Consider the following 180,077-nt stretch of genomic DNA (forward strand, 5'->3'; position numbering starts at 1 on the left):
GAACCCCACAAAATTTTCAGACAGGAAGCTCTTCGCCGCACCCACGATGACGGTACCGTACACCGCGCCGACGAGCGACAGCCGGCCGCCGACCGCCGCATAGATCACCATTTCGATGGACGGCACGATCCCGCAGACGGACGGCGAGGCAAAGCCGACCTGCAGCGTGAACATCGCGCCGCCGACCGCGGAGAACAGCGCGGCAACCGCAAAAATAAAGCCCTTGAAGAGCGCGGGATCGTAGCCCGAGAAGCGGATGCGGTCTTCTCTGTCGCGAATGGCGATCAACACCTTGCCCAGCCGGCTCCTGAGAATGAAGCGGCCCGCAAGCACCGCGCACAGCAGCAGCACACAGGTGACGTAGTACATGATCAGCGTCGCCGTGTTGCTCTGGACGCTGTACCCCATGAAGGTCGGCAGATTGGTGATACCGTTGACGCCGCCCGTATACCCCTGCTGGCCGATGATCACGATCGACATGATCGACGCCAGCGCCAGCGTGACGATCGAGAAATACACGCCGCCCACGCGCTTCCTGAAATTGGCATAACCCAGCACGAATGCGATGACCGTCGGGATGATCAGGATCGCCGGGAGTGCGAACCATCCGTGCTCGAACGGGGCCCACCACCATGGCAGCTTGTCGATGCTGTTCCACGTCATGAAATCGGGCACGGGTGGACCGCTGCCCCCGAACACGGCGGCCGCCGGATCGTTCGAACTCGCCTCGAGCTTCATGTACATCGCCATCATGTAGCTGCCGAGCCCGAAGAAGATACCCTGGCCAAGACTGAGAATGCCGCCATAACCCCAGGTCAGGACGAGTCCGACGGCACAGAATGCGAAGCTCAGATATTTCGCGAAGAGGCCCAGACGGAACGCGCCCGTCAGCGCCGGGATTGCAATCAGCAACAGCAGCGCCAGGATCAGGACCGAATACTTGTCCAGCAAGAGCGCGCCGCGCCAGCCTGCAGGCGGTGCCACTGCGTTCGTTGCGTCCCCGCGTGTCGAAGAGAGAGGAAGATCTTTCATGTTTCTGCGTTGCCTCGATTTCAGTGTGTCCGGTGGACCGGAAGTCAAAGCGCCAAAGCTTGCGTACGCCTCTGTATTGCGCTTTGATCGCCTGCGGACGCGGAAAAAAAAGCCCGACAGCCAGGGCTAACCTGGCTGTCGGGCTTTTTGGCCGATGTCACCCGAGACGCCTTTGTCTCGGGTGACGGAATGGATGTGAACCCACGGGTGAAACCGCCACCGGTGCGCTCGGCGCGAGGGGACTATCGGCGGACCGACCGTACACTCACGCGCTTTTTGTTTTGCAAGAGCCGTGCCATCGGCAATCGGCAGTGCTGGCCGGGGTCATCGCTGGAAACGGGTGAAGCGGGATCACCAAGCTGGGGTTTATGCGCACATTAGTCGTGCGCCCTACGCTTCATTCTGCACAAAGAAGGAAAGTCGATACACATCAGAAATGCAAACTCTCATGCGCCTTGATGATGATTTCCGCGGTCGCTTCGAGTGACTGCCGCTGCTCCATCGCGCGCGAACGCAACAGCTCATAGGCGTCCGGTTCAGTCAGCTTGCGTGAGCTCATCAGGATCGATTTGGCGCGCTGGATTTGACGCTGGTCGGCGAATTTTTCCGCGACGCGTTGCGCATAGCGCTCGAGCGCCAGGCGGTTTTTATGCTGATGAAGCGAGACGGCGATCGCAGTCAGTACGCCAAACGAGCGCACCGGCGAAGGCACCGTGCAATAAGCATTCAATTGCATGACCACGTCGATGAAAATCGGATTCTCGTAGCTGACGACCGGGATCACGGGTGGTGCATCCGGGCCCTCGAGCCACGCCGGCTTGCACGCCAGCGCCTCTGGGCGCACCGCTATGAAGACAATATTGGTCTCCGCCGGAAGCATCGCCGGTGCGGGCCAGAAACGGCACACGCGGCAGCCGATACGGCGTAGCTGCGCCAGCAACTCCTCGCCGTCCTGGTCGAGCGGATGGATAGCCACGACCTTCAGCGAGCGAATATCGCGAAGGCCCTGAGGCGTGTTCGGCAAAGGATGGCGTTTCATCGCTGCACCTCCTGACGGTTTTCGTCTCGCGCATTGAAGACGAACAACTGCGTCGACCAGTCTCTTGCGAGTGACAATGTTTTCATCTGCGTTCGGCCCGCAGGGAAGGTTCGGTATGAAGTGATCCGGCGATCGGCCGATGCACCTTGGTGAAGCGCGGCGGCGTTGCCGGAGCCCGGTCGCGCCAACGGGCGAAAGCTGTGCCACCGCCCTCGTCCGCTTTTCGCGGCGACTCATACGCGCCGCTAAATCGGGAGAGCCAGGAGGCTGGCACAGCGCTTGATGCTGGCCAATATACTGGCGCCATCCGCCTATATAAGCGGAATGTCAGGCACTGACAACCGGCGGACAGGCTTGCGCTCTTGCGTTCACCCTCCGGCTGTTGGCAACTCCCTGCTCGCCTGGATTCGCCGAACCTTCGCTGACGCGTAGTATGCACACGACGTTATTGTCATGCAATATTAATTCCTGCGGTGAAACCTCGCAATTACGCCGCAGCGCTTGCCGGTCTTGCGATGTTGATAATAATAAGGCCGCCCCGGTCGGCGCCCGCGGAGAACACACCGGTGGCGATGGAAAGCCAGGAATAGGCGTTTCGGTTCTGTCGCAGTAAGGAAGGCGGGCGTGCATAAGCAATTTATAACGTTATTTTCGCCCGCACCGCGAGATGGGATTCGAGTTCCCGTATTCTGGGGTTAGCGTTCGGGCTGGTGCCGCCGTGCTTGCATCCCGTCCTAAAGATCCAGCACGAGTTCGCGGCTTGACGCCCTCGATACGCATGTAGTCAGATACTCCTGCTTCTCGTCGTCGCCGAGAATGCAGTCGTTGTGCTCGACCTCGCCCGATAAATATCGCACCTTGCATGTGCCGCACAATCCGGCCCGGCACGAAGTTTCAATCGCTACGCCCGCCTCTTCCAACGCATCGGCAATGCTCTGGTCGCCTGACACCGGTATCTGCTGGCCCGTGCTGGCAATCTTCACAATGAACTCGCCCACAGCCGCCGCCACGGTTTCGCTCACGGCCCGTTCGGGCGCCTTGAAATGTTCAAAGTGAACCGTTCCGGGCGTCCAGTGCCCGGTCGCCGCAGCGCACGCTTTCATAAAGCCACCGGGACCGCAGTAATAGACGTGCACGCCGGGCGCGGTCTCGTTCAACAAGCGCTTTAAATCCAGTCCCTTTGAAGGATCACCGTTATCGAAATGAAATTGCAGCTTGCCGCTTGCATGCATGGGTGCAAGTTCGGCCGCGAATGCCGTACAGCTTTCATCCTTCGCGCAGTAGTGCATTTCATAGTCGATGCCCACTTCTTCCAGCCGATGCGCCATCGATTTCAACGGCGTCACGCCAATACCGCCGGCCAGCAGAATGACCTTGCTGGCATCGGCGGCGAGTTCGAAGTTATTGCGCGGATAGCTCATGCGCACCTTGTCCTGCACGCGCAATCTGTCGTGCAACGCTTTCGAGCCGCCTCGCCCCGCTTCGTCGCGCAAAACCGCAATCACATAGCGATGACGCTCGTTGGGTGAATTGCTCAACGAGTATTGACGGACGAAGCCATCGTTCAAGTGGATATCGATGTGCGCGCCCGCGGTGAACGCGGGTAACGCTTCGCCTGATGGATCGACGAACTCATATGAGTTGATGCCCCTGCCTTCGAAGCGGATCTGGCGCACCATCAACTTAAGGATGCGAGCGTCCGCCGGTTTATCTGAACTTGCCATTACCATTTCCTTGCACGACCTGGCCCGCAGGTCTTTATAAGGGCCGGGCAACTCGCGTTGCCCGGCCTCTTTAGCAAAACCCGTTCAACCCTTGACCGACGCCTCGAGCGCATCGAACTTTTCTCGCACAAACGCGGCCCGCTCTTCGCCCTTCAGCGTCTCGCTGTCCGTCAGGATCGCGACGATACGCTTCGTCACAGTGCGGCGATTCGCCACCTCCTGTTCGACGGTCTCGCCTTCGGGAATATCGAACACATTGCCCGAGCAATAACTATTCGGCGCGCCCGCGTTGGCACGGAACCATTCAGCAAAGTTATCCGCCGACGCGGCCGGGTTCGTACCCCGTACCGCATCACGCAGCATCTTGCGGAACAGGAACAAGCCGGCGTCGAACTTCGTCGGATTCTCCAGCGCATGCACGGCGATCGGCCGCTGGCTGATGATGGCTTCGTAATCGCCGGGCGCGTACTGAGCGTCCTTGTAGTTCTCGCGCTCGCGATGGTTCGGCGGAATGGGCGGCAAGTCCTCCAGCTTGTATTTGCCGAAGCGCTCAGGACGACGCATTGCAACTTGCCCTTCAAGGAAGTCGATCGACTCGTAGCCGACCAGCGATTTATCGCAGATGCCGCGCGTATCAATGCCCGGCCCCATCACGCGCCAGCCGATCATCTTGCTGTTTTCATCGTCGACAGGAACGGTCCAGCGAATGATGTGGAAGCGGCTGAACAGCTTCTTCGCGGAACCATCTTCCGACGTATAGGCATGCAGGCTGAGATTAGGCAGGACCTGATGCTGGACGCGCACGAACAGCCTGTCTTTATCGACCCGGCGTGCCCCCGCGCAGGCAAGACTGCGGCCTTGCTGCACCGGCACGAAATGCATGTCGGGCGCGACTTCCATGGACTTCGCGCCGACTTCATCGAACGTCGTGCCCTGATACTTGCCGTTCACCACATTCTTGCCTGCGTGAAGCGCAGTCGGATGGTAGTTGTCCGCGGCATTGTCCTGGACCTGCAGCCAGTTGCAATGCTGGAAGTTGCTGTAGGCCACGAGTTCATCGCCGGGCGCGACGGTGAAGTCACCTTCCCATTCCGGGAACGGCGGCTCCTTGTCGGGCGGCCCCATGTACGCAAACACCAGGCCGTTGCGCTCGACAGCCTTGTACGCGCCCTGCTGGATCGAGCACGCATATTTCTCGGCTTCCTTTTCTTCACCATTCGGAAACGGTACGTGAAGACAGGTGCCGTCCACGTCGAAGACCATGCCGTGATAGCAGCACTTGATGCCGTGCTCCTGGATCGCACCATATTCCAGCGACGCCCCGCGATGCACGCAATGCGCATGCAGCACGCCCACGCGACCGCTGCCGTCGCGAAACGCGACCAGCTCTTCGCACAGGATCTTCAGGAAGCGCGGGGTATCGGTGAGTTCGATCGACATGCAGACGGGATGCCAGAACGCCCGCATATATTCACCCATCGGCGTGCCGGGGCCTGTCTCGGTCAACTCCGGATCGTGGCCCGGAACCTTGCTGGTGTAATAGCCGCCAAACGGCACCAGCTTCTTCTGTACCACACCGCCACCTGCACTTTTCTGACCTTCTGCTTTGTCTGACTTGATGTTCATGGGGATCCTCTGCTGGGTTTATCCAATCGTGCCGAGGCGGGTTGTGGTCCGTCTCGCTTGTCTTCGTTCTCTTCATGCTTTAAATTCTGAACTCCGAACTCTGTATACAAAGATACAATTCGCAATGCCGCCCTGTCTCTACAGGTAAACGCTTGGTGCCCTTGGTTTCCGCTATCCAGTCAATCCGTTTGACGCTGTCCGGCACCAGCCTGTAACCTGTTGAACTCAGTATCCAAACTTATCGAGAGCCATCATGGTCGCCAAACTTCTGAAGCTTCAGGCACGTACCGACTATGTCGATGAAGTCTATAAAGTGCTGCTCGACGCCATCAGCGAAGGATCGCTCGCACCGGGAACCCGCATCACGCAGGAAGAAATTGCCGAGCAGCTTGCCGTGTCCCGGTCGCCCGTCTTGCAGGCGCTGCGCCTGCTCAAGAAAGACGGGCTCGTGCAGGACGCGCCGGGGCGCGGACTTCTTGTCACCCCGCTCGATCCCATCTGGATCGCCCATCTCTATGAAATCCGCGGCGCGCTCGATTCCCTCGCCGCGGGTCTTGCGGCGCAACGCGGCGCGAGACTCGATAAAGCGCTGATTACGCAAGGCCGCCGCGCGTCCAAGGGCGACGACGTGAAAGCCATGATCGATACAGACTGGGCTTTTCATTCCGCCATCTACCTCGCATCGGGCAACCCGTTGATTGCGGAAACTGCCCATCTTCACTGGGTTCATCTGCGACGTGTGATGGGCGCCGTGCTGCAATCGTCGGCTCAACGCAAATCCATCTGGGATGAACACGCGGCGATTGCCGAGGCTATCGCCGGAGGCGACGCGCACCGTGCCTCGGAACTCACCGACCTCCACACCAGCCGCGCTCGCGAAAACCTGGTACGACGGCTGGGTGAAGTGTTGGGCGAAGAACTCGAGGACGCGGCGCACTTGCGTTGAACAACCCGTTTTAAGCCCGTGTCTGCGCGCCACTTTCGATCACGTGTTCCATGTTCTTCAACGCTTCGCGCTTGCGGCTGTTCACGAGTTTGGCGGGCACCGTGAACACGAGCGCGCTGCCAATGATCAAGCTCACTGCGAGCCCCAACACGCCGTTTCCTGTCGATCCCGTCGCGGTCTGGATCAACCCGATCACATAGGGGCTGACCACACCCGAGATGCTGCCTACCGAGTTGGCAACAGCCAGCCCGGCCGCTGCGGCCGCACCGCCTAAAATGGCTGGCGGCAGAACCCAGAACTGGGAGATCGTGGTCATCACACCCATCGTGCCGACGGTCAGTGCAATCATTGCAATCGGCGTGGAATGCGCATAAGAGACGCTGAAATACAGCCCCAACGCTCCCACAATACCCGGCAACGCAAGGTGCCAGCGGCGCTCGCCGCGAGCATCCGAACTGTGGCTGACGAGCAGCATGGTGACGGCCGCCGCGGCATAGGGAATGGCACTCAGCAGGCCGATGTCCAGCGGATCGGCCACGCCACTCGCCTTGATCAGCGTAGGTAGCCAGAAGCTCACGCCGTAGAGGCCCATCGTGAAGAAGAAATAGATCAGGCTGAGCAGCAAGACCTTCGGATGCAGCAGACCATCCTTCACGGAATGCAGCACGTGCGCCGAACGTTCCTCAATCAATGCGCTTTCAAGGAAGGCTCGCTGTGGTACGGAGAGCCACTTGGCATCGCTGACTTTGTCGTCGAGATAAACCAGCGCGATCAGCCCGAGAATCGCCGTCGGAATGCCTTCGAGCACGAACAGCCATTGCCATCCGGCAAGCCCATGCGCGCCGCCCATGTGGTTCATGATCCAGCCGGACAGCGGACCGCCGACTACTCCCGACATGGGGATACCGGTCATGAACAACGCCGTCACCTTGCTGCGTCGTGACGAGGGGAACCAGTACGTGAGATAGAACAGGATTGCCGGAATGAAACCCGCTTCCGCCACGCCGAGCAGGAAGCGCACGATGTAGAAACTCGTTGGCGTGGTGACGAACATCATGCCGGCAGAGATGATGCCCCACGTGATCATGATCCGCGCGATCCAGCGCCGGGCGCCCACTTTCAACAACAGCAAGTTGCTGGGCACTTCGAACAACAGGTAGCCGACGAAGAACACGCCCGCGCCTGCGCCATAGACGGCATCGCTGAAATTGAGGTCCTTGAGCATTTGCAGCTTGGCAAACGCCACGTTGATGCGGTCCAGATAAGCGCACAAATAACATAGGAACAGGAACGGTAATAGTCGCCACGTAATCCTGGAAAACGTGGACGCTTCGTCGCGTTTGCTGAATGCGGCCGGACTAGCTGGATTCATGTCTTGTCTCCTGGGGACGGATAAAAGCGGGACGCCAGCCCTCTCTTGACGGTGGCTGTGTCGTCCCTGCTAAAGCGATACGGGCTGCGTGAACTACGTTTCAAGCATGGCGCGATCGATCAGTCGAACATGTCGGGCTGTTTGGCAATGAGGTCATTCCAGATCGTCTGGAAATGCAGCCAGCCGATGTATTCGCTACCCACATGCTCGCGGCTATAGCGGGCGCGTTCCGGCGTGACGAGCCTCGGCGCAACGCCGGTTGCGTCGATCAACAATTGCTGCTGGCAGCACCGTTCCAGCGCAATAAACCAGAACGCGGCGGACTCTATGCTGTGACGGCTCGCCGTCAGCAACCCGTGATTCTGGTGAATGGCCGCTTTCACGCCCTTGAACGCATTCGCGACTTTGTGGCCCGCCTTCACTTCGACCGCGACCTGGCCGGCTTCGTCGCCGATCACCACGTGGTCTTCGAAAAATGCAGCGGCATCCTGCGTAATCGGCTCGAGCTTTTTGCCGAGCGCCGCGAACGCGGTGCCATATACCGTGTGCGCATGGCACATCGCCACAATGTCCTGATGCATTTCGTGAACGGCTGCGTGCAACACGAAACCCGCCCGATTGATCGCATGATTGCCTTCGACCACACGGCCTTCGTGATCCGCGCAAATCAGGTTCGACACTTTCACTTGCGAGAAGTGAATCGCCATCGGATTCGTCCAGTACAAGCCGGGGTCTTCGGGATCGCGCACGGTCAGGTGACCGGCAAAGCCATAATCGAAGCCCTGTTGCGCGAACGCCCTGCACGCTCCGACCAGGCGTTCCTTCAAGTGCTGCCGTTGCGCCGCCGCGTTCGCGAACGTGGGCAACTCCGGGAAGATCAGCTCTTCCTGCTCCGGCTGATAGATCGATACCTTGCCGTCCTTCACCAGCTTTTCCGGCGCGTCGGGACGCGCTTCCATGACAACTGCCATTTGTTTATCTCCTGTAGAACAAGTGGGATTGTTTTCAGGGCTTAATGGTCGTCCGCGTGACCCTCATTGACAAACGATGACTGTTCATAGAAAGATGAACAGGATTCATGCATTGACGAAAAACATTCCAACGGAGACGGCACGCGCATGCGACGGATACCGAATTTCGTGCTGCTGCGCGCTTTCGAAGCGGCTGCGCGACTTGAAAGCTTCACGCTGGCAGCGGAGGAATTGCATCTGTCGCAGTCCGCGATCAGTCATCAGGTCAAGGAACTGGAGACGTATTTCGGCTTGCCTTTATTTCATCGACGCAACCGGCGCGTTGAAACCACGGCCGAAGGCAGAAGGCTTTTCGACAGCCTCGGGCGCGTATTCGATGTAATCGAGGCCGCGTGCAGCGAAGTCGCTTTATCGCCCCAGGCACAGGTATTGGCCGTTCATTGCGCACCGAGTCTTGCGGTGAAATGGCTCGGTCCACGCCTGCCTAAATTCATGCAGGCACATCCCGACATCACGATCCGGCTTTCATCGGGCGCGGAGCCGATCGACCTTACGCGCGTGCATGAAGTCGACATTGCCATCTCTTACGGCATGGCGGTCGAGCGTCCCGGTCTGCATGTGTATCCGCTCGGTGCGGAGCGGATCGTGCCAATGTGCTCACCCGGCATGTTGCGCGAAGGGGTTTCTCTCGAGCAACAGATTGTCGACTTCACGCTGATCGATTCGCAACTCAGCAGAGTGACCTGGCGAGACTGGTTCACGCTGAACGGACTGGCGTTCCCGAACAAGCCTCGCCCTTCGTTTGATCGCGGAGCACTGGCCATATCGGCCGCGGTCGACGGCATGGGTATCGCGCTGGAAACCACGCGTCTCGCCGAACGGGAATTCGCGCGCGGGGAACTGATCGAGTTCGGCGAAGGACACTTCAAACCCTTCCTGCGCGAGACGCATTTCCTGTCGTACCGGACGAACGAACGCAACCTCGACAAGGTCAAGTTGTTCAGGCTCTGGCTCGCCGACATAGCGGGAATGACTGCGCAGTGGCAAGCCGATACCGCGTTGTAAGCAACTCTCGCCACGAATGTGGTTTCATTCCGCGCCCTCATTCCTGATATTGCATTTCTAAATATAAAAATGCAAAATAGGGCGCATGGAAAACACCCGCAGTTTTATCTCTGATGCGCGGTTGGCGGCCGGTAACGCGTCTCTTCGTTTTGTCGACCTGCCGGGCATATTCGGGGAAACGCTCTACCGGCTACCCGTCGTACTGCGCCTGCTGCTCGAGAACGTGATTCGAAATATGAGTGGCGATGAGCGTCGGCTTGCGGTCGAGGGCATCGTCAACTGGCTGGAAAGTGGCACGAGCGAAGTTGAGATCGCTTTCCAGCCTGATCGCGTGCTGATGCACGACACGACCAGTACACCGGCGCTGGTCGATATCGCCGCCATGCGCGACGCGCTGGCCGAAGCCGGGGCAGACCCGGGCGCGCTCAACCCCGTTCTTCCGGTCGACGCCTCGGTCGATCACTCCCTGGCAGTCGAGTATTTCGCCCGGCCTGACGCCGCGCCAATGAATCTGCAACAGGAACTTCGCCGCAACGCGGAGCGCTACCGCTTCCTGCGCTGGGCATCTCGGGCATTGAGCGGAGTGCGCATCCATCCCCCCGGCACCGGGATCATGCACACCATCAACCTCGAGCAACTGGCGACCGTCGTATCGGTCCAGGAACGCGACGGTGAGTCTTGGGCTGTCCCAGACACGCTGATCGGTACGGACAGCCACACGCCCATGATTAACGGCATTGGCGTGCTTGGTTGGGGCGTGGGCGGCCTCGAAGCGCAGACCGTGATGTTCGGCATGCCGGTCATGCAGCGCATTCCGGACGTGGTGGGTGTGCGCCTGACGGGTGCGCTCAAGCCTGGGGCGCTTGCTACCGACCTGGCGCTGACGGTGACGCAACGGCTGCGGGAGATTGGCGTTGCCGGCGAATTCGTCGAGTTCTTTGGGCCGGGCGTCGCCACGCTGACGGCCGGCGAACGCTCGGTCGTGGCGAACATGGCGCCGGAATACGGCGCTTCCACGGGCTTTTTCCCCGTCGATCAATCCACGCTCGATTACTTGCGCATGACCAATCGCAGCGCGGCTGCAATCGAGCTCGTCGAAGTGTTCACCAAGCGGGCGGGCCTGTGGTTCGATCCTGCCGCCCAGCCGGTTTTCACGCGCACCATCGAGATCGACCTGAACGCGATCGGCATGCATGTCGCCGGTCCGCGGCGCCCCCAGGATCTGCTCGATTTCTCTGCCACATCGGCGGCACTCGAAACGTTAGCGTTCGTGCCTGAGGCCAATGTGCCCGGCATGCCGAAGCACTCTGTCGCAATCGCTGCCATCACGAGTTGCACGAACACGTCGGACCCGGCCTTGCTCATCGCTGCCGGGCTCGTGGCCCGCAAAGCGCGCGCGCTGGGCCTAAAGGTGCCGGGCTGGATCAAGACCTCGCTTGGGCCCGGCTCGCCCGCAGCGGCGTTGTATCTGGAGCGCGCCGGGCTGATTGACGATCTGTCGGCACTGGGTTTCGATATCGTAGGTTACGGCTGCACCACGTGCATCGGCAACTCGGGCCAGCTCACCGAACCCGTGAAAGCCGCGCTTGCCGCCAAGGCAATTTATCCGGTCGCCATGTTGTCCGGGAACCGGAATTTCCCCGGCCGCATTCATCCCGATCTGGATATCGGCTTCATCATGTCGCCGCCGCTGGTCGTTGCATTTGCGCTGTCGGGCGACGCGCAAGCTGATCTCAGCCGCGACCCTCTGCAGACCACACCGGACGGCACACCAGTCTTCCTGAGCGATCTATGGCCTACGCGAGAAGAGATCGCGACGCTGCTTGAACAGGCGGCGGAACCGGCCGACTATCCGCGCGCGTTCGCGATCGCCAGCGCGAATCCCGCGTGGCATGGCATTGATGCTCCCACCACCGCGCAGTTCCCGTGGGATCCGCAATCGAACGCGCTAAGGCGTCCGCCGTTCGCAGCCGTGACCGAAGGCACGCAGTTGGGAACGTACAGCGCCTACCCATTGCTCGTCCTCGGCGACGACATCACGACCGACCATATCTCGCCTGCCAGCGCCATCCCGAAGGACAGCTTCGTTGCGGACTTCCTCGTTGTCCGTGGCGATGACCGCGACGACCTGAACGTCTTCGCGTCGCGTCGCGGCAACTGGGAAGTCATGATCCGCGCGGCGTTCTATAACAAGTCGCTGGTCAACCTCCTGCAACCCGGCGCGCCGGTCGCCCATACGCTGCACGTTCCGAGCGGCGACATCAAGCCGATTCACGAAGTCGCCGCGCGGTATCGAGCACAAGGCGATGCGGTCGTGCTCATCGCAGGCGAACGATACGGCACGGGTTCTTCCCGCGACTGGGCGGCAAAAGGCCAGCGCCTGCTTGGAATTCGCGCCGTGCTGGCGGCAAGCTTTGAACGGATTCACCGGTCGAACCTGATCGGCATGGGCATCTTGCCGCTTCGATGGCCGGCGGGTATCAACCCCGCCACGCTGAACATCCAGCCCGGCGACAAGGTGGAAGTGACCGCGCCGCCCGATACCCTCGCGCCGCGTTGCAGGGTCGATGTAAAGATCGTGCGCGCGGATGCAAGCGTCGAATCATTCGTCGTCACGGCTGCAGTCGAAACGCAACTGGAAGTCACATTACTGCGCTGTGGCGGCGTCATTCCGCTTATCTTGCAGAAGACCCTGGCGGCTCAAAGCGAAAAAGAGAAGCATGAACGATAGATCGATAGCCGCGCAAATCGTCGAGTGGATCAGGACCGAAGAGATGAAAGTGGGCAGTCATCTGCCCGCGCAGAAGATAGCGGACCTTCTTCGGCTGTCCCGCTCGCCGGTCAACGAAGCCCTCTCGCTGCTGCATGAAAAGGGCGTGCTGAGCCGCGAGCGCAATCGCGGATTTTTCGTGGCAGACCTTGCGATTGAATGGGTGACGGAAACCGCCGGCGCGACCGGTTTGAGTGACCCGGACGCGGTCACGAACGCGTATTTCCGCATAGCCGATGACCGCCTGAAAAGTGCGTTGCCCGACGAGGTGTCGGAGCAAATGCTGAAGACCCGTTACGGCCTCACGGCGACGCAGCTCACGGCCGTTCTGGGACGCATCGCGCAGGAAGGCTGGGCCGAGCGCAAACCGGGATATGGATGGCAATTCTCGACCATGCTGACGACGCCCGACAGCTTGATGAAATCGTACCGCTTGCGTCTGGCGCTCGAACCGGCGGCGCTTCTTGAGCCCGGTTACCGGCTGGAGCCCAAAGTGCTTGAGCGCTGCCGCGCGGCGGAACGGCATCTGCTCGACGGCGGTATCGAGACGGACACAGCGGATCAGTTGCACGATCGCGGCGTCCGCTTTCACGAATCGCTGGTCGAGGCGTCCGGCAACGCGTTTTTTATCGACACGATCAAGCGCGTGAACCGCGTACGCCGACTGCTTTCATATAGATCGATGCAGCACCGCGGGCGGTACAAGAAACATTGCAAGCAGCATCTGCATATCCTGGCGCTGCTTGAGAAGGAACGTAACGAAGAAGCCTCCGAGGCGCTGCGCGAACATCTTCAACACACGCTCGACGCACTTTCGTGCATCGGCGACATTCTCAAACCCTAGGTTCGGTTTACGCCAACCTTCCATTGCTCAAGACTCCATGACAACCGACTCATCCGTGCTGTCCGCTTTCGCTCCCACCGGCACGCTGCGCGCGTCCATCAACCTGGGCAATCCGATTCTCGCCAACAAGGATGCCGTCACCGGCGAGCCGGCCGGTGTTTCTATCGACCTGGCGAGGGAACTCGGCAAGCGGCTGGGTCTATCCGTGGATCTCGTGGTCTTCGATACCGCCGGAAAATCGGTTGAAGCAGTCAGCGACGAACGCGCGGATATCGGGTTCTTTGCAATCGATCCGGCGCGAGGAGCAAGCGTTGCGTTCACTGCGCCGTATGTGCTGATCGAAGGCTTTTATATGGTCCGCAGCGACTCAGCAATACAGCACAACAGCGAGGTCGATAGCGCCAATACGCGCGTCGCGGTCGGTAAAGGCAGCGCTTATGATCTGTTTCTATCGCGGGAACTGAAGCACGCACAGATCGTTCGCGCGCCTTCGTCGCCCACCGTGGTGAAGGCGTTTCTCGAACAGGATCTGGAGGTCGCAGCAGGCGTAAAACAACAGCTCGAAAGCGATGCCGCCAGAACGCCGGGCCTTCGATTGCTCGATCAACGCTTCATGGTGATCCAGCAAGCAATGGGGTTGCCGAAGAGCCGTGGTAATGCCGCGGCTGACTATCTCCGGCGTTTCGTGGAAGAGATGAAAGTCTCGGGCTTCGTTGCGGACTCGTTGCAGCGGCACAAGATCAACGGTGCATCGGTGGCACCGGCGTCCTGATCACGTGCGTGTGGCTGTCCACGCATCAACGCGGCCAAGCACGCGAAGATACAGCGATTCAATCACGCGCATGCACCTCCCAACAAAGCCACGGCCGAACGCGCCCAACGCGACAAGTTTTCCTTTCACGGAATATCATGGTTTCAGTTGAAGATTAAAAAATGAGTGAATTATTTAATCTGGTTTCCTAACTTATTATTCAATATCCTTCCCGGCCGAGCACGGCATCTGATGGGGGCAGATTGAGATAAAACAGGGGTGCGGTCTCAGGATAAACCGGACATCAAACACGCATTAAGCAATGCCGCAATCCTAGGTCGAAAAAATTTCGAAAGGAAGAACACTTCTGACGATCATGATCTGCATGCCCGATATCCTGTTTTCCCTTGCTGCACAGCCACTTCGACCCAGCGTCAGGCCACATCAATAAACGCGCGTCTAGTGCTGTTTTCCCGGGCGATCCGAATATCGGCCGCCGATCGGCAGGACTGCTCTTCCCAACGCGAATATGAGCTTCTACGATCGCTTCCTATCCATTCATCGCATGGTTGTAGCGTTGTGCAATCCCCTTCCCGAAGGACTTTTTGATGGCAATTCCCGCGTCTCCCACCCCTCGCCAGCTTGTAGCGCGCCGCGTGGGAAATCGTTGGGCTTCGTCCATGAAGCGCGCAGCAATGACGGGGGCGCTGGCAGTCCTGGCGGCCCTGCCCGCCAGCGGATGGGCACAGCCAAGCGCCGCTGCCCCGGCGTTTCCTGAAATCCGTTTTGCCATCAACACCGACACCACGACGTCCATGCCGGGCAACGTGTTACGCAATACATTTACGGACGAAATCCTCGCTAACGTGGTTGAGTCGCTGGTGGCGCTCAAGGGCGACTTGTCGGTGGCGCCCATGCTTGCTGACAGTTGGGACATTTCGCCGGACGGAAAACAATACACGTTTCACTTGCGTCACGGCGTGCTGTTCCACAACGGCACGCCGTTCACCTCCGCCGATGTCAAATGGAGCTACGAGTACTTCATGAAGCCGCAGTCCGGCTACGTCTGCCGCGGCAACTATGACGGACACCGGGGTCCGAAGGTGCTGGCCGTGACCACACCCGATCCGCATACCGTAGTGTTCGAACTGGACCGGCCGTCCGCACTCTTTCTCACTCACATGACGGAACCGCGCTGCCCGCTCGCCATCCTGAGTCCTGCAAGCCTCGACAAGAACGGCGCGTGGCTGAAGCCGGTGGGAACCGGCCCGTTCGTATTCAGCGAGTGGAAACAAGGGCAGTACGTCCTGCTGAAACCGTTCGCGCAATACCAGTCACGCACTGAGCCGCCAAGCGGACTGGCAGGCGCGCGTCATGCGCGGGCGAACGTGCGCTTCGTGGCGATTCCGGACGAGGCGGCGCAAGTCTCCGCGCTCATGTCCGGACAGATCGACGAGATGAACATATCGGAGAACAACCTGCCGCCCGCCGATCCTCACTGGCATGTGATCGTAGGACCGGGAGCCGATCCCGCCGCATTGCTGATGCAAACACACGACCCCTTGCTTGCCGATGTCCGCATCCGGCGCGCAATCGCGCTTGCTGTCGATCTGCCGGGCGTGGTGAACGCGGTCAGCGGCGGCCTGGCGCGCTACAACTCATCGCTGACCCCGGATGCCGAAGCGTTCTATACCTCCGGCGACGCAGTGGGATATAAACAGGACCTGCCCGAGGTCAAGCGTCTGCTCGCGGCAGCCGGTTATGCGGGCCAGACGCTGACGCTCGAAACCAATCGCCGTTATCCGCACATGTACTCGGCCGCGGTGTATATGCAGTCACTGCTCTCGCAAGCGGGGATCAACGTGAAGTTGCTGGTAGTCGAATGGGGCACCCAGGTGAACGACTTCCGCTCGGGGCATTTCCAGTTGATGTCGTTTGGTTACTCGACGCGCATCGAGCCTGCGCTGATGTATGGCGATGTACTTGGCGACAAGTCCAGGAATCCCATGGTGCAATGGGAGAACCCCAAGGCGCGCGCGCTGCTGCGCAGTATCGACGGCGTGACCGACCGCACCGCCCGAAAGCGGGTCTTCGAACAGTTGCACCAGATGATGATGGACGACGTGCCCATGATCGTGCTGTACGACTCACCCGACCTGACACTTGTGAGCGACCGGTTGCAGGGGGTCACGACCTGGCCTCTGCGCCTGAAGCGTTTTTCCAACGTGACGAAGAACTAGGCAAGCCGATGCTCAGCTACATCATCAAGCGACTATCGATGGCGGTCCCGACAGTCTTCATCGTGACCCTGCTCGTATTCGGCATGATCCGCGCCATTCCCGGCGACCCGGCTTCGCTCATGCTCGGCGACCTCAACGACCCGGTGCTGCTGCAGCAAATGCGCCATTCGTTTGGTCTCGATCAGTCCATCCCCGCGCAATTCGCGATCTGGGTTTCGCATCTGCTCTCGGGCGACTTCGGTATGTCGATCGTCCGGCATCAGCCTGTGCTGGAACTGATCCGCGAAACCTTTCCGGTGACCGCCGAGATCGTGCTTGCGGCTACTTTCCTCGCGTGTCTGATCGCGATTCCCGCCGGCTTGTTCGCTGCCTGGATGCAAAACCGCCGTGGCGATCTCGCGGTGGTCATGGGCAGCATCATGCTGGTATCCATACCGAGTTTCTGGGCCGGCATCATGCTCATCTGGTTGTTCGGCGTGAAGCTGCACCTGCTGCCTACCTTCGGCTACCAGTCGTTTTCGCAAGCAGGCTGGGGATCGTTCAAATACCTCGTGCTGCCGGTCATAGCGGTCACGCTGGGAGAAATCGCGGTCGTGACACGCATGATGCGGGCAAGCAGCATCGAGGTCCTGCGGCTGGAATATATCGCTCACGCACGCGCCAAAGGTTTGTCGGAACGGCGCGTGCTGTTGCGCCATACGCTACCTAACGCGTTCGGCCCCACGCTCACCGTGATCGGTCTTGTGCTCGGCCATCTGCTCGCGGGAGGCGCCGTGATCGAGACGGTATTCACGCTGCCGGGCATGGGCCGCCTGCTCGTGGAAAGCATTTATTCGCGCGATTATCCTGTCGTGCAGGGATGCCTTCTTGTGATCGCGCTGCTGTATGTGCTGACCAATCTTGTGGTCGACCTGCTGTATCCGATCTTCGATCCACGCCTCAAGCTCTGACTCGCCCATGCCCTCCTCTCCCAAGCGCGCCCGGCGCGCCAACCTCGTGATCGGAGCCGTACTCGTCGGCCTTCTGCTGCTCATCGCGGTGGTCAATCTCGTCTATACGCCCTACGGTCCCCTCGACGTGAACATTCATGCGCGTTACGCGCCGCCTTCGCTGCATCACTGGTTCGGCACCGACGAATTCGGCCGTGACATCCTGTCCCGGATCATGTCGGGCGCTGGCGTCAGCACTACCGTCAGCGTCTGCTCCGTGCTGTTCGCGCTGCTCGCCGGAACATCGATAGGCGCCGTCTGCGGTTACGCGGGCGGATGGTTCGACCGGCTGGCAGCCATGTTGATCGATGCACTGATGGCGTTCCCTGGCTTACTGCTCGCGCTTGGCATCATGACGGTCGTCGGGCCGTCGAAATGGGGCGTGGTGGTCGCGCTCGGCCTGGCTTATACGCCGTCAGTCAGCCGCATTGCGCGCGGCGCGGCGCTGTCTTTGCGCCAGCGTGACTTCGTGGTCGCGTCGCGAACCATGGGCAATAGCGGCGCATGGACCCTTCTTCGCCATGTCCTGCCGCATTGCGTGGCGCCGTTGCTGGTGTTTTCCACTTCACTGTTCGGCTCGGCCCTGCTTGCCGAAAGCGCGCTCAGTTTTCTCGGACTCGGCGTACCCGCGCCCGAACCGACCTGGGGCGGCATGCTTGCCGACGGCCGCACGGCTATCGATCAGGCGATCTGGGTCGTGCTATTTCCGGGTGCGGCTATCTCGCTTGCCTTGTTCGGCATCAATCTGTTCGGCGATGGCGTGCGCGATCTGCTCGACCCGCGCATGAAGGGGGGAATGTGATGACGGCTCCTGTTCAACACCCACTGCTGACGGTGAGCAACCTGACCATCGGTTTCCCCGACAAAACAGGCGTGATCAAACAGGTCACGCACGACGTGAGCTTCACGTTGAACGCAGGCGAGTCGCTTGCACTCGTGGGCGAGTCCGGCAGCGGCAAGACCATGGTCGGCCGCGCGTTGCTCGGCTTGTTGCCCGAACGTGCGGAGATCGTCTCGGGGACCATCCGCTTCGAGGGGCATGACGTCCTCGGCAATACGCCGGCGCAATGGCTGGCTACGCGCGGCACAGGCATTGGCATGGTGTTTCAGGAGCCCATGGTCTCGCTCAACCCGGCCATCCGCATTGGCGACCAGTTGACGGAAGCGCTCATGCGGCGGCGTTCCATCGCGCGCGACGCGGCCCGTTTGCAGGCTATCGCCATGCTCGAACGGGTTCGCGTGCGGGATCCGGTTGGCTGCATGAAACGATATCCGCACGAGTTTTCCGGCGGCATGCGGCAACGCATCCTGCTCGCCGCGGTCATGTTGCTGCGCCCCAAGCTTCTCATCGCGGACGAGCCGACGACAGCCCTCGATTGCGTGGTGCAGAAAGAAGTGCTCGACCTGATGATCGAACTCACGCGCGAGGAAGGCACCGCGCTGATCTTCATCAGCCACAATCTTGCGTTGGTAACGGCTTATACGGAACAAGTGCTCGTGATGCAACGCGGGGCCGTCATGGAAACCGGCGCGGTGGCGACGGTACTGGCACGGCCCTCGCATGAATACACGCTGAAGCTGCTCGAAGCGCTGCCAAGGCGAGCCGATACCGAGGACGCGTTGAGCGCACCAAGCTCATCCGCACCGCCGGTCATCGAAGTGAAGGACGTGGCGATCGATTACCGGGTGCCGGGCTTGTGGTTCAGGAAGATTCTCGCGCGGGCCGTGCATCCGACATCGTTCAGCGTGCAGGCGGGTGAGACAGTGGCGATCGTCGGTGAATCGGGCAGCGGGAAAACCAGTATCGCCAAGGCGATCCTCGGGCTTGCGCCCACCGCGCAAGGGCAGATCCTGCTCAACGGCCTGCCGTTTCTCAACGCCGGACATGACGCCATGCAAGCCGCGCGCCGCTCGGTCCAGATGGTGTTCCAGGATCCCTACTCCTCGCTCGATCCACGCATGCGGGTCGACGCGCTCATTAGCGAGGCGCTACGCCTCGACAAGACCCTGAGCCGCGCGCAACGCGCCCAGCGGGTCGCGGACGCGCTGGATGACGTGGGCCTGGGTGAATTCGCCAATCGCCTCGTCCATCAGCTCTCCGGCGGCCAGCGCCAGCGTGTGGCGATTGCACGCGCGTTGGCGAGCAGACCTGCCGTGATCATCGCGGACGAGCCGGTGTCCGCACTCGATGTCACCGTGCAGAAGCAGATCCTCGACATGCTCGTTTCGCTGCAGCAGCGCTACCGGTTTGCGTGCCTGCTGATATCGCATGATCTCGGCGTGGTCGAGCAGATTGCCGACCGCGTGCTGGTGATGTTCCGGGGCCATATTGTTGAAGAGGGAACGCGCGATGCCGTCTTCGATAACCCGGTGCACCCCTACACCCGCAGACTCCTGCAAGCCGTGCCCGAGCTGCGAGGCAATCGCGATGATGGCTTCAAGGTCATCACGCGCACGGTCCCTGACGACATCGATCCGTCCCGCAGGTATTTCAACGCCGAATTGACGGGCCGCGACATGCCTGTGCTGGTCGACGTCGCAGCGCCTGCGCTCAGGTCCACACCAACTTTTGTGGATCACCGCATCGCGCTTGAAGCAGTGCATTCGTCATGACGCTGATCCAGCTTCGGGCATTTTGCTCGGTCGTCGAACAAGGCAGTTTTCGTGCGGCAGCAAGAGCGCTCGACATTGCGCAAAGCACGCTGACCCAAGCCATCCAAAGCCTCGAAGCGGAGCTGGGCGTCATTCTGCTGAACCGGTCGCACCAAGGCATCAGCCTGACCGCTCTGGGTGAAAATTTCCTGGTCCGCGCCAATGCGATCATCCGCGATTGTGAGCGTGCCACGCAGGACATGAGGCCTTTGACCGAAGAACCGCAGGGACACATCGCACTCGGCGTGACCTCCGAGCCGCTTGCGGAATTCCTGCTGCCGGTACTCAAGCGTTTCATCGAACGGTTTCCGCGCGTGCGGGTGCATGTGTCCAGCGGCTACGCGAAGATGCTGATCGAAAAAATCCGCGATGGCGCGCTCGACTTCGCGCTGTGTCCGCTTGCACCCCATGTAAGCGATGTCGATCTCAGCATCGAGCGCATGTACCGGTCGGACGCGGGCGTGATTGCGCGCAAGGGTCATCCGCAAGCGCATGTCACCACGGTGCGTGAGCTGGTGGAATGCGACTGGGTCAGTATCCGGCCTGCGGGCATTGCCGGTGGTGCGGAAAACCGTCTGATCAGTCTCTTCAAGGCGGAAGCGCTTGGGGTCCCACGAATCGTCTTCACGGCGGAGTCGTTGCTGGAAACGCTGCACATTGTTTCCGAAACCGACTGCCTGACCATCGAGCCAGCGGTACTCTCGGAGTTCAAGCTGTTTTCACCGTCGCTCGTCACCATCCCGATTCGCGAAGCGTTCGATCCGCGTGACGTCTGCCTCATCAGCCGCCGCGCATCGCCATTGACCACGGTTGCGCATGAGCTTGTGAGCATGCTCTTGTCTTACTCGCGCCTTCTGCGGGGGACGAGCGCCTGATCGCGATGGCGAAACAAACCCGCAATCTGGTTCGTGCGGCGGGCGATCTGCCAGCCTGATCCCGATCGGTCAGACCGCCTTCTGCGCCGCGTGAACTCCCCGTAAGATGACCTTGCCGCCACTACGAGCCCTTTTTCTTCCCATGAACAGCACTTCCCATGCCTTGCCCCACGCGACTGCTGGCGCCGCGTACCATCTGACAAGTCAGCAGTTCGGGACGATTGGTAACAAGAAGGTATACATCCAGGCCGGCCTGCATGCCGATGAAACGCCGGGCGTGATGGTTGCACTCACGCTGCTCGAACAGTTGCGCCGCCTAGAAGACGACGGCAAGCTTCGGGGCGAAATCGTGCTGGTCTGCAACGCCAATCCGCTTGGACTGAGCCAGTGGTTGTTCGGCGCGCCCGTCGGCCGTTTCGAGTTCGCGAGCGGCCGCAACTACAACCGCGACTTCCCGATGCTCGCCGGCAAGATTGCGGCGACGCTCGAAGGCAGGCTCACGCAAGATGTGAACGAAAATCTCGTCATCATTCGTCAAGCCTGGAAAGCAGCGCTGACCGCGCAGCAACCGGCCACATTGTTCGACGGCTTGCAACGCCAGCTCATGCTGTTGGCGCACGACGCGGACGTGGTGCTGGACCTGCATTGCTCGCGCGAAGCCGCCATGCATATCTACACCGGTCAGGCGATCTGGACCGAGGCCGAACCGCTTGCGCGGTATCTCGGTGCGGTGGCATCGCTGCTGGCGTATGACTCCGGCGCCAACTCCTTCGATGAAGCGCAGAGCCTGACATGGTGGCAACTGAAGCAGCAATTCGGCGCCCACTATCCGATTCCGACCGGCACGGTGTCCGTCACGCTCGAGCATCGCGGGCAGCGTGATGTTTCGTATGAGATGGCGCGGCAGGATGCGCAGGCGATCATCGACTTCCTCACGCATCAGGGCTTCATAGACGGCATTGCGCCGCCCTTGCCCGAGCTTGCCGGCCCAGCAACCCCGCTTGCCGGCAGCGAACAGTTTCTCGCGCCCGTAAGCGGCATCCTCGTGCATCGCGCTCAGCTTGGCGACGTAATCGAGGTGGGCCAGCCACTCTTCGACGTGATCGACGCAAACACCGGCGAGACCACCACCGTCCACAGCAAAACCCGCGGCGTGTTCTACATGCGCCGCGACGTGCGTTTCGTGAAGCACGGCGATCCGCTTGGCCGCGTCACGGGTGCCACGCCTCAACGCACCGGCAAGCTGCTCGGCGCCTGACTTCCGAACCCGGTAAAACGCAACGCACTTCAACACACCCATGTAGCCCCTCAAGTTCATTTCATCGTTCAGGAACGCACCATGACTCGATATATCGACGTCAACGACATCAGGCAACTGCTTCGCACCATCGGCCCGGAAACCTTCATCCACACCCTTGCCGACTACATCCGCGCCGACTACCTGCGCTGGCCCGAGTTCGACAAGTCACCTCGCACTGCAGCGCATTCGCCCGAGGGTGTCATTGAACTGATGCCCGTTGCCGATCACGCGCTCTACGGCTTCAAGTACGTGAACGGGCATCCCAACAATACCCGCGCCAACATGCTGACCGTGATGGCGTTCGGCGTACTCGCCGACGTTGCCACCGGTTTCCCCCTGCTCCTCAGCGAGTTCACCATCATGACGGCGCTGCGCACGGCGGCCACCTCCGCGCTCGCCGCAAGTGTCCTTGCGCGGCCGGGATCGAAGTCGATGGCATTGATCGGCAATGGCGCGCAAAGCGAGTTCCAGGCGCTGGCGTTCAAGAATATGCTGGGCATCGAGCATATTCGCGTTTTCGACACGGACCCTGCCGCTACCGAGAAACTCATTCGCAACCTCTCCGGCATCAAGGGACTGACGCTCACGCGCGCGGCGTCGATACGCGAGGCCGTACAAGGCGCCGATATTGTCACCACCGTGACCGCCGATAAAACCAACGCGACCATTCTCACGCCCGACATGATTGAAGCGGGGATGCATATCAACGCCGTGGGCGGTGACTGTCCCGGCAAGACCGAGTTGCATGCCGACGTGCTGAACGGCGCCCGCGTGATGGTGGAGTTCGAACCGCAGACACGCATAGAAGGCGACATCCAGCAGCTTCCCGCCGACTCGCCCGTGATCGAGTTCTGGCGCGTGCTGGCCGGTGAAGTGCAAGGCCGCGAATCAGATGCACAGGTGACCGTATTCGATTCAGTCGGGTTCGCGCTGGAAGACTTTTCGGCGCTGCGTTACCTGAATGATCTCGTGCGTGCCGAGGGAATTGGCACGCGGATCGACCTGATCGCGCAGCCGTCGAACTGCAAGGACCTCTACTCGCTCGCGGCATCGCCCAGCTCTGCTTCTCAAAGCGACGAACGCGTACACGGTCTCTTTCAGGCTGCCTGAGGTATCGGGGCATCGGGGCATCGGGATTCAGCGGTACACGTTGGCTTTCTGGACGGCTATGCTTGGCACAAGCCGAACGCATCGCTCCGGCCCGCATGGCATAGGACGGGGCGAGCGTTGCACTTATTCCAGAGGGTTTTTTCATGACGTTGATCCAGCTCCGGGTGTTTTGCGCGGTCGTGGAGCAAGGCAGCTTCCGTGCTGCCGCAAGAGCGCTCGACATCGGGCAAAGCACCCTCACGCAAGCTATCCAGAGCCTTGAAGCCGAGCTTGGCGTGACGCTGCTGAACCGTTCGCATCAGGGTATCAGCGTGACCAGCCTGGGCGAGACCTTCCTCATTCGCGCGAACGCGATCATTCGTGATTGCGAACGCGCGATGCAGGACATGCAGCAGTCGTCGGGGGAACCCGAAGGACAGATCGCGCTCGGTGTCACGTCCGAGCCGCTGGCAGAATCCCTGCTGCCGGTACTCAAGCGTTTTATTGCCCGCTTTCCGCGCGTACGCGTGCATGTGTCCAGCGGCTATTCGAAGATGCTGATAGAGAAGATCCGCGACGGCCGGCTCGACTTCGCGCTGTGTCCACTCGCGCCGCAAGTCAGCGATGTCGATCTCGACATAGAACGCCTCTACCGGTCGGTGCCGGGCGTGATCGCACGCAAGGGTCACCCCCAGGCGCATGCCACCTCCGTTCGCGATCTGAAGGATTGCGACTGGGTCAGCATCCGGCCGGCGGGAATTGTCGGTGGGGCGGAGAACCGCCTGACCAGCCTCTTTCGAGCAGAGGGACTGGGGGAGCCCAGGATCGTTGTTACCGCGGAATCGCTGCTGGAGACGCTGCACATTGTTTGCGAATCCGACTACCTGACCATCGAGCCGCGCGTGCTGGTCGAGTTGAAGCTGTTCTCGAATTCGATCGTCAACATCCCGATTCGTGAAGTGTTCGATCCACGCGATGTCTGTCTTATCAGCCGGCGGTCTTCGCCGCTGACCATGGTCGCGCAGGAGCTCGCCAGCATGCTGGTGTCCTATTCACGCCTGCTGCATGGCGCCGGTTCGTGACGCGTGCCATGGGCTTACTTTCCTTGTTGGTATCGGCCTAACTCGCGACTGAGCCGGTCAAATCCTCATGCCGCAACGCACCGCCGTTGATGTTCACTTCGCGCTTGAACGTGATTGTCTTGCCCGAGAATTCGCAGATCACCGTATCGCGAAAAGCGGTCTCGGGGAAGATCCAGGTCATTTGAAGGCGCGTGTCATCCAGCCAGCATGCACCGGCGACGACCGGACTGTTATGGAACTGGTAACCGTGGTGAAGATCGCTGCCGGGCATGTCGGTGCGGCCCTCCAGCCACCGGCCTAACCCGGCGGCAATGACATGTTCACCTTGCGCGTCGATAAGACGAAATACGCATGTCTCGCCGGTGAATTCGAATTGCAATTCGCTCACGCCCTGGTGGTTAGGCTGCATCAGGAAGCGGTCCGCCTGTCCGGGTGCGCGTACTCCATCCGTGACAGCACCGGCCCGTTGAAAAGGCTCTTTCCACGTTGCCGGGGCATCCGGACTTTGCCAGTCGGCAAGCCTCGCTTTGAGCCGCGCATCGCCAGAGGCGCCGTCTTCCATGTGATCGCCAATCTGATCACGAAAGGCCGCCGGAAAATACCGGTCGATATGCGAGAACAACTTCGCGCTGCCCTTGATTGCGCCGGTAACGGCAAGCGTTGCGCCGTGCAACGGGAACACCGTCGTCATCTGGACGAACTTGCCAATTGCGCTATATGTGCCATCGGGCCGGGTCCACCAGTGATAGCCGTATTTCACGGGCTCGCCGTGCGCCTTGGTTGCGGCAGCGACCCAGCTTTCGGGAAGCAGCCGCCGGCCCTCCCATACACCGTTTTGCGCATGCAGCACGCCGAGTTTCAACAGATCCGCGGTTCGCGCGATGAGGCCGTTGCCACCCGGATTGACGCCGTCCGGGCCGATATCCCAGGATTCCCCTTCAATGCCCATCGGCTCGAAGATTCGCGGCTTGAGATACTCATGCAGCGTCACGCCCGTCACGCGACTCAGTATGGCTGACAACATGTAGCTGGCAGCGCTCGTGTACAGGAACGCCGTTCCCGGTTCTTGCACGATCGGGATCTTGAAGAACTCCGCGATCCAGCTTGTGGTCAGTGATCGCCACTCTGCCCCGGATGTTTCGCCCGCGTGACCTACGCGCATCGTCAGGAGGTCTTCTATGGTCATCTTCGTCAGCCAGTGCTGGACCGGTTCCGCGATGACCTCGGGGAAAAACGAGACCACCTTATCGTCGAGCTTGAAAAGCCCGTCCTCGAGCGCCAGCCCGATCGCACAGGCGGTGAAACTCTTGACGATGGAGTGCAGGTTTCGCGGCCGGTCAGGCCGATACGGCCAGCGCCAGCCCTCGGCAACCACGTGGCCGTTGCGGTGAAGCATGAAGGCGTGCAGGTCGAGCCCGGCTGCTTCAACGTCGTTCAGGAAGGCGATGATGGCGTCGGCATCCACGCCGGCCACGGAAGGGTCGGCGCGCGTCAGGCCATCGGCTTGCTGAGCCGCGATGAGGTTCGCTTCAGACGCTGCGCCGCACTCCACGAAATTGTCCGGCATCGTCCTCTCCTGGTGTTTGAAAAATGGGGCTGGCTTTGAGCGTCGGCTCGGTTTGTAGTTGCAGCATCGCCGGGGTAAGACTGCACGCATCACGCGATGCTATGTGCAACAGCACTCTCAAGGAAGCCCGTTTCGACCGATCACTGACGGAAATCCTGATCACCGGTCGGTTGATTTCGCTCGCGCCGGTGGAGGGTGGCATGACTTCCGGCATGATTTCGTGTCGCGCTTGGTTGTGGCGGGCGTCCCAATCAACACCGTCCGGGACTTGCTCGGCCACGCCGACATTACGATGACGCTCCGCTAGGCGCACCTAAGCACCGATTGCCGCGCGGTGGCAGTCGAGATGCTTCGCGTGCATCCGGGACAACCCGCGCAAGCAGACCACTACGCGATGGCCGCGAAACGCCGGATTTAGCACGTTTCCGCTCACACACAGCCCTTCACGCGAAGGGCTTTTTTCGTCCGTCATCGGGAATGACCGCGCTTGGCCGCTAATTCCCGTACGTGCCCTTTGGGAAGCGGCGCAATACCCGCCGTACGCGTCAAACGTGGAGACTTTAACGCGCTACATTGAACCCCAAGCGCCACCGGCACACGCGAGCGCTTACTAACGGACGAGGGCCGCGCCATGACTGACACAATCCCGGAAAAAGTCGCTTACACCATCAATGAATTTTGTGCGCTCTATCACATAGGCCACACGCACTATTACGCGCTGCAAGCGAGCGGCGAAGGCCCGGTCGAACTTCGCGCCGGGCCGCGTAAGGTGTTGATAACTCGGCGCAGCACTGAAGCGTGGGAATGGCGTTTTGAGAAGCAACCCGCTAACGACGATAGCGCCAGCGACGCGGCATAGGCTCGCCACGCCGCAAGCAACGTGTAGGCGGACTACCTGAAGCCGCTTTACGCGACGTGTTCAAGCGACTTGCAGACTACAACCAATTCCGCGCCGATAGACGGCTCCAAGACAAGCACGGTCAATTTCTGCTGCCGTATCTCAATTATAAAGTGCTCGGCCTGTTCATCCGTCATTGTGTATTCCCAGCCCTCGCGGCTTGCTGCCCAATTGATACGTTCGCGGATATCGTTCGGTTGAAATTCCCTCTCTGACGAAATTAGCAAACGGGAAGTGACGTTCTGCAATCCCATCTCGCCAAGCCGAAACACCGATACTTCCTCGCAACAAACGACCGCCAATTCACCAGTCACAAGCTGAAAATCTAGCGTTAAGCGTCGCTCGGCTCGTGTGTATTGCAGGCCGATAAAATCTGCGTCATGGTAATTTTTTTTCGTGTTCATTTCGCTTTGTCTCTGCTGTGTTACCACGGGACGAGGGAGAAACTACGCCCTGTCTCGCGGTTGAGTTCACCCAATGGGCCGGGTGGCCCGTAGTTGTGCGCGTGCGGAACCCCTTGACCGTGATCGTGATCGAAGTCGAAATCGACAACAGGCGCACCGGTATCGCCATATAAACGCATTTGCCCACTTCCGGGGTTTGTGTACCAAGTTCCCGGCTCGCCACGATTAGGCGTTTTCGCAATGTCGAAACTATCGCCAAAGCTGGGCATATCGCCAAGCTCAAACGGCGAGGCATCGCCTAACGGCGTTGACCCGGTGCTAGCGTCTGTTACTTCGCCAAGTTCGAACGCTTGATCCGCTGAAGATGTGAAGGACGCAACTGACGCAAGCAAGGCCGATGCAGCGCGGGCGGCTATGTTTCGCGCGCCAGCCTCGGCTATCGTTTCGATGTGCTTTGGAAAGCCCGACTCGCTCGAAATCGCCGCGCGTTCGCGCTTCTCGATTGCCAGAGTTTCCGCGCGCCGCTCGGCGTGATATTGCGCTGACCACGCCTCGTAGTCGCGCGACGGCGTGTCTCGCCTCGTCTCGCGCGCTGGCGGGTCAAGCGTAAAGCCGCCGTTCTCGAAAACGCTGGTGGTCGCGCCCTCTTCCTCCATGACAATCACCGCGCCATCACGCACGTAAGAGAGCAACGTTTGAAGGGTTTCCCGTGCGCTTTTCGGGGATTTCGAATACCACGAGAAGCCTCCCTGCAAGAACGATTCGACGCGAGCCACAAGCAATGCATTCGATTCCCAAACGTACATATCGGCGTACATCAGCATAGCGCGGCCCGCTTTGATTTTTTCGGCGCCGTCGGTGAAGCTTCGCCCCTTGCGTAGCACGTACCGATAGCCGTTATAGCGGGTCAGTTCCGTTGTCATGCGGTTGCGTCTCCTTTGGTTGCAACGGGGCTACGCTAACGCACTTTACGCTGCCGCCATCCCAAAAAGACAGCCGGCAAACGGCAACGCTAATCAGGCGACGGATCAGCCGATCCTGCTATGCCGCCATCGGGCGCTGGTGTGACGAAAACATACTGTTTTAGTTCGGGGTGCGATACAACCAGCGCGGCGATAAGACTAGCGCCTAGCCGTCGTGCGAATTCGTCATCGAGACGATGGTTAAATTCATCCAGAAAAATCGGGAACGTAAGCTTTTTTATATCCAGCGCCTCGATCGGGGCGCTCTCCATATTCTGAATTTTGATCGCTTCGTCGTCCGGCGAATAGGACACGACGAGCGAGGTTGCTGCCAATGTGGTCATACTAAAATCCCCTGCACGTTTGATAGTCTTGAAAAGCATTTTGCTTGCACAGTGCCAGGCCGCGCATTCCGCTGCCCATCATGCCCGCGAGCGCATTACATATGTCCATATCCCTTTCGTACTGGTAGAAGCAATCCGCCTCGACTGACTCGCCAAAGCCGCGCGCCGCCATAGACAATACATCACCACTGCCCGTGCTCTTGATGAACTCAAACGGCGCGGCATCGCCTAGCGGGGTTGACCCGCCGCCGATGCCTGTTACCTCCCCTATATCAATTCCGCTTCCTGTCTCGCTGGGCCGTATCACACCCATGCTCGCCAGCGTCGCGAGCGCTTGAATACCGCCTACGAGCGCATCCAAGCGCCCGCCACCGCTCGAAACCGCGCTAACGGCGCTTTGTGCGTAAGATGCCGCACCTGACGCCACGCCGCCAAGCTCCCCGCCGTATCCCCCCGATTGCGCCGCCAAGCCCGAACGAGCAAGCGCGCCTGACCCGAACGCCTGCCTTGGCGTCATCGCACGCGGTCGATACACCGGCTCGGCTGGTGGCACTGACCCTCCTGAATACGACCCCGCGCGGCCTCCAACGGGATTTTCTACCACCAGAATATCGCCCCGTCGTATCCCGATGCTCACTTCAAACACGGTTGACGATGCGCTCTGCGTTCTGTTCGAAGTTCTTAGATAACGCTTCGCGTGTTTGATGAACTGTTCATTCTCAGCCAGACGAAAAGAGTTCACCCCATCGAACATCTCTTGAGCGGCCTTTGATTCGGCAAGGACTTCTGCGTTGTGTCTGTAAAAACACGCTGATTCCAGCTTGTACCGCGTGCCCCGATAGTGGAAATAATCGTCCGTCATCTCAGTTATTTTGTTGTTGCGACGGGTTGACGCTAACGCACTTTCCCGCGCGTCCATCTCAATAAAAGGACGGGCGCGGGCAGGTAACTTACATGGGACTTTGCATCAAGGGTTTTGCAGCAACGCGCGGATGGCATCGACGCGCCAGAAGACGGACCGAGAAGGCAAGCCGATGGCCCCCCGCGGTGGAACCGTGTCGATGCTCGCGGAGGCCGTCGCGCCCTTTGATGCGGCGGACACTTACGAGGAACACCTGGCGGCGCGGGAACCGCCGATAACATCGCCTGATATCGTCGCCACCTCCCCAATTAACCGCCCTTGCCTTTCGCCAGCGTGCCAGCACTGTCGGTGCCTCCGAACAGTTGCGTCAGGTACTGCGAATTCTTGTTCATCGTCGCCATGACCGTGTTAAGCGCGGTGAACTGCGCCTGGTACTGCTGAGTCAACTGGGCCGCGTAGCTCGCCAGGGTGTCTTGCTGCGTGCCGATGCCCTTGAGGTCCGCGTTGAGCGGGTCCTGGTTATTCGCAATCAGCCCGCCCTCTCCCAGGAATCCATTAAGGCTCTTTGTCATCTTCGCGGCCACGCCCGTCGTCGAATTGAACAGGGCCGCCATTCCCTCCGGATTGCTCGTCAGTTCGCTGGCCATCTTCGTACTGTCGGCGGTAAGCGTCCCGTCCTTGTTTAGAGCAATGCCGATTGCGCCGAGCGAGATGCTGGAGCTGCCGTTCTTGACGCCACCGCTGATAATACTTGCGAGCGTGCTCTTGATCGTGTTGAACATCGAGTTGCCGAGCAACGGGCCGCCTTGCGCGCCTTTGGCTTTCGAACTGTCGAAACCGGCAACCTGGCCATAGGTCGTGACCAGGGTGTTATAGAGGTCGACGAAGTTGTTGATGGCGGTCGATGCCGACGTAGTGTCCTGTGCCACGGTCAGCGTCTGCGGCGTGCCGGCAGGCACACCAATGGCCGCCGCAGTCAGGTTCAGCGTGACACCCTGGATCGCGGTGGTCACCGTGTTGCCTGAACTCGTGCCAGCCGTGCCGTCGATGGCGAACATGGCATCTTTGGCGGATTCGGTCTGCGTCCACGGACTGGCGGCCGACACCGACGCAATGGTCGACGGGTCCGCGGCGCTGGGACCGGCCGTGGATGTTACGCCGAGACTGGACAGCCCGGCATCGTCGGTCACGGTGCCCACTGAAACGTCAATCGTGTTCGATGCACCCGTGGCCGACGAACGCAAGATCAAGTGCGCGCCGTCCGTGCCGCTCACGACAGTTGCCGTGACACCGGGATTGCTCGACGACAAGTTGATCGCGCTCGCAATGCCACTCACGGTGTTGTTCGCCGACGTGATGTCGACGCTCATCGACTTGTCTCCGACCGAGACGTTCATCGTGCCGGTGCCCAGTGCGGTTGTTGCGCCGAACGCGGCCGACGAGAGCGTCTGCGCGCTGGCAATTTGCGTCACCGCGATGGAATAGCTGCCCGTCGCCGCGCCGCTGCTGCCGCTCGCCGTCAGCCCCGTGCCATCCGCAGTCACGGTGAACTGCCCAAGAGCAGTACCGTTCGACAGCGGCGCAATGCCCGCCTGCAACGCCGACAACCCGGCCTGCAAAGCACCGATCGCCGAGAGTTTGGTGTTGTCGTTTCGCTGCCGTGCGATCAGCGAGCCAGTCTGGCCCGCCACCTTCGCATTGACGAGGCTCGTGACCAGCGACGACACATCCAGTGACGCGTTGCCCGTCGAACCGCTGATGACGGACTGCGCGGCCGATGCCCTGGCCGCGTTGGCGGCAGCCGTCGTGTCGGCGGCAGTCGAGATGGCGTTGGCCGAGGTGGGTACGCTCGAAGCGCTGGACGCGCTGGAAATCGTCGACATTAAAATGCTCCGTACGTCAGGTTTGTTTTTGAGCCTGCATGAGAACCGCCCGTGGACTGCCCGCTGGAGGCAAGCGTCAGGAAGCGCGATGCGACATGGCAGCCGCGTGTTGCCCGGGCTGGACATCGTGTATTCACGCAGTCATGGTTGCGCACTTCCGCCACGGGTGAAACGGCGAGCAACGCGCGCCTCCCGCAGGTTCTTTCCAAATCTTTAAAAAGATTTCCACGCGTATGTCCAAGCGGCTCGAGTCAGTCAGTGCCCGACGCGACAAGCGATCCGCGGCGGTAACAAGGACCCGCTTCCGCCGCAGCTTGTACCGACGCAGCCGCTTTTTCGAACGTGAACCTGCCGATCACCCACGCGTTCCTGCTCGGCATACTCGAAGCTTTCACGGCGGCAACGTTCAGTCGCTTTTTGATTGAGGCACCGTTCTTGCGGCTCAAGGACCGTCTCGCGACCAGCCTTTCAGCGCAGTCCGGTGAGCAAGCAGGATCGAATGAACGCGCCATCTGAAGAAGTGCGGCCAAAGCCGGCGAAGTAAAATCGGCGCGCGCCTGCGTGCGTTTCGCGTAGGGCGCGTCTAAGCGATGCAACCGGTCGCACTGAATTGTGACGTCCGTTAGTTCGCTTTTACAAATCGCGATAAAACAGCAAATGGAAATAAACTTGCGGCTTTGAGGGCCGCGACCATAAGCGAACGAACTTCTGAAAATTCAACCGCTTATGCGGGAATCGAAGACGGGTAAACTGACGCGTCGCCGTTTCGGCGGCCGTATCCGGCAGTCGCCTGCCCGGTGCGATCGGGTAAAGCGGTCGATCGTCGTTTGTTTGTTTTCGAAGCTGACCCACCAATCCAGTACACTTATTACATCGAAAGCAATGGTCCAGACCAGAGATCCTTGGTCCGGTGTTTGATAGTTAAGAGGGAGAAACGTACGTGGCTAATGACAAGATGCTGGCGCAAATGAGTAACAAACCGGGGTTTATCGCGGCCCTCGACCAGAGTGGCGGATCCACCCCCGGCGCCCTGCGGGCGTATGGAATTCCAGAGAGCGACTACAGCGGCGACGCTGAGATGTTCAAGCTGATGCACGAGATGCGGGTACGCATCATGACCGCACCCGCCTTCACCGGTGACAAGGTCATCGGCGCCATTCTCTTCGAAGCCACCATGGACGGACAGGCAGAAGGAAAGTCCGTTCCGGCCTTCCTGTGGGAAGACCGTGGCGTCGTTCCTTTCCTGAAAGTGGACAAGGGGCTCGAAGCAGAAGCGAACGGCGTGCGTCTGATGAAACCGATCCCCGGGCTGGACGCGCTGCTCGAGCGGGCGGTCAAGCTGGGCGTGTTCGGCACGAAGATGCGCTCGGTTATCGACCATGCGTCGCAGGAAGGGATCGCGGCAATCGCCAAGCAGCAGTTTGAAGTCGCGGCGCAAATCCAGGCGCACGGTCTCGTGCCAATCCTGGAACCCGAGGTGTCGATCAACAGCCCGGACAAGGCGGCAGCGGAAACCATCCTCCTGGCTGAGCTGCTCAAGGGCCTCGCGGCATTGCCCGATGGCAGCCAGGTCATGATCAAGCTGACCATCCCGGACGTGACGGATCTCTATCGCCCGCTGATCGAGCACCCGGCCGTCGTCCGCGTGGTGGCGCTCTCCGGCGGCTACGCGCGGACCGACGCATGCACGCGCCTCGCGAAGAATCACGGCATGATCGCCAGCTTCTCCCGGGCGTTGATCAACGAACTCAAGAAGTCGATGAGCGACAGCGAGTTCGACGCAACGCTGGCAACGTCTGTCGATGAGATCTATCAGGCCTCGGTCGTAAAGGTCTGATTTTTAGGTTTCAACGCAGGTTTCAACGCAGCCTTCAAAGCAAGGTTTGATACAGGCCGCACTCGAAGCATGAGTGCGGCCTGTCTGTCATGCCGCGTGAGCAACCCTCGCTTGCGGCAGTTCAAGACGGCGCGACCACGTGGCAAGGTGGCGGAAAGCGACTGGCGGTTTGCTCAGAATCGCGCTGTCGTACAGCTTGCCCGCGAACCTGACGAAGTTTTCTATCCGGAAGCCCTGGCCCCGGTAAAACGCAATCAAATGTGCAGCGGGTTGCGGTGTATCCAGCGCAAGCTCAGCGTAACCGCGAATGGCGGCCCAGTGATCCGCATAGGCCAATAACGACTTCCCGATCCCCCTGCTCTGATAGGCAGGATCGACGCCGAACTGGCGAACGCTCGCAATATCATCCCGCCGATAAAACCCGCATAACGACTCGCAATCCTGTGCGTAAAGCGTCATGGTTCCAACCAGCCGTCCGTTGCATACCGCGACATAACAGTCGCCGCGCATGGCACGCGCGCGGGTAACAAGCGCGGACTGGTCAACGCATGTGCAATTAAGCCCCATGCCGCCAAGCCGCGCAAACGAGCGGTGCAGCATCAGGGTCAACTCATCGAACGAATCACACGCTGGATCAAAACGCCTCAGTACTACGCTGCCTACGCCCCGATGAACGTAGCTGATACGCGTGTGATTCTTCGTTGCTGTGCGTTGCTTCGACATGACACCTCCGGCCTCATCAGTTGCCAGAAGTGTAGGATTGCTCGTCGGTTGATAACAAGAAAAAATCCCGTAAATATTCGCGTTTTACGGCATATATATGCAGGCCGTTCAGGACTTTACGGAATTTTTATTTGCGATGGCGCAGGTCTTTATTTAAACGATGTAATGCCGAATGCGTCGGCATTGTCTCGCGGGCCTGAGGGTGCTTGCGCCCATCGATCTTCCGGTCCACTGCCTGCGCCAATTGCATCGTTTTACGCGAGCGCTCAGGAAACGCGTACGCTTTCCGCGTTCATTTTTTCGACAGTGAGATTCACCGATCGCGGAGTCAAAGGGCTGGTCCGATGCCTGACGCCGGCCGGTACGGTCAACATCTCGCCCGGCTTCAGCTCATATCGCGCGGTTTCCAGTTCAACAAGCAAGACCCCCTCGAGAACGATGAACACTTCGTCCGAGTCAGGATGGAAATGCCAGAAAAATGGCGCATCCATCACGCTAAGGTGAACCGCGTGATCGTTCACCTCAGCCAGGACCTGATTGAAGTATCCCGCTTTAGTCTGCGCCGCCACTGCGCTCAGGTTTATCGATTTAGCGTCCAAGATCGTCTCCTCCCTATCCACGCGGCGAAGTGCATGAGCCACGGCTTAAGATAGCGCGCGTGTCTGCCGCTAGTCACAAGCCTAACCATCCTGAACCAGCGCGCAAAGCGAGAAATTTTCACCGCGACGCGAGGTAAATTCACAAAGCGTCAACGCCTCAGTGCCTATCAGGATCAAGAGACGAAGGTACGAAGATGTGCCCTTCCATGAGCCGGCGCGCCGTCCGGCTCATGATCGCCTTGGTGACCACCCACATACCGTCACGCTGCTCGGCTTCTGCACCCACCGCCATTACGCCCGATGGATGGCCGAAGCGGATCCGGCCAGCCGTCTTGTTCGCCAGAAGCCGATGCACGACCGTGCCGGGAATCACGCCTGCAACCGCGACCGCGACCGCTCCGGTACCGGTCATGGCGTGGTGTAACTTGCCCATGGAGAAAATGCGTGCGTTGATATCGAGCGTCGCCGGGTCGACCGGCTTGCCGCTGGATGCCACATAGGCGGAAGGGGTCGCCACGAACGCGAGTTTCGGCGTGTGGGGCCGAAGGGTCGATGCTTCGTCCGCAGTCCGGGACAGTCCCATTCGAACAGCCGCATGCGCGCGAATTGCCTCGGCCTTCCGTAGCAAATCCGCGTTGCCGTTGATGTCCCGCTGCAGTTCGTTGCCCTTCAGCCCGAGTGTCGCGGCGTCGATGAAAATAGCGGGATTGCCGGCGTTGATCATCGTGAGTTCGATGACGCCGACACCCGGTACGTCGAGCGTGTCGATCGGATTTCCCGTGGGGAACATGCCGCCGCCGGCATCATCGCTGTCGTCTTCGCCCTCGCCGCCGGGGTCCAGGAACTCGATCCTGATTTCGGCCGCGGGGAAGGTCACGCCATCGAGTTCGAAGTCGCCTTCTTCAAGCACTGCGCCATCTTGCATCGGTACATGCGCGACGATTTTTGCATTGATATTTGCCTGCCAGATACGGACGGTAGCGGTGCCGTCGCGCGGCGCATCGACCAGACCCTGCGCGATCGCGAACGGACCCACCGCCGACGTCAGGTTCCCGCAGTTGCCGGACCAGTCGACGACCGGCTTGTCGATCGCCACCTGCCCGAACCAATAGTCGACGTCGCAGTCGTCCCTCGCGGACGGGCCCACGAGTACCACCTTGCTGGTGCTCGACGTAGCGGCGCCCATGCCGTCGATCTGCTGGCCATACGGATCGGGACTGCCGATCACGCGCAGCAGGATGCGGTCGCGCAGCGCCCTATCGGACGGGAGTGAATCCGCCCGGAAAAAGACACCTTTGCTTGTGCCTCCACGCATATAGGTTGCCGGAATCTTTCTTTGCACCTTGATCTCCTGAGATTGAGCCCGCGTGCTGCCGGGGCCGGTCGCTTTACTTCAAGCGACAGAGGAAAAACGGTCTGCGACGCAAAACCGTGTGAGGCCCCGAGGCACTACCTCAAGAATGATAAGCCTGTCTGGCGGTGACAGTTCCCTGTTAGTTAATGGCACAGCTCCCTCGCCCCATCCGCGATAAAGCTCGCCGTAAGGTTTGCCGGCTGATCCGCAAACTGTGAACGAGAACCAAACGAGAACCCGCAGCGTGCGGAACATCACGAGCGCATCAATGACAAGATTCAGGCGTACGCTGTCATAAAACTCATCACGTCGCCTGAACTTACCGTCAAAGGATCCCCTCATGCGAATCGAAACGTCATTCCTGTTCGACCTCGACGGAACGCTGGTCGACAGCGTGTACCAGCATGTACTTGCATGGAAAGAAGCGCTCGATGCGGAAGGTATCGAGCTGTCGGTATGGCGCATCCATCGCAAGATCGGCATGAGCGGGGGCCTCTTCACGAACCAGTTGCTGCGTGAAACGCACGGGGAGATCAGTCCCGAGCGCGTGGAGCGTTTGCGCCGCACGCATGCGGACGTTTATCAGCGCCTGCGTGCACAGGTTTGCCCGTTGCCCGGCGCACGCGAGTTGCTCGCCGCGCTCACCGAAGCGGGCACGCGCTGGGCCATTGCGACCAGCGGCCGCATGGAAACGGCGGCCGTGAATCTAGAAGCACTCGGTGTCGATCCGGCGAAGTCCGTGGTCGTCACGCGCGACGACGTGAAGTACGCCAAACCTGACCCCGACCTCTTCATTGCAGCGGCGTCGCGTCTGGGCGTGTCGATCGAGCATACCGTCGTGGTGGGCGACAGCATCTGGGACATGCTCGCCGCGCGGCGCTGCCGCTCGCTCGGCGTGGGACTGCTGTCCGGCGGATACGGAATGGATGAACTGGAACGCGCCGGCGCGCTGCGCGTGTACGAAGATCCGGCGGACTTGCTGCTGCATCTGGATGAAGTTGCTGCAAGACCTTAGGCCTTGAAGGCGAAGGGCCGCCAGCCAATGGGTTCCGCCGTATGGACAGGCCGTCGCACCGAAGACGCGTGCACAGGTCTGCCAAGCGCTTGTGCATGCAGAGCAGGATGGCCAGCTTGCTTATCTGGATGCCGCGCTTTATTCGCATAACTAAGCATGAAGGTATGGCTCTCGCGATTCCTGTCGGGCCTGCGAGACTCTAGCAGGAACCCGCTCAGTAAAGCGTTGCGCTGCCCAGCGGCAAACGAATCTGGTCGAAACGTCACCCATGGATCGTCAACGCGCGCTGATCAACCAATCGCCAATCAGACGCTATAAGCAAGTCGCAATCCGCCCCAATGACGGCCTGCGACCATGATCGGCGCGGACACGTCTTTCATCAGCGCATATTCCCCGGCACCCATATCGCGTCGATACGTCTGCAACAGGAACGGCTTGGTGTGCGACCCCGAGGCCAGGCCGGTACGGTCATTGAAGATGCGCCGGTTACGCGAATGAGCGGCGTTCCAGGAAGGATCGGAGCCTTGAGATTGCGAAAACTTCTTGTTGTGCGTGGGCAAGTAACCCTTGGTATCGACCGCTGCACAGAACACCACGCGTTCATCCAGCGCCAGCAAGGGCTCCTGGATTTCCGGCAGGATGCGATCGGCAAGCTGAATGTAGCGGGTCGTGAATTGCTCGGGATTGGTACCGGCAATCGGGTTATAGGCATGATCGAAAAGGTCCGCAGCCGAGATCTCACCGCGCGAAATGGCATGCTCGAATGCCCGGCCGATCTTCTGCGCGGCGGTCATGACCGCGTCTATAAACCGCGTATCGGGTGTCTCTATCCCCGCTTCCGCCGTCAACTCGATCAAGGTTTCGGACACGCCCAACAGCTTGCTCAACTGATCGCGCGCCTTCGTGAAGCTGCCGCTTGACTGCTCGACGCCTCCGACCATCTCGGAGACTTGAGACGCAAGCCCGCTGCATTGCTGGTCGATTGCTTCGGTCTGCAAAGCGATTTGCTCCGCTTCAACACTCAACTCAGTGATCGCTTTCCCCGTTGCCAATACAACGTCGCCGATCGCATGCGTGCCCTCCTTGACTCGCTGTGCACGTACCGCGCTGGCGGACCCTTCGGCCATCAGCAGATCGGCCTGACCCGACAATCTGGTGAGTGTTGTCCCGATCTCCGACGTGGCCTGCGCGGTCTTGGCGGACAACGCCTTCACTTCAGCCGCGACCACGGCAAAGCTTTTACCGGACTCGCCCGCACGTGCCGCTTCTATCGCGGCGTTCAAGGCCAATAGATTAGTCTGACGCGCGATGATCGAAATTTCTTCGGAGATCTTGCTGACGTCGCTCAATGACTCTCGCAAGGTCTCGATCTCCGCCGCCATCACCGAGACGCTGTCCACCAGGCTATGGATGTCTGCCAGCGACACCCTGACCGTCTCCTGGGACTGGCTGACGCCGGATGCGGCCTGATCTGCCACGATACGCATCTGACGCGCCGCCGCGGCAATCCGCTGGTTGCCCTCCATGGTCGACATTGCCGAACGCTGCAAGCCGTGGCACAAATCCGCCTGACGCGTAGCGCGGGCCGCCACTTCCTCGACGTGCCCCGATACATCGCAAATCTCGATACCCAGCTTGCCCGCATGCTCGGCGATCTTGCCGACCGCCGTCAGCGTGCGCCCGCGTTGTCCGAATCCGAAACCCGTCATCCCTTGCCTCCGGTGTTTTAATTTGCGTGGAATTCCCCGGCTGCGTCTCGACATGCCGGGTTCGCGAATTCCGCGTGACGTCCCTCGGTATATCGTCCGATTGCAGGAAAAACTAAAGGGGTGCGAGGCAACGGATGCGATACATCGGGTTTGCCCGGGGGTGCGGGCGACGGCTCGGCTCACCGGCTTCATGCAGACCGCCGGATTCAATCGCGATCGGCAGGCGCTCCCAGCGGAAACAACGGCCGATACGGCCGCGCCTCGTCAACCGCGCGCGCGAATGACGGACGCGCCAGCAGTCGTTGCCGGTATGCAATCACGTGAGGAAACGACGCGTCAATGCGATGTGTCCAGTCTGCATAAAACAGGAACGGCGCGGCGCCGCAATCGGCCAGGCTGAAGTGATCGCCAGCGGCCCATTCGCGCGCGGCCATGAGTCCATTGAGCCAGCCATAAGCGGTGTCGAGCATCGCGCGTGCGTCGGCCACGCCTCGTGGATCCCGTTCCGTTTGCGGCCGCAAGCTGTCGCCCACGATCTTCTGCTGCGGAGTCGAGATGTAGTTGTCGAAGAAACGATCCATGCCGCGAACTTCCATTGCGCTGCGGGCATCTTCAGGCAGCAGCGGCACGGGGCCCGGATGATACAGCCCCAGATGCTCAATGATAATGCTCGCCTCCACCACGGTGCGTCCACCATCCACGAGCACGGGAAAGCGATTCATTGGCCAGAGCGCCGTCAGCTCCGCCATCGCTTGCGGGTTCTCATGCGACAACGCACGCCATTCGAACGGCGTGCCATTCTCGTACAGCGCAACCAGGACCTTCTGGCAGTAAGACGAGAACGGATGGGCGTAGAGCTTTAATGTCATTGGATCACCTCGGGTTGAGAAAGGCTGGTTTCTCTAACGACGAACGAGGTTGCCGAAAATCGACATCCACTCTGAAGCATTTTAAAATCCCTGCCGCTGCAAGCGGTTTTCTTTACAAAGCTATTTCGGAAGCAGGGCTTATAGCGAAGCAAAGCGAACGCCGGGAAGTGTTCGCTTCATCCTGGCGGCAAATGACCCGGGCTTGAGAATGCCGCGAGACACGCCAGCCGCACCCGCTCGACAGCCGTGGACCAACTCTCATCGGCGGCTTGCCGGAACAGCCGCAGCGTCTGCGGATACCACGGCGAATCTTCGCGCTCGCGCATCCAGCGCCAGTCGATGTCTTCTCGCGGCAGCAACACCCAGCACGGCTTGCCCAGCGACGCAGCAATATGCGCCGCGGAGGTGTCCACGCAGATCACCAGATCGAGCTCTCCGATGATGGCAGCGGTATCGGCGAAATCGGTCAGGTCTGTCCCGAGGTGCAACAGCGGAAGACCCGCAGGCGGCGACTGTCCCTCTTCTTCTCCCTGCCCTTTTTGCAGGCTCACGAAGCTGACCCCGGGCACGCTCCAGAGAGGCGCAAGCGTTGCAAGCGACGGCAGCGAACGGTTGGCATCGTTGTGATGTTTGGGATTGCCTTTCCAGACCAGACCGATCTTGCGGCCGGGTGGAAGCGTCGCCAGCCGCGCGCGCCAGTGTTCGACGAGTAATGGGTCAAGCGTCAGGCGGATGGGATCGGGAATGGTGTCCGTGGTCGTGCGCAGATGCAGCGGCACGCTCATCGGGCTCGTCCAGTAGTCGTACCCAGAGGCCCGGCTTAGCGCGGCTTCGTGGTCGAGGACCGCATCGACGCCCTCCAAATCCGCGAATAACCGATGCAGCGCAGGCGCGCAGGCAAATGCGATATGGATCGCGCCCTGTGCCTTGAGCAACGAGAAGTAGCGGCCGAACTGGACCATGTCGCCAAGACCATCTTCCTGCCAGACCAGCAACGACTTGCCCGCAAGCGCTTCGCCTCGCCATCGCGGACACTGCAGCAGGGACTGCGTCTGGTGATGAATGAATCCCGGCTGATCGTAACGGGAATCGTAAAGCTGCCATCCCTCTTCGAATTCGCCCATGCTGAGCAGCAGCGTTGCAAGACTGACTTTCGCATCGTGATAGTCGGCACGGATCGCAAGTGCTCGCCGGAAAGCTGCCTCGGCGTCGGTCAGATTGCCGAGTTCCTTCAGCACGTTGCCGAGGTTGTGGTGCGCTTCGGCGAGATCGGGGCGAAGCGCAAGCGCTCGCCGGTAAGCCGCAACGGCGTCAGGCGAACGACGCAGTGCCCACAGCACGTTGCCCAGGTTGTTATGGGCTTCAACAATATCCGGGCGAATCAGCAGCGCGTGCCGGTACGCGGCCTCGGCCTCGGGCAGCCGGTCGAGCGTCTGCAACACGATGCCCAGGTTGTAGTGAGCTTCAGCATAGTCGGGCCGGACTGCGAGTGCCTGCCGGTAAGACGCCTCGGCTTCCGGAAGACGGTTTAGGGCACCCATCAAGGCGCCCAGGTTAAGGTGAGCTTCGGCGTAATCGGGGCGGATAGTCAGTGCCATCCGGCAAGCGAACTCGGCCTCGGGCAGGCGGCCTACTTCCTTGAGCACGTTCGCCAGGTTATTGAGCGCTCCGGCGTATTGAGGCCTGAGGATCAGCGCCTGCCGATACGCCGCCTCGGCTTCCGGCAGGCGGGCGAGTTCCTTGAGCACGTTGCCCAGATTGTTGTAAGCCCCCGCATCGGGCGATAGAACCAATGCCTGCCTGTAGGCACTTTCCGCTTCGTGCCAACGGCGCAGGTCATAGAGCACGATGCCCAGGTTGTAGTGAGCCTGCGGATAATCCGCACGGATCGCAAGCGCATGCCGGTAAGCCGCCTCGGCGTCATGCAGGCGTCCGAGATCGTAGAGCACCGCGCCGAGGTTGTTGCTGGCCTCTGCAAGGTCCGGGCGAATGTCCAGCAGTTGCCGATAGACAACCACCGCCTCCGTCAGAGAGCCAAGTCCCTTGAGCAGCATGCCGAGGTTGTTATAAGCATCGACGAAATCAGGCTTGGCCTCGATAGCCTGCCGCCAATACGCTTGCGCGTCGGCCAGTTGGCTCAGGCCTAGCGAAGAGACCGCCGCTATATTCAAGGCCTCCGCCAGCGCGCTTCCCGTCAAAGCCGGATGCGGGTCAAGCATCGGCTTAACCATCGACAACGCTTGCGCATAGTGTCCGGCCAGGCATAGCGAAGCAGCCGACTGATGCCAGTCCGCAGTGGAAGGTGCGCTTGTTGGGACAGTTGTCATGGGTCAATCGTCGAGGCTTGGGTTCAGTGGATGCTGCCGGGGTGCGATTACCTTTTTCACCCGGCATGGAATTGATGCGCCATGGTTCGAACGTCTGCGGGAAAGGGAAAGCGCCATCACATCACTGAGGTTACGACAGTTGCTATCGGCGTGACGGCGGGAAATGAGCGCATTGCTGCACGCTATTCGGAGGATGAGGGCGCTAAAGAGCGTTTAGATAGCCTTGGCGAGGTAGCGCAATAGCGCCTGGTCCGCGGCTTAAAGGTCTTGGTGAATGGCAATCGCCGGATTCAGCTTGGCCGAGTCGAAGCTTACAAACATGCTTAAGGATTCTTCGAAACAGCCCAATGCGCAGACGCACCATTTCGTTCTCCCTTCAAGAACGATCGTCTGCGCTTGAAGGGAACGCGTCGGCATCGGGTTGCTTACTACACGATCGCTTAGTGCTGCGCGCCGCTCGTTACGCCATAACGCGCCGCCGGCAGCCGACGCGAAAGGTTAGGCACCAACGCCTGGCGAGCCGCCTCGAACGTGTTCCAGTCGGCCGCTTCCGGCAGCGAAGGAATTGTGACCAGCTCGCCCTGATCGAGGCCAGCAAGCGCTGCGTCCACCATGTCTTCCGACGTCATCACGATACCCTCCGGCAGATAGCTCACCGGCGTGCCCGCAATGTCCCAGAACTCCGTGCTGGTTGCGCCCGGCAACACGGCCTGGACCCGCACGCCCTTCGCGCCAAGTTCATGGTGCAACGACTGTGTCAACGCGAGCACGTACGCCTTGCTGCCGCCGTACACACCGTTCAGCGTCTCCGGCGACACAGCGACAATCGATGAAATGTTCACGATCGTTCCGCCGCCACGCGCGACAAAACCCGGCACGACAGCCTTCGTCAAATGCGTGAGCGCGACCACGTTGAGCGTGATCATCGCGTCCATTTTGTCGATGTCCGAGTCCACGAGCGGCGCGGTCGCGCCCACGCCGGCATTGTTCACGAGCATCGTGATGCTGGAGTCATTACGCAGGACGTCTTCAATCTTCCGCACGCCTTCAGGCGTGCCCAAATCCGCGACGACAACCTCGAAATTCCGTCCGGTGGACGTTGTGAGCGTCGTTGCCAGCGCGTTCAGGCGGTCGCGATTACGCGCCACCAGGATGACGTCGTAGCCGCGTTCGGCAAGCCGTTTCGCGTAGATCGCGCCAATGCCAGTCGAAGCGCCCGTCACCAAGGCCGTGCCTTTGTTCGCTACATTGCTCATTTCCGTTCTCCAGTTTTTCAAGTGTTCCGGCGGAAGCGCCGGTGTGTGAACGGAATAGTAGAAGTATGAGATCATGTCCTCAATGACATAGATGCAACTTTTTAGGACATCAATCGGGAATTCCGTTCCCGGTACGCAGGAGGCCATGTGAAAACGATCGGAATCATTGTTTATCCGGACTTTCAGGTGCTGGGGCTGGCGGTCTCGACCGTGTTCGAATTTGCCAACACAACCGTCGGACAAACCGCGTACGAGGTGCAGTTGTTGTCGGAACACGGCGGCTCCGTGCGCTCCTCGTTAGGCTTCGGCATCGAGACCGCGAGTTTCAAGGGCAGCGAGTTCCACACCCTGATCGTCACCGGCGACAACATAGGCACGCCGCATTCGGCCGGCGTGGCGGCATTTCTTCGCGACGCCCTGAAGACATCACAACGCATTGCGGCGACCTGCACAGGCGCGTTTGTACTGGCCGAGGCGGGCTTGCTGGACGGCCGCCGCGCCACCACGCACTGGTACTACGCGCGGGCGCTTCAGCGCGCGTATCCGCAGGTCAGGATGGAGGAGGACCGGATCTTTATCGTCGACGGCCCGATCTGGACGTCCGCCGGTGCGAGTGCCGGGATTGATCTTGCGCTGGCGCTCGTCGAGAAAGACCTGGGTACGGAAACGGCGCGGCTCGTGGCGAAAAAACTGGTGGTTTATCATCGTCGCGCCGGTGGCCAGTCGCAGTATTCCGCGCTGCTCGAACTCGACGCGAAATCGGATCGGGTGCAGACCGCGCTGGCTTATGCAAAATCCAACCTGACCGCGAAGTTGTCGATTGAAGAGCTGGCGGAAGTTGCCCACCTCAGTCCGCGCCAGTTCAGCCGGGTTTTCACCGACGAAACCGGACAGTCGCCCGCCCGGGCCATAGAAAATCTGCGCGTGGAAGCCGCTCGCCTGATGATGGAAGCGGGACGGCATTCAGTCGATGTAGTCGCACGCGAGAGTGGTTTCGGTGATCGTGAACGAATGCGGCGTGCATTTCTGCGTGCGTTCGGGCAGTCGCCGCAAGCAATGCGGCGGATGACGGAATCGCAGCTGGTTTGATGAAGGGCCGGTTTTGCGCGGCGGATGGATCATGGACTGATTAAGGAGCCGTCAAACACGCTCGCTGAATCAACAAGGGTTGAGCTCGCGTCTTCATACCCTGGCTGGCGCTTATACCGCGGGCGCCAACTGTGTGAGCACGGTCGTCATGCTCATGACCTGCTGGTCACTATCTGAAATTCCCGCGTCGTGGGCAGCCTTGGCCAATTGAGCATTGGTTAGTCTGGCAAGGCCGTCGAAACTATCGCGGACAATTGTCGCAGTCGTGGCAGGGCTGGTCCGACGCTCCCACGTCTTGTCTTCGACAAGCCGTCGAAGCACGTATTCGCGAGCAGCCGTTTTCGCGGCAAGAATGCCGCGCGCTTGTTCTTCCGTCATGGTGTTCTCCCCGAGTTCGCCCTCGTTTTATAGCAACGCGGCGTGCCCCTGGCGGTTCGGAAGAACACACTTGGCTCAATTTTTTTCCGGGTGCGCTCCCGGGCAATGATCTTCTTCGGGTCACTAACCGTATTCCGCGTATTCCGGCTAACCCGAAGAAGACCTGCAGACTGCCTGCCCGAGTCTTTAGTCCGAGGCCAGACGTGCGATCGCACGCTCCACGCCACCGCGCCCGAACGGAACACCCTGCACGGTCATGGCGGCTTCAACGCCGCCGAGACATCCAAGGATCATCGCGGGGTTAATGTCGCCGAGATGCCCGATACGAAATGCGCGGCCCGCAAGTGGCCCGAGACCACCGGCGATGGCGACTTCGAAACGCTCGCGTGCGACGCTACGGATTGCTTCCGGATCGATCCCCGCACTCACCTCGATGGTCGTCACGGACACCGAACGCGCAGCCGGCACCTCGCAGAAAAACCGCAACGCGCCCGCCTCGCTCCAGCATTCCACCGCGGCATGCACCGCTTCCGCGATTCGCCGATGGCGTTCCAGCACCTCGGTCAAGCCTTCCCGGAAGATCAGCCCGAGCGACGCCTCCAGCCCTGCGATCAGGCTTTGCGGCGGCGTGCCGCAAAACTTGCGGTACGACAGCGGACTTCTCCGCCGCTCCCAGTCCCAGTAGAAACGCGGTGTGGAGTTGCGGCGCGAGACCTCCATTGCCGTTGCGTCGACCGCGACAAACGCGAGTCCGGGCGGCACCATCAACGCCTTCTGACTGGCGCCAAGAACCACGTTGATGCGCGTTGCATCCATGGCGAACGGCGCCGCTGCAAGCGACGCAACCACGTCGACCACGAGCAGCGCCGCGTGATCGGCCCGATCGATCGCCGCCCGCATGGCCGGCAGATCGTTGGTGATGCCGCTTGCCGTGTCCGTGTGAACGATGAAGACCGCGACGATCTCGCGTTTCACGTCGTCCCGCAGCACGGCTTCGATATCCGCCGGATCGATTGGACGTCCCTCCACCCAGGGTGTCCGAATCACGCGACCGCCCATTGCCTCGGCCTGCACCGCCCACGATTCCGAGAAGTGGCCCGTGCCAGCCACCAGCACCGCCTGACCCGGCGCAATCAGGTTGGCGATGACCGCTTCCCACGCACCGTGCCCATTCGCGGCATAGAGGAATACGTCCGACTGTTCTGTCTGCAGTACGCGCTTCAGGCCGGCTTCACACGCGGCAATACAGCGATCCAGCCTCGGGTCGGCCAGATCCATCGGCTGACGGCTCATTGCGTGCAGGACTTCATCCGGAACGCGGCTAGGTCCCGGCGAATGCAGAAAGCGGTGGCCGGGCAAACGGGCAAAGTCGTTCATGCGAGAAGGATTCGAAATGAGTGATTGCCGCTGGAGTTTGAGCGCGCTTGAGCTTTGTCGTCAGTCAGTTTCATTGCAACCCTGGCTAATTGTTGGTCAAAAAGATTCTACAGGGCTGCGCGGGCGCATGCACTTTCGATTCGCTTTAGCGATGCATGCGGGACCGCGCTTTCGCCCTAAAGCTCGAAGCTTGGGCACAAATGCAATCTGATGAACACGTCGCGCCTGTTCGGCGTTATCGCGATCCCAACGCAGGGCGGATACAATGAATGCCAGAAATTCGCGGTCTACGGCGGTCTACAAATACACCGAGGCGTTGCGCATGGGACGGGAGAGGGAGGATGTGTCTGTGAGTGCTGCCTGTGTTTATCCCGGCGGTGTTGCGACCCGGATCGCAACCGCGTCACGGGCGCTGCCCCCGCAGGGCCGGTTCTTAAGTGACAATGGAATCGCTCCAGACGATTGCAGACGGACCGCTGACAACACCTGCTTCCCAACTCGCCCAATAGTCGCGATGAACACATGAACCGCGAACGACTCACCCGCGAGCAAGCCCGCGAACAAACGCGCCAACGTCTGCTCGACGCTTCTCAGATCATTTTCACAAAGCAAGGATTCATCGCGGGAAGCGTTGAAGAGATCGTATTGGCCGCAGGTTATACGCGTGGCGCGTTCTATTCGAATTTTCGCAGCAAGCAGGAAGTGCTAATCGAACTTCTCAAACGCGATCACCTTGCCATGCAAGCGGGCTTGCACGACCTTATGCAAGGACAAGTCACGCGTGAGGATCTGGAAGACCGCGCATTGCTTTTTTACAGCCATTTATATCGTGACAACAAGAACTTCCTGCTATGGGTCGAAGCGCAACTGCTGGCGTCGCGCGACGCTCACTTCCGCGTTATCTTCAACGCTTTCCTGCGTGAAAAGCTCGACCAGTTAACTTTACATATCCGCGAGTTTTCAGTGCGCGCGGGTACACCGTTGCCCGCTGAAACGCTTGCGCTTGGGTTGATGGCGTTATGCAACGGCGTGCGGTTCTTCTATTCGATCAATCCGCAGGCCGTAACGGGGGAGCTGGCTGAATCCGTTCTGGCGCACTTCTTCTCGCGCGTGGTGTTCGGACGCAGCATGCAGGTCATCGAAGGGGCTATACCCGTTCGCCTCGCCGGGCAGTGATGCGTGGCTAAGCTTGCAACATTCATGCTGGTCCACGGACAGCGTCGCGATCAATCGCGTTCATGGACTGAGGATGGGCGCCTTGTACGACCGTCCTTCATTGCCAAGTGATTCCCAATGATCGTAGTCCGAACGATATCCGCGCACATAGACCATGGTGTTGACGGCGGATGACCCCGCCAATGCCTTGCCGCGCGCCTGATAGCCCTTACGACCGTCAAGGCCCGCCTGCGGCACCGTTTCGAACACCCAGTTGTTGAGGTGAGTCAGCGCGCGCCACGCCGCGGCCGTTTTGTTCACGTCATACGCTTGATCAGCCGCAGCATCAGGTCGAAGGTCTTGCCGTATGGAGGATGGAAAAGACGGGTGCCATTCAGGCGCGCCTGGTAGAAAACCGGTTTCTCTTTGCTGAATGTACGGAAACCCCATTCGCCGTGGTAAGCGCCCATGCCGCTCGGGCCGACTCCGCCGAACGGCTGCGCTTCCTGCGCCAGATGCCAAAGACAATCATTGATGGTGACGCCGCCTGACACGGTCTCGTGCAGCACCCGGTCGCGATTGACGACGCTCCGGCCGAACCAATAAAGCGCGAGCGGCCGGTTGCCCTGGTTCACCATCGCAATGGCCTGGTCAAGCCCGTCATATTCGACAATGGGCAGCAGCGGACCAAAGATTTCCTCTCGCATCAGACGCGAGCTTGCGGCCGCGCCGACCACCAGCGTCGGTGGAAGTTTTCGCGTACCTTCGTCGAAACGTTCGCCGGCCGGATTGACTTCGACAATGCGCGAACCGCCATCACGCGCTTCCTCGAGTATCGCAAGCAGCCGCTCGCGATGCCTCGCGCTGATGATCGCCGTATAGTCCGGGTTGGAGATCAGCGTGGGATAGAGGCGCGTAATTGCCGCCTTGAGCTGATCGGCAACGCTGTCGGCCAGACCCGCCGGCACGAGAACATAGTCCGGCGCAATGCAGGTCTGTCCAGCGTTCAGGAACTTGCCATAGGCAATGCTCGCCACGGCGGCAGCAATGTCGCAGGAGGCATCGATTATTGCAGGTGATTTCCCGCCGAGTTCCAGCGTCACCGGCGTAAGGTTTGCCGCAGCGGCCTGGGCGACCTGCCGGCCGACCTGGGTCGATCCGGTAAAGAACAGGTGATCGAACGGCAGACGGGCAAAAGCCTGACCTACGTCCACGCCGCCGTTCACCACACTCAGCTCATCGGGCGCAAACGAAGCGCGAACCAGCCGGTCCAGCAATTCGGAGAATCGGGGAGTGAGTTCGGAGGGTTTGAGGAGCACCCGGTTGCCAGCGGCGATGGCCGCCAACGCCGGCCCCAACGATAATTGAATGGGATAGTTCCACGGCGATACGATACCGACCACACCAAGCGGTTGCCGCAACAGGCGGTTATAGCCAGGCCGAAAGTGCAAACTGGTCGCGACTCGTTGCGGACTTATCCAGTGCTTCAGGTGTTTGCGTGCGTGACGGATTCCGGCGCGCACGACAAACAACTCGGCGATCCGCGTTTCATGAGCGGACCGCCCGCCGAAGTCGTCATCGATCGCGCACACAAATTCACTCTCATGATCCTCCGTCAACGCAAGCAGCCGGTTCAGCCGGTCCATGCGAACGCGCAGCGGCGGATTCGATTCCGCCGCGAACGCCTGGCGTTGCGCCTCGAAGCGTTCTTCCATGAAAGAAGGCGGGCTGACCTGCATGGTCTGTTTCCTGTGTCTGAAATGACGCTAGCTTACCCGTTTCATACCGGCGGAAGTTGCAGCGTGCGAGCGCACCTTGGCTCCCTTTGAGCTACTCGCGCAACTGATGCGTGACCACCTTGAGTTTTATCCAGCAGGACATTGTTGGGCGCCATCTGCCGCGAGCTGCACGCGTTATGCGACCGGTCCGATTCGTCAGTCCACGCAAAAGATCCAGTGTCCGGGGATGGCTAACTCAGACTCTCGATTGCAATCCATTCATCAGTAGACCAAACATAATCTATTCAGTCTTTGTCTTATCGAGCAGCAAACTGTCTATCCGTTCCCGGTTTTCATCGCCCCAGGCACAGAGTGGCATGAGCGCTTTCGCCAGCGTCTTGCCGAACTCGGTCATTTCATAATCGACCCTGGGTGGCACTTCCCGATAATCACGCCGCACGATAATGCCATCCTCGGCCAACTCGCGAACTTGCTGGATCAAGACCTTTTCACTGATACCGGCGACAAGACGCTTCAATTCGCCGAACCGACGCGGCCCACTGTTCAGATGAAACAGCACGATCGGCTTCCACTTCCCGCCGACAACCGAGAGTGCGATCTCGAGTCCGCAGCTATATACCCGGTTTTCCATAAAAAGAATCTCCACACATACCTTTAGGTAGGTACTAGCCTAACAGAATGTACCCGACCATAATGAATCTTCAAACTCGATCAGGAGATTTCAAATGGGTAAGCTCAGTGGAAAAGTGGCCGTGATAACGGGTGCAAACAGCGGAATCGGCCTCGCGACGGCCAAGCGCTTTGCACAGGAAGGGGCGCGGGTTTTCATGAGCGGCCGGCGCCAGAAGGAACTCGATGCGGCCGTTGCCGAGGTTGGAGAAAATGCGCGCGGCATTCAGGGCGACGTGTCCATCCTCGCCGACCTCGACCGCCTGTTCGCCATCGTAAAAGAGGAAGCAGGAACGATCGACGTCCTGTTCGCCAACGCCGGCGGTGGAGAATTTGCAGCGCTTGGCGAGATCACGGAGGAGCACTTCGATAAAACCTTCGCGACCAACGTAAAGGGCACGCTTTTCACGGTGCAGAAGGCGCTTCCATTGCTCAAGGACGGCGGGTCGGTCATACTCACCGGATCAACTACCGAGGTCACTGGCGCCCCGTCATTCAGCGTCTACAGTGCGAGCAAGGCAGCGATCCGCAACTTCGCGCGAAGCTGGATCCTCGATCTCGCGCCGCGCAAGATCCGCGTCAATGTGCTGGTGCCGGGCGCCACCTCCACACCGGGATGGCATGGCCTCGCCACCTCGGAAGCGGCGAGCAAGGAGATGATCAAGTTCGTGCAGACTACGACGCCGCTTGGCCGCCTCGGTGAACCCGCGGAGACCGCGAGCGCGGCACTGTTCCTGGCTTCCGACGACAGCAGCTTTGTCACCGGAAGCGAACTGTTCGTCGACGGCGGGTCCGCGCAGATTTAGCGAACACGCGAGCCGCAAGCGGTCCACAAGACCACGGTTCACGAATGCACTCGAACCATGAGCAAAAAACCGTTTGCCTGCTATTGCAGGCATCCGGGGTTTCGACCGGCCTATCATGCGTGTCGAAAATACTCAGTAAAATCCATCCTGCACGGGCAATGCCAACCTGCCGCCCATCCTGGATACTCCCGCCACTGTGACAAGCACACTAGAACAACTTCGCGCCGGACAACTAGCCGGTACACAACGGCTGGCGCTAGCCTGCGGCCTGACCGAATTTCCACGCGAGATATTCGATCTGTCCGACACGCTGGAAATCCTCGACCTGTCCGGCAACGCGCTTTCGTCGCTGCCCGACGATTTGCCGCGCCTGACCAGATTGCATACGATCTTCTGCTCGAACAACCGGTTCATCGAGCTGCCGGAAGTGCTCGGGCAGTGCACGCAATTGAGCATGGTCGGGTTCAAGGCAAACTGCATACGCAAGGTATCCGGCGCGTCATTACCGCCTCAACTTCGCTGGCTGATCCTGACCGACAATGAAGTTGAGGCGCTGCCGCCCGAGATTGGAAACTGCGCTCAGCTACAAAAGCTGATGTTGGCCGGCAATCAGTTGCGCACGCTGCCAGTAGAGTTAGCCGCATGCTCTCGCCTCGAATTGATCCGGCTGGCAGCTAATCGGCTTGCCGAACTGCCGGTCTGGATCGCGTCCTTGCCCCGGCTATCGTGGCTGGCATACGCAGGGAATCCATTCAACGAACAACGGGAAGCCCAGGCAATAACGGATACGCCCGTTGCCGATATCCCCTGGCAGGCGCTGTATCTGCAGCATCGGTTGGGCGAAGGCGCATCGGGCGTCATTCATCGTGCAGAACATCGGCCGGAATATCCGGCGACTAGCAGCGAAAACGTACCCGTCGCAGTCAAGCTATTCAAGGGCGCTGTCACCAGCGATGGTCTGCCGCACTGCGAGATGGCTGCTTGCATTGCTGCGGGTACGCATCCCAATCTGATCCCGGTGCTCGGCAAGATAAAGGGCCATCCCACTGGCGTCCATGGCCTCGTGATGACGCTGATCGACCCGCAGCTCAGGAACCTTGCGGGGCCGCCGAGCCTGGCGTCCTGTACGCGCGATATCTATGACATCGATACCCGCTTCGACCTGACTTCAGCGCTAAGCGTTGCACACGGGATCGCATCGGCAGCATGGCATTTGCATCGGCAGGGCATCATGCATGGCGACCTGTACGCCCACAACATCCTGCATGGCGGACAGGGTCAGGCGCTGATGGGAGACTTTGGCGCGGCATCGTTCTATGCAACCGACGATCAAGCGCTGGCCGACGCACTCCAGCGCCTTGAAGTAAGAGCGTTCGGTTGCCTGCTCGAAGAATTGATCGATCGATGCGATGCGCAGGCGTCCGCGCAAAGCAGCATGGCGGTGCTCGCAAGCCTGAAAAACAATTGCCTGGACGAGCAAGCCGCCGACCGGCCGCTGTTCGGCGAAATCGTGAATACCTTGTCTGTGCTGAGGGATTCACATCGAAACGAGGCAGCTTCAGCTTAAATTCAGGCGCTTTAAAACGGGCTTTAAACCGTATACTCGTCCTCGGTGGATGGCGGGATCCGCAGTGGACAGGACATGCTGAAAGCGGTGGCGCTCGGCGCAAAGGGCACGCTGATCGGCCGAAGTTTCCTGTACGCGCTGGGCGCAATGGGTGAGGCGGGTGTCGAGGGACAAGAACTTTCATGCGACTTCCACTCAATGGGTTCAGACCACGCGAACGCTTCCTCTCGCTCGATCAACCATTTCAACTCCCCGAAATATCGAAATCGAAATAGCGGTGCTCGATTTTTTGATAGGTTCCGTCCTTCATCATCGCGTCGATCACGTGGTCCAGTAGCAACGCCACACCAGCAAGTGCCTTTTTCATGGATGCTCCAGTTCGATGGAATAGCCGCATCGTTGAATGCGTTGCCGCCAAGGTTGATAAGACCGCTGCTAAAGCGGGTCGCGCGATGTAGCCATGCGTGGATTCAATGCGTGCCGTGCTTGGCTAGGCTGTCTGCAATGCCAGGAGCCCACGCTCAAAAATCTGTCGCGTGCGTAGCTGGGTGAGTTCGCGCCAGTCCCGATCCGCGGGGTAGAAATGTTCCGCCAACGCAGCCTTGATCCGGCGTCCCGTTTCGTCTTCAGGATCGCCGTACAGATGCAGCCAGTGATCGTCTCTTAACGTGCGATGTCCCCGGACGCCGTCATAGGTCCCGCATTCGATAACCAATTGCATCAGGTCGGTGCCGGGCAGTGAATCCAGCAGCGCCTGTGACGTATAACCGGTCGCAGTCGCCGCGATTCCTGAATCAGTCGTCGCAGCGGGTCCGGTGATGACCGTGTAAAGCCATGGGCCGAAAACCGACTGTGACCTGGCGAGTGCGGGGTAGCTTTCCTGCGCCACCGCCATCAACATGGCATGACCGAACGCGCCTGCTCCGGTATGCAGGTCGAAACACATTGCTGTACGCGCGCCTTCCATAAAACGCTTCGCGATGGCGCGCAACGTACGGTTGCTCCAGGTGGCATGCTGACCACCGAAGAAGATGCCGTCGGCATGAGCGTACTGCCCCGCCTCGATAATGCTCATTACCGTGGCGAGACCTCGTCTTTCGATCTCATCGGCAAGCCGTTCGTCCGCACGGCGGCGAGCGGGACCGTCAAGGTCGCGGCACAAATAGAGAGTGTGAAAAGCCTCATAGCGCGCGTTGTCCGGCAGCGGCGCGTTAAACGCGACGTAGTTCCGGTTGAGGTCGACGTTGTCCTCATTCACCCGACGTAACCAGGCCGTTCCCCAGGGATTGATCAGGTGCACCATGACCACGCAGACGTCGGCTGGCAGCGCGCGTTTTTGCAATGAATGAAGGAATGCGATCTGCGATTCGGAGCCGTAATACCCTTCAATGCCATGTGTGCCAGAGACGACGATGAACCGCTTGGGCGCAAGCGGATCGCCGATCACCGCTACGTCGGTGGCGAGCATTTCACGGCGAGGGCCGCGCATCGGATGCTCGAACTCCGTAAGCTCGGCCCCGGCAGCCCGCGCGGCCTCGATAAAACGCTCACGCTGAGCGGTAAAGCCTGGGGCTTCAATAAAATGCCGATTCATGTTCTCGTTCCAGAATTTATAATCGCTGGCGGAAAATTAGTTTGCTTTACTAATCAAACCACTCAACCAATGCGTAGAGTGACAGCGGTCGACGGCCGTGCACAACACAGCAACACTTCGCCGTCGCGCGGTTCATCGAGCGGTTGCTCGAAGTATTCGACCGTGCCATCGATCAACTGGCTGGCACAACATCCGCACAATCCTGCGCGGCAACTGAACGGCGGTTTAAAGCCCTCAGCTTCGGCAAAATCCAGCAATGAATGGTATGACCGATCCCATGCAACGGTCTTGCCGGAGGGCGCAAAACAAACAGTGGGCACGGACGTATCCAGTGCGACCGAAGGCTTGGGCGAAGACGGCACGTCGACCTCGTCCAGCTCAAGCATCGAAGCGGGCCCGAAGAATTCATGCCGGATACGGGCTTGATCGACACCAAGGCTACGCAGCAAACGCCAGTTCGTCTGCATGAAGGGCGTTGGGCCGCATAGATACACGTCATAGTCGTCGAGCGGCAGCAGGCGTTGCATGGTCTCGCGCGTGATCAGACCCTCACTGTCAAAGCGCTGCTCCACGAGGTCCAATGGTTCAGGCATGCGATAACAGATATGCGTCAGGACACCCTCCCTGCTCGCCTGCAAGCGCGCCACTTCATCCCGAAACGCATGCACGGCGCCGTTTTCGCATGCGTGGATAAAATAGACACGACGCCTCGATGTCGCACACAGGCGATGCAACATGCTAAGCATCGGCGTCACGCCAACACCACCGCTTAACAATACGACTGGGCGATCGCCAAGCTCATCGAGTACGAACGCACCGGCTGGACCCGCGACATCAAGCGTAGCGCCCGCCTCGATACCCCCATGCAGATGACTCGATACCAGCCCGTCAGGCAGTTCGCCCCGATCCGCCGGCGCCAATTGATGCTTGACCGAAATACGCCAGCGTGTGCGTTCGGCAGGATCGCCAGACAGGCTGTAATGCCGCAACAAGCGCTGCCCGTCCGGCCCGGTGAGACGCACCTGAACAAATTGTCCCGGCAGGAAAACCGGCAGCAATGTACCGTCCGCCGCTTCAAGCACGAACGACTTGATGACGCTGCTTTCCCGCTGTACGTCAACTACGCGCATCCGCTTGAACGCTCGCGGTTCTGTAGCGTCTTGCATGGCTATCGGACGCAGTCGAGCGTGGCAGGTTCCTGAGCCTGCATCTCCGCCTCGATCAGCCGTTGCAGGCTGCGTCGAAAGCGCAACGGCCCGGCGTCAAGCGGCAGGTCGAGATTAGGCGTTTGCCTGTTCGCCATGCCCGCGTGGACGGCCGTCAGGATCACGCGGTCCTCTTCGAATGCGTGACGGACGTCCTCGTTGAACTGACGCGACACGTTTTCATCGCGTTGATCGAAGTTGCGCATCTGGAACCAGAAATAGCGCGTGTTCGATTCGTCGATCGGCGTCATGAAGTTGTATGAGTTCATCAGGAAGACGTGCTCGTGCAGCGGACCTTCGTCGGTACCCGTGCCTGCCGGCGTGAACACCGCTTTGATGATCGCATGCGATGGAAACCGCACTTCGTAATGCTGCTTGCGATCGCAGCGTCCCGAGAATTTCACGAAGCGCGCATAGAAGGGCGCCACGTCCACGTCTCGCATCCAGCGCGACACGATTACGCCTTCATCAGTCACCGTGGTTTTCAGCGGCTCGGATTCGCATGCCGCGTTGCCGAACGAGGACGGATGAACCCATGCGACATGTGACGGATCAAGCAGGTTATCCGTCACATACAGATAGTTGCACGCGACCGTCATTGCATCGCCCTGGTTCATGCCCCAGGCAGGATCGTCCCATTCCTCGACTGCGAAAATAGTGTCTGCGTTCGCCTGCTCCGGCGAGCCCATCCAGATCCAGACCAGACCGTAACGCTCTTCGACAGGGTAGCTTCGAACCCGCGCGGCCGATGGAATCCTCGCCATGCCCGGTGCTCGTACGCAGGCTCCCGAGCAATCGAATGTGAGGCCGTGGTAACCGCATTCAATCTGTCCGTCCTGCAGGCGTCCCATCGACAAAGGCAGCTTCCGGTGCGGGCAAGCGTCTTCAAGTCCAACCAGCGCGCCTCCGGGTTTGCGATATAAAACCACCGGCTCGCCAAGCAGGATCAACGGATGCAGGCCGTCGCCAATCTCGCTGCTCCATGCCGCCACGTACCATGCATTTCTTAAGAACATTGCCCCCCTCCGTTCCATTCGGAAGACAACCGTTGAGGCCGTTCTATCCGTTCTCATCCCTTGGGACTTAAGCTTAGAAACCCAAAATTGAAAAGAACAGAGGGCTTGAACTTTGACATCGTTTAGAATTTCTAAAACGACCTGGGCCCCACCCGCTAATCATGGACACACTTCCGCCACTGCGAGCGTTACAGGTATTCGACACCCTGGGCCGTTGCGGAGGCGTAGTCGAGACGGCGCGCCGCCTCGGCGTCTCGCCGGGTGCGGTCAGCCAGCAGATCAAGATCCTGGAAGATTCCTTGGGCATGCGGCTGCTGGCGAGAGAAGGCAAACGGCTGCGTCTGACCGCAGCCGGCGTGCGTTACCACGAGACCTGCGCAGCGGCGTTTGAAAGCCTGCGCGTGGCGGGCGCCGAGATCGAGCGAGTCAGGAACAGGCGCAGCTTGAGCGTGAGCGCGCTGCCCTCGCTACTGACAAAGTGGCTCGCGCCGCGCATCTACGAGTGGCAAAGCGAGCATCCGGAACTGGATGTGTATCTGGACGGCACGCATTCGGAGCCGTCGCCCGATGGCCCCGAGATCGACTTCCGCGTTACCTACGGCGAGCGCATCGATCATGCAGGCACGACGGTGGAGTTGTTTCGTGACAGTGTCGTACCCGTATGCAGCCCTCGGTTGCTCAACACCGGGCGACCGCTCGTCAAGCTGGACGACATCCTGGCTTACCCGTTGCTGTCAATAGACTGGTTTCCCAAGTTCTCCTCGCCGCCGTCCTGGCGCGAGTGGTTTGCGGCCAAAGGCATTGATTGCCCCGAGGATGTGCGCAGCAATCGCCTGGTGTTTTCGTTGTCAGGACTCGCGATACAGGCCGCTATTGAAGGTCATGGTTTCGTGCTGGCGCAGACATCGATGATCGTCGATGACCTGAGCGCAGGGCGCCTCGTGTTGCCGTTTCCGGTTGGCGTTGCGCTGCCCTCGCCCTATTTTTTGACCTGGCAGGCCAGCAGCTTCGACCAGCCGCACTGCCGCGTTTTCCATCGCTGGATTCTCACGCGCAGCCGCGAACAGCAAGTGATTAACGACCGGTTGCTCGGTCCTGGGTAAGCGCCGTGCCAAGAAGCTTTCAGGATGCAAACGCGCAGATTGCTGCCCGCGACCTTCCCGGACGCCCTACATACTGCCCATGAATTTACTGAGGCAGTACTTTCCATACACCCGGCAATAGCCGGTGACGACCCAGTGTTTTTCAACGCTGATAGGCGACTGCGCCGATACCTGAATCAGGTTGGAAGTAAATGACCGCGTAGTGGGATTGAGAATGGCGACTAGCAGAAGAACAAGCAGCCCTATGAGGCGGCGCGCCAGGCTGATTGTGCGGCCAAGCTGATTTTGGTCCATCACCAATCCTTCGTCGGCTATTGCATTGATTGCGCGCTTCAATAGAGCGGACATGGCACCGTCATAACGAACGGAGCCACGCCCGCGCATTGCTCCTAGTGCAACCAGATCATCTGCACGACCTTTACCACCACCAGCCCAACCGCCACGATCAGGTAACCGCGAAGCACACCCATCCAGATCCGCTTTGTCAGCGTGAGGTTCGGCGGCAGCAGCTCATTCAGAGGCGGCATGCGCCACGTATCCCGCGTTTCCTTCAGATAGCGCTGCTCCGTGCGCCCTTGTGTGCCATCCGATACTTCGTGGCCACGTTTGCGAAAGACCACCATGGCCAGATATCCCACCACGGCCAATGCAGTTCCACCACCCAGCAATTCAAGAATAGTCTCGCCGCCGATGTCCGGATACACAACGGATGCCGTCAGGATAATCGACAACATCACCAGGACCCAAATAACAGCGCCCGTGAAAACGTTGAGCTTCTTCGAGTTGGCCCACGGTCCCAGCACGGCTTGGTCGTTGCACAATAACAGCAGGAAAACCGTTGCGCCAGGCAACAAAACGCCCGCGAGTGTTTGCACGGCTTCCGTCAGCAGTCCAAGCGGGCTGCCGGGAATGAGCACGAGTGCGGCAGCAGCCGCCACAATGCCGAAATAAACCAGATAGAAACCCTTTGCGTCCGACACACCACGATGCAGCGAGTGACGAATCTTGAATACGTCGCCAATGGCGTAGGCAGTCGACAGCGACACCGCAGCAGCGCCAATGATGCATGCGTCAAGCAAGGCCACGGCGAACAGCGTGGCGCTCGTGCGTCCCGCGTATTTGCTCAAGTCCGCAATCACCCCGCCGGCATCGGTGAAGTTACCGAACTCGGACTTGCCGGCGTACAGCGCCGCGCAAAAGGACATCATTGCCACGCCGCCGATCATCACGAAGACAATACCAATCCACAGGTCGGCTTTCTCATACTTCATGAAACGCGGCGTAATACGCTTGTCGACTATATAGCTTTGCTGGAAAAACAATTGCCACGGTGCAACGGTGGTGCCAACAATACCGATCACGAGCAACATTACGTCGCTCAGTTTGGAATGTGCCGGCCAGGTTGGCACAAAGAAATTGCTTGCCATCTGCGACACGGGCGGATGGATCGATACGAGCACGGGAACAAGCAGCAAGCTCAACAGACATAGAACAATCGCAAAGCGCTCGAAACGTCTGAAGCTTCCCGTACTGACGGCCGCCATGGTCAGCGCTGCGGCAATGCACACACCCAGTATTTTGGAAATGCCGAAGAAATCGAGGACAAACGTGATGCCGATAAATTCGGTCACAATAGTGAGCGCGTTGAGAATAAACAGGTCGATGACGCTAAAGGCACCCCAGAATTTTCCAAAGCGTTCGAAGATCAGGCGGGCGTGACCGACTCCGGTAACAGCCCCCAGACGCAGCACCATTTCCTGGTTGACGAATAGAACCGGAACCAGCAGCAGCAACGTCCATAGCAAGGTTGTTCCGTAGTTCTGACCCGCTTGTGTATAGGTGCCGAAAGCGCCGGCGTCATTGTCGCCCACCATCACGATCAGGCCGGGGCCGAGAATGGCCATGAGCGTGCGGATGCGTGCCCACCAACTGGTGCGTGCGCCTGTGTCGTGTTGGGCGATCGTGCCGAGTGCACCCTTGATGTCGCCAACGTGCGCATCATCGAGCACAGCGCTGCGCGGTGGTAGAACCTGGGATGGAGTGGACATTATTATTTTCCAGAAAGCGTGGGTGGCCGATAGGGATGTGCCGTACTTATCCCGTGTACGAACGACGCGAGTCATCCCTTGATGAAGCCCAGGAGACCCCGCGCGGTGTACACGGGAACGTTATTAATCAGGCGTGAAAGATGAATTTTCGAAATGCGCGCCATGCGCTAGCGCAGCGATGCCGGCGGGTGGATTCCAGCGACAGCATGGCGTTGTCGTGAAGGGGTGATTCCTGGACGTGCGGACGGTGTGAGACGAGCAAACCGAAGTTCATGATGCTTCTCCGACTATTGGCTTTTCAGTGGTTGGAAAGCCAGCAGAACGGTATTCGGACACGCAATGCGTGCGACGAAAAGGATCTACTCGCCTTCCCTGGCAAAAGTGAAAGTACTGCGGCGTATGGGATAACTGTCACTGTCCGGCATGGCGGCTCCTTTGTTGCGTATGCACGCACGTCATCATCCGCACGGCGCACTTTCTGTTTCAAAAGCGCGAGCGGAACCAGTCACGAGTGTTAGCTCGCAACGCGATTCGTATGGACGCGAGCAATCCCGACGTCAATACGCTTGTTTCAAGGTGCACGGGGTATTCACTGCGGCGCGCACCGTCTGCCTGCTGGCAAGACGGCGGCTAGGGAATCAAGCGCGAACGTCCTGCCGGTCAGGCAGAGAAAAACTTCGAAGGTCGACTACTACAACTGTCCAAGGCATTAGCCCCGTTTGTTACGATGCCCGGATTCTAGGCGCGCGTTAAATGTCAAGTCAACCCCATTCGTTAAGCAGAGCAGAAATAGTTTTAACGCGTTGTCGATGCGTGGTTATTACATCCTTAAGACTTCATTTTTCGCACCAAAAGCAATACGCGGGCAATGTATGCGTAAGCATAATGAAACGAATTACTGGCTGACGTCGGCGTTGCTCCCGACTTAAAGGGAATGTCGATTGTGCTGCTTTTCACTGAGTTGAACGCCAGCTCGCTGCCGGCGATCTCTTAGTGGGTACACGCGTAGAACTGCCGCTCGTCGGATGAAACCAATCGGCGTATGGTGGAGTAACCCGTGGAGCACGCAATAAGGACACGCGTAAGGAAAAGGCGAGACACGGCCCGCGCCGCAATCAACCGAAGGAGGCGACCATGAACATCGCGAATTCGTCCGCCGCGCCGCTCGATGCAAGCGCCGGTGTGCTGCGTTATTCATCCGCGCAGATCGCTCTGCACTGGGTAATCGGGTTGGCGATCATCGTCATGCTCGGTATTGGCCTCTACATGGCCGGGCTGCCGAAAGGCCTCGCTTTCAAGTCGAGCCTGACCAACTTCCACAAGTCGCTCGGGATGACCGTCTTCCTGCTTGTGCTGATTCGCATCGTGGTTCGCCTGGTTGCAGGCCGGCCTCCGCTTCCCCCGATGCCAGCATGGCAACGCGTCGCCGCGAGCATGACCCAAGGTCTTTTATACGTGGCGATGATCGTCATGCCGCTGACGGGTTATCTCGGCTCGTCATTCAACAAGTTCAGCACGCGCTTCTGGGGCGTCCCGCTGCCAATGTGGGCCTGGGACGACCCCGGCTTGCGAAAGATTTTCTTCACGGTGCATATGGTCAGTGCCTGGGTGTTGATCGCGCTGATCGTTCTGCATGTAGCCGGTGCGCTCAAACATCAGTTGATGGACCGCGATCGACTGATGGAAAGGATGCTGCCATGACGAGGCCCGACAGATCCTTGAGTGACGGACACAGCAAGGGTCCCGTCGGATGAAAATGGAAATGCGTGGTTCGTCTGAACTATTTCGCAACCCTTATTAATTTATAAAAATCTCTGCCATGAACAATCCCCTCGTTTCGACGCGCGTCCTGGCATCGGCACTCGCTGCGCGGCTGCCGGCAAAGACCGCCGGACGTCCCCTCCATGCGAGGCATTGAACGCGGTCGCGGCAAGAATCTCCACGCACAAGAAGGAGCGCCTTGCCGCAGCCAACCGCAATCCGCTACTTCAACTCATATAGCCAAGATGCTCGGCCAGGATCACCGACCCGATAACAACAAGAATGAGCCCGCCCGCAATCTCCGCGCGCTGCCCCACGGCCTTGCCCAGAAAACGCCCGACCATCACGCCCAGGGTCACCATGATCAACGTCGCCAATCCGATAGTCGCGGCGGTCGACAAGATATTCACATCGATAAAAGCGAGTCCCGCTCCCACCGCCATCGCGTCGATACTCGTGGCGAACCCGGTGAACGCCAACAGCCAGAAACCGTGACTGTTGGGCTTCTCGACGTCCGGCGTGGGCGCGCGCAGGCCGGACGTGATCATACGTACGCCGAGCACGAGCAGCAGGCTGAACGCGATCCAGTGATCCCATGAGGCGACATACGGAGCGGCGGTCTTGCCGAGCGCCCAGCCAACCAGCGGCGTGATGGCTTCAATCACGCCGAAGATCAGGCCAGTACGAAGCGCCTCGCGAATCCGCGGACGATGCAGTGTGGCGCCCTTGCCGACCGCAGCGGCGAAGGCGTCCGTCGACATGGCGAAGGCGAGCAGGAGAGTAGAAGCAATATTCATGGGGATGTCAGGATGTCGTTATGGCATTCGGGTCGGGCGAGAACATGCGATGCAGCGGCGAGCCCGACCGGTCTCACCGACACATCGATGGTCTTGCCAACCCAAAAACTAACGGCTGCTCATGCCACGGTTCGATCGAACCAAGCGTGTTGACATGAGCGCTTCCAGCAAGTGGAAGCCGGCTACTCCCCAAAGACGGACGGAGGCTACCATGCCCGAAATGAATTTGTAAGCTTTCCCCGATAGGGCGAAGGGACACTCCCGGGCCGCTTCCGTCATGCCCACTGAGACGGATCAAGGCTCCGCACTGGTCCACACCGCGGACAAACCCAGATAATTTTGCCGGACGGCAAAGCTGTCACCAAAGTCCAGGCCAATACAACGCGGCCAGCCGAGAATGGCAAGCTTCCCGATCGAACCGCCGGGCAATGCCAATCGCCGACAGCGCCCAGACCCGCTCCCGCAATAGCAAACACATGATTTGCAAGGATTTTTCTCGTCGGTATAATGCGACCTTCCTTTCCAAGGCCACTTTCCCATGAGCAGACTCCTTTGGCTTGCTGCGCTGACGTTCGGCGCGATGCTAGGACCGGTGCAGGGCGCGGTGGCTCAGGAACGTGCCCCTGAAGCCGCCCAGCAAGACGCAGCAGCCAGCGACGCCACCGCCGAGGCCACTCATCAGGTCTCCCGCCTGATCTCCCAGAAGTTCGGCGTGGCGCGCGCAAAAGCGGAGCAGATTTCAGCCGCGGTCATGTCAGCCGCATCGAAATACTCGCTCCCTCCCGCCCTCCTCCTCGCCATCATCTCCGTTGAATCCCGCTTCAAGGAAAAAGCCCGAGGCGCCAATGGCGCAACCGGGCTGATGCAGGTCGTGCCGGCCGCTCACAGGCAGCTCGTGCGCAACATCGACTTGACGGAAGCAACCGCGAATATTGAAGCGGGATCGGCGATTCTTCACGGTTATGTCCAGTCCGCTCGCGGCGATGTGGGTGCGGCCCTGAAGAGCTACGGCGGTTCGAAAGCCTACGCGGAAAAAATCAGCCTGCGAGCCAAGGCGTTCGCTCCTCAATTCGGCTCCGATGCCGATGCCGGTACCGATGCCAACAGCAACACCGGAACGACCGGCGACTGACTCTCCGCTTCAGCGCTCTGCAGTAACGTAACCACCACCGATCAACTCCCTCTCATTGCCCGGCGCGAAGCGATCCTTGCTGATCCGGCAAAGGGCCGCCCTCACCTCCCATGGGCATCGATGAGGGAAACAATAATCCCATTGCCGCCGTCCCTGTCCGACTCGGGATGTCTCGGACTACTCAGCAATTTTTTCACGCCGAATACCGCACCGATGAGTTAGCGCAGCACCAGTTCCCGCAGTTCGTCGATATTAAACGGCTTCGCAAGAATGGTCACCCCGGTGTGACGCGCGCGCTCGAATTCGTCGGCATAACCGGTCATCAATACAATCCGTTGCAAGGGCCAGGTACCGCGCACTTTCTCAGCCAGGTCGATGCCGTTTAACCGGCCAGGCATTTGTATATCCGACAACACCAGGTCGAAGCGGCTGCCTTCGCTGAGCAGGTCGAAGGCTTTGTCGGCGGTGAGTTCGTGGCGCACATCGCAGCCAAAGGTGGCGAGCACCGCCGCCACACCCGCCGCCACTTCCTCGTTGTCTTCCACCAGCAAGATCGAACCCGGATGCAGCCGCGCGGGCGCAGCCTTGTCCGGCGAATCCAGCGTACCTGGCGAATCCGCCGGGTACGCCGCGTCGTCCGGCGCAGTCACCGGCACGGCGGATGGAGCGTGGTATCGGGGCAGATAAATCCGCACGGTCGTGCCGCGTCCCGGCACGCTGTCAAGGCGCGCGGTACCACCCGCCTGCTCGCATGCCGCCAGCACTTGCGCCAACCCCAGGCCCGTGCCCGAGCCGCTGAGCTTGGTCGTGAACAGCGGCTCGAATGCACGCCGTGCGGTCGTTTCGGGCATGCCCTCGCCGCTGTCGGTGAAGGCGAGCAGCGCATATTCGCCGTCGGGCAAAACGTTGTCGGCGGTCACGCGAACATTCTGGCTGCGGATGACAAAACGGCCGCCGTGGGGCATCGCATCGCGGGCATTCACAACAATGTTGATGATCGCGAACTCGAGTTCGGTAGCGTCCGCGCGAACCTGCCACATGTCCGGCGGCACGTGCACTTTCACCTGGACCTTCTCCCCCGCCGCCGTTTCGATCAGCCCGGCCGCCGCGGGCAGCCAGACAGCGAGGTCGATCGGCGCCTGCTTGAGCGGTTGCTTGCGTGCGACGCTGAGCAAGCGTCGTGCGAGCGCTTCGGCACCGGCGGTCGCGCGCTCCACTGCCAGGACTTCCCTTTCAAGCCCATTGAAATTCTTGCGCCGTGCAAGCTCCATATTCGCCGCCACCACCATCAGCAGGTTATTGAAGTCGTGCGCCACGTTGGCCACCAGATTGCCGAGCGCACCCATGCGCCGCAATTGCCGGCTGGATGCCTCGGCCGAAAGCCGCATGGCGACTTCCGCCTGCCAGCGCTCCCATGCAACCTGCTGGGCCCGCAACTGGCGCAGCGAAAACAGCACGAGCAGCCAGACCGCGATGCACGGCGCCGCCGTGATCACCGCGATCAACGTGTAGTACTGCCGCCATTGCGCGAGGATTGCGGAGGCTGGAATGGCGCTTGTCACGTAAAGCGGGTAGTCCCCCACACGACGAAACGCCACCACGCGCTCCACGCCGTCAATACTTGAGCGTATCCGCAAGCGCCCGAACAGTTCGTTGTTGCGCATGGCGCTGGTGAAAGCCGTGTCGTGAGCGTGGGTAATGCCGGCGCGGTTGGGCGGCTCGCGCACGAGAATGCCGCCGTCGCGGCGAAACAGGCCGACGCTCATGCCGGACTCACCATTCGACAGATCGCGATAGAAGCCCGCGAAATAATCGCGTTTGAGCGCGATCGACACGACGCCGGCAAAACGGCCGTCGTTCAGGCTGCGCCCGACGCTGGTCGTGAATACGTCGGCTTGCTGGACGCTGCCGAGGAGCGGCAGGGAAAAATAGGGGTCCGGGCGGATGGAGCGAGCAGCGGTAAAGTCCTCGCGATCGGCAATCGACACGGCCGGCACCGGAAAATAGCGGTTGCTGGCGAGCATCTCACCCGTCACGCCGAAAATGGTGATGCCCGCTACTTGGGCGAACGATTCGCCGATCGCGCTCAGGCGGTCGTGGATGGCTTTCTGATTTGCGTGGATCTGGGCGTCGTCGCTATCGGCGAGCATTTCGACAATACGCGTCGAGATTTCGCGGTTGAGGTCGAGCACCTTGACGGCTTGTTCATCGGCGACACGGGCCACGCGATCGGCAATGTCATTGGATTCGATCATGCGGCGCTGGTAATCGTAATAACCGTAGCCAAGCAGGAACACGATCGGAAAAAGGATCGATGCCGCCAGCACGACCAGCAGGATTCGCCGGGTCGCGGCGAAATTGCGTAACGGCAATGGCAAGTCGAGTGCGGCGGAATCCGAAGAGTGCAAAGCGTCAGGGCTCCAAGGTTGGTTCGCTCGCGCCAGGGTTGGTCAGCAACGCGCTCGGGGCGGATCTGCCGGCGCTCAGCGACCGGCAGAATCCGTCAGCCCGATTCCCCAAGGACCCAGGCGAAACACCCAACCCTGTTACTGCGGCTTTGACATTGTCCCACTACCATTTGGTGATGCAGCGGTCGAGTTGTTATTTGTGCTCGAACTATTCCCCATGTTAGGCGTGGAGCCTGTCCCGGTTCCCATCCCGCCGCCCACTGCGGTGCCTCCCGGCGCACCACTCATTCCCGCGCCGTTGGCGCCGCCGGCATTGGCTCCGCCCACCCCTCCTCCGCCGCCGCCCACGCCTGCACCACCGGCCGACCCGCCACCTGATGAACCACCGCCCGCACCGCCACCGCCTGCACCACCACCTGCGCCACCTCCCCCACCCGCCTGCGCATAAACACTGCCCGCACCACCCGACAGGCCCAGTACCAGCGCAGACACCAAAATCTTCTTCGTTACGTGTTTCATTGCAGCCTCCTTGAAATACCGTTGAGTGCGTTGCGCAGGACTGACGTCGCAACGCTCGCTCTCATTCCAGTGCAAGGGGCATGCCGCGCAAGCGGCTGTTCCACGGGCGGTAACGCTTGCCTGGCGGGCATTCCGGGGATCGTGGGCCAGCAGTATTTGTGACCTTGGATTGGTTTTTTGACCAGCTTTTGCCCCACACGTCGATTCGCGCGGGGACTCGGCAAAATAAAAAACCGGGCTTGGCGGCCCGGTTTTGTCATCTCGAAGTGATTCGGTTTTACCAGCCTTGTTGCTGGTAATAACCCTGCTGCGGCGGCGGTCCGCACGGTACATACGCACGGCGGTAATTATCGAAGCAGTATCCCGGCGGCGGGCCAGGTTGCGCGTAGGCTGGCTGTGCATAGACGGGTTGCGCATAGACCGGCTGATATACCGGCTGCGCATAGACAGGTTGTGCGTACGTCGGCTGAGCCACAGCGGCCCCCACCACCGCGCCAATCACCGCGCCGCCCAGCAGCGCGCCGACTACCGCACCACCGTCTCCGCCACCCCCGTGTGCGGACGCCTGACCTGACATGGCAAGACTTCCGGCCAACACCAACACTGCTGCTACGCGTTTCATTTGAGTTCTCCAGATCCCGCGGTCGGGACTATGGAACTGATCTTATGCGGGTACAGAAGAAATAACTGATGCAGTTGGTAACGGATCATTTCAGCGGATACATATTCACGAGCGGCTATTCACGCACAAGGGCCCGTGCGTCCTTCACGCCTCGGTCGATGCCCGCCGGATAGCACGCTCCACCGCGCCGGTCTCGCCGTGCGGCACGAAGATGTAGCCCTGTCCCCAGACCGTCTGGACATAGCGCGGATCGGATGGATCGGCTTCCAGCAAGCGTCTCAGCCGCCATATGGATACGTCGAGGCTACGGTCCCGGTACGTTCCCGCCTGACCGCGCAGCTTCTCGTTCAATTGCGCACGCGTGAGCACGACCATCTCGTTTTTCACGAAGATCTTCAGCGTGGCGAATTCACCGGAACGCAATGGCACACGTTCGCCGTTGTGACGCAGTTCACGCGCGGCAAAATCGACTTCATAGGGACCGAAGCGATAAGGCGGCCGGTCCTCCGGCGCACCGGGCGACGCCGCGTCGCGACGTCTCAGGACCGTGCGGATGCGGGCGAGCAGTTCGCGTGGATCGAAGGGTTTGGCGAGGTAATCGTCCGCGCCCAGTTCGAGACCGATCACGCGGTCGATCACATCCGAGCGCGCCGTGAGGAAGATCACGGGAATGTCGTCGCCCGCCGCCCGCAATTCGCGCAACGCACTGATGCCGTCCAGCTCCGGCATCATCACGTCGAGCACGACGATGGATGGCCGCTCGACGTCAAGACGTCGTTTAAGCCCCGTACCGTCGTGCAGCACCGACACTGCAAGGCCATTGCCTTGCAGGTATTCGCGAACGAGGTCGCGCACTACGGGGTCGTCGTCGACGAGAAGAACATGATGGGTCATGCGATTCATTCTAAGACGCCGACACGCCTTTTCGCGACGCTGATTCCTTTCCGCTTCTTTCATCGAATTGCACGGAAAACGAGGGCTCGATACGTAGGATCAAAGCGCCGAGCCGCCCGGGTCAACGCATACGGGCTTTTCAAGCCGCCCCGTCGGGTCATTTTGCGGGAGCTTCGAGTAAGAATCGGTAACCATCTTTGAGTGGATGATTGAGTGGATGAAAAACCGTACTTTTACGATGCCAGCTAAAATTTCACCATGACTACATCTGTATTGATCGTCGATGACGACCCGGCGGTATGCGACCTGCTCAGCCGCTTCCTGAAAGCGCGCGGACTGGACGTTTCCGTCCTTCACGATGGCGCCGGCCTGCGCCGGGAGCTGGAATATGTACGCCCGTCCATCGTGGTGCTCGACGTCATGATGCCGGGCATGGATGGCCTCGCTGCGCTGCGCCAGGTGCGCGCCGCCGGTGACGACATCCCCGTGATCTTCGTCACCGCGCGCGACAGCGTGACGGACAAGGTGGAAGGGCTGGAACTCGGCGCGGACGATTACCTGCCGAAACCCTTCGACCCGCGCGAACTGCTCGCCCGTATAGACACCGTGCTGCGGCGGCGCGCGCCCGCATCAACAGGACGGCCGGAAGCCTGCGCGAGCGAACGCTTCGGCCGCTTCGAGCTCGACTTCGTCACGCGTGCGCTGGTGAGCGGCAACGAGCGCGTTTCGCTGCGCGACAGCGAATTCGCGTTGCTCAAGGTGCTCGTAAGGCATCCGTACAAAGTCCTGTCCCGCGTGCTGATCCACGATCTTGTACATCGCGACGACAGCACCTTCAGCGACCGCAGCCTCGACGTGCCAATCTGGCGGTTGCGCAGAATCATCGAGGAAGATCCGGCCAGCCCGCGCCATGTGCAGACGGTGCGCGGCCAGGGTTATGTGTTCATTCCCGATCCCGACGGCGCGCGCAACACGCAGCCGGCGCCCGCCACGCCCGATCACGCGTCTACGGTATGAGACTCTTCGGCACGGCGCGGGGTCACGATTCACGCGGCGGCAAACTCGTCCGCGCCGGGTCAGCTCGCGTCTGGAATCGCAACGGATCGGGTCGCGGCAATCCGTTCAACACGCTGTTCGGTCGCATGGCGCTTATTTCGCTGGTCGTGCTGTTTGCCGTGCAGGCCTGCTGGTTTGCGGTGCTCACCGTGCAGCGGCCGCATCACGACGCGGAAGGTTACGCGCGTGGATTGATGCTTGTACTCGCCGCAGCCAACGACGACGCGCGTCAAGGCGTGCGGCTCGCGCCCGCGTTGAGCGTGCAGTTGGTGTTGTCATCGAACCTGCCCGAAGGCATCACGCTGCGCGAGCCCGACAACGGTCCTGTCGTGCATTTGTTGCGTGAGTTGAGGAACGTGCTGCCGCCGGGCACGCGCCTCGCCGTCGATGGCCCCCGGCACGCGCAGCGTCTCTGGGTGCGTTATCCGAACAGTCCGAACTGGATCGTGACGCCGGTCGACCTGCCGCCCGCGCCGCCTATCCTGATTGAATCGGTGGGTATGTTGCTGGCGGCGGTCATCCTGTCGCTGGTCGCGGCGTGGCAATTGCAGCGGCCGTTGTCGCGCGTGGCGCAAGGCGCGCGTCAGTTCGGCGCGGGCGAGCGGCCGGTCCCGGTAGACGAGCGTGGACCGCGTGAGCTACGCGACCTGATCCGCGCGTTCAACCAGATGATGCGGCGGATCAACGACGCCGACGACGAGAAAGCCGTCATGCTCGCCGGCATCGCGCATGATCTGAAAGCGCCGCTCACCCGGCTAAAGCTGCGGGCGAGCGTCCTGGTGCAGGACGACGCCGAGCGCTCGCATTTCATTCGCGACATCGACTCCCTGACGCGCATCGTGCAGCAGTTCCTGGAATTCGCGGCCAACGCGCCGACGAGCGGACCGGCTATCAACGTGGACGGTTTTCTCGCGGAGCAGTTTGCGCAGGACGAAGCAGGAGACACGCCCCTGTTCCGCCTCGACCTGGGCGCCGGCGACGCATTTCACTTGCCGCGCACCTTGCTGGACCGGCTGGTGACCAATCTGGTCGATAACGCGCTGGAACACGGCGCCCCGCCCGTCGACATCAGCACGGGCAAGCGCAACGGCGAGTGGTTCATCACGGTGCGCGATTACGGCGAGGGGATCCCGCCCGAGCGTCTGGACGATGCCCGCAAGCCGTTTGTGCGCCTGGACCCGGCGCGCGCGGGCGATGGTCATTGCGGACTGGGACTCGCCATCGTCGGACGCCTCGCGCACGAACTTGGCGGCCGCTGCGATATCGGCAACGCGGCCGACGGTGGCCTCAGCGTGAGGATCGTCATTCCAATGGCCGAACCCGCCCGCGTGGGCTGCGCCGCGGCTTTACACACCGGCGGCGTGCCCGAGGCCGTCATGGCTTCCTGAACACCGCCTGTTCGAGTTCATCGAAGTTGAATGGCTTCGGCAGCAGGGTCGCGCCGCTCAGCTCGTCGCCAAGCTCAGCCGCAATGCCCGTCCCATAACCCGATGCCAGCACCACATGCACGCGCGGCTGCAAACGCTTCATCGCGCGTGCCAGGTCGAGGCCCGACATGCCGGGCATGCGGACATCGGTGAGCAGGACATCGAATAATTGCTGGGCGATCAGGTCAAGCGCGGCCTGTGCACTGTCCACCGCCAGCACTTTCGCGTCGAGCAATTCCAGCAGTTCGCGCGTCGCTTCGCGGGTGTTGGCGTCGTCCTCCACAATCAGGACCCGTAGTGGCTGAGGCTCAAGCGGCTCAGGCAGCTCAGGCGCGCCGGGCGCGTGAGGCACCTCCGGCGAGGCCGGCATATCGGGCGCGTCATAAACCCGCGTGCGGAACATCCAGCGCACCTTGCGGGCCAGTGCATCCCGTCGATACGGCTTGCTGATCAACGCCACCCCCGGATCGAGCCGGCCACCGTGCACGATCGCGTTTTCGGTGTAGCCCGATGTGAACAGCACTTCCATCGCCGGCAGCATTTCCTTCGCGCGCCGAGCCAGTTCGACGCTGCGCATCGGCCCCGGCATCACGACGTCGCTGAACAGCAAATCGACGTGCACGCCGCTTTCGAGCACACTCAGCGCGCTCTGGGCATCCACGGCTTTGAGCACCCGGTAACCCAGCTGGGTCAGCATGTCCACGGCGGTCGCGCGCACGTTCGGATCGTCCTCCACCACCAGGATCGTTTCCCTGCCGCCCGTCACCGGATCATTCGCGGCTTCCACGCGCACAGCCTCGTCTTCCATCGAGCGCGGCAGATAAAGCTTGACCGTCGTACCGTGCCCCGGCTCGCTATAGAGCTTGATATGGCCACCGGTCTGCTTCATGAAGCCATACACCATGCTCAAGCCCAGGCCGGTGCCTCGGCCTTCGGCCTTGGTCGTATAGAAGGGCTCGAAGGCGCGCGCGAGGATCTCCGGCGTCATGCCGCAACCGGTGTCGGAGACGGCGACCATCACGTACTGGCCGCTCGCCAGGTCGTCGTGATGACGGGTGTACTCGTCGTCGAGCATCGCGTTGCCCGCCTCGACGGTCAGGCGGCCCGCGCCGTCCATCGCGTCACGCGCGTTGATCGCCAGATTCACGATCACGTTCTGCAAATGATTCGGATCAGCAAGCGTGTTCCACAAGCCGCCCGACACCACCGTTTCCAGTTCGATAGTTTCGCCGAGCACGCGGCGCAGCATGTCGTCGGAACTGCGCAGCAGCCGCGAGATATCCAGCGGCACCGGTTCAAGCGGTTGCCGGCGCGCGAACGCCAGCAATTGCGACGCGAGCTTCGCGCCGCGCTCCACCGCTTCATGCGCGCTCGCGAGGCGCCGCGTCAGGGTTTCGTTGCCATTCGATTCCTGCACGGCGAGCTGCAGGTTTCCGCCGATTACCTGCAGCACGTTGTTGAAATCGTGGGCCACGCCGCCGGTCAGCTTGCCGATAGCGTCCATTTTCTGCGACTGCGCCAGCGCAGCCGCCGTTTCGCGCTGTTCTGCTTCGAGCGCCCGAAATGCCTTCGACACCTCATCAATGCGCTCCTCCAGCGTCTCGCGATGCCGTTCCAGCGCCTCGCTCAAGCGCTTTTGCTCCTGCAACGCGGCATCGAGCGAACGCAGGCCGAGCACCCGCTCGGTGATATCGCGGGAAATCGATACGAACCATTCCACGCCATCCGGCCCGTTCACCGGCGACACCGACACATCCCAGTATTTCAGCGTGCCTTTCGCGGTCGGCCGGAGCGCTTCGAAGCGCGAGTGACGGCCTTGGGCGGCGTTATCGAGCGCTTCTACCACCAGATGCCGCGATTCCTGCGGCCACAGCGACGCCCACGACTCGCCCTTGAGGGGCGCGAAGTCATCGATTTCCATCAGGCAGATGCCGTTGGCGTTCATGAATTCGAGCGTACCGTCGAGCCGCAGGATCTTGATGCAGTCCGTGCTGCCGTTCAGCACGCTCAGGAAAAACCCGCCGGAATCGCCCGAAAAGGCAGCGTTGTTATCGGACAGGTGATCAGTAGCGGGCTCGGGAGCGGCCGGTATGGCGCCGTGAAAACCGAACGGCTTGTCGGCAGGTGCCTCAGGCTCGGGCTGCTGGACCGGCGGCGGAATGCTGTACGCACCCGTGTCGTCGAGACGTGCGATCGCGGGATCGGGACTAGCTGAGTCGGTCATGAATCGGGCACTGAAGAGAGAACGGCGAGGACAGCGCGAAGCATTTTTCAAGTCGATGCGCTGCAACGTGATCGGGAATGGAAAGCAAGCATTGCGCCAGTGGAGAAAGCGGTGCCGCACGCGTCGCTGAGGCTTTCGCAGCGCCCGCTTCGTGCGGGGATCGCCCGACGGCGTTTACACGGCGCGTGTAAAAACTGACGGGGGCAGGTAGTTATTGCGTGATTGCCCAATTTCGGGATCGCTTCAGCGTGATATTGGAGACACCGGTACAGTCGGTTACGTCGGGAAATTTGTTGGCCTGACCTCGACCTCTTTTCGTAAATGTAAATGTCCTGGCGGCTTTTGCCGGGCGGTGCATGAAAGGGCGTGTTTCGGATCGTTTAGCCACGTCACCGCGGTACGATGCGGGTCCTTGAATCAGGAGACGGAGGCGCCGTGCGCGCTTCTTGCTCACCTAAATGCTTCGCTCCCCGATCGCGCGGCGCCTGTCGCGGCCGTCAGGGCCGGAACGCCGATCGCCCCTTTCTCGTCAGGTGTTTTTCGACGCGTAATTCTCGTCATGAATAACCCGCCGCGCACGCTGCACCGCGGCAACATGGAGACGCCTCATGCCTCAAGCCACGACGCAGGCCGTTCAGTCGCCGCGCTTTTCCTCCCCGTTTGCCGCAGCCGTTCATGAAGGCCTCACGCACGCGCCGCAAAAAGAATTGCCATCGATGTATTTGTACGACGAGGTGGGCTCCGCCTTGTTCGAAGTCATCACCGCGTTGCCGGAATACGGCGTGACGCGTGCTGAAGAGCGTGTATTGAACGCGCATGCCGCTGATATCGTCGCCGCGTTGCCGCGTAACGTGACCGTTGCCGAACTGGGCAGCGGCAGCGGCCGGAAAACGCGGCGAATCCTGGAGGCGCTGTGCAAGAAGCGGCCGACCGAATACTGTCCGATCGAAATTTCGCCTACCGCGTTGCAATTGTGCCGGCGGGAGCTGGGCGACATCGAACGAATTTCGATCGTGGGCTATGAGCGCGATTATCTGGCCGGGCTGGCGGAGGTCAGTGCCAACCGGAAAGAGGGCGAAGTATTGCTCGTGCTGTTTCTTGGCAGCACGATCGGAAATTTTGCGCGGCTGGCAGCCACGCGGTTTTTGAAGTCGATTCGCGCCATGCTCAAGCCGGGCGATTCGTTGTTGCTCGGGATGGATTTGCTCAAGCCGCTGGATGTGCTGATTGCGGCGTACGACGATCCTATTGGCGTAACGGCTGCGTTTAACCTGAATCTGCTTGCGCGGGTCAATCGCGAACTGGACGCGGACATTCCGCTGGACGCGTTCGAACATCTTGCACGCTTCAATCCCGATGCCCGCAGCGTGGAGATGCATTTGCGGGCAAAGCGCCCGGTGAGGGCCACCATTCGCGCAGCGGGATTGAGCGTTGAATTCCGCCAGGGCGAGACGATCTGGACAGAGAGCAGCCACAAATATCTCGCCGGGGAGGCGGGGCCATTGGCGGCGGATGCGGGATTCGAATGCACGAGGCAGTGGCTGGACGACGAATGGGGATTTGCCGAGAGTTTGCTGGTAGCGCGGTAACGCGGTTGGTTACTCGCGATGGACGTGGAGCGGGGGTTGAAGGCATAGCCCCGGGCTTGTTCGAAGCCCGGGGATTTCGTGTTGTTGTTTTGATTCGATTAACGCCCGCTTTGGATAAGTCTGCTTGATGTCACGAGGGTCACGAGGGTCACGAGGAATGTAGAAGCGCGAGTCGCTTGAAATTCTACGCCCAACGCTCAGCATTACTGACCAATATGCTACTCTGGTTGATTCATCTTCCCGGCATTACCGATACGACTTAGCCTTCGTTCATACCTTCGTAGAACGAACCATGGCCGATGCAGTCCCGGCGGCGACGTAAACAGGAATAGCGAAGATACAGGCTCGAAAAAGGCAAAAGGCCGCACGGGGCGGCCTTCTGTCTCTTTGGCGTCATAGGGTCCTGAGGGCTGTCGGAAAACCGAGAGCAAAACAAGACTTATTCCCAGCGCTTACGAGGAGGATCATACCGCAATGAACAGTTTGAAGCAAATCCACGTTGCGAGCGCGGTGAAGGCGTTATCTCACGCAAGGTTAAGTAACTACCGCACTTTTTTTGCCGCTGCCGACGACCGCGCGGCCTACGGCCTCTACTGCTGGAACGAGGCCATCTCCTCTGCACTCTCGAAAGTACTTGGGTTTACCGAGATCGCGCTGCGCAATCAATTTCACGCGGCCTTGAGCAGTCGCTATGGCGTGGGCACAACGCTCTCGCGCGACTGGTACACACATCTTCGCTTAAACCAGAAATCAGCGGATTCGGTCCGCAAAATTACGCACGGGCGCCGCCGGGTGGGAGGAGCATTCCAACTGGTTCCACGCATCCCGGCACCTTCCCCTGATGACGTCGTATCGAAACTCACCTTCGGTTTCTGGCCGCATATTCTCGACGTTACCCACGACAACGGCAATCAGTTGCTGGACTGGTCCGCCATCCTGGTTGATGTTGCGCCAGGACATCGACACAGCTCCAACGCGTTTTGGAGCCGGCAAAAACATCGAGATGCATTGTTTGCACGGATCGATTTTTGTAAAGACTTGCGAAACCGCATTGCCCATCTGGAACCGGTGTGGAAAGCCGGTCCGCTGATGACCGAGGGGCGCCCCCGAACAGGCGTGGTTATCCGTGTGGAGCATTCGGCGCCATCAACACCGGGCGAGGCCTTATCTCGTCTGCAAACGGGATATGACCGCGTCCTCGACTTATTAAAGTGGCTGTCACCGGACCTGCACAATGTCTATATGGCGGGGGAGGCCCACCCACGTTTCACGGCGCTCAACCAGATCCCCGCGCTCGAAGCGTACAAGCGACATGGTGGTCATCGGCGCGTTGCGCCCGTGGATTTGAACGCCCATCGTTCGTTGCGGCGCTTGAAGAAGGCATTCAGGAACGTGAGCCCGCGTCATGGCGCCGCTGAAGTTTGTCACAATGGACGGCCAATCGCCTGGTGGATTCCGATTGGATAACCGGCGGAGTAGCTAGTTGAGTAACTAGCTGAGTAACCGGCACACGGCGAAAGTCGCCGGCATGCTCAAACAACCCTTTCAGTGCTGCTCAAACCGTTCAAACCGCTTCTCGATATACCGCTCCTCGCTGGCCAGATCCGTGACCCGCGCGTGCGGCGGTCCCCTGCGCAGCCATTCGAGCATCAGGTCGACCTGATTCGCCGGTCCCTGGATCATCGCTTCAACCGACCCGTCCTCCAGGTTGGCCACCCAGCCGCGAACACCCAGCGCATGCGCCCGGCGCACCGTTGCGTGGCGGAATCCCACGCCTTGCACCAAGCCCTTCACGTGCACGTAATACGTCTCTATTCGAGTATCCAGGTCTGGACTCGGCATCTTTGCTTCTCCCGATTAGTGCTGATTCGCCACGCCGCCAGATTTGTGCCGAAGGCACACCCCGGCAAACGCCATCAGGCCGCATTTTAGACAAGACCAGAAAAACCGGCAGTGCGCATGGGATAGCGGCGTCCGCACAACGCGAAATCAGTGCAGGGGCGAAGGAAGGGCCGACGAACCCGCAGCGTCACCCCAGCCGGAACGGCTGCGCACCCTCGGCCGTGTCTCCGCCCACCCGCCGCGCCACCGCTTCGCGCGGCAAGGTCACTTCGAATACCGTGCCGCTCTCCGCGTCGGAGCGTACGTCCACTCGCCCGCCATGCATCTGCGTAATCTCGCGCGTGATGTAGAGCCCAAGTCCAAGGCCGCCGGTTTCCTGCTGCGGCCGCCCCGACCGATACGGCGCGAAAATGGTCGGCAATACATCGACGGGAATCTCGCCTGCGTTTTGCACGCTGATCAGAACGTCGTCGGCAGCGTCGCCGTTCAGACGTACCTGAATAGCCGAGCCGTCACGCCCGTGCGTCAGCGCGTTGCCGATCAAATTCGAAAACACCTGCGACAACAGATCGCCATCGCCCTGCAACAGCGTATCGCCATCGCGGAAAATGAAGATGCGGCCCTTACCCACCCGTGCTTCGTATTCTTCAACAATATTCTTCGCCAGCGTCATCAACTCCACTGACCGCGGCTGCAGCGTCACACGCCCGCCGCGCAGCCGCGCGAGATTGAGCAACTGGTCGACCATGCGCACCATCCGCATGCCGCTGCTCTTGATGCGCGTGCCAATATTGGCCACGTTCTCATCCGGCACGAACCGCGCAAGATATTCCGCCGATGCAATCACCGCCGACAACGGCGTGCGCAGGTCGTGGCCGAGCACGGCCATGAGCATTTCGTTGGCATCGAGAAGTTGCTGGACGGTCGCGAGTTGCGCGGCGAGCTGCTGCTTCTGCTTCTCGATCTGGATGAACACATCCACCTTCGAATTCAGGATCCGCGAGTCGTACGGCTTGTACAGGAAGTCCACCGCGCCCGCTTCATAACCGCGAAACGTGCGCCCGGTGTCCTGCGCGGTCGCGGTCAGGAAGATGATCGGCACATGCGCGGTGCGCGGGCTGCCGCGCATCAGTTCGGCGAGTTCGAAGCCGTCCATGCCGGGCATGTTGACATCGAGAATGGCGAGCGCGACTTCGTGCTTGAGCAACAGTTCGAGCGCCGCCGGCCCCGAACCGGCCGCGAGCACCGAGATGTCCGGCCGCGCCAGCGACGCTTCCAGCGCAGTGATGTTGTTCTGCACATCGTCCACGATCAGGACGTAAATGGGCGGCCTGAGCGGCTGCCTGACAGATTGCCTGATGTGTTCCATTAGCGGAGTTCCATTAGCGTGTCAGCTCCAAGTCAACCGGGTTCGCGGCGCGTGCCCGCGACCATGCGCGCCAGACGAGCAGCCATGACGTCGAGCGTGAGAATGTCGTGCACGCCGCCGCGCGCGATGGCGCCGCGCGGCATCGCGTCGGCCACGGCGGTATGCGGGTCTTGCACCCAGCAGCGCCCGCCCGCCCGCGAGATCGCGACCAGCCCGCGCGCGCCGTCGTCGTTGGCGCCGGAAAGCACGACGCCGAGCAGCGTATCGGCGAAACATAGTGCCGCCGATTCAAACAGCACATCGACCGATGGCCGCGAAAACCGCACGGGCGGATCGACGGAAAGGGAGATCGTGCAGTCCGGCTCGACCAGCATGTGATACCCCGGCGGCGCAACATAGATCGTCCCGCCGGCGATCTCGTCCTTGTCGTCGGGCTCGACGACCGGCAACTGGCAACGCGCGGAAAACAACGCGGGCAGCAGGCTGGGCGGGGCACTCCTGACATGCATGACCACCAGCACGGCAGGGCGAAAATTGGCCGGCAGCGCGGGCAGAAGGTGGTTCAACGCCTCGACGCCCCCCGCCGATGCCCCAATCACGACAGCTTCGATTGCATCCAGGTAATCGGTCGACGGTGTCATCGCTAGACCTTTTGATACAACCGCTCGCGCGCATCGAAATCGGCGAAACTGCCCGCGTGTTTTGAAAACCGCAGGCTCTCTTTGCTGCCCAGCCCGAGAAACCCGCGCCGCACCAGCGAATCGCTGAACAGACCCAGCGCGCGGTCCTGCAACGCGCGGTCGAAATAGATCAGTACGTTACGGCACGACACGAGATGCGCTTCGAGAAACACGCTGTCGGTGGCGAGGCTGTGATCGGCGAACACCACGCGTGACTTGAGCGTCTGCGAAAATTTCGCCGCGCCGTAGGCCGCGTGGTAGTAGTCGGAGAGCGAGCGTTTGCCGCCCGCCGCCAGGTAATTCTGGCTGAAACTGGCCAGCCGATCCAGCGGGTAAATACCGCTTTCGGCCTGGCGCAAGGCGTCGGCGTTGATATCGGTGGCGTACAAAACCGTACGGTCCGCAATGTTCTCCTCAGCGAACAGAATCGCGAGCGACCACAGTTCCTCGCCGCTGCTGCATCCCGCCACCCACACCTTGATCGACGGATAGGTCTGCAAGATCGGCACGACCTGTTCACGGATGGCGCGAAAATACGTTGGGTCGCGGAACATCTCGCTGACCTGCACCGTCAGGTACTGGAACAAGCGCGAGAACAGCGTGGCGTCGCGGAGAATCCGCTCCTGCAACTGCGAAAGCGTTGTAAAGCCCAGATCGCGCAGCGCCTGCGTCAGGCGGCGCCGCAGCGAACTCACCGAATAATGGCGAAAGTCGTGCTGATACTTCAGGTAAACGGCTTCGAGCAACAGCTTCAACTCGATGTCGAAGATCGCTTCTTCCGTGTGCTTGAGGGTTCGATGTGGCATGACGAAAACGCGGCTATCGTTGGCGCAGCCAGACACGACATAACGACACCAGCTTGTCGACGTCGATCGGCTTCGAAATATAGTCGTCCGCGCCGGCTTCCAGACACTTCTGGCGATCGCTCGCCATCGCTTTCGCGGTCAGCGCGATGATCGGCAGCCGTGCATGGTCGGCGTTCTTGCGAATCTCGGTCATGGCGGTGAGCCCGTCCATTTCCGGCATCATGATGTCCATCAGCACGAGGTCAATGTCCGGATGGCGGGCAAGCGAATCCAGCGCCTCGCGGCCATTACGCGCGATTTCCAGCTTCGCGCCCAGCGGCTCGATCACATGCGACAACGCGAAGATATTACGAACATCGTCTTCGGCCAGCAGGATCGTGCGGCCCTCGAATACGTCGTCGCGCTGGCGCGCCGCGCGCAACATGCGCTGCTGCTCGGGCGGCAACGCGCTCTCCACGCTGTGCAGGAACAACGTCACTTCGTCCACCAGCCGTTCCGGCGACTTTGCGCCCTTGATGATGATCGACCTGGAATAACGGCGCAGACGCTGCTCCTCGTCCGGCGACAACACGCGCCCCGTATACACGATCACCGGCGGCGACGCATGCTCGTGCGACGTGGATACCCGTTCCAGCAAGTCATAACCTGAACCATCCGGCAAGGCCAGGTCCATCACGATGCAATCGAAGGTCGCGCGGTTCATCTGCTCCAGCGCCTCTGCAATCGTCCCGGCTTCCACGATCTCGACCGTCGCGCTTTTCAGCAACGCGTGGATGCTCTGGCGCAGCGCGGGGTCGTCCTCGACCACCAGCACGCGCCGCGTGCCTTGCGCCGAGCGCGCTTCGAGCTTGCGGATCGCGCCCGCCAGTGTGTCGCGTGCGCTCGGTTTGAGCGTATAGCCGATCGCGCCGAGATGCAGCGCGACATCGGCATGATCCGTCGACGAGACGATGTGAATCGGAATGTGACGCGTAAGCGGATCGTGCTTGAGCCATTCGAGCACGGTCAGGCCCGACTGGTCGGGCAAACCGACATCGAGCAGGATGCCGTTCGGCTGGAGGTCGCGGGCCAGTTCCACGCCTTGCGACGCGGTGGTCGCGTGCACGAAGTCGAATTCGAGTTCATGCGCGAGGTCGTGCAGGATGTGCGCGAAACGCAAGTCGTCTTCAATCGCGAGGATCACGCGATCCGGGCGCTTGCGATTGGCGCGGTCATCGGCTATGGGTTGCGGCGCCGGGTAGCTCGCATTCGGCGCGCGCCAGGACGACGGCTCAAGAGAGGACGAAGCCGACGCCATTGCCGCGAGGTGCGCCGGCGCGTAGCTCTGTACAGGAGCGACACTCGCCGCCACGGACGTATCCGCTTCCAAGCCAGCCTCCGGCTCGCTCATATGCCCGATCACATCAAGTTTCGCGGTGACCGTGCCTTCTTGAACGGCCAGCGGCAGCGTGACCGAAAACACGCTGCCCTTGCCCGGCTCGCTCGATACGCTCACTGAACCGCCCAGCAACCGCGAGAATTCCCGCGATATCGACAAACCCAGCCCGCTGCCGCCGTACTTGCGGCTGGTCGTGCCATCGGCTTGCTGAAACGCCTGAAAAATGAGGTCCTGCTTGTCGCGCGGAATGCCGATGCCGGAATCGCGCACATCGAAGCGCAACGCGTGGTCGTCGTTGCTCGCCTTGTGCACGGAGACCGTCACCTGACCGTGCTCGGTGAACTTGAACGCGTTCGACAGCAAGTTGCGCAGGACTTGCTGAAGCCGCTGGTTATCGGTGACGAAATACTCCGGCACGCCTTCCGCGCGCTCCGTCACGAACGTCAGGCGCTTCGAGTCGGCGATCGGCGCGAAGGATTGCCGCAACGACTGCAACATCCCGTCGATGGCAACCGGCGCAAACTGCACGTCCATCTGCCCCGCTTCCACCTTCGACAGATCCAGGATGTCATTGATGAGCGACAGCAGATCGCTGTTCGACGAATGAATGGTCGCGGCGTAACGCACCTGTTCGTCGGAGAGATTGCCGTGCTTGTTGTCCTCCAAAAGCTTCGCGAGGATCAGAGAACTGTTCAGCGGCGTGCGCAATTCGTGCGACATATTCGCGAGGAATTCGGACTTGTACTGGCTCGCCCGCTCCAGCGCCAGCGCATTCGATTCCAGTTCCTTTTGCGCGCGCACCAGTTCCGTTTTCTGCCGCTCAAGGTGCTGCGTGTATTCCTCAAGATGCACGTTGGTCTGCTCGAGTTCGGCCTGCTGCGTTTCCAGCCGCGCCTGCGTTTCCATCAAGACCCGGCCGCGCTCCTCAAGCTCTTCGTTCGATACCCGCAGCTCTTCCTGCTGAACCTGCAATTCCTCACTCTGGCGCTGCGTTTGCTCCAGCAGCTCGACCATCCGCGAGCGATACTGCGCCGAGCGCAGCGCCATGCCCATGGCTTCGGCGGCGTTTTCGAGCAGCTCGCGGGTATCGTCCACCGCGTTTTCATCGCCGATAAAACCCACTTCCAGCACGCCGATCACGTCGCCATCGGCCATCATGGGCGCGATCACGCAGTGGGTCGCGGGCGCCGATGCCAGCGCCGAGCCGACCGTCAGGAAATCCGATCGCGCGCCCCTGATCTCGATCGCCCGTTTCTCGTCGAGCACTTGCCCGAGCAGCCCCTGGCCTCGCGCGATCCGCTGCGGCGCGGCGTTTTCGTCAGGCAGCGCCCACGCAGCGATGCGCTCGAGCGCATCGCCTTCACGGGTGTACAGCACGGCGACATGCGCGCCCACATAAGGCACGAGCGAGTGGAGAATGCCGTGGCCGACCGCCGCAGGGGCGAGATCGCCGCGCATCTGCAAGCCGATCTGGACTTCGCCCTGCTTGAGCCACGCGCTGCGTTGCAGGTTCAGCCGCGTTTTGATATAGAGATGCCCCACACCGGCAAGCACGAACATCACGATCACGCCGATCACGCGGTTGAGCTGCAACACGATCGGGCCGGTGAGCGCGTCCGCGTTCGAAAGGATATAACCCGTGAACATCAACACGGAGGCGACGCCGGCGGTGATAAACGGTACGTTGGGGCGGTCGACCCACATGCAGAGCGCGACCGGCAGGATGTAGAACACCCAGATGGCGACGCGCAGCGGCGTGAGCCAGTCGACCGCAAAGACGATCAGCAGCAACATCGCGATCGCGAAGTACAGCCATACGGATCGATTTCGACTGTCTATGAACATTGGCTAAAGATTTTCTTTAAATTTGAGGTCCGGCGGACTTAAGTAGCACCGGACCATAGCACGAGCCGCAAGCCCTTGTCACATATGGGTTGGCGGCTGATCGACACGCTTCGGAAGACGCGCAACTGTTACCTTTGCAAGACCAACAAGAGGCAAAAATGACTGACCCGTTAAGTGGGTTCGCCCGTGGGCGCATGCTGGTCACCGGCGCATCCGGATTCGTCGGATCGGCGGTCGCGCGCATCGCGCGGGAACGCGGTTTTGACGTGCGCGTAGTCATACGCAAGACCAGTTCCCGGCAAAACCTCGAAGGTCTCGACGCCGAAGTCGTGATCGGCGACATGCGCGACGAAGCCTCCATGCGGGCCGCGATGAAGGGCGTGCGCTACTTGCTGCACGTTGCCGCCGACTACCGTATCTGGGCACGCGATCCGGGCGAGATCGAGCGCGCGAACCTGGAAGGCACCGAGGCCACCATGCGCGCGGCGCTGGCCGAGGGGGTCGAGCGGATCGTGTATACGAGCAGCGTGGCGACGCTGAAGGTGAGCCCGGCAGGAGATATTATCGATGAAACGAAGCCTGCCGAGGCTCATCAGACCATTGGCGCGTACAAGCGCAGCAAGGTGCTGGCGGAACGCGCGGTCGAGCGCATGGTCGCCCATGACGGTTTGCCGGCGGTGATCGTGAATCCGTCCACGCCGATCGGTCCGCGCGACGTCAAGCCGACGCCGACCGGGCGGATCATCGTGGAAGCGGCGACGGGCAAGATCCCCGCCTTCGTCGATACTGGCCTGAACCTCGTGCACGTGGACGACGTGGCGAACGGTCATTTGCTGGCGCTTGTGCGCGGGGTGATCGGTGAACGATATATTCTCGGCGGCGAAAACCTGTCGCTGCAGCAGATGCTGGCGGACATTGCCGGCCTCGCCGGACGCAAGCCGCCGACCATCAAGCTGCCGCGCGGCCCGCTGTATCCGCTTGCATTCGGCGCGGAGCTTTACGCGAAGTTCAGCGGCAAGGAGCCGTTTGTCACCGTCGATGGCTTGAGGATGTCGAAGAACAAGATGTACTTCACGTCGGCGAAAGCGGAGCGGGAACTGGGCTATCAAGCACGGCCGTATGGCGAAGGCCTGAGCCACGCGCTGGACTGGTTTCGCGCGAACGGCTATCTGAAAAAATGAAGCAATGACGCGTGGCGCGCATTGCCTGTTGTTTTGATGGCATTTTTAGCGTCATACACGCATTTTGTTACAACGTGTGGCGTCGTTGCCCGGTACGCAGCAGTTAAAATCGCAGGTTCGACGCAAGGCTAGCAAGGCAAACAACGCATGAACTTAACCGACCAGCTCGGCGCGCTGGAATCAAGCCTCGATGAGCTGATTCTGGCCGCTGCTTCCATTCCAGCTTCTCCCGAATCTTCCCCTGATTCTGTTGCTGACTCTCTAGCTGACGCGGCTGGTGAACCGGCAACGGCGGCAGCACCCGTAGTTGAAGGAAAACCGCTCGTGGCTGAAGAAAAACCCACGCTGAACGTCTCGCGCCCTGAAAAGAACGTGATCGAGATGACAATCGGCGGGAAGTCGGTGGCGTTGAGCCCCGAAGGGGTATCGGAGTTGATCGAGGAATTATCGAACGCGCGCGCTTCGATGGACGCCGAACAGCCAGGTGGCCTGCCGCCCGGCTGGCGCTTTGTCGCGACGAAAAACCCGGTGATGGCTACGCAACGCTATGCAAACGGCGATCAGTTGCTGGTGTTGCGCCATACCGGACACGGCTGGGTGCCATTCTCTTTCTCGCCCAACATGGTGATCGAGATGTACGCGATGCTGACAAAGCGGTGAGTTGAACCGTATGGGTGGAACCGCCCATACGACCTATCTTCACTCTCGCTCAAGGCGCCTGGACCCGCGCCTTCCACTGCCCGCCCTTCCCGCGCCAGAACCGTATTGCCGAGCCAACCGTCGCGCTGACATAAAACAGCGCGATCACCGGCAATAGCGGCGCCCAGAGTATGGAGCGGCGGTAGTAGCGCAGCATCGGCGAATACGCGCAGCACATGGCGAGCCACGCGAGCCACGCCGGCCATCCCTTCGCGCCAAGTGTCAACGCGAGCACCGGCGGCGCGAGATAGATCACGCACATCGCGAGCACCGTCCCGACCAGCAACAGCGCCGAATAACGCAACTGCGTGAACGCCGTGCGCGCAATCATGTTCCAGACTTCGCGCCAGTTGTCGTAAGGCCGCAGCGATTCGCTGTCATCGGCAAGATCCAGACGGATCGGCCGCGCCGCGTTCACGCCGTTGCGAAACTTGATGCGCGAAGCAAGGCTGCAATCGTCGATCAATTCGCCGCGAATCGATTCGATCCCGCCCGCCTCCACCAGCGCCGCGCGCCGCAGCATCATGCAACCACCCGCAGCCGCCGCCGTGCGGTTGCTCACGTTGTTCACCCACGCGAACGGATACAGCTTCGCGAAGAAGAATACGAACGCGGGAATCAGCGCTTTTTCCCACGTTGAGTCGCAGCGCAGCCGCACCATCAGCGAGACCAGATCGCGATCTTCCAGAATCGCGCGCGCGACGAGTTGCGAGGCGGCGTCTGCCGGGTGGCGGATGTCGGCGTCGGTGAGCAGCAGGTAATCGGCCGGAAAACCCAGCCCGTCGATAGCCGCAATACCTTGCGACTGCGCCCACACCTTGCCCGACCAGCCGGACGGCAAAGGTGCGGCCGTCAGCACGGTCAGGCGGTCTTCGAAACCGCCGTCGCGCGCGGCGGCCTGAGCGGCGTCGGCGGTGCCGTCGGTGCTGTGGTCGTCGACGACAATCAGATGGAACGAACCCGCGTAATCCTGTGCGAGCAGCGATGTCACCGCGCGGCCGATCACATCGGCTTCATTGCGCGCCGGCACGACCGCGACCACCGCCGGCCACGCGCCGCGACGCGCGATCTCCGCCTGGCCGACAGCGTGAACCGTGCTTTCGCTGAGCGGTTCGAGGGCTTGCGCGCGCCAGAAACCGCCGCGGCCAAACAGCAGGACAAGCCAGATGAGGAGGGACAACCAGGCAATCAGGAGCATCGTCAATTCAGGGCAGGTCGATGAAGCAGGTCAATGAGTAAGCAGATTCAACATCGGGAGGGGCGCCAAACCGGATCAGGTCAGCTTTCGACCGAGCGCAATTGCACACCCACCCGGCCACGCAGCCGCATCGCGAGCGAGCGCACGCCGATTACCACCCAGTCCGGGCCTTTCAGCACCGGGCGCTTGCGGAATACGTCGTAGCCGGCCTGTTCGATTTTTTCGAGGACTCGCAAACCGCCGTGCACGACGCTGCACAGTTCCAGCCCGAACCGGCCGGGCATGCGCACGGCAAGCGCCGCGCCGCCAACGATCATTGCGCGCGCGTGGTCGACTTCGTGGCGCATCAGCGCGCGCCAGGCGTCGTCGCAGATTTGCTCGTCGATATGCCGTTCGGTTACGCCGAAACGCTCAAGGTCGGACAGCGGCATGTAGATTCGGCTCTTTTTCCAGTCGATACCCACGTCCTGCCAGAAGTTGATGAGCTGCAATGCGGTGCAGATTGCGTCGGAATCGGCAAGATTCTCGGGCGTGCTGGCGTCGAAGAGATGCAGCATCAGCCGCCCGACCGGATTCGCCGAGCGCCGGCAATAGTCCATCAGCGCAGGCCAGTCGGCGTAACGCGTGGTGTCGATATCCTGATCGAACGCCGAGACGAGATCGTAAAAGGGTCCGAGCGGCAGCCCGTATTGCGCGACGGTGCCGGCAAGTTTCTCGAACAGCATGGGATGAACCGGCGCCGGATGGCCGGCGGCGACGGCGTCCAGCCCGGCGCGGAAATCGGCGAGACGGGCGTGGCGTTCAGCCGGGTCGAAGACGCCTTCGTCGGCAATGTCGTCCGCCGTGCGCGCAACGTGATAAATCACGCCGACCGGCGCACGCAGCCGTTTCGGCAGCAATATGCTGGCTACCGGAAAATTTTCGTAGTGATCGACTTCCATAAGACGGTCCAGGTATTCGACACGGCGCGCGGATGCCAAAATGGACATCGACGCACGCAGGTCGTGCGTGGCGGATCGCTGACGCGTAACAACATTCCGCTCATAAACCGGCGAAAAAACCGGCGAAAATGTTGGATAAGCGCAACGACTCGACACGGTATAAATTCTTATCGTGCGCTGCCCGAAAACCCGTTGGAGAACAGACCCGGCGCGGACCCCAAGCGAATCCGGTTCGCTCATGCCACCCGCTCATGCAACTTATGTGGCATCCGCCCCAATGCGGGTCGGGCTTTGCTTTCGCTTCGGCTTTCGGTTTAATCCTGCTGCCAGGATCAATGCTTCGACTGCCGCGGACCCCGGGCGTTCTGCCCGGCGAGCCGCTTGTCCGGGGTTTTCATCGTGCCTCGCAGCGCCCGCCCGGCCAACTCCCCAGCACGTGGTATAGCCGCTTGAAAGCAGCCTCAAAGGCCACGTCAAGATCCGGTTCACGGCAACGCCATGGCGGCCTCAAGGCCGCTTCGCGGGAAAGCGGCGAAGCGCTAGTTTACCGGCTTCCGCGTCCGCACAGTAATTCAACCCTGCCGGTAGAAACGGAAACACCCTCTTACAAGCATCCAAAAACTGAACGAGTTAGAATACGCGGTCAAGTTCGGCCTTAAAGTTGAAACGAATGGCGCATTTGCAGCCAATTGTTTCCCAAAGCTTTTTCCGAGAAGCTTTAATTTTGCTTACAACAAATCAACCGGATTTGATCGAAGCTTATAGCCGGTTCCATTCGAAACCCGCGCCAGTCGGAGTTCGCCCGAATATGCGTATTATCCTTGCTCAACCCCGCGGCTTTTGTGCGGGCGTGGTCCGCGCGATCGAGATTGTCGATCGCGCTCTTGAACGACATGGCGCGCCCGTCTACGTGCGCCATGAGATCGTTCACAACCGGCACGTCGTCGACAACCTGCGTAGCAAGGGCGCGCGTTTCGTCGAAGAACTCGACGAAGTGCCGCACGGCGCCGTTGCTATTTTCAGCGCGCATGGCGTAGCGCAAACGGTGGAAGCCGACGCGGAAGCGCGTGGTCTGGACGTGCTCGACGCCACGTGCCCGCTGGTGACGAAGGTCCATGTACAGGGCCGGCAATATGTCGCGCAGGGCCGCACGCTGATCCTGATCGGCCATGCGGGGCACCCGGAGGTGGAAGGGACCATCGGCCAGATTCCCGGCACGGTGGTGCTTGTGCAAAGCGAAGCTGAAGTGGCAACGCTCGCGCTGCCTGTCGATGCCCCCGTCGCGTATGTCACGCAGACCACGTTGTCGGTGGACGATACGCGCGACATCATCGACGCGCTGCATCGCCGTTTCACGGACATCGTCGGCCCGGATACGCGCGACATCTGCTACGCCACGCAAAACCGGCAGGCAGCGGTGCGCGAGCTGAGCAAGCAAGTGGACGTTTTGCTCGTGGTTGGGGCAACCAACAGTTCCAACTCGAATCGGCTGTGCGAGATCGGCGCCGAAACCGGCGTGCCGAGCTACCTCGTGGCGGACGGCTCGGAATTGAAACCTGACTGGTTTGCGAACGCGCAGACTGTCGGGATTACGGCCGGTGCGTCTGCGCCGGAAGAAATGGTCAAGCACGTTATTAATGCACTGCGCGCGCTGGGTCCCGTCGAAGTCACGACGATGTCCGGCCGCGAAGAGAAAGTTGAATTCAAACTCCCCGCGAAGCTGACGAAGCCGCTGGCTGTGGCAACGGCATCCGCCGGCGCCCTTCGCGAAGATTAAGGAGCACACGCAATTGTCTATTCCGATGCTGCAAAAAGTCCGGGTTGGCGCTTACATCGCGCGCCAGCATTTCATGCGCAACAAGCGCTATCCGCTCGCGCTAATGCTCGAGCCGCTGTTCCGCTGCAACCTGGCGTGTAACGGCTGCGGCAAGATCGATTATCCGGACCCCATCCTGAACCAGCGCATCTCGATGGCGGACTGCCTCGCGGCTGTCGACGAATGCGGTGCACCGGTCGTGTCCATCGCCGGCGGCGAACCGCTGCTGCACAAGGAAATGCCCCAGATCGTGAAGGGCATCATCGCACGCAAGAAGTTCGTTTATCTCTGCACGAACGCACTGCTGATGGAAAAGAAAATGGACGACTACGAGCCGAATCCGTACTTCGTCTGGTCGGTTCACCTCGACGGCGACAAGCAGGCACATGACCATTCGGTCTCGCAAGACGGCGTGTACGAGAAGGCCGTTGCCGCGATCAAGGAAGCGAAGCGCCGTGGTTTCCGCGTGAACATCAACTGCACGCTGTTCAACGACGCCGACCCGGAACGCGTAGCGAATTTCTTCGACACGCTTGGGCCCATGGGTGTGGACGGCATCACGGTGTCGCCGGGTTATGCGTATGAACGTGCGCCGGATCAGCAGCACTTCCTGAACCGCGAGAAGACGAAGTCGTTGTTCCGCGACATCTTCAAGCGCGGCGATAACGGCAAGCGCTGGTCGTTCAGCCAGTCGAGCATGTTCCTCGACTTCCTGGCGGGCAACCAGACCTATGAATGCACGCCCTGGGGCAACCCGGCGCGTACCGTGTTCGGCTGGCAGCGTCCGTGTTATCTGCTCGGTGAAGGGTATGTGAAGACCTTCAAGGAATTGATGGAAACCACCGAGTGGGATAAATACGGCACGGGCAAGTACGAGAAATGTGCTGACTGCATGGTGCATTGCGGCTTCGAAGCCACCGCCGTGATGGACACGGTTGCGCATCCGCTGAAGGCCGCGCTTGTCGCCTTGCGTGGTCCGCGTACCGAAGGCGCTTATGCGAAAGACCTGCCGGTCGACAAGCAACGACCGGCGGAATTCGTATTCTCGAAGCACGTCGAGATCAAGCTGGAAGAAATTGGCCGCGCGAAGGGCAACAAGGGCGGCAAGCAGACGACGATCGCGGCTTGAGTTTGAATACGTGAGCTCGGGCTGCGGTGTGAGGCTCGAGCTTATGGCTGCGGCAAAAGGAACGGGTGGATAAGGTCGCGATGAGCGGCGTTATCCACCCGTTTTGTATTTCAAGATGCGTGTGTGGCGCACCCGTGTAGCATCGCGGGTTTTCAAAGCAAACAAGCAGGAAGCAATGGCTGACTTCAGCGTAATGATCAATCTCGGCAAAGCCGATCTGGACGACTACTCTCTCTTGGCGAAGATACTGCGCAAGACCGGCTTCAGCGAGACAAAAGCGGCGCAAGTGGCAGCGGACTATCGGCTGTTGCCCGCTTCGTTCAGGTACTCCAGCGAGACCGAAAACATGACCGCGGTAAGAGAGAAAGCGCTGAAGTCAGCGAAGAGCGTTTCATCGAAGGCGATGGTGCTCGTGTCGGAATGCTGAGGCGGGGTTAAGACCGCGAGCGCGAAACTTGCTGCGCATAAAGTTTCGGTAGTGCCTGGGGGCGGGAGTTTGCCAAGCAAGTTAACGTGCGTATCCAGACACGATCACCATGCCGCCGCCCAGTCATCTTCTCCCGCTGGGTCCATCGGATTGTCGTAACGCAATAGCGAGCCGCGTAGAAGATCGAGCGGGTCCCGCGCATCCGTTTGATACGGCCGCAACTCCAAGGTTGGCTGCCCAAGGTCAGTCACGATCAAGCTCTCCCCCGATGACTCCACCAACCTGAAGAATTCAGATGCTTTCGCTTTGAATTCGGATTTCGATACTCGTCGATTTGGCATTTTGTGCTCGGGGCATAAGGTCGATGCTCATCTTGGCGGATGAGGCGAGACTTTGTAAGAGCCATTAGCGTTAAAAACAGCGGCGCAAAAAAAGGCGCTCCCGCTTGTCGCCAGTTGCGCCTGTTGGCCCCGCTACTCCGTAGTGCCTCAGACTCGCTCACCCACGCTTCATTTGCGAATCCAGGCTCTACCCCTTCCTCACTCCGCCGTCCGCGCGTTATGCGCGGTCAGGAACTTGATCAAGCCGTCGACGCCACCCTTCGACAACTGACCCGCGAATTGCGTCTGGTACACCTGGATCAGCCACGCGCCCATCATGTCGATGTCGTAGATCTTCCAGCCGTCCGGCGTCTTTTCCAGGCGATAACGCACCGGGTTATCGCCGCCGCTCGAGTACACGTGCGACTGGACGACAGCGTCTTTCCCGCCAGCATCGAGCGTCGGGGCGTCGAATTTGAACTTGACGTCTTCATCGCGTAATTGCGACAGCGACGAGGTGTAGGTGCGCACCAGCAGCGTCTGGAATTGCTCGTAGAGCGCCTTCTGCTGGTCGGGCGTCGCCGTGCTCCATGCCTTACCAACGGCAATCCGCGTGGTGCGCTGGAAATCGGTTGCCGGCACGAAACGCGTCTGCACCAATTGCGTGATCTTGGCCATGTCGCCGCCACGCGCGGCAGGATCAGCCTTCATCGCGTCGACAGTGCCTTCCACAGCGCTTTTAACGACGGCATCTGGGCTCGTCTGTGCAAACGAAGCGCTGGAAAACAACGCCGCCGACAAAGCCAGGGCGAATAGGGCAACACGGACAGGCAAATAGCGTTTCATACGACCGATATCGAGTAATGGAGGGCGGCGTTCAGCCCGACGCGCCGGCTTAGCTGAAAAACGCAGTAAGTATATCGACCCGCGCCAGCCGTGACAGTTCAGCACGTTCGAAGGATTGTCGGTCTGCGGCTGGCGCGGGAACCAGGGGAAACGAAAAATCGCGGATCACTGGCTCTTCTGCGCCTCGCGGTTCTTGAGAATCTGTTCCAGCCGCCGCGAGTCGGTAAACATGGAGGCGACCGCAGCGGCTTAGTTAGCGCGCTTCCTGGCGGCGGATCGGCATAGGGTCATCGTGTGCGGCGAAGCCGCCACGAAATGCGTTGAGGTTGGGTTTACGGCGAGTCGGTCTTGACGCCACCGTCAGTCAAACCTGCGGGCTCGGCCCGCGCTCCAGATATGTCGTCAACGCGATGTAACTGCGCGTGCCGGTGAACCCTTCTATCGAATGAATACGCTCGAGCAGATGTTCGAGTGTTTGCGTGTCACGGGTTCGCACTTTCAGCAGCATCGCGCTTTCGCCAGTCACCGTATGGATCTCTTCGACGTCCGGAAACTCGGCCAGTTGCAGTAATTGACGCGTGACGGCCCAACTGGAGGTATCGACGTGAACAAATGCCAGCAGCGGCCGGCCAACGCTTGCGCCGTCCAGCGTCGCCACGGTCGCCTTGACAACGCCATCTTGCTTCAAGCGCTTCGCGCGTTCGTGAACGGCGGGCGCGGACAAATGCAGCAGGCGGCCAAGCTCGGCGTAGGTCCGCATGGCATCTTCGGCGAGCAACGCCAGCAGCTTGCGATCGGTCGCGTCGAGAATGGCTTGCGGCTTGCGCTTGGGCGGGGCCATCTCCGAGGTCATTCGCGGGTCCTCATGGCTTGGCCGAATTGTTCAGACCCGGCAACCCTGCCCGTAATTCCTTGCGCATCACTTTGCCGGTCGGCGTCATCGGCAACGCGTCGACAAACCTGACCTCGCGCGGATATTCATGCGCGGCCAGCCGCGTCCTGACGTGCTGCTGAAGCTCACGCACCAGCGTTTCATCCGGGACGAATCCCGCATTCAGCACGATGAACGCCATCACGATCTCCGTGCGCGCCGCGTCCGGCGCACCCACAACCGCCGCCATGCTGACGGCGGGATGGCGCAGCAAACAATCCTCAATAGGCGCAGGACCGATCCGATAACCCGCGCTGGTAATCACGTCGTCGTTGCGGCCAACGAAGCGGATAAAACCATCGGCATCGCATGAACCGAGGTCGCCGGTCAGCAGGAACTGGCCGCGAAATTTATCGCGCGTGGCCGGCTCGTTGTTCCAGTAGCGCAGGAACATGACCGGGTCGGGCGCGGCAATCGCAATATTCCCCGGTGTGCCGGGAGGAAGTTCTGTGCCTTCATCGTCGACGATTGCCACGCGATGTCCCGGCACGCCGCGCCCGATCGCCCCCGGGCGAGGCTCGAACAACGCAGAACACGACGACACCACCACGTTGCACTCGGTCTGCCCGTAGAACTCGTTGATGGTCACGCCAAGCGCCGCCCGGCCCCAGGCGATCAGCTCCTCGCCCAGCGATTCGCCGCCGCTCGCCACCGCGCGCAACGACAACCGCCACTGCTCGGGACGGGCCACCGAGCGCATCATCTTGAGCGCGGTCGGCGGCAGAAAGGTGTGCGTGACGCCGTGACGCGCCATCAGGTCGAAAGCGGCCGGGCCATCGAATTTTTCGAAGCGCCGCGCGAGCACCGCCACGCCGTGATGCCAGGCGGGCAGCAAGACATCGAACAGGCCTCCAATCCACGCCCAGTCGGCGGGCGTCCACATCAGCCGGGCGTGCAACGGGAAAAGACCTTGCGACATCTCGACGCCCGGCAAATGACCGAGCAACGCCCGATGGGCAAGCAACGCTCCCTTGGGCTTTCCCGTCGTGCCGGAGGTGTAGATGATTGCGGCGGGGTCGTCGCAGGAGGTATCGGCGGGAGTGAAGACGTCCGTTTCCGCGCGCAGCGAATCCCAGAAGGAATGGGCGTTTGCGTGGGTGGTGGTATCGACGCAATAGGCATTTTTCAGGTCTGGCAGCGTCTCGCGAACCTGCTCCAGCTTCTCGAAACCCGCGTGGTCGGTGATCAGCGCCGCTGCGCCGCTATCGGCGAGCCGGTACTGGATGGCATCGACGCCGAATAGCTGAAACAGCGGCACCGCGATATAACCCGCCTTGTAGATGGCCAGATGCGCGATGGCCGTCTCCGGCGATTGCGGCAAGAATATTCCCACGCGGTCGCCGCGCTTCAATCCCGCGCGGGCAAGCGCGTTGGCGAACTGGTTGGAGAGCGCCTTGAGGTTATCGAAGGTGAAACGCGTTTCCGAGCCTTCGCGGGTCTCGTAGATGAGCGCGAGGCGGCCGGAACCGTCGGCCCATTTATCGCAGGCGTCCACGCCGATGTTGTAGTGCGCGGGCACCTTCCACGTGAATGTCGTGGCGAGGGTTTCATATGAATCGGCTGCGGGAAGCATCGCTTCTCCCTGGTTTCTGGTTAAGGCTCATTCGACGGCGGCTTGATCGTCGGATCTGTCTTCGGCGGCGAATTCCTGCAACCCCGCAGGCGGCCGATACCGCGAAAACCCGTTGAATTCCAGCGTACGCCCAGCGGCCGCCAAGGGCCACGAATGCCGTGCGTTCGGCACGCCGCCATCGACGCGAATCACCGTCCCATTGATGAACGCTGACGCCTCAGAAAGCAAAAATACCGCCGCCGCCGCGAGTTCCGATTCGGTCCCAAAGCGCTGCAACGGCACCTTGTGCTTGAGTTCGCGCAACAACGCACGATAGCGTTCGTCGTAACTATCCATGCCCGCCGATGCAATCCATCCCGGCGCCACGGCATTCACCCGCACGCCGGCGTAACCCCATTCGCACGCGGCCGTTTCCGTGAAGTTCCAGACGCCGGCGCGCGCGGCGCCCGAATGGCCCATGCCGGGCATGCCGCCCCAGATGTCCGCGAGCATGTTGACGATCGCGCCGCCGTGATCGCGCATCCATTGCGTAAAACATTCGCGCGACATCAGGAAAGTGCCGTGCAGGTTGTTGCGCACGACAGCGTCCCAGCCATTCAGGGAAATCTTGTCGAGCGGCGCGGGGAACTGGCCGCCCGCGCAATTGAAGAGGCTGTCGAGCCGGTTGAAATCGGCGAGTGCGGTAGCGACGACTTGTTTGACGCTCGCTTCGTCGCGGATGTCGCAGGCGTAGCAGCGCACGCGTTCGACGCTTTCAGGGTAGTCCTCGGCCAACTCGTCGCGCACGGTTTCCAGCTTCGCCAGGGTTCGTCCGATCAGGATCACCGAAGCCCCCAGCGACACGAGTTCGTGCGCTGTGCATCGGCCCAGACCGCTGCCACCGCCCGTCACCATGACAACCTTGCCGGTGAACAATCCGGGACGGAAGACGGAGCGGTATTGATGCTGACTACGGGGATCGTTCGGATTGGATTCCATGATTCTCAACCTGCTTGGACGCATGCGTTTCAATGAGATTGAGTAAAACTCAACTACATGGCAACGTCAAGCCGGTTAAACCTTGATCTCTCTCATAAATCTGCTGCAATTCCACTATTAATCCGATTGAGCTAAACTCAAAATATTACTTCTGACGATCGACTTTCAGCGCCTATATGACCCAGTCGAAAACCCTCCCCGTACGTCGCGCACCGTCGAGCATCAAGTCTGAACAACGCATCAAGGACATCCTGCTCGTGGCGCGGCAAGTGTTCTCGGAACGCGGATATGCATCGGCGACGACGATCGATATGGCGCGTCGGCTGGGGGTATCGGAGGCAACGGTGTTCACGTATTTCTCCGGCAAGCGCGACCTGTGCGTGCGGGTGATCTGCGACTGGTACGACGAGATCATCGCGGAGATCGAAACCACGCTGCCGCACATCACGGGCACGCGCGCAAAGCTGTTTTTCCTGATCCGTACGCATTTGTATCGGCTGATGATCGATGGGCCGGGGCTGTGCGCGCTGATCCTGTCCGAAGGGCGCGCGAAAGACGACACATTCGGCGATGAAATCGTGCAACTCCAGCGGCGCTATACCGCGCCGCTGATGCAAGTGCTGTCGGACGGCGTGGCAGCCGGCGATATCCGCGACGACCTGCCCTTAAGCCTGCTGCGCTCCAGCATCTATGGGCCGATGGAACACGTGCTGTGGGACGCGATCAGCAAGAAAACGGTGGATATTGAAGAAACGTCGAAACGATTGTCCCTGCTCCTTTGGCAGGGTTTGCAGCCGCCCAATCCCAAAGTCGCCGCCCTCGGGCAATTGCAGCGCGACATGGCGGCGGCGCTCAGGGTGTTTGAGGACACCTCACGCTCACCTGAATGAAAGCTCTGTTTTCGTAGCTTTCATCCGATGATTACGGTTGACCGCGACCTGCGCGACAACATCCGTGGCCTTCCATACTCCGGCATAACCCCTCTTATCCCCGCCCCATAACGCTCCGCCCTCCACGGTGCGTTTTATTTCCCTCGATAAAACCGCCCCGCAAAAATCGCGGGGCCTTTGTCCGTCAGCTATCCGCATAGTTCCCGATATCGTATTGAAAACAATTCTTAACTGTGTAATGATATTGATTCGTATTTCGGAACTACTAAGGGAAACGGCGCGCATCTGTCGCAACGATGGACTGCTCCTTCGGCCGCGCCCTTTGCCAACCGCTCACGCCGCCGCGGGCATCGCGGAAGTAATTGACCGGCATGACGCAACAGCGCCGGCTTTTCGACCATCCAATACTCGGGGAAACACATGTTGAGGAAGACACCGCTTGCCGCGGCGATCATGACCGCGCTGGCGGCTCCTGCTGCCATTCCGCTCTATGCTCATGCGCAGGCTGCGCCGGTCAGCAAGACCGATCAAACCGCTCAGGCGGAACAACCCGAACAACCCGCACAAGCCGCACCTCTCGTCGAAAACGCCGCGCTACCGGCCGTGCATGTCTCCGGCCAGGCCATCGGCACGCCCGATTTCCAGCCCGAAAAATCGAGCGTCGGCGCCAAGGTCCCCACCGCGTTGCGCGATATCCCCCAAGCGGCCGTGGTGGTCCCGAAAGCCGTGCTGCAGTCCCAGGCAGCCACGTCTTTCTCCGATGCCCTTCGCAACGTCCCCGGTGTCACCATTGGAGCCGCGGAAGGCGGACAGATCGGCAACAACATCAACTTGCGCGGTTTCTCGGCGCGCACCGACATTTATCTCGATGGCTTCCGCGACCGCGGCCAGTACTATCGGGACACGTTCGACCTTGAATCCATCGATGTGCTGTATGGCCCGTCCTCACTCTATTTCGGGCGCGGCTCCACGGGCGGTGTGATCAACCAGGTGAGCAAGCAGGCGGAGCTGAAAGCGCACGCATCGGTGTCCGTGATGGCCGGCACGAGCGACCGCTACCGCACCACGGTGGACATCAACCAGCCGCTGTCCGATACATCCGCCGTGCGGCTCAACGCGTTCGGGCAAGACCTCGGCTCGACCCGCGACGTGATGAAGAGCAAGGACTACGGCTTCGCGCCGACGGTGCGCTTCGGCATTGGAACGCCGACGGAAGTCACTTTGTCAGCGTTGATCCAGCACAACCGCGACCAGCCGGACTACGGCATTCCGCCGGTGAACGGTGCGCCGGTCCCGGTCAGCAAGAGCCAGTTCTACGGTTTCGAAGGCGATCGGACGATCCAGGACGTGCAGACGTTCTCGGCGCGGATCCAGCATCGTTTCGACGACAACCTCACGCTGCGCAACCAGACCCAGTTCAGCCACTACGGCACCGAAGCGACCGCGACCAACGCGGCGGCGGTCCTGACCGGACCGCTCGGGACATCGACGGCACTCGCCAACGGGAATTACACGTCGTTGCCGTTGTCGTCGTTGTACGTGAAGTTGCAGGGCAAGGACCGCAACATCAACGATCACTCGGTCTACAACACGACCGATATCGATTACAAGTTCAACACCGGATTCCTCAAGCATGAGGTGATTGCAGGCATTGACCTGAGCCACGAGACCTACAGCAACCAGTCGTTCACCGCGACCGCGCCGGGCCTGCCGTCGAACACCATCGCGATCGTGCCGCTGCTCAATCCGCAATACACCACGCGACCGGCCAACACGCAGGAAGTGGCGACCAACCTGGCGGAATCGAGTGCGAACGGCGTGGGCATTTATGCCAACGATACGGTCTCTGTCGGCCAGTACTGGAAGGTGGTGGGCGGCTTGCGCTGGGACCGTTACGAAGCGTCGATCAAGAACACCCTCAACGCGCCTTCTTACGCTACGCAGACCAATTACTTCACCAGCGTGCGCGGCGGGATCATTTTCCAGCCGACCGACTGGCAGTCGTACTACGTTTCATACGGCACGTCGTTCAATCCGTCGCTGGAAGCGCTGACGCTGACCAACAACCAGCAGAACACGCCGCCGGAATCGAACCGTTCGTATGAAGTCGGCACGAAGTGGGACTTGCTGAACGGCGGGTTGTCGGTGACGCAGTCACTGTTCAATATCGATAAAACCAATGCCCGCACGCTCCAGGCCGACGGCAGCTACACGCTCGACGGCGACGTGCGCGTGCGCGGTTATCAACTCGGGCTGGCTGGCCACATCACCAACAAGTGGCAAGTCTTTGGCGGCTATACGTACATGAACGGCCAGGTGGTGAAGGCGCTGGACAACACCAACGGCAAGACCCTGGCGAACACGCCGCGCAACATGATCACGTTGTGGACGACGTATGACCTCACGCCGCACTGGACCTTCGGCGGCGGCCCGGTGTACACATCGTCGCGATATGCCGCCAGCAACGACTTGGTGCAGGTGCCTGCGTACACGCGCTGGGACGCAATGGCGGCGTTCCACCAGAAACATTACGACGTCCAGTTCAACGTCCAGAACCTGACCAACAAGCACTACTACGACGCGCTGATTCCATCGGATGGCGGCCGCGCGGTGCCGGGTTACGGCCGGACGTTCCTCGCGACGCTAAACTACCGGTTCTATTGATCGACTGCAGGACACGTGAGCCGCGCGATGCAAATCGCGCGGCCGCTGCCCCCCCCAAAAAAACATGATCCTTTCGATACCCAACGTCCTCAGCCCCGAGGTCGCCGCCGCCATGCGTCAGCGGCTTGAAGCATCGGATGCGTGGGTGGACGGCCGCGCGACGGCCGGCTATCAGGGCGCACCGGTGAAGCGCAACCAGCAGATCGCGCAGGAAGCGCCGATTGCGTTCGAACTCGGCGATGTCATCGTCGGCTCGCTGGAACGGCATCCGCTGTTCATCAGCGGCGTGCTGCCCAACAAGCTGTATCCGCCGCTCTTCAACCGGTACGAAGGCGGAATGCATTTCGGCAGTCATGTGGATGGGGCAATCCGGCTCGTGCCGGGACATGGCACGCGAGTGCGAACCGATGTATCGATCACGCTGTTCCTCACACCGCCGGAGGACTACGACGGCGGCGAACTGGTAATCGAGGATACCTACGGTGTGCAGGAAGTGAAGCTGCCGGCGGGGCATGCGATTGTTTATCCGGCGACCAGCTTGCATGAGGTACGGCCGGTAACGCGGGGAATGCGGGTATCGAGTTTCTTCTGGGCGCAGAGCCTCGTTCGCGATGACACCCGCCGCAGCCTGCTATTCGATATGGACAACGCCATTCAACGGCTGAACGCACAGAACGCCGACGACGCCGCGAGGCGAACGCTCGTGGGCTGTTATCACAATCTGCTGAGGCTTTGGAGCGAGACGTAGGGGTTGGCGTTGGCTAGACGGCGAAGACTTCCTGCAAGGTCCGCAATGCGACCGAGAGCGTATTAGCCGGTACAACGCCGAGCTTCTTCACCAGACGGGTTTTATCGATCGTGCGAATCTGATCGAGCAGGACCAGTCCTTTCTTCTGGCTGAACACAACGGATACACGGTAAGGCGCGGGCCGGCTTTTGGTCGTCATGGGCGCGACGATCACCGTGCGCAAATGGTCATGCAACTCAGGCGGCGATATCACCACGCAAGGCCGGGTTTTCTGAATCTCGCTGCCGACAGCAGGGTCCAGCTCATCCAGTTTAATGAGCCAGACCTCTCCGCGCACTACCACGCAAGCTCCGAATCATCGGCGTTCGGAAACTCGCCCAGCACAAGCTCGTCGTCGCCGGCTTGGGCTATTGCCTTGCTTGCGTCAGACCACCCTTGGCGGGGCTTCTTTTGCGGCTTTCTTAAAACAATTGCGTCGTTTTCCACTTCCATCTCCACTTCGTCCTCCAGCCCAAGTTGGGCCAGGATGGGTTTCGGAATCAACACGCCTTGCGAATTACCCATCCTGCGAATCGTTGTTTTCATCGCTTCACCGTAATGACAATGTTAGTCCGAAAACGAACTGAGCGGCCGCACAATGTTAGTACAATTTGCCATTAAGTGTGCGCTGACCTCGGTGCCTATCCGGACCCGGCTCGCAATCGGCTAAAGCGATCGAAAAATTTTTGTCCGCCGGCCACGCCAGCCCGCAAACCGTAGCGCGAACGCGCCTTCTGCAAGCATCTCCTCACGCCCGGTATACTCACGCGGCGCCTCACGGCCCCCTGTCCAGACAGCCAAACATCAGAACAAGCCCTCCGAGGCATCCGTCTTCATGCTCACGCCTCTCATTGCCCGTCTCGTCACATTATCGATTCGCCGACCCGGCTGGATCATCGTTTTGTCGCTGCTGATCGCCGTGCTGAGCGGCTATTACGTGGTACATCACTTCAAGATCAGCACCGACATCAGCCAGTTGATCGAGACAGAGCCCGACTGGGCCGCGCGCAGCCACGCGATTGACGAAGCCTTTCCGCAACGGGGATCGACGGTGCTCGTGGTGATCGAAGCCCAAGCGCCTGAATTCGCCGACGCCGCCGCCAACGAGCTGGCCGCCGCGCTGACCAAGAACACGGTTCACTTCACGGCGGTGTCGCAACCCTCGGGCGGCGACTTCTTCGAGCACAACGGCCTGCTCTACCTCTCCACCGATAAAGTCGCCGACACCACCCAGCAACTCGTGAAAGCGCGTCCGCTGATCAACGCGCTGGCCCACGACCCCACGCTCACCGGCCTTGCCGGCACGCTCAACACCAGCCTCAACCTGCCGTTGCAACTTGGTCAAGTGACGCTCGGGCAAATGTCGAAGCTGCTGGGCCAGAGCGCAGACGTGCTCGATAAAGTCCTCGCCGATCAACCTGCCGTGTTCTCGTGGCGCAATCTGGTCGATACCTCGGCCACGCATCCCGCGCGTGCATTCGTCACCGTGCAGCCGGTGGTGGACTACAACGCGCTGGAACCCGGCGCGAGCGGATCGAATGCAATTCGGGCAACGGCAAATGAGCTGAAGTTATCGGAGAAATATGGGGCGGTCGTGCGGCTGACCGGCGAACAGCCGCTCTCCGATGAAGAATTCGCGTCGCTGAAAGACGGCGCCGTGCTCAACGGCATCCTGACGTTCATCGTCGTGCTGGTGATCCTCTGGCTCGCGCTGCGCTCGGGAAAGATGATCATCTCGGTGTTCATCACGCTGTTCGTCGGACTGACGATCACCGCCGCGCTCGGCCTGCTCATGGTCCACGCGCTGAACCTGATTTCGATCGCCTTCATGGTGCTGTTCGTCGGGCTCGGGGTGGATTTCGGCATTCAGTTCGGCGTGCGGTATCGCGAGGAACGCTTCAAGGACGACCGGCTGGACGTTGCGCTGGTGAATACCGCGCGCCACGTTGGCGTGCCGCTGACGCTCGCCGCCGCCGCGACAGCCGCGAGTTTCTTCTCGTTTTTGCCAACCGCGTATCGGGGCGTGTCCGAACTCGGGCAGATTGCGGGCGTCGGCATGCTGGTCGCGTATTTCACCAACATGACCTTGTTTCCGGCGCTGATCAAGGTGTTCGCGCCGGTTGGCGAAGCAGGCTCGCCGGGCTTTCCGAAGCTCGCGCCGGTGGACGATTTTCTCGCGCGCAATCGCACGCCGGTGCTGATCGGTACGCTGGCAGTCGTGATCTGCGCGCTGCCGTTGCTGCTGCATCTGCGTTTCGACTTCAATCCGCTGAACCTGAAGGACCCGAAAACGGAGTCCATGGCCACGCTGCTCTCGCTGAAAGACGCGCCCGAAGCGGCCGTGAACGACGTGAAGGTGCTCGCGCCGTCGCTTGAGGAAGCGGACAAGATCGCGGCGAAGCTCGAGAAGCTGCCGGAAGTGGAGCGCGCGACGACCTTGTCGACGCTCATTCCCGCTGATCAGCCGCAAAAGCTCGATTTGATTGCCGCTGCGGCCACTCAGCTTTTGCCTTCGCTGGACCAGCGGGTTGCAACGCCTGCCAACGATGCCGTGCGCGTCGCTACGCTCAAGCGGCTATCAAACTCGCTTGCCCTCGCCGCCGACGAACATCCCGGCCCCGGCGAAAACGAAGCGCGTCACCTCGCGGCGGCGCTGAAAAAGCTCGCCGCAGCCGATGCCGCCACCCGCGAGCGCGCCGAGCACGCCATGTCCGACCCGCTGCGCATTGCGCTGGGCCAGATGCGCGCGCTGCTGCAACCGTCGCCGATCACGCTGGCGTCGCTGCCTAAGTCGATGACCGAAGGCTGGCTCGCCGCCGACGGCCACGCCCTCGTGGAAGCGTCGCCCAAAGCGCTGGACGGCAAGAGCCGCGACGACGACAAATCGCTCGCCCGCTTCGCGAATGCCGTGCAGAAAGTCGAGCCGAACGCGATCGGCGGTCCGATCTCGGTGCTGCATTCGGCCAATACGATCATCAAGGCGTTCGAGCAGGCGGCGGCGTTGTCGCTGATCGCCATCACGATCCTGCTGTGGCTGACTTTGCGCCGTATCGGCGATGTTTTGAGAACTTTGATACCGTTGCTCGTTTCCGCCGTCGTCACGCTGGAGTTATGCGTGGTGTTCGACATGCCGTTGAACTTCGCGAACATCATTGCGTTGCCATTGATGCTGGGCATTGGCGTGGCGTTCAAGATCTATTTCGTGATGGCGTGGCGCTCCGGACAAACCGGCCTGCTGCACTCCAGCCTCACGCACGCCGTGTTGTTCAGCGCCGCGACCACGGCGACGGCGTTCGGCAGCTTGTGGTTTTCGCATCATCCAGGCACATCGAGCATGGGCAGGCTCCTGGTCCTGGCTCTTTTTACGACGTTAATCGGCGCCGTGGTATTTCAGCCGGTTCTAATGGGAAAACCCCGGGTGCAGCCAAAAGCGGCCGACGCCGTTTAGACCGTCCCTCTTTGAACCGTCCCATAACGCACTAACCACTCACGCACGACCCTAAGGAAACCGACCCATGAGGATGGCAAAAACGCCCGATGCCGCCCGCACTTTGCGAGCGTGCTCCGGCGGCGTGCTGCTCGCCGCTGCTTTCGCCCTGTCCGGTTGCGCCACCGGCCCCACGGCCAAGCCGGGCGATCCGCTGGAGCCGATGAACCGCGAGATTTTCAAGTTCAACGACGCCGCCGACAAATACGTCGCCCGCCCGATTGCGACCGGCTATGTGAAGGTCACGCCGGCCCCGATCCGCACTGCGGTCAGCAGCTTCTTTTCGAATATTGGCGACATTGGCAACTTCGCGAACAACCTGCTGCAGTTGAAGATCACCGACGCGACCGAAGACCTGATGCGCCTGGTGATCAACTCCACGTTCGGGATTGGCGGCCTGATCGACTGGGCGACGCCTGCCGGGCTGCCGAAGCACAACCAGGACTTCGGGCTGACACTGGGCCATTACGGCGTGCCGTCGGGACCGTATCTGGTCTTGCCGCTGCTCGGGCCGAGTTCGGTACGCGATTCAACGAACTGGATCGCGAGCTATCCGCTCAATCCGGGGACTTATTTGAGTACGGAAGCGAGTGTGTCGTTATTCGTCGCGCAGTTTGTGAGCGCACGGGCCGATCTGCTGGGTGCAACCGATATCCTGTCGCAAGCCGCGCTGGATAAATATGCATTCGTCCGCGATGCCTATACGCAGCGCCGACAGTATCTGCTGACGGGCGCGGCGAACGCCGCACTGCCGGATTACGGCGATGAAAGTGGTGCCACCGCAGCGCCGGCGGGTGCCGCGAGCGCGACGGCTGCGCCGGCGAAGCCGGGCATGGGTGGGAGCAGTAGTTCGCAAGGCTTGCCGAACTACTCCGATCCGGCAGCCCCGGCACCGGCCGGCAAGTAACCCGGTTTGCGATACGGCGTGCTCGCCGTATCGCAAATTCCTTAAATCGAGTGTTGCGCTTGGCGTTGCCGCCGTCGTCTGATTGGAGAAATGTTTCCATTCGGCGAGGCGGCGGCGCGTATTGGTCGCGAAGTACCGTTCGCGGAGTCTCCTTGCTTGTCATTCACCAGCACTTGCTGATTGCCATCGGCGTGAAAGATATCCGCAAATGCGGGCCGCTGACAGACAAGTGTCCGACATGATGCTCAACTCCGAAGGAACGGCAGCGCACACTCGAGCAGCAACTCGGGCGCTTCCTCCGGAATGTAGTGACCGCATGGCAGCGAGTGGCCGCTGACGTTATCGGAGAAATGACGCCACTCGGCGATAGGATCGAAGCACTTTTCGATCACGCCTTCCGCACCCCATAGCGCGAGAAAATCGCAGGTTATCTTTTGGCCCTTCGCCAACGAGTCGCGGTCGTGTTCCAGGTCGATGGTGACGCTCGCGCGATAGTCCTCGCAGATGCCATGAGGGGTTCCCGGCTGTTGCAGGCAGCGCAGATATTCCGCGTACGCCTCGGGCGTGAACGGCTTCAACCCCGCACTGCGCGCGCCGATAGTTTGCTTCAGATACAGGTCGGCGTCCGCGCGGATCAGTGTCTCGGGGAACGGCGCGGGACGGACCAGGAAAAACCAGTGCCAATAAGCGCGAGCGAATTCGAACGAGGTCTTCTCGTACATCGCGAGCGTCGGCGCTACGTCGAGCGTGATCAGTTTCTTGACGACCGCTGGATGGTCCAGCGCCATGCGCACCGCCACCCGGCCGCCGCGATCATGAGCGAGCACCGCGAACGACTCGTAACCCAGCGAGCGCATCAGGTCGACCTGATCCTGCGCCATACGGCGCTTCGAATAATTGCTGTGATCGGGGAGGCCTTCTGGTTTGCCGCTATCGCCATAACCGCGCAGATCCGCCGCCACGACGGTGAAGTGTTTCGTCAGCTCGGGCACGACCTTGTGCCAGATCGCATGGGTTTGGGGATGGCCATGCAACAGCAGCAGCGCCTGCCCATTGCCGCCTTGTATCGCCTTGATCCTGACGCCATCGATCGTTGCCGATACGTCCTTGAAGTCATTGAACATCGCTGTCTCCCGCAGTTTTATGAAGTTTAATTGATGCATTGGCCGATATAGTATCTATTCGGGCAATCCAGACTTAACTTCCAGGAACTAATCGATGGACGGCTTTTCGGACCTCAACCTGTTCACGCTCGTCGCACGGCATCGCAATCTGGCGGCGGCTGCGCGTGATCTCGGCGTGACCCCGCCTTCCATCAGCAAACGTCTCGCGCAACTCGAGCGACGGCTCGGCGTACGGCTTTTAAACCGCACCACACGGCGCGTCAGCCTCACGCCCGAAGGCGAGTTGTATCTGGCGAACGGCTCGCGCATCCTCGATGAACTCGCCGAACTGGAACAACTCGTCACGAAAAGCCAGGCGGAGCCGACGGGTTTGCTGCGTGTGAATGCATCGTTTGGATTTGGGCGCAGCCGGATTTCGCCGGCGGTGTCGAAGTTCATCGAGCGCTATCCGGCGATCAAGATTCAGCTTCATTTATCGGACCGGCCGGTGAATTTGCAGGAGGAAGGTTTCGACCTGGGCATCCGTTTCGGCGATGTCCCGGACGCCCGCATCAACGCGCGTTTGCTGCTCAGGAACCGGCGGATTGTGTGTGCATCGCCGGGATATGTGGCGAAATACGGGTTGCCCGCGACGCCCCACGACCTGACGAGGCACGCGTGCCTCGTGCTGCGCGAGAACGAATCCGCTTATGGGACGTGGCATTTCACGCGCGGCAAAAAGGTGGAGACCGTCAAGGTCGATGGCCCGCTCAGCAGCAATGACGGCACCGCGGTGCTGCAATGGGCGCTGGACGGACGCGGCATTGCCGTGCGCTCGCAATGGGAGACGGAGGCGCTGGTGCGTGACGGGAAACTTGTCGTTCTGCTAAACGACTGGGCGCTGCCGAATGCGGATATCCACGCAATTTATTTAGAGCGGCATCAGTTGTCCGCGAAATTGCGGACGTTTGTGGAGTTCCTGGGGGAAGAGTTACGCGCGACGGTGGGCCAGACAAGCGCTGCTCAATATCGATAAGTCGAACTTGCGCGTGTCTTGGGACAACGACGCGAGACTACGAGCCACTTGCCACCGCCCGATGCGTAATCGTTTTCATGAGTGACGTTCGCCAATCTTTCATCGCCAGGGATTGTTTTATTCGATGCGACTGTCGACCGGGCAAATTGGGCAGGAAAAGGCAGCGTTTAATTAATTGATTAAACGCGATGGTTCGTATCGCAAATGAGCAATGCGGATATTTAACGCGCCCGCTTTTCGACGGGCGTGTTTTATCGATACCCGGACGGTTTGTTTCAAAGCGGCTTGGCGTTGACTTTCGGTTTGGACAGCCAGATTTATGCGGCCCGATCGAAAGACTGCTGCATTACTCGCTGTTGCGGCGCATGCCGACGTTCGTCTATTTCCGCCATGCCATACGCAAGGGCAAACTTACGGGCATCGACAGGGCACGGGAAATGGCCCAGCACGCCAGTCGCGCGCTGCATACCATCAACCTCCCTGACGATAAGCATAGCTGCGTACAAGCCATCGTCGTACGCGGCCAGCGGAATCAAGACGACATTCTCGTAAGCGATCTCAGCGTATTGCATGACTGAATCCCCCAAGTTGACGACTCACTACTCTCTCAGCGCACCAGTTGGTCTGGCACGACATTGTGTTTAGGCATTATCAATAAGCAGAAAATAAGAATCAACTGGATTTTCCCTATTACGGGTTTATACGTGGAATTACCCCGATGTTATGTGGCGACTACTTCATTTTATTCATTTATTTGGTGCATGCAGCAGGTGAAAGGACGCTTGTACAGACAGAGTATGTCAATTTGATGAGATACGTGGGTCAACGCATGGAGGCACTGTTGTCGTGCGGTTGATGCTTATGGTGGCGGTTGGCTGTTTCTTGCGGTTGGGGCTGGCGGAGGGTCTGGGCGTCGTCGAGCTTGGATTTGTCTTGGCGCGGAACCGGGCGTTTGCGGGTGTTGCGGTTCCCGGTCGCTTCGAAGACATGCAGCGCGCTTCGCGCAGGGAGATTCTGGAATGCCGTTTTATCTTGGCGAATGTGACAACGTTTGGGGGCGCTTTGATCTCGATATCAGGCACGTGATATGCGCGCAATCCTTACACCGACAGCAATGTCCTGATGATCTATGGGGGGAGCTTGTGAAACTCGATCCGACTGCATGGTTTCCGTTGAGCGATTACACACCGGTGCGCGACGGATGGTACGAGGTGCAACTCGCGAGCGGCGAAACAGCATTCGCGAAGTTTGGTACGGACGGATGGACCGAAAAACCGATGCTCGTATTTACTCACTGGCGCGGTCTTTCTGGCGATCCGGGTAAGGTGGATGGTGCGGAGAGTATTGATGCTGAAGCGACCGCAGCGGAAGGAGTTAGAGCGGTTTGGGATACGTTCTTCCCCGGGTCAGGAGCGGAGCGGCATAAACCGCTGGACGCGGGGCATAGTAAATAGGAGCGGTGTAGTTTGATGACCCGGTAGGGATGGATAGACTGGCGACCGTGGGGGGCTCGCCAGTTTTTTAGGTTTTGGGTTTGTTGCGGTGAAGGCGGCAGGCAAGTGGCTCCTTGATTTTAAGTTCTGCGCGCGCTGTTACTGTGCGGAAAAGACCCTATCAGCGTTGAGAGTTCGGGAAGATGCAGCCTCGATGCAAATCCGGTACGAATAGTCCCAATAGACGACGGAGCCGATGACGGCAAGTAACGCCGCGACTCCGAGAACTGAAATCACACGTTTAATCAAAATTGCCATTCTTTATAGCGGCCAACCCGGTTAAAAATCACGTGCCCGTCACAGCCCGGTCGCGTAAGACTTCAGTTCCTGGACAATGAAACTCGACGCGATCTGGTTATACGCAATATCGGTACCCGCCAGCAGCGTAATCGGCACGCTCTGTCCGGCTACGGCATAGGTTGCGGCATACACCCCAGCGTTTAGTTGTGCATAGCCAGATGCTGGTGCGTTCCCGCTCATGCCTGTCAGATAAGAGACGTCTCCTAACGTAGCGACCGTTCCGCCAAACTGCTGTTGCAGTTGCGCAAGAGTTTGTGAATTGGCGACCGCCCCGCTTTGCACGACGAGCATCGGCGCGCTCGCGGTGATTTGCGTTGAATAGCGAATCGATCCGCCTGGCATTGCCGCCGTGTCTGTGGCAAGCACATGCGCGACGCCGCCATCCGTATCATTGGCCACGGCCGAAATCGATTGGCCGGAGACGTCCGATGGCGTCAGCGTTGCCCGAAAGACATCGGCGGAGCCGCCAAGACCGAACGTGAAACCGGTCGAATCCTGGTCGAACATCTGGATGTCGTTGCCAATTCCCAACGTGCTGAAATCGCCGGCCGCCGTGACGATTGTCTGGCGTGCAAGCGTCGCGTTGTATTGTCCGATGACCGCGCTGGTTTGCTCGTTAAACACGGTGCTGCTTGCGGTCGATATCGACAGTTGCTCGCTTGCGACGCCCGTGTATTGAGAGGACGTGCTCTTGCTGCTGACGAAGCTGACATAACCGGTCCCGCCTGGCTGCAGAAATATCGATGAGATAAATGCCGATGCAGAACTTGGTATAGACCCGCCTGTGGCGCCGCTGGCGCCCGTCTCGGCCATATTGTTGACGTTGCCATTATTGCCGGTGTCTCCACCGCCTCCGCATGCCCCGAGTGCGCTTAGCGATATCGCGGCAAATAACCTGGAGAGGGGCAGAGCGAAATAGCCTGACGAAGTTTTTCGTGATGTCATGGTTGTTCAGTATTGGTAGATGACCTGGATGCCGGCGGTCGCGCGGGCCGTCGGATAATTCGATGGCTTGTATACCGGCGTGCCCACGAAGAAGTCGTAGCTGACGGCACCGGCAACGCCGGCCTTGCCACCGCGAATGCCGAGCACCGCACCAGCGAGTTGCTTGCCAAGCAGCGCGGCGACGCTGGGCCCGTACACATGGCCGTAGTCAAGGCCCACATACACGACCTGACCGCTATTGCCCACCGGCAATTCAAGATCGTTGCGCCAGTAGAAGCCCTTCTCCGCGCTCAGGAGATATTCACCGTCGAATCCGCGCACGCTATAGAAGCTGCCGATGGAGATATCGTCGATATAAAACAAACGTTGATTCGTGAACTGCCCACGGAAGGTGCTCGCGTATCGAAACGGAACGTCGCCGAGTTTGAACGGTACGGACAACGACGCATCGAGCGTCGCCATTTTGTAGAGATACGTCTGCGGGAGCGTCTGCCCGCTGTACGGATCGTGGAGATCACCTTGCGCGCCGAACCACGGCACACCTTGCTTATAGGCAAGTGTTGCGTCGAGCGTGGCGCTACCCGCATGCTGACGACGCGTCAGGCCAACCTCGAAAAACGAGTTGTCGCGATGTTGCGCATCGATCTCCGTATCTTCGATGAAGCTGCGTCCATAGCGGCGGGAGAGTTGCATTTCGACGCCTGTCTTGCTGGTTTGATCGCGATACAACAACCGGTCGATACGGAAGTTGAATGACTTCGTATCGCCTTGGGATATGAACGTCTGATTCGCGCCCGCTATATGCTGAAAGTAGCTGCTTTTGTTGCCCGAGAGCGAAAAGCTCCAGTTTCCCCAAGGCACCGAGTAATACGCGTTCAGTCCATGTGTGCCGTACTTCTTGTCGGTGAAATAGAGGTCGTTCGATACGCCGATACTGAGAAGGTCGTTAAGACCAAGCGGATTGTCCAGGCCGAACGTGGCGGTCCCCTGAAACTTGCCGGTCTCGCGGGTTCCGGAGTTATCTATTCCCAACACGAGCTTCCACGGTTTTGAGCGCTGCACCTCGATGACGATGTCACTCGTCCCTGCAACGGCCGCCGGCTCGATCTTCATGTCCGCTTCCTGGCTCGCGACACGCTTCATCTGCTCCAGGCCCTGTTCGATGTCACGGAGGTTCAGCAAATCACCGGGACGGCTTGGGAAGGCCGAACGCCACGTACCGCGGATTGTGGGATCGGCAAAGCGGATATCGTGGATGGTTCCCGGCAGCAGTTCGAAGCGCAAAGCGCCCTTCGACAAGTCTTGATCCGACAGCAGCACGCGAGTCGTTACAAAGCCGCGTGCAAGGACCTGTGCGAGCACGCCCTTGCGCAGGAGTTCGATGCCGTGTTGCCCGACGCACTGGCCCGCGTACCGATTTAGCCACTGGCGTGCGAAGGGAAACGCGTCGTGTAGCGAGGCGGGATCGTTGAAGGATTGGATGCGATCAGGAAGGGTCGCGGGGACGTCGAGCGTTATGGTGTCGAGTTTGAAACACGGCGCTTCCGATGGCAGGACAGCGGGGATCGGCTCGCTGCTTACAGGAAGCCGGACGTCCGGCGTCTGCCATTGGCGGTCCCGCTCCTGCGCTCGCTCGCGTTCTTGCTGCAGTTGATCCTGAAGTGCGGAAGTACGCGCTGCTGCGACTGCGTTTGGATCGGGTTGCGTTTGGGCAAGCGCAATCAGAGGCATCGCTAGGAGAGCCATCGTGATCGGGCGATATACGTGTCGCGACATTGTTATGGGTTGTGTCTTTATGTTTATAGTTTTGGCGCGATGTGACCAGCGATCCATACCCATTGCGAACCGTCCCAATGCCAATAACCACCGACCCACGCGACGCCTGGCAAGTTAGGCGACATCTCTGCGATGGGGGATGGCTTTGGGGGTGCGTTTGGTGGAGCGGATTCGCATGCGGAGAGTAATGCCACGGTGACTGCGATCAAGATGTTTTTGTGGAGGCGAAATGTAAAAATATGTATTCCTAAGTCTTAAGTTTGGATTGGAAAACAAAACGGCGCAGAGGCGTTAGCGAAATCGCGCGCTCCACGCGGGAGTGTCTGAATTTTTTTGTTTCAAGCCAGCTACAGGGTCTGCCGTGTAGCACGGCCAGCGATCGTATTTTACAAGTTGCTTCTGGTAAAGCGATCCTCTACGAGGATCGCTTTACCACGCCGAACTCATAACGTTTGATTCCGGCCTGCTGCGAAGCGGGCCTTTAACGCCTTGCACGCAAAAATACTGACAGTCCCGGTGGATGCTGGTCCACCTAGTCCCAGTGACAGGCACCTTTTTCTGCATCTATTACAACGGGTTTATCTCTGACGAGAAAACGGACAATGCCTACGGCCCAGCGCCGCACACGGATATTCCAGACATCGACTCGCCATCTGAAAAATCGCTTTAACGACGGACCCATGACGAAGTCAGCAACGCGCGTGGTTCGTTGTCTTCATCACGGCTTGCTTCCAATACGTCTTATCCGACAGAAGATCGAAAGACATGGGTCATGTCAGAACTCATCGACGCCATCGTCTGCCGTTGACTCCTCCAGCTCGCGGCGAACTTTCCGCAGAAAGCGAATGTTCCGAACGCTCCAACCAAACATAGCAACCGTAAAGATCGCCATCACCGACGTAATAGCTGGCCGATCCCAAAGCCTGGGCGCCATCATGCAAAAGCCTAAGATGCTCCAGATACAAAGGAAAATTGGCCCACTCTCGGGTTCGCATACAATCTCACCGTCCTCATGGTTGCGCCAACCAATCAGCGTCTGCCAGTTGCCCGCTTCCGCGAGATAAGCGGTGATCGTCATTCCCGACACGACACGGGGCTTGCCTGGTGCAGCTACGGAGTACTCCTTGCGGTGTGCACTTTCGAACCCGAATAGAGTGACCTGCTTGCGGTTCTGCGACGTCTGCACGACGCCAAAGACACGATCTAGATGAACGGTTTCAAGCGGCATTCCGTTAGCGATTTCTGGTGTAATTAAGTAGTTGATTGACATACCGTGACCTCCGGCCGTCCACTTGCAGTCTGTCACCAATGGTAGTTTCCTCTTGCTCCGACTGGGAAACGCATAATTGAAACTGATCAAGGGGATCGCCAACCTTTGTCACGGTCAAGCCATAGCAAGTGTGCTTGCCGCGATTGATGTATTTTCCGATCACATCGTAGGTTGCAACGTACGAGACACCGATAACCTGATTCATTACGTTGGCAAAAGCCCCTGTCGCAAATGCGGCAAGGATGATTGCTGCGATTGCGCCTGTTATCCAGGACTCGGTGAGTCCAAATTGACGTTCCTCCGATGCATACCGTGGTTTGTACCAGGAGCCAATCAAGGCCCTTTGGAGGCGCCACGTGACGAAGATTGTGGTAGGTATCGTAACTGGAGCGACCCAACGCCAATAGTCGCGGCTTATCCGGACCGCCGGACCATCAAACGACGAACCCCAGGCGAGCGCAATTCCGACCACAAAAACCGATGAGAGGACGCCGTACGCGCTGCGACTGGTTGTTACGAACACTGATTCTTTTGATCCCATCACTTTCCTATGCTCGAGAGCTCATCGCGAGCGACGCACGATTAATGGATGCTTGCGTGTCGGTCATCGACTTGCTTCGGTCGCTGGCACGCAGGCGAAACAGGTGTTGCAGTTCGCTTTTGAGGCCGCCCTTCGTAGCTCTTCCGGGCCTTTTTAAGAACCGTTACATCTTCTAAGGTCTAGAACGCGGATATCTTTGTTGTAGCCCCAACCGAAGATGACGCCAATTATCAGGCAGACAAAGCCAACGATATTGATCACTAACTTCGTTTCCTCGGTGTGAGGCTGACGGACTACCAATATACAAGCGAGGACACCGGCCAACGCTGCATACGAGAATATGCGATATGCATGCTTCTCGAAGGAGGTCAAATTGTCATTGTTTGGTCGATCGCGCATTTTTGGTTCTCAAGCAAGGAGGCGTGAACAAATCATTTCTGACTCGGAATAACGTAGGGCTGTGCTACCGACGTTCCAAACGTAAAGAATGTCTGCACGCCGCGGCCTTGCGGAATAGCCAAGCCAGCAAACGTCGTAGCAATGTCATACAGAATTGACGACGAACTCGGTGGACTAAGTGCGTAGTTAGCGGATTTCAGCCCAGCAGCACCGACTAAGGCACCGACATCAAAGGGCGGAGGGAGCCAGATGGCAGCCACCCCCATCGCAGTAGAACCAAGGTCCGTTGCCGTCGCCAGTTGCCCTCTCGTTGGAGGATTGACTGTCGTATTGACCGTCGTATTCACAACGCCGCAATTCCCCCGTGGACAAACGCTCCCCGAGGATCCAGTCGAACCATGCTGTGGTCCGATCTGCGGCTGGGTGGGCGAAGCCGTGTAACCACTCACTACGCTCGGCACAGCGCCAGGTGCCGCTGACGCGTAGTTATTTACGATGTACGCCTGGAGCTGAGGATCAACCGCTTCGTTGGTCTGAGTCAGAATTGGCTTGCCGTCAGCGGTCAGGCCCGCGGACAACCAGCCTGCACCCACATCGGTTGGCTTCTGACCGATCAGCGTATCGGGCGCGCCGCTCTCGACCGTACCGTTGACCGTCGCGCCCATGATCCGCATCTGATCTTCAACCTGTGCCGCCGTATACTTGCCGCCGCTCTTCTGCGCTATCTGCTGCGCAAGCGTCTTTTCTTCGGGGTGAAGTTGCCGATTGTAGATTTCGTTGTTGGACGCCGACCCTGCGCCTGCTAACGCCCCTTGCGAGCCACCCGCCATCGCCCCCGCAGCCGCTCCACCCGCTGTCGCCACCACGTCGTTCAACGCATTCCGTGCTGCTTGCTGCGAACCCGGTGGTAATCCACTCACCGCCTGATCGATGATCGGTTTCACCAGCGCCGTCAGCGCATCGCCCGTGAGCGAGCCGCCAACTGCACCCGCAATATTGCCGCCTGAGATTGCCGTGCCGATGGCAGCAACCGCCGCATGCATCGCATCCCGGCCCGCTCCGCCTTCTCCAAACAGAGCAGGATTGGTTCGTTCCAGTTGGTCCGCCGCCTGGCCGACCGCATACGTCGCTGTCTTCCCAAACGCTTGCGCGAACGCCAGATCATTTTGCGTCTGCTGAAGGTTGAACGTGTTTTTCACGGTCTCATTGGCGTTCGTCGTGTCACGCGATAGCCCAGCCGTGCTATCCGTGCCGCTGGCTTCATCCGACTTCACCGTGATTGTGCCGGGGCTGATCGCCGCATACGTCGTGCCGTTCTCCTTATCACTCGTTTGCGCTGCCTGCGGTCCACCCATCGTCCCCGTGTTCAGCGTCACGCCCGTCGTCGATCCCGACGATTCAAACGTGTTGTCGACGTTACTGAAGCTGAAGCTGCCGGTTGTAAACGTGTTCTTTGTGGCATCTGCCGCACTCGCAATCTGCGCCCCATTCAACTGCGTATGCCCGGCCACATTGACATCAAACCCACCCTCACCCGCAACGATCCCCGTCTGCTGCCCCACCGCATCGAAGTTGCTATCGATCTTCGTATGGCTCGCCGACATGCTGCCCGCGAATCCTCCCGCACCGAACGTATAGCTCAACCCGCCACTCACACTACTCTGTCTATCAGCGTAGTTAGACGTGTCCTTTGCGCTTGTCATCGTCAAGTCGCGGCCTACATCAACACTCACCGCATTGCCTGACGCTAACGCGCCGTCAAGCGTCGTATCCCGCCCCGAGTGGATCGCGAGTGCATTACCTGCCGCCACCGTCGTGTTCTCCTGCGTCACGCTCTCGCCGTTGCCATGCCCGCTCGCCGCATAACCGCTGGCAAACACGCTGATCCCCGCACCGCCCTCAGAACTCACTCCAATCCCCACCCCGGCTTTCCACCCGTTCGAACCATTCGTGCTCGAATCGATTTGCGTACTCTGCGCACTTTTCATCGTCACATCGTTGTTCGCCCACATATCGACGTCCCTGCCCATCACGTTCGCACCGGTCATCGTGATATCGCCCGTTCCTGCCGCGCCGTTTTCTCCGGTCGCCGTAATACTCACGTTACCGTTGCCAACAATCGATGACCCACGCGCCGTCGAGATCGACGTGCTCGACGCCTGACTGTTCTGGCTCGATCCAATGCTCAACTGCAACTGAACACCCGATGCGTTCGCAACATTGCCGCCGCTCGCCAACGCGTCCGCCGTACCTGCAATCTGGCCACGATTCTGATACGCCGCTTCCGCTGCCGCCAGCCCTTGCACCGCAGCCAGGCGCGAATCGCCCGATTGCGTCCCCGACTTCACATCGGCGACCATGGTTTGAGCCGTATCCAACACTCCGCCGCCGATGCCCACCGTCAGCCCCGACTGCTTCGACCTTTGCGTCTGCGCATCCTGATACGTGTCGTACGCAGCATTCACCGTGACGTTCTGACCTTTGATCGCCACATCCTGACCCGCCACCACCTGGCTGCCCGTGAGCGTCACATCGTGACCGGCGGTGATCGAAACATCCCCTGCCGATGCCCCGATTGTGCTGCCATGGTTCGTCAAGCTCGATGATTGATCCGTCTGCGCCAACGATTGGCTACCAATCGTCACGCCCAAGCCGCCGCTACCCATCAAGCCTGACTTACTCGATTCGTACCCACTGCTTTGCGTGTCCGTGCTTTGCGACGTGGTGATATTCACATCGTGACCTGCTTGCAGCCCCACAGCGTCGGTACCAACCACAGCGCTTCCACGAACGTTGATGTCGTGACCCGCGCCAATCGCCACCGAGTCACCCGACACGAGCGAGCCCGTCGCGTTGTCGCCGGTAAACGTTCGTTGCGTATCCGTTGTTGACCGCGACAACAAGCTCTTTGACGACGAGTGCGATGTGTCGCTGAAGCTGGTCTTGTCGTGCGCTTCGACCACGTTCACATCGCCCGTCGCCCCCATCACCACCTGACTGTTTCCCGCGCCATTCGTGCCCGCAACAATCGACGAACCCTGAAGGGTCAGGTCTTTCGCCGGTGCACTTCCAGCACTCGGCAAGACCAGATTACCGTTCGCATCCGACTGCGCACCGGCCAGTACCGTGACATTGCCGCCCGCCGACAGCGAGCTGGCCGCATTCGTCTCGACGCTCGAATGCACCGTCTCCCAGGAGCGGCGAGATTCCGAGTGCCCATCGTTCGTGGTCGTGTTGGTCGCGCTCATAATGCTCACGTTCCCAGCTCCCGCGACCACCATGCTCCCCCCGGCGTTCAACTGACTGCCGGCTACATTGATATCGCCGCCGCTGACAACGCCAAGATTTCCACCCGCCGATATCGGGCTTCCCGCTGCCTGCGTCGAGACAGTGTGCTCAGTGTTTTTGCCCGCCTGCGTGCCAATGTCCGAGCCCGTGTCCACCGCCACAAGATTCACCGCATGTCCCGCCGACATCCCGATCCCCGCACCTGCCGTAATCTGCGCACCTTGAACCGTGATGTCATTGCCTGCGCTCATCAACGTCGTCCCGCTCGACTGAATCTGCGCCACTTGCCCAATCGACGTGTGGGACGAAACGCCGCTCGCTGACGTCGACCACTCCGTGTCCGTCACAGATCGATTGACGATGTCATGCCCCGCCTGCATCCCGACGTTACCGCCCGAGATCAAGCCACCGATGTTCTGGATATCGTTATTCGCCACCAATACCGTGTTCTGCGTGCTGCTGATCGCGCCACCGTTGTTCGTGATATTGGCGCCACTGATGCCAACCGAGTTGCCTGCGATCAACGCGCCGGTCGGCGAGAGCGTGGCGTCGTCCGTCCTGGCGAGATAGACCTGTGGCACGAGAACGGTTTGCCGGGTGCCATCGGGCATGGTCACCGTCTGGTTGACGAGCCATACGATGTCCTCAGTCAACGCAGCCATCTGCGCGTCCGTGAGCGCTACGCCCGGTTGCAGGCTGAACTGCTTTTGGACCGCCACACCGTTCAACATCAGTTGCTGATATTGCTGCTCGGCACTGGTGTCGCCAGGCAGATATTTGCGCCCTGTCAAACTCGTTACCTGATTCTGAACCAGTTGCGTCTCATAGAAACCATCGCCCAGGCGCTTTTGCGTCTGCTCGGGATTGATACCGAGCAGACTGAGCATGTAGTCACTGGAAATGAATGTGCCATAGCTCGTGAAACGTGGGTCGGTCTGCACCAAATAGCTCTGGCCCGGCGTATCGCTGACTTTATACAACCCACTCGTTGGCAGTACCGGACTCAACAGGGCGGCACGCGCACCATCGACGTTTCGTACCGCACCCGACACCGCCGCGGCAGCGCTCGCGCCACCCGTTGCGTTGATCGTGCCGGTGTTGGTCGTCACCGCACCCTGGGCACCATTGGCCGCGCTGCCTGCTGCACCGGCTGTGCCCGTCCCTCCAATCGAACCGCCCGCGCCAGCGGCACCGGCCGTGCCCACCGAACCCGATGCACCCGCCGTGGTGATTGTGTCACCTGTGCCCACCGCGCCTGCGAGCGTCACATTACCCAGGCCCAGTGCCTGCGCGCTGGCGCCAGCAACACCACCCGCCGCCGACACGCTGTTGTTCGTGATGTCGCCACCGTTGATCGACACGGTCTGATTGCTCGTGATCGTGCCGCCGGCAATGCCGGTGTTTTGGGTAATGGACGGATTGGTCCACGTGACCCACTGAACCGGCGCAGTCGGATCGGACGCCCATGGGCTGCTATAGCCCGAGCGATTAGAAAATGAATACGTCGTGCTGAGTTGCGTGCTGGTGTTGTTGATCGCTGCGTTGCTGCTGCCGTTCGTGCCATTGGCGACCTGCTGCTGGTTGACGTTCAGGTCCCCGCCCGCAGCCACCGTGCCGTTGTCGTTATTAAATTGGCTGCCAATAACCAGGTTCATCGCCGAGCCGGCGGTCATCAGCGCGGGTGCACCGCTCGCGGCAGACAACGTAGTCTCCGCGACGGTCTGCATCGCTTGCCGCTCGACTTCTGTCGGATACGAACCCGGACCACTGCCCGCGCGGCGCTGCTCGGTCGACTTGATGATCTGCGTAGTCGGGTCCGTGTAACCCGGATATGTTTCAAGCCTCACGCAGGAGGTCGTGCAGTCTCCGTATTGATTCGAATAGGAAATGGTACCGATCTGGTTGGAGACCGTATCAAGGCCGTGATCTGGAAACGCGGTGCTTGCGCCGGTCTGGTCCGGGTTCGACTGGCCGGTGGTCTGGCTGTAGACGTACAAGACAACCTGTCCCGCGGACACGTCCACTCGCGACTGCTGCCCGTATTGGATGTTGCCGCCGCCGTTGGGTTGACCGTAAGTCAGACCACTCTGCTGCCACTGAAATACCGATGCGTTCGCGGGCAAGTTGACGACCACACGCTGCACGATATAACCATCGGGTGTCACAACGGGCGTTGAAGACACAATATCCGACGGACTCACGTAATACGCGGTTTGAATAATCGTGTTCGCATCCTGGAACGGGGCGGTGTTACCGGGCTGCCCCGGGTGCCACCACGGCAGCTCGTTCATCACATATGTTTGGGTGCTTGTCGTGGTCGTTGTCTGGATATTCTGGCGGACGTTATTGATCTGGTTCGCAGCCGCATTCAGATTGGCGCCGGCTTCAATCGTCGATGACAAGTTATTGATGGTCCCGGTCTGATTGATCAGGGTTCCGTTCGCATCGGTGCCGCTGTTCGCGGCCACGTTGACGTCGCCGAGACTATAGATGGTGGCGCCGTTCTGATTGTTGACGGTACCCGGCACCCATAGGTTGACCTGGTCAGTGCCCGCGATAATCGCCGCAGCGCCATCGTTGGTCAGCGTGTTCGCGTTCGCAGTAATCGTACCGCCGATAATCGTCGCTGAGTTCTCGAGCGTGTTGCTGATCGTGGTGACGGTATTGCCTTCAATACGCCCGGCGTTGTTGATGTCGCCCGCGCCATTGCCGGCGATCAACGTCGTTTGGCCTGTCGTGGTATCGCCTGCCGTGCCCGACACAATGTCTGCGCCAGCCGTGTTCACGATATTCGCCGCGTTCACGGTCACGCCGCCCGCTGCGGACAATGTCTGCTCGTTCGTGAGCGTGCCGGTTGTGGACAACGTGAGGTCGTGGTTCGCCGTGATCAGGTTGCCGGCGTTGTACGTATAGTCGCCTTGCAGCGAAACAGTTGCGTCATGGCCGCCGACGATCTTGCCATCGCCGGTAAGCGTGTTGGCAGTTATCGCCAGGTCACCACCGCTTCCCACCGAGCCGCCGTCATTCTGCAGCGCTCCCGTGGAAATCGTAACGGTTCCGGTGCCACCCAATGGATTCGCAATTTGCCCGTTCGTGTTGTTCAGGCTAGCCGTCGTCAGCGCAACGTTGCCGCCGCTTACCGTTCCGCCAACGTTAGAAAACACAGCGCTCGGCTCGTTGAGCGTCAACGTGCCGCCAGAAACAAGTTGGCCACCGTCGTTGACAACATTGCCCGGCATGGTCAACGTCAATGCCCCGCCCGCCGCCGTCTGAGCGCCTTGGGTGTTACTGAAATTTGCACCCGAGATGGCGACATCACCGTTTCCACCGATCATGGCCGCCGAGCCAGCGTTTGTGATCGCGCCCGTCGCGTTCACGCTCGTCTGGGCCGTTCCTGTATTAGTTAGGATACCGTCCGTGTTATCGATCGAACTGCCTGCGAGTGTCAGTGCACTGGTTACCCCAAGGCTTTCGATTTTTCCAGCTACATTCGACACCGCGCCCGCCGCCGCGACGGCAAGATTGCCTTGGGTCGCAATCGTGCCGCCATCATTAACCAAAGACGATTGTGAAGCGATGCCGACGTTGCCAAGGGCGGCTATCGTGCCTGACGTGTTGTCGATTGCAGCCGCGTTCACCGATACGTCCGCAGCACCACCAATCGTGCCGGCACGGTTCGACAATGCCTCCGCTGCAACCACCGCGACAGCGCCACTGCCAAGTCCGTGGACAGTGCCGCTGTCGTTATCGATCGATTGCGCGCTTACCGTTGCAGCGCCCGTTGCCGCCTCGATCGTCCCGCCTGTGTTAGTGACTGCGCCCTGACCCGCAGACACCGCAACCGACGATCCGCCCATGTATCCGCCCACGCCACCAAGCGCGCTGTTATCGACACCGGTCTGCCCCGTCAACGACTGCGTGCCAAGCGCCGATATCTGGCCGCCACGGTTCGATACAGAACTCGCGTTGACTGTCGACGTGCCGTTGGTGCCGAGCACACCGCTGTCGTTATCGAACGCACCGGTTGCTACGTTGAGACTGCCCGACCCCGCGTGCGTGATCGATCCGTTCACGTTGATCAGCGTCTGCGGCGTCATCGACAAATCTGTCGCCGCGATTTGTATCGAGCCCGCAGTGTTATCGAGCGTGTTCGCGACATCAAGCGTGGCCGTGCCGCCCGATCCTGTCTGCGCGATCTTGCCACCGGCGTTGGTCAGGTTGTTCGCATGAAGGCTCGCCGATGCAGCGTTGACCCAGCCATCGGTGTTATCGAGCTCGTCAGCGGTGATCGTCACGGCACCGGCAGCCGTGGACGTTCCCGACTGAATGGTGCCGCCCGCGTTTGTCAATTGCGTGCCGCCCTGCACCGTCAGTGTCCCCACCGATGCCAGCGTCCCGCCGTTGTTATTCACTGCCGTACCAGTAACGTCAAGCGTGCGCTGAGCGCTTATCGTCCCGCTGTTGGTAATAGTGGTTGCGCTTAGCGATGCAGCGCCGTTGCCAGAGATCGATCCTGCGTTGGACAAAGCGCCGGTTTTAATATCGAGCGTGCCGGTGCCCGCGTGGGCGATGGTCCCTTGAGCGCCGTTAGTCAGCGAGCCGGACGAGATCGTAAAATCCTGGCCGTTGCTTTGAAGCGTTCCCGCCGAGTTGTCCAGCGAGCCCGCAACCGAAACGGTGGTGTTACCCGTCCCGCTTTGACTCACGACTCCGGCGTTATTGATGAGATTGCGCGCCTGAACCTGAACTGACTTACCCGATGCTGTACCACCCGAGTTATCGAACGTGTTGACCACCGCGATGCCCAGATCGGTTGCAGCGCTTAGCGTTCCGCTATTCGTGAGTGACCCGGCCATGATCGATGCAGCGCCGTTGCTGCCGATCACCCCGCGCGATCCATCGGCTGCGGCGGCATTGCTCAACTGCCCAGCAACGTTGAGCGTCATCGCACCCGTGCCCAGCGAAACAATGCGTCCCTGGGCGTTATCCAGCGATCCGGCGGACACGCCGAGCGGACCACTCGCATCAATCTCCCCGCCGATGTTCGACATCGCACCGGGTGTCGAAATGGAGAGCCCGCCCTGACTGATGATTGCGCCGCGATCGTTAGTCAGCGAAGACTGCGACGCAACGTTTAGCTGACCAAGGGCTGTTATCGTTCCTGCTGTACTGTCGATCCGAGCAGCGCTGACCGATACGTCGCCGTTACCGCCGATCATGCCACTGCGATTCGAGACGGCGCCGCTCGTGGTCACCGTGACGGCGCCCTCGCCCAGCGCGTGGACGGTGCCGCTGTTGTTATCGAGTATCTGTGCGTTGAGCGTTGCCGGACCCGTCGCTGCTTCGATCATTCCCCCAGTGTTCGTCACGCTCCCTTGCTGCGCCGACACGGCAACGCTTGCGCCACCGATGTAGCCGCCCACACCCGCTAAGGCGCTGTTATCGACGCCTGTCGTAGCCGTTATCGATTGCGCGCCAACGGCCGAGATCTGACCTCCACGGTTCGACACCGATGACGCGCTGATCGTCGATGCGCCGTTCGTGCCAAGCACACCGCCGTCGTTGTCCAGCGCGCCGGTCTGCACGCCAAGCGTGCCGTTACCAGCGTGTGCAATAGTCCCGTTAACATTGGTCAGCGTCTGCGGTGTCAGCGTGAGATCGACCGCTGCGACCTGTATCGACCCGGAATTGTTATCGAGCGTGTTCGACACATCAAACGTGGCCGTGCCGTTTGTCGCTGACTGCGTGATCTTGCCGCCGAGGTTCGTCAGGTTGACTGCGTGAATGCTCGCGGAACCTGCATTGATCACGCCCTGACTGTTATCCAGGTTGCCGGCAGTGATCGCTACCGTGGCCGGCGTAGAGGAAGTCCCCGAGCGTATCGTGCCGAGTGCGTTGGTGAGCTGAGTTTTGCTCTGCAACGTCAAGTCGCCGACGGATGCGAGCGAACCACCATTGTTATTTATCGATACCGCCGTCACGCCGAGTGTGCGCTGAGCGCTCACTGTGCCGCTATTGGCAAGCGTCGTCGCGTTAACCACGGCATCGCCATTGGTCGTGATAGCCCCGGCGTTTGACAATGCGCCGGTTCGGATATCGAGTGTTCCGGTTCCGCTGTGCGCGATCAACCCTTGACCGCCATTGGTCAGGAACCCTGACGATATAGTCAGATCACGCCCATTGGTTTCGAGCGTCCCTCCCGAGTTGTTTAACGAGCCTGCGACTGAAACCGTGGTGTTATCCGTTCCGCTTTGACTGATGACGCCGGCTTGATTGACGAGGTCATGTGCCTGAACCTGAACGGTCTGTCCGGACGCGATGCCCTTCGAGTTATCGAACGTATTGGCGACGTTGATACCCAAGGTGGTTGCCGCGTTGAGCGTTCCGTTATTCGTCAACGACCCTGCGGAAATGGCGGTCGCTCCATTGCTGCCGATCAGGCCATTCGATCCGTCCGCGGCCGGCGCGTTGATCAACTGCCCGCTGACGCTCACCGTCAAGCCATCGGCGCCCAGCGCTGCGATGCGGCCCTGCGTGTTATCCAGCGATGCAGCGGATACGTTGAGCGCGCCACCCGCATCGACGCTTCCGCCGACGTTTGAAACCGCACCTATAGATGCAACGGTCACGACGTTCACAGCAGAGAGTGCTCCGTCTTGATTACTGATTCCCGATGCCTTCACCAACAGCGCGCCATTCGATGCGACCACGCCGCCCTGATTGTTCAACGCACCGGTCGTCACGGTCAGCTTGCCGGACCCCGCGAGTTGCACCTTGCCACCGGCGTTTGCTATAGAGCCAGCCTGCAGCGCGAGGTCGGCCGCGTTGGTGGTCAAGGTGCCACCCGAGTTGTCGAATTCGCCCGTGATTTGAATCGATGTATCAGCGGTACCGGTCTGGTTGATCAGGCCGCCTCTGTTAGTGAGGCCTGCCGCGTTGATGTTGATCTGGGCGGCATTGATTTGCGCGAGCTCGTTTGCGCTTTGCGCGTCGTTGCGGACCGTGCCTGAAGGCGCATTGATGTCGATTCTCTGACCTGCGTTCGTGTTGGCGCCCGTCAGATTCACGTCGCCGTTCTGAGCCAGCAGCGACAGGTTGCCGTTCGCCGTGGTCGTCGACCCCGAGAGATCAAGCGATGCGCCCTGCAGCGTCGCGTTGCCTCCCGCGAAGTTCCGGCCGTTCGCAGCAAGCGCATTGCTCGCGACGACGATCAGGTCGCCGGACTGGCCCACGTTGCCCGATGTATCCACCCCGGCAGCCAGGCTGCCCGTGGATGAAACGTTCCTGCCGTTGACCACGACCTGGGCCTGTCCCGCGATCGTGCCGCTGTTCGACACATCGCCCGGTGAGTTGACGGTCGCCGACTGAAGTCCGTAGATCGAGCCGCTGTTCTCTACGCCGCCAGCCGCCGATAGATTCAAATTGCCCGACGCGTTCGTGTTGCCCGTGACGACGAGCTTGCCTTGGCTTGAGAGCGTCAGGTCACCCGACTGCGCGGCGATGGTGCCCGCATCATTGACACCGACGCCGCGCTCGGTCCCGACCAGCCAGATATGCTGAGCGTACATGCCACCCAGTTGGCTCACATCGACGCTGACCGAAGGCGCCGTCCCGGTGCCTGCGATGGGGGTTGCTGCCAACGTCGAATGATCGACCTGATTGGCGCCGGTGATCACGTTCAATGAGTTCGCGTACACGCCGGCGTTCACCGACACAGCACGCGCGATGACATCGACCTGATCCAGATTCGATGCGTTCAAACCGGCGCCCGTGAGCGAGACGGTGCCGCTCGTGACGCGGAACGCATCGAGACTCCCGCTCGGTCCAATGACAGGCATGCCGGTGGTGAGAATGCCCCGGCTGGTATTGATAAAGCCGCACCCCGAGCATGTGATGCCTGCGGAGTTTGCAATCACGACTTCGGCCTTGCGTCCTGCGACTTCAATCTGCCCCGCGAGCATGGACGGGAGATTGCCGGTCACCTGATTCAGGATGATCTTGGCTGGTGATGTGAGGTTTGCGTTGCCGGGAATCCAGCCCGCGAGTTGGCTCTGAACGGAGGTCGGTGAATTGTTTAATACCGCTCCGGCACGGCCGACGGAGAATTGATCGTACTGGTTGTTCGATACACCCGCAGCCGATGGGCGCGAGATCTGGACGAGTGGAATGCCTGAGGGCGTAGTCGCGACAGTCGGTTTCTGTGCTCCTGCGTTTGGATTCGGAACGATCTGCGCGGCGACCCATACGGGCGTCAAGCCAAAGACGCAGAGGGCGCCGAATGCTGCCACTCTGAGTTGCCACACGAGGGGCAGCGGGCGGGACGATGTAGCGCCAGAATTTCCGCTGCTTGAACACCTTCCAGATACCGTCTCCGCGACCGCAACTAATGCGCCTTGAACACGGCTGAAAACAACACGGAAACAGTTCTTATTCATTTCATTACACGCGTGGCAATCCTAACGGCCGGCGAGTGTAATGGTTACGTTTATGAAAATTGATACAAAGTGTCAAGGTAAGCTAATTATTGTTGTCGTGTTGGATTTACATGTTTTTTCCGACGACGCGGTTATCTCGTTGACCCGGTCTTTTCAGAATATTCTGAATTTGGCGCATTTGTCTGCATCGTCGGATAGTGCAGATTGGGACACGCGATAAGAACATTTGGCAAGTTTTTGATCGTTCACTTTGTTCAGTACGGGCTTGGTCGAGGATGTGCTCCCGCACGCTCACATTCAATGGAAATCCGAATCGCGAAAGGGGTACCTGTCTACGTTGTGTGACAATCAAGTTCTCACCCTATAAATTACAGCACGGCGGAAGCTCATGAACACCAACAAGAAAGTGACGTATCTGGTCAGCATCTTTATCGGTACTCCGACGCAGCAGCACGCGCAGATCAAAGACATCGCGGCGCAAGTGTCAAGTGACGACTATGAGTTCTTGCATCTGCATCAAATGGGCGCGTTCCTGGTGCTGAACACGGATCGCAACGCCAAGGAACTGGCGGGTTCGTTTTCGCGTGCTACGGCGGCGGATGATCGGGTATTCATCTGCGAAATGGGCCAGGACTGGCACGCGCTTGGGTTGAACAAAGCGATGTTCTGGTTGCAGAACCATCTGGCGACCAAGACGCAGACGCCAGCGACGAAGAAAGGGAATCCGTTTGGGGATGCGTGATTGGATGTGAGATGAGCTTTTGGGCGATTCTTGACCGAGGTTGCGATTGACGGTGGTTGCGCGCGCGGCAATAGTACGGACTTTCCGTCGAACGCCCGCCCGTCGGCTATAGCAGTCATTCCGCGCCGGAAATCAATGCTCGTCGAGCGTCGGTACCAAACACTATACAAATGAAGAACTACTAGAGACAAACTAATGACCGGCATGATTTCCAAAGCGCTTCAAATAGGCGTCATCACACTGACCTTTGCATTAGCGGCATGCGCGCCGCCACTCGGCAATCGCAACGCCGCCATGTCCGGTCCTTTCACCATCGCGCAACAGGGCAGCTTTTTCGTTGGCGGCCACGACATTCACTCTGACATGCTCTCCACGGTTCCCAAATACGCGGCATCGGGAACCGTCACGGTCGACCAGATGTATGTCCACTACCAGATTCCTGTCAGGGCGAATCCCATTTCTCTTACGCTGATCCATGGCTGCTGTTTGACCGGGATGACATGGGAAACTACGCCAGACGGTCGCATGGGATGGGATGAGTATTTCGTGCGTCGAGGGTATTCCACTTACATCATCGACCAGTCTGGGCGCGGACGCTCGGCGACGGACATCAGCGTGATAAACAGCGTGAAAGCAGGCAAGACGCCTCCGTCGCAGTTGCCCGCCGTATTTGCTGCGAGCCATGAGTCAGCATGGACCATCTTCCGGTTTGGCCCCGAGTATCCGAAGACCTTCCCAGGCGAGCAGTTTCCTATTGAAGCGCAAGCTGCGCTTTGGCAGCAAATGGTCCCCGACTGGAGCGCGTCGCTGCCTACGCCTAATCCAAGCGTGCCCGCACTTTCGCAACTCGCGATAAAGCTGCGCAGCACCGTACTCATCAGCCATTCTCAAGCGGGAATTTATCCATTCCAGGCAGCGACAATCGATACGCAAGGCATTGCCGGCATAGTCGCGATCGAGCCTGCCGAATGCCCATCGGCAAGCGGTGACCTTGTGCCGTATACGAAGATGCCAATCCTTGTTCTGTTCGGTGACAACGTCGATCAGTCCACTCGCTGGGCGCCGCGACTGAAAGCGTGCCGAGCATTCGTTGCAGCGGCCAATGATGCGGGCGGCAAGGCACAGTTGGTCCTTCTGCCCGACGAGGGTATCCACGGCAATACGCACATGATGATGCAGGATAGAAATAATCTCGACGTCGCAGACTGGATCCTGAGATGGATCGATACGCATGTTCGCGTGGCGTCGTAATGATGTATGTCAGCGCGACTGCGATACGTAACGGAGTGCCAGTGGCGACCGATAGAGAATGAAGGCCACGCCTTCGAAATGCCGCCGCCGAACCTCTAATTTCGTGCTCAGGTACGGCAAGGCAGGAAGCAAGATAGAGCCGACTGCATTGCGTGCATTGCCATACGGTGCAGCGGTTATATGGGAAAAAACGCGGTGTGATGGGCGCCTCCGGGGACCAATAGTCAACATTGCCGGCAGGTACTCCGATAGCTAGGCTCGGGATCATCATCCACAACGAGCGTGCCGATCCCCTCAAGACGCCGTTCGTCGAGAGAAATCGGCTGTGAGTTCCAGCCGTCAAGCGGCGTCTGAGTGCAATTGCATGGCCCTGCGGCGAGCGATTCTGCGCGCAACGCGATCTTAGTGAGAGTGAAGCATCGAGGTGATTCGGTGTTGTGGGCATAGAATGCCTGATTTTTTCGATGGGCCTGCAAACCAGAGGGCGGGGGCGGCTGATCGACCAGAGCCGCCCTTCTAAGCATCACACATCCTTTCGACCATGAACGGGCCACTTTCGAGAAATCGCAGCGCGTATGGTCGAATCATTGTGAACCTATAGCATTTTGCCCGCCGGGGTACCGTTCATCATTTAGCCGAGGATCTCCCCCAATCAAACATTCCGTCGGCTACCGTATAGTGCGGTCAACAAATTCTAATCATGCGCGCTATGAACGATCAACACGAATCCGATCATGTACGTGATGTCTACGCACATTTTGGCTTAGCAATTTATCTCGCTCAGTGTCTGGAACAATCGATCTTTCAGCATTTGCTGTTTTTTGACCATTTTCCGAAAGCAGTCGCCGAGTTCAAGTCCAAAGATGCTTGGATCGACGCCTTTGATGCTTTTGAAGCGCGAGAGCTAGGCCATACAATGGGTAAGCTGATACGCCGAATTAAGGACGTAGGAAAACCCACCGAAGTCATTCAGGCCTTGCTTTCGGGCGCGCTTGAGCAGCGGAATTGGCTAGCGCACAGATACTTCTCTGATCGTGCAGTTTCGTTCACGCAGGAATCAGGACGTGACGCAATGATTGCTGAGCTTGGGGTCATACAAACTTTGTTCCGTGACACTGCGCGCGAAATTGACGCTCTTACGATGCCTACCGCCAAAAAGTACGGTCTCACAGACGAAGCTTTGGAAAAGGTAATGGCGGAAATCGGTCGAGAACAAGATACCTAAAATTGGCACCCTCCATCAACGTGCCCCATCATCTTCAGCAGCGCTTAAGGCGCGCTTACGCACCGGAGGGTTGCACAGGGTGTCAAGCCGCTCATCTTCGGCCTTTCCGGTCATTCGACGTCCGCTCGTTGAACGACCGCTCAGCGGCGGCAGAAAGCGGACAACGATTTCAAACGGACGCCTCAGTCGGTTCTGACATCGTCACCCAGCTTTTTTATGCTGGGACGCTCCTGCATACTTGCGTACCAAGCCTGAAGAGCCACGCCGCGCAATTTCGCTGACAAGACTTGCTGCGGCTTCTGTCTCGACCCTGCCTGGAGGAACTCGGACAACCCGTACGCTCTTTGGGCTGACTACCCTTGGATAGCCGCCTTGCTGGAGTATGCGAGGGTAGCCTTGGCTGCTGCGTAAGCAATGGTGGCTTCCGTAATGGCAAACCCCCGCCGGATCGACCTCATATGGATAATGACGCTCGATGCCTGTTTGATCACAGAGGGCAGCAACGCTCAGTCGAGATGCACCTCGGAAAGGACGCTCAGGGCCACCGTGGCGCAGGCTCGACCGGGCCGGCAATCTTAGAAGGAATCGAATAACAAATGGACAAAGTGTCATCCGAGAAACATGCCAAGTTTCTTGATATCGGGGGAAAACAGGAATCAAATGATGCGAACGCGGATTCCGCCAGGACGAGCGAGACAGCTTCGATCGGCGCGGAAACCGGTGCCGCTGAGATTGACCAACCGCTCGCAGCTCGCCGGCTTCTTGGCTGGTACAAGGAATCGATCGCACTGGCGAAAGACACGCTCGATGTCGTCTGGAAGTTTGTTCCGATCTGTCTATTTTTTCCCGCCGCGATGTTATGGAACTACCTCCACAAGATTGGCTGGGACAACCTCTTCTCGGACGCTGTCGTGACCGTGCCTGGTTTCATTGTCATGATCGTCTCGTCGTGCGTGCTTTTGTTGGGAATTTTCCTCCAGTTTTGCGTTCCGTCGATTCTGACTGGACCGGCCGCAACCCTTTTCAAAGAAAAGCCAGGCCATGTAAAGAAGGTTGCGGTGCTACATCTCTTGCCGTCGGTGGTCTGGTTCACGGCGATCGCCGTCCTTGCCCTGGCCCTCGACCTCAATTCCGGAATCGTGACCGTGGGATCGCTTGCGTTGACGGCCGCAACTGCAATCGCATGCGTGATCGCCTTCCGAGGAAAACTTCTGCCCATCCGTGATAAAGGCAAGGATGCTGCGCTGCCAACTTGGGGTGCTGTTCTGTTGCTGGCCCTGTGCCCCACGTTGGCTGCGATGGCGACTTCTGCTCCGTTGCTGCTATGTTTGAGCCTCATTAGCGGGTCCAAGTTATCAGCTTGGCTGTCGGTCCTTATTTTCCTGGCGTGTGGGTGCGTAAGTATGCTCGGAATGGCACCAGGACTTGCGTATCTGCTGGCGAAGGTCGCAGGCAAGTCAACACATCGAGCCTGGCGTGCAACGGGTCTCATGTGCCTGCTTGTCGGCTATGTCGTGCTGAGTGTGACTTTGTACTTCGCTCCCGTGTCGACCGTAATTCTCCGGATTGCTGGCGTCATTGACCAACGGCCGCGAGTCTATCAGGTGTTAAAGCCTGATTTGGTGCCGGCGATGCGAGCGGTTGGCATCTATGTTGCCCCTGTCAAGCGGTCCGCGTATAACGGCGAGCAAACGACGTATTTCATCGGTGCCTTTAGCAGATTCAGTTTCAACAATGTCGAGCTATTGTGCAGCCATCCATTTAGCCTTGAAGACGCCGACGCTTCGACGTGGGCCAACGCGAATGTTGAGGAGACCAGGCGGCGTAGTTTGGTGGGTGGTGACTTTTGTGTGAAGGTGCACAGCGACGAACTTAGGCCGCTGCGGCGCAATCGGCCGTAGGAAAGCTCGTTGTTTTGAGCGATTGGAGGCCGGAGCAGCGTGTCGAAATTCGATTTTCGCACCGAGTCAGCTTGCCGATCGTAGGAGACGGCAAGCCGCGAGCGGATTGCCCCTATGCGCCTAGCGTCTTGAGGTATTGGAGATAGAGGCCCAGCTTAGGTTTAATCTCAGCCAGTGCGGGATGGAAATATCGGCCGCCTTTGAACGCTATATATTCGTGCAGCGGCAGCTCCATTCCGCGTTGAAGTTGCCGATAGAGTACGATCACGCGCCCCACACCTAGAGAGGCGAAGTCTGCCGCCGACAGGTTCTCACTGCTCGCGCATTTGATAGCCCAGTTCATCGTGGCGCCGATATTTAAATTGAGGGTTACGCCTTCGGGCCCTGGCGCCACTGTGACCGTAACTGAACCCGGGCCTCCGACAATTCTCTGAAAATGCTCGTCCGGACGCTCGTCAAGATGACTCGATCCCTGGATTTCAGGGATTTCCTCATCCGGCTTGTGATTTAACCCCTTGTATAGCTCCGTTGCATACGAGGTCCGCAACGCACGGTCGCCGAACAGGCAATAGGCCATGCCAATCGCGAGCTTTGACATAAAGCGAATGTCGTACTTCATGTAGATCGAAAGACGGTTGTGCCGTTGCTGATTGGTCGTACAGTTATCCAGAAAAAACTCCGTGCGGAGTCTATCGAGGCCGTCAGGCTCGGAAAATCCAACATCCTTCGGATCCAGTCCACTTACGGCGGTGCAGGTAACCTTCCTCACCCGCTTGCCCTGGAATGAATCGCGAAACGCGCGCAATGTCAAGAGTGGGTCTTTGTCCGTGCGTTCCCCGAACAGGAAATACGCGCGGGTACGGACATCCTTTGCCGTACGTGGATTGCCGCCAGAGTACCAGTACATGCGCTCATCGTGCCGACGAATCCAGTAGACCTGCTCGCCGAGCGGTCCCAGCCACGACTCGCAAATCTCGTCTGAACGCATCTCTGGCGGTGCAAGGTCTGACCTGCCCATGCAAACTAAAGGCAGACCTACATTGCTATCTGGGTCGTATGACTCAAACGCAAGCTCACGCAACCTGTGTGAAACGAAGTGATCCTTCTCGAACCCGGCATCGACGAAAAGTCCCAGATTGTTATTGCAGAACTCGCAGACATCGCGAGTTTTGAACCGGTCTGGCGCGTACGCGCCTCCTAGAAACTGAGGGATGACGTGCTCGAGCGTGAACTTCGACAGCGGCTTCATACGGCGGCAGTAGATACAGAGTTTCATCTGGGCGGAAGAAGGGACGACAGGCCGGACGAGCGAGGAACTTCGAAGCGTGCCCAATTATACTGCTGCAGCGACGTCCATGGCCAAGCGAGATATAGGTCTCGGTCGCTGCGGAGTCGGCAGGGCCACAAGAGGCCTATGCCGGCTTACGGCTGGCAGCCATGACAGCGTACGCGCTGCGTTCAGTATAGATGCTTGCGAGTTTCGGTTGGTCCAGCTCGGTCAATTCGCCGAAATCCGGCGCATCGGCCATGAGCTCTAGCAGTCGCTCCTTGGGCGTTTGCCTGTAGCGTTCAAAGAAGAAATCGTACAGCTATAACGGCGTTTTCTCTATCGTGCTTCGTTGAGTGAGCCCGCCGAAAAAGGTACCTGGATGTCGCGGCCACACTGCCATTTCTTGGTCAGAGAGTGGGCAGATGCAAAGCCGTCTGGGAAAGCCGCTCGATTTGCCGGGACGGTCCGACTAACGCGGCTTACATGCTCGGCATAATCGCGGAGTTGATCGCGACGGCGACGGTAATCGACGCGGACGTCAAACGGTCAATCAAGCCCCTGAGGTGCAGCCGGGTGCCGAGTGGGTGCTTTTTTTTGAAGGACCTCGCGAATCCAGCCTTAATTCGGAGCCCTCGGAACGTCGCTTCCACGAAACATGATGATCGAGAGAAAAGCGGAAATTATGTCAAGCATGCTCGGACATGGGACGCCGTGGAGCCCACTCGATAGCCTGGCTGTCTGCAGCGGACAACGAGTTCTTTCCATAATCACGAACTTTGCATAATCGGCCAGTGCAGCCGTTGGCGAGCTCGTCCCAGTCTTCGCAAATGTCAGCTTCAGGGGCCTTAGCTGAACTGGCGCTATCGGCCAATGGAGACAGTCATAGTGACCTACGCTCTTAAGCTTCATTCCGGCCGGGATAGCGATGAAGCGTCTATCGGCGAACGCAACCCCGGTGCATCGAGTGCATATAGATACGCTAGGCTGCCTGGGCGATGCCTGCACGGTGCCGGTAATGTAGTCACCCGCGATGAAACCACTATGCTGGCGAGCGGCTGTTGGGGCTATGTACAACGTGAGGCCCCTAACATATCCTTCTGGCGGACCTGTTACTTATGCTCCTGAAACATCCGCGTTAAGGCTCTGAATTTCGACCATCTTTAGGTCGCGTTACTACCCCTGGATCATCATGTCGGCCAAGAAAAAACTTCAAGTATTTGTCTCATCCACCTACAAGGACCTTATGGTGGAACGGCAGGCTGCAGTTGAAGCCATCCTCAAAGCAGGACACATACCCGCCGGCATGGAACTCTTCTCGGCCGGAAGTGAATCACAACTACAAACCATTCGTCGCTGGATAGACGAGTCCGACGTCTATATGTTAATTCTCGGAGGTCGCTACGGCTCCGTAGATCCGAAAACATCCCTCAGCTACACCGAGCTTGAGTATGACTACGCTGTGTCTCAGGACAAGCCCGTTTTCGCAGTGGCGATCACTGAGGCTGCTCTTGACGCGAAAATCCGCGCTGAAGGAAAGGACGTGGTGGAGACAGACAACCCGAAGGAACTTAAGTTGTTCCGGGAGAAGGTGCTCACTCGAATCTCATCCTTCTTCTCGGATCCGAAAGACATCAAGCTCGCAGCCCACGAAACGCTCGCGGACATACAGGCACGATATGCGTTGGCCGGCTGGGTTTCGGCGAGCGACCTGCCCGATGTTTCATCAATGCTTGAGGAAATGAAGAGGCTAAGGGCAGAGCGTGACGAGGCAGCATCACAGTTGGCACAGTTGAAGGCAAAGACCGAAAAACAAGCGGCCCGACCGTCATCTCGCTGGTCAGACGATGAGTTCAAAGAGCTAGGCTCGCTTCTCAACAAACTGGAGATCAACACCAAGGTCTTTAATGAAATGGAGACGGATCCGCCCTTGAAGCTAAATGTACTGAAAATTCTTGACGTCATGCGAGACAACCTAATTACTGGTGTGACAAATCGGGCCAACGTCAGCGATCATGAGAGTCTTCTCTTTCATAACATTTGTCCAAAGCTCGAAATGCATGAACTTGCCGCTGTCGAGAAGGTATCCGGCATGGCTTGGCAACGGTATCGCCTGACGGCCAAGGGAAAGGCGTTATTGATCTACCTGGACAAGCGCAAGCATGCGGTGGCCCAGATTTCGGATAAGCAGTCGTCAGTACCCGACTGCCCGCCCCCAATAAAGGCCGATACAGCCCCTCATAGCTCGACACCTACGCGTCGCCTGCGCAAAAAAGCGGAGGTCTAACACTTCGCACTAGCGGACTGCCGCCGAGCCCACGCGTAGGGTATCGTCACAAATGCTAGGATCGCTATTATCGTCGTAGCGTTTATCGCACTAGTGTCAGCGTTGAACGGCGGTCCTCTGTAAGCCCAAAGGACCGCTCAGGATCAGCAGGCTCATTCGAGTTTCTCGAAAGCCGACGTTCGCAGCGAGGGGTGAACGGCAATTCCGGGCGGCAAGTGCACACCAAGCCACAGCGACGACTCGCTCTAGACCCGCGACGAACATCGGCAAGCGATTGACCGCTGCCGAACGCAGAGATTGCCCAGCGTCTTGTCCGATTCCACTGCGCCCAAGCGTGTCTGTCCACCGAACATCGTTCGGCAACACCAACCTCAACGTACTCCGCACCCTCACATCATCGAACCGCATTCGTTTCTGCAGTCCCACTGACTCGCCAGCGCGTCGCTTTGCTTACCATCCCAAAGTGACCACCTCTCAAAGCCTCCATCCATGGAATTCGATACCAAAGTAGCCATCATCATCCTCGACGATCTCGCCATCTGGCAGAAACTCAACGTAACCGCCTTCCTCGCAACCGGCATCGCCGGCGCGGCCCCTGACGCAATGGGCGCCCCCTACATCGACTCAGCCGGCAGAACCCACGCCCGCCTCCTCGGCCAGCCCATCATGGTCTACCAAGCCGACACCACCGGCCTCCTCCGCGCCTTCCGCCAAGCAATCGAACGAGAACTAACCCGCGCCGTCTACGTCCGCGCGATGTTTTCAACCGGCCACGATGAAGCCAATCGGGAAGTGTTTCTAAAGGAGCCGGCTGATGCGCCCGATCTGGTCGGACTGGCCGTAAGAGGCCCGAAGAAAGCAGTCGATAAAGCCATCAAGGGCTTATCGCTGCATGGATGATTGAAACAAGATTGAACCAAGATCGAAACGCGGTCACACGCCAACCCACCGACCGCAATTCCCAACTCAGCCGCGCAACGGCCAAGGCAAAAAAACAAAAAACACTAACCCCCCAACGCCCCCGCCGCGCCCATAGCGTGCCGCGCCTGAACCAACGAAGTCCTTGCCGCCCGCGCATCCCCCGCGACCTTCAAAAGCGCACCAAGCTGCGAGGGCTCCTTCAACAACTCCCTCAATATCGGCAGAATCGTCGTAGTCCCATCATCCCGCAACCCGGCCGTCGCGGCGCTCGGCAAACTCCGCCAAGCCGGATCAACAATCGCCCGACAAACCGCAAATGGCAATCCGCGCGCCGTAGCAATCGCCCCGGCAATATGCGATTCCATATCCACCGCAAGCGCCCCAGTAGCCCGATAAAGCGAGCTCTTCTGCTGCTCGCCGGTCAAAGGCGCCGCCACGCCGGCCATCGTCCCTCGAACCGCCTTCGCCTCCAGCGGCGTCCCGGCAAAAGCCGCAAACAGTCTTGCGGACCATTCCGGATCGGTATCAAGCATACCGAACGGTCCCGACACAGAACTGGCGATAATCACCGTCCCCGGCTCCAACTCCGGCGAAAGCCCTCCCGCCGTCCCGAAACTGATAATCCCGGAACATCCCCGCGCCAACGCTTCGCTAATCGCACGTTCAAGCAAATCCGACCGCGCCGCAAACACCGACTCCACCCCAGGCCCACGCGCAATACGCGCTTCAAACGCCATCCCCGTCACGGCAATCACGGGCAGACGGGCATCTTCCGAGCCAGAGGAGCCGGAGCCAGAATTAGCCCCAGAGCCAGAAGCAAAGCCCGGTCGCGAACTCACATGCCCGCCGTCACGCGTGACGTACCGTCGCGCATCATGTTCCTGTACCGTGCCAGCGCCCAAAGCGGGAAGAATTTTCTATACCCGTGGTATCGCAGATAAAACACTCTCGGGAATCCGGTCGCGGTAAATCGCGTTTCATCCCACAGGCCATGTTCACGCTGCGTGGCATGCAGATACTGCACGCCCTTCGCCACCGCCGGATGATCGACAAACCCCGCCGCCATCAACCCCAACAACGCCCACGATGTCTGCGAAGCCGTGCTCGGCGCCGCTTCATATCCGCGATAGTCGAGCTTGTAACTCTCCCCGCCTTCACCCCAGCCGCCATCGGCGTTCTGAATACTGATGAGCCAATCCGCGGCGCGTTGAATGCGGCTATCGGTAAGAGGCAATCCAGCCGCATTCAACGCACACAGCGCCGTCCACGTCCCGTAGATATAGTTCAGCCCCCAACGCCCGTACCAGCTTCCATCGCGTTCCTGACCACGCAGAATATAGTCGAGCGAACGCTTCGCCGGCTCACTCGTCGCGGGCAATTCACCCAACTGCGCGAGCATCGAAAGACAACGCCCGGACACATCAACAGTAGGCGGATCGAGCAACGCGCCGTGATCGGAGAAAGGAATGTTGTTGAGGTAATACTGCGTGTTTTCAGGCTCGAACGCGCCCCACCCGCCGTCGCTGCTCTGCATGCCGACGACCCATTCCCACCCGCGCGCAATCGCTTCGCCATACAACGCGGTCCCGTTTTCACGATCGGCACGTTCCATCGCCATAGCGACCACCGCCGTATCGTCGACATCCGGATAATGCGGATTCGCGAACTGGAAGGCCCACCCTCCAGGCCGGATATTCGGCCGACGTGAAATCCAGTCGCCACGTACATCCAGAATCTGCAGCGGCACCAACCAGTCCAGACCACGCGAAACGGCAGCGCGCGCCTTGGGCGTATCGGCTTCGAGCAACGCGTGCGCGACGAGCGACGTGTCCCATATCGGCGATAAACACGGTTGGCAATAAGCCTCGCCGTCCGGCGCTTCATCGATGATCAAAAGCTTCTCAATCGACTTGCGCGCAATCGCCCGGTTCGGATGATCTTCCGGATAACCGAGCACGTCGTACATCATCACGGAGTTGGCCATCGCCGGGAAAATCGCGCCGAGACCATCTTCGCCATTCAACCGTTCATCGACGAAACGCACCGCCGCTTCGACCGCGCGTTGCCGCGTGTGGCGCGGGAACAGCGGATCAGCGGCGCGCAGCACGGCATCCACGCAGCGGAACAGCACGAACCAGCCCTGATGCTGATGCGGCGCACGCGCGGCCATACCGGCGTTCACGGGGGCATCGAAGAACAGTTCATCGATGCGCACGCCCTTCGGATTACGCGCGCGCGGCCGCTTCGCGTTGAGCACGAGCAGCGGCACGATCACGGTCCGCGCCCAGTACGACACCTTCGACAAATGGAACGGGAACCACTCGGGCAAGAGCGTGATTTCCACGGGCATCATGGGCACCGCGCGCCACGACACCACGCCGAACAGCGCCAGCAAAATCCGCGTGAACACGTTCGCTTTTTCCGCGCCGCCGGCCGCGATAATCGCGCGGCGTGCCCGCTGCATGTGTTCGGCTTCAGGCGAATCGCCGATCATCTTCAGCGCGAAATACGCCTTCACGGTGGCGCTGACGTCCATCGCGCCATCGGTGAAAAGCGGCCAGCCGCCATCGGCGCGCTGGATCCTGCGCAAGTACCGCGCGATCTTCGCTTCGAGTTCGGGCTTCGGCGTTTCGCCAAGGTAATGCACGAGCAGCACGTACTCGGCGGGAATGGTGGCGTCGGCTTCGAGTTCGTAGAGCCAGTAGCCGTCGGGATGTTGGTCGGCAAGAATGGCATCGGCGGCACGCGCCACCGACGCTTCCAGCGCCGCCGCCGTCACCGGCTGGATACCGGGCGGCTGGACAGTTTCGTTCATCAGCGTTGCACCGAGAAATCAATCGAGGGATTCATAAGCAGGTCCGCAGCCTTCTGGCCGGAGCGGATCGAGCCTTCAATGGTGGCAGGCAGCCCGTTGGCCGTCCAGTCGCCGGCCAGCATCAGGTTGGACCAGCGCGTCCGCGTGCCCGGCCGGAGGTTTTCCTGGCTCGGCACGGCCGCAAAGGTCGCACGCTTTTCCGTGACAATTTGCCATGTCGGCATGCGCTCAACGGGCAAGCGCGCCGCCTTCGCCACTTCTTGCCAGATGGTCTGGGCCAGGGCCTCGCGCGGGGTATCGAGGAGACGATCCGCGCCGCTGATGGTCACGGAAAGACGTCCATCGAACGCGAACAGCCATTCGGCGGTGCCGTTCAACAAACCGGTCATCGGCTCGAAGGCGAGCGGCGGATCAATAGCGAAATGCGCATTGACGATCGCGCGGAATTCGTTCGGCGCGGTAAGCCCCGGCACAAGTTGTTGCGCGACGTTGGGCGGTACGGCAAGCACCACGCCGTCGTGAACACCGATGTCCACGCGGCCATCGTCGAAATCAAGCGACGTGACGCGCGTCTTCGAATCCGTACCGGCGAAGCCGATCTCACGGACCCGCGACCCGAGCTTGATCTCCGCGCCGCCATATTGCAGCAGACGCAACGCGGGATCGACGAACGCATGGCCCAAGCCATTGCGTGCGACCAGCGGACGGCACGCCTGACCGCCAAGCAGCAGCGATTCCTTCAGCACGTTGCCGGCAAGCACCGCGCTGCCTTCACGCGGATCCACATTCAGCACGGCCAGGAACAGCGGGTTGATCAGCGCGTCCCACAAGCGCCCGTTCGTGCGCATGGTCTGCTGCATCGTGCGGCCGGGTTTGGCGAACAGCAGTGGCGCCAGCGACAAATAATCCGCGGGCATGGTGCCCGGAACACGCGCGGCGGAATCGAAGATCCAGCCCGGCACGCGGCCCGGCGATAGCTTCACGGTCCAGCGCGCGCCGCTGCGCAAATCCATGAACGGAAACTCGGGCTGGGTCGGGCCAACGAGTTCATCGGCCGCGCCAATCGCCTTGGCATAACTCAGCGTGGCGTGGTTGCCCGATAGCACCAGATGGTTGCCGTTATCGATCGTGGCGTTGAGTTTAATATCGAAGTAAGAACGGCATCGGCCGCCGGCGTGCGGCGCGGCTTCGTGCAGGACCACACGCGCGCCACGGCGCTGCAACTGGACCGCGGCGGCGAGTCCCGACAACCCGGCGCCAATCACATGAACGAGACGCGACATCAGAAAATATGTCGCGCAACGATCCACAGCAACCGCGAACGCGGCGTGCGGACGTGGTTGCGCGGGAGATCGAAGCCGCGCTTCAAATTCGCTTCAAGCACGCACCGGTACGCACCCGACATGATGCGCGGCGCCCGCACCTGAACACGCGGCGCGGTCGCCATGATTGCGTCGGATTGCGCGTAGTGGGAACGGGCGCGATCGGCAAGCGTCAGGCAGACGCGCGGCAAGCGGGCATCGTTGACGATGGACGCGATGTCGGTCGTGGAAATGCCTTCGCGGGACAGCAGTTCTCGCGGCAGATAAACCCGCCCAATACCGGCGTCTTCATCAATGTCACGAAGAATGTTCGTGAGTTGCAGCGCACGGCCGAGGTGGTGCGCGAGACGCCGTCCGGCATCTTCGTGCATCCCGAATATCCTCACCGATAACCGCCCGACCGCGCTCGCCACGCGGTCGCAATACAGGTCGAGCGTGGCTTCGTCGGGCGCGACGATGTCTTCGGCGGCGTCCATCGCCATGCCGTCGATCACGGCAATGAAGTCATCGCGCGAGAGATGAAAGCCCTGGATATGGTGAGTCAACGCGGCCAGCGACCTGCGCGGCTTGCCGGCGTAGCAATCGTGTATGTCCGCGCGCCATTGTTCGAGCGCGGCGGCGCGTTCGCCGCGCGGCAACGTGCCGTCGGCAATATCGTCAACCGCGCGACAGAACGCGTAGACCTGATACATGGCGTCGCGCTGCGCAGCCGGCAGGATGCGCATGGCGAGATAGAACGAACTACCCGACGTTACCTTGGCAACGTCGGGAGCAGGATCGTCGGCGATAAGATTGGAAACGGCCAAGACGGACTCCGCTGTGGCGCCCCCAAGGGCAGCAAGTGTTAAATCGGGCGCCGGGCATCCGGCTTCATGGAACATGCTTTGAAGCTGAATGCAAGCCCGGCATGGCTTGGACACCGGCTTCAGGCGGCGTGCAAGCCATGCCGGAAGCGGCGAAAAGTATATCAAGTTTGTGAAGCGTTGCCCTGAGGTCGCCTGCCGCGTACTTTCAACACGCTTTCCACGCGCCCTCCGCCGGCCTCAACCTTCGTACGAAACATCGGCCGTCAGCATATATCCCTCGTTGCGCACCGTGCGGATCAGCGCGGCGCCGCGCGCCGTATCCTTCAAGTGCTGACGCAGGCGGCTGATACATACATCGATAGAACGATCCAGCGGCGTGTGGTTCTTGCCGAAAACTTCGTCAAGCAGATAATCGCGCGAAAGCGGCCGGTTGGGGTGATCCAGCAGTGTGCGCAATGTCCGGTAATCGGAACCGCCGAGCGTGATCACCACGCCCTCGGGCGACAGCATCTGCTTCGTGCGCGTGTCGAGCCGCCAGCCGGCAAACGTGATACCGGCGATGGAATCCGCCGGGCGCGCATTGGGCATCGCCCGGCTGCGCCGCAATACCACCTTGATCTTCGCGACCAGTTCACGCGGGTCGAAGGGCTTTGGCAGATAATCGTCGGCGCCCATTTCCAGGCCGAGCACGCGGTCGAGCAGACCACCGCGCGCACTCAGCATGACGATCGGAACCGTGCTGCTGCGGCGCAATTCCCGCGTGAGATCAAGGCCGTCCTCGCCGTCCAGCATGAGGTCGAGCACGACGAGGTCAATGCGCGACGAATTGATGATCTGCTTCATCTGCGCGCCGCTTTTTGCGGCTTGCGCGCCATAACCCATGCTGCCGAGGTAATCGAGCAGGAGTTGCCGGATGTTCGGATCGTCATCGACGACGAGTATCTGGTCCATGTGTTCTTTCTTCTTGCCGTGAACGCTGGGTGAACGCTATTACGCCGCGGCTGGCGTGTCTGATTCCGCGATGGACATAGCGGCCAGATCCCGCGCCAACACGTTCCATTGCAAAACAGCCCCACTTCGATATAGCCGTATTGCATCGGCCCGGTAAAGTCTGGATTGCAAATCGCAATCATTCTTATTCAGCAGGGTATCACATGTCGGTTTTACGGATTTTGTCGCCGTATCGCTTGGCTGGCGTGGCTTTCGCGAAGAAAACCATCCGGTTTTGATCGACGATCCCGCCAATCGATCGCGCATCGCCGGCCAGGTTTAGAGCACGTCCCGGCGCTGCCCCTGAAGCCGATATTGCTCGCCAACTTTACCCGGTGCGCCGCTTTTTACCGCCTCGCGTCTCCGCCCGTCCGAGCATTACCTCTTCCCAATCCGTGCGCTTTAAACGTCGATGCCGGGTAGTTGGCAGCACATCGATTCAGCGGCGCAAAGGCACGATTTATGCACGCATTCTCTCTCCCGAGCGCGGGCGACAACCAAACGAACGGCTAAAATGCGCGCAATTCCGCGTGCCGCATTCGCTGCCTTCATCGGTGCATAAAGATGCCGCGCTCAGCCATTCACATCGGGACGACGAATCACCATGACGCCGCAACGCGAGGAATCGGGCGCTGACCATTGGCAGGACGAGCCGCCGTTTCCCGTGGTACCCGAGCGTAACTTCGCCGCCCAGCGCATGACCCTGCGGGTCCTGCTGATCGCGGCCATCGTTTTGCCCTGCCTGTATGTTGCGGCCATGTCGTGGAGTGACCTGAAAGGGCGCGAAGCCGATGCCGCCGAGGTGGTCGACCGCAACGCGCATGTGGCCGAAGAACATGCGCTGAAAGTCTTCGACATGAACGAGACGCTCAACGCCCGCGTGATCGACCTGATCGACGGTGTGGACGACGACACCCTGCGCCGCGAAGAACTCGCCGTTCACAACAAACTGGCGGCCATGGGCGGCGGTTATCCGCAAGTGGCGGCGGTGAGCATTATCGGCCCGGATGGGCGCCTGATTGCCACGAGCCGCGTTTTCCCCTCGCCGGATGTATCGATTGCAACCCGCGACGACTTCGTCGGCATCCGCGACAACAAGATGTTTGAAAACGTCTCCCGCGTGATGTTCGGCAACGTGGCGGGGGAAACCGTGTTCAACACGGCCGTGCTGCGCAAAACCCCGGATGGCCGCTTCGCCGGCATTGTGACCGTCGCGCTTCGTCCCAGCTACTTTGGCGCGTTCTATCGCGAGCTGCTGGGCGAACACTCCACGGTGTCGCTCGGCCTCACGCGCGCGGACGGCGCCGTGCTCGCCTGGTATCCCGCGCGGCCGCCCGAGCGCATGGAACTGGCCGCCAGTTCGCCATTGCGCGAAGCGTATGCCTCGGGAGAGCGGAACGGCGTCGTGCGAATGCGCTCAGGGCTCGACAATCAAATGAAGATCGTGGCGTACCGCAAGGTGGGGAGTTATCCGGTGTATGTGTCCAGCGGATATCCCCTCGCCACCATCTGGGCGGCGTGGTATCGGCATGTCACCGTATTGATGCTGTCCTTGTTCGCGCCGTGCGTGGTGTTGTGGGGCGTGATCTGGTTGTCGCTGCGCCGCCTCGCGAATGAAGAAGATGCCTGGGAGCGCTGGCAAGCGGAAGCGTCCATGCGTCGTTCTATCGAATCGGCTTACCGGCAGGCGCGCAAGATGGAAGCGCTGGGCAATCTGGTCGGCAGCGTCGCGCATGACTTCAACAACCTGCTGATGATCCTCTCAACGAACGTCCAGATTGTCCGGCGACGCGGCGCTACCGGACTGGATCGCGAGTTGTCAGCCATGGAACGTGCGCTTAAAAGCGGCCAGTCGCTGACGCGCCAGTTGCTCGGCGTCGCCCGCAAGCAGCCGCTGCGCAACGAGACCATCGCGATCGGCAAGTGGCTGCCGGCTTGCCGCGAACTACTGAAAGCATCGCTGGGCGCGAAGGTCGCGCTGAATCTCGAAACGAATAGCGACGTGTGGCCCGTTCGCGTCGATGCAGCCGAACTGGAGCTTGCGCTGATCAACGTGGCCGTGAACGCCCGCGACGCCATGCCGAACGGCGGCACCTTCTCGGTCCGCGCGGACAACGTGCATTTTCGCCACGAGGACGGGTTTCCGATCATCGGCGAATTCGTGCAGTTGACGCTGGAGGACACGGGCGCGGGCATGGGTCCGGAGATCCTCGGCCGTGCGTTCGAACCCCTGTTCACCACCAAGTCCAAAGGCATGGGCACCGGGCTGGGCCTGCCGCAAGTGTTCGCGTTCTGCGAGCGGGCGGGCGGCGTGGCCACTATCGACAGCGCGGTCGGTGCAGGCACGTCGGTGCGGCTCTATCTGCCGCGCGCGAGCGCAACCGCACCCGAAACGCTCGACGCGCAACACGACACGGCCGCGGCCAGCGAATCGCACGGGCTGCGCGTACTGCTGGTGGAAGATAACGAAGAAGTCGCTGCCGGCACCGAAGCGTTGTTGTCGATGATGAATCACGACGTCACGCATGTCTTCAACGCGGACGGCGCTATCGCCATGCTGGAGGCGGCCCGTCGCGACGTCACGCATGACGGTGCGCTGCCATTCGACGTCGTGCTCTCCGATATCCACATGCCGGGCAAACTGAACGGCATCGACCTGGCCGAGATCCTGCAAAGCTGGACGCCGCGCGTGCCGGTGATCCTGGTGACGGGTTATGCCGAAGAGCTGGACCGGGCGCGTCAGGTCGATGCGCGCGTGTTGTCCAAACCGTTCGATATCGCCCTGCTCGATTCGCTTCTGCAAGCCATTCGCGAAGACTTGAGCGCACGCGCCGACAATCGCGAGCACGGCGAAGCCCCGCACTGAGTCGAGCCGCCTTTTCCACACGGTTTGTAAAAACATCCGCTCGCGGGCGGGCATCGGGCGGAGTCGTCCGGGGCTTTGCATGGCGTCGCAGCGCGCACGCACGCGACCCGGCACGCGAGTTGCGAGCCTGATAGGGAATTGCGGCGAATCCGTCTGAAGCGTCGCAACTCAATCAGGCCACTCAGGAGGCAGCCATGCGACACACCGTTATTGGTATCTTCGATACCTACGACCAGGCCGAAGTGGCGCGCAGCGCACTAGTCGCGTCGGGTTTTGCGCGTTCCGACATCGAACTCCAGGCCGCGCCCGAACCTTCCTCGCCCGATGACCCGGCTCTCGCGCCCGGCGCCGGGCAGCCGCCCGAAACCGGCGGCGTGCTGGCGAATATCGAACGCTTCTTTTCGATGCTGTTCGGCGGCCGCGATCAACCGCCCGAAGTGGCGCATTACTCCGAAGCCGTGCGGCGCGGGGCGGTGCTGGTGGCCGTCGATACCGCAACCGAGACGCTCGCCAACACCGCGCGGCAGACGCTCGCTGAACAAGGCGCAATCGATATAGACGAACGCGCGGCCAGTTGGGGCACGCTGAATCATTCACGCACGGCAGGGACGACACGGCCAGTAACCGATGAAGCCGGGAGCCGCGATCATTCGCTGCTCGACGAACTCGGCCTGGGCTCAGGCAGCGCCGTACCGGGACACGCGCCGGTGAATCCGCCGGCAGATCCACTTGACCCCGTTCGCGCCGATGCCAACCGGGCACGCGCTTATCCGCATGCGGATCGTGACGATCCGGCTGTGAGGCCGCTCGACCCGATCAGCCCGGTCAGCCGCGATGTATTTGCCGGCGGCAGCGATTCGTCGTACCGCGCAACAGGTGGCGATCCGATGACCAGCGGCACGGTCTGGCAAGACACGAAGGAAACGACATTGCGCGCGGCCGGCGCGGAGGACCCGTTGACCGGAACGACTCCCGCCCAAGGCTGGCGCGCTGTTGACCCGCTTGATCCGCTGGATGAAACCGAAGCGTCAGATCGAGTGGGTGCCGCACGCGCCACCAGCACGAGCATGCCGGGCACGCCGGTTCCGGGGTCACTGAGCCAGACAGGGGACTCCTTGCTCGGAACGCGCCGGGGCGAGATGAGCACGATGCCGGACGAGTACATGGAGTACGAGGATGAGTTCCGCACGGACTACGAATCGAAGTACGCGGCGACGGGTACGAGTTACGAAGAGTACGAGGAAGCGTATCGATACGGCGTCACGGCGGCCAGCGACGAGCGTTATCACCGCCGCAACTGGGACGACACGATGGAAACCGAACTGCGCCACGACTGGGAAGGCCGCAGTTCAGGCGGCCATGACACGTGGGAGCGCTTCAAGCTTGCGGTGCGTCATGGCTGGGAGCGTGTGACCGGGCATCAACATCACCTGTAACCCGCGCTGCTCATCGACGCTGCTCATCGATTCAGCGCGTTAAAACGCCAACGGCCCGCTAAAGCGGGCCGTTGGCGTTTTGCAGTCTAAACCGTCGCAAGGCGCTGAACCCACGCGACGTATTTATCGACGAAATTCTGCAGGAACTTGCGCGTGTCCTCGTTCACGATCGTGCCGCTGGCATCGATACGGTTTGCATCGTGCTTGACGAACATCTCCGGGTGACCCATCAGCGTCACATCGAGGTAAGCGAGCACATTTCGCAGATGCGCCTGCGCGAGCGCCGTACCGGTCGCACCCGGCGACGTGCCGAGCACCGCGCCCGGCTTGTTGCCCCACGCGCTGTGGCCCCACGGCCGCGAACCCCAGTCCAGCGCATTCTTCAGCACGCCGGGAATCGACCGGTTGTATTCCGGCGTCACGAACAGCAAGCCATTCGCCGCCAGTATCTTTTCCTTGAAGGTTCGCGCGACTTCGGGGAAGTCGCTGTCGTAGTCCTGGCTATAGAGCGGCAAGCTCGCGATATCCAGGAACTCGAACGAAAAATCCGCCGGCGCAAGCGACGTTACCGCGTGCGCAAGCTGCTTGTTGAATGACTCTCGGCGAATGCTGCCAACAACAACCGCAATCTTGTAGGTCATGGCTTGTCCCGGTGACTGAATGAAGCGGAGGGATGAATTGCATCCACGAATGTGACGCGTACCCGCCGATCCATCATAGGCGTTCGACCGGGGCCAAGGCTATCCGAAATGGGTTGGATTGACGCCCGGGCCGACATCTGGCGGTACACATTTCTTGCCACGTTCTGCTTCGAGCTGGGCATTTCGATCGATACCGGGCGACAGGCCCGTTTCAAGCCATTTTCGAGATGATTTCCACAAAGTTGTCCACAGAAACTGTGGACAACTTTGCAGATGTTTAATAATTCGCACTAAACCGCCAGATCGTTGGCGGAATAAGGCTAGACGCGGGGGCGAAAGCCGGCAGGAGCGCTGTTATTGCCAGCGGTGGTCAAAAGTCATTGACCGAAGAACCCATTGCAGGAGAACGCAATGATTGAAGTGCTGCGGCCGGGATGAGCGAGCGGTCATCTGCGCGCGCCGACATAGAACTTCACATTCATGCGCAATGAACAACAATATGTTTTCTCAATCGACATTGGTCATCGATAGTGATTTGAATAGACTGCTTCACATCGATGGCGTGAAACGCGCCGTCTCCAAACAGTCAAGGATTCGTCATGAAACGCGCGCTTATCGGAAGTTTGTTTATCGCCGTAATGGTCTCGTCGGCACCCGTCTTTGCTCAATCCATCGACACCGCGCAGCAAAACGCCTACGCGCCGAGAACGCGGGCCGAGGTGAGGGCCGAACTGATCGCCGCGCAACAGAGCGGTGAGCTCGACGCGATCCACACGGAAAGTTATCCCCAGTTATTGCCCTATCAAGCCGCGCGGTTCGAACGCGTCACATCGGGTGCGGACACGACCGTGACGCAAGCGAACGGGATGCGCGTGAGCGCGCAATAAGCGCAACCGGCGAGTTGGCAAGGAGAAGACTCAGCAACGCGGCGGATTCGATTGCTGATGCTGCGTTATGTGTCGGAAAGTCGCTCAGATTGTGGGCGGTTCCACCCAGGGGCCGCAACCGCTTGGGCGTCTAACGTGCCTTGTGCGAGAAGGCCCCGTCTGGGTTCGCATATGGATTGGTTTCCTTGCGGCGTTCCAGCCCATTTGAGTCTGAGAGTCCAGCCTGCTCACGCAGTGGCGCAGGGACGCTCTTGCCGGGTTTGGCATCGGGCCGGATGTCTTCAAGACCTTGCCCCCAGGCATCGAGCATTCGTTTGGCCACTTCCTGAAATCCTGGAAAACGATCGACACACTCTCGTACAAGAGGCACGACGCCCTGGACTGCCGCAGTGACGTGCTCCACGCTATCCGTCATGTCGGCCGTAGTCAGGCCTAGCCACGCGCCGCCGTAACGTGCAAGCGCTTTGCCGGACGCCCATACACGCTTGCCGTACAGAGGCAGCGCTGGAAGATTCGTCCTGTAACGCGGATAGACCGTAACCGTGACGATGTCATAGACGGGGGCCAGGTGGACATCCTCTGCGCTGGTATACGTCACGGCGAAATTCTTCAGGTGTGCGTCCGCATTTCTCAGCGCAATGTTCACGAGGTGCAGCGTAAAGAGTTTGCGGGCGCTCTCCTTGACGTTGTCACCGCGGCTGAACTCCTGTGTCAATTTAGCCAGGTCTTCAAGGCTTCCCTTGCGATACTTCTCGATAGGATCCAGCCCCTTCAACGCGCAGTAGTCTTCGACAGCCAGCCACTTCCCGTCTTTCGTGCGGTCGAATCGGCGGATAGCGAGAACCTGACCGTCATCCGAGAGCCTCGTTTCTGGAACCTCCAGTCCGGATTGGCGCGCGACCTCGAGGCAAAGGTATTCGTTGACGGATAGCCACGGAATATCGTCGAAGCCCGTCTTCAGGATGAATTCCTCCGTCCAGACGGTTGCCTTGTCCTCGGGTCTGGCCAGCGCCTTCGGCATGACACCCGAAATGCCCTCTGTAACCCCCTCGTCCAAAAGACGCAGGAGGTTCTCGCGCGAGTCAGCGGACGCGAGCAGATCCGAGATTTTCGCGTGACCACCAGCCACTTCAGGCGAGGTGCCGCGCGGCACGACCTGAACACGCCCAATACTGTTCGCTCCCGTCAGGGCAAGCAGACCCATATCAGTCACATCCGCATGGGGACCCAGTGTTTCGCGGATGCGATCTTTCTTGTAGCCCTCGGGGAGGTTCATCTGGAAAAACGGATGTAGTCCCTTTTTCCAGACGTAGGATTCGGCGCGAACCGGCATCAGCAGCGAAACGAGGCGCTCAGCCGGGACGTCAGGCAGGTAAGTGAACACACCGCTGCCGGCTTCTTCCGTCAGCGTACCAACGAGCTTCGAATCAACGTAAACGTCAAGGACCGGTCCGCTCATTGGGAAGCCTTTCCGGTACCGGTTTTCATGAGCCGCTGGCTCGCGCCCAGCCGTACCCGCTTCCGTGAGATGGAAGCACGATCTTCATCCGGCTCGCTCAGTACGTCATCAAGCGTCCGCCGATGACCAGCCGGCCGCACGAACGTCTCAAGTCCCACTGCGTTGAACAGGCTCATCATCTTGACGGCCCCCAACTCGGCCAACGCGCCCGTTTCAAAAAGGCTGATGCGTGCACGCTGAACGCCGCTTCGCCGCGCGACCTCCTCCTGAGTCAGATTCGCCTCGATTCTGGCCCGCTTGAAGGCTTCGCCCAATTCAGCAAGATTCATGTTCAATATACCTTACATTAACGGATATTTCCGTCTTAACGTATTCTATATGAAACATTACCGCAGTGTTGATTAATGTTCAATATTCAGAACACAAACAGCGTAATGAGCCATTATGTTCCTTATATTGAACGTAACGGGCGGCCCGGAGAACGGTAAATTGGAGTCCCGTCCGTATTTCCCACGGCCCGGACAGCACTTTGGATCGGCTCTTCAGACTGGTCGAAAACGGCGCGAATAGCTACTTTCAGCCGATGGGTGCCCCAACGACAGTTAGCGCGACTGGGCGCTTGCAATCGCACCGCGAGATGCATGACTCAGATCGATGCCTTGCCATTTGAATGTTGAAACGCCGAACACGATGCAGCCCACGAAAGTCGTCACGGATATGAGCGACATGATTTTAGTTTGCGAACCCATGCGTGGTCGCGTGGTCGGGAAACAGATGAATCATCCGCTTCCGGTTTCGCCATAACCGGGTCTTGCGATGTCCGCGATCAGGTCAACACGGCAAGGCACACCGTGACCGTGACGAGCGAGATGACCGTGGAAAACAGAATGGCGCTGGACGTCACTGCCGCTTCCCGCCGATAAAACTCCGCCAGCATGAACGGCCCCGTCCCCGTGGGTAACGCGCTGAGTATGACGGCGGTCTTCGCCCACAACACCGGCAACGCGAACACATGAAACGCCAGCCACCCGGTCAGCAGCGGTTGCGCAGTGAGCTTGGCCAAGACCAGCATCGTGGTGGTTTTCGCCGCGCCGCCTTCTGACTTCTCGCCGAGGAACAGCCCGAGCGCAACGAGTGCGCACGGACTTGCCGCTGCGCCCAGCAACTTGAGAAACGTGTCCGCACCACCCGAGATAGTGAGTCCCGCTCCACTGCATAGCCACCCCGCGAACGGCGCGAACAACAACGGATTGGTGACCAGCGACCTGACCACCTTGCCAAGCGTGGCGACAAACTTCTTCTCCGTCTGCAGCCCCAGTTCGATCAGCACAATAGCCACGGCGAACAGCACGCACACCGTCATGATCGTGGCAATCACCGCGGGCGCAAGGCTCGCGTGACCGAAGGCAAGCGCGCATAACGGCAAGCCGATGAAACCCGCATTCGGATACGCGGCGTTGAGACCGTCGAGGCTGGCATCGGCGAGATGACGTGATTGCTTTAATCGAACCAGCACCGTCAGCAGGAATATCCCGCCCGCTCCCAGACCAAACACTGCTATGAACGCAGGCTGATCGAGCGCATGCCACGGCGTGGTCGCCATGATGTCGAAGAGCAGCGCGGGCAATGCCAGATAGACCACGAATCGATTCAGTTCCGACGACGCATTCGGCCCTAGCCGATTGGTCTTGCGACACGCGTAACCCGCGAAGATCAACGCGAACACAGGAAGAATGATTCTCAGAAGCGGGGTGAAAAGCGATGAGACCAGCGACGACATGAGCAGCGGAGCCAAGTGAACGAGCCCAAGAGCATAGCGGCTGAATCCGCTTGCCGCAGAGCGGACTTTATAAAGGTGAGCGATTTCGGGAGCCGCGCGAGGTGAGTTGCATGACCCGGCAAAAACTCACGCTTAAGGCTGTTTTCAAGTATCGCTAACTAGATCGAAGAGCTAACCATGCCTCAGCAAGTGCTTGAGGTATACCGCTGTGAGCCTTTATCTATAAGACTTTCACGGCTTCGCTTCTACATCGGCTTGAGATCTTCATTGCGTTTCGTATGGGTGATACGCGACATGGACTCGACACTCCGCTTGCCCGAGCGTGAAGTGAGTGACGCGATAGGTGAGGTTATACGGGAGGGTGATCCTTCGATGTTGAGAAAGCACATGAAGTGCTTCGAGCGAGTCTTGCAGCATGCTGCATGCGCCACGTTAAAGTGTTCTCTATCAATGAGTTGCGGCCTGTTGTTAAAACAGTTGATACAGGTGAAGGTGAGCTTTAAGTGCTTGCTGCCAATGCTTTCCGATGACTTCATCACGCTATAGGTGAGGCTATGCGGGACCCAAAGCAACGGAACGAAGCTTGCTCATACAGCGACGCTTACCGCTTAAATGCCGCTTCAACACAACGAGGACCATCATGAAATTCAAACGATCCGTCACCATCGGCGCAACGGCTTTGCTGGTGATCGGCGGACTGGGACTGCTGGCCGCAAGCACCAAGGCCGGCGGCAAAAAGAGCGGCAACGCGCAGGTGCCCGAGCCTGCGAAGCCGGTCGATGTCGATCGTTACCTGGGCCAATGGTACGAATTTGCACGCTATGAGAACCGCTTCGAACGCGGCTGCGAAGCGGTCACGGCGAACTATGCGAAACGCGATGACGGGCTGGTTTCCATCATCAATTCATGTCGGGACGGCGGAGTGAATGGAGCATTCAGGTCGTCCGAAGGGAAGGCGAAGATCGTGCCGGAAACGAACAACGCGAAGCTCAAAGTGTCGTTCTTCGGACCGTTCTACGTGGGCGACTACTGGGTGCTCGATCACGCCGATGACTACACATGGTCCATCGTCGGCGAACCAAGCGGCAAGTACCTGTGGATCCTGACGCGTGAAGCGAAGCCATCGGCTGAGCAACGCACGGCATTGGTCAATCGCGCACGCGCGCTCGGCTACGACGTGACCTTGTTGCGGGAGACGCTGCATTGAACACCGCATTGAACGCATCACGCGTGAACTTTTTCGAAGCTCACGGGGGAGGTGTTCAAGCGGAAGGTGTTCAAGCATCAATCAGGAAGCGTTCCTTGTTGCGCCCTGCCAGCCAGGCGGGTGGGCGCCCGCGCCCGCTCCATGTTTCGCCGGTCTTCGGATTGCGATACTTCGGCGGCAGCGGCGCCTTTCTGGCCGGCTTGCCGCGCCTCGCGGAAAAGCCCAGCTCTTCCGCGGTCAGATCGTAGTCAACGATCTTGCGCTTGATATCCTCGATCACAACCGCGATTTCCTTCTGCTGCGCAATCGCAACTTCCTTATGCAGTTTTTCGAGTTGGGCGGTCAGTTGCTTGTAGGTGGCCATAAGCTGCTCTCTGGGTTCGGCATGTGCCCGAATTGGAGATGGCGTGATAACGCCAGTCATCGGTTCTTACTCGTCACCGCTTAGTCGTCGATGGCGTCATACAGATGGCGCTCGAACACGGCTGCCATCGGAAAGGGTTCCAGACTGCGTCGCTGAATCAGCATGATGCCGATCATGTTTTCCACCGGATCGGCGAACCAGCTTGTGCCGAACGCGCCGGGCCAGCCGAACGAACCCACGGAACGATAACCGAGTGTGCGTTGTTGCGCAGGATCGTCCACGATAGCCAGGCCCAATCCAAACCCTTGGCCTGCCCACGCGATCTGGCCAAATGCCGGAATACGGCGCTGGTCACGCGACAGAAAATTCGTGCGCATGAGGTCGACCGACCGATGCGACAGCAGACGCGGACCGCGTGCGCGTTCATCGGCATCGCCTTGCAGACGGCCGCGGCCGAGCAGCAGGCGCGCGAAACGCAGATAGTCGTCGGCAGTGGAAACAAGACCGCCGCCGCCGTTTTGAAAACGCCCGGGTTTGGCAAAGCGGCTCGATGCCGGATGATCTTCCACCACGCGTTGTCGCGTAGCGGGATCAATGGCATAGGCCACCGACAAACGCGCGAGTTTTTCAGGCGGCACCACGAAGCCCGTGTCTGCCATTGCCAGCGGCTCGAAGATGCGCGTACGGAAGAATGCTTCAAGCGACACCCCGCTGATGCGCTGGATCAGCGCGCCGAGGACATCGGTCGAAATGCCGTAGTGCCAGCGCGTGCCGGGTTGGAACATCAGGGGCAGCTCGGCCACGCGGTTCAGCCATGCGCCAGGATCAACCGATGCATCGACGTCGTTGAAGATATTGCCGTAAGCGCCGGCTAACGCGCCGAACGCGGTGAAGTGATAGGCGAACCCGGCGCGGTGCGTGAGCAGATCCAGCAACGTGATGGGTACACGGGCGGGTTCTGTACGGTCGAGCGGCGCGGAGGGGTCGGTGAGCACCTTGAGGTTGGCCAGTTCGGGCAACCAGCGTGACACCGGGTCATCGAGCGCGATGCGGCCTTCCTCCACCAGCATCAAGGCAGCGACGCTTGTCACGGGTTTCGTCATGGAAGCAATACGAAACAGCGTGTCGCGTGTCATGGGCGTGAGGGTGTCGCTGTCGCTGTGGCCCAGTGTGTCGACCCGGGCTGTTTCGCCATGCCGCCAGACCAGGGTGACACAGCCGGCAACGTCACCGGTCTCGACGAACTGCTGCATCGCGGTACGAGTGCGCTGAAGGCGCGTGGTGCTGAATCCCGCGTCTGACATTCAATATCCCTCTTGGTACGCATTTCTCAGCACATCATTTAAGCACGCCTGAAATGGGACTCCAGGGGAAGAGTTACCTCGGGTTGTAACTCCATGACACAAAACGGGAAAAATCAGACCATCGAAATCTTACACCAGCTTTAAACCAGCGAGCAGTTCAATCCGATACTGGCTTCGAGCTGTTCGAGCCGGTCGTTGACTCGCTGCATGCGGGATTGCTGAGCGGGCACAAGCGCACAGGATGCGACCAAATCAACCCGGTTACGCCAGTAAGACAATGGGATACGGTCATCAGCGGAAATTCTTCCGATTACCTGCTCCAGATGGAGAATATCCGTTTCTATTTGCCGATGATTCATTCACTACTCCAAGGTAGATGTTATTTTTACTTTTTATGAAACGAATTCGAAGCGACACACGGAACAGATAACCGTTTTCCGGTGTCATAAACTGGATGCCATGAGTTCGAACAATACGCGGCCCGGGCCGCCGGAAGGAGGCAGCACAGGCCGTGGAAGGACTTCCTGCAGAGTATCGAAACATGCGGGGTGCTGTATATTCCGCAAATGCGGAACAGTAAAAATGCAATAAGCCGGCGTGTCGGATCGGCAAATTATCCGCATGACAGGAGGAAATGGATGCTTTTTGAAAGCGACCAATACGATCAGGCTGTCAATGCGATATATGAAACGCTTGCGCGTCCTCGCGCGTGGCACGCTGTATGTACTGCGATTGCCGGCTTGATTGGCGCCCGCGCAGTCTGGATAACCGTCAGCAATAAGCAACCTGCTAATTTGCATTCCGAAAATGTGGGATATCCGGAGAATACGGATTATTACAACACCTCCGGATATCGGCCGGCGGAAGTGGCGAAGAATTCAATTGAATCGTTTGCGCGCTTCAGATCGGATCAGAAGCGTGCTGATTCCGCGAACATAAGCGCGTCGGGACATATTTCAAACCGGCATATTCTCGATACCAGCGAATTGCTGATCACGCTGGTCTGCGAGTTTGTATCGGAGGGGGAGGCGCTAACTCAGTCGGAGCCACGCTGGCTCGATCGCCTGATGCCGCATCTTTCGCGCGCTGCACAACTTCAGGACGCACATTATTTCGCGACGCCCGAGCTTTTCGCCCGTGTTCCCTTTCTCGATGAATGGCGCCAACCGGCCATGCTCGTCGCACTGAACGGGAAGGTGCTCCGCTTTAACGACGCAGCCACCCAGATGCTGGGACGGACCCGGTTGATTCAGGTTGTCGACGGATTGCTTGAATTGCAAGGCGCGGCGCAACGGCGGATTCTGGATGAATGCGGCGCGGCGGCAGCCATGGCGCCGGTGTATCGAATGCGTCGGCTGACGGAAGAGCCCCACGGGGAGCCTGCGGGTCAAGACGCGCTATATGTGTTTTATCACCCGGTCGCAATGAGCCGCGGGCATGCCGCGCTGATCACGTGCTATCACCCGGATTCACCGCCTATTGTCGATCCCGATCTGCTCGCGAGCGCGTTCGACCTGACGCCGGCGGAGTGCCGCGTGGCCTGTCATATCGCGGAAGGGCGCACGCCCAAGGAGATAGCCGGGAAAATCGGCGTGCAGCACGACACCGTGCGCAAGCAGTTGCAGGCGATCTATCAGAAGACGGCGACCAATCGTCAGGTCGATCTGATTCGCCTGCTGCTCAATCTGCCCGCGCACCCGGCGCGGAACTAGAGCCTTGGCCTGGATGAAACAAGGGCGGGCCTTATTTCGCCCTGCACGCGATCAACAGGCTGTTCTGGCCGTCGTCGCTGCTTTGATCGAGAACGTCGTAACTGCCTGCGCACAATGCGCGGGCATTTTCCTGGCAATTACTCCAGCCGCCGTTAGTCGGGCACTGGATCATGCTGGTCGGGCGGCCATCGGATGAAAAGAGCGGCGGCGCGCTGCTGCACGCAGACAATACCGACACCGCAGCCGCAAGCGGCAACAGCGCCAGAAAACGCGATGCTCGTACGCTGGAAATCTTCATCCGGAACCCCTTTTAACGCTGTTTTTATTGATTCCGCGAGTATGCCACGCGGAGCTTTCTGCTTGCCTCCTTAGAGCGCGGATCCTGCGCTCTCCGGGCATCTTTCCGGATACGTTCGCGCTACTTTTGAAGCCCCCAGATGTCGCTGTCGATCATCTCGACGCGGGCGTCGATCTTCGCTTTTACATCGGCGAGTGCCTGGTTGTAGAAATGCGCGCCAATGATCTTCGATAACTCATCAAGCCATTCCTTCGCCTCGAACTGACCAAGCCGCGCGTCGAAGCGTTCTTGCGCCAGCCGCTGCAACTGGTCGATAGCCAGCGCCTCATGCTCGCGGGATAACACCATCTTGTTCGTGTCTTTGCTCATGTTTTTTGCTCGTGGTTCAAACGTCTATGCCTAGTGCAACGATCTTCTTGTACATCGTCGCCCGGCCAATGCCAATCCGCTGCGCCGCCTCGGCCACGCGGCCGCCGCTTGCACGCAGGGCTTCCGCGAGGAAACGCTTTTCGAAGCCCGTCATGGCTTCGGCGTAGGACGTCGTATCGGTTTCTTCGGGCATGCCTGCGGATTCCGGCGACGCCTCTGTACCCATGAAGGCGCCGAGCGCGCGGGCATCGATATGTTCACTGTCCGACAACATCACCGCGCGCTCCAGCACGTTGCGCAATTCGCGCACGTTGCCGGGCCACGAATACGCGGCGAGCACGCGCAGTGCGTCGTCGTGGAGCACGAACTGGCCGGCGTGACGCGGGCGGGCATCGGCGGAAAGCTCTTCGAGCATGGCGTACACCAGCGCCTCGATATCCCCCGCCCGCTCGCGCAACGGCGGCGCGTGAATGGACAGCACGTTCAGCCGATAAAACAAGTCCGCGCGAAACCGGCCGCTGGCGACCAGCGCCGGCAAATCCGCCGACGTCGCCGCAATGATCCGGACATCCGTGCGCACGATCCGATTCGATCCCAGCGGTTCAAACTCCTTCTCTTGCAACACGCGCAGCAACTTGCCCTGCAGCACGAGCGGCATGTCGCCGATTTCATCGAGGAAGAGCGTGCCGCCATCGGCCAGTTCGAACTTGCCCACACGGCCTTTGCGATCCGCGCCCGTGTACGCGCCCGCCGCCGCGCCGAAAAACTCCACTTCCAGCAAGGTGTCCGGAATCGCCGCGACGTTCACGGTCACGAGCGGCCGCGCCGCGCGCGTGGATGCGCCGTGAATCGCATGCGCCAGCAATTCCTTGCCCGTGCCCGTTTCGCCGGACAGCAGCACGGGCGAATCGACCTGCGCCGCGCGTCGCGCCTGGCGCTTGACATCGAGGCTCGCGGCGCTCGTCCCCACGAAACTCGCGAATGTGTATTTGGCGCGCCGCGCCTGCGCGAGCGATTGCCGTGTCGCGATCAGTTCCTGCTGCATGCGCGAGTAATGCGAAAAGAGCGGCGTGAGGGCCTTCATTTCGTCGAAGAGCGCAAACCCGATTGCGCCGACCGTCTGGCCGAAATCGTCCTTCAGCGGCAGGCGCGTGACAACCAGCGGCTCGCGATCCGTTTCCAGCAGATCGAGCAGGATCGGCTTGCCCGTTGTCACGACTTCGCGCATCAGGCTGTTAGGAATCACCGCTTCGCAATCGCGGCCGATCGCCTCTTGCGGGTCCGAAAACCCGAAGCGCGCCGCGTAGCGTTTGTTGATCCAGACAACCCGCGCTTCTTTATCGACGATAAACGTGCCTTCGCTGAAATTCTCGAAGGTCTTGAAAAGCGAATCCATCGCGCGACGCAAAACGTCGCTGTAATCGACGGGGACATGCGTCCAGTCGTTGTGCATCCAGTGTCTCGCGGGGGTTTCTCGATATGGAGACAGGATATCTCGAAATGTGGAAATCCGGCAAGATGGCTGTCAAACATTATGTGACCGGCCGTTCGGGCGAATTTTGCGTCAGGGCGTTGTCCCGATTTTGTCTCGATAGGTAGACATTATTCAAGACGCATGGAGCGCATTGGACCCGTATTCCCTTGCTGGGTAACGCTTCCGGGTCCTTGGCATGAATGCTGCGTAGAGGGCGCACCTGATTTACAACACCACAACAACTAACGGAGACTTAATGTCGTTCATCATCATCCTCGCGGCCCTGGCGTTTCTCATGCTGGCCGCGTATCGCGGATACAGCGTGATCCTGGTGGCGCCCCTTGCCGCGCTCGCAGCAGTCCTTCTGACCGAACCCGCCGCCGTCGCGCCGGTGTTCTCCGGCATCTTCATGGAAAAGATGGTCGGCTTCGTGAAGCTGTATTTCCCCGTGTTCCTGCTCGGCGCCGTGTTCGGCAAAGTGGTGGAATTGTCGGGATTCTCCGAATCGATCGTGGCCGCCGCCATTCGATACATCGGCAAGACGCGCGTCAATGCGGTGATCGTCGCGGTGTGCGCGTTGCTCACCTATGGCGGCGTGTCGCTGTTCGTGGTCGTGTTCGCGGTCTATCCGTTCGCGGCCGAAATGTACCGGCAGAGCAATATCCCGAAGCGGCTGATGCCCGGCGCCATCGCGCTCGGTGCGTTCTCGTTCACCATGGATTCGCTGCCGGGTACGCCGCAGATCCAGAACATCATTCCCACGACCTTCTTCAAGACCACCGGTTGGGCCGCGCCGTGGCTCGGCACCATTGGCTCATTGTTTATCGTCGTGGTCGGGCTGACTTTCCTCGAGTGGCGCCGCCGTTCAGTCATGGCAACGGGCGAAGGCTACGGCACGTCGCTCGTGAACGAGCCGGAGCGCGTGGAAAGCGCGCATCTGCCGAATCCGCTGCTCGCCGTTGCGCCGCTGGTGCTGGTGGGCGTCGCGAACTTCGTGCTGACGAAGCTGATCCCGGTCTGGTACGGCGCGAGTTATTCGGTGGCTGCCGACGTGCTGCCGGGTGTTCACGCACCCGTCGTCACGCCGATCAAATCGGTCGTCGCGATCTGGGCCGTGGAAGGCGCGTTGCTGCTCGGCATTCTGCTGGTTGTGCTGACCGCTTTCGGTCGCGTGCGCGAACGCTTTGCAGTGGGAACGAAAGCGGCGGTTGGCGGTGCGTTGCTCGCCGCGATGAACACCGCGTCCGAGTATGGCTTCGGCGGCGTGATCGCGGCGTTGCCGGGGTTTATCGTGGTCAGCGATGCGCTCAAGAGCATCCCGAATCCGCTCGTGAACGCGGCTGTCTCGGTGAGTTCGCTGGCAGGCATCACGGGTTCGGCGTCGGGTGGCATGAGCATCGCGCTGGCCGCCATGTCCGATACGTTCATCAAAGGCGCGGAAGCGGCACATATCCCGCTGGACGTGCTGCATCGCGTGGTAGCAATGGCGAGTGGCGGCATGGACACGCTGCCGCATAACGGCGCGGTGATCACGCTGCTGGCCGTGACCGGACTGACGCACCGCGAGTCGTATCGCGACATCTTCGCCGTGACGATCATCAAGACGCTGGCCGTGTTTTTCGTGATCGCGGTGTATTACACGACTGGACTGGTTTAAGGCTTTTGGTATTTGCATCGGCGGCGTACGTTGAAAGCCGTCGATGCAAACCAACGTCCCTTACCCGCATCTGGCAAACTTTGCGGCAGCCGCTTTGCCTCCCCGTTCCTCCCTCACAGGACTTCCCACATGACCTCATCCGCAGCAACACCGCTCGCCGGTAAAACCGCGCTCGTCACCGGATCGACGAGCGGCATCGGCCTTGGAATCGCTAACGCGCTGGCGCTTGCCGGTGCGAATCTCGTGTTGAACGGCTTCGGTGACGCCTCCGTCATTCAAAGCGCCATCGCGCAAATTGAACAGCACGGCGTGAAGGCCGTGCATCACGGCGCGGACATGTCGAAGTCCGCTGAGATCGAAGCAATGGTCGCCTTCGCCATCGAGCAATTCGGCGCCGTTGATGTGCTCGTGAACAACGCGGGCATTCAGCACGTGGCGACTATCGATACCTTCCCCGTCGACAAGTGGGACGCGATTATCGCGATCAACCTGAGCTCGGCATTTCATACCATGCGCGTGGCGCTGCCCCGGATGCGCGACAACGGCTGGGGCCGCGTCATCAACGTTGCGTCGGCACATGGGCTGGTCGGCTCGGTGGGGAAATCGGCTTACGTGGCGGCCAAGCACGGCATTGTCGGCCTGACGAAAGTGGCTGCGCTCGAAAACGCGCGCACGGGCGTGACGGTGAATGCGATCTGCCCGGGATTCGTGCTGACGCCGCTGGTGCAAAAGCAGATCGACGATATCGCGACGCGCGACAACATTTCGCCGGACGCGGCGCGCTCGAAGTTGCTGGGAGAGAAACAGCCGTCGGAACAGTTTGTCACGCCGGAACAGATCGGCAAGCTGGCCGTGTTCCTGTGCTCGGAAGGCGCCGATGAAATGCGCGGTGCAGCGCTGCAGATTGATGGCGGGTGGACGTCGCAGTGAAGCATGCGATGAGCGGAGCGCGTGCCTGCCGTGGCAACCGTTGGTACTATCGGGGTTCGTAGAACGGAGACTCTGATGACGGCCGAACACAATCGAACAGAAGAAGCGCGGGCGATGGAGCGCATCGTCAATGCCACGCGGCAGGTGCAGACCGCGTTCACGGCGTTGCAGGGGCACTTTCCGCCGGGAGGTGATGGCCGGCCGTCGCAGATGGCATTGCAGACCTTCGATGCCGCGCTCCAGGAGCTGGAGGAAGCGCAAGCCGCGTTCGACACGATGTTGAACGACCTGTTCGACGGAAACCGCTAAAAGGGTTTGATTCGTTCGCGCGCGGGATGACGGGCCGGCAGCCGCCACCCACAGCGCGAACGAAACTCTCAAGCCCCCCGCAATACCGGAACGATGGGCGCCTTCCCCTTGGCGCTCTCAACCTCTCCCGACACAACCGCGTCCGGCGGATTCAGCCCCTCCCACGAAACACCGTCGGTGGACTGCTGCCGTGCCGCGGCCACACATGCCTCGACCAACTCCTTGAACGACGTAGCCGCCGAGGTCTTGCGAATCACCGCCTCGCCTTCCAGCGCGCTCTCAGGCAGGACCAATCCCACGATCAGATCCGCTGCAGCCGCCCGCTGATGCAGGCGCCGCAGCAAATTGCGCAAATACGGCGGCGATTCGGCGGCATCGAACGAAATCACGCAGATCAGCGATACGCCCGTCAAGTCGACCTCGTCGAATCGCGTGCGCGAAAACCGCTCGTAGGGCGCCAGATCCGCGCCCAGGCCATGCTTGCGGAACAGTTGCACCGCGATAGTCGCCGCCAGATCGTCAAGCACACCGCGCCCGGCAATGCACAGCACGGACGCCGTATGGCCTTCGCGGGCGGCATCGAAGTGAGATGGCGGCGTTTCGTGCAGGATGCCGGCTTCGTTATCGGACATCTCCAGGCTGGCCGGCGGGTCCTGCTCCTGCCTGACCGCCATCACCACGTCCTCCACTTCCTCGAGCCCTTCGACAATGTCCATCGCCGATTCGTTGATGCGCCGCAACTGGTCCGCGGTCACGACTCCGCGCAACACGTCGTTGTGCGCGATTCGCAAACCCTCCAGCGCGACTTCGTCGTAATACGCGCTGAGCGAGCGCTCCTTCAACAGCGACTCGGCTTGCACGAGCGCTTCATCGGGATCGTTGGCGAGCAGCCGCTGATAGAAATTCTCCGCCGGCGTCAGCGCTGGACGGTCGCCGAACAGCACATCGAGGAATTCTAGCCGGTCCACATGCCGCCCCAGGATCACCAGGCACAAGGTCAGCGGCGTCGATAAAACCAGCCCGATCGGTCCCCAGATCCAGCTCCAGAAAATCGCCGCAACAATCACCGCGAACGGCGAAAGCCCCGTGCTGTGTCCATACAGCAGCGGTTCGACCACCTGCCCCGCGACCACGTCGGTGACGCCGAACAGGACGATGGTCCAGATCATCATCGACCAGCCGGGTCCGACGGCCGCCGCGAACACCACGGCCAGCAACGCCGCGATCCAGGTACCCACGTACGGCACGAAACGCAGCAAGCCGGTGAGCACGCCGAACAGCAACGCGCCGGGTACGCCGATGATCGCGAGCCCGACCGAGATGACAATGCCCACGCCCATGTTGATGCCGAGCTGCGCGAGGAAATAGCGCGACAGCCGGCGGGCGGCTTCGTCCATGGCGGTAGTCGCGCGATGCAGGTCGCGCGAACCGAACAGCCGGATCAGCCGGTCGCGCAGGTCTTCTCGCTGCAACAAGATGAAGATGGCGACCACCAGCACGATGCCGGTGGTTTCCAGCGGACTGATCACCGGTGATAGAAATCGCTGCGCCAGCTCCACGGGCGATGGCGACGGTTCGTGCACTTCGACCGGCATCGGGGAATCGATAGGCGAGGCCGCGGGATTCTCTTCGTTCTTGCGAATCTCGTCCTGGCGATTCGGCGAAAGACGCTTGAGCGCCGTAGCCGCTTTTCCCAGAAATGCATCGGCCCGGCCGATGGTCCTCTGCTGCACGGCGTCGATCTTGCGCTCCACCGCGACCTGATACTGCGGCAGGTCGCCGGCCAGTTGCGCCACCTGGGCGCCGATCAGCGCGCCAACAGCGGTCAGCACCGACAACGCCACCAGCACCGCCACGATCACCGATGGCACCTGTCCGAACTTCAGCCGCCGCAGCAAGTCGACAAACGGCGCGACCAGAAAGCTCAACAAAACGGCGAGGATGATCGGAATCAGCACCGCGCGGCCGAAATACAACACGCAAATCACGACCACACCGGTAATTAACGATGTCAGCGCCCGCAGACCCGGTCCTTCGGGCGGCAAGACCGTGGTTGACGGCCGACGGGGCACGGGATCTGGATTCATGACATCGTTCTCGTTAGTGACGGGGTAAGGACATACAGGACGTTAAGGTCAGTGCGGATCAAAGGCAGCAACGCACTCGCTGGTCCGGGCAGGATTGCGGTGCGGGCGCACGTTTCCGGTTCTGGAGTGCTACGAGCCGGTGTCCGGCTGCTCGGGTATCGAAGGAACATCGACATGTCTGAGCAAGGGACATGCCATTTGCGCCGAAAGGTGAGCCTTTGCGGGAACAAAAAAGGTGAGTCTTTACAGGAGCACGGGCCACCCCGTAACGGCTAGTCGTCCGGGTTAGTCGTCCGTCAAGCCCAGCGTGACCATCCTGCGAATCCGGCTCGCCATGGATTCCAGCGTGAACGGCTTGGTAATCATTTCCATGCCGGTATCGAGGAAACCATTCGTGCGGGTCGCCGCTTCAGCGTAACCCGTCATGAAAAGCACTCTCAGCCTGGGCCGCGTCGCCCGCGCGGCGTCCGCCAGTTGCCGGCCGTTCAGCCCGGGAAGCCCGACGTCGGTCACCAGCAAGTCGATACGCGCAGGCGAATTGAGGATGATCAATCCCGATGGGCCATCGAACGCTTCGAGCACCTGGTAATCCAGATCACGCAGGATCTCGCACACGAGCTCACGCACGGACTCGTCGTCTTCCACCACCAGGATCGCGTGCCGCCCGGCCGCACGATGCGCCTCGTTGAGTTCGCCGGCAATTTCCTGCGTGCCCGGATCGCCCGAAAAACGCGGCAGATACAGCCGGATCGTGGTGCCGGCGTCGGGCGCGCTGTCGATTGTCGCAATCCCGCCCGACTGCTTCGCAAAACCGTAAGCCATCGATAAACCCAGCCCCGTGCCCTGGCCCAGCGGTTTGGTCGTGTAGAACGGGTCGAAGGCGCGCGCCTTGACGTCGGCCGGCATGCCCGCACCCGTATCCGACACCGATACCACCACGTAGGACCCCGGGGCTACATCCGGATGGCGCGCGGCGAAGTCGTGGCCGAGTTCCGCGTTACCGGTTTCAAGCGTCAGGCGGCCGCCTTCCGGCATGGCGTCGCGCGCGTTGATCGCGAAATTCAGCAGCGCATTTTCAAGCTGGTTCACGTCGCAGCGCGTGAGCCAGAGGTGCGGGTTCGGCACCACGCGCGTATCGATCGCTTCGCCCATCGTGCGCTTGAGCAGATCGTCGATGGAATGCAGCAGCTCGTCCGCGTTCACCGGCTTCGGGTCGAGCGGCTGACGCCGCGAAAACGCCAACAGCCGGTGCGTGAGCGATGCCGCCCGGTTTGCCGCACCGGTCGCCATTGAAATGAACCGGTCGATGTCGTTTGTCCGGCCGAGCTGGGTGTATCGGCGGATCAGTTCGAGCGGCCCCGTGATGCCTTGCAGGAGATTGTTGAAATCGTGCGCAATCCCGCCCGTCAGTTGCCCGAGCGCCTCCATTTTCTGCGCCTGGCGCAGCGCTTCCTCGGTTTGCTGAAGCGCTCGCTGAGTCTCCTTTTCGCTGGTGACGTCGCGGCCGTTGCCATAAAGCGCGTCGCCTTCGGGCGCGGCAACCCACGACACCCATCGATACGAGCCGTCCTTGTGACGGTTGCGATTCTCAAACCGCACCAGCCCCGACCGGGCCGCCGACAGCAGCGCGGCTTCGGTGGCCTCCACGTCGTCGGGATGAACGATTTCCGCGAACGATTTGCCGATCAGCTCGTCCTCGCGGAAGCCGAGAATATCGGTCCAGGCTGGATTGACGGCGCGCAGCACGCCCGCGCTGCTCGCGACAATGAACAGGTCGCGCGAGTTGCGCCAGATGCTGTTGCGCTCGCGGGTGCGGGCGTCGACTTCGGCGGCCAGCGAATCGTTCAGGCGCCGCAATTGCGTCTCGCTGACACGCAGGCGTTCTTCAAAGCGCTTATGCCCGGTGATGTCGTAAATCACGCCGAGATAACGCAAACCGCCCGCACTGTCCTCAATCGCTTCGCCACGGCGAGCCATCCAGCGCTCCTCGCCGTTGTCGGGGCGACGAATCCGGTACTCCAGATAATCGAGCGCACCAGCGGGCATGTCGAGATGGCCGGCGCGTACGCGCTCGCGGTCATCGGGATGCACGAGTTCCAGCAGGTCGTCGAGACGGTATTCATGACGGGGCGTCAAACCCCATTGCCAGCACAGTTCTTCGGACACCGCCAACCGCCCGTCATGCGGAAATATCTCGAAGGTGCCGATCCCGCCCGCCTGCTGCGCAATACGCAGACGCTCTTCGCTTTCGCGCAATGCCCGATCGCTCGCATGGCGCTCGATGGCGAGCGCTGTCACGCTCGCCACTTGCGCGATGTCGTCCAGTTCCTCCGGCGATGGCGTTTTCGGAACCGAGTAATAGTTGGCGAAGGTACCGAGCAGCCGGCCGTCGGCCGCGTGTATGGGCATGGACCAGCAGGCGCGCAGGTCGTACTGCCGGGCAATATCGCGAAACGCTGCCCAGACCGGATCAGTCTGGATATCTTCCACAATCACCGGCTCACCGCGGAACGCCGCCGCCCCGCACGACCCCATCAGCGGCCCGAATTCGAGGCCATCCACGATGCGGTTGTACTCATCGGGCAAACTCGGCGCAGCGCCGTGAACCAGGCGCTTCCCTGTGGCATCAACGAGCAGCACGGAGGCGCGCAACGGCTGTTCAGAGCGATTTTCCACTCGATGCACCACATGCTCGAGCACCTCGCGCAACGGCATGCCTGCAACGACGCGCCCGAGCACGGCCCGCTCGAATTCAAGCTGGCTTAGCGTGGAAAACAAAAGGGGTTTCTGCATGGTCGTCAAGCAAAAGCCGGTATGTCGGGCACAGTGCAACGAGCGAAGTGTTCCAAATCTTAGCACCCGGTATCGCCGGATCTCCGGTTGCCTTTTAAGCACAGCACGGGGCGCGCCTATTGTCCCCATCCAGATTATGTTTTAGGCCCACGGGCATGCATCGTGCGAGATTTATGGCGTTGAAATAAAGCGTACGCGCACTGGATTTGTAATGGCTGTGGAGTCGCCCTGCATCAATATCTGCAAATTCGATGGCAAAACCGGGCTATGCACGGGTTGCTTGCGAACCAGGGACGAATGCAAGCAATGGAAAAAGCTGAAGAACAAAACCCGGACAAAAATTATCGATGACCGGCCCAAACGCGCGGCTAAGCTTAAGAAAGCGACACGATAAAACGCGTGCCTGATTGACGCGACAAGACGACAAGGACACGAAAACCCACTTACTCAGGGAGTTCAGTCATGACCATCATCGTTAGGTTGAAACGCGTTTTATCGGTTTGCGCAGCCGTGCTCGTTACATCGTTTGCCACTCAAGCGGTCTATGCGCAAACCACGAGCACGGGTTTGAGTCCGAATGACGACTTGCACGCACCGGCTAACAGCACGAGATTGATGCCGAACGCGCCGCTGGGCAGCGAATATCCGACGCACGGCAATCGGCAAGCGGGTGAGATGAACCTGAATCCGACCGATCCGCGCGCGCAGTTGAGCAATGGCTTGCCCAATAACGCGCAAAGTGGTGGTTATGGCTCACCGCTGGCAGGGAACAAGTCGAATGTGCCGCAGGGGTACTAGGTTTCCAGGTTTGCGGTTCGATGTTGAAGGCCGCGGTCGCTCGCCAAGGTGGTCAGTTCAGGTATGCGCAAGAACATTGACGAGCTTGCCGAACGGATCGCGGACATAGAAACGTCGGACGCCCCAGGGTTCATCGACGGGTCCGTATTCAATGGGGAAACCGGCTTCTTTCATGCGATCGAAGGCGGCGTCCACGTCATCCACCTCAATCGACAGGTCCGGCACCGGCGTGCCGGATCCGCCTTCCGAGGCCACGCTGACCTGAACGCTCATGACTGTCCCGGAACCAAAAGTCTGAATCCAGCCGTGATCCATCAGCACGTCCAGACCCAGCACGTCCTGATAGAAACGGCGGGCCTGGGTAACGTCCTGCGTGCCAATGTTGGCGACTATTCGCTTGACCTTCATCTCACCTCCTTTCCTGGTCTTCGACTTTATGGTGCCAAGGGTGGATACGGTAAAGGTTTCGTCCTGGGATCGGTGGTCATGTTGTCGATAACCTTGTCGACATCTGCCGTTTTCGCCAACTCGGAGAGGAATTTGTCCCGGTCGAAAGCGGGCGATACACAACCTTGCACGTAGATAAACCTGCGCTGCAGCACCAGCCATAACGATGATTGTTCGCGCCAGTGCGTGGCGATATTGATCGTGCTGAGCCGGCGTTGAACCGCTTCGGCTATCTCGGCATCGTAGCGATACGAATTCGACAAACGACACCGACCCTCCACCCAGCAGCTATTACCGCGCTCGATCCGGTAATGCGCTTCGCCTACCCATTCCTGCTCCGTCTCCAACGGTCCCAGAGGAACTGGACATTCAGGAATTGCTTTGGAAATCTGGAAAAACGGATCGTTTCCGCGGTTACTGCGCAGGTCGTCGGCAAGCGCCGGCTGGCTTGCTATCAATGCCAACAAACACCAGGCGCAGAGTTGAATAAGCGATCGCATTTTCTTGTGTTCCTGAGCGGCTGCCTGGAGACCACATTAAAAGGCTGCCTTAGGCGCCGTAACGAATATAACCGATCGATTCAGCCCATCGGACCACGCAACCATGCGACTCGCAGGGACTTCCCTTCCTGCTTCCTTCCGCGTTTTCCCTATGTCACTGCGCGTTGACATTCTTCCCGGCAGCGACCAAACTTGCCTGAAAGTGTGATCACACATCACAACTAGCTTTATCGACGATACGGCGCGCAGGCGCATCCTCGCCGTGAATGTGGGCTGCCCAGGAGCGCAGCGCAGTTCGCTTAACTATCAGGATCACTAATCAAGTGGGGCAACGTCAGGCGGCCTGACGTTGCCCGAACCATGACTGAAGAGGAAAAACAATGAGCGTTTTAAACATGCTTCAACCGCGTTCGGACTTGCGTGTATTGGTGACCGGCGGCGGTTCAGGCATCGGCCTTGTCATCGCCCGAGCGTTCGCCGAAGCGGGCGCCCGCGTGCACGTCTGCGACGCAAGCCAGCAGGCGCTCGACGCGTTGCGTTCGGACCGGGCCAATGAAGCCATCTCCACCACGCTCGGTGACGTCTCCGATAAAACCGCTGTCGCCCGCGTATTCGCCGACGTGGAAAGCAAGCTCGGCGGCCTCGATGTGCTGCTCAATAACGCGGGGATCGCAGGCCCGACTGGCGGTATCGATGAGATGGATGTGGAGCAGTGGGAGCAGACCGTCGCGATCAACCTCAACGCGCAGTTTTACTTCGCGCGCCTCGCAGTGCCGCTGCTCAAGAAGTCCACGCACGGCGGCGCGATCATCGCGATGTCTTCCGTGGCGGGAAGACTCGGTTATGCATTCCGTACGCCCTATTCCACCACCAAGTGGGCGCTGATCGGCCTCACCAAGAGCCTTGCGATCGAACTGGGACCGCACGGCATTCGCGTCAACGCAATCCAGCCGGGCATTGTGCGCGGGCCGCGCATGGAGCGCGTGATTGCCGCTCGCGCCGAGCAGCTCGGCTTGTCCTACCCCGAGATGGAAGCGAAGTATCTGGAAAAAATCTCGTTGCGACGCATGACGACGCAAGAAGAAATCGCGGCAACCGCGCTGTTCCTGTGTTCGCCGGGCGGTAGCGGCATCTCCGGCCAGTCGATCTCCGTGTGCGGCAACGTCGAAGTGCTCTGACACGCTTTCTCGCTCTCCCATTCTTGAAGGAATTCACCGTGGCCTCAACCCGCAAAGTCATCATTACCTGCGCGCCGACAGGCGCCATCCATACGCCGTCGATGTCGCCCTACCTGCCGGTCACGCCGCAGGAAATTGGCGATGCCGCGCTCGCCGCCGCAGAAGCCGGCGCCGCAATCCTGCATCTGCACGCTCGCGATCCGAAGGACGGCCGGCCGACGCAAGACCCGGCCGTGTTCTCGGAGTTCTTGCCGCGCATCAAGGCCAACACCGACGCGGTCATCAACCTGACAAGCGGTGGCAGTCCGCATATGACCGTGGCGGAACGGCTTCGCCCCGCCCATCATTTCAAGCCGGAAATAGCGTCGCTGAACATGGGCTCGATGAACTTCGGCCTGTATCCGATGCTCGACCGCTTCAAGGACCTCAAGCACGATTGGGAACGCGAACATCTCGCCAACAGCCGCGACCTGGTCTTCAAGAATACGTTCAAGGACATCGAGTTCATCCTGACTTCGTGCGGCGCGAACGGCACCCGCTTCGAGTTCGAGTGCTACGACATTTCGCATCTGTACAACCTGGCCCATTTCGTCGAACGCCAGCTCGCCAAACCGCCGTTCTTTATCCAGAGCGTATTCGGCTTGCTCGGCGGTATCGGGGCTCATCCGGAAGACCTGATGCATATGCGCCGCACCGCCGACCGGCTGTTCGGCAAGGATTACGTCTGGTCGATTCTCGGCGCCGGCCGCAACCAGATTCCGCTTGCGACGTTAGGCGTGGCGCAAGGCGCGAACGTTCGCGTGGGCCTTGAGGATTCGCTGTGGATCGGGCCCGGCCAGCTGGCTGAATCGAGCGCGGCACAAGTGCGCAAGATCCGGCAGGTGATTGAAGGGCTGTCGCTCGAGGTCGCTACGCCGCAGGAAGCGCGCGCCATGCTCGGACTCAAGGGCGCCGACAACGTGAATTTCTGAGCCGGGTTTCACCGGCCTTTTCACTTTCACAACAAAAAAATCAGCAGGAGACAAAGACGATGCGGATCGAAGGAAAGAACATCAGCGGCACCGGAAGCGGCGGCATTGGCAACAAGCGGCCGCTTCGCCGATGTCCAGGTGTGCACGCCCCATGCACCCCAGGCGCTCAACGCTTGTTCACTGGACGCCTGGCGTTCCGTCGATCCTGATCGGAGTTTTCCATGTCAAGACCTCTAGCAAAATCGCAGTCCGCCACGCCGCTCGCGCACGCGGCCGTCACGCAGTTGATGATCCGCAAGCTGATGCCGCTGCTCGTTATCGTCTATGTGATCAGCTTTCTCGATCGTACGAATATCGCGCTCGCCAAGCATTCAATGAGCGTGGATCTGGGCGTGTCCGCTGCCGCCTACGGGCTCGGTGCAGGATTGTTTTTCCTGTCGTATGCGCTCCTCGAAATCCCGAGCAATCTGATCATGCATCGGGTCGGCGCACGCATGTGGATCACGCGGATCATGATCACCTGGGGCCTGCTCTCCATCGCAATGGCGTTCGTGCGCGGGGAAACATCGTTCTATGTGCTGCGCTTGCTGCTCGGCGCCGCCGAAGCCGGTTTGTTTCCCGGCGTGATGCTGTACCTCACCTACTGGTTCAATCGCGAGGAACGGGCGCGCGCCACGGGCTATTTCCTGCTCGGCGTGTGTCTGGCCAACATTGTCGGCGGACCGCTTGGCGGTGCGTTGCTCGAGCTCGACGGCCTGCTCGGATGGCACGGCTGGCAGTGGTTATTCGTTGTCGAAGGGCTGCCTGCGGTATTGCTGGCATTCGTCGTGTGGAAGGTGTTGCCGGATGGACCTGCGTCGGCACGATGGTTATCGAAGGAACAGGCTGAAGGGCTCGAACGCCGCCTCGCGGCTGAACGCGAAAGCCAGGCAAGCGGTGGCCGCGGTAGCCACTCGCTGCGCAGCGTGATCGGCGACAAACAAGTGTGGCTCGCGATCTTCGTGTACTTCTGCCACCAGCTCACCATCTACACGACGATCTTCTTTTTGCCAGGCATCATTGGCGCGTCGGGGCATTTTTCGCCCTTCGCTATCGGCGTGCTGACGGCCTTGCCATGGATCGCCGCGGCTATCGGCGCCGCCACCGTTCCACGCTTCGCCAGCACGTCTTCCCGCAGCCGGCAGATCCTGACCGGCGGGCTGATCGTGATGGCGGCTGGCCTCGTGATCGCCGCGTATTCGACGCCGGTCATCGGACTGCTCGGCGTGTGCGTATCCGCGTTCATGTTTTTTGTGGTGCAGTCGATCATCTTCACGTTTCCGTCGTCGCGCTTCAACGGCCCGGCACTGGCCGGCGGGCTCGCACTGGTCAACTCATGCGGCCTGCTGGGCGGCTTCGTGGGACCGACGGTCATGGGACTGATCGAGCAGTCGACCGGCAACCCCATGAACGGCCTGGTGATCCTCGCCGTAGCGCTTTTCATTGCAGCACTATGCAGCCTGCGATTGCGTCACGGCGCCGAGGACCGCGCAACATCCACCGATGGCAGGCCCGCAACGGGTAAGGCGATCTGACGGTTATTGGTGAGGGTATTCCGGACCGCTCGTCTCTGCGAGCGGTTCGTCCTTCGTTGCGCACCCGGGCAAGATGTTCGCCTTTTTATTTTTTGAAACATCCGCGCCCAATTACGCAATCTCTTGACGCGTTGGCCGATGGCAAATCGTATCAGGTCGTGGCTGCCCGGCACATGCACGGATTATTAGTAAGCCTAACTCTTTGGTGCGCTTTGGCGTGATGCGCCAATCTGATTTTAAGTCACATCGTGTCGGGCGACCCTGTGCAATAAGCTAAACACCCCGACGCTTATCGACACGAAGCGTGGTCATTCTCACCTTCACGCGGCCGATCTTGGCATTGATGATGCACTTGGACGGGACCGGCGCCTGCTGCCCGGCAGAACGCAGGTCCCTTGCATGACGCCGGATTATTTGACCAGCAAGCGCGTTCGGATAAAGCCAGGTTCGCGCGCCAGCATCTGTATCAACTCGCTGGATGGCGTTCTATCCAGGTCCGTTACCACGTAGCCGGTCTCGCCCTGCGTCTGCAGATGCTGAGCGACGATATTGGCCCCCTCCCCAGCAAGCCGCGTGTTGAGCGTCGCCAGCGCACCAGGCGCATTGCCGTGGACGTTGAGCAGACGCGCGGGCGCGTCCAGCGGCCCCGGATTGACATGCGGAAAATTGACCGAACCCACGGTGTCGCCGGTCGTTAAAAACGAAATGAGTTTCGTCGCGACTTCGGTCCCGATGTTCTCTTGTGCTTCCTCCGTGCTGCCACCCACATGAGGTGTCAGGATCACGTTCGGCAAATGCTGAAGCACGCTCTTGAAGATATCCGCATTGGTCTTGGGCTCCTCCGGGAATACGTCGATAGCAGCACCACCCAGCCGCTTCGCCTGCAGCGCTTGCGCGAGTGCATCGATATCAACCACCGAACCGCGCGATGCATTGATCAGGATCGCGCCGGGTTTGAAGCACGCGAGCGTTGTCTCGTCGATCATGCGGCTCGTCTGAGCCGTTGCGGGCACGTGGAGCGTCACTACGTCGGCATGGGCGACCGCGTCGGCGAGCGATTGTGCCGCACGGGCGGAGCCCAGCGAGAGCCGCGCCTGCACGTCGTAATACACCACGCGCATTCCCATGGCTTCGGCAAGCACGCCGACCTGCGAGCCGATGTTTCCATACCCTACTATCGCAATGGTCTTCCCCCGCGTCTCGAACGATCCGCTTGCGCCCTTGGCCCACGTTCCGGCATGCGCCAGCACGCTCTTCTCGGGCACGCGGCGCAGCAGCAGGATAGCTTCGGCGATCACCAGTTCCGCGACCGAGCGTGTGTTCGAAAACGGCGCGTTGAAAACAGGAATTCCTGCGTTCGCGGCCGCGTTCAGATCGACCTGGGACGTGCCAATGCAGAAACAGCCTATTGCGAGCAGATGACGCGCGGCATCGATTTCCTCACGCCCGAGATGCGTTGCCGAACGAATCCCGACCAGGTTATGCGCTTGAAGTGCACTCGTTAAATCCATGCCGGCGAGCGCGCCCGCGCGGCGCTCGACCTCCAGTTTCGCTTCGCTGAAACGAGCGACAGCGGTGTCGTGGATATTTTCGAGTAGAAGAACAGAGGTCATAGAACGCTTATGTGTCAGTGACGTGGGCCATTCATATGCCCAGCAGGTGGTGTCCGGGTAACACTCGCAATTTCGTCGCGCTCGATCACGCCGGACGAATCGACGCCCAATCTTCAAACGTCACGTTGATGTTACCGCTTGCCGGGCATTCGTATTTTCTACCCTACTGTCCATGGGGCCTTTGGGTTTCCGCATTCTTTCGGATCACGTCATCTGCGGGCTAAAGGCAGCTCGTCGGTCGAAGCGGTATGCTTGACGCTTGTTTCTTGGGGATCGGACTGGTATCGGACGCGGATCTTCGGTGCGCCTTAAGCCGACGCCGATCAGACCGGCCAAGACAAACCAACGCTATTTTCCTTACGATGGCCAACACGCATTCCTTACCCACGATTGCGGCATTCCGTCGTCTCTCGAGCAATGAACCGTTGAGAACGTCAGCCTTTCTGCAGAACCTGCACAGGAGTTGGTGCCAATGAGCGCACTCGCCAAACGTACGTCCCGGACCTATGCGATGCCCGAGCGCAGCGATCGCCTCGACTTCTACATTCGCGACCAGACCTTGCGCTCGGCGATCACAGAACCGCACAAGCACGACTACTTCCAGATCCAGATCAATCTGGGCGGCGACACGAAGCAGCAGATCGGCGACGTAACGCGTCCGTTCCCAACCGGTTCAATCGCGTTCATCGCGCCTCACCGGGTGCACATGATTCCGCACCCTGAACACTCGCGGTTCATCGTGATCAATTTCGCGCTGGACTTCCTTGGCCTGGATGTCGATGCAGTCGATGGCCGGATCGACCTGGGCAGTATTCCCATCATCCGGTTTCCGGAGCTGGCACCCTTTCGCTTCCAAGATGAAACAGATTTCAAGCTGACGGGCTCCGATCTGGCTGAAGTCGAACGCATCGTTATCCTCATGATGGAGATAGATAGTGCGCGCGGGTTTGGCGCGACCAGCCGGCTTCGTGGTTACCTCCTGCAATTGATCGGACTGGTTTGTGCAAGATATGGGGAGCCGCTTATGCAACTGGCGGCGCTCGGCGAACGCGCAGTCAGCCGCCGCGACTCCATCAGCAAAGTGATACGCCATGTTCTGGAGCACCTGGAAGACGACACGCTTTCGCTGGGGTCGGCCGCACACGCCGCGGCGTTGACTCCCGGCTATGTAGCCCGTCTGATGAAAAAGGAGACTGGCAGGACGTTCGTGCAATGGGTAACGGATCAAAGAATCAGCCGGGCGAAAGCATTGCTTGCAGACGATACCCGCCGTGTGAAGGACATCGCATTCGTGGTCGGCTTTCGCGACGAGGCTTATTTCACCCGACGCTTTCGGCAGGCGGTTGGGGCATCGCCGACAGAATATCGCGCGTCGCAATTCGAGCTATAGGCTCTTGCGCAGCCTTTCACTAGCGCGGCTTGGAATAGAGCAATTTAATCCAGGACGTAGGACGGATTTGTCCTGCATGGAAGGGTAGCCGAGGCATATTGTTGGGGGGTGTCGCAGTGGTCTGCGCCAAACAACCTCCACCTTCGAGCTCGCCGATATGACCGAATACGTCTTCCCCGCCCCTCAAACTGTCGTTGTGCCCGTCGCCGGCTCGAACGCCTCCTTCGCGGTACGCCGCGTCTTTTGCGTAGGGCGCAATTACGCCGATCATGCGCGCGAGATGGGAGCCAACCCTGACCGCGAGCCGCCATTCTTCTTTACGAAACCCGCCGACGCTGTCGTGCCCGCAACGGGAACACTCGCATACCCGATGCTCACCGAGGACCTGCATCACGAGATAGAGATGGTGATTGCCATCGGAAAAGAGGGACGAGAAATCGAGCCGAAGGATGCACTGTCGTACATATTCGGCTACTCCGTTGGCGTGGACCTCACGCGGCGCGACCTGCAAGCGGTCGCAAAGAAGATGAGCCGGCCGTGGGACTGGGCCAAGGCCTTCGACGAATCCGCGCCGGTCACGGCTATCCGTCCTGCGACGGAAATCGGTCATCCGGAAAGTGGCCACATCTGGTTGTCGGTCAATGGCGAGACACGGCAAACGGGTGATCTCGGCGACTTGATCTGGCCGGTTGCGGACATCATCAGCCAGGTTTCCAGAGCGGTTGTCATCAAGCCCGGTGATCTGATTTTCACCGGCACGCCTGCGGGCGTCGGGGCGTTGAAGCCCGGCGATAAGGTCGCTGGCGGTGTCGATGGTATTGCCGATTTCCACTTTGAGATCGGCAAGGTTCTGCGCTGAAGTCAACGTTGATCGCTTGGTCTAAGTAGTCCATCCGTACGCTCTACTTATCAACGTACGGTTTTCTTGGCTCAGGTCCGAGGCGAAGCCAGCACTACCGCTTGCTGGCTTCGCCATTTCATGACAACGGTGCTCGTGTCTTTCGCGGCCCTTATCCGCCCAATGTACAACGCTCCCGAATAACCTCACCCAAGCGTCGATAAGGCAACGCCACCCGCCTCCCGCATTGTTTGGATAAGCCGCGTTAAGCCGCGTTAGGCTGCGATCTGCTACGGGCAAGTCTTTTTCATGACTGCAACGCTTGCGCGGACTGTGTATAACATCGACACATTTCCGTTAATCGCCAAGCGAGAGAGCAAAACATGAATAGCCCCATTCCGCGCGACGAACAGCGCAAAGACAAACACCACCACTTACGTTTTCATCTGCCATACGTACACCTTTCGTCAGTGTTCGGTGACGACTGGTTCGCGCTAAAAGCCGAGCGTTTTGCGCGTTTCTTCGGAACACCGACTTTCCTCGTCGGGCAGACGATTATTGTTGCAGCCTGGATTGGCATCAACGTCGCCGGCCTGACAAAGTTCGACGTTTATCCTTTCATTCTTCTAAACCTTGCCTTTAGTCTCCAGGCCGCTTACGCCGCGCCGTTAATTCTGCTTGCGCAAACGCGACAAGCAGATCGCGACAAGGTCAATTCCGACGCCGATGCGCGGCATCGTGAAGACCTCGCCTCAGCGAATGAGGAACGCCAGTTGCAAGCGGCTCGACAGACCGATCAGCTCGTTGCCTTGCTTGAGCAAAATACCAAATTGACCGAGATCACGAAGCAAATGAGCGAACGTATCGAGGCATTGACGCGCGAAGTGCATAACCGGATAGAGCAGGCAAATATAAAACCGTAAGTGCTTTGAGGGCTAGCCTTCAGGTCACCGATGCAGTTTTCAGAAAGCTCAAAAGACGACAGCGACGATCAAACCGCGGAGGAGGTTGAACGTCGCTACGATATAGTCTGTAATCCGAATTGAAACTGGCTCCAGCGCGTGGACGCATCGGGCGTTCAAACAGAGGGGTCAGAAAATTCGGTTCAACGGTTAAAACAGAAAGTCAAAATCAGCAGGCCGGTTGGTCGACAATCAAGCCTCGCCGAGCCGATCAATCCTTGGTCGGGACGCGCGGGCCAATTCGCTTCCAATAAATCTTGGTCCCGGTCAGCCCTCCATGCGGCTTGAGCGCATAGTCTGGAATCTCCCCCGTAAGAGTGAACCCGAGACGCTCGTAGAGCGTCGACGCTCCGCCATCGGTCGCGGTATCCAGGACCAGCAGCGTGCGTCCCCGTTTCACGGCCAGATTCTCGGCCGCCTGCATCAACGACGCCGCCACCCCTCGCCCGCGATGGCTGAGACAGGTCATCAGTTTGGCGATTTCCGCACGGTGCGGCTGGTTGGGCGGACAGTCGAGCAACAGGGTGACGGTTCCGACCAGTCTCTCACCGTCCCATGCACCCAGAACCATTCGTTCGCCGCGAGTTGCGGCAGCCAGCGCATTGGACCAGAACGCTTCTGCTGCTTCAGGCCGCAGCGGATGCATGAAGCTGACCGAACCGCCGTTTGCAACAGCCTCGATCAAGAGTCCACTGAGCATCGCGCGGATCATCGGCGAGGCGCTTAGTTCACTGATTTCAATGTTTGACATGACGGCTAAGTCCGGGCGAGAACAACGAGGTAGGTACAGGTCGAGGCAGTCTCGTTAGCCAGGGTTACCTCGGAAGGCGGACCGAATCCCAGGCAGTCGCCGGCGCTCAGAGCGTACCGCCCCCCGCCTTCCAGGATCACGAGATCGCCCACTAACACCCAAACAACCTGACGGATATGGGCATAAGACGATGGCGGTAACACCACCTGTCGTCCTGCCGGCAGATCAACCTGAACGATCTCCACCGGGTGGTCCGGATTGTTGAACACCTGCTTGCGGAGATAGCCTGTCTTGGGATCGCGCCAGAGCGGTTGATCGACGGCCCGCGACAAGCGGTCTCTATTGCCTTCTGCCCTCACCAAAAGGCCCGCGAGCGTCAAGTCGAAGGCCCCGGCCAGTCGCACCAGCGTGACCGCGGTGGGGCTTATTTCCTCGCGTTCAATCTTGCTGATGGTTGCCTTGGCGACCCCGGAGAATTCGGCCAGATCCGCCAATGACCATGCGCGCGCATTTCGCTCAAGCCGAATACGGCGAGCGATGCGAGGTCCAGTGTCGTCTATTGATGATGTCATATTGTCCATCATAGTAGACGATAGGGTCGTGCGCAAGACGCGCTCAAAGCGTGGGGTTTAGTGCGTTGGCGGGCTTGGAGTCGGGTGTCGGGTTTTGTCTTCCAGAGCGACCCGTCAGTAAGTAGTGTGACCGACTACTTGCGAGCAGACAAAACCACCTTTGCTCCGCGTAAGACAACGGTCATCAGCGCACGCGGTCGAGACCATAAGGCAAATTATTTACGGGCTTGTGTGGCGGTCGCCACGGTATGGCTCCCCCGCGATGTCCGCTGGACTCAGGCCCGAGCTCGGCAATGTAGGGGCTTGCGGCTTTCTTAAGGTGAGCTGATACGGGAGCTGTTCGGGAAACATCTGAAGCCAGGTCAGCCAATGAGTCTCGGTGCCTTTTTGTGGGGCAGATTTTTAATCCGGAGTCCATATTAGATGAGGAATCACGATATATGCGGCGAAGGGGCGAGCGTCGACACGCCGAGATTGGCAGAGTCGATGGAATACCTTGAGGCGCTTGAGAACAAACCACGCGACCCGTCTACGATTCTCCTTACCGTGCAATCTCGAATGAAGCACGACTAGCGTTTCAACGCCCGCCGGGAGTTGTCACCAAAACCTGACTCGTAGCTGAAACCCCAGCGTAAAGGGCAAATCGCTAGAGGGGATCGGCGGAATCAGGATGATGTTCGCGCCAATACGACCGTACTCCGCCATGATGAGCGGCGCGAGGACCGGACCCAGTTTGTGATCGTGGCCGATACCCCATTTGCCGTAGTCATATCCCGATATCAAGCCGCCCATTGCGGCCAGTCGGATGTATCCCCAATGCGCGAATTCCGGCGCCCAAACGCCGCCGCCATAAAACGAAGGCGCCGTCAGCGAGTTTCTGAAGTACCCGCCTGCCAGCGCCCACTGTGGGTCAATCCAGCATTCAACACCAATGCCGGGGTTGAATTGATCAAAGTGTTTTTTGGGATGAACGTGATATGAACCGATCATCGCGTCAGCCCATAAGCCGTCATTGCAAACTTCGGCTGCCGAGACGTTCGATGTCGCACCTAATGCCATCAGGGCCGCCAGCAGTAGGGGGACACGGATCTTTTTTAAGACGGTTGCTGACGTTTTCATTCGGCTCAAACCTGTGCGTTCTGCCGTCGCGGTCTCGCCGACCACGCCTTTTTATATGAAGTTCGAGCGAAACTTTACATGAACGTCGTGGGCATTTGTGTGAAATTGGGGAACGAGATTTCGGGAATTCAGAGCGCGTGTGGATTTGATAATTAACTGAAATCTTCCGGCTTTTTAATGACTTGATAGCTGGACCATATCCTTTTGTCGATTCGTAGTTCTCGACGCTAGATGGCCCGCAGAGTGTTGGCTGATGGGACGGGAGATTAGTCGTTTTCAATTAGCGCGATCCCAAGTCACATGGATTTCGGCGCGGCAGGTGTCAAGGGTGGCCGGAACTTGATGCGCATAAAGTTTTCCGGCTGCGCATCAAGGAGGGGACCCAACAGGCAAAAGCGCTTGGCTTCAAAAACCGGCGCTTACGCAAAGTTCAGCTTTCCAACCCGATTAGTACAAGAAGCTAGGTAAGCCATCCAAGCTTGGCCGGATGGTCCCCAAACTGATGGAGAATTCAGCAAGCCGGCTGTCGATAACGGTCAGTCCTGGCATGCGCAACGGTCATCGCGACGAAGTAAACAAAAAGAAGCCGTTCCAAATCGCTTTAGAACGGCCAATCACTTTTAAAGGCGGCAGTTGTTAATGCATCGCGCGACCAGCTACCCGCCACTGCCCGAAGTGATCCATCAAGGTTTTTTGAACGCGTCCTTTACGTCTTCGCGTGCATCGCCGACGCCTTTTTGCACCTTACCGGCTGCCTGTTGCATATCGCCCTTTGCTTCCCGGCTCTTGTTGCCGGTTACCTTGCCGACCGCCTCGTTGACTTTGCCCTTGGCCTGATTCACCACGCCGTCTTTCTGATCCTTGTTCATCTTGATCTCCTTTCGTATCGAAGCGCGAAATCCCGATCTCCTGAGATTCGCGGCGTCATGTCAGGGAAAGCGCCCTGAACGTGTAATCAGAATGGCGATTTCGAACGCAGCAGAACAGCCGCACACGTCTGATTCCCACGTAGGCGGAATCGCACATACGCGCGGAGCACTCAGCGCGACGCTAGAGGAACATTGCGATAAACACTGTATGTTTGTACAGTACACATCTTGGCGCAATGGCATGAATGGAGGAGAACACAATGGACTTCGACGAAGATCGTATGGACACCCCCGAATTCGCACGTACAGTGCGCGACCTTGAGCGGATTACGCGCGATATAGCGGAGCGCTACATCGTGCAAGGTGTTCCTTTGACTTGGCGGTTACTGCTCGCCATTGAAGCGGAAGCGCTCGCCGATCTCGGTTTTGCAGGCCGACATGAGTCCGCACTCCGCGCGCTCTTTGCGCGCCCGGACGACATGACTTTTCCCGAAACGGATGATCTTGTCGATCTCGGGGCGTCAAATGCTTTACCGCCGGTGTTTGTATTTGCCGTCGATGCCTACGACTGCGCCGCCCGTGCTGGACACCCTGAACTGGCAAAAGCCGTGGTCCATTGAGATATGAACTCGAGGGTGCGCGAATTGGAAGCATAGCCGCCGGGAAACCAGCGGCGGCCGTTACTGTTTCAACCGCGATTCGAGTTTGTAGCCAGATCCAAAAACGTTGCGTCGCATGTCATGCCGCGAGCAAACCAGAATGCCCGCCGCCAGAGTTCCTTGTGTTACCGGCGCGGGTCAACACGCACCGTCATGAAATCCCCATCGCCGCGAGCACCTGGCAATACGGCTTTGAACTTGCGGCCGACACATGGATGAAAGCTGAACCTCAACATCGCCGGCCGCTTTCGCGTAATCTCTAGCGTACGCGTTTTACAACTAACGGATTCTCAAGCCAATGGCCGCTCCTGCGGAAACTCACGAAATTTTCGATCATGAGCGCACCAATTGGTACGCCGATCCGCGTAGCGCGTTCGATTCCTGGATGGCCCATCAAGCGTTCAAAGCGTCTTCCGCGGATGTCTACCGGGCGCAATGGGGGCTCTTCCTCGAATGGCTGAGCGTTAAACGAATCGATCTCCGCACGGTTGATCGACTTGCCATCGAACAGTTCGTCACCCAATTAAAGATTCGAAAGCCACAGCGCGTTCGCTATCTGCGCCTTATCGAGCGAGTACTCGACCATGTCCGCAAGATCGAAATGGCATCGACGAATCCAGCTCGCTTCATTGCCCAGGACGGCGAGGCTCCATGGCGAGACGCGCGTGAAAACGAGCCAACAGGATTTCTCGCCCACGGTGAACGAGCGGCCCTGATCAGGTATCTTTTTTCTCCAATCGGCGATCTACCGGCGGGGCAGCGCTGGCGAGAGCGCCGCGATCGTGCGCTGGTCGGCGCATTCCTGGGCGGCGGGGTAAAAACGGGTGAAGCAGCAGCGTTGACCGTTAGTAGCTATTCATGGAATCAGCCATGGCTTGCTGTCGAGGCTACGAACTCCCCTTTAAATCGAGAAACCCGGCTCGCACCGTTTGCGATCGCGTTACTCGACCATTGGATCAGCGAGCGCAAGACAGTGCGATTACTCGGCAACCTGCTGTTCCCGTCCGCGCCATCGGGACGCCCGATGCACAAGGCCACCATGCTGCGCGCGATCGATGCCGTGATCGACGCCGCCGGCATTGCCGATTCACGAACGGCACGCGCCAGTCCGCAAACCTTGCGCAATACCTTCGCAGCCGACTTGTTCGAAAGTGGCACAGCGCCCGAGCGAGTCGGGCAATGGTTAGGTTTCCAGCAACAAATCTCGGCGCACCGGCTGCATCGAGCATGGCAAAACTGGACCGGTGAGGAAATACGGGAGCGGGATTTGGCGGAGGCGCAAGAAAGCGGCGGCGAGGAAAGCCACGAATTCGAGTAGCGTTCCGCTCCCGAAAAATCTCACCTCTCGGTTTGTTCTCCGGCCTCGGCAATCTCCGGCGAGTGAAATCGGGCTACCGCGAGCAACCGTGACGACGCGGCGCCCGACGACCGATCGCAATCCGGACAGGACAACTCAAACTTATCATCGTGCTGGGCAAGTTCAGGCTCGCCGGTGACACACGTGGGGCAGCAGGCCGGCACTGCGACAAAACCATCGATGTCCGTTCCCAACGTCCCCATTTCCTGCACGGATAGCCGTCCTGCCTCAACCATCGTGCAGATTAGCCGGGCGACGTTTTCACTCATTCCGTTTTGTCCGAGCAACGCGTCACGTTCGATGGCCAGCGCGTCGATCTCGTCCGATTGCTCGCGAATTCGCAGCTCTAGCCGATCCGCGCGTGCCTTGGCGATGCTAAGTTGTTGAATAAAATCGAATTCCTTCTGGCTTGCCTGACGCACTCCCGCTTGGTAGGTTGCCGCCATGCCACGCAAGGAATCAAGCTCCACGAGCATGGGCTTCACTCGCCGCTCGGCCTCGCTGATTGCATCCTTGATCTGTTGCGCATAATGCTCGGTGTTGTGTCGCAGTTCACCGTTCAACGCATCCACACGATCGCGCAGCGCGGCGTTAGCCGTTTGCTCTGTTTCGAGCCGCTGAGTCAACGCGGCGTGTTCCCGTTCCAACCGATGAATCGACGCCTGCAAACTGCTTTGTGCCTCCAGTTCGCGGCCACGAAGGGATGCTAATTCGATCTCCAGCGCGGAATTGCGTGCTAACGCAGTATCGGCGCGTGCCTCGCTGCGGTGAAGCGCCTCATCGACCGTCGCACAACGTACTTCTGCGTCGCGAAGCCGGCTTAGCGCAGCATCGACGTCATCTTTCGCGGCATGGCGCTCATCTTCGAGCGATCGAATTGCAAATTCCTGCGCTTCCAGGAAAAGCTGCCCGAGCAATTCACCGGCTCGTTCCTGCAGTCCTTCTGGAATCGCTCCACTTTCGATCCGAACGCGCGACGCGGATCGGATCCGAGCCCAGAATGCGTCGATATCCTTTGGGATATCGCTGGCGCTACCGGTTTGCGTGAGATCTCTGACCGTGGCCATTGATGGGCGAATGCCGAAATCGAAGAAAAGCCGCTTGCAGGCATGCTGCGATAGATCTTGTCGACGGGCACCGTTGGTCCGCATCGTCGCGAGTTCAGCCCGCAGTGCAAGGCGTTCTGCATCGTTCATACGAAGCTCCAAGTCAAATTCGTTCGTATAATAATACTTTACGTATCAAATGCTACATATTTAGATTGAGCACGTGGGCTAACGCTTGGAGCTACTCTCTTTTTATCTAAATAGCCTATATCACGTATCGATCGCAGTGGCATCCGTGAAACATGTCGAGGTTAATCCGTCAAGCTATTGATTACTAGCATCTTTTTCCGACTTGACCATTTCTGCAGATGTTCCACGGAGTTTTTGTTTCACGATTCTCTTCCTTGGATCTCTCGCTTGCTTGAGAGTATTAGAAGTAAACACCTTTGAACCCTAGTTAAAGACGTTAACGCCACGGCAAAGCCTTACCAGATAAGGCTTTCCGGGCGGGTCGGTGAGGGTCTGCGGGATAGTAGGTGAGATAACACGGGGGCTATCGGTGTATAGGTTCGGGGGCCAGCGTGAGGAGTCACGGGAGCAAGCGTGAGCGAGTTCGGGAGGCGGGTGTTTTGGGAAGGTGAGGAAATACAGGGGCTGCCGCGGCTATCGTCCATATGCGGCGGCACAGCACACGTCGACCCGCCAATTTCTGCAGTGAGCGTTTGCAGGATACAGAAAATGCGAAAATTCCAATAGGAAAAAGGTAATTATTACCTGTAGGTGAGGTTTTACAGGGGTCAAACCAAGTCCAGGGTGAGACTATGCGGGTGCGAGCAGCTCAGAATCCCCGGTTTGCGAGGCGCGCAAACCGCAACGGTGAGGAAATACGGGAGAACTGCGCGGCGGTATTTCGACCTGCCTACTTTGCCGATCCCACTGGTTTTAAGGGATATTTCTGCAAAACCGGACCGGAGGTGAGAGTTTTCGGGAGCAGTTTTTGGTTCGTCGAGGATCGTACTGACAGCTCTGTCGAACTCCAAAGGTGAGGCTTTTCGGGACAATATGGTCTCGATCTTAAGGCATGAAGATCCTCCTCGGAAGACACCTTATCGACCAATATTATATTAAGCACATGATTTAAAAGGATTTTATGTGCGCCGAGTGCGCGCATATCGCAGCAAAGGTGAGCATTTTCGGGAGTGGTGAACTGCTGTTCGCCGTTATCTCCTTCGCGTGAAAAAATGGCAAAGGTGAGCTTTTACAGGACTATATTTGGCCGAATTTAGGTGCCAAGAGAGCCCCGACGATGCTGAAATCCAGAAAATCGTTCGCTTGTGACTCTAAAGGTGAGTGTTTGCGGGGGGCCAGTGAGGAGCAAGTATCGATGCCGTCGACCGTGGGAAAGTCTAAAGGTGAGGTTATGCGGGAGGCTGGATCCTAGGTTCGAGAGCCTGTTTTGAGGCTGCAACTTGGCTGAATAGGGCTCCCCGGCAGGTTAAAGGTGAGCTTTTGCGGGAGTAATTGAGCGGGATCTGGCGTGCTATCGAGGGTTAAAGCCTTGATAACTCGACGTTTACAGCAATTTCTCCGCGCTTTCACGAATTTTCGCCTTCCGGGAAAATTTCGTAAAAACCACAGGGGCGCGTAAAAAAATTTCAGGTGAGAAGATACGGGATCGGGCTTGAAGCGGTTCGATTTGAATCCGCAAGCGCTCAATTCGTTTACCCGCATGGCACGGGGCATAAATGAGATGAGGCGTGACGGTGAAGGTGAGAGTTTTCAGGAGCGCACCTCAGTGAGTTTTGCGCGTGACATCCGCTTCACCACTACAGGGTGAGTGCGCACCTGTAGACGAGCTTCACCGTCATGAGTATGCTTTCCCAAAATTCTCCTGACTCCAGC

Annotated in this window: 147 protein-coding genes, 4 pseudogenes and 1 riboswitch (1 of these 152 running past the window's edge); of the genes and pseudogenes, 68 read left to right on the forward strand and 83 right to left on the reverse strand. The window is 59.8% G+C overall.

Features of this window, described 5'->3' with window-relative positions; genetic code table 11:
• The 4 genes from urtC to ACSQ8V_RS28045 all read right to left on the reverse strand — a co-directional run.
• On the reverse strand, positions 1–1,032 hold the 5' portion of the coding sequence (urtC, locus tag ACSQ8V_RS28030; protein WP_436207862.1) for an urea ABC transporter permease subunit UrtC. It extends 132 nt beyond the left edge of the window; only the first 1,032 of its 1,164 coding nucleotides appear in the window; the start codon lies at positions 1,030–1,032; its stop codon lies off the left edge, out of view.
• A 430-nt stretch (positions 1,033–1,462) separates the two neighbouring features.
• The gene (locus ACSQ8V_RS28035; protein WP_436207863.1) at positions 1,463–2,071 is read right to left on the reverse strand and encodes an ANTAR domain-containing response regulator; all 609 of its coding nucleotides are present in this window, start codon (positions 2,069–2,071) and stop codon (positions 1,463–1,465) included.
• Positions 2,072–2,805: 734 nt separating this feature from the next.
• Positions 2,806–3,801, reverse strand: coding sequence for a PDR/VanB family oxidoreductase (locus tag ACSQ8V_RS28040; protein WP_436207864.1), 996 nt, complete (start codon positions 3,799–3,801; stop codon positions 2,806–2,808).
• A gap of 78 nt (positions 3,802–3,879) precedes the next feature.
• Positions 3,880–5,421 (reverse strand): Rieske 2Fe-2S domain-containing protein, encoded by a 1,542-nt coding sequence (locus tag ACSQ8V_RS28045; RefSeq protein WP_436207865.1) that lies wholly within the window; start codon positions 5,419–5,421, stop codon positions 3,880–3,882.
• A 253-nt stretch (positions 5,422–5,674) separates the two neighbouring features.
• On the opposite strand from ACSQ8V_RS28045, the gene ACSQ8V_RS28050 reads away from it, so the two are divergent.
• Positions 5,675–6,367 carry a GntR family transcriptional regulator gene (locus ACSQ8V_RS28050; RefSeq protein WP_436207866.1) on the forward strand — a complete coding sequence of 231 codons (693 nt, stop codon included), beginning with the start codon at positions 5,675–5,677 and terminating at the stop codon, positions 6,365–6,367.
• A gap of 10 nt (positions 6,368–6,377) precedes the next feature.
• Here ACSQ8V_RS28050 and ACSQ8V_RS28055 read toward each other — a convergent pair whose 3' ends face one another.
• Entirely contained in the window at positions 6,378–7,739 is a 1,362-nt protein-coding gene (locus tag ACSQ8V_RS28055) for an MFS transporter (protein ID WP_213764204.1), read from the reverse strand.
• A 119-nt stretch (positions 7,740–7,858) separates the two neighbouring features.
• Positions 7,859–8,710: a class II aldolase/adducin family protein gene (locus ACSQ8V_RS28060; RefSeq protein ID WP_436207867.1), complete on the reverse strand. Its 852-nt coding sequence runs from the start codon at positions 8,708–8,710 to the stop codon at positions 7,859–7,861.
• Between the two features lie 147 nt (positions 8,711–8,857).
• Between ACSQ8V_RS28060 and ACSQ8V_RS28065 the strand changes: the two genes are divergently transcribed.
• From ACSQ8V_RS28065 to ACSQ8V_RS28120, 12 genes are all read left to right on the forward strand, one after another.
• Positions 8,858–9,775, forward strand: a complete 918-nt coding sequence (locus ACSQ8V_RS28065) for a LysR substrate-binding domain-containing protein (protein WP_436207868.1) — start codon at positions 8,858–8,860, stop codon at positions 9,773–9,775.
• Between the two features lie 85 nt (positions 9,776–9,860).
• The gene (acnA, locus tag ACSQ8V_RS28070) at positions 9,861–12,506 is read left to right on the forward strand and encodes an aconitate hydratase AcnA (RefSeq protein ID WP_436207869.1); all 2,646 of its coding nucleotides are present in this window, start codon (positions 9,861–9,863) and stop codon (positions 12,504–12,506) included.
• Positions 12,496–13,389: a GntR family transcriptional regulator gene (locus ACSQ8V_RS28075; protein WP_436207870.1), complete on the forward strand. Its 894-nt coding sequence runs from the start codon at positions 12,496–12,498 to the stop codon at positions 13,387–13,389. The genes acnA and ACSQ8V_RS28075 overlap by 11 nt, the downstream gene beginning before the upstream one ends.
• Before the next feature lie 37 nt (positions 13,390–13,426).
• Complete coding sequence (locus tag ACSQ8V_RS28080) at positions 13,427–14,161, forward strand: ABC transporter substrate-binding protein (RefSeq protein WP_436207871.1); 735 nt, start codon at positions 13,427–13,429, stop codon at positions 14,159–14,161.
• A gap of 587 nt (positions 14,162–14,748) precedes the next feature.
• Positions 14,749–16,380 (forward strand): ABC transporter substrate-binding protein, encoded by a 1,632-nt coding sequence (locus ACSQ8V_RS28085; protein WP_436207872.1) that lies wholly within the window; start codon positions 14,749–14,751, stop codon positions 16,378–16,380.
• Positions 16,381–16,388: 8 nt separating this feature from the next.
• Entirely contained in the window at positions 16,389–17,330 is a 942-nt protein-coding gene (locus tag ACSQ8V_RS28090) for an ABC transporter permease (RefSeq protein ID WP_213764210.1), read from the forward strand.
• 7 nt (positions 17,331–17,337) lie between these two features.
• The gene (locus tag ACSQ8V_RS28095; protein ID WP_165104702.1) at positions 17,338–18,171 is read left to right on the forward strand and encodes an ABC transporter permease; all 834 of its coding nucleotides are present in this window, start codon (positions 17,338–17,340) and stop codon (positions 18,169–18,171) included.
• Positions 18,171–19,982, forward strand: a complete 1,812-nt coding sequence (locus ACSQ8V_RS28100) for a dipeptide ABC transporter ATP-binding protein (protein ID WP_436207873.1) — start codon at positions 18,171–18,173, stop codon at positions 19,980–19,982. Before ACSQ8V_RS28095 ends, ACSQ8V_RS28100 begins: the two co-directional genes overlap by 1 nt.
• Entirely contained in the window at positions 19,979–20,896 is a 918-nt protein-coding gene (locus tag ACSQ8V_RS28105) for a LysR substrate-binding domain-containing protein (protein WP_213764212.1), read from the forward strand. Before ACSQ8V_RS28100 ends, ACSQ8V_RS28105 begins: the two co-directional genes overlap by 4 nt.
• 142 nt (positions 20,897–21,038) lie before the next feature.
• Positions 21,039–22,154 carry a succinylglutamate desuccinylase/aspartoacylase family protein gene (locus tag ACSQ8V_RS28110; protein ID WP_436207874.1) on the forward strand — a complete coding sequence of 372 codons (1,116 nt, stop codon included), beginning with the start codon at positions 21,039–21,041 and terminating at the stop codon, positions 22,152–22,154.
• Between the two features lie 81 nt (positions 22,155–22,235).
• On the forward strand, positions 22,236–23,306 hold the full coding sequence (locus tag ACSQ8V_RS28115) for an ornithine cyclodeaminase (RefSeq protein WP_436207875.1): 1,071 nt from the start codon (positions 22,236–22,238) through the stop codon (positions 23,304–23,306).
• 143 nt (positions 23,307–23,449) lie between these two features.
• A complete protein-coding gene (locus ACSQ8V_RS28120) occupies positions 23,450–24,367 on the forward strand; it encodes a LysR substrate-binding domain-containing protein (protein ID WP_213764215.1) in 918 nt (305 codons plus the stop codon).
• A 37-nt stretch (positions 24,368–24,404) separates the two neighbouring features.
• Here the strand turns inward: ACSQ8V_RS28120 and ACSQ8V_RS28125 are convergent, their stop codons facing one another.
• Entirely contained in the window at positions 24,405–25,934 is a 1,530-nt protein-coding gene (locus tag ACSQ8V_RS28125) for a serine hydrolase domain-containing protein (protein WP_436207876.1), read from the reverse strand.
• Between the two features lie 235 nt (positions 25,935–26,169).
• On the opposite strand from ACSQ8V_RS28125, the gene ACSQ8V_RS28130 reads away from it, so the two are divergent.
• A complete protein-coding gene (locus ACSQ8V_RS28130) occupies positions 26,170–26,241 on the forward strand; it encodes a hypothetical protein (protein WP_436208022.1) in 72 nt (23 codons plus the stop codon).
• A gap of 324 nt (positions 26,242–26,565) precedes the next feature.
• Entirely contained in the window at positions 26,566–26,793 is a 228-nt protein-coding gene (locus tag ACSQ8V_RS28135; RefSeq protein WP_436207877.1) for a hypothetical protein, read from the forward strand.
• 47 nt (positions 26,794–26,840) lie between these two features.
• Here the strand turns inward: ACSQ8V_RS28135 and ACSQ8V_RS28140 are convergent, their stop codons facing one another.
• The 5 genes from ACSQ8V_RS28140 to fliD all read right to left on the reverse strand — a co-directional run bounded on the left by ACSQ8V_RS28140 (position 26,841) and on the right by fliD (position 31,287).
• Positions 26,841–27,236 (reverse strand): hypothetical protein, encoded by a 396-nt coding sequence (locus tag ACSQ8V_RS28140; protein ID WP_436207878.1) that lies wholly within the window; start codon positions 27,234–27,236, stop codon positions 26,841–26,843.
• Positions 27,237–27,256: 20 nt separating this feature from the next.
• Complete coding sequence (locus ACSQ8V_RS28145) at positions 27,257–28,159, reverse strand: hypothetical protein (RefSeq protein ID WP_436207879.1); 903 nt, start codon at positions 28,157–28,159, stop codon at positions 27,257–27,259.
• An 89-nt stretch (positions 28,160–28,248) separates the two neighbouring features.
• Positions 28,249–28,542, reverse strand: coding sequence for a hypothetical protein (locus ACSQ8V_RS28150; RefSeq protein ID WP_436184814.1), 294 nt, complete (start codon positions 28,540–28,542; stop codon positions 28,249–28,251).
• Between the two features lies 1 nt (position 28,543).
• Positions 28,544–29,404 carry a hypothetical protein gene (locus ACSQ8V_RS28155; RefSeq protein WP_436207880.1) on the reverse strand — a complete coding sequence of 287 codons (861 nt, stop codon included), beginning with the start codon at positions 29,402–29,404 and terminating at the stop codon, positions 28,544–28,546.
• Positions 29,405–29,712: 308 nt separating this feature from the next.
• A complete protein-coding gene (gene fliD, locus ACSQ8V_RS28160) occupies positions 29,713–31,287 on the reverse strand; it encodes a flagellar filament capping protein FliD (RefSeq protein ID WP_436207881.1) in 1,575 nt (524 codons plus the stop codon).
• Between the two features lie 342 nt (positions 31,288–31,629).
• Here fliD and ACSQ8V_RS28165 point away from each other — a divergent pair, with 342 nt between their 5' ends.
• Positions 31,630–31,803, forward strand: coding sequence for a hypothetical protein (locus ACSQ8V_RS28165; RefSeq protein WP_436184817.1), 174 nt, complete (start codon positions 31,630–31,632; stop codon positions 31,801–31,803).
• 424 nt (positions 31,804–32,227) lie between these two features.
• Positions 32,228–33,124: a fructose bisphosphate aldolase gene (locus ACSQ8V_RS28170; protein ID WP_436207882.1), complete on the forward strand. Its 897-nt coding sequence runs from the start codon at positions 32,228–32,230 to the stop codon at positions 33,122–33,124.
• Positions 33,125–33,211: 87 nt separating this feature from the next.
• Here ACSQ8V_RS28170 and ACSQ8V_RS28175 read toward each other — a convergent pair whose 3' ends face one another.
• The 3 genes from ACSQ8V_RS28175 to prpF all read right to left on the reverse strand — a co-directional run bounded on the left by ACSQ8V_RS28175 (position 33,212) and on the right by prpF (position 35,788).
• The gene (locus ACSQ8V_RS28175) at positions 33,212–33,847 is read right to left on the reverse strand and encodes a GNAT family N-acetyltransferase (protein WP_213764223.1); all 636 of its coding nucleotides are present in this window, start codon (positions 33,845–33,847) and stop codon (positions 33,212–33,214) included.
• A 266-nt stretch (positions 33,848–34,113) separates the two neighbouring features.
• Complete coding sequence (locus ACSQ8V_RS28180) at positions 34,114–34,446, reverse strand: cupin domain-containing protein (RefSeq protein ID WP_213764224.1); 333 nt, start codon at positions 34,444–34,446, stop codon at positions 34,114–34,116.
• A 157-nt stretch (positions 34,447–34,603) separates the two neighbouring features.
• Positions 34,604–35,788, reverse strand: coding sequence for a 2-methylaconitate cis-trans isomerase PrpF (gene prpF / locus ACSQ8V_RS28185; RefSeq protein WP_436207883.1), 1,185 nt, complete (start codon positions 35,786–35,788; stop codon positions 34,604–34,606).
• Positions 35,789–36,140: 352 nt separating this feature from the next.
• On the opposite strand from prpF, the gene ACSQ8V_RS28190 reads away from it, so the two are divergent.
• Both ACSQ8V_RS28190 and ACSQ8V_RS28195 read left to right on the forward strand, forming a co-directional pair.
• Positions 36,141–36,815: an HAD family hydrolase gene (locus tag ACSQ8V_RS28190; protein WP_213764225.1), complete on the forward strand. Its 675-nt coding sequence runs from the start codon at positions 36,141–36,143 to the stop codon at positions 36,813–36,815.
• A 43-nt stretch (positions 36,816–36,858) separates the two neighbouring features.
• A pseudogene (locus ACSQ8V_RS28195) lies at positions 36,859–36,969 on the forward strand (DUF4148 domain-containing protein); the annotation flags it as partial.
• Between the two features lie 151 nt (positions 36,970–37,120).
• Here ACSQ8V_RS28195 and ACSQ8V_RS28200 read toward each other — a convergent pair.
• The 4 genes from ACSQ8V_RS28200 to ACSQ8V_RS28215 all read right to left on the reverse strand — a co-directional run bounded on the left by ACSQ8V_RS28200 (position 37,121) and on the right by ACSQ8V_RS28215 (position 42,976).
• Positions 37,121–38,524, reverse strand: a complete 1,404-nt coding sequence (locus ACSQ8V_RS28200; RefSeq protein ID WP_436207884.1) for a methyl-accepting chemotaxis protein — start codon at positions 38,522–38,524, stop codon at positions 37,121–37,123.
• A gap of 206 nt (positions 38,525–38,730) precedes the next feature.
• Positions 38,731–39,393 carry a glutathione S-transferase family protein gene (locus tag ACSQ8V_RS28205; RefSeq protein ID WP_436207885.1) on the reverse strand — a complete coding sequence of 221 codons (663 nt, stop codon included), beginning with the start codon at positions 39,391–39,393 and terminating at the stop codon, positions 38,731–38,733.
• A 176-nt stretch (positions 39,394–39,569) separates the two neighbouring features.
• A complete protein-coding gene (locus tag ACSQ8V_RS28210) occupies positions 39,570–41,720 on the reverse strand; it encodes a tetratricopeptide repeat protein (protein WP_436207886.1) in 2,151 nt (716 codons plus the stop codon).
• A 440-nt stretch (positions 41,721–42,160) separates the two neighbouring features.
• Positions 42,161–42,976, reverse strand: coding sequence for an SDR family NAD(P)-dependent oxidoreductase (locus ACSQ8V_RS28215; RefSeq protein WP_436207887.1), 816 nt, complete (start codon positions 42,974–42,976; stop codon positions 42,161–42,163).
• 147 nt (positions 42,977–43,123) lie between these two features.
• On the opposite strand from ACSQ8V_RS28215, the gene ACSQ8V_RS28220 reads away from it, so the two are divergent.
• Positions 43,124–44,065: a GlxA family transcriptional regulator gene (locus ACSQ8V_RS28220; RefSeq protein WP_436207888.1), complete on the forward strand. Its 942-nt coding sequence runs from the start codon at positions 43,124–43,126 to the stop codon at positions 44,063–44,065.
• Between the two features lie 111 nt (positions 44,066–44,176).
• On the opposite strand, the gene ACSQ8V_RS28225 is transcribed toward ACSQ8V_RS28220, so the two are convergent.
• Together ACSQ8V_RS28225 and ACSQ8V_RS28230 are read right to left on the reverse strand one after the other, a co-directional pair.
• Positions 44,177–44,443, reverse strand: a complete 267-nt coding sequence (locus tag ACSQ8V_RS28225) for a hypothetical protein (RefSeq protein WP_436184824.1) — start codon at positions 44,441–44,443, stop codon at positions 44,177–44,179.
• Positions 44,444–44,629: 186 nt separating this feature from the next.
• Positions 44,630–45,820 carry a pyridoxal-phosphate-dependent aminotransferase family protein gene (locus ACSQ8V_RS28230; protein WP_436207889.1) on the reverse strand — a complete coding sequence of 397 codons (1,191 nt, stop codon included), beginning with the start codon at positions 45,818–45,820 and terminating at the stop codon, positions 44,630–44,632.
• 522 nt (positions 45,821–46,342) lie between these two features.
• On the opposite strand from ACSQ8V_RS28230, the gene ACSQ8V_RS28235 reads away from it, so the two are divergent.
• Positions 46,343–46,996, forward strand: a complete 654-nt coding sequence (locus ACSQ8V_RS28235) for a TetR/AcrR family transcriptional regulator (protein ID WP_436207890.1) — start codon at positions 46,343–46,345, stop codon at positions 46,994–46,996.
• 84 nt (positions 46,997–47,080) lie between these two features.
• Here the strand turns inward: ACSQ8V_RS28235 and ACSQ8V_RS28240 are convergent.
• The 3 genes and pseudogenes from ACSQ8V_RS28240 to ACSQ8V_RS28250 all read right to left on the reverse strand — a co-directional run.
• A pseudogene (locus ACSQ8V_RS28240) lies at positions 47,081–47,263 on the reverse strand (GMC family oxidoreductase N-terminal domain-containing protein); the annotation flags it as partial.
• 29 nt (positions 47,264–47,292) lie between these two features.
• Entirely contained in the window at positions 47,293–48,714 is a 1,422-nt protein-coding gene (locus tag ACSQ8V_RS28245; RefSeq protein ID WP_436207891.1) for a coniferyl aldehyde dehydrogenase, read from the reverse strand.
• Between the two features lie 280 nt (positions 48,715–48,994).
• Positions 48,995–49,345, reverse strand: a complete 351-nt coding sequence (locus ACSQ8V_RS28250; RefSeq protein ID WP_436207892.1) for a winged helix-turn-helix transcriptional regulator — start codon at positions 49,343–49,345, stop codon at positions 48,995–48,997.
• Positions 49,346–49,439: 94 nt separating this feature from the next.
• Here ACSQ8V_RS28250 and ACSQ8V_RS28255 point away from each other — a divergent pair, with 94 nt between their 5' ends.
• The 3 genes and pseudogenes from ACSQ8V_RS28255 to ACSQ8V_RS28265 all read left to right on the forward strand — a co-directional run.
• Positions 49,440–50,189 (forward strand): SDR family NAD(P)-dependent oxidoreductase, encoded by a 750-nt coding sequence (locus ACSQ8V_RS28255; RefSeq protein ID WP_436207893.1) that lies wholly within the window; start codon positions 49,440–49,442, stop codon positions 50,187–50,189.
• A 196-nt stretch (positions 50,190–50,385) separates the two neighbouring features.
• Positions 50,386–51,756 (forward strand): leucine-rich repeat-containing protein kinase family protein, encoded by a 1,371-nt coding sequence (locus ACSQ8V_RS28260; RefSeq protein WP_436207894.1) that lies wholly within the window; start codon positions 50,386–50,388, stop codon positions 51,754–51,756.
• Positions 51,757–51,801: 45 nt separating this feature from the next.
• Positions 51,802–51,921, forward strand: a pseudogene (locus ACSQ8V_RS28265) (alpha-hydroxy-acid oxidizing protein); the annotation flags it as partial.
• Positions 51,922–52,000: 79 nt separating this feature from the next.
• Here ACSQ8V_RS28265 and ACSQ8V_RS28270 read toward each other — a convergent pair.
• The 4 genes from ACSQ8V_RS28270 to ACSQ8V_RS28285 form a co-directional block, all read right to left on the reverse strand.
• On the reverse strand, positions 52,001–52,123 hold the full coding sequence (locus ACSQ8V_RS28270) for a hypothetical protein (RefSeq protein WP_436208032.1): 123 nt from the start codon (positions 52,121–52,123) through the stop codon (positions 52,001–52,003).
• 123 nt (positions 52,124–52,246) lie between these two features.
• Complete coding sequence (locus tag ACSQ8V_RS28275) at positions 52,247–53,350, reverse strand: DUF2817 domain-containing protein (RefSeq protein ID WP_436207895.1); 1,104 nt, start codon at positions 53,348–53,350, stop codon at positions 52,247–52,249.
• A gap of 62 nt (positions 53,351–53,412) precedes the next feature.
• Positions 53,413–54,516, reverse strand: a complete 1,104-nt coding sequence (locus tag ACSQ8V_RS28280) for a 2Fe-2S iron-sulfur cluster-binding protein (protein ID WP_436207896.1) — start codon at positions 54,514–54,516, stop codon at positions 53,413–53,415.
• Between the two features lie 2 nt (positions 54,517–54,518).
• Positions 54,519–55,571 (reverse strand): aromatic ring-hydroxylating dioxygenase subunit alpha, encoded by a 1,053-nt coding sequence (locus ACSQ8V_RS28285; protein ID WP_436207897.1) that lies wholly within the window; start codon positions 55,569–55,571, stop codon positions 54,519–54,521.
• A 161-nt stretch (positions 55,572–55,732) separates the two neighbouring features.
• Between ACSQ8V_RS28285 and ACSQ8V_RS28290 the strand changes: the two genes are divergently transcribed.
• A complete protein-coding gene (locus ACSQ8V_RS28290) occupies positions 55,733–56,674 on the forward strand; it encodes a LysR substrate-binding domain-containing protein (protein ID WP_436207898.1) in 942 nt (313 codons plus the stop codon).
• Between the two features lie 66 nt (positions 56,675–56,740).
• Here ACSQ8V_RS28290 and ACSQ8V_RS28295 read toward each other — a convergent pair whose 3' ends face one another.
• Together ACSQ8V_RS28295 and ACSQ8V_RS28300 are read right to left on the reverse strand one after the other, a co-directional pair.
• A complete protein-coding gene (locus ACSQ8V_RS28295; RefSeq protein WP_436207899.1) occupies positions 56,741–57,022 on the reverse strand; it encodes a hypothetical protein in 282 nt (93 codons plus the stop codon).
• 41 nt (positions 57,023–57,063) lie between these two features.
• Positions 57,064–58,722, reverse strand: a complete 1,659-nt coding sequence (locus tag ACSQ8V_RS28300) for an NRAMP family divalent metal transporter (RefSeq protein ID WP_436207900.1) — start codon at positions 58,720–58,722, stop codon at positions 57,064–57,066.
• 1,134 nt (positions 58,723–59,856) lie between these two features.
• Between ACSQ8V_RS28300 and ACSQ8V_RS28305 the strand changes: the two genes are divergently transcribed.
• Positions 59,857–60,423 carry a cytochrome b gene (locus ACSQ8V_RS28305; RefSeq protein WP_436207901.1) on the forward strand — a complete coding sequence of 189 codons (567 nt, stop codon included), beginning with the start codon at positions 59,857–59,859 and terminating at the stop codon, positions 60,421–60,423.
• Between the two features lie 287 nt (positions 60,424–60,710).
• Here ACSQ8V_RS28305 and mntP read toward each other — a convergent pair whose 3' ends face one another.
• Positions 60,711–61,280, reverse strand: coding sequence for a manganese efflux pump MntP (gene mntP, locus ACSQ8V_RS28310; RefSeq protein WP_436207902.1), 570 nt, complete (start codon positions 61,278–61,280; stop codon positions 60,711–60,713).
• A gap of 25 nt (positions 61,281–61,305) precedes the next feature.
• A riboswitch (yybP-ykoY riboswitch) is annotated at positions 61,306–61,483 on the reverse strand.
• 335 nt (positions 61,484–61,818) lie between these two features.
• On the opposite strand from mntP, the gene ACSQ8V_RS28315 reads away from it, so the two are divergent.
• Positions 61,819–62,412, forward strand: coding sequence for a transglycosylase SLT domain-containing protein (locus tag ACSQ8V_RS28315; RefSeq protein WP_436207903.1), 594 nt, complete (start codon positions 61,819–61,821; stop codon positions 62,410–62,412).
• 218 nt (positions 62,413–62,630) lie between these two features.
• On the opposite strand, the gene ACSQ8V_RS28320 is transcribed toward ACSQ8V_RS28315, so the two are convergent.
• From ACSQ8V_RS28320 to ACSQ8V_RS28335, 4 genes are all read right to left on the reverse strand, one after another.
• Complete coding sequence (locus tag ACSQ8V_RS28320; RefSeq protein ID WP_436207904.1) at positions 62,631–64,820, reverse strand: ATP-binding protein; 2,190 nt, start codon at positions 64,818–64,820, stop codon at positions 62,631–62,633.
• 138 nt (positions 64,821–64,958) lie between these two features.
• Complete coding sequence (locus tag ACSQ8V_RS28325) at positions 64,959–65,339, reverse strand: hypothetical protein (protein WP_213764248.1); 381 nt, start codon at positions 65,337–65,339, stop codon at positions 64,959–64,961.
• A gap of 277 nt (positions 65,340–65,616) precedes the next feature.
• Positions 65,617–65,961: a hypothetical protein gene (locus ACSQ8V_RS28330; protein WP_213764249.1), complete on the reverse strand. Its 345-nt coding sequence runs from the start codon at positions 65,959–65,961 to the stop codon at positions 65,617–65,619.
• A gap of 144 nt (positions 65,962–66,105) precedes the next feature.
• On the reverse strand, positions 66,106–66,855 hold the full coding sequence (locus ACSQ8V_RS28335; RefSeq protein ID WP_213764250.1) for a response regulator: 750 nt from the start codon (positions 66,853–66,855) through the stop codon (positions 66,106–66,108).
• A gap of 258 nt (positions 66,856–67,113) precedes the next feature.
• On the opposite strand from ACSQ8V_RS28335, the gene ACSQ8V_RS28340 reads away from it, so the two are divergent.
• Positions 67,114–67,872: a response regulator gene (locus ACSQ8V_RS28340; protein WP_436184839.1), complete on the forward strand. Its 759-nt coding sequence runs from the start codon at positions 67,114–67,116 to the stop codon at positions 67,870–67,872.
• Positions 67,873–67,997: 125 nt separating this feature from the next.
• On the forward strand, positions 67,998–69,299 hold the full coding sequence (locus ACSQ8V_RS28345; RefSeq protein WP_436208023.1) for an ATP-binding protein: 1,302 nt from the start codon (positions 67,998–68,000) through the stop codon (positions 69,297–69,299).
• Here ACSQ8V_RS28345 and ACSQ8V_RS28350 read toward each other — a convergent pair.
• Positions 69,286–71,562 (reverse strand): response regulator, encoded by a 2,277-nt coding sequence (locus ACSQ8V_RS28350; RefSeq protein ID WP_436207905.1) that lies wholly within the window; start codon positions 71,560–71,562, stop codon positions 69,286–69,288. The genes ACSQ8V_RS28345 and ACSQ8V_RS28350 overlap by 14 nt on opposite strands.
• Before the next feature lie 608 nt (positions 71,563–72,170).
• Between ACSQ8V_RS28350 and egtD the strand changes: the two genes are divergently transcribed.
• The gene (egtD, locus tag ACSQ8V_RS28355; protein WP_213764254.1) at positions 72,171–73,151 is read left to right on the forward strand and encodes an L-histidine N(alpha)-methyltransferase; all 981 of its coding nucleotides are present in this window, start codon (positions 72,171–72,173) and stop codon (positions 73,149–73,151) included.
• Between the two features lie 474 nt (positions 73,152–73,625).
• A complete protein-coding gene (locus ACSQ8V_RS28360; RefSeq protein WP_436207906.1) occupies positions 73,626–74,618 on the forward strand; it encodes a hypothetical protein in 993 nt (330 codons plus the stop codon).
• Between the two features lie 78 nt (positions 74,619–74,696).
• Here the strand turns inward: ACSQ8V_RS28360 and ACSQ8V_RS28365 are convergent, their stop codons facing one another.
• From ACSQ8V_RS28365 to ACSQ8V_RS28385, 5 genes are all read right to left on the reverse strand, one after another.
• Positions 74,697–74,993 (reverse strand): acylphosphatase, encoded by a 297-nt coding sequence (locus ACSQ8V_RS28365; protein ID WP_213764256.1) that lies wholly within the window; start codon positions 74,991–74,993, stop codon positions 74,697–74,699.
• 187 nt (positions 74,994–75,180) lie between these two features.
• Positions 75,181–76,362, reverse strand: coding sequence for a hybrid sensor histidine kinase/response regulator (locus ACSQ8V_RS28370; RefSeq protein WP_436184843.1), 1,182 nt, complete (start codon positions 76,360–76,362; stop codon positions 75,181–75,183).
• Between the two features lie 32 nt (positions 76,363–76,394).
• The gene (locus ACSQ8V_RS28375; RefSeq protein WP_436207907.1) at positions 76,395–77,003 is read right to left on the reverse strand and encodes a chemotaxis protein CheB; all 609 of its coding nucleotides are present in this window, start codon (positions 77,001–77,003) and stop codon (positions 76,395–76,397) included.
• 2 nt (positions 77,004–77,005) lie between these two features.
• Positions 77,006–77,848: a CheR family methyltransferase gene (locus ACSQ8V_RS28380; protein ID WP_213764259.1), complete on the reverse strand. Its 843-nt coding sequence runs from the start codon at positions 77,846–77,848 to the stop codon at positions 77,006–77,008.
• 13 nt (positions 77,849–77,861) lie between these two features.
• The gene (locus ACSQ8V_RS28385; RefSeq protein ID WP_436207908.1) at positions 77,862–81,071 is read right to left on the reverse strand and encodes a response regulator; all 3,210 of its coding nucleotides are present in this window, start codon (positions 81,069–81,071) and stop codon (positions 77,862–77,864) included.
• A gap of 158 nt (positions 81,072–81,229) precedes the next feature.
• Here ACSQ8V_RS28385 and hpnA point away from each other — a divergent pair, with 158 nt between their 5' ends.
• Positions 81,230–82,252, forward strand: a complete 1,023-nt coding sequence (hpnA, locus tag ACSQ8V_RS28390; protein WP_436207909.1) for a hopanoid-associated sugar epimerase — start codon at positions 81,230–81,232, stop codon at positions 82,250–82,252.
• A gap of 147 nt (positions 82,253–82,399) precedes the next feature.
• Positions 82,400–82,912: a hypothetical protein gene (locus ACSQ8V_RS28395; protein ID WP_436207910.1), complete on the forward strand. Its 513-nt coding sequence runs from the start codon at positions 82,400–82,402 to the stop codon at positions 82,910–82,912.
• 49 nt (positions 82,913–82,961) lie between these two features.
• On the opposite strand, the gene ACSQ8V_RS28400 is transcribed toward ACSQ8V_RS28395, so the two are convergent.
• Positions 82,962–84,149, reverse strand: a complete 1,188-nt coding sequence (locus ACSQ8V_RS28400) for a glycosyltransferase (protein ID WP_213764263.1) — start codon at positions 84,147–84,149, stop codon at positions 82,962–82,964.
• 80 nt (positions 84,150–84,229) lie between these two features.
• Entirely contained in the window at positions 84,230–85,090 is an 861-nt protein-coding gene (gene hpnC, locus ACSQ8V_RS28405; RefSeq protein ID WP_436184981.1) for a squalene synthase HpnC, read from the reverse strand.
• A gap of 808 nt (positions 85,091–85,898) precedes the next feature.
• Between hpnC and ispH the strand changes: the two genes are divergently transcribed.
• From ispH to ACSQ8V_RS28420, 3 genes are all read left to right on the forward strand, one after another.
• Positions 85,899–86,867 (forward strand): 4-hydroxy-3-methylbut-2-enyl diphosphate reductase, encoded by a 969-nt coding sequence (gene ispH, locus ACSQ8V_RS28410; protein ID WP_213764264.1) that lies wholly within the window; start codon positions 85,899–85,901, stop codon positions 86,865–86,867.
• Positions 86,868–86,880: 13 nt separating this feature from the next.
• Positions 86,881–88,035 carry an adenosyl-hopene transferase HpnH gene (gene hpnH, locus ACSQ8V_RS28415; protein ID WP_213764265.1) on the forward strand — a complete coding sequence of 385 codons (1,155 nt, stop codon included), beginning with the start codon at positions 86,881–86,883 and terminating at the stop codon, positions 88,033–88,035.
• 175 nt (positions 88,036–88,210) lie between these two features.
• Complete coding sequence (locus ACSQ8V_RS28420) at positions 88,211–88,462, forward strand: hypothetical protein (protein WP_436207911.1); 252 nt, start codon at positions 88,211–88,213, stop codon at positions 88,460–88,462.
• A gap of 104 nt (positions 88,463–88,566) precedes the next feature.
• Here ACSQ8V_RS28420 and ACSQ8V_RS28425 read toward each other — a convergent pair whose 3' ends face one another.
• From ACSQ8V_RS28425 to ACSQ8V_RS28445, 5 genes are all read right to left on the reverse strand, one after another.
• The gene (locus tag ACSQ8V_RS28425) at positions 88,567–88,803 is read right to left on the reverse strand and encodes a type II toxin-antitoxin system Phd/YefM family antitoxin (RefSeq protein WP_436207912.1); all 237 of its coding nucleotides are present in this window, start codon (positions 88,801–88,803) and stop codon (positions 88,567–88,569) included.
• Between the two features lie 198 nt (positions 88,804–89,001).
• Positions 89,002–89,628, reverse strand: coding sequence for an MlaC/ttg2D family ABC transporter substrate-binding protein (locus tag ACSQ8V_RS28430; RefSeq protein WP_213764267.1), 627 nt, complete (start codon positions 89,626–89,628; stop codon positions 89,002–89,004).
• A 364-nt stretch (positions 89,629–89,992) separates the two neighbouring features.
• A complete protein-coding gene (locus tag ACSQ8V_RS28435; protein ID WP_436207913.1) occupies positions 89,993–90,481 on the reverse strand; it encodes an Lrp/AsnC family transcriptional regulator in 489 nt (162 codons plus the stop codon).
• A gap of 10 nt (positions 90,482–90,491) precedes the next feature.
• Positions 90,492–92,132 carry an acyl-CoA synthetase gene (locus tag ACSQ8V_RS28440; protein ID WP_436207914.1) on the reverse strand — a complete coding sequence of 547 codons (1,641 nt, stop codon included), beginning with the start codon at positions 92,130–92,132 and terminating at the stop codon, positions 90,492–90,494.
• Positions 92,133–92,159: 27 nt separating this feature from the next.
• Positions 92,160–93,110 carry an SDR family oxidoreductase gene (locus tag ACSQ8V_RS28445; protein WP_436207915.1) on the reverse strand — a complete coding sequence of 317 codons (951 nt, stop codon included), beginning with the start codon at positions 93,108–93,110 and terminating at the stop codon, positions 92,160–92,162.
• A 176-nt stretch (positions 93,111–93,286) separates the two neighbouring features.
• On the opposite strand from ACSQ8V_RS28445, the gene ACSQ8V_RS28450 reads away from it, so the two are divergent.
• The 3 genes from ACSQ8V_RS28450 (at position 93,287) to ACSQ8V_RS28460 (ending at position 97,412) form a co-directional block, all read left to right on the forward strand.
• The gene (locus ACSQ8V_RS28450) at positions 93,287–94,000 is read left to right on the forward strand and encodes a TetR/AcrR family transcriptional regulator (protein WP_436207916.1); all 714 of its coding nucleotides are present in this window, start codon (positions 93,287–93,289) and stop codon (positions 93,998–94,000) included.
• A gap of 420 nt (positions 94,001–94,420) precedes the next feature.
• The gene (locus ACSQ8V_RS28455; RefSeq protein WP_436207917.1) at positions 94,421–96,664 is read left to right on the forward strand and encodes a TonB-dependent receptor; all 2,244 of its coding nucleotides are present in this window, start codon (positions 94,421–94,423) and stop codon (positions 96,662–96,664) included.
• A gap of 64 nt (positions 96,665–96,728) precedes the next feature.
• Positions 96,729–97,412, forward strand: a complete 684-nt coding sequence (locus ACSQ8V_RS28460) for a Fe2+-dependent dioxygenase (RefSeq protein WP_436207918.1) — start codon at positions 96,729–96,731, stop codon at positions 97,410–97,412.
• A 13-nt stretch (positions 97,413–97,425) separates the two neighbouring features.
• On the opposite strand, the gene ACSQ8V_RS28465 is transcribed toward ACSQ8V_RS28460, so the two are convergent.
• Positions 97,426–97,755, reverse strand: a complete 330-nt coding sequence (locus ACSQ8V_RS28465) for a type II toxin-antitoxin system PemK/MazF family toxin (protein ID WP_436207919.1) — start codon at positions 97,753–97,755, stop codon at positions 97,426–97,428.
• Positions 97,749–97,997 (reverse strand): AbrB/MazE/SpoVT family DNA-binding domain-containing protein, encoded by a 249-nt coding sequence (locus tag ACSQ8V_RS28470; RefSeq protein ID WP_213764275.1) that lies wholly within the window; start codon positions 97,995–97,997, stop codon positions 97,749–97,751. The genes ACSQ8V_RS28465 and ACSQ8V_RS28470 overlap by 7 nt, the downstream gene beginning before the upstream one ends.
• A gap of 289 nt (positions 97,998–98,286) precedes the next feature.
• Between ACSQ8V_RS28470 and ACSQ8V_RS28475 the strand changes: the two genes are divergently transcribed.
• Together ACSQ8V_RS28475 and ACSQ8V_RS28480 are read left to right on the forward strand one after the other, a co-directional pair.
• On the forward strand, positions 98,287–100,899 hold the full coding sequence (locus tag ACSQ8V_RS28475; RefSeq protein ID WP_436207920.1) for an MMPL family transporter: 2,613 nt from the start codon (positions 98,287–98,289) through the stop codon (positions 100,897–100,899).
• A gap of 67 nt (positions 100,900–100,966) precedes the next feature.
• Positions 100,967–101,845, forward strand: a complete 879-nt coding sequence (locus ACSQ8V_RS28480) for an MlaA family lipoprotein (RefSeq protein ID WP_436207921.1) — start codon at positions 100,967–100,969, stop codon at positions 101,843–101,845.
• Positions 101,846–102,090: 245 nt separating this feature from the next.
• Here the strand turns inward: ACSQ8V_RS28480 and ACSQ8V_RS28485 are convergent, their stop codons facing one another.
• Entirely contained in the window at positions 102,091–102,969 is an 879-nt protein-coding gene (locus ACSQ8V_RS28485; protein WP_436207922.1) for an alpha/beta fold hydrolase, read from the reverse strand.
• A gap of 94 nt (positions 102,970–103,063) precedes the next feature.
• Between ACSQ8V_RS28485 and ACSQ8V_RS28490 the strand changes: the two genes are divergently transcribed.
• From ACSQ8V_RS28490 to ACSQ8V_RS28500, 3 genes are all read left to right on the forward strand, one after another.
• Entirely contained in the window at positions 103,064–103,984 is a 921-nt protein-coding gene (locus ACSQ8V_RS28490; RefSeq protein ID WP_436207923.1) for a LysR family transcriptional regulator, read from the forward strand.
• Positions 103,985–104,172: 188 nt separating this feature from the next.
• Positions 104,173–104,562, forward strand: coding sequence for a hypothetical protein (locus ACSQ8V_RS28495; protein ID WP_436207924.1), 390 nt, complete (start codon positions 104,173–104,175; stop codon positions 104,560–104,562).
• A gap of 564 nt (positions 104,563–105,126) precedes the next feature.
• Positions 105,127–105,438 carry a hypothetical protein gene (locus ACSQ8V_RS28500; RefSeq protein WP_436208024.1) on the forward strand — a complete coding sequence of 104 codons (312 nt, stop codon included), beginning with the start codon at positions 105,127–105,129 and terminating at the stop codon, positions 105,436–105,438.
• A gap of 336 nt (positions 105,439–105,774) precedes the next feature.
• Here the strand turns inward: ACSQ8V_RS28500 and ACSQ8V_RS28505 are convergent, their stop codons facing one another.
• The 6 genes and pseudogenes from ACSQ8V_RS28505 to ACSQ8V_RS28530 all read right to left on the reverse strand — a co-directional run.
• Positions 105,775–106,722, reverse strand: a complete 948-nt coding sequence (locus ACSQ8V_RS28505) for a hypothetical protein (protein WP_436207925.1) — start codon at positions 106,720–106,722, stop codon at positions 105,775–105,777.
• Between the two features lie 6 nt (positions 106,723–106,728).
• Complete coding sequence (locus tag ACSQ8V_RS28510) at positions 106,729–108,453, reverse strand: ShlB/FhaC/HecB family hemolysin secretion/activation protein (protein ID WP_436207926.1); 1,725 nt, start codon at positions 108,451–108,453, stop codon at positions 106,729–106,731.
• 68 nt (positions 108,454–108,521) lie between these two features.
• Entirely contained in the window at positions 108,522–108,692 is a 171-nt protein-coding gene (locus tag ACSQ8V_RS28515) for a hypothetical protein (protein WP_346730496.1), read from the reverse strand.
• Positions 108,693–109,273: 581 nt separating this feature from the next.
• Positions 109,274–109,768 carry a hypothetical protein gene (locus ACSQ8V_RS28520; protein WP_436184864.1) on the reverse strand — a complete coding sequence of 165 codons (495 nt, stop codon included), beginning with the start codon at positions 109,766–109,768 and terminating at the stop codon, positions 109,274–109,276.
• A gap of 972 nt (positions 109,769–110,740) precedes the next feature.
• Positions 110,741–122,299, reverse strand: a complete 11,559-nt coding sequence (locus ACSQ8V_RS28525) for a hemagglutinin repeat-containing protein (protein ID WP_436208025.1) — start codon at positions 122,297–122,299, stop codon at positions 110,741–110,743.
• A gap of 12 nt (positions 122,300–122,311) precedes the next feature.
• Positions 122,312–122,431: pseudogene (locus tag ACSQ8V_RS28530) on the reverse strand (ESPR-type extended signal peptide-containing protein); the annotation flags it as partial.
• 388 nt (positions 122,432–122,819) lie between these two features.
• On the opposite strand from ACSQ8V_RS28530, the gene ACSQ8V_RS28535 reads away from it, so the two are divergent.
• From ACSQ8V_RS28535 to ACSQ8V_RS28550, 4 genes are all read left to right on the forward strand, one after another.
• The gene (locus ACSQ8V_RS28535; protein WP_436207927.1) at positions 122,820–123,173 is read left to right on the forward strand and encodes a hypothetical protein; all 354 of its coding nucleotides are present in this window, start codon (positions 122,820–122,822) and stop codon (positions 123,171–123,173) included.
• A 195-nt stretch (positions 123,174–123,368) separates the two neighbouring features.
• Positions 123,369–124,424 carry an esterase gene (locus ACSQ8V_RS28540; protein ID WP_436207928.1) on the forward strand — a complete coding sequence of 352 codons (1,056 nt, stop codon included), beginning with the start codon at positions 123,369–123,371 and terminating at the stop codon, positions 124,422–124,424.
• A 709-nt stretch (positions 124,425–125,133) separates the two neighbouring features.
• Positions 125,134–125,649 carry a hypothetical protein gene (locus ACSQ8V_RS28545; protein ID WP_436207929.1) on the forward strand — a complete coding sequence of 172 codons (516 nt, stop codon included), beginning with the start codon at positions 125,134–125,136 and terminating at the stop codon, positions 125,647–125,649.
• 596 nt (positions 125,650–126,245) lie between these two features.
• Positions 126,246–127,550, forward strand: a complete 1,305-nt coding sequence (locus ACSQ8V_RS28550) for a hypothetical protein (RefSeq protein ID WP_436207930.1) — start codon at positions 126,246–126,248, stop codon at positions 127,548–127,550.
• Positions 127,551–127,662: 112 nt separating this feature from the next.
• Here the strand turns inward: ACSQ8V_RS28550 and ACSQ8V_RS28555 are convergent, their stop codons facing one another.
• Positions 127,663–128,826 carry an HNH endonuclease gene (locus ACSQ8V_RS28555; protein WP_436208026.1) on the reverse strand — a complete coding sequence of 388 codons (1,164 nt, stop codon included), beginning with the start codon at positions 128,824–128,826 and terminating at the stop codon, positions 127,663–127,665.
• Positions 128,827–130,009: 1,183 nt separating this feature from the next.
• Between ACSQ8V_RS28555 and ACSQ8V_RS28560 the strand changes: the two genes are divergently transcribed.
• On the forward strand, positions 130,010–131,104 hold the full coding sequence (locus ACSQ8V_RS28560; RefSeq protein ID WP_436207931.1) for a DUF4062 domain-containing protein: 1,095 nt from the start codon (positions 130,010–130,012) through the stop codon (positions 131,102–131,104).
• 489 nt (positions 131,105–131,593) lie between these two features.
• Positions 131,594–132,004, forward strand: a complete 411-nt coding sequence (locus ACSQ8V_RS28565) for a DUF2000 family protein (RefSeq protein ID WP_436207932.1) — start codon at positions 131,594–131,596, stop codon at positions 132,002–132,004.
• A 104-nt stretch (positions 132,005–132,108) separates the two neighbouring features.
• On the opposite strand, the gene ACSQ8V_RS28570 is transcribed toward ACSQ8V_RS28565, so the two are convergent.
• From ACSQ8V_RS28570 to ACSQ8V_RS28590, 5 genes are all read right to left on the reverse strand, one after another.
• Positions 132,109–132,762, reverse strand: coding sequence for a phosphorylase (locus ACSQ8V_RS28570; protein ID WP_436208027.1), 654 nt, complete (start codon positions 132,760–132,762; stop codon positions 132,109–132,111).
• A 98-nt stretch (positions 132,763–132,860) separates the two neighbouring features.
• Positions 132,861–134,840, reverse strand: a complete 1,980-nt coding sequence (shc, locus tag ACSQ8V_RS28575; protein WP_436207933.1) for a squalene--hopene cyclase — start codon at positions 134,838–134,840, stop codon at positions 132,861–132,863.
• Positions 134,840–136,123, reverse strand: a complete 1,284-nt coding sequence (hpnE, locus tag ACSQ8V_RS28580; protein WP_213764294.1) for a hydroxysqualene dehydroxylase HpnE — start codon at positions 136,121–136,123, stop codon at positions 134,840–134,842. The genes shc and hpnE overlap by 1 nt, the downstream gene beginning before the upstream one ends.
• The gene (gene hpnD / locus ACSQ8V_RS28585; protein WP_213764295.1) at positions 136,123–136,968 is read right to left on the reverse strand and encodes a presqualene diphosphate synthase HpnD; all 846 of its coding nucleotides are present in this window, start codon (positions 136,966–136,968) and stop codon (positions 136,123–136,125) included. The genes hpnE and hpnD overlap by 1 nt, the downstream gene beginning before the upstream one ends.
• A 237-nt stretch (positions 136,969–137,205) precedes the next feature.
• Entirely contained in the window at positions 137,206–137,919 is a 714-nt protein-coding gene (locus ACSQ8V_RS28590; RefSeq protein ID WP_213764296.1) for a response regulator, read from the reverse strand.
• Between the two features lie 643 nt (positions 137,920–138,562).
• Between ACSQ8V_RS28590 and ACSQ8V_RS28595 the strand changes: the two genes are divergently transcribed.
• The gene (locus tag ACSQ8V_RS28595) at positions 138,563–140,824 is read left to right on the forward strand and encodes an ATP-binding protein (RefSeq protein WP_436207934.1); all 2,262 of its coding nucleotides are present in this window, start codon (positions 138,563–138,565) and stop codon (positions 140,822–140,824) included.
• A 194-nt stretch (positions 140,825–141,018) separates the two neighbouring features.
• The gene (locus tag ACSQ8V_RS28600) at positions 141,019–142,260 is read left to right on the forward strand and encodes a hypothetical protein (RefSeq protein ID WP_436207935.1); all 1,242 of its coding nucleotides are present in this window, start codon (positions 141,019–141,021) and stop codon (positions 142,258–142,260) included.
• An 86-nt stretch (positions 142,261–142,346) separates the two neighbouring features.
• On the opposite strand, the gene ACSQ8V_RS28605 is transcribed toward ACSQ8V_RS28600, so the two are convergent.
• Complete coding sequence (locus tag ACSQ8V_RS28605; RefSeq protein ID WP_213764300.1) at positions 142,347–142,901, reverse strand: NADPH-dependent FMN reductase; 555 nt, start codon at positions 142,899–142,901, stop codon at positions 142,347–142,349.
• 599 nt (positions 142,902–143,500) lie between these two features.
• On the opposite strand from ACSQ8V_RS28605, the gene ACSQ8V_RS28610 reads away from it, so the two are divergent.
• Entirely contained in the window at positions 143,501–143,788 is a 288-nt protein-coding gene (locus ACSQ8V_RS28610; protein ID WP_213764301.1) for a DUF4148 domain-containing protein, read from the forward strand.
• A 130-nt stretch (positions 143,789–143,918) separates the two neighbouring features.
• Here ACSQ8V_RS28610 and ACSQ8V_RS28615 read toward each other — a convergent pair whose 3' ends face one another.
• The 3 genes from ACSQ8V_RS28615 to ACSQ8V_RS28625 all read right to left on the reverse strand — a co-directional run bounded on the left by ACSQ8V_RS28615 (position 143,919) and on the right by ACSQ8V_RS28625 (position 147,027).
• Entirely contained in the window at positions 143,919–145,247 is a 1,329-nt protein-coding gene (locus ACSQ8V_RS28615) for a type II toxin-antitoxin system HipA family toxin (RefSeq protein ID WP_436207936.1), read from the reverse strand.
• Positions 145,244–145,576 (reverse strand): helix-turn-helix transcriptional regulator, encoded by a 333-nt coding sequence (locus ACSQ8V_RS28620; RefSeq protein ID WP_436207937.1) that lies wholly within the window; start codon positions 145,574–145,576, stop codon positions 145,244–145,246. Before ACSQ8V_RS28620 ends, ACSQ8V_RS28615 begins: the two co-directional genes overlap by 4 nt.
• Positions 145,577–146,073: 497 nt before the next feature.
• Positions 146,074–147,027: an AEC family transporter gene (locus ACSQ8V_RS28625; RefSeq protein ID WP_213764302.1), complete on the reverse strand. Its 954-nt coding sequence runs from the start codon at positions 147,025–147,027 to the stop codon at positions 146,074–146,076.
• Between the two features lie 640 nt (positions 147,028–147,667).
• Here ACSQ8V_RS28625 and ACSQ8V_RS28630 point away from each other — a divergent pair.
• Positions 147,668–148,234 (forward strand): lipocalin family protein, encoded by a 567-nt coding sequence (locus tag ACSQ8V_RS28630; protein ID WP_436207938.1) that lies wholly within the window; start codon positions 147,668–147,670, stop codon positions 148,232–148,234.
• Positions 148,235–148,304: 70 nt separating this feature from the next.
• Here ACSQ8V_RS28630 and ACSQ8V_RS28635 read toward each other — a convergent pair whose 3' ends face one another.
• The 3 genes from ACSQ8V_RS28635 to ACSQ8V_RS28645 all read right to left on the reverse strand — a co-directional run bounded on the left by ACSQ8V_RS28635 (position 148,305) and on the right by ACSQ8V_RS28645 (position 150,261).
• Positions 148,305–148,598 (reverse strand): H-NS histone family protein, encoded by a 294-nt coding sequence (locus ACSQ8V_RS28635; protein ID WP_213764386.1) that lies wholly within the window; start codon positions 148,596–148,598, stop codon positions 148,305–148,307.
• Positions 148,599–148,678: 80 nt separating this feature from the next.
• Positions 148,679–149,902, reverse strand: a complete 1,224-nt coding sequence (locus ACSQ8V_RS28640) for a serine hydrolase domain-containing protein (protein WP_436207939.1) — start codon at positions 149,900–149,902, stop codon at positions 148,679–148,681.
• Between the two features lie 140 nt (positions 149,903–150,042).
• On the reverse strand, positions 150,043–150,261 hold the full coding sequence (locus tag ACSQ8V_RS28645) for a hypothetical protein (protein ID WP_213764305.1): 219 nt from the start codon (positions 150,259–150,261) through the stop codon (positions 150,043–150,045).
• Between the two features lie 279 nt (positions 150,262–150,540).
• Between ACSQ8V_RS28645 and ACSQ8V_RS28650 the strand changes: the two genes are divergently transcribed.
• Entirely contained in the window at positions 150,541–151,614 is a 1,074-nt protein-coding gene (locus tag ACSQ8V_RS28650) for a helix-turn-helix transcriptional regulator (protein WP_436207940.1), read from the forward strand.
• Positions 151,615–151,645: 31 nt separating this feature from the next.
• Here the strand turns inward: ACSQ8V_RS28650 and ACSQ8V_RS28655 are convergent, their stop codons facing one another.
• The 3 genes from ACSQ8V_RS28655 to ACSQ8V_RS28665 form a co-directional block, all read right to left on the reverse strand.
• Positions 151,646–151,912, reverse strand: coding sequence for a hypothetical protein (locus ACSQ8V_RS28655; protein WP_436207941.1), 267 nt, complete (start codon positions 151,910–151,912; stop codon positions 151,646–151,648).
• A gap of 120 nt (positions 151,913–152,032) precedes the next feature.
• Positions 152,033–152,281 carry a DUF2164 domain-containing protein gene (locus ACSQ8V_RS28660; protein WP_213764307.1) on the reverse strand — a complete coding sequence of 83 codons (249 nt, stop codon included), beginning with the start codon at positions 152,279–152,281 and terminating at the stop codon, positions 152,033–152,035.
• Positions 152,282–152,297: 16 nt separating this feature from the next.
• Positions 152,298–153,734 (reverse strand): sigma-54 interaction domain-containing protein, encoded by a 1,437-nt coding sequence (locus tag ACSQ8V_RS28665; RefSeq protein ID WP_436207942.1) that lies wholly within the window; start codon positions 153,732–153,734, stop codon positions 152,298–152,300.
• A gap of 277 nt (positions 153,735–154,011) precedes the next feature.
• On the opposite strand from ACSQ8V_RS28665, the gene ACSQ8V_RS28670 reads away from it, so the two are divergent.
• From ACSQ8V_RS28670 to ACSQ8V_RS28680, 3 genes are all read left to right on the forward strand, one after another.
• Entirely contained in the window at positions 154,012–155,412 is a 1,401-nt protein-coding gene (locus ACSQ8V_RS28670; RefSeq protein WP_436207943.1) for a GntP family permease, read from the forward strand.
• 129 nt (positions 155,413–155,541) lie between these two features.
• Complete coding sequence (locus tag ACSQ8V_RS28675; protein WP_436207944.1) at positions 155,542–156,342, forward strand: 3-hydroxybutyrate dehydrogenase; 801 nt, start codon at positions 155,542–155,544, stop codon at positions 156,340–156,342.
• Between the two features lie 75 nt (positions 156,343–156,417).
• Positions 156,418–156,651, forward strand: a complete 234-nt coding sequence (locus tag ACSQ8V_RS28680; protein WP_158939805.1) for a hypothetical protein — start codon at positions 156,418–156,420, stop codon at positions 156,649–156,651.
• Positions 156,652–156,719: 68 nt separating this feature from the next.
• On the opposite strand, the gene ACSQ8V_RS28685 is transcribed toward ACSQ8V_RS28680, so the two are convergent.
• Positions 156,720–158,738 carry an AI-2E family transporter gene (locus ACSQ8V_RS28685; protein ID WP_213764311.1) on the reverse strand — a complete coding sequence of 673 codons (2,019 nt, stop codon included), beginning with the start codon at positions 158,736–158,738 and terminating at the stop codon, positions 156,720–156,722.
• Positions 158,739–159,023: 285 nt separating this feature from the next.
• Positions 159,024–161,531: a PAS domain-containing protein gene (locus tag ACSQ8V_RS28690; RefSeq protein ID WP_436207945.1), complete on the reverse strand. Its 2,508-nt coding sequence runs from the start codon at positions 161,529–161,531 to the stop codon at positions 159,024–159,026.
• A gap of 211 nt (positions 161,532–161,742) precedes the next feature.
• On the opposite strand from ACSQ8V_RS28690, the gene ACSQ8V_RS28695 reads away from it, so the two are divergent.
• Together ACSQ8V_RS28695 and ACSQ8V_RS28700 are read left to right on the forward strand one after the other, a co-directional pair.
• Positions 161,743–161,925 (forward strand): DUF1289 domain-containing protein, encoded by a 183-nt coding sequence (locus tag ACSQ8V_RS28695; RefSeq protein ID WP_213764313.1) that lies wholly within the window; start codon positions 161,743–161,745, stop codon positions 161,923–161,925.
• A 68-nt stretch (positions 161,926–161,993) separates the two neighbouring features.
• Positions 161,994–162,329, forward strand: a complete 336-nt coding sequence (locus ACSQ8V_RS28700) for a hypothetical protein (protein WP_213764314.1) — start codon at positions 161,994–161,996, stop codon at positions 162,327–162,329.
• Positions 162,330–162,386: 57 nt separating this feature from the next.
• On the opposite strand, the gene ACSQ8V_RS28705 is transcribed toward ACSQ8V_RS28700, so the two are convergent.
• Both ACSQ8V_RS28705 and ACSQ8V_RS28710 read right to left on the reverse strand, forming a co-directional pair.
• On the reverse strand, positions 162,387–162,737 hold the full coding sequence (locus ACSQ8V_RS28705) for a VOC family protein (RefSeq protein ID WP_436207946.1): 351 nt from the start codon (positions 162,735–162,737) through the stop codon (positions 162,387–162,389).
• Between the two features lie 26 nt (positions 162,738–162,763).
• Complete coding sequence (locus tag ACSQ8V_RS28710; RefSeq protein ID WP_436207947.1) at positions 162,764–163,276, reverse strand: hypothetical protein; 513 nt, start codon at positions 163,274–163,276, stop codon at positions 162,764–162,766.
• Between the two features lie 380 nt (positions 163,277–163,656).
• Here ACSQ8V_RS28710 and ACSQ8V_RS28715 point away from each other — a divergent pair, with 380 nt between their 5' ends.
• The 3 genes from ACSQ8V_RS28715 (at position 163,657) to ACSQ8V_RS28725 (ending at position 166,999) form a co-directional block, all read left to right on the forward strand.
• The gene (locus ACSQ8V_RS28715) at positions 163,657–164,454 is read left to right on the forward strand and encodes an SDR family oxidoreductase (RefSeq protein WP_436207948.1); all 798 of its coding nucleotides are present in this window, start codon (positions 163,657–163,659) and stop codon (positions 164,452–164,454) included.
• A 38-nt stretch (positions 164,455–164,492) separates the two neighbouring features.
• Entirely contained in the window at positions 164,493–165,425 is a 933-nt protein-coding gene (locus ACSQ8V_RS28720; protein ID WP_213764318.1) for a 3-keto-5-aminohexanoate cleavage protein, read from the forward strand.
• 221 nt (positions 165,426–165,646) lie between these two features.
• The gene (locus ACSQ8V_RS28725) at positions 165,647–166,999 is read left to right on the forward strand and encodes an MFS transporter (RefSeq protein ID WP_436207949.1); all 1,353 of its coding nucleotides are present in this window, start codon (positions 165,647–165,649) and stop codon (positions 166,997–166,999) included.
• A gap of 410 nt (positions 167,000–167,409) precedes the next feature.
• Here ACSQ8V_RS28725 and serA read toward each other — a convergent pair whose 3' ends face one another.
• Complete coding sequence (gene serA / locus ACSQ8V_RS28730; RefSeq protein WP_436208028.1) at positions 167,410–168,630, reverse strand: phosphoglycerate dehydrogenase; 1,221 nt, start codon at positions 168,628–168,630, stop codon at positions 167,410–167,412.
• Between the two features lie 454 nt (positions 168,631–169,084).
• Between serA and ACSQ8V_RS28735 the strand changes: the two genes are divergently transcribed.
• From ACSQ8V_RS28735 to ACSQ8V_RS28745, 3 genes are all read left to right on the forward strand, one after another.
• A complete protein-coding gene (locus tag ACSQ8V_RS28735) occupies positions 169,085–170,002 on the forward strand; it encodes an AraC family transcriptional regulator (protein ID WP_436207950.1) in 918 nt (305 codons plus the stop codon).
• 157 nt (positions 170,003–170,159) lie between these two features.
• The gene (locus ACSQ8V_RS28740) at positions 170,160–170,861 is read left to right on the forward strand and encodes a fumarylacetoacetate hydrolase family protein (RefSeq protein WP_436207951.1); all 702 of its coding nucleotides are present in this window, start codon (positions 170,160–170,162) and stop codon (positions 170,859–170,861) included.
• A 362-nt stretch (positions 170,862–171,223) separates the two neighbouring features.
• Positions 171,224–171,763 (forward strand): DUF1003 domain-containing protein, encoded by a 540-nt coding sequence (locus tag ACSQ8V_RS28745; protein ID WP_213764322.1) that lies wholly within the window; start codon positions 171,224–171,226, stop codon positions 171,761–171,763.
• 250 nt (positions 171,764–172,013) lie between these two features.
• Here ACSQ8V_RS28745 and ACSQ8V_RS28750 read toward each other — a convergent pair whose 3' ends face one another.
• The 4 genes from ACSQ8V_RS28750 to ACSQ8V_RS28765 all read right to left on the reverse strand — a co-directional run bounded on the left by ACSQ8V_RS28750 (position 172,014) and on the right by ACSQ8V_RS28765 (position 175,113).
• Positions 172,014–172,553 (reverse strand): GNAT family N-acetyltransferase, encoded by a 540-nt coding sequence (locus tag ACSQ8V_RS28750; protein WP_436207952.1) that lies wholly within the window; start codon positions 172,551–172,553, stop codon positions 172,014–172,016.
• Positions 172,554–172,558: 5 nt separating this feature from the next.
• Complete coding sequence (locus ACSQ8V_RS28755) at positions 172,559–173,125, reverse strand: helix-turn-helix domain-containing protein (RefSeq protein ID WP_436207953.1); 567 nt, start codon at positions 173,123–173,125, stop codon at positions 172,559–172,561.
• Positions 173,126–173,722: 597 nt separating this feature from the next.
• The gene (locus ACSQ8V_RS28760; protein ID WP_436208029.1) at positions 173,723–174,184 is read right to left on the reverse strand and encodes a hypothetical protein; all 462 of its coding nucleotides are present in this window, start codon (positions 174,182–174,184) and stop codon (positions 173,723–173,725) included.
• Between the two features lie 743 nt (positions 174,185–174,927).
• Entirely contained in the window at positions 174,928–175,113 is a 186-nt protein-coding gene (locus ACSQ8V_RS28765) for a CsbD family protein (protein WP_436207954.1), read from the reverse strand.
• A gap of 260 nt (positions 175,114–175,373) precedes the next feature.
• Between ACSQ8V_RS28765 and ACSQ8V_RS28770 the strand changes: the two genes are divergently transcribed.
• Together ACSQ8V_RS28770 and ACSQ8V_RS28775 are read left to right on the forward strand one after the other, a co-directional pair.
• A complete protein-coding gene (locus ACSQ8V_RS28770; protein WP_436207955.1) occupies positions 175,374–175,733 on the forward strand; it encodes a DUF2471 family protein in 360 nt (119 codons plus the stop codon).
• Positions 175,734–176,070: 337 nt separating this feature from the next.
• Positions 176,071–177,090 (forward strand): tyrosine-type recombinase/integrase, encoded by a 1,020-nt coding sequence (locus ACSQ8V_RS28775; protein ID WP_436207956.1) that lies wholly within the window; start codon positions 176,071–176,073, stop codon positions 177,088–177,090.
• 20 nt (positions 177,091–177,110) lie between these two features.
• Here ACSQ8V_RS28775 and ACSQ8V_RS28780 read toward each other — a convergent pair whose 3' ends face one another.
• Positions 177,111–178,325, reverse strand: a complete 1,215-nt coding sequence (locus ACSQ8V_RS28780) for a DNA-binding protein (RefSeq protein ID WP_436207957.1) — start codon at positions 178,323–178,325, stop codon at positions 177,111–177,113.
• Positions 178,326–180,077: the final 1,752 nt, after the last annotated feature.

This window comes from Caballeronia sp. LjRoot31 (assembly GCF_964253885.1).
GTDB lineage: Bacteria > Pseudomonadota > Gammaproteobacteria > Burkholderiales > Burkholderiaceae > Caballeronia.

Bases quoted from the DNA above. Each gene is read 5' to 3' on its own strand.
- ACSQ8V_RS28035 (WP_436207863.1), bottom strand. From the start codon at position 2,071: ATGAAACGCCATCCTTTGCCGAACACGCCTCAGGGCCTTCGCGATATT.
- ACSQ8V_RS28040 (WP_436207864.1), bottom strand. From the start codon at position 3,801: ATGGTAATGGCAAGTTCAGATAAACCGGCGGACGCTCGCATCCTTAAG.
- ACSQ8V_RS28045 (WP_436207865.1), bottom strand. From the start codon at position 5,421: ATGAACATCAAGTCAGACAAAGCAGAAGGTCAGAAAAGTGCAGGTGGC.
- ACSQ8V_RS28050 (WP_436207866.1), top strand. From the start codon at position 5,675: ATGGTCGCCAAACTTCTGAAGCTTCAGGCACGTACCGACTATGTCGAT.
- ACSQ8V_RS28055 (WP_213764204.1), bottom strand. From the start codon at position 7,739: ATGAATCCAGCTAGTCCGGCCGCATTCAGCAAACGCGACGAAGCGTCC.
- ACSQ8V_RS28060 (WP_436207867.1), bottom strand. From the start codon at position 8,710: ATGGCAGTTGTCATGGAAGCGCGTCCCGACGCGCCGGAAAAGCTGGTG.
- ACSQ8V_RS28065 (WP_436207868.1), top strand. From the start codon at position 8,858: ATGCGACGGATACCGAATTTCGTGCTGCTGCGCGCTTTCGAAGCGGCT.
- acnA (WP_436207869.1), top strand. From the start codon at position 9,861: ATGGAAAACACCCGCAGTTTTATCTCTGATGCGCGGTTGGCGGCCGGT.
- ACSQ8V_RS28075 (WP_436207870.1), top strand. From the start codon at position 12,496: ATGAACGATAGATCGATAGCCGCGCAAATCGTCGAGTGGATCAGGACC.
- ACSQ8V_RS28080 (WP_436207871.1), top strand. From the start codon at position 13,427: ATGACAACCGACTCATCCGTGCTGTCCGCTTTCGCTCCCACCGGCACG.
- ACSQ8V_RS28085 (WP_436207872.1), top strand. From the start codon at position 14,749: ATGGCAATTCCCGCGTCTCCCACCCCTCGCCAGCTTGTAGCGCGCCGC.
- ACSQ8V_RS28090 (WP_213764210.1), top strand. From the start codon at position 16,389: ATGCTCAGCTACATCATCAAGCGACTATCGATGGCGGTCCCGACAGTC.
- ACSQ8V_RS28095 (WP_165104702.1), top strand. From the start codon at position 17,338: ATGCCCTCCTCTCCCAAGCGCGCCCGGCGCGCCAACCTCGTGATCGGA.
- ACSQ8V_RS28100 (WP_436207873.1), top strand. From the start codon at position 18,171: ATGACGGCTCCTGTTCAACACCCACTGCTGACGGTGAGCAACCTGACC.
- ACSQ8V_RS28105 (WP_213764212.1), top strand. From the start codon at position 19,979: ATGACGCTGATCCAGCTTCGGGCATTTTGCTCGGTCGTCGAACAAGGC.
- ACSQ8V_RS28110 (WP_436207874.1), top strand. From the start codon at position 21,039: ATGAACAGCACTTCCCATGCCTTGCCCCACGCGACTGCTGGCGCCGCG.
- ACSQ8V_RS28115 (WP_436207875.1), top strand. From the start codon at position 22,236: ATGACTCGATATATCGACGTCAACGACATCAGGCAACTGCTTCGCACC.
- ACSQ8V_RS28120 (WP_213764215.1), top strand. From the start codon at position 23,450: ATGACGTTGATCCAGCTCCGGGTGTTTTGCGCGGTCGTGGAGCAAGGC.
- ACSQ8V_RS28125 (WP_436207876.1), bottom strand. From the start codon at position 25,934: ATGCCGGACAATTTCGTGGAGTGCGGCGCAGCGTCTGAAGCGAACCTC.
- ACSQ8V_RS28135 (WP_436207877.1), top strand. From the start codon at position 26,566: ATGACTGACACAATCCCGGAAAAAGTCGCTTACACCATCAATGAATTT.
- ACSQ8V_RS28140 (WP_436207878.1), bottom strand. From the start codon at position 27,236: ATGAACACGAAAAAAAATTACCATGACGCAGATTTTATCGGCCTGCAA.
- ACSQ8V_RS28145 (WP_436207879.1), bottom strand. From the start codon at position 28,159: ATGACAACGGAACTGACCCGCTATAACGGCTATCGGTACGTGCTACGC.
- ACSQ8V_RS28150 (WP_436184814.1), bottom strand. From the start codon at position 28,542: ATGACCACATTGGCAGCAACCTCGCTCGTCGTGTCCTATTCGCCGGAC.
- ACSQ8V_RS28155 (WP_436207880.1), bottom strand. From the start codon at position 29,404: ATGACGGACGATTATTTCCACTATCGGGGCACGCGGTACAAGCTGGAA.
- fliD (WP_436207881.1), bottom strand. From the start codon at position 31,287: ATGTCGACGATTTCCAGCGCGTCCAGCGCTTCGAGCGTACCCACCTCG.
- ACSQ8V_RS28175 (WP_213764223.1), bottom strand. From the start codon at position 33,847: ATGTCGAAGCAACGCACAGCAACGAAGAATCACACGCGTATCAGCTAC.
- ACSQ8V_RS28190 (WP_213764225.1), top strand. From the start codon at position 36,141: ATGCGAATCGAAACGTCATTCCTGTTCGACCTCGACGGAACGCTGGTC.
- ACSQ8V_RS28200 (WP_436207884.1), bottom strand. From the start codon at position 38,524: ATGACGGGTTTCGGATTCGGACAACGCGGGCGCACGCTGACGGCGGTC.
- ACSQ8V_RS28205 (WP_436207885.1), bottom strand. From the start codon at position 39,393: ATGACATTAAAGCTCTACGCCCATCCGTTCTCGTCTTACTGCCAGAAG.
- ACSQ8V_RS28210 (WP_436207886.1), bottom strand. From the start codon at position 41,720: ATGACAACTGTCCCAACAAGCGCACCTTCCACTGCGGACTGGCATCAG.
- ACSQ8V_RS28215 (WP_436207887.1), bottom strand. From the start codon at position 42,976: ATGAGCAATGTAGCGAACAAAGGCACGGCCTTGGTGACGGGCGCTTCG.
- ACSQ8V_RS28225 (WP_436184824.1), bottom strand. From the start codon at position 44,443: ATGACGGAAGAACAAGCGCGCGGCATTCTTGCCGCGAAAACGGCTGCT.
- ACSQ8V_RS28230 (WP_436207889.1), bottom strand. From the start codon at position 45,820: ATGAACGACTTTGCCCGTTTGCCCGGCCACCGCTTTCTGCATTCGCCG.
- ACSQ8V_RS28235 (WP_436207890.1), top strand. From the start codon at position 46,343: ATGAACCGCGAACGACTCACCCGCGAGCAAGCCCGCGAACAAACGCGC.
- ACSQ8V_RS28245 (WP_436207891.1), bottom strand. From the start codon at position 48,714: ATGCAGGTCAGCCCGCCTTCTTTCATGGAAGAACGCTTCGAGGCGCAA.
- ACSQ8V_RS28250 (WP_436207892.1), bottom strand. From the start codon at position 49,345: ATGGAAAACCGGGTATATAGCTGCGGACTCGAGATCGCACTCTCGGTT.
- ACSQ8V_RS28255 (WP_436207893.1), top strand. From the start codon at position 49,440: ATGGGTAAGCTCAGTGGAAAAGTGGCCGTGATAACGGGTGCAAACAGC.
- ACSQ8V_RS28270 (WP_436208032.1), bottom strand. From the start codon at position 52,123: ATGAAAAAGGCACTTGCTGGTGTGGCGTTGCTACTGGACCACGTGATC.
- ACSQ8V_RS28275 (WP_436207895.1), bottom strand. From the start codon at position 53,350: ATGAATCGGCATTTTATTGAAGCCCCAGGCTTTACCGCTCAGCGTGAG.
- ACSQ8V_RS28280 (WP_436207896.1), bottom strand. From the start codon at position 54,516: ATGCAAGACGCTACAGAACCGCGAGCGTTCAAGCGGATGCGCGTAGTT.
- ACSQ8V_RS28285 (WP_436207897.1), bottom strand. From the start codon at position 55,571: ATGTTCTTAAGAAATGCATGGTACGTGGCGGCATGGAGCAGCGAGATT.
- ACSQ8V_RS28290 (WP_436207898.1), top strand. From the start codon at position 55,733: ATGGACACACTTCCGCCACTGCGAGCGTTACAGGTATTCGACACCCTG.
- ACSQ8V_RS28295 (WP_436207899.1), bottom strand. From the start codon at position 57,022: ATGTCCGCTCTATTGAAGCGCGCAATCAATGCAATAGCCGACGAAGGA.
- ACSQ8V_RS28300 (WP_436207900.1), bottom strand. From the start codon at position 58,722: ATGTCCACTCCATCCCAGGTTCTACCACCGCGCAGCGCTGTGCTCGAT.
- ACSQ8V_RS28305 (WP_436207901.1), top strand. From the start codon at position 59,857: ATGAACATCGCGAATTCGTCCGCCGCGCCGCTCGATGCAAGCGCCGGT.
- mntP (WP_436207902.1), bottom strand. From the start codon at position 61,280: ATGAATATTGCTTCTACTCTCCTGCTCGCCTTCGCCATGTCGACGGAC.
- ACSQ8V_RS28315 (WP_436207903.1), top strand. From the start codon at position 61,819: ATGAGCAGACTCCTTTGGCTTGCTGCGCTGACGTTCGGCGCGATGCTA.
- ACSQ8V_RS28325 (WP_213764248.1), bottom strand. From the start codon at position 65,339: ATGAAACACGTAACGAAGAAGATTTTGGTGTCTGCGCTGGTACTGGGC.
- ACSQ8V_RS28330 (WP_213764249.1), bottom strand. From the start codon at position 65,961: ATGAAACGCGTAGCAGCAGTGTTGGTGTTGGCCGGAAGTCTTGCCATG.
- ACSQ8V_RS28335 (WP_213764250.1), bottom strand. From the start codon at position 66,855: ATGACCCATCATGTTCTTCTCGTCGACGACGACCCCGTAGTGCGCGAC.
- ACSQ8V_RS28340 (WP_436184839.1), top strand. From the start codon at position 67,114: ATGACTACATCTGTATTGATCGTCGATGACGACCCGGCGGTATGCGAC.
- ACSQ8V_RS28345 (WP_436208023.1), top strand. From the start codon at position 67,998: ATGGCGCTTATTTCGCTGGTCGTGCTGTTTGCCGTGCAGGCCTGCTGG.
- ACSQ8V_RS28350 (WP_436207905.1), bottom strand. From the start codon at position 71,562: ATGACCGACTCAGCTAGTCCCGATCCCGCGATCGCACGTCTCGACGAC.
- egtD (WP_213764254.1), top strand. From the start codon at position 72,171: ATGCCTCAAGCCACGACGCAGGCCGTTCAGTCGCCGCGCTTTTCCTCC.
- ACSQ8V_RS28360 (WP_436207906.1), top strand. From the start codon at position 73,626: ATGAACAGTTTGAAGCAAATCCACGTTGCGAGCGCGGTGAAGGCGTTA.
- ACSQ8V_RS28365 (WP_213764256.1), bottom strand. From the start codon at position 74,993: ATGCCGAGTCCAGACCTGGATACTCGAATAGAGACGTATTACGTGCAC.
- ACSQ8V_RS28370 (WP_436184843.1), bottom strand. From the start codon at position 76,362: ATGGAACACATCAGGCAATCTGTCAGGCAGCCGCTCAGGCCGCCCATT.
- ACSQ8V_RS28375 (WP_436207907.1), bottom strand. From the start codon at position 77,003: ATGACACCGTCGACCGATTACCTGGATGCAATCGAAGCTGTCGTGATT.
- ACSQ8V_RS28380 (WP_213764259.1), bottom strand. From the start codon at position 77,848: ATGCCACATCGAACCCTCAAGCACACGGAAGAAGCGATCTTCGACATC.
- ACSQ8V_RS28385 (WP_436207908.1), bottom strand. From the start codon at position 81,071: ATGTTCATAGACAGTCGAAATCGATCCGTATGGCTGTACTTCGCGATC.
- hpnA (WP_436207909.1), top strand. From the start codon at position 81,230: ATGACTGACCCGTTAAGTGGGTTCGCCCGTGGGCGCATGCTGGTCACC.
- ACSQ8V_RS28395 (WP_436207910.1), top strand. From the start codon at position 82,400: ATGAACTTAACCGACCAGCTCGGCGCGCTGGAATCAAGCCTCGATGAG.
- ACSQ8V_RS28400 (WP_213764263.1), bottom strand. From the start codon at position 84,149: ATGCTCCTGATTGCCTGGTTGTCCCTCCTCATCTGGCTTGTCCTGCTG.
- hpnC (WP_436184981.1), bottom strand. From the start codon at position 85,090: ATGGAAGTCGATCACTACGAAAATTTTCCGGTAGCCAGCATATTGCTG.
- ispH (WP_213764264.1), top strand. From the start codon at position 85,899: ATGCGTATTATCCTTGCTCAACCCCGCGGCTTTTGTGCGGGCGTGGTC.
- ACSQ8V_RS28420 (WP_436207911.1), top strand. From the start codon at position 88,211: ATGGCTGACTTCAGCGTAATGATCAATCTCGGCAAAGCCGATCTGGAC.
- ACSQ8V_RS28425 (WP_436207912.1), bottom strand. From the start codon at position 88,803: ATGCCAAATCGACGAGTATCGAAATCCGAATTCAAAGCGAAAGCATCT.
- ACSQ8V_RS28430 (WP_213764267.1), bottom strand. From the start codon at position 89,628: ATGAAACGCTATTTGCCTGTCCGTGTTGCCCTATTCGCCCTGGCTTTG.
- ACSQ8V_RS28435 (WP_436207913.1), bottom strand. From the start codon at position 90,481: ATGACCTCGGAGATGGCCCCGCCCAAGCGCAAGCCGCAAGCCATTCTC.
- ACSQ8V_RS28440 (WP_436207914.1), bottom strand. From the start codon at position 92,132: ATGCTTCCCGCAGCCGATTCATATGAAACCCTCGCCACGACATTCACG.
- ACSQ8V_RS28445 (WP_436207915.1), bottom strand. From the start codon at position 93,110: ATGGAATCCAATCCGAACGATCCCCGTAGTCAGCATCAATACCGCTCC.
- ACSQ8V_RS28450 (WP_436207916.1), top strand. From the start codon at position 93,287: ATGACCCAGTCGAAAACCCTCCCCGTACGTCGCGCACCGTCGAGCATC.
- ACSQ8V_RS28455 (WP_436207917.1), top strand. From the start codon at position 94,421: ATGTTGAGGAAGACACCGCTTGCCGCGGCGATCATGACCGCGCTGGCG.
- ACSQ8V_RS28460 (WP_436207918.1), top strand. From the start codon at position 96,729: ATGATCCTTTCGATACCCAACGTCCTCAGCCCCGAGGTCGCCGCCGCC.
- ACSQ8V_RS28470 (WP_213764275.1), bottom strand. From the start codon at position 97,997: ATGAAAACAACGATTCGCAGGATGGGTAATTCGCAAGGCGTGTTGATT.
- ACSQ8V_RS28475 (WP_436207920.1), top strand. From the start codon at position 98,287: ATGCTCACGCCTCTCATTGCCCGTCTCGTCACATTATCGATTCGCCGA.
- ACSQ8V_RS28480 (WP_436207921.1), top strand. From the start codon at position 100,967: ATGAGGATGGCAAAAACGCCCGATGCCGCCCGCACTTTGCGAGCGTGC.
- ACSQ8V_RS28485 (WP_436207922.1), bottom strand. From the start codon at position 102,969: ATGTTCAATGACTTCAAGGACGTATCGGCAACGATCGATGGCGTCAGG.
- ACSQ8V_RS28490 (WP_436207923.1), top strand. From the start codon at position 103,064: ATGGACGGCTTTTCGGACCTCAACCTGTTCACGCTCGTCGCACGGCAT.
- ACSQ8V_RS28495 (WP_436207924.1), top strand. From the start codon at position 104,173: ATGGTTCGTATCGCAAATGAGCAATGCGGATATTTAACGCGCCCGCTT.
- ACSQ8V_RS28505 (WP_436207925.1), bottom strand. From the start codon at position 106,722: ATGACATCACGAAAAACTTCGTCAGGCTATTTCGCTCTGCCCCTCTCC.
- ACSQ8V_RS28510 (WP_436207926.1), bottom strand. From the start codon at position 108,453: ATGCCTCTGATTGCGCTTGCCCAAACGCAACCCGATCCAAACGCAGTC.
- ACSQ8V_RS28520 (WP_436184864.1), bottom strand. From the start codon at position 109,768: ATGTCAATCAACTACTTAATTACACCAGAAATCGCTAACGGAATGCCG.
- ACSQ8V_RS28535 (WP_436207927.1), top strand. From the start codon at position 122,820: ATGAACACCAACAAGAAAGTGACGTATCTGGTCAGCATCTTTATCGGT.
- ACSQ8V_RS28540 (WP_436207928.1), top strand. From the start codon at position 123,369: ATGACCGGCATGATTTCCAAAGCGCTTCAAATAGGCGTCATCACACTG.
- ACSQ8V_RS28545 (WP_436207929.1), top strand. From the start codon at position 125,134: ATGAACGATCAACACGAATCCGATCATGTACGTGATGTCTACGCACAT.
- ACSQ8V_RS28550 (WP_436207930.1), top strand. From the start codon at position 126,246: ATGGACAAAGTGTCATCCGAGAAACATGCCAAGTTTCTTGATATCGGG.
- ACSQ8V_RS28555 (WP_436208026.1), bottom strand. From the start codon at position 128,826: ATGAAACTCTGTATCTACTGCCGCCGTATGAAGCCGCTGTCGAAGTTC.
- ACSQ8V_RS28560 (WP_436207931.1), top strand. From the start codon at position 130,010: ATGTCGGCCAAGAAAAAACTTCAAGTATTTGTCTCATCCACCTACAAG.
- ACSQ8V_RS28565 (WP_436207932.1), top strand. From the start codon at position 131,594: ATGGAATTCGATACCAAAGTAGCCATCATCATCCTCGACGATCTCGCC.
- ACSQ8V_RS28570 (WP_436208027.1), bottom strand. From the start codon at position 132,762: ATGGCGTTTGAAGCGCGTATTGCGCGTGGGCCTGGGGTGGAGTCGGTG.
- shc (WP_436207933.1), bottom strand. From the start codon at position 134,840: ATGAACGAAACTGTCCAGCCGCCCGGTATCCAGCCGGTGACGGCGGCG.
- hpnE (WP_213764294.1), bottom strand. From the start codon at position 136,123: ATGTCGCGTCTCGTTCATGTGATTGGCGCCGGGTTGTCGGGACTCGCC.
- ACSQ8V_RS28590 (WP_213764296.1), bottom strand. From the start codon at position 137,919: ATGGACCAGATACTCGTCGTCGATGACGATCCGAACATCCGGCAACTC.
- ACSQ8V_RS28595 (WP_436207934.1), top strand. From the start codon at position 138,563: ATGACGCCGCAACGCGAGGAATCGGGCGCTGACCATTGGCAGGACGAG.
- ACSQ8V_RS28600 (WP_436207935.1), top strand. From the start codon at position 141,019: ATGCGACACACCGTTATTGGTATCTTCGATACCTACGACCAGGCCGAA.
- ACSQ8V_RS28605 (WP_213764300.1), bottom strand. From the start codon at position 142,901: ATGACCTACAAGATTGCGGTTGTTGTTGGCAGCATTCGCCGAGAGTCA.
- ACSQ8V_RS28610 (WP_213764301.1), top strand. From the start codon at position 143,501: ATGAAACGCGCGCTTATCGGAAGTTTGTTTATCGCCGTAATGGTCTCG.
- ACSQ8V_RS28615 (WP_436207936.1), bottom strand. From the start codon at position 145,247: ATGAGCGGACCGGTCCTTGACGTTTACGTTGATTCGAAGCTCGTTGGT.
- ACSQ8V_RS28620 (WP_436207937.1), bottom strand. From the start codon at position 145,576: ATGAATCTTGCTGAATTGGGCGAAGCCTTCAAGCGGGCCAGAATCGAG.
- ACSQ8V_RS28625 (WP_213764302.1), bottom strand. From the start codon at position 147,027: ATGTCGTCGCTGGTCTCATCGCTTTTCACCCCGCTTCTGAGAATCATT.
- ACSQ8V_RS28630 (WP_436207938.1), top strand. From the start codon at position 147,668: ATGAAATTCAAACGATCCGTCACCATCGGCGCAACGGCTTTGCTGGTG.
- ACSQ8V_RS28635 (WP_213764386.1), bottom strand. From the start codon at position 148,598: ATGGCCACCTACAAGCAACTGACCGCCCAACTCGAAAAACTGCATAAG.
- ACSQ8V_RS28640 (WP_436207939.1), bottom strand. From the start codon at position 149,902: ATGTCAGACGCGGGATTCAGCACCACGCGCCTTCAGCGCACTCGTACC.
- ACSQ8V_RS28645 (WP_213764305.1), bottom strand. From the start codon at position 150,261: ATGAATCATCGGCAAATAGAAACGGATATTCTCCATCTGGAGCAGGTA.
- ACSQ8V_RS28650 (WP_436207940.1), top strand. From the start codon at position 150,541: ATGCTTTTTGAAAGCGACCAATACGATCAGGCTGTCAATGCGATATAT.
- ACSQ8V_RS28655 (WP_436207941.1), bottom strand. From the start codon at position 151,912: ATGAAGATTTCCAGCGTACGAGCATCGCGTTTTCTGGCGCTGTTGCCG.
- ACSQ8V_RS28660 (WP_213764307.1), bottom strand. From the start codon at position 152,281: ATGAGCAAAGACACGAACAAGATGGTGTTATCCCGCGAGCATGAGGCG.
- ACSQ8V_RS28665 (WP_436207942.1), bottom strand. From the start codon at position 153,734: ATGCACAACGACTGGACGCATGTCCCCGTCGATTACAGCGACGTTTTG.
- ACSQ8V_RS28670 (WP_436207943.1), top strand. From the start codon at position 154,012: ATGTCGTTCATCATCATCCTCGCGGCCCTGGCGTTTCTCATGCTGGCC.
- ACSQ8V_RS28675 (WP_436207944.1), top strand. From the start codon at position 155,542: ATGACCTCATCCGCAGCAACACCGCTCGCCGGTAAAACCGCGCTCGTC.
- ACSQ8V_RS28680 (WP_158939805.1), top strand. From the start codon at position 156,418: ATGACGGCCGAACACAATCGAACAGAAGAAGCGCGGGCGATGGAGCGC.
- ACSQ8V_RS28685 (WP_213764311.1), bottom strand. From the start codon at position 158,738: ATGAATCCAGATCCCGTGCCCCGTCGGCCGTCAACCACGGTCTTGCCG.
- ACSQ8V_RS28690 (WP_436207945.1), bottom strand. From the start codon at position 161,531: ATGCAGAAACCCCTTTTGTTTTCCACGCTAAGCCAGCTTGAATTCGAG.
- ACSQ8V_RS28695 (WP_213764313.1), top strand. From the start codon at position 161,743: ATGGCTGTGGAGTCGCCCTGCATCAATATCTGCAAATTCGATGGCAAA.
- ACSQ8V_RS28700 (WP_213764314.1), top strand. From the start codon at position 161,994: ATGACCATCATCGTTAGGTTGAAACGCGTTTTATCGGTTTGCGCAGCC.
- ACSQ8V_RS28705 (WP_436207946.1), bottom strand. From the start codon at position 162,737: ATGAAGGTCAAGCGAATAGTCGCCAACATTGGCACGCAGGACGTTACC.
- ACSQ8V_RS28710 (WP_436207947.1), bottom strand. From the start codon at position 163,276: ATGCGATCGCTTATTCAACTCTGCGCCTGGTGTTTGTTGGCATTGATA.
- ACSQ8V_RS28715 (WP_436207948.1), top strand. From the start codon at position 163,657: ATGAGCGTTTTAAACATGCTTCAACCGCGTTCGGACTTGCGTGTATTG.
- ACSQ8V_RS28725 (WP_436207949.1), top strand. From the start codon at position 165,647: ATGTCAAGACCTCTAGCAAAATCGCAGTCCGCCACGCCGCTCGCGCAC.
- ACSQ8V_RS28735 (WP_436207950.1), top strand. From the start codon at position 169,085: ATGAGCGCACTCGCCAAACGTACGTCCCGGACCTATGCGATGCCCGAG.
- ACSQ8V_RS28740 (WP_436207951.1), top strand. From the start codon at position 170,160: ATGACCGAATACGTCTTCCCCGCCCCTCAAACTGTCGTTGTGCCCGTC.
- ACSQ8V_RS28745 (WP_213764322.1), top strand. From the start codon at position 171,224: ATGAATAGCCCCATTCCGCGCGACGAACAGCGCAAAGACAAACACCAC.
- ACSQ8V_RS28750 (WP_436207952.1), bottom strand. From the start codon at position 172,553: ATGTCAAACATTGAAATCAGTGAACTAAGCGCCTCGCCGATGATCCGC.
- ACSQ8V_RS28755 (WP_436207953.1), bottom strand. From the start codon at position 173,125: ATGACATCATCAATAGACGACACTGGACCTCGCATCGCTCGCCGTATT.
- ACSQ8V_RS28760 (WP_436208029.1), bottom strand. From the start codon at position 174,184: ATGGCATTAGGTGCGACATCGAACGTCTCGGCAGCCGAAGTTTGCAAT.
- ACSQ8V_RS28765 (WP_436207954.1), bottom strand. From the start codon at position 175,113: ATGAACAAGGATCAGAAAGACGGCGTGGTGAATCAGGCCAAGGGCAAA.
- ACSQ8V_RS28770 (WP_436207955.1), top strand. From the start codon at position 175,374: ATGGACTTCGACGAAGATCGTATGGACACCCCCGAATTCGCACGTACA.
- ACSQ8V_RS28775 (WP_436207956.1), top strand. From the start codon at position 176,071: ATGGCCGCTCCTGCGGAAACTCACGAAATTTTCGATCATGAGCGCACC.
- ACSQ8V_RS28780 (WP_436207957.1), bottom strand. From the start codon at position 178,325: ATGAACGATGCAGAACGCCTTGCACTGCGGGCTGAACTCGCGACGATG.